Origin of the sequence: Chryseobacterium gregarium DSM 19109, from assembly GCF_000430845.1 — a bacterium.
Taxonomy (GTDB): Bacteria; Bacteroidota; Bacteroidia; order Flavobacteriales; family Weeksellaceae; genus Chryseobacterium; species Chryseobacterium gregarium.
Map to the genome: position 1 here is coordinate 1 of NZ_AUMU01000003.1, position 230,686 is coordinate 230,686.

Genomic DNA, 230,686 nt, shown 5'->3' on the forward strand with positions numbered 1-230,686 from the left:
TCCTGGAGAATCTGCTTATCCAGGCTTAGGTCGGCTACCAACTTCTTGAGTTGACTGTTTTCTTCCTCTAATTGACGTAAACGCCGGAGTTCTGTAATCCCCAAACCTCCGAATTTCTTCTTCCAATTGTAGAAAGTGGCCTCACTTATACCCATCTTACGACAAACTTCTTCGACTTTCACTCCTGTCTCAGACTGTTTCAATGCAAAAATAATCTGACTCTCTGTAAATCTGCTCTTTTTCATTAGACTTTTCTTTATTTAAATTTAATTATTTCTCGAAAAATCTCTACTTTTAATTGTTCCAGTTTTTTGGGAGAAGGTCAAATATTTTGTTGTTGTTTAACGTGGGAAAGTGGTCAGGAAACAGCGTTGGGTTTGCCTTGGCTTGCTGTCCATTTTTATATCTCCTCCAATCCTTATAATAATTCCTAAAAGTGCCTGGTAAATATTTGATATAGAAAAATACAGAATGTGATTTTGCAAGAATATAAAAATCAAAATTGTCATTCAACGTAAATCGGATGGTCGTTATTCTCCATTTAGCGATAATTGAATCAGGGTAGATATTTTCCGTTCTTATTTTAATGATCTGAGAAGGCTCGATTACTCAAGATATACCTTATGAAAAAGTTATCTTACTTGAACATTTATTTGGACTGGGTCATGGAGAGTTGGCAGTGAGTAAACCAAATTGAGAAGGAATACGGGATTTATATGCTAGGAATAGTCATTTTGATCATTAAAACAATGACCGATTTTGTATGTTTCTTCCAATCAATGGTTATTTTCGATTGAAAAATATATAAATACAAAATAAACAAAAGCCTTGAGTTATTACCAGCCGGGGAGCACCTTTGGGCTGTGGAAAATATTCCGGACATATTTGCCGTAAATTTCCACAGATACAGAGATTTGAAAATTGATGATCCCGGTGACATTCCATATGTGGAAGTGAGATTATTAGAATTACTTTTCGGGCTGGAAATGGGAACTTTAATGAATAAGAAAATTCATAGTAAGACGCTTCGGCAGATATTAAAATCATCAAAAAATACCAGCGACAGCTCCGATAAGAAATAATACGTAAAGCAACAAAATCCTAGTCAAGAACGCCGACCCAGAATTTCTAAAAATAATAATGAACAATGTCAAAAACCCTGGAGATACCAGCATCTGAAAGTCAATCATAGGAAGAAAATCTCCAATGTAACAAAATCATTCTGTAAGTTGTCATATTAATAACTCATCGAAATAATCAATATGAAAAAACTAAACCTGATCATCCTGCTTTTATCACTCAACACTTTCGCACAAAATGTAAATGATAAAATAAAAACTTTTGAAACCAATCTCCAGCATCGGTGAAATAACCAACCCGTAATTACTCTCAGCCAATTCAAATAAGTGTATTTCCCCGTTGCTCATTAATGTTCCATTCTTTTATACCCCCAAAGATAAAACAACATTTAACGTCTTTTGTCCAACAAAGCACGGCAATGGGTGGACAAAAAGCAGATTTATATGAGTATCAAATTAGTCAGCAAGAAACTGTCTGAGATTGCTGCCCAAGATCTGTTTCCAGCCATTTTCAAATCTATCCCGTGCAAAGTGCGGATCACGGGGAAAGCTTGACAAACCGGTATGAGTAAGTTTGAGTTTGGTTTTTCCATCCTGTTCAGATAACTCAAAAGAAACTTCTGAAGTCCCGGGATAGCCCTTATAATCCCAGGTGTGTGCCAGCAAGCTACCATTATTCATTTTAGTGACACGCCATTCTTTCTGATAAGGCGAGCCGTCATTTAAAAATTTGAATTCAAATCCTACAATCGGCTTAAATTCAATTAACTGCGGAAAGTACCAGACTCTCATCTTATTTTGATCTGTTAATGCGGCCCATATTTTTTCTATCGGGGCGTCATATATCTGTTCAAATTCAAACGGCTTTTCCATGACTTATAAGTTGTGATGTTGATGTTAAATTTAATGAATAAATTGCAAAGTGCAGATCAGAAACGATAGAATAAAGGGTTAGGTAATTCACAGCCTTAACTAATGTTCTTTGTTATCCCCGGACTGAACAGATACACTTTTTCCAGATTAATACCCTTTCCAAGCACAGGCTTAAAAATATCCCCGGTACTCTCTTTTCTTTCAAGCGCATTTAGATCGTAAAGTCAGACATCTTTAATCCTTTCTTTACTTCATCCCATTGCAGGGGCATGGATACTGTAGCACCCTGCTTAGGACGAACTGAATAGGCACAGGCAATAGTTGCGTGAGGCCTGTTTTGCAAAAAGTCAAGGTACACCTTTCCTTTCCGGTCAGAAATATGCCTTTCTATACTTGTGAATTTTGGAAGCTGCTGATTCACCAGCGTCACGATGATCCTCGCAAATTCTTTTCTTTGTTCATAGGTGTATTTGTTGTCCAAGGGAATATAAATATGCAGCCCGGTAAAACCGCTGGTTTTCGGAAATGACGGTACGCCCATATCATCAAGTATCGTTTTAGTCATCCGGGTAGCTTCAACCACCTGGTCGAAACTGTTTTTATCCGGATTAAGGTCAATACTACAGAACGTCGGATGATCAGGTTTATAATGGTACTACTCCACGGATTGAGTTCGATGCAGCCCATGTTGATTATATGAAGCAAAGTCGCCTCATCATTTGCGATCAGATACTCTTTGTGCTCCTTGTCCTCTTCGCTGTAATAATCAAAAGTACCCATCCATTCCGGCACCTTCCCTTTTACGTTTTCAAAATAAAAACTCTTACCCTCAATCCTGTTTGAAAAGCGGTTCATCAATGCTTTGCTCAACCAAAATCAGCGCAGACCTTACAGATCTATCTAACGATAACTTGTATTTCGACCAATCACATTTCATCAGACATTTTAAAAAATTGACCGATAATAAACCGAGTGATTTCTTCGAAAAAATTGAGACAGATAAAGAAAATATCTGGCTTTATCTTTAGACTTTCCATTTTTACAATTTTAAGTCTTTAAATATTCGTTTCTTTGTGTTAATACAAAAAGAAATGAATATTAAATTTGTAATATTAATCATCTTTTTAATTGCATTTAACAGTTCCCAAGCTCAAACAAGGAGACAAACTTCTCAATTGTCTGATTTTTGTAATGTTTGGGGCAACTTAAAATATTTTCATCCTGAGATTTCAGCGGGAAAACACAACTGGGATTCAATTGCTATTTCGTCAATCAGCAAATTATTAAGTTCCGACGACAAAAATGCTTTTCAACAGGAGATAGATAAATTATTTCAGATCGCTGGAAAAAATACGGCTGAAGAATTTATTGTTGATCAATCGTTGCATCCCTATACGTACAGAAACATCAATCATTCCTGGATTGAAGGTAGTAAGAATTTAAATGAAAGTCAAAAGGAATTCATAAAATACAACTATTCACATCCGTTTCAAGGACAGAATTTCTATGCCCAAAACAATGCTGATGATGACGGGAATATCATCACACCGAATGAGAAATCATATCCCGAAATGAAATTCCCAAACAGCGAATACAGGCTTTTGGGTCTTTTCCGTTTTTGGAATGTGATCAACTATTATTATCCATATAAATATGCAACCGATAAACTCTGGGAACAAGTGTTGACCAAATTAATTCCTGAGTTTGTAAAAGCAAATGACACCATTGCTTATCACAAAGCTGTTTTGAAAATGTCTGCATCGATTAATGATGGACACGGCGGTGTTTACCCTTTCATTGATCTGGAAGTAGCAGGCAAATATAATCCTCCCTTTTTTTTCAAACTAATTGACGACAAAGCAGTTGTTACAAAAATTCTTGACGAAAGTGAAACCCGAAAAGCGAATATTCAAAAAGGGAGTGTGATTGAGAAAATCAACGGAATTACATTAAAAAAACGTGCTAAAGAATTGTGGGATTACGTTCCTGCAGGAAATAAAGCTGGTAAATACAGAGATTTGCATAAGTTAATTCTAAACAGCACTGCAATGTCAGCAACTTATTCAGGATACAATCCTAATGGGAAAAAGTTTTCATCATCAGTAAAATTAAGGGCAAGTAATTTTCTAAAAGAGTTTTTAGACCTTTATGAAATGTCCAGTTCCATCACATCAAAAATGATGACTGATGATATTGCGTATCTATATGCCTCCAATATTACTTATAAAAATATGGACAGCATAATGAAACCCTTAATGAGTAAGAAAGCCATTATTCTGGATCTTAGAAATTATCCGAATAAAATGCCATCATACACGATAGCAAATTACTTTCTTGACGAACCGACCATTTACAGTAAACTGACAAGAAATGATTTCAGATATCCGGGACTGTTGGTTTATGAAAACACTAATAAAGGAACGACTGCAGAAACTGTGGGAAAGAAAAACCCTAATCCTTACAAAGGAAAATTAATTCTTCTGGTTGATTACCGGACCCAGAGTCTGGCGGAATTCAGTAGCCTGATTTTGAAGACTTATAAAAATACAGTGATAATCGGAAATCAAACCGCTGGAGCCGATGGCAATCAGACAAGGATGATTTTTCCGGGAAACTACAAAATCTCTTTTTCGGGATTTGGCATTTATCAAGCAAATGGAGATGAGGCACAACGTGTAGGCATTCCAATTGACATACCAGTTAAATACACCATCTCAGACTTTATTAATGACAACGACCCTATTCTGGAAAGTGCAATGGATCATGCCACAGCAGGAAGGTAAAAAATTAAGCTGTTAGCGTTGCAATGATCCTGAACTGATCTTTAAGAGTTGTAATACGTCTTGATTGTTCAACAGTACCTGTCTGTCGATCTCAATGAATCTGGATTGACTTGGTGAGACTTGTTCATTAAGGATGTCAAACCGTTCTATGATCCTTTCCATCCATGCGATAAATTCTGATCTTTCGGTATTCAAAATCGTGATGGTCTGCTGGCATAGCTCCATTTGTTAATAAAACATGACACCTTGGCAAGCTCTTATACACCACATGTTGCTTCAATAAATTTACATCATTCATCCATCATAGAATAATCCACTTCATCCATAAGCCAGCCAGTTTCATTACACCAATTTTTAAAGTCTTTAAAAAAAATCACTATCAAATTTTTCAAACTTATATTTATTTTAAAGCATCTCTAAGATTTCCATAACTAACATGACCTAATTCATGTCTCTGTTCTATCTTATAAAGATTTTGTATTTCTCCAAGCTAACTGTTATATCAATTGTTAAGTACTTATCTTTTTATCATACCGCTTAAATGTTTTTCTTCCAATTTCATCAGGCAAACACCTTCAAGCGATACCGATATTGCCTGGATCATTGACATTTTTGTATTTTTCATTTACTTTTTGACATACATAGTCTTCAACATCCTAAATCTGATAGCTTTAGTTCAAAGCTTCTCGTAATCTAATCTAATCTAATCTAATCTTTGCATTATCATTGTCATTTCATTTGTATCCGGATCATATGATATATGATGTAATCTATAATCATCAGACCAAACATCTCTATTTTTAGTTTTATCATATACCGCAACTTTATCATCAGTGTGACTACCTGTAGCTTGAATTACAATTATGCCTCCAAGGTTCTAGGGTAACTAACTGTTCCAGGATGTATACTTCCTTCAATGAATGACTTGTTTCCTCCTCTTTTATCTAAGCCAAATATGTCAACCCATGTATTTGGATCGTGAACGCACACGTATAAGTTTGGCTCGCCACTTTGCAACCTAATTTTATCCTGACTTATATACCACGTCGAGCACCGCTCGTATGTTCAGTTTTTTTAAGGCGTCATAGACCTGATAAAATACCTACAAGTAAATAAAATCATAAGCCCTAATAAATAGACAGATAGGTGATTTGTGTGTCTTGTGTAACTTTCGGATATTTGTGAGTTGTGCGATATGCTAAACCAACATTCGTCCATATATTAACCAACATAAAAATAAATGAAAAAAATCTTCTTAACACTAATCATAATTTTACCTTTATTGGCATCTTGCCAGTCAAGTTTAGAAGATGGAAATCTGGATTTTGAAAAACTGAATTTTGCTACGTTCAACTCAAAAAAATATTACTCAAAATCTTTGAAAGCAGAATGGGCAGATTATCATAAAATGAGGAAGAGCAGCCAAAAAGAAATTTATTTCTTTCAAGCTGATGCAGATACAATTGACGTTGATGGAAACGATTTTAGACTTGTTGAACCCTATGCAATTACTTATCGTCAAACAGGTGTAGGCAGAAGCAATTGGAATAAAGAGTACTGTGTCGGCTTTTTCAAAAATTTAAAATTCGACGAAGTAAATGCAATAACAGATTTAAAAAACAATCTGCTTATAATTTCAGGCACAACTGACAGTATAAAGACTGAAACTATAGAAAAATTCTCAACAGAATTAACCAAATTATATGGTAATCCAACTTTGACGAATGTCTCAGCAGGAATGTCATCTTACGACATAAAAAAATGGAATTTTGAAGATAAAATAATTGCTCTTGTATCAGATGGAAAATTGGATTATAAAAATGTCATCTTAAACGAAGATGAAAAAAAGTACATCAAGGAAATTGAAAGCAGAAATCATACTTCCGCTACGCTGTTCATTTGTAGAAATGAATATTACGATGTTTTTAGTAAAATGAGTAGGAGTACAGGGTTTATGACAAAATTCGAAAAAAAAGATTAGAAAAGCACAATCGCACAACATAGGAAGGGTTTTGCGATATTGGGGCGAAACTGCAAAGTTCAACGGCAGTCCTTCGGTTCAACGTTTGTGCAAAATTGAAGATTTGTGCTTTAAGTGTAAAATCAATCGCGTACTCATTTACCTCCATCGGTGGCAGTTTCAGGCAGTATGCCTAGGCATATTTCCATCCTCATTTTTTACAATAAAGTTTATATTCTGGGAGCCATCCTCGCATTTTTGTCCGCAGCAGATTATTCTAAAGAACTCCTATCCACCGAATTTCAATTGGCCTTTCCAGATTAATTTTTCAAACCAATTGCTGAAAGGATATCCTTCTGACTTATTAAAATGAGTTGTGAACCTTCTAAGGTAGTCTGAGTTTATTCATTTATTTTTGTGTTGGATAGTTGATTCTGTTATTGGAATCAGCTTAAATTATCTTCAATCAATCTCTCGAACAATGGTGCAATTTGCTCAATAGTATCATCATCATGGCTGTACATTAAAACTTCTCCATCAGAATTTATCATTATGGGATCACCGTTACCTTCAACAGAAATAACATAACTGTTTTGTATTTCCGGACATTTACTGTCACAGGCATAATTCCCGCGAAACTCTTTCGTTAAATCTACAACGGTTTGATCGGAAAGCATTTCGGAATTTTTAAAACCATAAATAGGAATGCCGACAAAACTGCCTCCGAATAATTTTAAAAATTCTATATAATCCTTATCAAAGCTTACATTGAGTTCTTTTTCCGCATTAGCAATCGTATCATCTTCAGTTGCCGCGCTCCTAAAAATACTATTTTCTTCATTCGACAGAAAATCTTCTATCTTTCTGATTAACGTGTTATCCATCTCTTCTAATAACGTTTTAAGAAAAATTAAAGCAATTAATTTGATTTACCACTTAAAATTTGATTCAACTGTTTTTCTGTATGACTGCAATGCTTTTTATTCGGATAAAATGTAATTTCTTTTAGTTCTGGCCATTCAAGAGCCAGGTCCGTTCTCCCATCTTTTAAATCTTGAAAACCAATTGTGCGGACAGAAATAATTGGCCCTATTTCTTCCAAGGATTGTAATTTGTCAATATACAAATACTGTATAGATTGATTCTCTTTGAGAGAATGTAAATCTTTAATTTTATTACAAGCTATTATCAATAAACTTCCAATTTCAATCCTTTTTAATTCCTGTATAGCAGTTAAATTTTTATTATGAGATATTTCCAGTTTAACTAATGACTTGATGTTTTCAATCCCATTAAGCGTTTTTATTTTGGTATTTGTAATCATCAATTCGTCAAGGTTATCAGGAAAATTAATTTCAGACAAATTATTTAAATCTCTCTTAAATACAAAAATCTAAGTGATTTCAAGCACTGTAGATTAATAAATTCAGAAGGAAAAGATAAGGTTAACTGTTCTATATTTTTATTAGCGCAAATATTAAATTCTTTAAAGCTTTTTGGCAACCATAATTGTTTGACGCTTTTCATTTCCCCAATAGATTCGGCATTATAATCTTTTGCAAATCCTCCTTCAAAAGATAGATGCACACATAACGATTTCATTTTTTTTAATGATGTTAAATCTAAAAAGCCGGGGACAGAGGCTAGAACAGGCTTTCTGATAAATATACCATCACAATTTTCTTTTACCGCTTCATTAATCCCTTCTTCAAATTCATTTGAAAATATGGTTATAATTTTTTTAGCATATGGCTTTTTTTCTTCTATTCTGAACCTATTTATCACTATTTACATTTAATTTTACCTGTGCTTATTGCTAATTCATTTTCCAAAATATCAGCTTTTTTACAATTTCAGCATATGCTTTGTGAGTCTATCAATCCTGTTTATGTATCCTCATACTGACCCTGATACCTAAAGGGTACAAACTCCATATCACCGCTAAGTTTAAGGATTTTTCCATAAATATCAAGTTCGCAATCCCATATTTTTTACCGGCATCATCGTAAGCCTGTATGGGTGTAACCAAATAAACGCTGATAACAGAATAATGCTGGCATTTAATGTATTTGGCATCTGGGGGGGGGTTATTATGATGGTCGTCCTTGGATCAGAGATCAAAAGTATTGATAAGGATATCTCGAATAGAAATCACTGCTGATCTTTTTTAAACTATTAACAAATAATTGTTGAATCTCTATTGGCAGATGATCATCATGTCCATCCAGTTGTTCTTCAAGCTCCCGAAACAAAAAAGCAGCCTGAAGAAATATTAAAATCAATAAATTCGTCAATAGACCCATATTCTCCATTATTGTGATTGTAAAACAAAATAGTTGATTTTTCTATATTAATAAACCATCCATCTCCCTGGCCACTTCGTCCAATGATCCAGATCTTACCGTATAGTTCCGGATCATTTTTCTCAATATATTTATTTTCATTGAGCGCGTCTTCGCAGCTAAATATTTCTATGTCGGGTGTGATTTCCAGCCCTTTGTATTCTGATAAAAATTTTAAATATAACGGGTCTGATACAGGCACCTTATTCAGATCTTTAATTTTATTTATTCTACCATCAAATTCTTCAAAAACTAAGGCTGAATTCTTTTTTTCAAACATAATCTTAATTTATATCATACTGACCTATTTGAATTAGTAACGTTTATTTTAACATACTATGTTTATTTTAAAATCGATTACTACAAAAAACATGAGTTTACACCTCAGATAACAGGTTAAATGCATTTATATTTTATTCTTCCCTAAAACCGCCAACGTAATATAGTCCGGTTTTATCATCTATATCAAGATTAAAGCCTTCATAGCTTACAAGCTCCAACATCAGATTCGTCGTTGAGTTGACACCTAACTCCTCTGCCTTCAATATCATTTGTTCCGCAATATGGTAATCTTCTACATGGGTTATTATGATTTCATCAACCTTTCCTTTATTTTCAGTATAGTAGTAATTAACCTCTTCAATAATATTTTTGTCAACCCCTAAGATTTCCGCAATTTTATCTTTCAATAATTCTTTGCCACCGGCTAAAGAATTAAGGATTCCGGATGGTATTTCCTTTTTTCCCAGCCATAGATAATGCGTTCTTAAACTTACTTTATCACCGGTATCTGACAAGCCTTCTATTTCGCCAAGGTATATCATTTCTTTGGTCTGAGAAGCATTTTTTTGAGGTAAATCGTGATTTTCATAAGCAACCAGGACATTACTATTTTCGATCTTACGTTCCTCGTACCATTTTAAAAACGCAGCGGTATCACCTAAAATATCGTTCAATATCATATTGATCTCCTGAAGCTGATGATCATATTTCAATAGAATGAAATCTTCATTGTAATTGTCTATCCCTATGTCTTTACAGAATTGGCATCTGAGTTCAGGATCCGGCTCCTGATCACCACCTTCTTTTCCCGTCGCTGGCTCATGATCATAAATAGACCAAGCCTTCAAATAGGATTCCTGACTAAAATATTCCTCAAAAGCCGCTTCTGATTCAAAATTCCCTACCCATATATGTATTTTTCCCATCCTATTGTTCTTAATTTTACTATAACAAAGAATTCTTTATTGACCAATGGGATCTTAAACAAGTCTATTTTACAAGGAAGATCCGGATAATTCACTATTCCCATCATGATATATTTCAAGATAACATATGCTTAATGAACTGCCAGATCTTCAATATCAAAACTTTGACCTACCTGGCAATAAATTAACCCATCCGGATATTCTTCTTTTGCCTCAAAGATCATCGAAATCACATGATCAGGATAAAAGTTAATCGTTTTCAACTTCAATTGTGACTTTAAATCTGTATCATCTTTTGCTTTTGTATGATGTACAGTTTCTGAATAGGCAGCATCTGTCAACTCAACAGCAATGTTTGTTTTTAAATGATCAATTATGTTTTCAGTCAATGCATTGAGTAAGCTCACTGCCTTATCTAACAAGTCGGAAAAATCCTCAATTTTAGCATGGCTTTTTTCAATATCAAAGATTACCGGTATATGTTCATCGACTGAAATTGAATAGTCCCCTATTAACTTACCATCTGAAATTTTAAATCCACTTATGTTTTTGTTCATAATTAATTATACATATCCTGCTTTCCGGATCGTAAGGCCTAACCCTATATAATACAATCCTGTTTCTATATCTCCGTATTGCCTCTGATTCCTAAAAAGCATAAAGTTTAACCCACCGCTAAATTTATTTATTTTCTCATAATTTGATAACAAAACGATTTATCTGGTCCGTTTAAAAAGCAATCAAACCTTAATCACTAATTCAACGGATTCCAAATCCATTTTTCTTTATGGTATTAAAGACCTACATGTCATCGTTTTTCCTTAGGTTTTCCATTACATAGTTTGCCGTTACACCATGCATGAATATTGATAAAAGAATGGTCAGGGAAACAATAGCCCAGAGTTCATTTTTGTGGTCGAAATCAAATTTGCTTAACCCAAATGCAAGATAGAATACTGACCCCATCCCCCGGATACCAAAGAAACCTATCGCGAGACGGTCTTTATTTCCCATTTTTGCAGTACTTAATGCCAGCCAGCCAAACAGCGGTCTCACCACCAATAAAAAAACTACTGAAAATACAACCATTTTCCAGGTAAGAGGGTTCAGTATTCCCATAGCCACAGTTCCTCCGAACAAAATTAGCAGCAAGCATAAAAGCAGCCTTTCCACCTGATCCGTGAAGGCATGAAGCTTATCATGATACTGGTGTTTTTTTTCAAAATGTCTGAGTGTAATCGCACAGATAAATACCGCAATAAAACCATAGCCATGTATGAGTTCTGTAATACCATAAACCAACAGAGTCGCTGCCACCGCAACAAGACCGTCCCTGGTTTTCAAAGTCTCATATTTCTTAGCCATCCTAAACAACACCATACCTATCCCTTTTCCAAAGATGAATCCGAGTACGACACCGGCAACTAAACGATAGATCACATCAAAGGCAAACCAGTCTAATAAACTGACTCCTTTTCCGGAAAGCATGACACCTAAAGTAATTGCAAGCCAGGTAAACGGAAATGCCACCCCGTCATTTAATCCGGCCTCTGAAGTAAGAGCAAACCTGGCCTCTGATTTCATCTGATCGTTAGGGGGCCCCACCTGTACATCTGCCGCAAATACGGGATCGGTAGGGGCAAGAACCGCACCCAACAATGTTGCCGAAGCCAGACCCAGACCCAGGAAATAATATCCCAGCAGCGTTGCCGCCCCTATACACAACAGCATGGTGATCCCGATGAGCTTTAATGGAGACGACCAGCCTTTAACAGAAAATTCACGGTCGATCTTTATGCCCGTACCCATCAGGGATATAATGACAATCAGTTCTGTGAGATGAATCGTCAGACCCTTGTTTGCTTGTGGAAGCGGATTTGGCAGATAGTCAGGAATAAAAAGATAAAGTAAGAATCCTGCTGCTACATAAAAAACAGAATATGAAATTCCTGTTTTCTCCGAAATTTTAGGCATCCATGCCATACTGAGGGTAGCGACTCCAATTAAGGTTAAAATGATTAGATATTGATCCATAAATAAAGAAATTTCTTATTACCATCGTTTTTCAGTAATAATTAAAGGTGAGATACAATAAGATGCATTCAGGCCTGTAAGCGGAAAATGTTCATGTAGCTTGAATTAAATTGATCAAATATCCCGCCAGATCCCCATTTTTCATAAATCTGAATCCGCCGCTTTTCAAAAAATACGACTGGTAAATTTATGATTTTATGAGAATGATTGGTGCTATACAAAATACAGATGTATCCACCTGACACATTGAACCGGCGCAGACAAAGAGGATCTTAAGAAAGCGGATTATATTTTAGCGGTATTATGAAATTCTTCAAAACCTTTTCACTGAGTAAAAGAAATACTCTGTTGAACACAGAATAACAGATTGAGAACAGGTATTTTTTAAAATAGCATTCCTGCACCCGGATATAATTCTATACCGGTATCAAAGGAAGTGTTAAATTGTACAATTAATCAATGGCCCTGATGTTGAAAAATCGATAAAGAGCATCATCCATGAACATAAAACCATCGACATAAATGCACTTTTAGATTTGATTCCAAAAGAGAAAACAGAAGAATATTTAAAGTTGTTTTTATTAATGTCGACCTCAGATTTTAGCCTCAAATAAAGTATTGGATGTTGATATTATGACTTTATGCGCAGTTTATTTTTTGTATGTTGTATTGACGAATTTTACAATATCGTCCCAACTTTTATTGTTTTTTGCATTTAGTTTGGTTATCGTTTCATGGTCTGTGACGATCATTATTTCGGTGTCATTTCCGTCATAAGGCAGCTGAGAATTTCCGTTTCTCAGATTTTCGAATTGATTCAAATCAATTTTATCAATCAGGTTTTTCCAATCTTGATTTTCATTAAGATAAGACTGATGAACATTCTGAGTAGAGTCGATCGCCAAAAGGGAATACTTGACGCTGTCTTTCGTAATCTGGTAAGTTGTTGACTGGATTGTACTCCTCCCTCCATAAGTAGAGATAGAAACTTCCCTGATTTCGTTTTTAGCAACCTTTGCCCTTGTCTTTTGCTGTGTTTTGTTGCAGGATTGTATAGATAAAGCATAAAAACAGATTGTAAATAAGATTAAAATTTTAATGTATTTCATATTTCCAAATTATTACCGTGACTTGTAAAATCGATAATCTGATTGTTAAAATTATTCAAAATACCAATATCCAAAATACGTTTCGCTGTTCTTACAAATATCATCATAATTGGTTTCCTCAACTTTTTCATATTTAAATTCCAACAGGATCTTTTTGATTTCCAATTTGTATTTTTCATCTTTGGAACCTGAATATTTTGCGCACAGGCATTTTGCCAGATCCATCTTCGCATTGTGGTAATTAAAGCCTTCATATTCATTTCCGAATATCGATTTCTGATCAGTCGCTTTACAGTCCAAAGCAACAACTTCCTTAGAAATATCTGGGTTTACCAATCGGAAAACCACAAATGCCAGAATGATAGAAATCGATATAATGATGAATGTTTTTTTCTTCATGATTAATTTTACTATTTCGAAATCTCTTTCAATCAACCTTCATAGTTCAAAGAGGTTCTGCTCTCTACAGAGTGGCTTTTGTACCTTCGTTGACCAGTTGTCGGTTCAGATATTGTGTGATCAATTGATTTTTTTTTATCCTAATTCATTAAATCTTTGTCTGTATTGTAGCAGTCAATAATATTTCTGTTTAGGGTAATTTGAATATTTTTTCACCAATCCAATGTCCAGAATATGGATTTTTTTAAGGCATATATTCGACTCATAAAATCTAAGTCAGAATCTTTGAAAAAAGAAAAATTGTGATTGATTTGTATAAATTACGGGTCCATCATTGGGCGATCCAAGTAGTCTGTAAAAATTGCCGATAACCTTTCGGGCAGGAAATCGAAGTACGATAGCCGAATTAAAAAACTAACTTGAATTTTTGTAAGTCAGCTATGCTTTTGTATAACTCATCTTGCCGCTGGTATTATCATGTTATTCCATTTCTAATTGTATTAAACTGCTCATAGCCGTTCTTTTCAGGATCTTCCAAATTTATCAGCTCTGCTAATGTGGTGTCAAATATGCACCATCCATTCCTTTTACACAATTCTGCAACAGGGTAAATACTATCTTTACCATATAAATGAAAGCTTAGGAAATTGTAGGTATCTGTCGCTTTTATAATGGAGAATTCAATTGAAAAATTTTCCCGTTCAATTGTCCCCATATTTTCAACAACTTTTCCATAATGAGAAAGCTCAAAATCAGGAAAATGAGAATGGAACTTTTCTATTACAGATGCCACTGAACCGATATCATCAATTGTTGTTTCGTCAATTTCTGATCCGCTCTTTATTTCACGGTTTAGTTTGAATACAAGTACGTCCCAGCTCATTTTGATTATTTATAAATTATTTAGTCTCTCAATAGTATTCCTGAATTTGTTTAAAACAGTAATATTACTTTGATCAAAAGTAAAGCAAAAAAAGTCTTTCTAGGCGATCAACTCACTTTCGGGCTTCCTTCACTGCCTGCCTCCGACCGATTCCTGTAAACCTGAAGCACATGGCTGAGCCGGGTTCTTCCGATATCAAGCCCGCTCAGTGTCATATCCACTAATCCCCTTGGACAGCGATAGATCAAATGAAGGCGTGAAGATTTCCCGCCAACTACACTGATGATCTTTTCGTCATAGATTTCTGCCCAGGGATAATATACCCCGCCAGGCCTTTTGATCCCATAGTTTCCGATCACCATTTGCGCATCACGGTTCAAAAAATCATGTATTGTGACCCGAAAACTCACAGCGCCAAAACGGATGATAACGGCACCCATCACATAACTCAGGATCGAACCTAAAGAAAGCAGATTATCCCTTGGGAAGAACACCCAGACGCCACCCGCCACGATGATGAGTAAGGTGAGAAAAATACTAACACCCTGTTTCCACCGGGAAAATCTGATCACGGTTTCGTCCGGAACCTCCGGATCTAAATCATATGTCTTTAGCTTATCCATATTGTTCTTTGCACTATGCTTTCAACCTGGTATAATTGTAATCCGCCCGGCTGATTTCCATTTTCATAAAAGATCGTTACTGCTTCAGTCTTTCCAGCTGCCTCCCTTCACACATAAGTTAGGCTAAAAAGCATCAAGAAAATCCTTTTCGGATAATCTATCATTTAATTCTAAATTAAATGAATAACTTTCATCATAAAATATAATGTAAGCGGCAGATGGCATAAATTTCCTGCAATAAAGCGAGCATTTATAAAGCAATGAATAGTCTTCAGATTCAAGCACAAATGTATTGCCGTCTTTGTCCAGTTTGCCTTCTAATACATCCGTATTATTTTTAGTTATAAACCAGGTTAAGAAATATTTTACCCTTTCATCTTCAATTTTAATTATAATAACTTCCTGCCAATTGGTTTTCAAAGCCTCAATAAATACATCTTTATCAACAGCCCAATCTGGTTTTGCGACTGGTGAAATGAATATTTTCATATTTTATGGTTTAGCAGTCGCTTTTGCTTCAATATCATGTTTTTTTCAAGATTTAGTTTGAATACAAGTACGTTCAAGCTCATTTTGATTATTTATAAATTATTTATTCTTTCAAACAGTCTTCCGGAATTTGTTTAAAATAGTAATAAAACCTTACAGAGTTAAATGCATTGCTCATCAAGCTGAAATTTATAACTTATTTTGACTAATATCCATAATCATTTTCAACTTGATCTAATAAATTACGGTTTTTCGCGCCAATGTGATTGATATTACTGCTAATGGCTTCATATATTTCATCAAAAGTAATAGAAAATCTCTGATTTGTCTGTTATATAAAATAGCAAGTTATTTCATTGTAATAATATTATTAACCAATATGGCATAAATCTTTTTCACTCTTCGATGACTTCTAAATCACAATTCGCGAGTTGAAAATCCTTTAAAACATCATAAGCTTTTTCAGATACATATAGCATCATACTTTCTTTAGAAAACCAAAAATCATCTTGTTTAGATTCTCCATTAATCCTCAGCCATTTAAATACCGGCAATATACGATCCGGATACATTTCTTCAAATTGTTCTGATTTTGATGTTGTTGCTTTACCCAAATTAAAACCGCTTAACATACTTTGCATTAATGCTTCGGCTAGTTTTTCGGCAACAATAAAATGCCCTGCTTCGGTAACTAAATCGTCACCCAGCCAGCCATCAAACTCATAATTCATTTTTGAAATTTTAACAGGCCGGGCTACAGCATCATCAATACAATCTTCAGTAAGGGTTCCCGCAACTTCAGGATATAATTGGTAATATTTCATTTAATTAAAATAATGGCACTTCCTATTTTTTTAAAAGTAGCAGACCACGAAGCACAATTGTTTAGTTTTGCGCACATGTCTAATGGAAAAACTTCCGTTGAATTTAGTACTAAAACCGGCATTCTGCCAAATTGTAGTCAACCGCAATGTCAATTAATCATTACCATAATCTGGCTCAAAATAATCAGCAGGGTCAAAGTCATAATATTGCATTACATCAAACCTTTCTTCCTTACTAATATAACCTCCTCTATTCTTTGCAGTTCTGAATTTAGTACAATATCGAATTTCATAACTTATGAGCGTATAAGATTCGTGTCCTGACAAAAGCAGCAGCTCCAGTATCTCCATTAGGTACTTGTTTGTCTCCACAAGTTAAAAATGACACTTTTGCACTTTGAGGAAAGAATTCCATTCTTTCTTTATCCAAAACCTTTGCACTTTCAGTGCATAGTGGCTTTAGTACAGCTTAAACTAAAACAATATCTATATACAGGAACGTCAGTTTGATGGAACAATGGACCCGTTGTCATTACTTATAAAATCCATAGTCTTTTGCTCCTTGTAATAATGTACATTCAGGTCCTGCTGTAAAAATGTTGCTAGTTTGCTCGCACGACTGTTTAAATTTTGAGTTTTATGAACCTTGAAGGTCTTATAGTTTTTCGGCGCAGTATGAGTTCCCATATCCCCCAGGTCAAAGATCTGGTATGTCCCACTGAGTTTTGTACCATCCTGTAAGGTAATAAGGAATTTACTGGCATCCACAAAATTAAGTACATCGGGTTGAGTTGTATTGCTGTTCAGATCGAGTTTGTTTTCTCTGATTTCATCGGTATCAAAATACCATTTAGTCTGCTTTATTTTTTGGTTTAGCAGTCCGCCTTCCGGAATCGCCTGCTTAATTGGTATATGCTGCTGGCCGAAAGCACAACTGGAAAGCAGAATAAGAAATATAATAATCGTTTTCATATAGTTTATTTGAATAGTCTGCAACAATCTGATGGTTACTGTCCATCAATATTTACGCCGTTTTGATATTAGCTTTAAATAGTCAAAAACGGAAAGTGGCAAAGATAAAGTTTAGACTAACAAGTTGCTCCATTGCCTCCTCAAGAAATCAATCTCAATGTCAGTCCTCATTAAAGGATTATTTATAAGCTGATTCTAATATTTTCTTTTGCCATAGATCTGCTTTTTATGTCTGCCTTGGATATTAATTACCAATTATCAAAATCACTAATCTCTGGTAATAGCACCACTTGAGGGAAGTCAATCTGAATTTCAGATTTAGTTTTATTGGTAATAACTACCCCGTTTTGATCTTTCTCAAAAAAGAATAGTCCCTTGTCTATATTAAACAGAATACCAGATTCTTCATCGTCCTTAGACTCAACGAATCCCATTAGATAAGTTTTATTTAGATCCAAATTCTTTGAATTCGCAATTTCTTGAATATCTTTCCATTCCGTTCTTAAAAGTATGGTTAGCTCTTTCACTTCTTGTTTATACAATTTTATCAGGGCAGTGTCTGTCATAATTTTTTATTTATTTAGTGTATGGAAACTTTATCTATTACACCCCCTTATTTGTATACATGTTGGCATTTGTGACACATTCCCCTGTCACACCTACATCTTTTATTGCAGCTTCAGAACTTTTAGCTTCCCCGGTTCCACGCTCCAATTGCTTATAATCATCCTTTTTATCGTGTTTTCTCCCGCCCTTGTAATTCGCATAATACCTGGCTGAAGTGTAAGCTGTATGCAACAACTTCCTGCCATGTCAGCGCCTATGGGATCCCTATTTGTCTAAGTATTCGTGAAAAGTTTACAAATAACCTCGCTGCTTTGGGCAGCGATCTCTTCATATATTCAATTACTGGTACGTGTAAGAAAAATCAGCAGACCATCTTAAATGCTTTCTCAACTGTTACTGTTGTATAAGACAACCTGAGTAGTTAAGAGTTGATCAGTAATTTTTTATAAATTCATATATATCATCAAAAACAAGTTCGTTGCTATCTTTTTGGTCTCTTTTAATGATTTCTTCAACAGAATCATTTCCTCCTTCATATCTGTAATTATAACTGTTACCCTCGGATAGTAAATATAGTGCATCTCCCTTGCTTATTGTATAGAAAAATTGATCCTCACGTGGTTCGAAACATATTTCTCCAAATTTATTCCTGGGTCCTTTCCTTACCAAATCAGCTTCGGTAGCAAGGGTATTATATGCAGCGCCTAAAGATTTTCTGTCTTTAAATTTTATCTCTTCGATTATACATACACACAAGCCTTTTTTGTATAAGAAATAGGCAGCAGGTTTACCTTTGATATTTTTAATTAATCCCTTGAAGCAGTGGTCAATTTTTGAGTTAAAATAGTGTTGCTGTTTTTCCTCCACCTTGTCAACCTGCCACAAAGATTTATTTTTTGTTAAAAGTTCTTTTATATCTATAGTATTAGATAGAGACTCCTTTTTATGACAACAAAGAAAACTAAGTGCAGAAAATATAATAATTAGGATTTTCATTATTTGGGGTTTTTATTTAATCTGTAAATAGTAGTATCTAAATCAAATGCTAATCCAGTAGGTAGCCTTTTACTTCCAACTTGCCACTATAGTACTGGAACAAGCTATTTAAAAACGCTGCAACTTCAGAAGCCACCATAAATAACAGTTTGCCGTTAGGCAGATCCCAATATTTTTTTTATTTTGGTTTTGCCAACTTTTTCAATTTCACTTAAGCGTTGGATATCATTTTCAAGTGATTATTTGCTGTTTTAATAATAACATCCTTATGATCTATATGGATCCTATTGACTGATACTTCAATCTCTTTAGGCGATTAATTAGCGCAACTCTCTCCGGTAATCTTTCTCCTCTCCTATCTCTTTCCGCCAGAAACACCCCGGATACCATTGCCGTTCTTAAAGGTGATATTCCTTATCACCTGGCACAGACCATTCTTTAATATCACCCAGGTAACTCTTTATCACTTTATTGATTTTATATTATTTTATTTTTTTCATCGGAAAAGCCTGTTTTGACAGTTTCCCGTTGATATTACCGGAAATTTCAGCATACAGGGAATCTTCCCCTACTTTTCTATAAGTGATCATCTGAGGAAAATCGTGCTGCCGGTTTTCAAATACAAGGAAAGCGGGATCCCTGATTGCCTTAGAAACAAAATCTACAGGAGAATCCCTGTTACTGCTTTTTACAGAAACCATGTAATGTAATTTTTTTTCCTTTTCCACCAGCCGGACCGACTCAAATTCGATAGTATCCCGCTTATTCAGATAATAACTTTTCGCCTGAAATTCAGTTTCGTTTTTCCTGGTCCAGGTCTCGTAAAGGCTCCCTTTGGAAGTTTTGGTTTCCCAGGTTCCCAAAAGCCATTTTAAATTATCGATTTTATTTTGTTGCTGTGCCCAGCTGCCTGATATATACAGGCTGATTATGGTCAGGATCAATTTTGTTTTCATTATCAAACTATTTTATTTTGGCAAAGTTGGGCAGAATACAGGATTTAAAATTGTAAAAATGCGACATCAGGAACTGCTCCCGTAAAACAGAAGCGACATTTGAAGGTTGTCCCCGAAAAAATCCTTTGGAGTATATCCGGTAAATTCTTTAAAGTCCTTAATAAAATGGGCCTGATCGTAATATTCTGATTCATAAGCGAGCGCAGTAAGATTGGGATAATCCTTATGCAGAAGATGTCTGAGCGTGTTTTGAAGTCTGATTATTTTTGAAAGCTGTTTGGGGCTCAATCCTACTGCTGAAGAAAATTTACGTTCAAGCTGTCTTCTGTTGATGTTTGTCTGCCTGGAAAGCTCTTTTATTGAAATACTTCCTTTACCATTCAAAAGCAGGTCTACGGTAGACCGCACAATTCTGTCTGTTATTTCTGTATCAAGCCTCTTTCGTAAAAAACCTTCTACAGTATTGATTTTTTCTGTAACCGTTGGCGAATGCAATACTTTTTCTTCCAGCTCCAGGCCCTCAGCACCGAAGAGTGTTTCCAGGGAAATAGCGCGGTCATCCATATCTTTGATAGGAATGGTTGCAAAAGGAATAAACCCGTCGTGATGAAATCTTACCGAGAAGATACCGGTAATGCCGGTAGGTTCTATTTTCAACGGATGTGTCAGCTGACCGAAGACGCAGCTTCTGGGCTGAACAGAAGCTTTTCCGTCAATATACTGATTGTAGAGGTCACCATAATGAAAGATCATTTCCATACATCCGTCAGGAACAATGATTTGTGCATGTGGAATGTCTGCTTTTGGGCTGTCTAATGTCCAATAGCATTTTACAAGAAGTTCCAGATCTGCATCTGGTTGGAATGTCTGGTAATCCATCTGTTTTTCAAAATTGAAATATATGGAATTTCTTCAAAAGTAAGATGATGAATCTATTTTGCCCTTTAATCCTGATCCTGAAGTAGGTCTCTGAATGATAACGGATATTCAAAATTATACATTGGGCTATGATACAATTATTAAATACATTAAACTTATCACTGATAGCGCCATCGAGACAGTAATATAATGGTCATTTCCAAAGCTCTAAGACCTGAATCTTAAAATTAAAAGTGATAAATACAATTCATCAAAATATATGGAATCTCGTCTGCTTCAATAATGAAGGGAAACAAACAGTATAATACCGAGTAAAAACTTTAGATTTTTTAACTTCCCGGATTCATATAATATGTTGGAATACTCATTTTATTGCTGTGTATGGTTTGTTAATAATACTTTAAGAATCGCCGTTTAATACTCCGTGAATTCATTATTAAATTATCACAGCTGTCTTATTTTTCCTTGAAAATCCCGAACCATATTTGATAATATTACGTTATATTTGAATCACTAACTATTCAGATACTTCCCAGGAAATATTGTTCCACGGACTGCCTTTTTTTGCTTTCAAATAGCCGATGTATTTTTTAAGTACAGATTTTCCTGCGATGTTATTAAGCCCTACATTGGATTCTCCGGCGAAAAATTCTTCGCTGAAAATCTCCCAGTTGGTATAGTGTTTTTTTGCATAACTATTAACATTCCCTAAAATATCCAGCGCTTCTTCTTTTCCAAGATAACCGACATCGGTAGAAGCAGAAATGATATGGGAAAGTACGGCGCAGATTAAAGCTTTTACACCCTCTTTTTCCGGATTCCACATGTGCAGATCTATCTTGTCTGAACTTGCTCCGTTAAGAACCGTTTCACTTTTATCTATACCCGCCAGGTCAAAATATGAAGCTAAAACTTCAATACAGGAAGTCCGATCTGATATATCAAAATCGCGATGCAGTAACTTGATAAATTCACCTTTATGCTCTTCTAACTTAAGATATTCTCCAAATTTATACAGGTGGACAGGATACATTTCGTCATCATCAGTAAAATTAAAGAGAGTAAACCAATCTCCGAAAATGACAATCCGGAACGGTGCACCCAAAGCCGTACCGAATTTTTCGTGATGTGAAATTCCATCAATTATGTTCTTATCAGCATTAATCCCGGTTTCTTTTTGAGCTTTTTCTTCAGCCAGTTCAGCCTTTCCTTCGGCAACCCCTTCTTTAAATGAGTTGATGAGCTCTTTGAAAAAATTAATCATACTACCCGTTTTTATATTATACGACTTACTGCGGCAAACGACGTGCCCTTTAGATGTCTGTTAAATAAATACTTCTTCTAATTTTAACTATGGTCTCTGATTCATGATTATAATTTAGGTTAGCTTATTATAAAAGACCATGGTATCCTTACGCTGTACACTTTCATCGATAAAATAATTGATATTGCCGATTTCAATTTCTGTATTTTTTCAGCTTCCTTGCTGTAAAAAATATAATGGGATATTAGGATAATTGGTATTTTCTCCCCCCCAAAGATCTAACCCTTCGAAAAAATGATGATCTTCTTCTTTTAAGTTTGTACAAACCTCATTATGAATTTTAAATAACAATTCTGCAGTAGTAAAAAATTCTTTATTATCTGCATTTAAAAGGAAGTCAGGTTCAACGCTATCTTCTATCTCATAGTCCCAGTATTCATATTGAATAGCAACTTTTGGGATATTGAGAATCGTTTTTAGCAAATCCTTCTCAAAGGTCTCGCCTGTAATTTTTTCATTATAAATTTTTAAGGCAGTCTTGAAATTTTCTATTGACAGAAATTTTTCTTCCTGAAAATTCCATAGTATATCTTTTAATAACTCCTTTTGATTTTCCATCTAAATATTATTTATAAAATCTTTTCAGGTCGAAGCCATGCTTTAAAGCCAATTCATAATAAGATAAGTCAGGATTTTCATTAATAGTCAGATAGATTTCTTTCCGTACCATCGGCAAACTTCTTATATCAGAAAATTTGAAATAATTATCCATTATATCATCTTTTTCTAATATTAAATCTCTTCTATTAGAAATGTCTAAAGTTGCTACTTCTACATAATACGTTTTTCCTAAAGTTGGAAAAATTTTAATATTATCATAAGCATATTCTGTGGATAAACTGGATTTGATCGCTAATTCTCCTACTGTAAAAAAGCAAGTGTTCTCAAAGTTTTTTAAGGTCTCTGGAAAAGAAACTTTTTCAGGATCAACCAAAACATTATCAATAATTTCTATGTCTTGTTTTAACAAATCTCTTTTTGAAATAAAAGTAGATTGAATTGCCGTTTCATAGTTATTAATAATTAATTCATTAGAAATATGTTTGTATGTTTCAATCAATACACTTTCTTTGTGCCAGTCTAAATAATTATGTGTCTGTCCACTACCATCATACTGCCTTTTTACATCAAATAATACTTTTCCAAAATAATACTTGGTTGAATTTTCAATTTTGATGGCGAAAATATCGCCTACTTTAATGTCTTTTTTCATTGTTTAGCAAGGATTATGTAAATTTTTATATTTATCGAATTTAGCTTTTGTAATCTCATTGCGCCCATTTTCTAAGTTAGGCTTACCTCCATTTTTTTCCATATAATGCTGTTCCCAAACAGATGCTTCATAGGCGTCCCAATTTCCAGAATGGACTTCTCGAATATCATAATGTTTATTCCATTCTGCTCTGTCAATTTTCTTTGTATTTTCAGATTTTAAATGTTCATCAAATCTATCTCTAACATCAGGTTTGTCAGTTTGTCCCACATATTTGACTTCCCCTGTTCTTGTATCATAAACCTCATATATTTTTACAGGTTTTTTTGTTATATTTTCAAATTTTGACGGCTTATTGTCATTGTGGACTAAAACTCCCTGATTTCCTACAAAATAATTATGGCTATCTTCAACCTCAATATTATATGTGAATAAAGCCACATCCTTTTGATATTCAATTTTCTTAATTATGATATTATTTAAAGATAATGATTTTAAAATCATATCTGTCTTTAGCTCTTTTGCCGTAATCCATTTTTTTTCATTTTCAATCCAAAAAAGATGTTTAAATGTGGTGTTGATTATTTCTTTATCTGTTGTAATCTTAATGAATTTATCCGTCCAATTATTATAAATATTAACAACTTTATTTTTTATTGTCCTATTACTAATTCTATCATAACAAAGTACAGTGTCATCTATTTTTACATTTTCAATTGGAACTAACCCATCAATTGTATGAACAAATGTCCCTGCCAAGAAACAAGGTGCTGTTTTACCTAAATCATCATATCCTAATTTTGCCCATCGTTCGGCCGCCTCTTTTGCCGCTTCTTCTGCTATCTCATCAGCACTCTTAGTAACTACCTTTGCAAGATCTCCTCCTTCCTTCTTAGCCAGCTGTTCCAGCACTTCAGCAGTTCCTCTTTTTGCGCCTGCCTCCAAAGCTTCTTTACCAGCTTTCTCTACCCCAGCTTCAATACCTTCTTTAACAGTTTTTTCAACCACCACCTCGGCACCTTCTTTTAGTGCCGTTTTTCCTGCAGTAGCTGCCAAGGAGCCCCCACCCGTATAAACAGCCGCAACAGCATCAGGAATAAATTGGCCTGCAGTAGTTCCTATTTCTCTCGGATTTTTAGCGATCCATTCACCGGTATCCTGAGCCCCTTTAGCGATATCATCGCCCAGCTTTTCCCAGTTTTCCCCTTTGGATGCCCAGTCCCAGCTCGAATTAGCTGCATTTTCCAAATTGCCCGGCGTGGTTGTCCATTTATAGGCATCAGAAACACCTTTGGTTGTAGCTTCGTATCCATCTTTAACCATTCCACCTAAAGCTTCTGCCGTACCTACAGGGTCCTGTCCTACCTGATAGATCACTTCCCCCAGTCCAACAACGCCGTTCACGGCTCCCTCTACAAGCCCGGTCTCCAGATCATCAAACCAGTCTTTAGCTCCGGAAATCGGTTTCATCCAGTCCGGAATCATCGAGTCTCGTTGAGCCCTGCTCTCTTTTGTTTTTTTCTCAAGCCAGTCAAATCCCTCTTTGATATAATCGCTGGGCATTTTACCTTCCCCCACGCCATAAGCCACCGCAGAAGGCCTGTCAAAAAAGATACTGATCTTACCGCCAAATATACATTGACAGGTAGAGTCCTCCAAAAGCATCCGGTTGCCGTTTATTTTTACTCCATCTTTAGGATTATCCCATTGTAAAGTCGTAGGAAGGCAGCCTATGCCCGAAGCCCATTTTGCAGGACAGGTACATAACCCCATAGGTTTCAGATGAAAGAACGGAAATTTATCCGCCTCTGTAGCCATCGGGACTGAATAGATCGTGGTGTTTTTATTATAACTAACCCTTAATGTAGATGGACTTGTCCCTTTGTCACACGCAAGGAAAGCCCCTTCCGGCACATATTTTTTTGCCATGATCCACTTATTTGTTGTTAACGTTCTTATCGCAGGTGCAGATTTCCATCCGTATTGTTTTTCTGAAAATCCGCTCCAGTTCACTCAGGTTTTCCTTAGATTCCAGAACTGTAAAATCGGGAATCCTTACTATTTCCGATACATGACAGCCTGTTAAGCGTCTCATCTTGATGTTGTCAGCATAGATATCAAGACAGGTAACTGTTTCCAGATGCTCTGCCTCCCTGTCTCTTAACAGCATAAAATACCGGTCATTTTGGAAAACAAGATCCTCAATTTTAAAAATCATATGGCCTTTAAAATATTTCGTTCTTCACGGTACAGCGTACCCGGTATTTCGGCAATACTCATGCACATACTTTGTTCACTCCACGGCCATTCATCCAGACGATATCTCTCGATATACCCTAGCTGGAGCTGGGTCGGTACTCGCGGACGGTTTTTCAGAATCCTGATCATAGCGGTAACTTTATCCTGTTCGAATGTGTCTTCATCAACAGAGCCTGAAACATCTATATTATACGACCCATCAGCAAGTTCTGTTAAAGTTTCTTTTGTAACAATGGGTACCTTTTTCGCCGCCAAAAAATTGGGAAGCTCACGGTACCCTATAAAAGTTTCGTCTTTTTTCCGCGCTTTATTATGGATTCCAGGGAATAAAAGAAGATATGGCTGTGCAAATCTAAGCGCAGCAGCAAACTGCTCGGGGGCTTCTAAAAGTTCTGAAATCCCTTCAACAAAAATGCCTTTATGCGCTTCTTTTTTATGTTGCTTTAGCAGTTCGGGCTTCCTCTTCTCCCATTTTCTTCGTATATCTTCTATATTTAAGACGGTGCCTAATCTTCCGTTTTCGTCAAGGGTACAAATAATTTCATTTCTGATCTCATGAAAATCACCGACCCATCGATACATACCTTCAGCATTGCTTTGCTTATACCTGAGCAGGCTGATCTTAAAGGTAGGAATGCCTTCACGCACAGACAGCAGGTCCACATTCAGCCCCATTTCCAGGTGGTTTTCATTCCGCAAACCTTGAAATTGATAACGTTCCTCTCTTAAAAAAGCATAGGTTCTTGTCTTACCGATATCCTCAATACTGAACTCCATAATTATCCTTTATTAATTTCAACATCCGCCCCGGTAATATTCGTCGCTCCGCTTGAATTGATTTTCGATGTCGTACTGTCAACAGCCAGGTCCGTATCGGTTTTGATATCCATTTTACCCTTACTGTGAATGGTAAAGGTTCCTGCCGTCGCATCAAAACTGATGTTCCCACTGGCCACTGTTCCAGTAATTCCTTTCTTGTCGATGACAATTTTATTTCCGCCCACCTGAAAGGTTATGCTGGTTTTACCGTCAAGGGTAATATTGCCTGCCGCATCCATATGAAGAAGTGACTGTGGTGGGACATCCTTTTTCCCTCCAACTCCTGTTGTGTGAGAACTACCAGCATTTATATTGTGAGTAGATTTGGCATTGGTTGTTGCATTGCCCGATCCGTCGAAGTGCATATTTGCCCCACCCTGATCCTGGAGGTTCATGGATCCGGCGCCATTATCATATTTTAATTCGGCACCGCTTCTTCCGCTAAAACTCATAATGTTATTCCCTGCTCCGCCGCCAGCACCAATTCCGCCATGATACAGTCCTCCCATGACGAAAGGCCGGTCAGGATGCAGGTGTACAAAGTTTACAATTACCTGGTCGCCAACTTCAGGGACCGACATGAATCCGCGGTTTTTACTTACCTTATCACTGCTCCCTGCATCCGGCGACATCACCCGTATAAATTCGGTGGAATCCTTGCCTTTCTGCCAGTCCAGCTGAACCCGTACCCGTCCCTGGTTAAGCGGGTCGGTATTTGAAATGACCTTTCCAAACTGAGGCTCTGCAACAGGAATGATAAATTCAGGTCTTGGGATAAATCCCGTATCGGATGCAATAGCCTGGAACGAACCTGTATAATAGCCACGCGCATCAACTTCATGAATAACTTCAACCATCATCACTTTTGTAAAGTATGAAGTTTCATTACTGTCTGCTTTTCGCATTTCTATATCGGCAATACAGCCGGGGTAGAGAAATGGAACGGTGGTATTTCCTGAGGTAATAAATACTTCTGACGCCTTACTTCCTGCCGTACCTTTCTGCGAAGCGTCTATATCCATGAATGAAGACGCTTTTATCGGTGCTACCCGTAATGAAGGGGTCTGGAAAGTTCTTTCAGATATTTCGTAGGCGCGTCTGGCAATATCGGATGTATGATTAATCTTTGAGCTGCCGCCGGTAAATTTCTCATTTTTACTGCTGTTATACCCGTAAAAAGAAGGATTGACATGTTGGGCTTTCATTTTAATTCCGACATTAGTCAGATTGCTCCCATAGGTAAGCGTTACCGGCTTTTCCTGCGGAGGCAGCTGTCCGAAATGAAGTACTTCACCGTCATAAAAGAACTGCTCACCATAGGCTTCCGCAATTCTGGCCAAATAGTTATAATGGGTTTCTTCATACTGGCAGCTATATGATACGTTTCCGTAGCGCGCATCCACCCTGAAATCAAACTTTCCCTGTCCGAATCCTTCTTTTATTACTTCAGTGGCGATGCTGTTCAAACTCATAGGCTGTTCTCCTGCGAAGCTCTGGATATGGGGAGCTGAATCCAGCAATATTGTCGGGCTGAATCCCGACAATACAAGATTTCCAAGGCTGCTTCTTTCCTGGCTGAAACCAACCTCAGTAATGACACCCACAAAATTACGTTCCGGCCCTTCTTCCAGATCTTTATACTTGAAGACAACACTGATTCGTTTTCCTAAAAAGTTCTGAGCTTCTTCGAGGTTGTGGTTTTCCGCAGTACCCAAAGTATCGTGTGCCAGGGTAATTTCGAACTGATGATGTTTCGTGGCGCTTTGTGAAAGCTTAAAATGCTTAAAGTATTTTATCGGGCTTCCTTCAATATGGATATCCAGGCGAACCACCCGGTTAATCCCGGCAATCGCATTCTCAATGATGCCTTCGGGATTAAAAATTTTAGAAGTAGGCTGGTTTGACCACACTTTTTCTTCAGTGATGGCCTGGTCATTAGGTAATAGCGGTTGGTTGAGAAACTGTTTTCCCTTATCCGTTACGTTTTGTATTTGCGTAATAACTTTCTCTTGCGGGCCGGCAATGTTTGTCAAATCCTTCAACGGATCGGAAACATCTTTATTGGATGAATCTACTCCCGGTTTGGGAAGACCCTTCTGTTCTTGAAACATGACATAATTTTTTGTAGTTGTGTTATTTTTAGGGAATCTCCTTAATACGGAAAGGCCGGTCGTTTCAGAACAATCAGGTAATTCGCTTTGGCCTCTATTGGCAAACTACTTATTGACTATCCGAGTTGAGTTCAGAACTATTTAGCCTGGGATGCTAATTATTACCGATGCTTTTAGCGGCATCAAAAGTTATTATTCTGTCTTCTTTTTTTTGTTGATATTTTGTGATTTGGTTATGGCTAATATAAAACGATAAATATTTACGGCAAAGCGAAATAGAGGCTTTTTTTGAAATTGTCGTAGTACTACGATACCTCAATTTTATATCTGAAACTACTTATCATAAATAAGGCGCTTTTCTTGAAGCCGAAATCAGATTTATATGAATGTATTCAGGACGGTTTGATAAAGTAATATGATATTAATCATCCCTTCCTAGCATTCCGATCTCATGTACACGCTAAGGTTTCCATGAAGTTATGCTGATATCTTTCCTTGAGCTTTTCATGTACCTTATATCTCACCTTCATCATGATAATATCTCGGATCAGTTATAAAAAGTATTTTGATCATGTTAATAAAAGTTAGGATGTAAAATGAAAATCAACTCTAACAAACTCCAACAGCAGATATAACTGTATAAAAATGTTAAATAAATACAATGACTTCTATAACGTAAGTGATTTTTAAGTAAATTCGTCAAGAGCCTGTTTAAATTTTGTCCGACAGTCATTTTATGGCTGATCATTCAACTATATTCCAGATGACTCTATCAGGAGTTCGTAAACTGATAGAGAAATAGATGGTTAATAAAATACAATGATAAAACATCAATTAATTATATTCATGTATCGTCTTGTCACAGAAAGACAAATAGAAGACATCACTTACGGCGCAATACATGTTATCCTGTTCAGGAGAGATTATGATCTGGATCAAAGGGCAAAACAGTTTGAAGCTCTTGAATGGGCAATGTCTCACCCAAATTATGACTTTAAAGGGATTTCTCCCATATTTTCCAAAGTCAGGTTTTCTGATGAAGAGATTTTTACCTATCTGAAAAAATTGCGCGATTTTATGAAAGACAATAACTTGGATAAAGAGTAATGATTAAAATGATTCCATGCCAGACTTTGTTAAAAAAATGTGTAAATATTTAATATGAAAAAGGTAATATTGATTTTGAATTTAAACCTATTTGAAAAATATAAAAATGAATAATAGCGAGAAGATTATAACATTTCAGAGAATATATAAAAGATTATTTCTTCAGAAGCAGAGATATTTGCATTTAACTCAGATGGTAAATCCCATCTGATTTACAAATTCTATCACCGCCTACCTAGTTCGTTTCCCGGAAAGTTCCAAAAAGAAGCCATAGTCACTGATAAATTCATAGTTTAGTTCCCGGAAGTCAAGATGTCATCCTTTTTGTATTTAAAAGGATAAATCCTGCACATATGAGCACGCAGTCACCCACCTCTGATACGTGCCTTCTGCATATTCTGCCGGCACTAAAGCAAGCATCTCTTTGTTATGTCTTCAAATTCTTCAAGCACTTTTACCTTGGAATCATTATTTTCATTTACAAAGTCAATGATCTTACCTGAGTCTAAAACCTCCCCCTGACCGGAAAGCCCCCTTTATAAGAGATTAATATTTGCACTAATTGTATCCAGAAAATAATTTAGCGTACGCGTGTCTTCTTTGTGCCAACCCGCGCTGCAGGCATCCTGATTCCACCTTCTGACACCCCACTTCTTTTTTGTCGAAGTTTCTTTAGGCACTCCATCCACAGTGACTCTCAGATAATATATCTGAGTTGTACCGCTTTGTTTTTGGGGGTTTTCAAATAGAAATCAAGCCCATAATAGCTTGATTCCAACATCATTATACATTTTAAAGGTTTATAATGTCTAACTAAATCGTTAAGAAATTAAGTCGTAAAGCAGCTTTACATGTTGGTTTATAGCATCTTATATCGGTTTTTGTGGCACTTTTTTCGCTTAAAAAAAGTGCCACGATTTTGCCACAGAAATTATGAACAATTTTGAAAATTTAAGCAGCTCCGATTAGAAATAGAAAATCCTGCAATTATCAAAATTGCAGGATTTATCATGTATTATCACACTTTTGAAGAGAACCCCTTGCGTGTATCTGCGGAGAGAGAGGGATTCGAACCCCCGGACCTGTTACAGTCAATAGTTTTCAAGACTATCGCAATCGACCACTCTGCCATCTCTCCCTAAACTCCAATGCTAATGGTATCGTTGTTTTCAGTGGTGCAAATATAAAGTGTTTTCCATGACTGCCAAAATATTTTCGATATAAATTATCCTGAAATATAATAATCGGTTAAAAATCAGAAGGATTAATTTTTCAATAGGCTTTAAGGCGTATCATCAGGAAAGGATAAAATAAAAACGCATCCCGGAGAATGCGTTTTCTGATTTTTTTTATGGTCTCGAAGACTAATCTTCCAGCTCTGCCAGGTATTTTTCCGCATCCATAGCGGCCATACAGCCGCTTCCTGCTGCCGTAATCGCCTGTCTGTAGATATGATCCTGAACATCGCCTGCCGCAAAAACACCCGGAAGGTTGGTTTTCGCAGTGCCCTTCTCAGTGGCAATATATCCGTTTTCGTCCAGAGTAACCTGGCCTGCGAACACATCGGTATTCGGCTTATGCCCGATGGCGATGAAAATTCCGTCTACCTCAACGGCAGAAGTTTCGTTCGTATGGTTGTTGATTACGACCGCTCTTTCCACCAGATTGTTTTCGCCTTCGATCCCGATCAGTTCGTGGTGGAATTTCACTTCTATATTCGGGGTATGGTGCACCCTGTGGATCATGGCTTTGGAAGCCCTGAACACATCTTTTCTAACGAGCATGGTTACCTTTCTGCATAACTTGGCAAGATAAGTGGCTTCTTCAGCCGCCGTATCCCCGGCACCTACTACGACCACATCTTTTCCTTTGTAGAAAAATCCGTCACAGGTTGCACATGCCGATACGCCTCCGCCTGCATATTTTTTCTCATCAGGAAGGCCTAAATATTTCGCAGTAGCTCCCGTAGAGATAATCACTGTCCGGGCAAAAATCTCTTTGGTCCCGGCATACAGTTTGTGTATCCCTCCCCTTTCTTTGGAAAACTCAACCTTGGTGATCATTTCATAATGCACCTGGGTATCAAATCTTTCCGCCTGCTTCTGCAGATCCATCATCATTTCAGGACCTGTGATCCCTGACGGGTATCCCGGAAAGTTGTCTACTTCGGTAGTAGTGGTCAGTTGCCCGCCCGGTTCCAATCCTGTATACAATTGTGGTTTCAGGTCTGCTCTTGCCGCATAAATGGCCGCTGTAAACCCGGAAGGCCCGGATCCGACGATCACACAATCAAAAATATTTTGCTCCATAATCTGCTTTTGAAAGATTTAAATTTACGTCTGCTAAGTTCGTAATTTTTACTATTTAATTAAAGTTATTTTAATGATAGTTGTCAATATCTAAGATGTCGGTTTTCGATGATGTGATGAGTTATGAGCTATGAGCTATGAGCTATGAGCTATGAGCTAAAATTAAGTAGAATATTAAATCCAGATAAAAATTTCACTCTCTCACACTTTCATTTTAAATTTATCCACATGGATAATTTTATAAACCAGCTCTTTAATCAGTTCTGCTTCATTCATATTAACCGCGCCGAGCCCTTTCCCTTTCATATCGAATTCCCTTAAAATGGAGATCACTCTTGTGGCATGTTTCAGCGGGTACAGCCTCGCCGATTCTGCGTAGTCTTTTATAAAATAAGGGTTTACCCCCATCTGGGAAGCTATTGACTGCGGCGGCTGCCCTGCCATGGTATTGTAGATGATAACATTGGAAAAGTAATTATATAAGCTCGACAGCAGCATTACAAAAGGATTGTTTTTAGGATTTTTACCCATATAATGAGCAATCTTAAACGCGGCATTGGCATTTTTCGTTCCTAAGGCTTTCTGCAGTTCAAAAACATTATATTCCTTACTGATGCCGATATGGTTCTCAATCAGGGTTCCGTCTAAAACTTCTCCGGGTCTAAGGATCATTTTAAGTTTATTCAGCTCATTGGCAATCCTTGAAAGGTCGTTTCCCAGATATTCTGCCAGCAGATGAGACATATTCGGGGCCGTTTTTATACCGGATTTAGTACATTCATCCGCAATCCATTTCGGAAGGTTGTTTTCCCTGACCGATTCACTTAGAAATAAGGCGCCCACTTTCTCCAGGGATTTGGTCACCTTTTTCCGGCTGTCTAATTTTTTATGCTTGTGCGCAAAAACCAGAACGGTTGAAGGCACCGGATTTTCAATATAGGTTTCCAGGGCCCTGCTTTCACTTTCATTCAGTTTCAGATCCTGGGCTTCCTTTACAATGATCACCTGCTTGTCGCCCATCATCGGGAATTGCCTGGCCAGGGAAAGGATTTCAGGGTAGCCGGTATCTTTTCCGTACACTACCGTTTGGTTGAAGGCTTTTTCATCTTCACCCAGAAAATCATGTTCCAGGGCTTTTACGGCAAGATCAATAAAGTAGGGCTCTTCTCCGTGAAAAAAATAAATCGGTAAAACTTCTTTATTTTTAATATTTTTGAGGATTGTATCTAATTCTTTCATCTTAATAATGGAGCTTCCAACACTGAATTTTCAGGACACTTTTGATTTTAAATTCAAGCGGGACAAAGATAAGTTTTTTATTTATGATCCTGTCCGTAAAGCCTACCTTTTGCTTACGCCTGAAGAATGGGTACGCCAGCACTGGATCCATTATTACCTCACCGTTAAGTCCTATGCTGTTTCGGCCCTGATCACGGAGAAAAAGATTGTCCTCAACGGCCTTACGAAAAGAATTGACCTCTTGATTACCGAAAAAACACAGCCGGTCATTTTAATTGAATGCAAAGCGCCAAGCATTAAGCTCACGGAGAAAACGTTTGAACAGACGGCCCGGTACAACTCGATAATCGGGGCAAAAGAAATCATTTTAACGAACGGCTTACAGCATATCCATGCGTATTATAAAAATGAACAATACCAGTTCTACAGACCGTAGTGTTATATAACATTCTATTAACGGCAATTGTAAGTTATTTTTATTAATTTAGAGTAAGTTTTGTCATCGGGGAGTGGAGCAATCTCACCTGGATTACAGGTTAAGAATAGTAAGGGATTACTTCATACTCTATTCTTCAGAACTGTAAATTTATACTGATGACAAATACCCTAGCCCCGATTGAAGTGTAAATCCTTTTTTGAAAAAAAAAGATGGCAGCGGAAAGCGGGAAACAGCTCCGAATAAAAATTAAATTACAAAATATGATACGTTCAGTTTTATTGCCTGCACTTCTGCTGACTTCAGCTACCCTGTTCAGCCAGAATCTCAAACCGGTTTCCTATCAGGACGGTTCACAAAAACTAAATGGCCTGGTGACGTCCAATGCCGGAAAAAAACTTCCGGGAGTCCTGATCCTTCCTGCCTGGAAAGGAATTGACGATGAAGCGAAAACGGCAGCAGCCGAGCTTGAAAAACAAGGGTATATTGCTTTTATTGCTGATATTTATGGCGAAGGGAATATCCCGGCGGACAATGATGCCGCAGCGAAAGCCTCCGGTTCCTACAAGAAAAATTATGAAGCGTACCAGAAAAGGATTTCCCTGGCTCTGGAGCAGCTTAAAAAAAACGGGGCAGTTCCCGGTAAAATTGCCGTTATCGGTTATTGCTTCGGCGGTGCAGGGGCACTGGAGACGGCACGGGGAAGCCTTCCTGTGGCAGGGGTGGTTTCGATTCACGGAAGCCTTGGAAAAGACCAGACGCGTAAAAACGGTCCGATTTCCGCTAAAATTCTGGTAGAGAATCCTGCCGATGACAAAAGCGTAACCCCGGAAGATTATAATAACCTGGTTAAAGAAATGAATGAGGGAAATGCAGACTGGCAGATGATTACCTATGCCCATTCCAAGCACACGTTCACGGATCCGAAGTCACCGGACTATAACGCGGTGATGGCCAAAAGAGCGTGGGACCATACGATGATGTTCCTGAAGGAAATCCTGAAATAAGGCAGCAATATAATGTAACAGTGTAGCAATGTAACAGTGTAACAATATTGAAAATCAATCTATTGTTACACTGTTATATAGCTATATCAGTAAATTATTTAGCTTCCAGTTCCACTTTGTATTCCTTCGGGGAATATTTGGTCAGTGAACCTGTGGCAGCATCGATCCCGACACCGATCGCGCCTCCGAGAAGAATATTGAGTAACGTTACCGGATTGAAGGTTTTGGTAAGCTTCACCTCTTTGTTATTGAAGCCTTCTTTTTCAAAAGTAACCATTTGTTTGCTTAATGACCTCGGAATTTCAGCAGTACACGGAGTCGTACATTTTTCAACGCCTTTATGCATTACCTTCGCTCCTTCAGGAGTTGAATTGAATGTTATTTTGTCTTTCGTTCCTGTAAAGATGGTCGCACATGATGTTGCAGAAAGCGTAATGCTTAATAAAAGGAATACTGACAGCTTGTTTTTCATAGTTAAGTTTTTTATCTCTTAGTAATTTTGCGCGAACTTACGAAATAATCGGGCAAACGTCAAAAAAACTTTACCCCTATGGGTTATGCAGCAGTAAATCAATGTAATATTACAACCCTTTCTGTCAGCCATTGATAAATTGTTACCTCATTGGATGGTTACAATTTAATCCACGCCTTCCTCTTCCCTGTTTACCAGTTCCATGGAAAACGCAGGGAGACAGATCGAAACATATTCACATTCTTCGGGAAAGGGATTGCTGTAGCGCACCCTTGCGCCTTTTTCGATCATGATACTCTGTCCTTTTTCAAGGATGATAACTTCGCCATCGATTTCAAACTGCTTCTTTCCGGAAATAATAAGGGTGTATTCATCAAATTCAGGAGTCTGATGCGGCTCGCTCCAATCTGCCGGTGCCACCATGTGCGCGATGGAAATGTCTGAATTCTGTGTTGAGTTTCCCCAGTGCTCCTCAATAAGCTTTCCGTCTGTCGTGGGAACGACAAGGGGTGACTGCTGGATTTTAAATTTTTTCATACCCATTTTCTTTTTTGATTTCGTATACGATGTTTGTTCTTGAAGGTTCACCGAAATAAGCAACTTCCTGTTCGGCAATAACCTCTGCTCCAATCCTTTCCATAGCTTTCTGTGAACGGATGTTATCTTTCCCTACATGAAAATGTACCCGGCCTACAAATCGGAATATATAATCGAGCATAAGCTTTTTGATTTTCGGATTGATGCCTTTTCCCCATGATTCCGTCCCGTAAAAGGTATAGCCTATGAAGATAAAATTGTTTTTTTCATCATAATCATAGAAACGCGTGCTGCCGAGTGTATTGCCTGATGCTTTTTCTATGATTTTAAAAGCACCTCCGCTCTCCATGGCCCCTTTGAAAAAATTCCGGAAAGCCTCTTTCCGGTAACGGTCTTTGTTCGGGTGCTGCTTCCAGACTTCCGGGTCGGAAGCCACTTCATATAAAGACTCAAAATCCCCTTGCTGTAAGGGGATTAACTGATATTCCTGATCTTCCAGGATGTCCTGAACAGAAAAATCCATGCTTAGCTTTTTGTTTTGGCAGCGTCGGCTTCGATTTTCTTGATTTCCTTCAGCTTGTCTGCAATTTTAATCACCGCGTCAGGCTTTGCAGGCTTGATGGCCACTTCCGCCTGGGCCATATCCCATTTGATGGCCAGATTCCCGGAATTTTCATCCATAGGGTTTAAAGTGATTTCAAACCATTCCTGCTTGTCGGCAAGTTTGTTTACCGGAACGGTAACATCCACCACATCCTGTTTCGCATCATACGTATAAGCGCCCCACTGCTGGAAATCCTTATTTAAAATAACTTTCCATTCTTTTTCTGTCGGAACAATGAATAATCCGTAAGTCCCGGCCGGAACTATTTTTCCGCCGAAGTTCACCGGTTGCCCGAAGGTAATTTTAGTAGACGAATTGGCTCCCGCTCTCCATACCTGTCCGTAAGGTACCAGTTCACCGAAGATCTTACGCCCTTTCACCCCTGGCCTTCCGTAATCGATGGTGATCTTAGACATGGAAAACTGCTGCTCTACCTTCTGGCGCGGGCTTGCTGCCGGTACCGAATAATCCTGGGCAAAACCGAAAGCTGAAGCTGATATACAAACTGCAAATAATAACTTTTTCACTTTTAAAAATTTTAGCTAAAAATACGAAATCGGGTTGATAGATCACTTTCCGGGTCTGATAAATTTTGTTAAATTAATTTTTGAAAGGATTGGTATTTCCCATATGCTGATTCCATTAAGTTAATGCAATGCTTAAGAAGATAGTTGAATGACTCACCACATTAAGTCCAAAGTTTTTATCAAGCAGAGCCTTAAAATTTTTCAATATTTAATTGCAGATCCGTATTCAAAATTTTTTTCGCCTGTTCAATATGCCGCAGGTTATGATACACAACAAAGCGCAATGTATCGCCGAGTTTTAATTTAACCAGCCTTGAAATACTGATGCCGGTTTTCACTGTATTTAAATTTACATTTTCAGTTTCGTTTAAATACTGAATCATTTGTTTCTGCTGAGAAATAAATTCAGTTAAGACCCTTTTATCAAGCTGGCTGTGAATCGGATTCATTGAGAAAAGGGTTTTCATCTTATTTATATTTTCCTTTGGAAGCATACTTTTAACAAAATAATTCCCTAAGATTCCGGGATTGAAAAATTCTGCTGCTTTTGTGTCTTGGTTCTTTAATCTTTTACCGATTTCAGGAAGGTAAAATCTTCCGTAAAGATTCAGGTGTTCAAAACATTCCAAAATGCTCCAGCTCTCTTCTGAAAGCCTGAGGTTAAGTCTTACCTCAGGCTGAACCGAAAGGCTTTCAACAAATTGCAGATTTTGTTCTGTGATCTTTTTTAAATCATGGATCAGCTGCCGTGCAGGAATTTTCATATCAAATTTTATTGCAAATCTCCTGCTTTGGAAAATAATAAATATTGACCGGAATCAAGATTTTTTAAGTCTTGACAAAGTCTCGGGGCTCATCCTGAGATAATTGGCAATATGTTTATCAGGAATTTCCTGGAAAAGCTGAGGGCTCCTCTTTAAAACCCTTTCATAACGTTCTTTAGGAGAATGGGTCAATAAATCTTTTTCTCTTTCCATTTGCTGCAAAACCAGATCTTCCAGGATAACGGACCATAATTCCAGGTTTTCATCGGAAGACTTTATATATTCGTAAAAATCTTTTTTTGATACTGCTCATATCTCGGTTCTTTTTATGGCCTGAATATAAAAACCGGTAGGTTTTCCGGATAAAAAAGAATCAAGGCAGACGATAATATTTTCTTTATACCCAAAGCGGATGATCCTTTCCTGATCTTCATCTCTGATAAACAGGCGTAAGCTCCCCTTTTCGATATAATAAATATTGCGGTCTGTATCGCCTTCGCGTGTAAGAAAACAATGCCTGCTGATTACTTTTTTATTCTGAAACAGACCTGCATTGAGCAATGTTTGAATAATATTCACATTTTTAAATTTTAATAAAAGAAAACCTCATACAACATGAGGTTTAAAGATATCGTAAAAATTTATTCCGGCATCGCTTTCCATTTTTTCAGAACAGCCGTATAGAAATACATAAACACAAATCCGGTCATCAGAATAATATAACTTAGTGAGAACCCCAGGGCTTCGATAACCGTTTGGCAGTTATTGTAACGCACGGCGTCTGCCAGATCCTCGCAGGCTCTTTTCTGGTGAAGGCTTACGATAAAGAATAACAATAATACAAACAGGGCAAAACCGTTCATTGAAACCGTAATGAATATCGATGAAACGAGCTTTCCGAATTTCCTCATCATCAGCAAAGGAACTGACAAAATAAAAATCCCGACACCCAACACCAGGTATGAAATAAAGAACTCCTCGCTTCCTCTTCCTCCTGAAACAGAATATAAAACCGTAATAAGAACGATCACCAGAGACAAAATACCCGCACTGATCACACTGAACAGCAATGACTTTAAATCCGTTACCCTGAAACTGAAAATAACAACAGAAAGAAAGAATGCGATCCAAAGATAAATGTGGATATTCTCTGAAAAGAAGTCGTTGGATTTTACAACATCTACATTGCCTAAAAAGTACCGGAGATTATCGGTATCGTAATAGTAACCACTAAGATTTTTCATGAAATAATCCTCCGGTGACAGCTGATTGCTGATATCCGGATTAATATCCCTGATCTGAACGGAGTTGTTAACAATCCGCCCATCGACAACACTCGCTGCGGAATCTATCGTTTCCGTAGCAGTAGTATATCCGTAATCATCATACTGACCGTTTCTGTTAGGATCATAAGCTTCGCCCGGATTGGTTCTGTACTTCTTAATAAAAGACCGGACCTTAAAATCTTCGGGATGATATACCATTTTTACCCAGTTTCTGGCGTCCAGGTTATTGCTGATCCCGAATTCTTTCGAAATTTTCAGGAAATCATTCATCAGCCGCTCGATCTCCGCAGGATTTCTTTTGTCTAAAAGCTGTGCGGTCAGCCTGTTGATCTCAAACCGTTCCTTTTTATAAGAATTTTTATCATCATCAGTAAACTGATTATAATAATCTCCCCGCTGTAAGAACATTTTTTCTTTAAGGTTGTTCCGGTAAAATATATTTGAAAAGTTATAGAACGTAAGATCCGTTGTTTTGATGTAAGATGAAAGATCCACCACCTCTTTTTTAAAATAAAAGGTCTCGGAATGTTCATTCTTTTCAGAATAGGCAAATCTGTTTTCAGGTTCCGTTCCCGGGAATTGATAGTCACTGTTATTATCTTTTACAGCTACAGTCTTTGAATATAAAGTGTAATACTGGTATACCCGGTCGTAATAGACAAAGTATTTTTTATTACGGTCTATCTTTTCAATATGGGTCTCACAGAAAATCCCGGGGTATTGGGGAAACACTTTATTGTCAAGGGTATAATTCTCAATATCCTGTGAAAAGAAAGGATAGGTTCTGTTGATCACCTCTACATTTTCAGACATTTTACCGTCGGGGTAAGTATTGGTAATGAACAGTTTAAAACCGGCCATGTAAGAAAAGAAAAACGTGGTACAGGAAAAAATGATGATAAAATACTGCAGGAACTGGGAAAACAATTTCCATTTCGAGGCTGGATAGAAACTTTTGAAGGCATTGTTTTTAAACATCAGAATCAGCCATCCTACGATCATCAGGATAGAAATAATTAAATGAATAAAGATCATCCCGTCCGTAAAGTAATCATCACTTACATCAAACTTCTGAAGCGATTCAGGATCCGAATGGGAAATATAGCCGATGAAAAAAAATACAATATGAATAATGATGCTCGCCAGAAGCATCCATACGATTTTTGTATTCCAGAGGGTAGGATACTTTTCCAGCAAAGACTGGTTGAACTGCTTTATTTTTTTCTGCATTTTTTTAGATTAAAACAAATTAATTGACGAAAAACCGTCTTGTGGAAGATGAGATGTTCCGGAGATAGACAATATCTGTCTTAGCATTCCCGAGGGCTGTCATTATATCATAAAACTCTGTTTGGGCAGAGAAATAAGCTACGTACACGCCCCCGTTGAAGTTGAGTTTTTCCAGGCTGAAATCTTTAAAGACCTCGAGCAGATCTTCCCTGGAACTGGCGGTATCGATTTCTATAATCAGCTGATTTCTGGCATCCTCGTTCAATTCGGAATTGTCTTTATACTGGCCGTTTTTAAGGAAGATGACCTTATCAGAGACTTTTTCAACTTCATACAGCTGCTGTGAGCTTAAAATCAGGGCAATCGGATGGTTAACGGAATTGGCTATCGATTTCAGGTCTTCCAGAATTACCTGCTGGGCCACCACATCAAGATTTGCCAGCGGTTCATCCAGAAGAAGGATTTCAGGTTTCCTGAGAAGCGTCCGGGCTAATTCGAAACGCATTTTATATCCTGAAGAGAGTTCGCTCCATTTCAGATGCCTGTAATTCCAGAGTCCAAGGCGTGCGATCATCATCAAGGTACGGGTTTCATTTTCCTCCGGCGTCACGCCATAATTCGAAAGGACAAATTTTAGATTATCTTTTAAATTCCCATACCATTTTGCAGTCCTTTGCGGGATGTACACCAGTTTTGTCCTGAGATCATATTCATCTTGGGGATCTTCATTAAAGGTATAATGCAGTTCGCCTTCACTGTGTGAAATCTCTTTGGCTAAGATCCTGAGCAGGGTTGTTTTACCGTTGCCGTTCTCTCCTACCAGCCCGTACACCTGTCCTTTGCGGATCTCCATAGAAACAGGCCCTAAAGAAAACCGGTTGCTGCCGTAAGATTTTTTGACATTCCCTGCCCGGAGTACCGGTTTTTCAAGTGAATATTCCTTTACCGGGATTTCTCTGATTTTCTGAAGAAGGTTTTTTGATTTTTCAATAAGCTCTTCAATGGCCTCCGGAAATTGTTCTTTCCAGCCGGTCAGCTCAACGGCTTGCCGGTAAATTTCCATATCCTGGGTATCCATGGCAGAATCCAGCAACTTTCTGAATCCTAAAACTATATCTTTATTATCGAAAAAATGATAGACTTCGGTTACGCGCTGCTGATGTTTGGTCATTTGATTTTCAAAATTATTAATTCGCTTTTAAAGATATACATTTTGAGCGGTTTCAAATCTTTTTTAACTAAAATAAAAGCAAAATTCACTTACATTCAGGTTTGATGATCATCCCTCATATAATGTTCAGTAAAACCTTTTTTACTACTTTTCTTTTGCTCTCAGTTTCTGTTGTTAAAGCACAGCAAATCATCCCTTTCTGGATAACAACACACAACAATATTATTGTAAAAGCTTTAGTGAACTATAAAGATTCTCCGGATCTGATGTTCCAGATTGCGATGGAAGATGCTTCGATTTCTCCGGAAAGACAACGCAAGGCAGACCCTATTATTTTCAGTCAGAAAATAAGTAAAAAAAATACCGTCCGGATTGGACCATTAACTATAGATAACGTCCGTTTTTGGACAATGAACTTACAGGGCAGGAAGCTAGGTACGGGAATATTTGCGGGCAAGACGTTTAAAATTGATTATGACCACAACAGGTTTTAAATCTATGACCGTGAACCGGATCTGAAAGGCTTCCAGCCTATTATGATCCTGAATGACAACGGTGCTTTTTATATTGCTGCTGACATATTTTAAACCACTTTCAGCCTTAAACCTGGATATTTCGAAACCAAAAAATCTAAAGTCTGGGAGGTTTCCCTGACGAAGTAGCTGGACAGCGGGGTAAAACCTCTCTGGAGGCCTTTTTTGTATTTCCGCCAATCGGCATGATATGACACAAAAATCCCTGCTATATATTTAATATAAAAAAATAGAGAATGCGGCTTTCCAAGAATGGAGAAATCTGTATGGTCGTCCAATGTAAATCGAATTGCAGTGATTTTCCATTTAGAAATTATAGAATCAGGATAAATATTCTCAATATTGATTCTGGTAATCCGGGATGGGTCTATTTCCAGACTGTTAAACATGATTTTATCTGTTAAATACAGTGTATTCAGATGGAACCCGAACTTTTGTACAATGATCATGGTATCAATCAGCCAGATCAATAGAAGCGCTACGGCTGCAGACTCAAAGAAAGCCGGCAATATATGGGCAGAAAATATTCCGAAAATAAGACCACAAAATATGGCCATAGGAAAAACATTATACCTTAATCGGTCGAAAAAATTACCGCTGATTCTCATAACAATTGTTACCGGCATTCCGGAACTTTGGCAGCGGATGAACTTCCGAAGCCTTAATGCCCTGCTAATATAAAAAATTAAAGCGAAGAACAACACTTGAGTCCTGTAATCAATGCATATGATACAAAAATCCTGTTCGTTGCCGGAGCCTTTTCATAGGCAGAAGTACTTCAAATTGAGGTCAGATTCTTAGATAATCGGTATTTCAGATATGAAATAAAAGCGCAGTCTTTACTGTGGGTTACTGGACTATCATAAATATTTTATTTTAAAAACTATTCCCGTGGGGCCTCATTAATACTAAGAGATGTAAGCCCAAATGCAGATCCTGTCATAAAATTTCTCAGAAAAACTCTCTTGCAAAAGGATATTAAAACAACTTCAGAATCAGAATTAAAATTTACGATAAATTTTTATGCTTGGGCAAAGTAAACCAAAAAGTGCTGCCTTTGCCCAGTTCACTGTCCACCCCTATCTCCCCCCGATGCTTCCTGATGATCTCAGCACTGATGTAAAGCCCGAGCCCGAGCCCTGAATACTGCACGCCGGAATAATCTGCCCGGTAATAGCGGTCAAAAAGATGCGGTATTTTATCCGCGGGGATACCGGGTCCTGAATCTTTGACGGAAATCCTTGCCCGGTCTCCCAAATCTTCAACGATCAGATAAATCTCACGCTGATCGGGTGCATATTTAACGGCATTATTTACAAAATTCACCACCACCTGATCAATCCGGGCCTCATCCGCTTCAATCATCAGTTCTTTATCGCCTTGTAAAATCAGTTCGTGCTTTTCCCGGATCCGGATGTGGGTGCAGCATGCATCCAGCATTCCATATATATTAAACTGCCGGTAATGAAGATGGAGCTGCCCTTCATTCGTACGGGTAGTATTAAGCAGGTCGTCGATTAACCCTGTAATCTTCAGCACACTAGCATTAGACTGGTCTACCAATCGCGGAACCATCGGATGCAGCATATTATCCCGGTAACGGCTCAACAGCTGGAGAGAAGCCTTCAAAGCCGTGACCGGTGTTTTCAGCTCATGGCTGGCAATGCTTAAGAAATCATCCTTGCGCTGTTCTTCCAGTTTTCTCTGGGTAATATCCTGTACGGTACCTGAAAAATTAGCCTTGCTGAAGGCATCTTCGCTGTAGAGCTTTCCGGTTGACCGTACCCATCGGATATTGCCGTCCCTGTATCCCTTAACTGAATATTCCATATCAAAACTGCTACCCGTCGTAATGGCAGCATCCAGTCCGGCGATAACGCTATCCCTGTATTCCGGCATAATCTGATCAAATGCTGCCTGTAATGACATCTCTTCATCAGAATAAAATCCGAATATTTCCTTCAGACGGGCAGATGCAGTGAGTGTCCTGCTTTGCGCATCAATAAACCAGGTACCCAGTTCGGAAGAATCGATGGCCAGCCTGAGCTTCGCCTCCGCTTCTTCAATAATATTCCTTGACCGGACTTTTTCTGTAACGTCCAGTACGGTTGCCAGCACAGCGGTTATCTGCCCGTTAAGGTCGGTGAGCGGCTGATAGAAGTAATCTACATATAAGATCCTGTCTTCATCAGTATATTTATTTTTGAAAACGACTTTCTGTTCACGTTTCTGAATGGATGATCCTGTTTCCAGCACATGTTTCCAAAGATCGGGGAATATCTGGGTCTTAAGTTCAGGAAATACCTCCAGCATCGGCCTTCCCAATACTTCATCTCTGGTGCGTTGCCAGAAGGCAAGCAATGCCTGGTTTGTGGTGGAAATAATCTGATCCGGCCCGGTGAGAACCACCACCGGTGCAGGAAGATCACTGAGTATTTTATTCAGTTTGTTCTCACTGGTTTTTAAATCAAGGTTGGAAGTTAACAACAGCTCCTGCGATCTGCTTAATTCTTCATTGATAGCTAACAATTCTTCATTCAGGGATTGTATTTTATTCCTTGATATCACCTGTTCTGAAACGACACTTGCGGTAAGCATAATACTGTCAATCGCTCCCGACTCATCCTTCAAAGGCTGATACACAAAATTGCAATAGACTTCTTCCATATTTCCATTTTGTTCCAGCATAGCTTTCATTTCATAGCCGTAAAATGCCTTTCCGCTGGTATAAACTTCATCAAGAATCTGCAGGAAACTCTGGCCAACCAGTTCCGGAACGGCTATATGTAGCGGCAATCCTATTATATTTTCTGATTTCCCCCATACTTCAAGTGCTTTTTTGTTTGCTGATTCTATAATTAATTCCCTGCCGCGAAAAACTGCTATAGCAATCGGTGCATCGGATAAAAGAAACCGAAGCCTGTTTTCTGAACGGGAAAGCGCTGCCGTACGCTGGATAACCCGGGCTTCAAGCTCCTGATTTAAAAGGCTGAGGCTTGTTTTGATAACCTGAAGCTCTTCATTGGCTGCCGCAAGTTCTTCGTTCATACGCTGCTCCCTTTCAAGAAGTTCCTGACTTTCTCTTGCTTCTTCCAGCTCCTGCTGATCAAGCACCTTCCGGGTTACATCCTTTGCAGTATGGTAAATGGCATATACATCACCCTTTTCATCCTTCACCGCGAGGTAAGAATAATCAAAGTAATACTGCTGCAGCCTCCCGTCTACAAAAAGTTCGGCCGGGATTGCCTTGCCTATATTATCCACACCCGTATTCCATACTTCTTTTAACATGGCCACAAAAGGCTGATGGGAGAGTTCAGGCAATGCTTCAGAAAGGGTAAGTCCGATTACGGAACCGGTTCTTCCCCATGCAGCCATCATGGCAGGATTGGCAAGCTCTATCAATATCTCTTCCCCGGTATATACCGCAACGGGATGCTCGGCACGGAGACAGAGAATAGTTAAAAGATCCGTTTTTTCCAGTCTGGTTGGGCTGTGCATGTAATTGATTAGGTTATGATATATTTATTTAATTCTGGATATGGATACCAATTCTGCTGATAAGATCATCGATATCAAAAGGCTTAGAGATAAAATCATCGGCAAGACAGTTCTCTTTTATTTTTTGCAAACCGGCATTTGCGGTCATAATAATCACAGGAATCTCTCTAGACAAACCGTTATTTTTAATACTGTTACATACTTCCAGGCCGCTGCCGTCCGGCAACATGACATCGAGCAGACAGAGATCAGGCTTCATTTCTGCATACCCGGACATAAATTTGGACACTGTTGTAAAACCGTATACATTATAATTCTGTTCTAAAATCATATGGATGAGCTCCAGGATTTCTTCGCTGTCCTCAAGGACACATATATTTTTATTCATTCATTGAGTGTCTGTAGCATTTGCCTATTATTTCAAAATTCCATTAAGGTCCTGACTTAGATAAAACTGTTAATTCGGATTTAGGTTTGTCTGAATTTCACCTATCTTAAATGTCTGGCTTCTTTTTTATTGCTTTAAAAACTTCTATTCAAACATCCTGATCCTGTAATTTCAGATATACCTTAAATACCGATCCTTTATCTTCTTCACTTTTCACTTCAATCCGGCCGCCGCATGTTTCTATGATTTCCTTCACCAAATATAATCCTATCCCATTTCCTTCTTTCTGGTCAGAAATGCGGTTATATTTTTCAAAAATTTTATATTCTGATCCGGAAGGAATTCCTATTCCGTTATCTTCAACACGAATTGCCATAAAACCGTCTTCTTCTGCCGATGCAATTTTTATATCAGGCTTCCTTTCATCCGACCTGTATTTAATAGCATTGTTCAACAGGTTGTAAATAATGCTCCTCAGCTTACGCCTGACAAATAATATTTCAGAAGCCTGAATATCATAGGTGATTTTTGCCTCTGCTTCCCTGATCTGCGGAGCCAGGGTAAGCCGCGCATCTTCAATAATATTCTGTAAATCTATCAGTTCTTTAGTAGGCTGATATTTTTGTCCCTGCCAGCGGGAATCAATCAGTTCGTTAACAACTGACTTCATTTTAAGCAAACTTTGTTCCAGATTATCCACAAGCTGCGGAAATCTCCCCATTCCTTTCTCAGGGAGCCTCTTTAGTAACTCAACATTTAATCCAAGGCTGGTAAGCGGTGTTTTGATATCATGGGCAATCGTATCAAGTAACAGCTCATGTTCTGCAACTAATTTTTCCTGTGCCCAAAGATCTTCTATCCTGGAAGTAATATCTATAAAAGTGATGATTACCCCGTTGTTAAGCTTATCTGCACGCGTTATATAAGGCAAGATATTCATCTGATACCACCGCAGGTCAGTCGTCTGGATTTCTTTTTCTAAAATTTCACCGGTCGCCATGACATGTTTTATATTATCTATAAACGTAGGAAACCTGAAATTTTCCGCCACATCGGCCAGCGGTCTTCCCAGATCGCCTTCGCTCAGCCTGAACTGCTTCATGGCCGGCGGGGTAAACTTTCGGAGTATAAGGGAGCCATCGACAAAAAGCTGCGGAATGATCGTATTGCGAAAATAATTTTCCAATTCCTCATTCAGGTCTGTCAAAGTATTGATTTGTTCGTTCTTGCTGTGCATACCGGAATGTAATTGGTTAATTAAAATTAAAACTTACGAAAATGGTTTAAGACCATGCCGGTTATAAGATCTTTGTTAGGAGTAATTACTTTAATCCGGTCGCGGAAATTAAATACCAAATAATATGCCGGTGTCATAGAGATTATCCGTGCCATATTCTCTTATCAAGCTTTCCATAAAGAAATCATTATCATTTAGTTAATTTTCATATATTATTGAACCCATCTATAAATTTTGGAGAATCAAACCAAAGGGGTTGACCTTTTTAAAATTATTTGTTACTTTGCTGTCCATTAATTCATTCCATTCTGAATCCTCTATCCTGCAGAATACTTTTTTCAGAAAGTTTATTTGATTATGATAACAGCCGGATGCAGATGTATTGAGATTGAGTGGGTATTGGATGGGCATCATCAATCAACAATAAAAGGTGCCTGCAAAAAGCCTGAATTATGAAAATCCTCCATACCGCAGACTGGCACATCGGCCAGCTGTTTCACGAATACGACCGCAGTAGCGAACACCGGCAGTTTCTGGACTGGCTGGTACTCACTATAGAGGCAGAACAGATTGATGTCCTGCTGGTCAGCGGGGATGTTTTTGACATTTCCAATCCGGCAGCCATGTCGATTAAAATGTTCTATACCTTTCTTAATCAGGCGGCCAAGGTGAAACCCGGTTTGCAGATTGTAATTACGGCCGGCAACCACGATTCAGCATCCCGCCTGGAAGCACCGAAACCTTTATTGGAATCATCGGATATCCATATTATCGGGACAATAGAAAAAGATACAGAAGGAAAAATCAATTACGGGAAACTGGTCATTCCTTTATATGATTCTTCCGGAAATATTAAAACCTGGTGCCTGGCCATTCCTTTTTTACGGATGGGCGACTACCCGGTTGTTGCTGATTGTGAAAACCCTTATACCGCAGGCGTTGCAGCCCTGTACCGTGAAGCCTTTGATTATGCGGAGCAAAAAAAACAGGACGGACAGACCATTATTGCCATGGGGCACCTGCACACCCATCATGCCGAAGTAACCGATATGGATAAGAACGAGCGGCTGATTATGGGCGGCATAGAATGCATTCCTGCCACCGCTTTCCATCCGGATATTAAATACATAGCACTGGGCCATATCCATAAGGCGCAGAGAATCGGAAGCAAAGAACATATCCGGTATTCAGGAAGCCCGCTGCCGATGTCATTTTCAGAGCTCAATTATAAGCATCAGGTCATTGTTTTTGAACTGGCTCAGGAAATAACCTATTTAAAATCCATAGAAATCCCGCTTTTTGTTCCGCTTCAGCGGGTTCCGGCCACTCCCCTTCCTTTGCCTGAAGTGATGGCTTTGCTGGAACAGCTGCCTGCAGCTCAAAACAACTCAGAAGTTGCACCTTATCTGGAAGTCAGGGTTCTGGTTGAAGGTCCTGAACCGGCTTTACGGCATAAGATCGATATGGCAGTGGCAGGAAAGCATGTAAAACTAGCCAAAATTGATAAAATATATCCTGCTTCAGCTAAAGAAACATCCGAACTGATCACTCAGGAACAGCTCAATGAACTGGAGCCTGTTGATATTTTTGAAAAAGCCTATCAATCAAGATATAACAATACCGTTCCTGATGACCTCACGCAGCTTTTCAGACAGGTAACACAGGAAATCAGCAACAACACTGAAGAATAGAATACCATGAAGATACTTGCCATACGGATAAAAAACCTGGCCTCCCTGGAAGGCCGGACCGAAATAGACTTTACCGCTGAGCCGCTGTGTACCGCCGGGATTTTTGCCATTACCGGAGCCACCGGAGCCGGGAAATCCACGATACTGGATGCTTTGTGCCTGGCTTTGTATGGGAAAACACCACGCTACCTTCAGGCCCGGGAAACAGGAATCGAAATACGGGATGTTCAGGGAAGTACCCTCAGCCAGGGCGATGTCCGGAGTATTTTACGGGACGGGACCGCTGACGGATATGCTGAAGTGGATTTCAGAGGCATTGACGGACAGCGTTACCGCGCAAGCTGGAGTGTGAGGCGTGCCCGGAATAAAGCAGAAGGCAGCATGCAGTCTGACACCATTACATTGACCAATATTACTTCAGATACCGCCATTCCAGGCAAAAAGCAGGAAACGCTGAATGAAATCGCACGGCTGGTCGGGTTGAGTTTTGATCAGTTTACGCGTTCCGTTTTGCTGGCACAGGGCGATTTTACGGCTTTTATGAAGGCCAGCAAGGATGAAAAATCTTCCTTACTGGAAAAGCTGACAGGAACTTCCGTGTATTCTGAGATTTCAAAAAAGACTTATGAAAAATTTAAATCAGAAGAACAGAAACTCCGTGATCTCCATCTCCGGAAAGAAGGAATCATTACCCTTACCGAAGAGGAACTGGCAGTCTTGCTGGATGAGCAGAACGTTTTGGAAACCAACCTTAAAAGCTTAGAACAGGACCTGGAGAACCTGACAGCAGAAATAAACTGGTATGATCAGCTGACCCGGATGCAGGCTAAACAGGATGAAGCCCTGACTGCATTTCAGGATGCATCGGATGCAAAAACAAATGCCCTTAAGCGGAAACAAAAGCTGTGGGTAACTGAACAGGCACAGCAGACCCGGAGCTGGGCTGATGCCCTGAAAAATGCAACGCAACAGCATTCAGAAAAAACAGAAACCCTTCAGGCTCTAAAGGAAGCTTCTGCTGCCCTTCAGGCCCAAAAACAAATGCTGGATAGCCGGCTGTTGGATTCCGAGAACACCTTTAAGGCAAAAAACCAGGCACTTCTGGATGCTTTACCGATGCTGGAACAGGCCATGAAACTGGATACGCTGTTGTCTGAGAAAAAGGAACAGCTTGACAAAACAGGTATTGAGGCAGAACAGGCTTCGGAAAAAAGCATAAATCACCAGGCATTGCTCAATGAAAAACAGGCTGTATTCATTCAGCTATCAGAAGGAATCAAAACCTTAACCAACTGGAAGACAGAAAATTCAGACCGAAGTATGATAGCCGAAAACAGGGAAATTATCCTTTCTAAGCTACAGGATGCCCAGAAATTACTGGAAACCCTTCAGTTATCTACTGATGAACTGGCGGTGCTCAAAAGTAAAATTACGGCGGCAGAAACAAAAAAAACAGATCTTGAGACGCTTGTTCATTCCAAGAGGCAGGAATGGGAAGAACTGAAAAAAAGCTATGGTGACAGGGCTGCAGCATTGCTGATGACCCCTGTTGAAACCCTGGAAAAAGATAAAAAGGAAACGGATCGCAATATTGAAAATACCATCCAGGGAAAGGCTGACTGGGAATTACTGCATTCTTCACAGGCAGAATATGAAACCTTAAGCCGGAAACAGCTGAAAGACCAGTCAGAGTACCGGACGAAACAGAAAACTCTGGAACAGCTCGTCCTTCAGCTCGCCACAGAAAAGGTTCAAAAAGAAACGTCTGCCCGGATGCTGGAACAGGCGCGCCTGGCATCCGCTGAAAATATTGAATCTTTACGGTCTTCACTCACTGATGAGGAGCCATGCCCGGTCTGCGGAAGTACGCACCACCCATATGTGGTGCAGAATCCGCAGCTGGAAAATGTATTGTCAGCACTGGAAAGCATCAATACCGAGAATGAACGTATTTACATGTCCACATTCCGCCTGCATAATGCTTTGGAACAGGAATGTGAAACACTCGCCAAAACCATTCAGGATCAGGGTAAAGCCATCGTCACTCTTCAGGCTGTACTGGAAAACAGGAAGCAGGTCTGGCATCAGTCCGATATAGCAAAAGAAAGCCGATTTGTAACGGATCCTGAAAAGACAGCCTGGATCGAAAGCCGGCTGAAGGATCTGAAGGCTAAACAGGCTGCCCTGCAGGCAAAGATTCAGGATTACAAAGACCGTAGACAAGAGTTGGAAAAGGATAAAAACCTTATTGATCAGCTTAAGGAAACTTCTGACAGCCTCAAGGAACAGCTGAAAGATGCAGAAACGGCTATTATCCTGTTTCAGGAACAGCAGAGCAGCAAAATAAGGGAAAAGGATAAAGCGTCTTCCGGGCTTCTGGAGGCTGAACAGTCACTTTCTTCTTATTTTAATGCACCGGGCTGGGCAGAAAGCTGGAAAGCGGCACCTGCTGCATTTATAGAACGTATTGAAAACTTTGCTGAAAAATGGAAGAAAAATACAGATAAGCTGGAGCAGTGCGAGAAGAATAAAAGCATTCTGGGAGCGACCATCAAAGAAATGGAAAGCCTGGCGCATACACTTGCAACAGCGGTCACAGAAAAGACGGAAGTTTTCAGGGAACAACAGCAAAATTATCTTCATATTAAACAGCAGAGAGACAGGATTTTTGAAGGGCAGGCTGCGGAAGAGGCAGAAAGAGAGCTGAAAACAGCCGTATCGGATGCACAGGAACAGTTTGATATGCTTAAAACAAAGCAGCAGCTGCTGATTCTAGATATAACCAAAGCAAGTGCACAGCAGGAGGAACTGACCGGTACTTTGACCGGATTGAAAGCTGATATGGAAACAGCTTTCGGAAAACTACAAAACTGGCTGGACGAATATAATATAAAAAACAACGCATCCCTGAACATTGAAGAACTGAATGAATTATTGTCTCTTCCCCATGACTGGCTGGATAGCGAGCGTTCGGCAATACAGACCATTGAGGAAGAGGTAACCAAGGCCGGTTCCGTGCTGGCGGAAAGAAAACAGCTTTTACAGGATCATCAGCAGAAAGGAATTTCCGTACGACCGCTTGATGAGCTTAATATATTAATGTCAACGGCCAAAACGGAAGCAGAACAGAAAAAGCAGAAGAAAGGGGAAATCAGTTTCCGGCTTCAACAGGATGAAATGCATAAAAGCAGGATTGGTGACCTCCTGCAAAGCATTACGGAACAGGCAGCCGTTACGGAAAACTGGAGCAAACTGAATGAAATAATAGGCTCTGCGGACGGCAAAAAATTCCGCCAGATTGCCCAGGAATATACACTGGATGTTTTGCTCGGCTATGCAAATGTCCACCTGAAAGAGCTCACCGGCAGATACAGGATTGAACGTATTCCGGCCAGCCTTGGCCTGCAGGTGGTGGATCAGGATATGGGTGATGAGGTCCGCACGGTGTACTCGCTTTCCGGCGGGGAATCTTTCCTGGTTTCCCTTGCCTTGGCTCTAGGCCTCGCTTCTTTATCATCCAGCCGGATGAAAGTGGAATCCCTGTTTATCGACGAAGGTTTCGGATCCCTGGATCCCACTACGCTCAATATTGCGATGGATGCTTTGGAAAGGCTTTACAACCAAGGCCGGAAAGTCGGCGTCATTTCGCATGTCCAGGAAATGACGGAACGGATTCCCGTACAGATTAAAGTAAGCAAGCAGCAAAGCGGAAAAAGCGTGGTAGAAGTAACCGGATATTAAAGACACAGCAATCCGTAATCAGATAAAAATAAACACAAAAGTACCATTCTAATGAATATTTACGCGTTTTCCTTTTTAAAAGAGCTGTTTTTTATTAACTTACACTATCTGTTAAATGCAAAGCATCATCAAATCATTAATCAATGCACTATAATGTAATCAGTTTAACGGTCGTTAATGAAAGTATCACTTTATACAGTTAAAAGATGAGAACTGAAATCAAAACAATATTGGTAACGGTAGATTTTACTGAGAAATCTGACAATGCGGTTACCATGGCGGTCCACATGGCCGGGAGGCATCATGCACGCATCATCCTGTTTCATAATTTTATCAATTATTATGTTATCGACAGGAGCGGTAAGCAGGCGGTAGGCACTGAAAATGTTAAAGAAGCCTCTGATCTGGCAGAGCGGGGGCTCCATGAAATAAAGCTTTCCATACAGAATCAAAACAGTTCGCTGCATGTGGACACCATGATCGGAAGCAACAGTCTGGTCAGCAGCATCAATGAATGTATCGCTTCCGAAAAAGTAGACCTGGTGATTACCGGGACTTCGGGCAGGCAGAGAATAAAAGAACTTTTCCTGGGATCTGCATCGTATGAAATCCTGACCGGGGGCAACAGCTCGGTTCTTTTGGTTCCGGAAAAATGCCACACTTATAACTTTGAAAAAATCCTGGTTCCTGTACGGGTGATCGAGGACCTCCAGGAAAAACTGATCATATCCCGGAACATCGCCAAAAAAAATAACGCAGAGATCAGCCTTTTGGGAATCTGCAGCGAAGAAGATGTGAATGAAATAAAAGAAGCCTATAATTCAGTCTGGAATACGTTGTCAAAAGACACGGTAAAATATTCCACTTCATTTATACTGACTCATGAAAAAGCCGTTAAGATTTCGCAGTTCTCAAAAATAGACCATGCCGACATTATTATTCTTAATTACCATGATGAAAACAACTGGAAATCGGTATTTTCAGAGAACTTCTTTAAGCAGATCATTAATCACACCGATATTCCACTGTTCTTTCTAAAAAAAACAACAGGCCATCTGAAAACAATTCCGGATGAAAACACAGGATTTGATATCACCCTTCCTTCTCCGGGATAAATAACACCTGAAGGACACATGACATTTTAGCACAAAAACAAAATACCGAAAAATCTGATCAGTATTTCATTTTTGGCATGCTGGCAAAAATTCACTTATCAATTCAAGTTAAATACAAATTCTTAAAGTCAACTCTCTACAAAGATATTTTTTTGATATAAAATGCCTTTAAAATATAGTTTGGTCACACCGTTAATTCATAAATCATTACAGATGTTAAAATAATAAGCTCTATATAATCAATATTATTGATATTCTTTATGACCTTGTGCATAAAATAACTGTTTTTTATATAATATTTTTACAAAACAGTTCAGATTACACTACCCGATTCACGGCATTCTTTCACTATCCTGGTGCAAAGCAAGCCGGGAATTTTTAACCTTTCTGAGCTGCAACATATCCAAATTATATGCAGAATATTTTATGTTTCAGCCATTTACACTGGAATTTCGTGTATCAGCGACCGCAGCATCTGCTCAGTCGTTTCGCCAGACAGTACCATGTCTATTACTTTGAAGAACCGCGTCATGGATCAGATGCTTATGAAATCGCGCAACAGGACGGCATTTCAATTGTCTCCCTGTTTGTAGATGACCGGGATGCCGACCGCAACGGAAGATTAGAAAAACTGATTGACCGGTTTATTGCAGAACGGAACATAAAGGAATTCATCTGCTGGTACTATACCCCGATGGCCCTGGAATACACGGCTCATCTGGTACCACAGGTAATCGTTTATGATTCTATGGACGAGCTTTCAGCGTTCCGGTTCGCACCGCCCCAGCTTCTGCCGCTGGAAAATGAACTCTTTAAAAAAGCTAATGTGGTTTTTACAGGCGGACATACGCTGTATCAAGCAAAAAAAGACCGCCACCATAACATTCATCCTTTTCCCAGCAGTATCGATAAGGAACATTTTCAGGCAGCCCGGCACAACGAAGCAGAGCCTGCGGATCAGAAAAATATTCCCCATCCGAGGTTCGGGTTCTACGGCGTTGTCGATGAACGGTTTGATATCGAACTCCTGAGGGAAGTTTCGGAAAGGAAACCCGAATGGCATTTCGTAATCATCGGCCCTGTGGTAAAAATTAATCCGGATGACCTTCCGAGAGCAGAAAACATCCATTACCTGGGTCCGAAGAAATATGAAGAGCTCCCGTATTACATCAGCCACTGGGATATTGCGCTTGTCTTGTTTGCCCTGAATGAATCCACTGAGTTCATCAGCCCAACCAAAACCCCTGAATATCTTGCGGCAGGGCTTCCTGTTATTTCTACACCGATAAAAGATGTAGTCAAACCTTATGGGGAAGAAAACCTGGTATACATTGCCAGTGATGCAGATACCTTTATCCTGTACGGTGAGGAAGAGCTTGCCAAAAAATCAAAAACGGAATGGCTGATGAAAGTCGATGAATTTCTGGCTGATGATTCCTGGGACAACACTTTTGACAAAATGAATGTATTGATTAACAACGTAAAAAAAAGCAACGGTATCTATGTATGATTTCCTGATTGTCGGCTGCGGCTTTGCCGGATCAGTCCTGGCAGAACGACTGGCGAATGCCGGAAAAAAAGTATTAATCGTAGACAAGCGTGACCATATTGCCGGCAATGCTTACGATCATTATAACAAAGACGGAATACTGATCCATAAATACGGCCCGCATATTTTCCACACCAATTCCGAAGAGGTATTTTCATACCTTAATAATTTTACGGAATGGCGCCCTTACGAACACCGTGTACTAGGCAGTGTAGACGGACAGCTGGTGCCGATTCCTATTAACCTGACCACCATCAATACATTATACGGAAAAAACCTGACCTCTGATGAAGTGGTGGATTTTCTGGCATCAAAAGCCGAACAGCGGAAACCCGTGCTTACTTCTGAAGACGTGGTGCTGAATGCTGTGGGGAAAGAGCTGTATGAAAAGTTTTTCCGAGGCTATACCAAAAAACAGTGGGACCTGGATCCGTCTGAACTGGATGCCTCGGTTACCGCAAGGGTTCCTACCAGGACCAATAAAGACGACCGGTATTTTACAGATACTTTTCAGGCAATGCCGAAAAACGGCTATACCGAAATGTTCAAAAAGATGCTTTCCCATGAAAACATCCACATTATGCTGAATACCGATTACAAAGATATTGTTGATATCATTCCGCATAAAAAGCTGATCTACACAGGCCCGATTGACACGTATTTTGATTACCGGTACGGGAAGCTGCCTTACCGCTCCATCGACTTCCGTTTTGAAACGCTGGATACGGAAAATTACCAGCAGACCGGGACCGTTAATTATCCCACCTCTAATCTGTATACGAGAATTACCGAATTTAAACATCTTACAGGACAGGTTCATCACAAGACTGCCATAGTGTACGAATATCCGAAAGCAGAGGGTGACCCTTACTACCCGATTCCTAGGAAAGAAAACCAGGAAGTGTATAACCAATATAAAAAGCTGGCGGAAGAAACCCCTGATGTTTATTTTACCGGCCGTCTCGGGACCTACAAATATTATAATATGGACCAGGTAGTTGCCCAGTCGCTGGTTTTATTCAAAAAGATGACAAAGGAAGATGACGGAACCCAATACTAAGTACAGAAATCCTGAAAAAAATTTCCGGTCATTCATCATGGCCGGATTTGAATGTGCCGATCACCAGAATGCATTCGGGGAACGGGTTGATCTTATTGAGCTGACAGGGCACGACCGCTTTATTGATGAAGATTACAAAAGGCTTCGCAATATCGGCATCAATACGGTACGGGAAGGTATCCGCTGGAGCCAGGTAGAAAAAATACCTTTTCAGTATGACTGGAGCCAGGTGGAGGATATGATTACCTGTGCAAAGGAAAATGACATCGAGGTCATCTGGGACATCTGCCATTTCGGGTTTCCGGATGATCTTACGCCTTTACACCCTATGTTTGCCCGAAGGTTTTCGCATCTGTGCAGGGCTTTCGTACTGAAATACAGAAACCTCTGTCCTGAAGGCGACTTGGTAGTCACGCCCATTAATGAAGTCAGCTTTTTATCCTGGCTGGGCGGTGACGTCAGGGGAACAAGTCCCTACTGCATACACCAGGGATGGGAAGTGAAATACATGCTGATGAAAGCCTATATTGAAGGGATTGAAAGGATGAAAGAGATTGATCCCGGAGTACAGATTATGAGCACCGAACCGCTGATTCATATTATGTCTCCTGATCCTTCAGATACGGCATTGGTGCTGCATGCCAATGAAAAACATCAGGAGCAGTTTCAGGTGCTGGACATTCTCAGCGGGAAAATGTGTCCGGAACTCAGAGGAAAACCGGAATATCTCGATATCATAGGCGTAAACTTTTATTATGACAACCAGTGGACGGTTACCGACCATCAGTACATCCCCTGGAATGAAACGCCGGCAAGCCCGTTCTGGAAAAGCCTTCATTCGCTTGTGGATGAAGTATTCATCAGATACGGGAGACCCATTGTCATTTCGGAGACCAGCATGGCGGGAGATCAAAGGTATTCATGGCTGAAGATGATCAGCGAAGAATGCGCCTCTATGTTAAAAAGCGGCATTCCGCTGCTGGGATGCTGTATTTACCCGATTATCGACCGGCCCGACTGGGATTTCCCCCTTAACTGGCATCACAGCGGGGTTTGGGACATTAATAATCCTGAGACTTTGGAAAGGGAAATTCATCATGAAAGTCTTATGGCTATACAGGAATTCCAGGAAAAGCTGGCAAGATCGGAAGCTTATATTCTGGAAGAGATGTAATTTAGTATCATTTGAATTTTGGCCCTTACTTATCATATTCCCCTGATCAGGTATTCAGGGGGAATGTTTTATTTAATGGCCTGAAGAAGTTTGTTCATTAAGTTTAACCCCAACTCTTAAACGATTCAAAATTTAAGATTGGGCCGAGCAAAAAAAAGAAAAATCGGTTTATTTGTGCTCCTGCAAATGATGATGATCACGCAGAATCTTATGTGCATTAAATCTGCTAAACTTAAAAAATCAGCGGGAAATTATTTTTTGAAATCAATTTAAGCAGGCCCCTGAACTGCTTATTTAAAATAGGTAATCTATTTTTTAAGACATCTATAAATTAACCGACACGGCTATAACTAACAATACATATTGATTATCAGTAAATTAAACAATTTAAGATCCCATAAATAAAGGCATATCTTTAATTTTAACAGCCCGAATACAAAAAAATTGTTACTTTTGCCTAGAGGAATACAAAATTGTTTTTTATATTTTTACTTCGTTAATGACATCATCAGATAAAAAAACATCAGGAATCGCCTTATGAGAAAAATAATTCTACTCTTTACATGCTTATTCGGTATTTCGGCTTTCTCACAAATTAAAGTGTTGAAAAACGTTACACTGGTAGAAATCGGTAAAGACAACTCCGTAGGTTTATATAAAAAAGAAGATAAGTTTACCATCAATTATCAGGATCTGAATACGGCCAACCTGAATACGTTCCGGTCTTTTTCTTTCCAGAATATCAATAAAGACGTATCAGGCCTATACGAACTGATCACCAACGGGTTTATTGATACCCCGGAAGGCAACATCGTCCTGGAGCTCCCTAATGATATTGTTGAGCTTCATTTTGAAAAAAACTTAGGCCAGCCTACGGTTCAATTTATTCAGTACATTAATAAAAACAGAAAGTACGTAGGAAAATCCCAGGTGCTTAACAAAAAACAGGTCGATAAGATTTTCGGAAAGCTGAACGGCAAGGCATCACTCTATGACAAGACGGCTCCGACCACTCCAGTGAATCCTGTAAACCCTTCGTCCGCGTCAGGCACAGCAGGTGTCAACAGCAATAACAGCGGCAAAAACAGAAATCCCGGAAAATAATTACTATTTTTAAAATATTAACCTGACTCATTCTCCTGAATGAGTTTTTTTATTTTTATTTTTGCAAAAAGCTCATTATCTGTTATGTCTCTTCAAATACATCAATTAACCAAAAGATTTGGTGAACAAACCGCCCTTAACAACATTAATATTTCTATTGAGAAAAATGAAATCATCGGTCTTCTGGGACCTAACGGCGCGGGAAAATCTACCCTGATGAAGTCTATTGTCGGTGCCCTGAAAATTGATGAAGGCGAAATAGTTTTCAACGGTAAAAACATCACGGAACATGAAATCGAAACAAAGAAAAAGATCGGTTTCCTTCCTGAAAATAATCCGCTGTATCTGGAAATGTATGTTAAGGAATACCTCCAGTTTGTGGCCAATATCCATAAAATTTCCCCGGCCAGAGTGGATGAAGTGATCGGACTGGTAGGCATTACGCCGGAGAAATCAAAAAAAATCGGACAGCTGTCCAAAGGATACAAACAAAGGGTCGGGCTTGCCCAGGCCATTATCCACCAGCCAGACCTGCTGATCCTGGATGAACCTACCAACGGGCTGGATCCTAACCAGATCATTGAAATACGCAATGTAGTGAAAGAGATCGGGCAGCAGAAAACAGTACTTTTGTCTACCCACATTATGCAGGAAGTGGAAGCGCTTTGCTCACGGGTCATCCTGATCCATAAAGGAAATATTCTTCAGGACTGCGCGGTTGATGAGTTTAAAGGTAAATTCGGAAGCCTGGAAGAAGCTTTTGCCCACTACACCCAAACTGAAATTACGGAACCCGGTTATTAGTGGCTTTAAATTTGATGAGAATCAATCATCAACAACAAGCAATTAACAACATGATTAAAAAGATTTTATTCGGAGCGTTTTGTATCGTCCAATTTTCTGTGGCCTATGCCCATGACAACCCTTCATCTTATCTTACGCCGGAGACCGGAACCGGACTTTACCAGCAGGTTCCTAAATCTGTCATTATCAAAACGAAAAAGTTTAGGATAAAAATCGACCAGCAGCCTAACGGAAAGTATCTTTACCAATCCTGGGCAGCTAACGGAAAAATCACTTCAAAACCGAGCATGATCATCAGTGACGGAGAAATGATTCCGGACGGTACCGGAGGAAATTATTATTTTGAATTTAACAACAATGGCTATACCTACCAGATCCAGAGGAATTATCTCACGGATTCTGCAAATAAAGCACCGTATACACTTTACGTAAATGATCAAAATGGGAAAACCATTGTCAATCAGGATGGAAATGTGGTAAAATATTAATCCGAACTCTCACTTTTAAGTGGGAGTTTTTTAAAGCTATTTAAATATAGATAAAAGTTATTAAATAAATTCAGACCGTCTTTTGTGATGCAGATTTCTGTGTTACCTGAAAACAGCTTTCATTAAAGCTTTCCTTGGCAGCCTGGTATCCGATATTATAGATTTTTTCCAAACGGTCTTTCCTTCTTTCGAAAGTTCCGTAGCTTGATAAATCCTGGGATGAAATAAACCAGTCGCAATAGCTAAACTTAATTTTCTCGACCCGGTATGAAAGCAGGTCGTAGGAACGCGATACAATGGCTTTAATGGACTTCAGGTCATCAATTTTAATATTATGGGGTGGAGATACGAATACACCAATCATCTTATCACAATCTTCTCTGATGATGTCGGCAGGAAAGTTATTGAGCACCCCTCCGTCGCAATACATCTCACCGTTGATGATGTAAGGCGTGGTAATTCCGGGAATAGAGCATGAGGCAATAATGGCATCTACGACTTTGAAATCCCGGTCAAATACTTTTTCGGTTCCGTTCACCAGCTCCGTAGCAACAATCCTTACTTCTTTATCCAGGTCTCCCAATTTCATATCTCCGAAAACAGGATTAAGGTAATTTCTGAAAATAAGGGATGAAACCAACCCCGGCTGATTGAACGCAAAATGTTTCCAGTTGAAAAAATAAATAGAATTGAAGAATTCCAGGATTTCTTCAGGGGTTTTCCCGGCAGCATGGAGACAGCCAACGATTGAACCTGCACTGCAGCAGGAAAGGATATCCACTTCGATATTCTTTTCCCTTAGAAATTTTAAAACGCCTGCATGCGCAATGCCCTTGGTACCGCCTCCGGATAAAACAAGCCCGGTTTTTTCTGAATTCATGAAATAAAATTAAGAAAACAGAAAGAAAAAAGCAGGATTATTTTTCCAAATGTATTGATTTTAAAATTATTTTAATAAATACAGGACCTGATTCCCTTAAACCGGGACTTTATATTTACTGATCAAGTAAGCCACAAAAAGGTTAGGAATCCAGCAAAGCCAGGCTACTATAAGATAAGACCCTTCGGGATTTCCTGTTATGGATTTCAGCAACGGAAACCATAATCTGAGCGTGACCGCTGCAAATGTACAGGCATAACTGTAGATCATAAGGCATTGATGTTTTTGGATATTCCCTTTTCTGATATATAAAATACCACTGACCGTGCTATACAGCCACACACCACCCAAACAGATGAATCCCAGTGATGAAATTAATCCTCCATTGGCATAAATCCCCAAATACATACCGGCTATTGAGCTGATGATTACGGAGAACACATATATCTTCCCTATTACTCTGTGTGTGGCAGGATTTTTTTCTCTAAACCTGCTTCCAAACTGTCTCCATCCTATAAATAATGCCACTCCTCCCAGAATAATATGAGAAAGAAATGCACCTCTCCAGATGGTATTATGGGCAACTTCCGGAATCTTGGTACTCAGAAAGGTATGCTTATGGTCCAAGAAAACATAAATCAGCGGATATGTACCGATCAGTAAGGCAAAAATACAAATAATGACAAATAAAAATTTTCTCATGGTAATCACTTATTAAGTTTCAGCAAATATGGGAAATACAATGGACACGAATGTTCCAAAATGAAAGATGGAACCCATTTTATCGGTACTTCCTATCCGGTACCTGGCACTTTAACATGTATATATAATTATACCTGATTATTTCGGATCTGAATTCCGGCTCTTCAAAAATTCCCTGGGAGAGATATCCATATACTTTTTGAAATTTCGGTTAAAAGAAGTTTTAGAATTGAATCCGCTTTCATAGGCCAGAGAAAGAATCGTGAATTTTTCATTTTCAGGCAGGACAGCAATTCTCTTGAATTCCTCAATCCTTGCCTGTTGATATAATCATAAAAAATTTTTATTTTTAATGGTATTAATCGTCTGAGACAGAATATTAGGATGGACTTCCAGCAGTTCCGCCGTATAATCAAGAGTCAGTTCCGGATCTTTAAACTATGCTTTTTCTGCTTTGTCGAAATTATCAAGTAAAAGCCGGATAGAAATTTCTTTTTTCTTAGCCTTTGAATGTAATGAAATTCTAAAAACAAAGATATAACTAGGGCTTATAAATTACTTCCTATCGAGTCTGGAATCATATAACCTTAAAATTTCAATATATTCCTGATCTGTTTTTACCCATTTCATCTTTTCTTTTAAATCAGGATAGGTACTGATTATTTTTCCCAATTTTCCTTTCATGTCATTAAAAAAGCCTGAGTATAAAATATTTTTTTCTTTATCAACAAGATATCCTTTAATTTCAAGTTGCATACGAAGCGTTGGATTATAATAATCTTTATACCAGCTTATATTTTTCCCTTCATACATAATTTCGATTAATCCTTTCTCTTGCGGCAGTCGTTTTGAAGAAGAAAAATATTCATGTTTTATATTATTCTCATCTGTTATTTTAATGTATTCAACATCAGCCGGTTCTACCCAGGTTTCATTTCCACTTTCATCTTACATTTTCATTTTGAATAAAACTGTTGCAAAGTAATATTTTTTGTTCGTAAATCTGCCTACATTTCTCACTTAGGCTTTTATTGTATCATTTGAATTCTTCAACACATATTCAGCCGGAAAAAATCCCTTTATTTCCTGAGAAAACATGAAATTAAAACAAAAGAAAAATAGTAAAAAAATTAGTTTTTTCATGAGTAACAATTTAAAAAAGCCCAGATAAATCTGAGCTTTAAATATAATATTTAATTAGAAGCTAAATTCCTAGTTATTAATATACTTTTCAAAGACTTTAGAAAAATCCTTTTGAGTATATCTGTCGAAGCTGTTGGTATTCCATGCGAAAATATATTCGTTGATGGCCTTCAGTTCCTGGCTTTTAGAAACATTTTCCTGCTTACCGGATGCTACCGTAGCCACTGCTTTTACCAAACTGTCATTGGAGAAAGTCAGCAAAGACTGATTATGGTGCACCACCTGCTGAATCGCTAAAAGTGCTTTATACAGATCTTTCAGCTGATCGATCTGGCCTTTTGCCACGCTGATCATCAAAGGGACATTTCCGATATTGAATGAAATTTCAACATCAAGGTCAATAGTTCCTGCAGTCTGTAAAGCAACATTTGAAAAAGGAAACTGGTAATATTCATACCGTTTCAAAACCCTTTTCCTGTCTAAAGCACTTGCGCCGTCGATATGGATCAAAGCCCTGTTGGTAAAACAGTATTCATCCCTTTTGGATTTAATCAAAAAGAATATTTTCTCATTGTCTTCCGATAAAATATAATCATCCGAGTCTACTTTATCATAATCCTGGGACGGGATAATCTTACCGATATCCCCTAAACCTAATGCTTCCGCTGCTAATTTCTTAAACATAGCTATATTGAATTATCAGTTAGTCAGGGTATTATTAAATATGAATCACTTCACCGTAAGCCGCTGCAGCCGCTTCCATAATAGCTTCAGAAACCGTTGGGTGAGGGTGGATCGATTTAATGATCTCATGGCCTGTAGTTTCCAGTTTTCTGGCAACTACCGCTTCTGCCACCATATCCGTAACACCTTCTCCGATCATATGGCAGCCTAACCATTCCCCGTATTTGGCATCAAAAATAACTTTGATAAAACCGTCTGTATTTCCATTAGCTGTTGCTTTTCCGCTGGCAGATAGAGGGAACTTCCCTACTTTGATTTCATATCCTTTTTCTTTAGCCTGCTTTTCAGTAAGCCCTACAGAAGCTACTTCAGGGTGACAGTACGTACATCCCGGGATATTGCCATAATCAATTTTCTCAACGTGCATTCCTTTGATTTTCTCCACGCAGGTAATCCCTTCAGCAGAAGCAACGTGTGCCAGCGCCTGAGTCGGGATCAAATCGCCGATCGCATAGTAACCTGGTACTGAAGTTTCATACCATTCGTTTACCAGTACTCTTCCTTTATCCGTCTGGATGCCTACTTCTTCAAGACCGATGTTTTCGATGTTGGCCGCGATTCCTACTGCAGACAACAAAATATCCGCTTCAAGCGTGATGTTTCCTTTGGCTGTTTTTACGGTGGCTTTCACGCCTTCCCCGCTGGTATCAACACTTTCAACAGAAGCATTGGTCATGATTTCGATGCCCGTCTTCTTCAGGGATTTCTCCAGGTGCTTGGAAATTTCTTCGTCTTCTACAGGAACGATGTTCGGCATAAATTCAACTACCGTTACTTTGGTTCCCATGGTATTATAGAAATCGGCAAACTCTACCCCGATCGCTCCTGACCCTACTACGATCATAGATTTCGGCTGCTCGGGTAAAGACAGTGCCTGTCTGTATCCGATTACTTTTTTACCGTCCTGTGGCAGGTTCGGCAATTCTCTTGAACGCGCTCCTGTAGCGATAATGATATTCGTACCTGAATACTCGGTTACTTTGCCTTCTTTATCCGTTACAGAAACTTTTTTCCCTTTCTGAATTTTGGCCGTTCCCATGATCACATCAATTTTGTTCTTCTTCATCAGGAATTCAATTCCTTTGCTCATTTTATTGGCAACCCCACGGCTTCTCTGGATCACGTTCGGAAACTCGAATCCGGCTTCCACTTTATTCAGCCCGTAATCTTCAGCATGGTTGATGTAATGAAATACCTGAGCAGACTTCAACAAAGCCTTGGTCGGAATACATCCCCAGTTCAGGCAGATTCCTCCTAAGTTTTCTTTCTCGATAATGGCAGTTTTGAAACCTAACTGTGCTGCTCTGATCGCTGTAACATATCCGCCAGGACCACTCCCGATGACAATAATATCGTAGTTCATTAGTATAAAATTTTATGCGAATTTAAGGAAAAAATATGGGATGAGAAATGAAAAAGCAGCCTGTAAAAGCTGCTCTTTTGATTTTTAATTATTTTTTACGGTAAGAAACCCTCCAGACCACTCCGCTGACATCATCGGCAACAAGTATTGATCCGTCTGCGATCTGCAGGACACCGACCGGGCGGCCATAGACGTCTCCTTTTTCTTTGTCTGCGATAAAGCCTGTAAGGAACGGTTCAAAACTGCCGGAAGCTTTACCGTTTTTAAAAGGTACAAACGCTACCTGATACCCCACCAGCGAAGAGCGGTTCCATGAACCGTGCTGCCCGATAAACGCTCCGTTTTTATACTTTTCAGGAAACTGATTTCCCGTGTAAAATGACAAACCTAGAGATGCAGTATGACTTCCCAACGGAACATCCGGGACAATTGTTTTGGCGACCAGATCCGGTCTCTCCCCTTTTCTCCTCGGGTCTTCGTTCTTTCCGAAATACGCATACGGCCAGCCGTAAAATGCATTTTGTCTAACACTCGTAAGATAATCGGGAACCAATTCGTCTCCGAGTTCATCCCTTTCATTGACTACCGTCCAGAGTTCGCCTGTAGATGGGTTCCAGCTCATGCCGACCGGGTTTCTGAGTCCTGCCGCGTAGATTTTTTCTCCGCTTCCGTCGGGGTTGACTTCAAGAATATTGGCTCTTCTAACTTCGTATTCCATTCCGTTTTCACCGACATTGCTTCCGGAGCCTACGGAAATATAGATTTTCGACTGGTCTTTATTGGCAATCAGGTTTCTCGTCCAATGGTTGTTATAACCTCCGGCGGGAAGACTGACTATTTTTTTTCCGGGTTTTGTAATTTTCGTTTCGCCTTCCTGATATGGGTAAGCCCAGAGCCCGTCTGTATTGGCCACATAAAATTTATCTTTGATGATCAGCATTCCGTACGGCTGGTTCAGATTGTCCAGGAAAACAGAAGAGGATTCCGCTATCCCGTCTTTGTTGGCATCCCTGTAAAGAATAATCCGGTTGGCCGATTTCCCGCCGACTTCAGCATCACTTTTTCCGCTGATGTCGTTTTTGATTTTTTCCGCTTTTGTACGCTCGGAATTTGAAAGCACAACAAAAATATCACCGTTTGATGCCTGGATCATGTTTCGCGGACTTTTAATATTTTCCGCAAAGCGGGTCACAGTAAAACCTTCAAGAGCGGTTGGTGTTTTTCCGGCAGGCCATCCAATCACATTGCTGAACTTATTTTTAGCATTTTTCTCATCAGGAGCAGGTAATTTCAGGGTGTCTGTTCTGGTAACGACTTCATCTGTTCCCGGGACCGTTTGATTTTTATTTTCTTTACAGCTGAAGAAAAGCAGTGTGGCTGCCGATAGGATATATTTTTTCATAGATTGAATGATGTGGTTATGTTATCAACATTTTGCTTCAAAAATTGCAAAAACCGTTCCCTAAAAAGGAAACGGTTAGCATTATCTGGTTGCCTGAATTTTATCCAGAGCCTTATTTAACTTCAATATTCTGCTTCAACAGCAGATTTTTAGATGAATTCCCCACCATTATCCGATAGGTTCCTTTTTCTGTCACCCAGTTCATTTCTGAATCAAGAAACTGCAGTTCCTTCACCGGAACCTTAATGGTCACCTGTTTTGATTCCCCGGGTTTTAAATATACTTTATGAAAACCTTTCAACTCGATCACCGGTCTCGACACGGAAGCCAGAAGGTCTCTGACATAGAGCTGCACCACTTCGCTTCCCGCTTTTGAGCCTGTATTTTTTACATTGATTTTTGCAATGACCGTTTCATTTTCAGCATAATCCGTTTTATCCAGCTGTAAATCTGAAATTTCAAACGTCGTATAGCTTAATCCGAAACCGAACGGATACAGCGGTTCACCGCTCAGGTCATAATAATCATTTCCTCTTCCCGTCGGATGATGATTGTAGGTCAATGGCAGCTGCCCTTCCTCAAGCGGAAATGTAACCGGCAGTTTCCCGGATGGGTTTTCTTCTCCGAACAGCACTTTGGCCACAGCATTCCCACCTTCTTCGCCTGGATACCACACGTCTAAAATGGCTCCGACTTTATCTTTCCAATTGGTAGTTTTTATGGCAGAGCCGCCAACCAGAACAATTGTCACCGGTTTATTTAATTTGGAAACTTCATTAATAAATTCCTCCTGATTTCCCGGAAGGCTCAGCGAAGAGCGGTCCTGGAATTCCCCTTCATGGATTCCGGCGGCCACGATGATATAATCTGCCTTTTCGGCCCGGTCTAAAGCCTGGGTAAAATCTTTCCGGTAATCATACAGTCCGTAATTCCAGATCAGTTCTATATTGGCTTCGCCCCTGTTTTCACGGAACTCAATGGTAAGATCGTATTTCCGGCCTTTCACAAAATCCATATCAGCCGTTTTGGTTGAATAGCTCAGCTTTTCCCAGTTGTCAATCATCAGGTTTCCATCAACATACAGCCTGAAACCGTCGTTTCCGCGCAATCCAAGCTGGTATTTCCCTGAATCCGGGGCTTCCAGTTGTCCTGTCCATCGGATACTGTAATGGTCCGGCTTCAGTTTTTCAGGATCCGGAGAATATAGAGTCCATTTGAAATTAATCTGTCCGTCCTGCTTTTCAAATGCCGGATTTCCTTTTAAATCAGAATTGGAAAAATAATGTCCTTTTAATCCTTTCTGATTTTTCGATGACAGAAATTCTGAGGGAACAGTAGCAAACTTTTTCAAATCCCAGTCGGTTCCTTTTGAATAGGTGACTTCAGTGTTTTTATCCTTTACAAAATTTTTAATCCCGTCCAGGATGCTCACTTTTTTATTTCCTGGCCCGGAATAACCACCCAGTCTCGCATCGGCAGCGTCTGTTCCGATCACCAGGATCTTTTTCATTTTATCAGAAACCGGTAGGGTCCGGTTGTTATTTTGAAGCAGAACAAAGGATTCAACAGCCGCTTTTTCAGCAAGCGGCTTGTGGTTGATTTTCTTCAATGCTGCAATAGCTGCTTCGGAAACGTAAGGATTTTCAAATAATCCCAATTCAAATTTCGCCCTTAAAACCCTTGAAACGGCATCATCAATCCGTTCTTTTGAAATCCTGCCGTCCAGAAACGGAGGCATAAACAATTGGTAATGCTGATATTCGGTCTGGAAAATCACGTCCAGTCCCGCATTGATCGCCTGGGCAGAAGCATCATCATAATCCTTCGCCGTAAAATGCAGTACATTGGCACCGCCTACTGCACTCGCATCACTGATCACAAATCCTTTGAAATCCCATTCTTTCTTCAGCTTTTCGGTCAGCAGCCAGTGATTGGCCGTTGAAGGCCTCCCGTCCAGCAGATTGTATGAGGTCATCACCGATCTGCTCTTTCCTTCTTTAAACGCTTTTTTAAAAGGGATTAAATGGGTTTCCTCCAGATACCTTTGGCTCCAGTGAATGGGATAAGAATCCCTTCCGCCTTCCCCGACGTTGGCCAAAAAGTGCTTTGGGGTGGTAATGATGCCCTGGTTTTCAAAAGAGCTGACAAAATTTACTGCCATGACCGAAGTCAGAAAAGGATCTTCGCCATACGTCTCCTCCGTTCTTCCCCAACGGACATCGCTTACAAGATTGACAACCGGCGTCAGAATCTGCCGTATGCCTCTCAGTCTGGATTCCTTGGCAATCGCACCCGAAATTTCTTTCATCAATTCAGGATTGAAGGTTGCCGATAAACCCATCGCCTGCGGAAAGGCGGTGGCGCCTTCCCGCATCAGCCCGTGCAGTGCTTCATCAAAAGGGATAATCGGGATGCCCAGCCTGGATTCTTCCACGAAATATTTCTGGATCGCATTGATTTTCTTGGCCAGCCTTTCCGCATCTTCATTGGCATTATAGGTTAGAATCTGCCCCGCTGCCCCGCCGCCCTGATTTCCGGCACTCACCTGCAATCCGAAAATCCCGTGGGCATATTGGCCTTTCGGTACGTTATCCAGATCCCCGGGGATCATAAAACACTGCCAGAACTTCTCTTCCGGTGTCATTCGTTGAAGTAAATCCTGAACCCTAACTTCTACAGGCTGTTTCGGATCTTTATACAAAGGTCTCTGGGCGGAAGTCAGAACAGAACCCAACAATGAAATTCCGATGAATATGGAGTTTAATTTCATGATTGTGTCAGCTGGATTACGGTTGAATATTTTAACTGGGATCTTTCTTCAGGGATCTTTATTTCAACTGAGTTTCCGGATTTCTTCCATTGAATCTTACCCGGAATTCCTAAAACTTTTACAGCCCGGGGTTTAAAATTCTCAGGAATAGTAAATCTTAACGTTGCGGGAGTCTGGTAATCTGCTTTATCATCCAGATGAAAAACATTCACTGTTTTTCTGTCTTTGCTTTGGGTATAATAAAAATCCCCTTCCTGATACGGTGATACGCTTCTTGTGGCAAAAACCGCCGACCGGTTCGTCTCCATCCAGCCGGATATTTCTTTTAACCGCTCATACACCACCGGGTCATAATCACCGTTCGGTCCGGGTGCAATATTCATCAGGTAATTCCCGCCTTTTGAAATGATTTTGATTAAGGTTTCTATGATTTTCTGAGACGTTTTGTAATTATCATTTGGAACATACGAAAAGGAATCACCCATCGTGATACAGCTTTCCCACGGGATGGAAAGGGTCTGTTCCGGAACAGCCTGTTCGGGCGTGACGTAATTTTCCCATTTTCCGGGAACGGTACGGTCTACCACGATGATTCCGGGCTGGTTTTTGCGGGCCATTGCCCCGATTTTATCCATGTCAATATCCTGCTCCACCTTGATTGTTCTCTGCCATTCCACTTTCGGGTCGATGGTATAAAACGGCCGGACCCAGCCTCCGTCCAACCACAGGATATCGATTTTGCCATAGTTGGAGGTGATTTCGTTAAGCTGGTTAAAGGTAAACTTTTTGAAATTCTCCCATCGTTCAGGATACTTTTTCGGATCGTAATTGACGTTCCGGTCTTTCGGCGGGAAGTACGGCCACCAGTAATCATCGGAATGCCAGTCGGGTTTTGAAAAATAGGCACCTATCTTAAATCCTTCTTTTCTGAAGGCACTGAAGATTTCTTTGGTTACATCCGCCTTGGGATTTTTGGAAAAAGGTGTTTTTGGAGACGTGATTTTGTAATCAGATTGCCGGGTATCAAACATCGCGAAACCGTCGTGATGCTTGGTCGTGAACACCACATACTTAATCCCTGCTTTTCTGGCTGCATCTGCCCATTTTTGAGGATTGAACTGTACCGGATTGAAAGTAGTCTGAAGATTTTCGTAATTCTTCACATATTCATCATATGATGCTCCGTGCTCAGCTTTTCTTTGGGTCCACGATTCATCTTCCGGGCATAAGCTCCAGCTTTCCACAACCCCCCACTGGCTGTAGGTTCCCCAATGCATGAACAGCCCGAATTTCAGATCCTGCCATTCTTCAAGATTCTGTACCACCAGCGGATCATCCGGTTTTTGGTAACCTTCGGAAACCTTGTGCGCCTGTGAAAATAAAGCAGAGGACAGGAATAAGGATGAGAGGAATGCGGTTTTAGTTTTTTGCTGGATTGACATCAATGTTTAGTTTGCGCTAATTTAATCATCATTTGATGAAACGGCAAAACTTTAATCTGGGATGTGTGAAAGCTTCTTTTTTAATTTTATATAATTAAGTTTTTGAGTGTGCCTATGTCTATTTAAACCAAATCCCGAAATGCACATTCAGCATTCGGAAACCTAAATTCAAAACCGTTCCGAATTAACTTTTCAGGATATACATTTCTGCTTTTTAACAGCAGTTCGGTTTCTGTTCTTAAGAATACGGATGCGATTTCCAATTGCCAGACGGGAGCATCTAACCCGAAAGGGATTTTCATTTCTTTTCTTAATACAGTCATGAAATGTTCATTGGATAAAGGTTCAGGTGCCGTTACATTGATTTCGCCTGAAATAGTTTTGTTATCGATAATGAATTCAACCGCTCTGCAGAAATCATCGATATGAATCCAGCTTACCTTTTGGGTTCCCCGCCCCTGCTTGCCTCCCAGTCCCAGCTTCGTGATCATTTTCAGTTTTGGAAAAGCGCCGCCGTTATTCCCTAAAACAATGGAGGTACGCAAAGCTGCTTTTCTTATATTTCCACTGTTGACCCTGAAAAATTCTTTCTCCCAGCTTTTGCAGATATTCATGGAAAAATCATCACCGATAATTCCGTTTTCTTCTGTATTCAAACGGGTTTCGGAATTGATATAGGTGGTTGCAGAACTTGCATTCAGCCATATTGCGGGTGTATTGACACACTGATGCACAGCCTGCTGAAGTACTTTTGTACTGTCTATTCTTGAAGAATATATTTCCTTTTTGTTCTTCTCGGTGTACCGGCAGTCTACTGACTTTCCAGTGAAATTGATTAAAACATCAGCATTTTCAAGTGATCCTTTCCATTCTCCCAACGTTTTGGCATCCCAATATATTTCATTTTTACGTTTAGGATTCCGGGTTAAGATATAGACTTCATCTCCTTTTCCCGTAAAATATTTTTCTAAGTTTTTGCCGAGAAATCCGGTGCCGGCAGCAATGATGATTTTCATTTATTTAAGTTTTTATGAAGTGTGTTTTTATTTGCATGAAAAGGTTTAATAATCTCATTATCAGTTTATTAAATAATCATTATGATATGTATTTTTTGTTTTTAACCCTAATTTCAGAACCTTCGGCGAGCATCACCGAAACAGGTTCCTGCTCATTCAGCATTCCAAAATCTTTTCCGTAGAGCTTTTTAAAATTAATGTCCAGCTGGTGGTTTTTAACTGAATACCAGTCCCATTGCGGGTGACAGACTTCATATTCTGAAGTTTTATTTTCTTTCTTGGTAAAACCGTAATAGTGTTCCGTGATAAATTCAAATTCAGAATCGGGCTCCATAGGTAAAGGCTGATTATCCGCTGTGATGTTAATAGAATGCCAGCTTTTGTCTTTCCATGAATATTGTATCAGCAGTTCTTTATCTTTTTCAAGGATTGTATTCTTCATCGGCATTGTTTTGTAATGTTCTTTGTATACTGAATTGGCAATGAAACTCAAAGCCGGTTTCGGAACGATTTCCTTAATGAAAACCACTCCCCTTTTCCATTGGCTGCCTTCTTGTTTTTTTACGTAAAACCTTAAATTGATTTCTTCAAAATTCCGGTGAAAAGGAATTGGCAGGCCTAACAATCTGGTGTTTAAAAACATGAATCCCACCAGGCTTACATAGCACCTCCCGTTGTAAAAATCAGGTTCCGTGCCTTCAGGAAGGTATTTCAACAGGATTTCAGGATTAATTTCGTAGTTAATAATGGCCAGTTTGCGCCATTCTGCTTTCAGGAAGTTCATATTGTCTTTGTTTTATTTATTTTTTGAATCAGGATAGAATGACTTTCATTTTATTCTTTTACGGATGATGTTTATTGTTGATTTATGCTCTGCTGATTCCTTAATAATTTTATTACGTTCTAATAAGAGATTTTTCATATAATTTTTTAAAAAAAGCAGATTAAAGAGTTTTCCGATCATTCCGCCCGGGGATTCAAATTCAAAAATATCGGTCATCATTGTTTTGTTCCTGTCTATTCTAAAAATATGCTGATGCTCCATGGATTTAAAAGCTCCTTCAAGCATGATATCTGTAAAATGATATGGTTTATCCATGCTTGTTATTTTCGTTTTCAGGTTTTGGTAAATGCCCAGATGCCTGGCTCTCCAGGTTACGGTATCATTAAGTTCAATCAGTCCTGAGGTTCTTCCGGCAATCGCTTTTTCATGAGTTTTTGCCATAGATTCCTGATGCAGATCAATATCTCTTGCGCAGTTGAAAACCGTTTCGATATTGGCTTTGATGAGCGTTTCTAAATAAATCCTCGGCATATTAGAAATTGTTTAAAATAATAATCTGATTGTTAAAGAGTATGATCAGAATAGGTTTTAATACCCGGGTCTGCCATTTCCCTATTTTTTGCGTCAAAGTAACTGATCAGAAGGGACTGAATCATCAGGACAGGTGAAACAACAAGCCAGGAGATAACCATTATCCCCAGAATATTTTCCAGACCGGGTATATTCAGGGCAGATGAACCTATTCCGGATAAAAAAGTGACTACGACATAGGTTGAGATAAACATATATGCCTTTCTCGAATCTGTTTTGATGTAGTCTCTACTGAAAAATTTCATCACATTGACTGTATACTGTACTGCAGCCAACAGAAAAAACATAATGGCAAACAGTATAAAGAATACATCCTTTCCTGATATGATGCTTATAAAGAATGCGGCGGCCAAAAGTAAAATAAGCGTCTGCTGAACCTGTGAATCATATTTAAAAACAGTTTTCATGGCTATCTGTTTAAAGGTTTAAAAAATCCCCGCGGGTTCTTTTGTTCTGCATTTTAAAAGTAAAATACATCCAGATTTTAAAGAGCAGTGTTTTCATTTCTGATGTGTTTGTCTTTGTTTACAGCGTGTTTGCGTCCTTTTAAGAAAAGCAACAGGTTAAGAAGCATCATCACGCCCAGATAGATTGAAAATTTCCCGATTTTTTCACTTAAGCTGACGACCAGGCTTTCCATTGTCGTAATCCTGTACAGTTCGATAATACAGAGGGCAAAACCAATATTCAAAAGGTAAAAACCGATCTTAAACAATGAATTTGTAGCCATGGCAATGTCTTCTTTCTGATGAAAAATATCCCTCATAAATGTTTTTGAATTTTTAAACAGAAATTGAGAAACCAGGATGGTAAGGCAGATCACAACGGGTAAGTAAATCATGTACGCAGAAAAATTGTACGTTGCTGTGGTTAAAATAGTTGCTGTCATAATAAGTTTATTTTACGGTTAAATTTTTTCTTAAAAAGTAAAGGGCAAAAATATTCAGGTAATGTAAAGCGGAAAGAATCAGAATGATATTCCCTATCCGGACTGCCGTTACAGTTATCATTTCCTGTATGCTGCTTACCCGGTCCCAGGAGGTCAGACTCACCGCAATATATCCGAGGTTAACCAAATAATAGCATCCCAGCAGAATTTTATTGATGGTACGGCATACGTCAGAATCATGAATAAGATATTCCAGATAAGGTTTTCCTGCATTGTAGCACCTTCTTCCGACATCGGCTGTGATGTAGAAACAGACCGCCAGAAATATAATATATGAAATAATATTTAACATCTTGTAATTATTATATTTTCAATAATTTTTGAAAGATTGTCTGAAATAAAAAAGGACCTGAATCCTTTTACTTTAACAGGTTGGTAATTTTACCGACCAGCCAGTGATCATCACTCTTAATGGCGAGATCCATAATATTATTGATTTTACTGGTGACATTGCTGAAGTCATTCATCAGTTTTATAAACTCCTTTGCTTCTTCAGAATCATGATCTTCAATATTTTTCAGCTCCTCCAAAAATGCGACTACCGGTTCTATTTCTCTTTTCCTGCGCTCCTTCGTGATCTGCTTAAACAGAAACCAGACATCTTTTTCCGCGGTAAAATATTCTTTGCGGTCCCCTTTTACGAATTCTTTCTTTACAATTCCCCAGTCCATCAGGGCCCTGAGGTTCATATTGGCATTTCCGCGGGAAATTTCCAGTAAGTCCATGACCTCATCGGTAGATAAGGGTTTTCCGGTTGCCAGAAGCAAAGCATGTACCTGCGCCATCGTACGGTTGATGCCCCAGCTGGTAGCAAAGGTTCCCCAGGTCTGAATGTATTTTTCTTTGGCTTCTGAAAGTTTCATTTTGTTTTGACTTTAATTTCTTATACAAATATAATTATAATTTTTGAACTTTCAATAATATTTGAAAACTAATTTAATTTATATGCTCTTTTTTTTAAAAATAAAAACAGGCACTGTTTCCAGTACCTGTCATCAGACTACTTCTGAATTGATTTATAGCTTTCAACAAGCCTTATAAACTCAGAACGGTAGCCTTCTTCATCTGTGTTTTTACCCTCTTTTGCGAGACCTTCGATTTTCTGAAGATCTTTTTCTTTAATTAATTTCGACTGCCTCAAAACCAATCCGAACCAAGCCACTGAAGCTGCAAATTTATAATCCGGACTGGCCTCTGCCAGCTGTTCCGCCGTATTTTTTACCACTTTTACCATCTCCGAACTGGTATTGCCGTCAGGCTTTTTATACCTGAATTTTATGGTGGCCAGCTCATCCCCGAAATTCCGTGAGCCTGATGCCGAAGTATATTTTAACGGGGTTTCTTTTGGAGCGAATGCCGAATTTACACCTGTTGAAATAACTTCATACAGGGCCGTTACGGTATGCCCGCTTCCCAATTCTCCGGCATCAATCTTATCATTTGTGAAATCTTCATTCCTCAGTTTCCTGTTTTCATATCCGATTAAGCGGTAAGACTTCACCAGTTTCGGATTAAATTCAATCTGGATTTTTACGTCTTTTGCAATAGCGTACATGCTTCCCGCAAATTCCCTCCCCAGAAACTTATTGGCTTCCTGCAGGTTATCGATATAAGCATAATTGCCGTTTCCTTTATCTGCAAGGGTTTCCAGGCGGTTATCTTTATAATTGCCCATTCCGTAACCGAGACAGGTAAGGAAAATCCCGGTTTTTCTTTTTTCTTCAATTAATGTCTCCAGATCTTTTTCAGAAGAAACCCCGACATTAAAATCCCCGTCTGTAGCCAGAACCACGCGGTTATTGCCGCCTTTGATGAAATGCTCCTGAGCCAGTTTGTAAGCCAGTTCAATTCCGGCCCCGCCTGCGGTACTTCCGCCTGCCTGCAGATGGTCCAGGGCATTGGTAATGGTTTCTTTTTCTGCCGCGGAAGTCGGGGCCAGCACCATTCCGGCATTTCCGGCATACACCACAATTCCCACTTTGTCCTGCGGCCTCAACTGGTTCAGCAGTACCTTCAGGGAAGCCTTCAGCAGCGGAAGTTTATTGCTTGCATCCATAGACCCCGAGACATCAATCAGGAAAATGATATTGGACTGGGGCAGGTTATCCATGGCGATATTTTTCCCCTGAAGCCCGATTTTCAAAAGCCGGTGCCCGGGATTCCAGGGTGCATCGCTGTATTCTGTATTGATGGAAAAAGGCTGCCTTTTTTCCGGCTGCGGGTAATCGTATGTGAAGTAATTCATCATTTCCTCTACCCGCACGGCATCTTTATCCACGACATTCCCGTAACTGATCATTCTTCTGATATTGGAATAGGAAGCATTGTCCACATCGATGGAAAAGGTAGACAGCGGCTGGTTTTTTGCCGATTCAAAAGGGTTTTCTACCAGGGCATTGTATTCTTCGTCGGTACTGCTGAGTGGCCTGACTCCTTTTTTACCTTTTACCGTTGTTATTTTTTTGCTGTAAGCTTTGTTATCAGTAGCTGCTTTAGCCTGCTTTACGGGTTTTGATGATAAGCGCTGCTGTTTTCTTTGTGAACCGGTTACAACCACACTTTCCAGTGAAGACTGAACTTCCAATGCCGTTACAGTTTTCGGTTTCGGGCAGCCGTTGTATTCCGGAAGTCCGGGAACGGTTGGGCATGCATCGTCCTTATCCAGGATACCGTCGCCATCCGTATCCGGCCACGGGCAGCCGTTATTTTCGGCAGGACCGGCTACTGTTGGGCAGGCATCCTCTTTATCAATAATGCCGTCTTTGTCTGTATCGGGCCACGGACATCCGCTGTTTTCAACGGGCCCGGCCACTTCTTTGCATAAATCGTCCTTGTCTGGAGTTCCGTCGCTGTCCATATCCGGCCACGGACAGCCTTTATTTTCAGCAGGACCGGCAGTTTCCGGACATTTATCGCAGCTGTTCTTCACCCCGTCCCGGTCCCGGTCTTTTTCAATACTAAATGTTTTTGATTCTTTGGATGAATCTGAAACTGTTTTGATTTTACAGCCTGCCAGTGAAGCCAAAGCCAGTAGTGTTATCCCTATTTTTTTCATCTATATTATTTTAATGACCTTATACAATCAATTGCTGCAGTTGCAACTGCTTATAGTAAGGATGCAGAAATTATAAAAGGTTTCAGTACTTTTTGATTTTTCATGAACATTTATATTTCAGGGTTCAATTTCAGCTTTAATTCCCTCGTTCCAGTATTTTGCTTCGGGCATGTAATAGAGATAGATATCGCTAAGGTCAAAAGAAAAGCAGTCTCCGCAGAAACTGCTTTTCCGGGAAGGTATGGTGAATGGGTATTAGGTTTATAAGGCGGCAGTTAATTTTTAAGCATATGATCGTCAAGAAGCTCTTTTAGCTTTCTTTTTTCTTTTCTTGAAATATCTTTGGTTTCCACCACTATAATTCCGTTGGCGGCACGGGCTCCGAAAACCGGGACAGCCTTTTCGCCGTTAAAACTCCGGACTGACTGAATTTTTTTCGGATCCAGCTTTTTGAGCACTTCGATATCGGAAGGCACTCCGTTAATGATAACCATAGGATAAATCCCGGAATTCGCATTTCCCCGTATGGAAATACTCATATTTCCTGAGCCCTGCGCCCCGGAAACCGGATTGACCCTAAGACCGGGAGCGGCACCTGCGATGGTATTAAGATCCATTTTACCGCCTATTTTGTTTCCCAAACCGGAACCTTGCGCCACGGCTTTGTTCCTGTTCATATATCCTTTATTATATGCTAAAATTTCCGGTTCCTTGTCTTTGTCATTCAGATTAAATGTAGAATTCGGGTATATTACTTCTGCAGTATCTGCAACAGCCTTAAAATCAGATACCTTTTTTTTAGCGGATGAAGCCACGGCGTTTACCATAGAAGCTTTTTCTTTTTTAATTCCCATGGCAATCACTTCTTCAAGGTTTTGCCTTGCTGCGGTATCCATCGGTTTTTCTTCAGCAACCGGTGCAGCTTCTGTATGAGAAGCAGGAGTAGTTAATTCATATACGGGAGAAGATAAATGAGGGGCATAAAGTTTCGGGACATTTTCATAAGCGATTTTCCCCGAAGGCTCCATTAAAGTTTTCCTGTGTATGTTGCTTTTTACCATACTGTCCAGTTTTTGGATATGTTCAGGGACAGAGGCAATGGTGTTCTTTTGGGAATCTATTATATTCCCGGCGATCACCGGCTGTATAGTGTCTATGTCTTCATTTTTATCAGTAAAGTAAAAAATGCCAGACCCTATGATTAACGAAGCCGCAATACCGTAGGGAATCCACCCCGGAAATATTTTTTTCCTATCCTGCTTTTTATCCAGTTTTTCTTCAATCGTATCCCAGACTTTGTCAAACCCAGGAAAAGTCGCCGGCTCTTCTGAATTTTTAGAAGCCTCGCTGAACGTTTTATCGATATCGTGATTATTTTCCATTGTCTTAAAAGTTAGATGTTATGGTGAACCAAAAGTTCCTGAAGTTTTTTTCTTGCCACATTCAGCTGGGATTTTGAGGTCCCTTCACTGATGGACAGCATCGTGGCAATTTCCTTATGCGGATAGCCTTCGATGGCAAAAAGATTGAAGATGGCCCGGCAGCCTTCCGGAAGAAACCTGAGCAGGCTTAAAATATCTTTTTCAAAAGAAACGGTATCGGCAGCCGAATCAGAAGAAATGACCTCATTTTCTTCCAGGGAGATATGCAGCTGTTTTGTGGCTCTTAATTTCTGCAGGCATTCATTCACCGCAATTTTTCTGGCCCACGCTTCAAAAATATCGGGATTCTGAAGCTGGCTGATCTTTGTAAAAATTTTATAAAAAGTATCTGCCAGGGCTTCCTCGATATCCTCATCGTTTTTCAGGTACCTTTTACAGACCGAATACAGTTTTCCCCCCATCTTTTCGTAAACTTTCCGCTGCGCGTTGCGGTTGTTCCGCTGGCATTCCAATAAGAGCTCTCGTTCCATAATCAGGCTTTATATTTGTATAGATGCATAAAATTTCAAATAGGTTGGAATCTGTTTGATTTTTTTCAATACTTAACAATTAAAGATGCCGCAAAGAAACAAATCTTCCGTTATTCTAAAAGCTATTCTGTTGGTTTTAATAACATCATTCTGGCCTATCTGTTATTTACGCCTGTCCGCTTTCAGAAAAACAGGAGCTTCAGATTTAACTTTCTTCCCTGTAACAAATCTTTATGGTGAACGACTATTCGTATAAATAATTTTTTTACAGTAATGAAGAATACCAAATTTGTATCATTGCTTTTTGTTTTGTCTGCAGGAAGTATGATGTTTGCCCAGGATGACCTCATCAACAAATTAAAAAACAACCAGTCCCAACACGCCAATTTCCAGTTTACCACTCTGAAAGATGTAGGCGCCACTTCAGTAAAGAACCAGGGGTCTTCGGGAACATGCTGGAGCTATTCGGGAAACTCTTTTCTTGAATCTGAAATGCAGAGAATGGGTAAGAAGCCTGTTGATTTAGCCGAGATCTTCACGGCAAGAAACTCTTATCACGACAAAGCCAAATTATACGTCCTGAACAACGGTGCCATCAGCTGGGGCGATGGTGGCGAGCTTCATGATGTAATCAATATGTACAAAAAATACGGAGCGGTTCCACAGGAGGTGTACACCGGTTTACAGCAGGGACAGACGATGAATAATTTTTCTGAAATGCAGGGCAAATTAAAACCTGTATTAGACAGCCTAGTGCAGGCCGCCGCCAAAGGGAAGCTTTCTGACAACTGGATGTCTTCCGTGGATGTCATCCTCGACCAATATTTAGGAAAAGTTCCCGCCAACTTTACGTATGAAGGAAAATCGTATACCCCGCAGACTTTTGCAAAGCAGGTAGTCGGGATTAATCCTGAAGATTATGTAGAACTGTCTTCTTATAAAGATTATCCGTATTACCAGAAATTTGTAGTTCCGATTCCTGATAACTGGAGTCACGATTCTGACTGGAACGTTCCGATGAAGGATTTAACGGCGATTATCGATAATGCTGTGGGTAAAGGATATTCCATAGGATGGGCGACTGATGTTTCGGAGCCTTATTTTTCTTATAAAAACGGGGTAGCCTATGTTCCGGATATGGATCTGAATCAGATCAATGCAGAAAACAAAGGAACCTTATTCACGGAACCGAAAAAAGATAAAACGATCACTGAAGACATGCGTCAGCAGGCATTAAATAACCTTTCCACCACCGATGATCATGGGATGCATATTGTAGGCCTTGCAAAAGACCAGTCGGGAAAGGAATACTATATGGTGAAAAATTCATGGGGCGTGACCAATGATTTTGAAGGGTATATCTACGTCACAAAACCGTATGTTGAATATAAGTCGACAGCAATCCTGGTTCACAAAGACGCATTGCCCAAAAACATTAAAAAACAGTTAAAGCCAACGAAGAATATCGGCCTTTAAAATACATCACTGCTGTCATCAGCATATTTAATCCTTTCAAACCGTTTTCATTTTTTGAAGACGGTTTTGTTTTCACGTGTCCGGCCGTTAATTCCTGAATATCTTTAACTGAAATTACTGAATTGATCAGCTGTTTTTGAAGAGGAAAAACCACCCAGGAAAAATCCTGAGCGGTTTCGTTTAAAAATTTAAATAGGTAAATCAAGATATAGTAAACTGTCAATCATCAAAAGTGAATAAGGCCCCGAAGTGAATAGTAAATAATGGATACCGGTACAGAAAATTGTAAAACCAAACCGGTACAGAGCCACATCCACGATTGACGATTCACATTAATAGAGTACACCCATGCTTTCTGCGGAAAAATCAAGAAGCTCTTCCGTTTTTCCTTCTTTTATTTTTTTCACCCATTCCGGGTCCTGTAACAGGGCACGTCCGACTGCTACCAGGTCAAAATCGCCTCTTTCCAGCCTTCGGGTCAATTCTGATAAATCAGTTTTCTCCGTTCCCTGTCCGGCAAATGCAGACATGAAATCTCCTTCAAGTCCTACCGATCCTACGGTAATGGTCGGCTGTCCGGTAATTTTTTTCGCCCAGCCTGCAAAATTCAGGTCGGAACCTTCAAATTCCGGTTCCCAGAAGCGTCTTTGCGAACAGTGAAAAATATCCACTCCGGCTTCTTTCAGCGGCAACAGCCATTCTTCCATTTCCTCGGGCGTGTGGGCCAGTTTGGCAGAATAATCCTGCTGCTTCCACTGGGAAAGCCTGATGATGATGGTGAAACCCTCTCCTACCGCCTCTCTCATGGCTTTTATGATATCCACGGCAAACCGGCTTCGTTCCTTTAACGTTTTCCCTCCGTATTCATCGGTCCTTGTATTAGTTACCTCCCAGAAAAACTGGTCAATCAGATACCCGTGAGCACCGTGGATTTCCAAAACATCAAACCCTGAATCCTTAGCTGATTTTGCCGAAGCAGCAAACTGGGCGATCGTATCCTGAATATCCTCCAGGGTCATTGTGGAAGCCTTTTCCATATCAACCAACGGATAATCGGCAGAACTTCTCGTATCACCTACATGCCAGATCTGAGGACCCATTTTTCCGCCGTTTTCATGAACGGCATCAATTACGTTTTTCCATCCGTTCAAAGCTTCTGTACCGTAGAAATCCGGGATGTTCTGCATGTTTTTGGAAGCCGGCCTGTTGATCACGGTTCCTTCGGAAATAATCAATCCTACTTCTGCCGCTGCCCTCCGTGCATAATAATCTGCAATCTGCTGCGTCGGAACACCATTATCAGACTGTGCCCTGGTCATCGGAGCCATTACGATTCTATTGTTAAGCTGTAGATTTTTGTATTGAAAAGGTTTAAATAATGATTCTGTGCTCATCTTTATACTAACTGTTTATAATTGTTACACAAAGTAACTAATAATAGTTCACTTTTGTATCTTACCATTGGAAAAAAGTGGTAACTTCGCAGTAACTTACATTAGTAACATAAAAGTAACACATGGTAAAAAATGAACTGATGAAATACAGCTGCCCGCTGGGTAAAGCAATGTCTGCGCTGGGAAGCAAATGGAAACCGATCATTGTACTGGTGATCAAAGACCGGAAACTGCGTTTCGGGGAACTTGCCGTGCGCATCAATGTCATTTCCAGGAAAGTCCTTACGGATCAGCTGCGCGAAATGCAGTCGGACGGGCTGGTAATCCGGGAAGAGTTCAAAGAACTCCCTCCGAGGGTTGAATATTCGCTGACGGAAAAAGGACTGGCATTGCTGCCGATTTTATACCAACTGGAAGAATGGGAAACAAGGTATCATGTTTATGATCCGATTAAGGAGAAGGATTGTAAAACTCTTTTGGAAAGTAAGAAAGTAAAAAAGGCTGTCGTTTGACAGTTTTTTATTTAATTTATTCTCGTAATATTTTTTTAATCATTGGAAGTTTATCTTCACTGACAAGTCCCATTATTTCTCTAATGTTTCCTTCTTTGTCTAAAATAAATGACATTGGAAATCTTTGAACCATTAAATAAGATTGCAATTGTTTTCCTGCATCTGTTATTTGAAAGAATGTATAACTTCTTTTTAGTAAAAAATTATTTACCTTATCTGCAGGGTCATGTGTGATAGCAATGAAATTAGCATTGGGAACAGATTCTTTCAATTCATTTAAAACGGGAATTTCTTTAATACATGGTGCACAATTAGTAAACCATAGATTAATTAGAGTATTTTTACCTTTTAAATAATTAGAATCAAAATTTTTTCCATCCTTATCTTTATAATTTTCGATTGGAAAATGAGTTCCCAATTTTTTTTCCATATCGGGAAATGTTCTGAACTGTGAAGTTTGTGCAATTAGTATAGAATTACAAACCAGCAAAAATAAAATCACAAATTTTTTCATACAATATTAATTTTTTTAACGAATATATTATTTTTTATATATTTTAGCAAAACAATTCACAATGTAATGAAACTAATTATTATTCTATCTTTTTTCTGTTGGGGTTTTATAAGTAGTCAAAATAAACGATTTATTTATGAATATACTTTCTCTAATGATTCTACAAATCTTGAAAGTAAAAAAAATGAACTTTTAGTTTTAGATACATCATCAGAGGGCTCGTTATTTTACAGCAATAAGATTAATGAAATCGATTCTCTGTACAACCTTAGAGATCCTAAAGGAAATCCACCACAATTTTATCCTTATAGCAATGTTTTATTCCGTGAGATCATTATCAATAAAAAGAATGATACACCTAAGTTATACTATATGGGCGGTCCTACAAGGAATTATTTCGAAGTAATGCTTGATAATAAGATTCATTGGACAATACTTCCTGAGACTAAAATTTTTGAAAACTATAAGATCCAAAAAGCTACTGCAAAAATAAACTATAGAGAATGGGATGTTTGGTTTACCAAAGAAATACCCTTAAATATTGGACCCTACACTTTTCAAGGCTTACCAGGCTTAATAATAATTGCGGAAGATCGGACAAAATCTCAAAGTTTTAAACTTGTAGGAATTTCAAATATAGGCGATGTAGATCTAAATTTTATTCCGATGTTTCAGAGTAAGCAGCGCGAATCTTTAAATACTAAAGTTACTTTAACACATAAAGAATTTAAAAAATTACTAATCAATAATGATGATCAGTTTGTGAATAACGTTGTACAATCAACTAATAATGAAAACGAAGTTGTGTCTTCAAAATTTTATGATTCATCAGGAAATGAAATTTCAAAATCTGACTATATTAAAAATCAACGCGAAGCAAGAAAAGCAATTCTAAAAAGGAATAACAATAAACTAATTAATGACTTTAAAAAATAGGAGTAACCGAAAATCCTTTAAAGAGTAGGAAAACTAAACATAAATTTTTTAAATGAAAACAATTAAAGATTTTCAAGAAGAAAACAGTTTAAATCTTGAAAAAGAAACAATGGGAAACATCATGGGAGGAAAATTACCTGATGGTGGTACAACGAGAAGAGAAGATCTTTGTACTGGTGCAAATGGCGGTGACAGTGAAGTATCTTATTGGTCTGATGGCGGTACACTAATTACCCTTGATGGGACAACGGAAGATGGAGGAACTTACCATTATCCATAATAGTTAAATGGTTCTCATTTTATCCAACAAAAATGATTTTACAACCAATCTTGTACAGGATTGGTTGTATCATTATGGAAAGGAAGTAACACGAATAAATAGTTATATAACAGATTTAAGTTTCAGGACGAATAATATTTTTATTAAGTCAGAAACAGATGAACACATAGATTTAAACGATGTTAAATCATTTTGGTATAGAAAAGGAAGTATAATAAAGCCTATGATTACGAATCACCAAACAATTAAAAGTGAATTTGAAATAACCGAAGGATATATTTCTTACTTATTAAGAGAAAAAAAAGGAATTGGCCATTATCAGCAAGCCATGAACTTAAATAAGTTAATTGTTTTACAGACTGCAAAGAAAAATGGATTAAATATTCCGGAGACATATGTATTGGACAATAAGGAAGACTTATCAAATTTAATTTCTGAAAATAAGAATAGGGAGTTTATTACCAAAATGAAGACCGAGTCCTCAATGTTTCAGTTTCAGGATACAGCTTCAATTATTTATACTAATGTTTTAAATGAAAAATTTATAAAAAGTTTCCCCGAAAGATTTGCGCCTTCATTAATACAGGAGAAAATTGAAAAATTAATGGAAATTAGAACCTTTTTCTTGAACGGTAAAACATGGTCAATGGCTATCTTTTCACAAAATGATGATCAAACAAAAGATGATTACAGACGTTATAACAATAAAAAGCCAAATCGACATACTTTATTCAAACTTCCAAAGAATTTAGAGGATAAACTGTGTTTAGTTATGAATGACCTTAATTTAGATACTGGCTCAATAGATTGGATTTTAACTAGAGGTAATCAATATTATTTTTTAGAGGTAAATCCAACAGGACAATTTTCAAATATGTCAATGACATGTAATTATCCACTAGAAAAATTAATAGCAGAAAAATTATGAAGTTTATAGAATTTAAAAAAAATATAAATGAAAATCCACAAATATTTTCATTACCAATGTTTTACTTAGAGGAACAGCCAATAAGTATAAGTAAGAGAAAAGTTTTATTTAGTAATTTTTATAATGGAAATTATATTTTAGATCCGTTTTATAAAAATATACATCGTTTAATATGATATATTTTAAGATATTTCCAAATTGTAAAATTGTATCAGGAAAAAAGAATGCTATAATACACGATTTGGAAAGAAATACTTCGGAATTAATACCTTTGGAATTTGCACAAATTCTTAATGAATTAGATAAAAAAATTCCTCTTGATATTCTTAACTCTAGATATACGGATGATGAACAAAAAATAATTGAAGTTAACTTACAACATATTGTAGATAAAGAATACGGAATATTCTGTTCTGAGGAGCTTTTCTCATGCTTCCCTGAAATGTCATTAGAGTTTCAAGAAGCTAGTGAAATCACAAATTCTATTATTGAACTGAAATACAGTACTATATTTAACCTGAATAACTACCTTATTCAATTAGAGGAACTAGGCTGTTTTGATGTATCAATAGTATTTTATGAGCCGTTAACTGAGAAAAATTTCATCGACTTATTTAATCAAATTCCGCAGAACAGAATTAAGTCCGTTGAAATATTGTCAAAGTGGCATGAAGATTTAAATGATTCTTTATTTTCAAGAATTAATGAATTTTGTCCTCAAATTGTAAGACTTTCTTTCTTTGCTGCTCCTTTTGAGAAACTTGAAACTTGGGATAGGGATAAAAATATTCTTTTTGAAAGACAGTTTGTCACTGCAAATATTATAAATTTTACTCATTGCGGAAAGGTGGAACCTAAATATTTTAATACTAATATTTACAAAGTTTTAGAATCTATCAATCATAATTCATGTCTTCATAAAAAAATTACAATTGATACTCACGGCAATATCAAAAACTGTCCCGCAATACATCAAAATTTCGGAAATATTAAGACGAATTCACTTAGAGAAGTATTAAATACATCTGACTTTAAAAAATATTGGAATCTTACAAAAGATAATATTGAAGTTTGTAAAGATTGTGAATTTCGATATATTTGTACAGATTGCAGAGCCTATACAGAAAGAACACATTTTAGTGAAGAAGGACTCGATATATCAAAGCCATTAAAATGTGGTTATAATCCATATATTGGAGAATGGGAAGATTGGAGTACTAATCCTTTGAAGCAAAAAGTAATGCAATATTATAAGATAAAATAAAATCGCTTTTTTACAAAGGCAGTTTCAAAATTTATATAAAATCATTAATTAAAATATCGTAGGTTATGTATAAAAGATTTATTTAAAAAATATCAGCTTATTTTCCTATAACCAGCATATTCGCAAAAGGCGTAATTTTCTTGTTCTTAACAATTTTCAGGCCTGCTTCGGAAACTGCTTTTTTCCATTGCTTCTGGCTTAAAAAATGAAAGGCTCCGATATTAAAGAAAATGAAATTGGTGAGATCCCTGAACTGTTCCGAAACAATGATGATTCCTTCATCTTTCAAAATCCTTTTGACTTCTGTAAAAAACAAAACCCTTTGATGATGGTCCAGAATTTCATGGAGAGCCGTTACCGCAAGAATGACATCCTGAGACTGGTTTTCAAAAGGAAGCCTGTCCGGTGAAATCCTGATTTCTTCAGGATTGGGCGGAAATACTTTTTTGGAAATTTTTATCCCCTTATCTTTTTCGTGTCTGTTTTCGAAAATGTCACAAACCGTTAAATGCAGAGCGGGGTATTTTTCCTCCAGGGTTCTTGACAAAGGATCAAAGCTTGCGTGAATGAGAACGGCACTTTCGGTTTTCTTTAAGTCAATGATTTCTTTTAAATTTTTCAAGGCATATAAATCCGAACGGTCATACAGAATATAAGCTGCGACGAGTGAAGCGATGATGTTTAAAACAATAAGTCCGCTGACGACTCTTAAGACCAAGATCAGTAATTCCGATTTTATCAGGAATGACAGCCCTAACAAAAGGATTGAAACTATAACTCCCAGGAGTATTTTCGGTTTGTTGAAGAGGATGACGAGTCTGGTGATTTTCATAGTAAGGCTTTATCAGTTCCGGATTTTGCAATCGTTACCAGCTGGTGCCGGGCAGGTTTCTGGGTGTTTACGAAACACTAAAATACATAAAGTCCCGGGATTACCGATACCTTAAATCTGATTATTAAATTAAATAAAAAAATATTTAAGCCAAGTTAAGAAAAGACAACGCCCATCATTATTAAATTAAAGTTATTAAGATTGATTTCGACAGCGCACAACGGTCATGGAGCCTCTTAAATCTGATGTCCCAGTTATCGTTTATTTGTATTATTTGCAGATAATGCTCTTCATTTACTAAATATTTTCTTTCTTTTGCAGTGCGTAACACCTTTTACCGAAGGCAATAACCGGATGTTTAATCCGATTATACAAAATAGGGATAAAGGTTTATCAGCTTAATCGTGTTACATGATAAAAATATCAAATACTATAAAATTTTATGCTTACCTGGGATTTCTTATTATGGTTTTAGCCTATGTGATCACCCAGTTATATATGAAGTCCCATCTGCCACAACTTGGCTGGACGGTCTCAGACTGGCTGATCAATTATAAAGACGGCGGATTCAAGAGAAGAGGATTATCCGGGAGTCTGGTATTCTTTATTCAGGATCATTTAAAGGTGCCGTTAAGCATGCAAATTTTTATTATTCAATCTCTGTTCTTTTTGGCTATATTTTATTTCCTGATCCGTTTAATCTTATCAAAAAAACTGAATTGGGATATTCTAATTCTACTGTGTTCGCCACTATGCATTATGTTTATCCCTGTCAATATTTTTAATTCAGGAAGAAAAGAGATTGTTTTACTGGCGTTAATTTTATTCTTTGTCTTTGGAAAGCCCACTGTATTTAAAGAGTCCGTGCTTTTCATAGGTTTTATCTCCGGTTTATTCATACACGAGTTATTGTATTTTTATCTTCCTTTTGTAATGGCTGCGTATGTTTTAAAGACTGGTCAAATCAATTTAAAATACTTGGGAAGCCTGTTTTTATTATCTACACTGATCATGATGATATTATTCTTTTTGGGCGGTGAAATTAACCAAGGGCAGACCTTAATCTTTTTGAAACAGAGAGGGGTGGAACTTGATCAATGGAATATATTTACTTACGATGCTGTGAAGGAACGTCGAGATATGATGGCTGCCTACAAATCATATATTATGTTTGCTTTGGAACTGCTGTTTATGATCCTCTTGTCTTTTCTCTTTATCAGAAAATACTTACCGCAGCAAATCCGTATTTTCAGGATATTTACCTTAATTTCCCTGTTGTGGGTAAGCCCATTATACATTTTAGGGGCAGACTGGTTCAGATGGAATCATATCTATTCATTCCTATTTATCATACTAATAATTACTGCACTACCGGATAACCAAGAAAAAAAAATTCATATAGAAGGGCGATTGAATATTTTATTATTAATTATAATGATTTTGTTTTTTGTTGTTTTTTTCCTTCATATACAATATGACAGTTCAGGAAACTCCGAAGAATATTTATTACAATATATAGAAAATAAATTATCTCTTATAGGTTATGATAAGTCATAAAAAAACCGCTTCCCAAAAGAAAGCGGTCCAATATTATTTAAAATTCCTATTAAAATATCGCAGGATATTTCTGAGGATTGGTTTCGTTAAATAAGGCATAAATTCGCTCTACCATATCATCTGCAGAGGGTTTGCTGAAATAATCGCCGTCGCTTGCATAGGCAGGCCGGTGATCGTTCGCAGCGATGGTCATCGGGTCAGAATCCAAATATCTGAATGCTTTCTGTTTTTCTAAAATATGCTGAAGGATAAACGCTGACGTTCCGCCCTGCACATCTTCATCGATGACCACCAAACGGTTGGTTCTCTTTACGCTTTCAGCAATTTCATGGGATAAATCAAAAGGAATCAAGGACTGGACATCAATAACTTCTGCAGAAATCCCTAATTTTTCCAGTTCTTCCGCAGCTTCCATCACAATTCTCCAGGTGGATCCGTAGGTTACCAGCGTAACGTCTTTTCCTTCTCTGGTTACTTCGATTTTTCCGACAGGCACTGTGAATTCCCCTAAGTTATCAGGCTGTTTTTCTTTTAGCCGGTACCCGTTTAAGCATTCCACAATTACGGCAGGATCGTCGCTCTGAAGCATGGTATTGTAGAATCCGGCAGCTTTGGTTAAGTTTCTCGGCACCAATACCAGAATTCCTTTGGAAAGGTTTAAAATCCCCGCCATCGGAGAACCCGAATGCCATACGCCTTCCAGCCTGTGGCCTCTTGTTCTGATGATGACCGGAGCTTTCTGGCCGCCTTTTGTCCTGTACTGAACCGTTGCCAGATCATCGCTCATTCCCTGTAAACAATACAGGATATAATCCAGGTACTGGATTTCAGCGATCGGTCTCAGGCCTCTCATTGCCATACCGATTCCCTGTCCTAAAATTGTCGCTTCACGGATGCCGGTGTCTGCCACTCGGATTTCACCATATTTTTCCTGCATGCCTTCAAGGCCCTGGTTCACGTCGCCGATATTTCCGGCATCTTCACCAAAGACCAGGGTTTCAGGATACTTCTCAAATATTTTATCGAAGTTATTCCGTACCACTACCCTTCCGTCCACATCTTCTGAACGGTCGGAGTAAGCCGGCTTGATTTCTTTTATGTTTTCAGCTTTCCACTGAGACTGTGAATATAAGTGGGAAGAATAGTTGTCTTTTTCCACCTCGAAAATCTCGTTGTATTTCTGCATCAATTGATTTCTCTCTGCAGAATCTGTTCCTCGTGTGGCCAGCAAAGACTTTCTTACCAGATGGAAAACATCTTTTTTAGCTTTTGAAACCAGTTTGTTGAACTGACTGATGTAGTCTTCAATTTCAGCATTCTGTCCCTTAAGGTTTTCAACTAAAGGTAAAACAGAATGAATCAGATCCGTAATGGTTTTCTGGTAATTCTCCCAGGCATTTTTCTGCCCGGTTTTTACTGTTTTTTTTGCCTCTTCGTCAATGGCATCAAGCTCTTCCAGGCTGGCAATGATCTGCTCTTTGCCGTCAATTTCAATGGAATAGTCCAGAATCCATTCCCTGAATTTTATCAGGCCGTCAAACTGGGATTCCCAGGCCAGACGTTCTTCATTTTTATATCTTTCGTGAGATCCCGAAGTTGAGTGGCCCTGAGGCTGTGTCACCTCAATTACGTGAACGACCACCGGAACACTTTCAACCCTTGCAAACTGCTCTGCTCTTGCATAAGCATCCAGTAAAGCCGGATAATCCCAAGCTTTTACCTGGATGATTTCACATCCCTGGAATTCGCCTTCCTTTCTCTGGAAACCGCTCAGCATTTCAGCGATATCCGCTTTTGCCCGCTGCTTCATCGTAGGAACCGAAATTCCGTAACCGTCATCCCAGATGGAAACCACCATCGGAACCTGAAGCGCGCACGCGGCATTCAGTGTTTCCCAGAAATGGCCTTCCGCTGTGGAAGCATCCCCGATGGTTCCGAATGCGATCTCATTACCGCCTTTCGAAAACTTTTCAGAACCTTCAAACTGTACGGTTTTATATATTTTTGAAGCCTGTGCCAATCCTAACAATCTCGGCATCTGCCCTGCAGTAGGGGAAATATCCGAAGAAATATTCTTCTGGGCCGTCAGGTCTTTCCAGCTTCCGTCCTTATGTAAACTTCTGGTGGCAAAATGCCCGTTCATCTGTCTTCCTGCAGAAGCAGGCTCTCTTTCCACGCTGGTATCGGCATACAACTGGGCAAAGAAACTTTCAACCGTTAATGCATCAATGGCCAGTGAAAAAGTCTGGTCTCTGTAATATCCGGAACGGAAATCACCGTCTCTGAAAACCTTCGCCATTGCCAGCTGGGGAAGTTCTTTACCGTCCCCGAAAATCCCGAATTTAGCTTTTCCTGTCAACACTTCCCTTCTTCCCAGATAAGACATTTCGCGGGAGATCCTCCCCAGCTTATAATCTTCAAGTATCTGATTTTTAAAATCTTGAAAAGAAATCTGTTGTGTTTCAATATAAGTTGTCTGCATAAACCAATAAAAAAAGTTTTTGTTCCTGAAGTATTTTGCTAATATACACTTTTTAAATTAATTTTAATTTTCAATAATATTTTTTAAAAATTTGATAATAAAAAAAATTGTATTTATCTTGGATTAAATTTGCAGACGATGGGAAAAAAATCCACTCATATTCTTAATGCATCAAGCAATCTCCTGGGCTTCTCGCTGGTGATCATTACCTCGCTAAAGATCTCTAAGATGAGCCCCAGCACGCACTTGGACGAATTTGCAGGAGTGGCATGCCTTTTTTTCGCGTTCAGCTGCTTTTTTTCGTTCCTGGCGATCAGAACCGGTCACGAAAAGCGTGGAAACAAATTTGAAACTATTGCGGATTATTTATTTTTAACGGCTTTATTTTGTATTGTACTGGCCGTTATTATTGTAACGATGAAAATTATTTAATCTAAAACTTCCGCTCAATAACATAATCAAGCATGATCTGCAAAGATCTTTTAGGTTCGGAATCAGGAAATTCGTTCAGGATATCTTTTGCTTTCTGCTGGAAGTTTTTCATCACTGTCACTGCATAATCCAGGCCGCCTGAACTTTTAACGAAACTGATCAGTTCTTTCACTCTTTTCTGATCATTGTTGTACCTTTTGATCGTATTAAAATAGTACTTCCTGTCTTTTTCTCCGGCTATTTTCAAAGTATGGATCAGAGGAAGGGTCATTTTCTGTTCCTTGATATCGATTCCTACCGGTTTACCGATCACATTGGAGGTCAGGTAATCGAAAAGGTCATCTTTGATCTGGAACGCCATTCCGGTATAGGTTCCGAAATCCATCATCTTTTTCGCCAGGCTTTCATCCGCATTGTTTGATAAAACCCCGATTTCACAGCAGGCTGCAATTAATGTCGCGGTTTTCTGACGGATGATTTCATAATACACATCTTCGGTAATATCCAGCTTCCTGGCTTTTTCCAGCTGTAGCAGCTCGCCTTCCGACATTTCACGGATCGTCCTTGAAATCACGGCAAGCAGGTCGTAATCTTTATGGTCGGTAGAAAGCAATACCGCTTTTGACAGAAGGAAATCACCCACCAGAACGGCAATCTTATTCTTCCACAAAGCATTGATTGAAAAGAAATTACGGCGTTTAAAACTCTCATCCACAACATCATCATGAACCAGCGTAGCAGTGTGAATCAGCTCAATCATGGAAGCTCCGCGGTAGGTCTTTTCATTGACCTCGCCCACCAGTTTTGCACAGAGAAACACAAACATCGGGCGCATCTGCTTTCCTTTGGTAGTCACGATAAAACGGGTGACTTTATCTAATAAAGGTACTTTGCTCTGCATGGATTCATAAAACTTCTGTTCGAAAAGTTTCATTTCCTCATTGATCGGTCGTTTGATTTCTTCTACGGTGTTGGCCACAATCTTCGAATGATGGATAAATTATTAATTACCACAAAGATAATTTTTTTCATTTAATTGTAACGTAAATTAATCTTTGAGTTTTTCCGCGGGAATAAAATACAGTACCGGCTTTGTACTTCCCAAAGGAGAATGGAACTTTTCCCCTGAAATATAAAGGCCGGTTTCATCCGCCGCAATCCCTTCAATCTGACCGACAGATAAAGCACTCCCAAAATAATATCTTTCAGGATTTTTTTTGAAAAATACGCCCGGTTCCGTTTCACTGAAAATGTTTAAAAAGACTTCTGTCTTTCTCGTATAGCCCACCAGATACAGCTTATTATTGAAATAAGAAGCATCCGTAACCACAAAACCCGTTTTAAAAGACTCGGTTTTTTGAGCTTTCTGCTTTTCCTGTATTTCAGGATCTATGATATAATGGGTCGTTGATTTGGCACCCCATTCTTTTGTGAAAAGATGGATTTTTCCGTTCAGCCAGATCATCGCTTCCGCATCGAAGTTGGTTTTCAGATAATCTGGAGAAAATTCCGCCTGTTCAGGATATTCGAAACGGATGAGCGTGGCTGAGTCATTTTTCAATACGTTATTTGCAAAAGGTATTTTATAGATCTCCAGGTCTTTTCGTGTTCCGCCGTTATTCCCGAAGTCCCCGATATAGAAGTTTTTTCCGTCATGGGTCAGTGCTTCCCAGTCTTTGTTTTCAGCATTTACGGACAGCATACTTACTATTTTCCCGGATGCTTTGTCAAGCTCAAAAATTTCAGGGGCATTGCCGCTGTCATTGAAAGTATAAAGTGTTCCGTTAAAAAGGCTTAATCCTGATGTTTCCCGGATTTTTTTATCCAAATGACCTAGTCTGTACTGCCTGATTTTCAGAATCTGTGACTGCTGGGAAAATGCAAATGCAGAAAAGATGAGGGTGAAAATAAGAAAGAATTTTTTCATCGGGTAAAATTAAAACTATTTTTATCAACCTGTTTGAGATTCGTTTTTATGAATATTACGGATATTATTTTTTATCATCCGCTATGCCTGTCATTCCTTGGATACCGTCACCCTGGCTTCTTATGAACCTTTTTTCCTGTTTATGTTTTTCTTTTCCCAATATTCTTTCTGATACTGTCTTACCGTTTTTCCGGTTCCGTCATGTCTCCAGCCCGGGGAGTTGAAAATATAATTGATCCGGTCTGAAATATTCAGTCCCGGCTGCCTGATGTCTTTCCAGATTTTCCGCCATTCGTATAAAAGAACCGTGTCGGGTTTATTGTCAGGCATTTTAGGATAAATCCCGTATTTGATAGGAACGGCAGGGTCTTCCCGTTCAAAGGTTCCGAATATTTTGTCCCAGATGATCAGGCACATGCCCATATTCCGGTCCAGGTACTTGACGTTGCAGGCATGATGCACGCGGTGATGTGAAGGGGTGACTAAAATATATTCCATGATTCCCAAACTTTTTACGGCCTGGGTATGGACCCATGTTCCGTATACCTGGCCTAGCGCATATACCACCATGATATGCCACGGATTAAATCCGAGGAAAGCAAGCGGAGAAAAATACAAATACCTGTACAATGGCTGAAGCACGGGACTCCGGAAACCTGTGGTCAGGTTGAAATATTCAGAGCTGTGATGGGTAATGTGCACGGCCCAGAAAGCTCTGGAATGGTGATCGATATAGTGCAGGACGTAATAAGCAAAATCAGTAACTACGAAGCAGGTGAGCAGGTACCAGACCGTAAAATCCCATGAAAAGAACCTGTGATTGTAAAAAAAGAACATCACGCCCATGGCAAACGCCTTCATGATAAAGTCCAGCCCGAAGTTCAGCATGGCCAGATAGATATTGGTGGCCACATCTTTTCCATTGTACAGCCTGCCTTCTGAAACATGGCTGTAGACCATTTCGGCAATGATGACGACGGCAAGTATCGGAACCGACCATGAATAGATGTATTCAAGTCCGTTTTCACCCCAAAAATAATCCTCCATCTTTATATCAGTTTTGATGCAAAGTTAGGATTTTAAGAAAATGTTAAGAGACTTTTAAAATTTTTTAATGAAAATTTAATCGGTATTTTTATTGGCCAGCTGTCCGCATGCGGCATCAATATCTCCCCCGCGGCTTTTTCTTACCATCACCGTAACGCCTGAGTTTTCAAGCTGACGGATATAATTTTCTTCCGCCTGTTTGTTGCACCGGTCGTATTTCCCGTCGCCGATCGGATTATACTGGATCAGGTTGACTTTGGATGGGACCTGTTTACAGTATTTAATCAGGGCTTTAATATCTTCATCGTTATCGTTGATGTCTTTCCAGACACAATACTCGAAAGTAATCACAGAACCGGTTTTCTGGTACCAGTACTGAAGGGCTTCCATGATTTCCGTCAGCGGGAACTTATCCGAAAACGGCATGATTTCATTCCGTTTGGTTTCAATGGCGGAATGCAGGGAAAGGGCCAGCTTTACCCTGAGGTCATCATCGGCCAGCATTTTAATCATCTTCGGAATCCCGGAAGTGGATACGGTAATTCTTCTCGGTGACATGCCCAGGCCTTCCGGCTGGGTAATTTTGCGGATGGCTTCCACTACATTTTTGTAGTTCATCATCGGCTCCCCCATTCCCATAAAAACGATATTGGAAAGCGGCCTGTTGAAATACATTTTGCTCTGGCTGTCGATAAGGGCTACCTGGTCCACAATTTCGGCTACTTCAAGGTTTCTCATCCTTTTCAGCCTTGCGGTGGCACAGAATTCACAGTTCAGCGAGCATCCGACCTGGGAAGATACACAGGCTGTCGTCCGGGTTTCGGTGGGGATCAGAACAGATTCCACCAATAAGCCGTCATGAAGCTTTACCCCGTTTTTAATGGTTCCGTCGGTACTCTTCTGGAGCTGGTCAACGGAAACGGGATTGATGGTATATTCCTCAGCAATTCTTTCCCGGAGGGATTTTGAAAGATTTGTCATCTCCTCAATCGAATGGAGGTTTTTGCTCCACAGCCAGTCGTAGACCTGCTTCGCACGGAACGGCTTTTCGCCTAAAGTCGCAAAATAGTCTTTAAGTTGGTCGAGTGATAAAGTACGGATGTCTTTCATAATATTAAGAGCCAAGTTAAAAGTAAAAATTAAAAAGTTTTTAAGGCCTGGTGTTATTAACTATTGCACCGAGAATATGCTTCAATTCGGCACTTTCTTTTAATAAGATTTTAAATTCTTCAGAATCATAATGGTCCAGCTTTTCCAGAACCCGAAGCCAGAAATTGCTTTCCCTGGCTTCTCTTAAAGCAATCTTCACTTTATTTCTAAAGTCTGCTTTAGAAGATCCAGCCTGTGATTCTTCATAATTAGCACCTATTGAAGTTGCTGATTTCCCAAGTTGAAATCTTATTAATTTGCTTTCAGGATCATTAGGAAGTGTTCTTAAAAAGATAAGACAATTCACTCCAAACGTAAAAGTTCTTGTCAGTAAATCATTTTCTTTCATCCCGGCTCGCTGGCTATACTTTACACTTTTAACCTGGCTCTTTTTACTTATTTATTTATAAAATTAACATAGCATCTCCGTAAGAATAGAATTTATACTTTTCTTTTACGGCTTCTTCATAGGCCTGCATGATGAATTCTTTTCCTGCAAAGGCGGCAATCATCATGATCAATGTTGATTTTGGCGTGTGGAAATTGGTAATCATGGCATTGGCCACTCCGAAATCGTGAGGCGGGTAGATGAATTTGTTGGTCCAGCCATGGAATGATGAAATCTTCTTGTTGGAGGATACCGAAGTTTCCAGCGCTCTCATGGTGGTTGTTCCTACGGCGCACACTCTTCTGTGGTTGTCAACCGCTTTGTTGATAACGTCAGCATTTCTCTCATCAATAAATACTTCTTCAGATTCCATTTTATGTTTGGAAAGATCTTCCACTTCAATCGGGTTGAAAGTTCCCAAGCCGACGTGAAGCGTAATTTCCGCGAAATTGATTCCTTTGATCTCCAGTTTCTTCATCAGATGCCTGGAGAAGTGAAGTCCGGCAGTCGGGGCCGCAACGGCACCTTCCACTTTTGCATAGATCGTCTGGTATCTTTCAGCATCTTCGGGCTCAACCGCTCTTTTGATATATTTCGGAAGCGGGGTTTCCCCTAATTCCTTTAATTTAGTTCTGAATTCTTCATAAGAACCGTCAAATAAAAACCTCAGCGTTCTTCCTCTTGAAGTCGTGTTATCGATCACTTCCGCTACCAGGGATTCATCTTCGGTAAAAAACAGTTTGTTCCCGATTCTGATTTTTCTTGCCGGATCTACCAGTACGTCCCATACACGGGTTTCTTTATCAAGCTCTCTTAAAAGGAAAACTTCAATTTTCGCCCCTGTTTTCTCTTTGTTCCCGTATAGACGGGCAGGAAAAACTTTGGTATTGTTAAAGATAAATAAATCCTCCTCGCTGAAATAATCCACCACATCTTTGAACAGCTTATGCTCGATAGTCTGGGTTTTTCGGTCTAAAACCATTAATCTGGCTTCGTCTCTGTGTTCCGATGGGTGCTCTGCCAATAATTCCTCAGGAAGATCAAAATTAAAATCTGATGTTTTCATTTTTTAAATTACGGTTTAAAAATTATTAAAATTACAGGGTGTAATTTCAGGACTGCAAATATACGACATCAGATACCCCTTTGTCAAGTATATATCGATTTAATTTCATCAAAGCTGAAAAACTGTGATTTACGGCGATTTTTAATCCTGAAATAAACTATTTTTGAATGCATTAAAATTGTACACTTATGAGCAAATATTCGATTGAAGCTTTTGTCAATGAAACAAAAGAGAACCCGCAGGAAAGAGATTATTTCGAACTGGAAAAACCGCAGCTTTTAGAAATCAACCTTAATAACCAGTCGGTCTGGACCAAGACAGGAAGTATGGTCGGCTACGTTGGGAACGTCAGTTTTGAAAGGCAGGGAATGCTTTCCGGAGGATTAGGGAATTTATTGAAGAAGGCCATCAGCGGCGAGGGTGCCCGACTGATGAAAGCAGAAGGAACCGGAAAGCTTTATGTGGCTGATGAAGGTAAAAAAGTCCGCATCCTGTATCTGAATAACGAATCGGTTTGCGTCAACGGAAATGATGTTCTGGCGCATGAGGAAAGTATTAAAAGTGATATCACCATGCTGAAAAGCATTGCGGGAGTAATGGCAGGCGGACTTTTCCAGGTGAAATTATCCGGAACCGGCCACATTGCCATCACCACGCACGGAGATCCACTTACGCTGATGGTTACCCCGGACAGTCCTGTGTTTACAGACCCGAATGCTACGGTAGCGTGGTCAGGAAACCTGAGCCCGGACCTGAAAACCAATGTCTCCTTCAAAAGCCTGATCGGAAGAGGCAGCGGAGAAGAGTTTCAGATGAAGTTTTCCGGAACCGGCTGGGTGCTGATTCAGCCATATGAGGAAGTGTATAGAATTGAGAAATAATATTTCCGGCTCTTTATTTATAAATTATCAACTTAAATTACATCTATACAAGCAAGGAATTTTTCTTTGCTTTTTATATTATTAATAATCAAAATGATATTCCTGAGACAAGGCATTATTAAAAGTAAAGATCAGGGAAAGCGGTATCCTTCTTCATAAATGGATTTTAATCACCTTCCATTCTTCCAGTTTCTTTTCAAAGGAAACGGTGTGAAGCGGACTGGTTGAAGGCAATAAAAATACAGGAATTTTAAAATGTTTTCCTAAAATTTTCTGTGCGTTTTTATACGATTTTCCGCCATTACAGAATATGGCCTGAATATTCGGGTATTTTTCTAACAGTTCAGGGATCTGATTGGCCTCTTCATTCCTGATTTCAGCATCCAGGCTTCCTTTCCGTTCACAGGAATCGATGACGTCCCAAAGGGCGATGCAATGTTTTTTCAGCATTTGTATTTTATCCCCGTAGTCTTCGGTGAATGCTTCATCAAGCAGTTCAAAAATAATCTTCCAGAATTTATTTTGAGGATGGGCGTAATACTGCTGTTTTTGCAAAGATTTTACCCCTGGAATTGAACCTAAGATTAATATTTTAGAATTGCTGTCAACAATCGGCGGGAAAGAAAAGATTCTGTTTTGCATCATTGGTGTATTAGATTATGACTGAAACTGTTCATATACCTAAAAACAAAAAGCGGGCTAAAGCCCGCTTCTGTTGATATTTTAATGACAATGGACCTAAAGCCACCCCGTCAAAAATTATGTAGAAGTAATTGCTACCTTTCTGTAGGAAGAGAATTTATAAGGTTTCCTTCAGCCAGTCGAAGAATTCACGTTGCCATACCAAGCCGTTCTGCGGATGCAATACCCAGTGGTTTTCGTTCGGAAAGTAAACCAGCTTTGATTTTAGCCCTCTCAGTTTTGCAGCCTGGAAGGCTTCCTGACCCTGCTCGTAAGGAACCCTGAAATCGATGCCGCCCTGAACAATCATGATCGGCTTGTTCCATTTATCCACAAAATTACTCGGATTAAATTCGGTATAGGCTTTGGGTTGCGGTTTTTCCCACGGAGAACCCAGGTCCCAGTTGGCAAACCACAGTTCTTCAGTAGTCAGGTACCAGGATTTCATATCGAATAATCCGTCGTGAGCGATAAAAGTCTTGAACCTGTTTTCATGGATACCCGCCAGCATAAATACACTGTATCCTCCATAGCTGGCTCCTACTGCCGCTACCCTTTCTCCGTCAACATAAGGTAATGTTTTCGCAAAATCCGTTGCAGCCAGGTAATCTTTTATCGGCTGTCCGCCCCAGTCTCTCGAGATTTCTTCATTCCATTTGGTTCCCCAGCCCGGCATTCCGCGGCGGTTAGGGGCGACTACGATATATCCGTTGGCAGCCATCAGGGCAAAGTTCCATCTTGTGCTGAAGAATTGCGTTAAAGCCGACTGCGGTCCGCCCTGGCAATATACCAGCGTCGGGTACTTTTTATTTGGATCGAAGTTCGGCGGATAGTGGAACCATACGCCCATTTCTTTTCCGTCTGAGGTTTTGACCATCTTCAGCTCAGATTTTCCCCTGGCCAATTTTGAATACATCTCTTTATTCGCATCCGTAACCTGTTTCATGTCTCCGTTCTTCACATTTACTGAAAAAAGGTCTGTCGCATGGTTAATATCTGTGCGGCCTACCAGAAGCGTATTTTTCTGATCCGCAAATATTTCATTTACATCAAAATCACCTGTGGTTAGCTGCTGCACTTTAGCCTTTTTGGAATCTACAGAAAACAGTTGCTTTGTCCCTCTGAATGCGGCCGTAAAATAAATGGTTTTGGAATTGCCGGCCCAGAACACATCGCCTGAAACACTGTCGTCCCAATCAGCCGTCAAATTGCTTATTTTACCGGATTTCCAATCCAGGATTTTAATGTCATTTTTATCCGCTTCATAGCCGTTTCTGGCCATACTCTGCCAGATCATTGATTTTCCGTCCGGACTGAATTTCGGATTAAGATCATAGCCTTTATTGGATTCTGTGAGGTTTTTTGTGGATCCTGAAGCCAGGTCATACGCGAAGATATCCGTGTTGGTGCTGGTGGCATATTCTTTACCACTTTTGGGTTTTGTCACGTACAGAAGCTGGGAAGAATCAGGACTCCAGATGAAGTCTTCGGCACCGCCGAACGGCCTTTGGGGAGAATCCCAGGTTTTGCCTTCCAGCAAATCTTTTGCAGCATCCGCTTTATCAGATATGTTGACAACAAACACATGGTTGTATTTCCCTTCATTAAAATAATCCCAATGCCTGTGGTTCAGGTCGGTATATACCTGTGCAGTGGATTTCGGAGTATCGGAATATTTATCCTTACCCATCAGTTTTTCCACCAAAACCTGTTTGCTGAAGGCTATTTTTTTACCGTCAGGAGAAACCACAATATTGTCAGCCTCGCCTACTGTATAAAATTCGGTCCAGGTTTTCCCGCTGTCTTTGGAAAGGAAAATCTTATCGCCTTCCTGCGCGTAGATCCCGTTTTTATCCCACTGGATCAGTGATTTTTTGCCCAGATCTATTTTTACAGACTGGTTATTAATGACGTTCAGAAAATAACTTTCGCTTTTTGTCTTTTCGGTTTTCAGATCGGTCTGCCCTACTTTATAGATCAGTGAAGAATGATCGGGTGAAACGGCCTGTACTCCTACTTTTTTCAAAGTCCAGAGGATTTCGGGCGTCATCAGTTGTTGTGCATTCATTAAGAGCGGAGCTGCCAAAGCCAGCAGGCTGTACTTAAGTTTCATATGTTGATATTCATTTTTAGGAGCATAAACCTAATCGTATGTTCCCATTCATTTAAAGATGGCCAAAGTTACTTATTTTTAAATTATTAGATACCCTATTTTTGCTGAGGATGCTGAATTTTAAATCATAGAAATTCAACAAACAAAACGTAAAGAGTGAACACACGCTCACTCTTTATGGATATCATTCGTTAAAATTTATTCAGTTTAATCCTTGTCTGAAAACATCGAATTGGCGAGGGAAGTAATGACCGAAAGCAGAATACTGAAAATCAGTGCCCACCAGAACCCGTCAACCACCATGCTGTCGATAAAGTAATCGGCAATAAGGATAATAATGGCATTTATAACTAAGGTGAAAAGCCCTAATGTAATGATTGTCAAAGGCAAGCCTAAAAGTTTCAGTACCGGTTTTACGATCAGGTTGAGAATTCCCAGGACAATGGAAAAAATAATCGCCCCTCCGAATCCCGAAAAATGCACGCCCGGTAAAATCATGGTCAGAAGATAGGCGACAATCGCTGTGACAAGCAGCCGGATAATTAAGTTCATAATTTGATTTTTTAATGTTTATAAGGTGTTGCTGTGCAAAACGTATTCCCATTTATCAGAAGGGGTTTAAGCAACAATAAAGCTACTTTATTTTCATCATCGTCACCAGTGAAGTGGCCACATGGCTTTCCGAAGCCCCGTTTTCATCAACGGTATAAATTTCCGTCCTGATCACGCTGATCTTGGCGCCGCCTTTTACCACATAGGATTTTGAAACTAAGGCATCGCCCATAGCCGGCCTTAAATAATTGACTTTCAGTTCCACCGTAACCACATAACAGTCTTCTTCGTAATGGCTTACGGCTGCATAGCCCGATGATACATCTACCAGGGAAGCGATCATGGCCCCGTTGAACATTCCTGCTTTCCGGGTCATTATGTCCATTTTCGGAATTTTGATAGAGATGAAATCAGTTTTCACTTCCAGTAATTCTGCCTTGTAGAACTGCAGGGTTTCGGAGCGGCTGAAACTGCCGGTGATGAGTTGCTTTTTTTCGGGTGTCATTGTTTTGGTTTACGGCAAAGATAAATACAAATTTTCACAAATATTTTTATAGATCTTCATATGGATCGTAAACAAAATAGCTAAAGGATAAAAGTGAGGTTAAAATACCGTCTTTATTGACGTACCATCAACTTATTGAACGAATTCAGCTTAACATTAAAAATGTCAAACATTCAAATTAAGCCAGAGTAATAGTAAAATCTTCATTCAAAAACAAAATACCTTCCGTCAGGCTTTCAGGATGTGCGCTGAAGCCTTTTAATTTTGAGGTCTTCCCTTTCATTACCAGGTCCATCAGCTGTTTATCCGAAATCTTTTTACCGAAAATTTCAAACATGGCCTTAAAGCCGCAGTTTTTAAAATCAGAACACCCGACAGCCGTCTTTCCTTTGATCAGGTGGTGTGCTTTGCATTTCGGGCACTGCGTTTCTTCCCACGACTGCAATTCTTTCCTGACTGCCGGCTCCCGTTTTTTCTTTTCGGGTTCCGTCTTTTCTTCCTGTAACGTGATTACTTTCCCTTTTCCGTACACCACTTTATCAGTAAGTTCCGTCACCATCCGGATCAGTTCTTCCTTAAACTGGTTGGCTTCATAGTCGCCGCTTTCAATCCTGCGGAGCTTGGATTCCCATTCACCCGTCAGTTCCGGGCTTTTCAGCAACTCATCCTCAATGGTGTCAATCAGCTGGATGCCGGTTTGCGTGGCAATCAGGTTTTTCCTTTTCTTTTCGATGTATTTCCGTTTGAAGAGGGTTTCAATGATATTGGCACGGGTGGACGGCCTTCCGATCCCGTTATTTTTCAGCATTTCACGGAGTTCTTCATCTTCCACCTGTTTCCCGGCGGTTTCCATGGCCCTCAGCAATGTCGCTTCCGTATATGGTTTCGGCGGTGACGTTTTCCCCTGGTGGATCATTGGATAGTGCGGCCCGGATTCCCCTACCGTAAATTCGGGGATACTCTGTTCTTCTTCCTTATCTTTTTCCTTATCGGCAGGCTCTTCTTTGGGTTCTTTGGCATACACCGCTCTCCAGCCCGGTTCCAGGATCTGCTTGCCGCTTGTCTTAAACGGAATCGTTCCCACTTTCCCTTCCACCAAAGTGTTTGAAATTTTACACTCGGGATAAAATACGGCGATAAAACGCTTGGCGACTAGGTCATAAATCAGCTTTTCTTCCCTACCGAGGTTTTGGGACGGGGTAACTTCAGTCGGGATGATGGCGTGGTGATCGGTTACTTTCGCATCATCAAATACGGCTTTGGATTTTGGGATCGGAGCCTGCAACAATGGGTTGATGAGTTCCTGATAAAAAGTCATTTTTCTCAGGATCCCTTCGGTTTTCGGATACAGGCTTTCTGATAAGTAGGTGGTATCCACACGCGGATAAGTGACATGCTTTTTCTCGTACAGGCTCTGGATGTAATTTAAGGTATTCTCAGCAGAATAGCCGTATTTCTTGTTGGCTTCCACCTGAAGTCCTGTCAGGTCAAAAAGCCTCGGATTTTTTTCCTTTCCTTCCTTGATTTCAAAAGAAACAATTTCGAAAATATTTTCTTTCAGGTATTCCAGTCCTTTTTCGGCACGTTCCCGGGTTTTTAAGCGGTCAATAGCTGCGGTGAACAGGACGTCACGGTACCGGGTTTTCAGTTCCCAGTATTCTTCAACGGTAAAAACATCGATTTCTTTCTGCCGTTGAACGAGCATGGCCAAGGTCGGGGTCTGTACCCTGCCGACGGAAAGAACGGCTTTATTGCCTCCGAATTTTTTTGTAAACAAACGGGTGGCGTTGATGCCCAACAGCCAGTCGCCTATGGCCCTGGCATTGCCTGCGAGATACAGGTTTTTATAGTCTTCCGCCGGTTTTAGGTTTTCAAACCCTTCTTTAATTGCTTCTTCCGTCAGGGACGAAATCCACAGGCGTTTCACCGGTTTGGTGCATTTTGCTTTCTGCAGCACCCAACGCTGGATCAGCTCTCCTTCCTGCCCGGCATCCCCGCAGTTGATCACCTCATCACATTCTTCCACCAGCCGTTCAATTACTTTAAACTGGTTTTCCACCCCTTTATTCGGAATTAATTTGATTCCGAAATTCCCGGGAATGATCGGCAACAGGAAAAGGTTCCAGGATTTGAACTGCGGACCGTAATCATGGGGCTCCTTCAAAGTACAGAGATGCCCGAATGTCCAGGTCACGCAATAGCCATTGCCTTCCATATAGCCCTGCTTGGGCATAGTGGCGCCCAATACTTTGGCAATATCTCTGGCAACACTGGGTTTTTCGGCAATACAAAGTTTCATGAAGGTCTCGGGATTTTGAAGAGGGCAAAATTCGGGAATTTTTTTTAATAAAACTATTTGTACCGGCTGTAAAATGATCTTACATTAAAAGACTCGCGCTAATAAAACCGGCACCGTTTATCATATATTTATTTACGGCATCTACAAATGCTTATTTGCTGTAATCTTCAGCTCATTCAGGTCCAGCTGGGATTCGGCTTTGCGGATTTCATCGTCGCTGAACTCCTTTTTACGTTTCATGGTAAATAATTCCTTTCGCTGCAGGGCAAAGATGTCAAGCATGATCTGATGGTACTCTTTCAGGTCATGCTGCCTGTTGGAACACTGCTCCATCGAACTGAGATGGTTCTGATGAAGCATAATATCATTTTCCAGCGTATTTTTCAAATTCTCCACCAGGCTGTTGGTCTGTAAGTTAGCTGCATATTTTTTATTGATCCGATTGACTGCCAGTTGATCCAGCCTGATCTGAATCCCGGCCTGCTGTTCATGCGAAGGCAGGATAGGATCGATCTCCCCGATATTAACCCATGTAATAATCAAAGGCAGCGTAAGCCCCTGGAAAACCAGGGTTACAAAAATGACGATAAATGTGATAAAAATAATCAGGTTCCGCAAGGGAAATTCCGACTGTTCGTTCATCATAACCGGGATCGACAATGCAGTGGCCAGCGAAACCACGCCCCGCATGCCTGCCCAGCCTATAATCAGCGGATTTTTCCATCCCGGAGTAGGATCCTGTCTCACTTTTCTGCTCAGCCATCTCGGGATGTGGGCTACCGGATAAATCCATAACAGGCGGACTACAATAACAATAACGCTGATAATCAGGCCATATTTAATCCCTTCTATCAGAGAGGTTTCGCCGAGCCCGCTGATGATTTCAGGAAGCTCAAGGCCGATCAATATGAAAACCAGGGCATTCATAACGAAAATCAGGGTGTTCCAGACGCCGAGCATATTCACCCTTGTGGTTCCGGTCTTGAAAATTTCCTGGGAGCGGAAAGACATAAACAGCCCGCCGCTCACCACGGCCATCACGCCTGAAAAATGAAAATGCTCCGCAGAAAGGAATAAGACATAGGGTGTTATCACCGTCAGTGCTGCATCGATTGCCGGTGTGGTTGGCAGAAACCGGTGGATGGCATAAAAGACATGGGCACCTGCAATACCTACGACAATCCCCATGCCTGCCACCAGGAAAAACTGTCCGGTAGCTTCCTGCATGGAGAACATTCCGGTCATCACGGCAGCCAGTGCAAACCTGAAGACAATCAGGGAGGAAGCGTCATTGATCAGGCTCTCCCCTTCCAGCATGGCCAAGGTACGCTTCGGAACTTTTAAGCCTTTTAAAACCGTGGTAGCCGCCACAGCATCAGGAGGTGAAACAATTCCTCCCAGCAAGAATCCCAGCGCCAGCGTAAATCCCGGAATCAATGCCTGCGAAGCATACGCCACCACCAAGGATGTCAGAAAGACCAGCCCGAAAGCCAGTAACGCGATCGTGCGTTTCCATTTCCAGAAATCATTCCATGAAGTATACCAGGCCGCTTCATATAAAAGCGGCGGCAGGAAAATTAAAAATATAATTTCGGGGTCCATCTTCAGGACAGGGACACCAGGAATCAGGCTGATGCCCAATCCTGCCAGTACCAAAAATATAGGATACGCAATTTTGATGCGCTGAGCCAGCATGACCAGCATCATGACAATCAGCAAAAGCCCGAGGATTAAAAGGATCTGTTCGTGCATGGTTTGTTTTTATTTTATCCGGTTCTACATCATAAATGACCTGAGGTTACGAAACTGATATTTAATATACAGATGAGTTAAGGCAAAGTCAGATCTCATAAAATATTATTCCAATCTTTCAGAACCGGTCTCTGAAAGGGTAATATGATCCGATGACGGCCTCTACAAAGGTACCTGTTTTCTTTAAACCGTTTCCCTGAACCACACATCATTGTACTCTTCAGGATGACGCTTGAACTGGCCGTGAACATACGGACATAACGGGACAATTTTCAGGTTGTTTTCACGGGCATAGGAAACCAGCTGCCCGAGCAATAATTTGGCAAATCCTTTTCCTTCATATTCAGGATTGACTTCCGTGTGATAGACAGTTAATTTTTCGCCGATAACGGAAATATCCATTTTTCCTGCCTTGTGTTCGTCTGAGAAAAGCTGAACTTCTCCTTTTACATTTTCTAAAACTACTGCTGTTCTTTCCATTGTTTTGATTTTTAATTAACAGGGTAAAATTAACACCTTTATTAAAACCATTTCATGATATATGATATTTTTTGCTTGACATCATAAATGTAAACCGGATGCATAAATTGAACAGCAAATGATAAATTCAGCCTAACCTGAACAAAAAAGGGGATATTTCATATTTAATAAAATTTATTTCGCTGAAAATCATTTATTTAAATATCAAAAATATTGATGATGACTAAAAAGTCTACTTTTTTAGTGGACTAATTCAATTTATGTCTTATCTTTGCCGTCATAATTAAGTACGGAAATGAAATTGAAATCAGAATTCAGATCTCCATCAATGAAGAACAGGAACATCAATCATATGATGATGTATTGCTGTATGCCTTGGTATGTGAATTTTAGTGGCTGACCTTACTTTTATTATGACATATTTTTAAAGGCTTTACCACGTTGTAAAGCCTTTTTTATTTAACAGAATTTTCAGAACATGATCGAAATAAAGAATATTTCAAAAACCTTTTACCAGAAGAAACAGCCTTTCAAAGCGCTGGATGAGGTAAGCCTTACGGTTGAACAGGGCGATATTGTCGGGATTATCGGGTTTTCCGGGGCAGGGAAAAGCACCCTGATCCGTACAGTAAACCTCCTGGAGAGGCCGGATGCCGGTAAAATTATCATCAACGGAACGGATTTCACCTCATTAAAGGCCGGGCCGCTCGCCCGCGAAAGAAAAAAGATCGGAATGATCTTCCAGCACTTCAACCTTCTAGCGTCAAGAACGGTTTTTGAAAATATTGCACTTCCGCTGGAACTGGATTATGTCCCTAAAACTGAAATCCGTAAAAAAGTAAATGAACTGCTGAACATCGTAGGGCTCGAAGATAAGTCGGGTGATTATCCCAGAAGCCTTTCGGGAGGACAGAAACAGAGGGTGGCCATTGCGAGGGCCTTGGCAAACGATCCTTACCTGCTGCTCTGTGATGAGGCGACCAGCGCACTTGATCCCGCCACTACTCAGTCCATCCTACAATTACTGAGGGATATTAACCGGAGATCAGGAATTACCATCCTGCTGATTACGCATGAAATGGAAGTCATTAAAGCGATCTGCAACCATGTCGCCGTAATCGACAAAGGAAAACTTATAGCCAAAGGGACGCTTAACGAAATTATCTCGAACAAAGAGCATCCTGTCATCAATCAACTCTTAAATACCGGTGTTATGACCATACCCCAGGAACTGAATAAAAAAATGCAAAAAGAACCCCAGGCCGGATTATTTCCACTGGTGGAAGTTGAGCTTAATGAACATATCTCTGTTGAAGAACTGCTCTCGGTAGTGCATGACCAGTATAAAATCCCTTACAAGCTTCTGAAAGCGGATGTTGAGTATCTCGGTGATTCCAATTTCGGAAAACTGTTGCTGCAGCTTAAGGGCGATGAAGATGAAAACCAGAAGGCGATTTATTATTTCAACCAGAACAGAATTCAAAATACGGTAAGGGGTTATGCTTAGTGATACAGTGGTTTCCCTTTTGTCAAAGGGAATTTGGGAGACGGTTTTTATGACCCTGGCATCGGGATTCTTCGGCTTTGTTTTAGGGCTGCCGATCGGGGTTTCATTGTTTTTAACCAGAAAAGGGCAGCTGCTCGAACATGGGATTTATAACAGGATTTTATCGGTTTTAGTTAATATTTTCCGTTCAATTCCTTTTATTATCCTGATTGTCTGGATGATTCCTTTTACCAGGAGCCTGATCGGAACGTCCATCGGTGTCAATGCCGCTCTGGTTCCTCTTAGCGTCGGAGCTGCGCCTTTTATTGCCCGCCTGGTGGAAAACAGTCTGTTGGAAGTTCCCGCAGGCCTTATTGAAACCGCAAGGGCACTGGGAGCCTCTCCTTTTCAGATCATCCGGAAGGTTTTACTGCCGGAAGCCCTGCCTTCGCTGATCAATAATGCGACGATTACGCTGATTACACTGGTAGGATATTCCGCAATGGGTGGTGCTGTAGGTGCCGGCGGACTGGGACAGGTTGGTTACCAGTATGGTTATATCGGCTACGATGCAGTGATTATGAACCTTGTTTTAGGATTGCTGGTTGCGATTGTTTTTATCATCCAGTTTTCGGGTGACCGTTTAGCAAAACATTTTGATCACCGGTAATCAATCTGGTTTCAGTCTGAAGGAACTGTTAAAAGCAGATGTTGAAAATATAAAATATAGTGTGAATGTGATTTAGTGTGGGTGGACTGAATATTTCAGCCATCAGCGGTGAAAGATTAAGCAGAAAGGACAAGCTATGATGATGTATGGAATTCCTGATTTTCCTTTCTGTTTTTTCGCCGCTTTTCAGAAAATAAAATAATGTATTATGAAAATAAAAATTTCAGGGCTGCTGACCGTGGTTTTCTTATTGTGTACCGCCTGTCAGTCATCAAAAAAAGAGGATCCGAATTATATTAAAGTCGGGATTACGTCCGGACCGGAGCAGGAAATTGCCGAAATAGCCAAAAAGGTTGCCAAAGAAAAATATAACCTTGAGGTGGAACTTGTTTCCTTCAATGATTATGTTATTCCCAATGAAGCGCTGAACAACGGGGATATTGATGCCAATGCGTTTCAGCATGTGCCGTATCTGAATGAACAGTCCAAACAGAGGGGTTACCAGCTTGCTGTGGTGGGGAATACTTTTGTATACCCGATTGTCGCTTATTCAAAAAAGATTAAAAACATCAGCGAGCTTCAGAATGGGAGCACCATCGTGATTCCGAATGACCCTACCAACGGCGGACGTTCATTATTACTGCTGCAGAAAAACGGATTGCTGAAACTGAAAGACGGCATCGGCCTGCTTCCCAAAGTAACCGATATTGCCGGCAACCCGAGACAGCTGAAGATCCTGGAAATCGAAGCACCGCAGCTGCCGAGGGTGCTGGATGATAAAGAAGTGGTAATCGCCATCATTAATAATAATTTTGCGGCACAGGCCGGGCTGGATGCGAAACAACGAGGGATCCTCAAAGAAGACAAGGATTTACCATATGTGAATGTGATTGTATCCAGAAAAGACAACCAGAATGATGAAAAAGTAAAAAACTTTGTCAAAGCCTATCAGTCTGATGAAGTCCTGAAAAAAGCCAAAGAGATTTTTAAGGGCGGAGCGGTGAAAGGATGGAATTAAAAATAAGGATTCAGTTAACATCATTCTACAAAGTCAATATTTTACCTAAAGATTATGTGATCATATTTAAAGCATCGTTTCAACATAATATAGTTGACGATGCTTTTTACTTTCAAAGCATTATTTGTTCATAAACAACTGGTTAGAAATAACCATTTTTCTGAATTTTTCATTTTCTCAATTTGAGATAATAAAAATTTTCCTATTTTTGTCTGAATCAATAAAAAGGCTTTTATGTTAAAGAAAACCGCTGTTGTAAGTTTATTTATGCTTATTTCTGCCTGCTATACGGCTCAGAATACAAATACTTTACCTGTTTATTTAGATGAATCCAAACCTGTGGAACAAAGGGTGAAGGACGCACTTTCCAGAATGACACTGGAAGAAAAGGTGGCCATGCTCCATGCACAGTCGAAATTCAGTTCACCGGGTGTCCCGAGGCTGGGAATCCCTGAATTCTGGACTACCGACGGCCCTCACGGTGTCCGCCCGGAGGTGATGTGGGACGAATGGGACCAGGCCGGATGGACCAATGACTCTATTATTGCCTACCCTGCCCTGACCGCTTTGTCTGCGACCTGGAACAAAAAAATGTCCTGGAACTACGGTAAAGCCCTGGGAGAAGAAGCCCGGTACAGGAAAAAAGACATCCTTCTGGGGCCAGGTGTGAACATCTACAGGACTCCGTTAAACGGAAGAAACTTTGAATATATGGGCGAGGATCCTTACCTGACTTCAAAAATGGTGGTTCCTTATATCAAAGGGGTTCAGTCTAACGGCGTGGCTACTTCCGTGAAGCACTATGCTTTAAACAACCAGGAAATGTTCCGCCATACCAGCAATGTAGAAGTAGACGACAGAACACTGTATGAAATTTACCTTCCGCCTTTTAAAGCCGCAGTGACTGAAGGGGATTCCTGGACGATCATGGGCGCCTATGACATGTACAAAGGCCAGTATGCCAGCCAGAACCAGTATCTTTTAAACGACATCCTGAAAAAGGAATGGAACTATAAAGGAGTCGTAGTTTCGGACTGGGGTGCAGTAAATAATACGGAACAGGCCATTCATAACGGTCTCGACCTTGAATTTGGGAGCTGGACCAATGGGCTTTCGGCAGGAACCAAAAATGCCTACGACAACTATTACCTGGCCAAGCCTTACCTGGACCTGATTAAATCCGGAAAAACAGGGATGCAGGAACTTGATGATAAAGTGACAAGATTACTTAACCTGGCCTATAAAACCACCATGAACAAGAACAAGCCTTTCGGGAATGTAGCTTCAGAAGAGCATAAGGCGGTTGCCAAAGAAATCGGGGAAGAAGGAATCGTTCTTTTGAAAAACCAGGGAAATGTGCTTCCTATCGATGCCAATAAAGCCAAGAAAATCGCGGTGATCGGTGAAAATGCCATCAAGATCATGACCGTCGGCGGAGGTTCTTCTTCATTAAAGGTAAAATATGAAACACTGCCTTTGGACGGAATCAAAGCCAGATTCGGGAAACAGTCTGATGTACAGTATGCCAGAGGCTATGTGGGAGATATCGGCGGAGAATACAACGGCGTAAAGTCCGGACAGGACCTGAAAGATTCCCGTTCGCCGGAAGAACTGCTGAATGAAGCCGTGGAACTGGCGGAGAAATCCGACTACGTGATTTTCGTCGGAGGATTGAATAAATCCGATTTCCAGGACAGTGAAGGCAACGACAGAAAAAGCTACGGGCTGCCTTACAATCAGGATAACGTGATTACTGCGCTGGCCAAAGCGAATAAGAACCTTACAGTAGTCCTGGTATCCGGAAATGCCGTAGCTATGCCGTGGATCAAAGAGGTTCCTTCGGTTCTTCAGAGCTGGTATTTAGGTTCCGAAGCCGGAAATTCCATTGCCTCGGTTTTAGCCGGAGACGCGAACCCATCAGGAAAACTTCCGTTTACCTTCCCTGTGAAACTGGAAGACAATTCAGCACATCAGCTGGGTGAATATCCTGGAAATAAGGAAGAGTTTGCTGCCGGAAAAGGAAAAGACCAGAAAAACCCGATCAATATCAAATACAATGAAGGGATTCTAGTAGGGTACCGCTGGCATGACACGAAAAAGATCAAACCTCTATTCAGTTTCGGACATGGGCTGAGCTATACGACTTTTGAATTCGGAAAAGCCAAAGCCGATAAAACAACCATTTCCCAGGACGATACAATCACGTTCACCGTTACTATTAAAAATACCGGGAAAAGAGCCGGTGCGGAAGTGGCACAGCTTTATATTTCCGACCTGAAATCTTCCGTTCAGCGTCCTGCCAAGGAACTGAAAGGCTTTGAAAAACTATTTTTAAATCCCGGAGAACAAAAAGAAGTAAGCTTTACGGTTGATAAATCCGCTTTAAGTTTCTTCGATGCCCAAAAACACGACTGGGTAGCAGAACCCGGAGATTTTGAAGCCCAGATCGGGAACTCTTCGGATGCCATCAAAACAAAGGTGAAATTTACAATGAAGTAATTTACGTATTTATATTTTCTAAAACGAATGCCTGAATCGACATGATTCAGGCATTTTTTTACCTTAATTTCTGGACTAATCCAAAAACGTCAGTGAAAAACCATATTGTTTCTGGCTTCTACTTGTCTAATTCGCAAAATACTGGATCATGCCAATCTCAGAGAGATTTTGCTGGACATAATCTACATTTATTAGGTGGTTTCTGCTGCTTTCCAAAAAAGAATTGCTGTATAAAATATAGGAAGGATGCTCTGCAAAACCGTTTTTCAGCATTTGATGGGCTTCTACAATTGTTTTTCCGTAGAGTTTTTTGAAACTGCCAATTGTATATTGTGAAAACCTTCCGTAATGAACGATAAATTTTAAAGATAAGTCGATCGGAATACTTAATTCTTCAACCAGCTCCTGAACTTTTCTGCTAAATGCATTCTTCATACTCCGGAGCATCTTTGAGATTTTTCCATAAGACGGCTTCGGGTCATACCGGTAAAATAGAATAGCATCACCTTCAATTTCTGAGATTTTAAAGTAATGATTGTTCTCGTCAATCAAAATGGAAAGCAGCTGTCTTACAATATATTCGCCTGTATAAAGTTTTGTATTGAAAACGAATTCTGTAAATCCGCTGAAATCCGGAATCAGTATAATACCATCATGTAAATTAGGGTTTTTCATAATTGTTTTTTAAATAAAAAATCTGCTCACTGTAATAGACGATGCAGGTTTTATTTTACTTTATGAAATTTTTCAAAATTAACCTTGTGGATTACATTTCAATCATCAGCTCTTTTTCATATCCGTTATACGGATCAACGATATAGCCGTGAGGATTGCAGATAATTTCAGTCTCTCCTACCCTGTAGCGGCACGGCGTGTGGATATGTCCGTGGATCCAGTACAGCGGCCGGTGCTCCGATATAAAATCCTGAAGATCGGAAACATAGGCAGACGTCAGCGGATCTTCCCTGAACTGCGGCGGGCTGGACTGTATACTAGGCGCATGATGCGTGACCACAATATTCTGCAAGCCTTTTGACTTTTCCAGGCTTTCCTGCAGCCAGGCCCTTGACACCTGATGGATTTTAAAAATGTCAATCGATCTCATTTTGGAATAGGAAGGGTCCCGCCTGATCTTTTTGTAATCATTCATCCCATTCTGGCAGACAGATCCGTAATACCTCGGATCGCCAAAAATTGAAAAATCCGTCCATAAAGTAGCTCCGTGAAAACGGATGCCGTCAATATCTGCAAAGTCATCCTCCAGCACAAAAATACCGGAACCTTTTGCCGCTTCTTTGATTTTATGTAACGTTTTAGGATAAGATCCTTTATAATATTCATGGTTCCCGAGAACATAGATCACCGGCTTATCCGGAATTTTTGTTTTAATCCACTCAACTCCCTTCGTTCCGATGTTCACATCTCCGGCCAGTACGACAACATCTGCCTGTTCAAAAGACAGTTCAGAAGATCCGAATTCCTGGTGCAGATCGCTGATGATTTGTATTTTCATGATGATTTTAAAACCACAAATTAACTGCTTTTTACAATTCCATCATACAGGAGGCAAAAGATTTCAGTTCTTAAATCAATCTGGTGTAATTATGTTATGAAACAGCTCTCTTTCCGTGTCTGATTTTTACAGCCTTACTGATAAAATACAGCAGCATTGATAAAGCAATAATCGCATAGCTGATCAGTATTATCAGGCTCAGGCTTCCGACGGCTGCTTCCGAGGGAAAAACCTGACTCATTAAGGTCATAAAAGACAACCCGATGCCGGCCCCTAAAAAATAGCTTGTAGAGCCTAAGCTTGAAACAACCCCATAATCCGGAGCTTCCACATCCTGAACGGTCATTACGGATAGGGCCGTAAAACAGAACGTCATGCCGATCCCTGAAATGCAGGCAGCCCCCAGCAAAACCAACGGCAAAAGATGACCGCAATACAGGGAAATCAACAAAGACAATGCACCGCCTGTCATGAAGGCCCAGCCAAGAATACCCATCTGTGAAGAATCCATTCTTCCGGAAACATGGGGCAGTATAAATTTAGCGACCAGTGCAGACATGACGCTAAACGGAACCAGCATCAGTCCTGCTGAAGCAGCACTGTAATGCATATCTTTCTGCAGCATCAAGGAGATCAGGAATAAAAATCCGATGAAAAATGCTCCAAGCATCACAAAATTCAGGTTGGAAACCACCAGTGAAGTATGCCGGAATAAGCGCAGATCAATCAAAGGCTTTGAGGCGGTTTTCAAACGGTAAACCACGGAAACCAGCAGAACCACCGCCAGAACCAACGATCCCAATACCATACCGGGATGCTCCTTAATATGAATGAGCTCATGGGTTCCGTAGGTCAGGCTTAACAACCCCAGGACCAATACAATCCCTGATACCAGATCGGTTTTCTCAGATGCCCCTTTTTCATCTTTCGGAAGATATTGATAAGCAAAAATTAACGTAACCAGCAAAACGGGAACATTAATCAGGAAAACCCAGTGCCAGCTCAGATAGGTACTGATGATCCCGCCCAGCGAAAGCCCGCTCCCCGAACCAATGGCTGCGAATGAGCTGAAAATTCCGATGGCCCGGTTTCTTTCCTGATCCCCTTTAAAGGTATTGACCACAATAGACATCGCCGAAGGCATAATAAATGCGGCTCCCAATCCCTGTAAAGCTCTGAAAAAAGCAAGTGTGATAAAGTCCGTTGAAAGGCCGGCACCTAAAGAGGTCAGCAGGAAAATCAATGATCCCCAAAGGAAAATGGTTTTGCGCCCGATCTGATCTGAAAGTTTTCCGCCGATAATCAGGAATCCCCCGAAAAACAGGACATATAAGGTCTGCAGCCACTGCACGGTTTCCGCACCGATACCGAACTGTTCCTGTATGGAAGGGATCGTCAGGTTAATGATGGCTATATCCAACGCTTCTACAAATGTTCCTGCCGATGCCAATATTAAAATCAGGTTTTTCCTTTCCATAGGGTTCTTATATCATTCAATTATACTGCAAAATTAAAATAAACAGGACACTTATTAAAATTATATAGTAAATTTGGAACATATTCATATTTAATAAAGGATAAAAAGAACATATATCCTTTGAATTATAATTTAATTTATTAAAAAAAGAACAAATGGCAACAGAACATTATGTGCCGGATGAAAAAGACCTTTCGATTCTGAGAATCCTGCAGAAAGATGCGAAACTGAGCATCCGGGATATTGCGAACAGGATCAACCTGAGCCCAACCCCGACCCATGAGCGCATCAGGCGTATGGAAAAACTCGGGATCATTAAAGAATATACGGCTATAGTAGACCGCCGGAAAGTTGATAAAGGGATGATGGTGATCTGTATGATTGCCCTGAATGCCCACAACAAGAAAACGGCAGGGCGGTTCATCGAAGAGGTAAGCAGACTTAAGGAAGTGGTTGAACTGTACAACATCAGCGGAGATTTCGATTTTATGCTTAAGATCTTAGCGCCCAACATGGACGCCTTCCATGAATTTTTCGTGAATACGTTATCTGAGATTGAAGGGATCGGGCAGACAAAAAGTATTTTCGTGATGAACAGTATTAAGGAAAGCGCACAGATCCTTTAAAGCATTTTAAGATTCAATTCCATCATATGATAATTAATGCAATTTAAAAATATGGATGCACATGAAAACCAGGAAGTAAAAAGTTTTATTGATTTTGTAACTTCCCTCAGTCCATTGGAACAGGAAGCTGAAGAGGCACTGGCTTCGGTACTCCGGCAAAAATCTTTTGCCAAAGGTGACTATCTGCTGGAATCGGGAAATGTCTGCAGCCGGATTTATTTTATTGACAGCGGCCTGGCCAAGACCTTTTTTTATACCGGTACCCGGGAATTTATCATGCGCTTTTTTGCTGAAGGCGATATGTTTACGGTTCTTGATACTTTTGTAACACGACAGCCCTCCGCTTACTCCATCGAAGCCCTTGAACCGACTGAAGTCACCTACCTGAATCACGCCGATCTGGAAAGCCTCTGCTCAAAATACCATTCTCTGGAAACATTTTTCAGAAAACTCCTGTCTGCCGCTGCCGTGAATATGATGGACCGGATTGGCGGTACCCTGGAGGAAAAAGCGCAGGTCGCTTACCATAAATTCCTGCAGGAGCACGGAAAACTGTTACAGCGGATCAGCCTGGCAGACCTGGCTTCTTATCTGGGAATTACCCAGGTCTCACTGAGCAGGATCCGGGGCATGAAGTAGCCTTTTTTTATCATTTGATAAATGCGGGGCTGAATAAGCGGTGTACCTTTCGGGGAAATTCAACCGTTATGAAAAACACACTTTCTATCCATCAGAGAATAAGCCTTCTGGCTGCCTGCCTTTTTACTGTTGTTGCTCCGGTGATAGGCTATTTATCCATCGGTCTTGCGCCTGTTATTATCGTCGGGGGCTCCGCACTTACCGGGCTGATCTGCTGGTATTTTACTTACCTGCGGAAACCGGTTGAACCCGGAATCATCCTGCCGCTGTTTATTCTCACGGTTGCCGGTTTACAGATCCACATTGTTGAAGAATACCTGATGGGTTTTGCCCCGGCCATGAGCCGCCTGTTCGGCATCCCTTGGAGTGAAAAAAGTTTCCTGATGGTATTTGCACTCATCGGTCCTGTGATCTACACGCTTACCTCGCTCGGCCTTTATTATAAAATTCCCTTGGCAGGATTTGTGGCCTGGTTTATTTTCATCGGTCCCGGTGTCGCCGAATTCACCCATTTCATTTTCCCTCTGATTTCGCCCGACCTGCTCCCACATGACCCTCACCCGCTCTCCGCTGACATCAGCGGCACCGCCATACCGGACATGCCTAATTTTTATTTCCGAACCACAGGACGTTATTATTTTCCAGGGATGTGGACGGCCATCCTGCCGATGATCCCGGGCTGCATCGCCATCTATCGACTGATGATTAAGAAATTATTCCGGATTGAAAAAGCCGCAGGTCTGTAATGATGAATCCCGTAATGTTTACATACTTTTAAACATCCTGTATCGCATGGGCTTATCTTTTACTGTTTATCCTGCTGTTTTTACGAAAAAGCATGTGATAAGGTACGTTTCTTCGGGTCTTCTTCGGGAACGCTTCGGAAGCTCTTCGGAAAAAACATCTTTTTTCCGAACAAGACCCGAAGAAGACCCGAACAAAACCCAAAGAAAATCTTATTTCAGACTATCCTAAAAAACAGATTTCAGACAGAATGAAAACTTTTATTTTTTGATGAAGGATTATTAAAATATTACATTTGGACATTTTGTTATTGAATCACAATGTTATGCCATTAATAAATACCTCTACAAAATCCTCAACTTTCTGAATAATCCGTTTCCCGATACTGTTTCGTTCGGTGATTTTCGGCTTTATTTCTGAAGTTGCAATGTATCATCGGTTAGTTTCAGTGTTTTCCAGGTAAAAGATATTAGCTGATGCTTTCCTGAAATTTTTCCTGATGCAGATATTCTTCTTCAATACTCTTATTGAAAGATTACTCGTGATTAAACGTTGCTATAAATTATGAATCAATCGCTACAATCAATCCTGTTCCTTCTGTTATCTGACATTATAAGCCTGTAAATTTTTATGATTACCCGCATAAAAGGAATGTATTTTGAATAGCAGAAGCTACATATTCTTATCACATGGAGAACAACTATGAAAGCATTGCCCTTATAGGCGGAGGTCCCGCTGCACTTTTTGCCTTTAAGCATATGGTGAGTCAGGACATCCGGCCTGAAACCATCCATATATTTGAAAAAAGCGACAGGATCGGTGCCGGAATGCCGTACAGCAGATCCGGTGCAGGCCATGAACATGTGGCCAATGTTTCGGCGAATGAGCTGCCTGAGCTGTATGAAGATTTTTCAACTTATATCAGCAAGCACAACAGTGGCGATTTCCCTGAATTTGTGAAAAACGGAACCGTCAATGAATATGAAGTAATCCCGAGGCTGTTGCTGGGAAATTACCTGGAAGCCCAGTTTAAAAATTACATTCAGCTCGCCCGGAAATCCGGGACTGACGTGCAGGTTCATACCGAAACCCCTGTGCTGGATATTATCAAGAAAGAAAATGAACAAGCCTTTACGGTGGTCACGGAACATCACTCTTACGCAGTTTCTGTTACCGTTATCTGCACCGGGCATATCTGGCCGGTAACGCATGAACAGAAACAGCCCGGCTGGTATGATTCGCCCTACCCTCCTTCGAAATTCAGTGAGGTCACCAATTATCCGGTAGCGATCCGGGGAACTTCGCTGACGGCTATTGATGCTGTAAAGACCCTGGCCCGCAGTAACGGAACTTTTATCCCTGAAGGGAAAGGCCTGAAATATTTACTGAATGATGACAGCCCGGAGTTTTCCATCAGCCTGTTCTCGTTACGGGGCTTTTTACCGGCGCTCAGGTTCCATTCCGAGGATGATGCCTACTCGGAAGAATGGATCATGTCACTGGAAGATATTTACGAATATAAAAAATCCCACGGCGGATTTGTTGACCTGGATTATGTGTATGACCTGCATTTCAAGCAGCCGCTTAAAAAGAAAAATCCTGAGTTTTATGAGGAAATCAAGGATTTAAGCATTGAGGATTTTGTGGATAAGATGCTCAAGATCCGGGATGAGCTGGATAGCTTTGAACTTTTCAAGGCGGAATATGCAGAGGCGGAACAATCCATCCGAAAGCATCAGTCGGTGGCCTGGAAAGAAACATTATCGGCATTCAGTTATGCGGTTAACTATCCTGCAAAACATTTCTCTGCAGAAGATATGCTGAGGTTACGGAAGAGCCTTCTCCCATTGATCTCCGTGATCATTGCTTCCCTGCCGCAATCCTCTTACCGGGAAGTCATTGCGCTGTATGATGCCGGACTGATCCGTCTGGTAAGCGTGGACGAGGACAGCCGTACAGAGCCCCATCAGGAGCGGGGTGCCATCTATCACTATACCGGCAGTGACGGCCTGAAAAAATCTGAACATTATCCATTGTACATCGATGCGATAGGTCAGCAGCCGGTTGAGTTTAATGATGTGCCTTTTGAAGGGCTTAAGCACAGCGGACAGATCAGCTCGGGATATCTGAAGTTCAAAGATCTCAGCAATGCGGAAGCGGCCTATGAAGCAGACCGGAAAAATATTATGAAAACGGATACCGACCAATATTACCTGAGGGTAAAGGGGCTGAACATCAACGACCATTTCCAGGCACTCGACTATTATGGAAAAACCATTCCGGACCTGTTCATTATGGCGGTGCCGTATATTGCAGGCCTTAACCCTGATTATTCCGGTCTTGATTTCTGCGATACCGCAGCCAAACGGATTGCCGAAACACTTGCCGATGCCAGACAGGTGAAAGATGTGGGATAATCTGAAAAACGGATTGCCTGCTGATAAAAAAGCATTAGATTAATTCAAAACAAAATGGTTTAAATAAGTTTCAGATAAGAAACATACCTTCAGAAAACTGTAAAAAAGTACCCTGTGAGCTCAGGGTACTTTTTTTAATGGTAACCGCCGTCCGGCATACCTTCTTCATCCTGCCTCAGATCAAACCTGCAGCCATCGGTATACAAGTGCACCGCCAGGTTTTCTGCAAATACGGGATCGCCTTTTTTCACGGTTTCGATATTGGTCCGGCTGATATTTTTCGGATCGATAATAACCACCATTCCTGAACCTTTACAGGTAGCCCGGTATCCGTCTTCTATGAGAAGGGCAGTATCTTCCCCAAGGCCGATCCCCAGGCAGTCCTGCCGGATAATGACCGCATGCGACAGTCTTCCGAACCTTCCCCGGTGTATGAAATGGGTATCTACCATACAGCCGGGCAACAGGTTAAGCCCGGGTCCGAGCTGTATATCGCCTTTCAGCATCGCTTCACCTTTCTCTCCTTCATCAATTATAATTTCGGGCATGCACATGGCTCCTGCACTGGTCCCTGCAATGAGAAAATCCTCTTCATGATGATACTTTTCAATCAGTAACGTATTGGCTGGTGTATTATTCAGTTCCTGGCAGATTCTGTTCTGGTCGCCGCCGGTAAAGAAAACTGCTCCGGCATTTCGCAGCCTGTCGAGATCTTTATCAGACTGCTTTGCGGAAAGATGCATAAACCCGAAATTGGTATATCCGATCTCAGCAAAAGTCTTTTGGTAGGTATCGCGCATGCTTTCCGGTTCAGAGCTTGCTGTTGTAATGATTTCGATACGCCGGTTTTTATCGGAAGCCAGAAGCTTAAGAATCTCAAGAGACGAGAATTCTCTGTTCTTGCCATCCATTTCCAGCTTGCTGTCATCTTTATCTTCTTTCCCTCCTATGATTAATAATTTACCTTTTGGATTCATCTGTTATTTATTTAGTAATGCTTAATTCGGTTCAGCAGGTGCTTATCCACTTTCTGTTAATCAAAAATAACAAAGAAACTTAAGAATAAAGTTGAGGCAAATCAATCTTTATCGTTTGTGGTATCAAAAAACGATTTCATATATTAGGCTTCAGTTATCGAAGCAGATTATCATTTGATATAATTATAAAACCGCTCTCTCTTATGACGCAGATCATAAGAGATTGTAGTTAATAATCATACTTTTAAATATATCTATAACAAGGGTGCCTAACCTTATAAACAATATCATTATGCTGATTTCAGAAGAACTTTTGCAGTCATACGGTGCAGAGACCGAACAGTTACAGCCTTCAGATGTCATTTTCAATGAAGGCGACACACCACGGCATTATTATCAGATTAAGGAAGGCAGGATAAAACTGAATCACTACGATGCTGACGGCAAGGAACTGATCCTGGCGGTGCTTCATGCCGGGTTAAGCGTCTGTGAACTCATGCTTTTTATAGATAAGACCTATCCGGTGAATGCCGTCGTAATGTCACCTACGGAAATCATAAAGCTTCCTGCCCGCAATTTCACCCGGTTGCTGGACGAACATCCCGGTATTTCCAGGGACATCAACAGATTTTTGTCGAAAAGGCTCTATTTCAAATTCATTATGCTGAGGAACAACACTTCCCGGCGCCCGGAAGTCAGGATCAAAGGTGCCCTGGAATACCATAAAAGTTTTGCACAGAATCCGGCACGGTTTTCTTTTGAAGTGCCTTTTACCCGGCAGCAGCTGGCTTCGATCACAGGCCTCAGGGTAGAAACCGTGGTCAGGACCGTGAAAAAGCTGGAACAGGAAAATTACCTTAAAATTATCGACCGGAAAATATACGTCTGACAAGAACCGCTGTTAACCTGTTATATACTTTATGAGCAGTTCTCATAATATCAAAACAATGAAAAAACTGGAAGCGTCTTATTATCAGAACCCGGATGTGGAATTCCTTGCCCGGGATTTTCTGGGAAAAATACTTTTTACGCAAAAGGACGGTGAGATAACGGCAGGTATCATTGTGGAAACCGAAGCTTATTTCGGTATTGCAGACCAGGCTTCCCATGCTTTCGGGGGCCGCCGTACGCTACGTACGGAACCCATGTACGGACAGGGCGGGATTGCCTATGTCTACCTCTGCTATGGCATCCACTATCTTTTTAATATCGTTACTTCCGGTAAAGATGAGCCTTCCTGTGTACTGGTCAGGGCAGTTAAGCCGTTCGCCGGTCATGAAATTATTGAATCCAGAAGGCATATGCCTGTCAGTAAAATAACAATCACTTCAGGCCCTGCTTCCTTGGCAAAAGCATTGGGAATTGATCTGTCGTTCAACAGGAAAGACCTGACAGGCGATGAAATCTGGATAGAGGATGCAGGAATAAGCTACAGTCCGGAAGACATTGCTGCGGTCCCGCGGATCGGGGTTGCTTATGCCGGGGGACATGCCCTTTTACCTTTACGGTTTTATCTGAAAAACAACAGGTACGTCAGTAAACCTCAACGAGACTGACAGCACCTGCCATAAAAATTACAATATATGTTTAACCGTTACCGTTAATGATCAGTCCACCGTTAGGATGGAGGACCTGTCCGGTTACTTGGATAGAAACTTATGTAGAGAGGAACAGAAAAACAGTCGCGATTTCTTCGGCAGAAGCATTGCGCTCAAAAGGTGGCTTATCAGGATTATCTTCTTTATCTCCGAAGGTTTTGAATGTAATATTAAGCTTCCACCTTTTCTTCATACTGCCTGTCCAGTTCCAGTTTCAGGCATCCCAGAATAAATTCGCTGTAATACAGCTGGGCATTCGGTGCTTTGGTTCTGGTGTGCAGATCCAGTTTTTCAGAAAGCATGATCCGGCCTTTGTAAACAATCGCAAAATAAGCATACAGCTTCCCGTTAGACTCTTCTACCGGAGTGGCATATCCTGTTACTCCTATGGACCAGTCCGACTTAAACAGTCCGGCAACATTAAGGGCCATCACTTCTGCGATATTGGCGGATACGCAGTTGCACGCTGTGGCTTCTTCATCATCCACACGAAGCAGGTCTGCTTTCCCTTCCTGGGTATAGGCCGTCATGCCGCCTTTATAAAACTGCGAAGCATCTTTCATCTGGGAAAAGGAAAACTGCAGGAATCCGGAGGTCACACTTTCGGCCACCGAAACGGTTTCGCCGGAAGACAGCAGGCACCCGCCGATATAGTCGAACAGGTTTTCCAGTTCCAGTATAAAATTAATGAGGGATCGTACGGAAGTAGGATCAGTACTTATCCCGATATCTGAATGTTTTAAAATCATGAGTCTTGCTATTTTAACTTTATAATCCGCTGAAACAGTAAATACCGTTTCAATATGACCCAATTTAATGAAATTAAAAATGGAGTTTTATGATTTGGGTCAACCGGATTATAGAAGGACGATTAAATGGCTGGTCAGGACCAATGCAAAAATTTATCCAGCAAATACTTGAATGACAGCACAAAGATCTACCATATTCTACAGAAAACAATCAACTATCGGAAAAAAGACTAAAATTTCGGCATATATTCAACAATGTCTTAGAAACCTGATTAACAGGATCGATATTTCAGGATCGATAAGTATAGGGATAACAAAGCCCTATTCTTAATCTGTAGCCTGTTTATTCTGAAACAAATGGATGGTATAATCCAATAATTCCCTGTTTCCATAATCCCCGTGCCCCGGGATGACAACTTTTACATCAGGGTACTGCTTTTTGATTTTTTCCACCGTACCTGCCCAGGCAGCAACATTGGAATCACCCAAATACCCTTTGCCGGCACCTTTTTCTTTGATCAGGCAGCCTCCGAACATCATATTTTCAGCCGGGAAATAGCCTACTACATTATCTTTGGTATGCCCTTCCCCAAAAAATTTTGCCGTTACTTTTTCTTTCCCCACGTTCAGGGTAAGGGAATCTCTGAAGCTGTTTTCGGGCACAACGAATTTGTTCTCTTTAGCAAGTTCAACCGTTCTAAAATAAGCATAAGAAGGAATATGATGGTCATGGAATGCTTTCAGGCCACCAAGGCAGTCATTGTGAAAATGGGTCGGAATAATGGCAGTGACGGTGCAGTGAAGGGTTTCGGTGATCCATCTGATCAAGGCCTCCGAACTTTGATAAATACTGAGGATATTATATTATTTATTGATTTTTGGATGCAGAACCTGTACCATTCCTAATCTTCAGTCCGAACCTGTATAATTCCTCATAAAGATTGAAAAAAACATCCTCTTCACTTTCACTGAGCGACGTATTGGCAAAAAGGATGACGGCAATTTCCTTATTCAGATCCGAAAGCATGAATGTCCTTACTCCGGGATCGGAACCGTTGTGGCCTATGCGTTTTCCGCCCATTTTTGTTGCCCAGAACAGGCCTGAGTTCAGCTTGGCAGGATTTACATTTTCAGGGGTATGATCCGGCGTAAACTGGAACCTCAGCATAGCGTCAATGCTGTTCTTGCTGAGCACCTGCTTTCCGCTGTGTATGCCGTCACCGAGCAGGAACATAAAGAATTTCGAAAGATCATCCACAGAAGTGCGTACACCTCCGTCAGGATAGGTAACGCAGCCATAAAGAGGAATCTGCCTGATGGCCTTCCCTTCTTTTGAATACAGCTTTGTATGATTTTTCAGATCGATTTCCGAAAGGAACCAACCGGTACTGTTCATTTTCAGAGGTTTGAAAATATACTTGCGGCTAAAGCGATTCAGTTTCATCCCGGTCTGCTGTTCTACAATATATCCGGCCAGTCCGGCCCCGATGTTGGAATAATCGCGGTAAGTCCCGGGTTTATGGTTCAGGAAATTTTCTTTCGAATAATGCCTTCCCCCTGGGACAAAGTAATTTTTCAGGAAATCCCCTAACGGTTCCTTCGCATCTCTTCCATAGGTATATAAGCTGTCGGTGTAAAAAGGATACCGGTCGGCAAGGCCTGACGTGTGGGTGGCAAGGTTCCGTAACGTAATCTTTTCATCAGGAAAATAAGGATTGACGATTCTAAACGGCAGATAGGTATTAATATCCGCATCCAGCGAAAGTTTACCGAGCTCCACAGCTTTCATGATACAGACTCCGGTAATGGTTTTGGAGACCGAAGCGATATTCATAACCGTTGAAGTGGTAAACGAAACTTTATGGTCCCGGTCAGCAAAGCCATAACCATGTTGCCATACCGGTTTTTTATCAATGATAACAGCAGCTCCTATTCCTACAATTCCGCTTTGTTTCATTTTGCCCAGAATAATGCTGTCAATGGGATATGCATTGATATCCGGGGTACCGGCCTGTGCATATGCCCGGCCTGATAACAGTAGGATAAAGATACCGGCTATCTGATAAAGCCATATTTTCATGGAGTATAAAAGTTTAATGACAAAGATAAAAATATTTTGAGTATCCTGTATGATGGATGCTTAATTCAAGCATATAACCATCAGATTTTCGGATCTGCAGGCGGCTAAACCATATTTTAGCCCATTCTCATACTGCCATGGCGCTTTAATCTAAGAATTTTCGTTACTGATTTCAATGATATACCGGATAACCACTCATGGTTACTTATATTTTCTCTCACAGACCGGGCGGATTTGGTAGCAAAAAAATAAAAATCTATATAGTAGAATGCCGGCCTCCAGGAGTAATATAATGAATAATATTGTGTTTTTTTAAATAAACATGATGGTTATCCTGTATTTCAAATACCTCTGCTTATGCCGAAACATAAGCTTTACTTTAGTGAAGTCTCACTTTCACGACTTCTCCGTTTTCTTTGACTTCCACAAATTCTTCGATGCGGTCTTCATGGTCTACCGAATACTGCTTTTGCTGGTAATAATTGGTCTGTCCGCCATAACTGTTGTATCCGCTTCCGGTATACTCATTGTAATAGCCATACTTGGTATAGCCCAGGAAACCCTGCAGAAAGTATTTTCCCGGCTTCATTTCAGGAAAGGTAAATTCGCCGTTGCTGTTGGTAATCGCTTCCAGCCTGTAGCGGTAAGCAGCATTCGAAAGGTAGACATACCGCCTTTTTCTCAGATTTTCCTTTTCTTTCCTCAGTTCAAACCACTCATTAAAATAAGGAGTCACAGGCAGCAATACCACCTTGATCTGGTTGGCATAAATACGCTGGCCGGCTTTTAATCCCATATTGTTCTTGGCTTTCGTAAAAGCCACCCCTTTTATGGTAGCTGTTCCTTTGGCCAGCATTTTTTTTGCCATAAGGGAATCAAAGGTAATCTTCGGATAATAAACTTCTTTCTTATCCTTCCTTTCCGGCTCTTTATACTGTGCTGCCATGGACGTACAGGCAGCAACAATCAGGCATACTGCAGGAAATAATTTTTTCATAAGCATAATATTGATGTTGATGTCTCAGATTGCTGTATACAAAGCTATAGCAAGTCTTTCCTGCACGAAATACCGGTTTTTGTGTCTTTTTTTCTACTGGTTTTTCAGTAGTTTCCAGGGAGATCACAGACAAAATGATGGGTCATGAAGATTTTTACGGATATTTACGGAGAATTTGATCCTGCCGTTCTGTGCTGTTCAGATGGTGGAATCAACAGTTATCACCCATGAAACATTTTTTATTATTGATCATATTATGGTGCCCGCTGTGCTTTTTCTCCCAGCAGCAGATACCGCTTGATGAAAAGCCTTATGTTGACAGTCTTCAGCATGTTCTTGCATCAAAAGCGGCAGACAGCTCGAAAGCCGGTGCCAGCTTCTTACTGACGGATTACTGGAAGTTCAGAGATACTGTACGAAGCGGATCATACCTTGCCGCCGGAAAAAAACTTGGTGACCAATACCCTTATTACAAAGCGCTGTCTTATTTTTATGAAGGGCAGTACCATTACAACGGGAACCGGAAAAAAGCTTCCGCAGCTTTCAAAAAAGCAATAGGGGCACTGGCCCGCTTCAAAGACCGGAAAAGTTACGAGAAAATTTCTGCCGCCTGGTTTAATTATGCCCTGATGAATAAAGACCAGGAAGGCTATGATTTCATTACGAAGATTACACTGGAAAAAGCGATTCCCTATGCTGAAAAAGCGCACAACGCAGTACTGAAAGCCCATTATTATACGCAGCTTTCTACCATCCTGATGAATAACGCGAGGTTCGACAAAGCCACAGCCTATGACCTGAAAGCCATTGATCTTCTGGAAAAAGCCGGCCCTACCTCCAGTACCATGCTGTTTGCCTACTTGAGCGGGGTCAGCATTTACTGCTACCGCAATGAGCCTGAAAAAGCACTGGTTCTCCTGCAGAAAGCAAAGAATCTTTTAAAACCTTTTCCTGAATCGCTAAACAATACCCTGTATTACTACAATGAAACATTGTATTACACTACCAGCGGGCAGCTGGGTAAGGCATTGGCAAGCGCGGAGAAAGGTATTGTACTTTCCGGAAAGTTTAACCAGAAGCAGCTTTACCAGCAGTTCCTGTTCCGTCAGTATGAGATCTACGGCCGTCAGAAAGCATATGATAAAGCGCGTCAGCTGTTGCTCAGCATCATCCGCGATAAAACCCTGACCACTGACAGCAATGACAAGGCCGTTATTTACGGTGAACTGGCCAAAACCAGCGAACAGCTGAAGGATTATAAAGAAGCCTATGAATGGCTGAGCCGGTACCGTTCGGTAAGCGACAGTATCAACAGCAACCAGACGCAGCTGAAAATCAGTGAGCTCGAAACCAAATACAGAACCGCACAGAATCAGCAGAAAATTGCAGCTTTACAGTCACAGAATAAGCAGACTGCCTTGAATGCAAGAAATGACCGCCTGTACAGCTGGTTTATGAGCCTTGGGTGCATTTTTCTCCTGGTTGTACTCTGCTTCGCATTTCTTAATGCACGGAGCAACCGGAAACTGGCCCGGCAAAAGGAAATCAACTACAGGCAGCAGCTGGCCGAAATGGAACAGAAGCAACAGCTGAAGGTTGCGAAAGCCATGCTGGATGGCGAGGAGCTTGAACGGGAACGGGTAGCGCGTGACCTGCACGACGGACTGGGCGGAATGCTGGCAGGCGTAAAGATCAACCTCTCCGGCTGGGCAGATACCCATCCTGACGTCCTGCATGATCAGGATTTCCGGAGGGCCGTTGGCCAGTTGGATGCTTCGGCCACTGAACTCAGGCGTATTGCAAGGAATATGGTTCCTGATACGCTGATGAAATTCGGATTGGAAACGGCTTTAAAGGATCTCTGTGAATTCCATATGCGGGAAGGGCTTCAGATTTCCTGTGAATCATTTAACCTCCAAAAAGACATTCCGATGAATGTGCAGCTGAATATCTACCGTATCATCCAGGAACTCATTTCCAATTCGATCCGGCATTCACAGGCTAAAAGCATCCTGATGCAGTGCAGCCAGAATGCCTCTACCATTTTCATTACTTTTGAAGATGACGGGTGCGGCTTTGACCCTGCCCTGCCTGGTGAAAAGAAAGGAATGGGGCTGGATAACCTCAGAAACCGAATCGCCTATCTGCAGGGGCAGTTTGAACTGCTGTCCGCACCCGGTGAAGGGACAAGCGTTAATATTGAACTTAATACCATGACCGATGAATAAATTACGCACCGTTATTGTGGATGATCATCCCATTGTGACCGAAGGGCTTAAAAACCTTCTTTCCCATGAAGACCATATACAGATTGCAGACACATTTTATAATGGCCGTGATCTGTTATCCTATATAAAAAACCATCCTGTGGACCTGATTCTGCTGGACATTACCCTGCCGGATATCAATGGCATGGAACTCTGTAAAATGATCAAAGAGCAGTCTGTGGACACCGTCATCCTGATCCTGAGCAACCATACGGAAAGAAGCATTATTCTGCAGACCATCCAGAACGGAGCCAGCGGCTATCTTCTGAAAAACAGTGCGCTCAGTGAACTGAGACACTGTATTGCCGAATCTTTAAAAGGGAATATCTGCTACAGCCGCGAGGTGGTAGAAATCATAAGCCGGCCTTGTAAAAACGGTTCAGACAGCATTCCGAAGCTTACCCGGAGGGAACGCCAGATCCTCTCGCTGCTTGCTGAAGGAAAAACCAGCCAGGTGATCGGGCAGGAACTTTTCCTGAGTCCTCTTACGGTAGACACGCACCGCAAAAACCTCCTTCAGAAATTTGAAGTGAAAAATGTGGCAGAACTGATGATGGCCGCCAGCCAGTATAAAATTTTATAACAACAGCCGGAATTGCAAGTAACACAAATTACATTCCCTATGACTAACCAGCTACCTGGTCTATCACCGGCATTGCTTACTCAATTTACCGGATCAATAGTAATAAAAAACGAGGCATGTATTTAAAACAGCGCCATGATTGCATCATGGCGCTGTTGGATACTTCAGAGTATAAAAAGTCGGTTTAATTTATTTCAAAAAATATATTATCACAGATTATGGTAACCTTGCAGATTTTTATCTTGGTCTAAATCTGACGAATGTAAAAATAAGCTTTAAAAGTTTTTATAAAATTTCAATACTGAAGTTTAACCCGGCTTTAAGGAAATGCATTTTGGCTGATTTCAGCTAAAGGTATTTATATTAATTGCCTGCTCCTGATGCAGATGGTGACATCGCTTCTTTAATTTTTAAAAACAGGCCGTCCTGAAATATGTTTCCGTTTTCTATACTGTATTCCACTGTTTCAAGAATATATTTTTTAATATCTTCCGTCACCCGTGAAAAGCCCAGAAGCCGGGCCACAAGCGGAACGGCATGGTCGGCCTGTATAGCCACCGAATCGGCAACCACTTTGGTAACGGCAAGACTGATTTCTTCCGGCGCTATCAATGCTATTTTCCTTGAACCTGAAGAAAGCATGCTCCTATCCCTGATGGTCAGCAGTTCTTTTTGCGGATGCCATAAAAAGTCGCCTTTTCTGGTTATAAGACCGTTCGCCACCGCATAATCCGTAGCATGGGTCACCGCCGTACGGATCCTGCTGCCTATTTTAGAAATCCCGTTGGCATCGGCAATCCTTCTGGCCATTTCTTCAAAATGCACAGGGCTTTCCGTCATTACCACCTGATGAATCCAGGCACACAGCCTTCCTACAGGATACAGGTGCAGCTCCTGCGCGGCCACTTCCGGAGGCAGCACCGCCATTTCATACAAAGGATATACAACAGATATTTCTTCCGGAGGCTCTTCGCGGATGATGTTCTTAAGTTCTTCCATGGCCTCCTCTTCCACGGTGTCGTTATGCTCTGCCTGCGCCTTGGCGTTTTCCACAGCCTCCGTAATCAGTTTCAATTCCCCCGCCGGATCACGGAACCAGTCTAGGCTCCAGACATGCATCAGGTTCCACCCCATCCCTTCCAGGACGGTATTTCTCAGCCTGTCCCTGTCCCGGGCCGACTGGGCAGCCTGGTAAGATGTACAGTCACAGCTGATTCCCAGAAGATATCTTCCCGGATTGTCAGGGTCTGCAATAGCCAGATCAATATAAAACCCGGCAGATCCTACTTTTTCACGCACGGTATAGCCGGCATTTCTGAGGGCATCCGCGATAATGCCTTCAAACGGCTTCGGCTGATAAGGCAGTTCGTCCCTGTCACTTTCAAACTTCCCGTGCTGGGCAAAATACAGAAAGCTTTTCAATGCCCTGATCCCGAATCTGGCATTCGGCCCTACCGACATATCGGCTGCCGTAATGTTAGTAAACACTTCACAACGGCTTTTCGCCCTTGTGATCAGTACATTCAGCCTTCGCTCTCCCCCTTCGTTGTTAAGCGGTCCGAAGCTCATCGGTACCTTTCCGTCTTCAGTCCTGCCATACCCTATGCTGATCAATATTACATCTCTTTCATCCCCCTGCACATTTTCAAGGTTTTTAACAAAAAAAGGTTCATCGGCATGGGCCCTGAAATAATTTTCAACGTCCGGGTTTTTCCTCCGTCTTAATTCTATCGCATTCTGTATCGCCTGCATCTGCGCTGTACTGAACGCCACGACCCCAAGGCTTAACTTAGGATTTTTAACAGCATGTTCTATAACGGCATCCGCCACTTTTTCAGCCTCTCCGGGATTGGTTCTCGACTTCCCCTTATCGTAAAAAGTATCCGGCAGGTGGTTAAATGCCAGTCCCATCCGGTGTTTAGATCCGGGACTCGGGAATATAACCAGCCTGTTTTCATAAAATTCCTGGTTGGAAAGGCTGATCAGGGACTCATGCCTGCTGCGGTAATGCCAGCGCAGCATCCATTGCGGGGCTCCCTGTGCATCACACATTCCCAGGATGCTCTGCATATCGGCAGTCACGTTTTCCTCGTCTTCGGTATCGGTATTCAGCTTATCGAAAAAACTTGTCGGAGGCATCTGCTTGGTATCGCCTACCACGACCACCTGTTTTCCTCTTAATATGGCACCCAGGGCATCGACGGGCCTTACCTGGCTTGCCTCATCAAAAATCACCAGATCGAAATCTATACTTTCCGGCGGCAAAAATCCGGCAATGGACATCGGGCTCATCATCATCACCGGTTTTATAGCCTGAATAGCCGTCCCGGCTTCCTGTATAAGTTTCCGAATCGGCATATGCCTGGCTTTCCTGTTAAATTCGCTTTTCAGGATATTAATCTGGCCTCCGCCGTCCTGTTTCGGGACGCCTTCCCAATGTTTCAATGCTACTTTCGCCCTGTTGTAATATTGTTTCAGCACATCGGTTTTCCTGAATCTCGCAATGGTCTCCTCATGGGTAGAACGTTCAAACTTCCTCAGTTCGGGGCTGTTAAGCATGGCCTGCTCAAGAAGATAATCATACCAGGTTTTCTGCAGGGCCGTCTTTAGATGTATGGCGGCATCCGGCCAGTTCTCAACAGTTTTTATAAGAAACCCCGCTCCCTGTTTTATGACATCTTCTTTTAAAACATTCCATAAAACGGTTTTATGGATTTCCGGCAGCTGCTGAACCCATTGATTCAGGACAGAAACCTGTGCGGACAGCTTAAAGTTCTCAATGCCATTTCCATCGAAGTCCAGATGTTTGAATAAGGCATCAAAGGCTTTTTTCTGTTCATTAATCAAGTTTCCTAAACGGCCTTTATAAGAAGTTAAAGCATTTGCATCACTATTCTTTTCAATAAACTGCAAAACCTCCTGCTTTACATGTCCCTGTTGGATATGTGTATGCAGGCTATTTAAATAATCCGTTGCTTTCCGGAGGGCATCCCAGTCGGATTTTTGTTTCTGCCACCGTACCCCGAACAGCCTGCTCGCCAGGGCATCGCCGGACTCCAAGGCGGAAGCCAGCCTTTTTCCCTCCATCAAAGTATTTACCAGATCCAGTTTCCCCTGCGTATCATCAGGTACGGCTGTATTGAGCAATGCAGCCAGCTTTTTAACACTTCGCTTATAATCGCCGATGATGAATTTATACCATTTGCTGCCATGAGCCATGATAGGCTGCCTGACCTCCAGTACGTCCTGGTCCCAGGCTTCAGGGATAAAAGCCGAATCATATTTACGGTGAAGCTCATTCAGCCGGTTGCCGGTTTCCAGGATATCGGTAATGTCTTTCTGATGGTTCAGCCATGCAGCATCAGTAACGGCCATGGCAGCTGTACCCGGGTTTTTTGCCACCCACTCTGCCGTGGCCAGCAGCTTTTTAGCTTCTGCGAGATCTGCGGGTGCCTGGAATCCCATCAGTTCGGCAAGGGCTTTTGATGCATCACTGAAGCTTTCAGTCAGACTGACGGAGTTCAGCAGAAGTTCTTTAGCGAGTTCTTCATCCTTAGGCAGGAAGAGGGTTAAGCTGCTTCCGTAAAAGGCCAGTTTTTCAGGCTGTCCGATTTTATTAAGCCTTGCCTCGATCTGCCCGGCCATCAGTTCAAAATCCTGAACCTGCCTCGAATCCAGGGATGGCAAATCATCAATATTGATTTTGGGGAATTTATACCCTTCGTTTTCCTTGCTGATCTTTAGCAGGATGCCCATCACTTCGTGGGCCGAGAGTCCGCTTTTTCCAACCGGCCGGTTAACTTCAGTAACATAAGCATTCAGCTCCTGAATAAGCGGCTCCAGCAAGCGCACTTCTTCTTCAAGATGAGCAACCGTAGGTTTGCCGAGTTCCAGGATACGCTTAAGTTCCGAATGCAGTTCACGTTTATTGGCCTTGTGGCTGTGAAGTTCAAGGCAGGCTTCTCCAAGATTAATACTGTCCAGCCTTCTTTTTACCACTTCAAGTGCCGCCATCTTTTCTGCGACGAACAGCACTTTTTTACCATTTCCTACGGCATTGGCGATCAGGTTGGTAATGGTCTGGGATTTCCCGGTCCCCGGCGGCCCCTGGATCACCATGTTCCGGCCTTCATGAACGGCCAGCATGGCAATCACCTGCGAGCTGTCGGCATCCACTACCTGTAACAGCTGATCCGCATCGGTTTCTTCATCAAGTTTGTGCTCTTCTCCGAAAGTGGGCTGTGGCTCATTGAAACCGCTGCCGAATAAAGACTGCAGGATCGGATGATCGAAAGGCTTTTTGCTGTCCGGCCATCCGGTGCTGTCAAGATCATGGTAGATCATAAATTTACCGAAGGAAAAGAATCCCAATTCAATGGCATCAGGGTCTACTTTCCAGTTCTCGAGATGGCTTATATGCTGCTGGATTTCATTGAAATAAGCGGTCAGGTCCAGATCCTCTTCTTCAGGAAGATCGGGAACGGTCAGATTAAAATCTGCCATCATCTTGGCCTGAAGCGATAAGTTTGCTCCTATTTCTCCGCCGGTATAGCGCAGCCTGAACCTTTCGCTGGCACTGGAACGCTCCAAAGCGACAGGAACCAGTACCAAAGGAGCCTGTCTTACTTCTTCGGTATTGCCTTTTTCAAACCAGTTGAGCATGCCCAGCGACAGGAATAATGTATTTACCCCTTGTTCTTCAATGCTTGTTCTTGCGGCATAATAGGTATTAAGGATTTTTGTCTGAAGCTTCTTCTCGGATTCATTCGTCTGCAGCCGGGTATCGTTATAGGCATCCTGCAGTTCGGCATCTGAAAGCGGCGGAAGCTCGAAAAGCTCTTCTTCGTCATCTTTTCCGGCCCTTCCCAGAAAGGTCATGGCCTTATTCTGCTTTACCAGGATCTGGTAAATGGAACGTGACTGTTCCTGTACGATATGCAGCCCGCGGGCTTTCGGAATTTTGTAATTTAATAAGGTATTGCGCATCCCAAGATCCAGCAGCTCTTTTCTTGCAGCTTCCAGCTTGGGAAGTATAAGGTCTTTCATAATTGTGATTATCGGACTCCTAATGTAGAAAAAAAATGGTAAATATTGAAACGGAATGGTATAAGAAAGTATGCAGTAAAACTATTTTTTGTTTTACATGTCGCATCTTTTTCTCCTAAGAAACTGTTTAGATTCATTTTATAAATAATTTCACGCAGATTATGGTGATCACGCAGATTTTAATGTCATTTATTTAGATCTGCTGAATCTGAAAAACAGTAAAAATAAGCTTTAAAGGTCTTTATAAAGTTTCGATCCTAGAATTTGAACAGACTCTATTTTTCGTCGCTCTAATTTGGATAACTATCATCCATACATCTATTTGATACTGCAAATATCCATCACGAGAGTGCCAGAAGTCATCGTATAAAAAAGTTTGTAAAATATATTAATCGGCTATACCATTAGAAGAGGGATTTCAGGAATCTTTTTGTATTTTAGGGAGATATTTACTATACAACTCCCATTACGCAATGAATTCTGCTGAAAAGATTTACCTTGACAATAATGCCACTACCCGTCTGGATGACCGGGTGCTGCAGGCGATGCTCCCTTTTTTTACGGAATACTATGAAAATGCCGGAAGCAGCCATCTGGCAGGGCTTATCGTTAATGAATATGTAGACAATGCAATCTGGCAGGTCTCAGATCTGATCGGGTGCAGGCCTGAAGAACTGATTTTTACTTCCGGGGCCACTGAAGCCATCAACCTGGCCATCCGGGGAGTCTCAAATGCGACAAGGAATCATTTTGTAACGGTAAGTACGGAGCATAAAGCCGTACTGGATACGGTAGAACATTATACAGAAAACGGAAATTATACCCATACGTTTCTTCAGGTCGGAAAAGACGGGCGGGTTGATCTGGATGCCCTGGATGCTGCCTTATCTGAAAATACCTTAATGGTCAATGTAATGCTGGTCAACAATGAAACCGGCACGGTTCAGGACATAAAAAAAATCAGTGAAATAATTCATGCGAAAGGAGCCTTCCTTCTCTGTGATGCTACGCAGGCCGTAGGAAAAATACCGGTTGACGTCCATGATCTGGGGATTGACCTGATGCCTTTTTCGGCCCATAAACTTTACGGTCCTAAAGGCATAGGTACCCTGTATGTTTCCAAAAAGTTAAAATCTTATCTTCAGCCACAGATTACAGGCGGCGGGCAGCAGAACAACCGGAGAAGCGGCACCCTGAATGTTCCGGGCATCATCGGGTTCGGAAAAGCCTGTGAGATTGCCGCACGTCATATGCAGCAGGATTACCTTCAGATAAAAAATCTTCGCGATCATCTGGAACATGAACTGTTAAAAATCGAAGGAACTTTTGTTAACGGTTCATCAGAGCACAGAATCCATACGACTGCCAACCTCTGTTTTCCGGGGGTGCTTTCAGAACAGCTGATCATCTCCCTGCAGCATATTTCGGTTTCCAATGGGTCTGCCTGTTCTTCGGTTACCGCAAAACCCTCTCACGTATTAAAAGCAATGGGATTATCTGACGAAGAAGCCTTAAGCTCCATCCGTTTCAGCCTGGGCAAGTTCAACACCAGAGAACAGATTGATTATACGGTGAGCAGGATGCATAAATTAATACAGCAGCTCCGATAAATTCCCGGAACTGCTGTATAATGGTATTGTTATGTACAGCTTTCTGATATTTCTTAAAGAAGCTTATCAAAATGGATGGGAAGATCATAAATCCTTTTTCCCGTAGCATGGTAAACTGCATTGGTAATGGCCGGCGGCATTCCCACTCCACCGATTTCCCCTACGCCTTTTACACCCAGGTCATTGACGAACTTATCATTTTCCTCAACGAAAAGTACCTGCAGGTCATGGATATCGGCATGCACCGGGATATGGTATTCTGCCAGGTCATCATTCATGTATTTACCCAGACGGTGATCCAGGATGGTTTCTTCATGAAGTGCCTTGCTGATTCCCCAGATCATTCCGCCCAACAGCTGGCTCTCGGCAGTTTTGGGATTGATGATCTTTCCGGCGGCTACCGCAGTCAGTGCTCTTTTAACTTCGATTACCCCAAGCTGCTCATCCACCTCAACTTCCACAAATACCGCACTGTGAACCGCACGGGCTTTTTTACCGTAGGTCAGTGGATTGGGCATGGCTGAGTTGGTAGTTTTGATTGCTTTCCCATCATTGGCTTCCATGATTTCCTTGTAACTGATCTTTATTTCCGGATTTTCTTTATGGATGATGTATCCTCCTTTAAAAATTACTTCTTTCAGTTTGGTATCTGCTAATACAGAATCTTTCAGGGATTTTGCTTTTTTATATAATTTCTTATTTAAAGCCTGACACGCTGCCTGAACTGCCGGTCCTACAGTTGCCGTAGTGAAAGATCCTCCCTGAATCGGGGCAAACGGTAGGGCACTGTCAGCATAGGAAAAAGTAACATCTTCCAAAGGCAGTCCGAGTTCATCAGCTGCAATCTGGATCATAATGGTAAAGGTGCCTGTCCCGATATCAGTAACGGCGCTTTTAATCTCCACTTTGCCGTCTGTATTCATAATGGCTTCGGCACGTCCTAACAGCCTGTTGGCATCCCACATTCCGGTGGCCATTCCGTAGCCTACCAGCTTGTTTCCACGCTTCATGCTTCTGGGAACAGGATTTCTCTGATCCCAACCGAACTGACTTGCTCCGCGCAGGTAACATTCCCTGAGTTCCTTGCTGGAATATTCTTTTTCGCTGCTGTAATCAATTTCAGAATAATTGATCATCCTGAGCTCAACAGGATCAATATTCAACTGATAGGCAATCTCGTCCATGGTCACCTCAATCGCATGCATTCCGGTACTTCCTCCGGGTGCCCTCATATCCAGCGGACTATAGACATCCAACGGTACAATCTTATGCTCTAATAAGGTATGTTCTGCCGGATACAGCATATTGGCCCAGTTGACAACAATTTCCACATAATCTTCAAACCGGGAAGTTTCCCCTGTTGCCTCGTGGAAGATGGCATTCACTTTTCCGTTTTCATCAGCCCCGAATTTCGTATGCTGCAAAGTAGGAGGACGGTGCCCGATCATATACATCTGAGCCCTGTCCAGTGTTACCCTTACATTTCTTTTCAGCTGCAGGGAAGCCATCACCGCCATAAAAAGCTGATGCTGAGGCCGCAGTCCGGATCCGAATCCTCCCCCCACGAACGGAGAGATGATCTGTACATTTTTCATTTTCAGTCCGAACACATTCGCCACATACATCTGGGAGTTAATGGTACCCTGTGTTTTGTCATAAATCTTCAATTTCTCTTTGCCTTCATAAATAACCGTGGAAGCAAACAGTTCCATCGGGTTATGATGCTCTGTCCCGTGGCTGAAGGTACTGTCTGTTTTGATGAATGAATTTTTATAGGCTTTTTCAAAGTCGCCTTTCGGAGGCGGAGGCGGCGGTTTCAATAATGAAGCCAGTCCTTTTTTAGGGTCACGGGATTTCTTAAGGTTGGCCGTAAGGTCAGTTTCAAATTCTTCTTCCTCGTATTCAATATGAAGCTTCTTTGCTGCCAGGCGTGCCATTTCAAATGTATCGGCCACCACCAGTGCAATCGGCTGTCCGTTATACCGGATCTCATTATCTTTCAACGGTTTAAAAACCAATCCCGGCGGTGCGTCCATATCAGCGTACTGAAGGTCAAACCAGGCTGTTGAAGGCCTGTTGTCATGGGTAAAAACCTCAACAACGCCTTCAAGCTTTTTAGCTTCTTCCGTATTAATCGATTTAATCTTACCTTTGGTTACGGTACTGTTGACCACATAGCCGTATAAAAGATCATCTGCATGATAATCACCGGCATACTTGGCACTTCCGGTCACTTTCAGAGGGCCTTCCAGGCGGCTTTGCGGAGTTCCTATAGAGGGTATATTGTTCATATTTTCTGTTTTGATTGGTATTGTTTCGGATTATAAGGACGGTTTTGCGCCCGGTCTCTGCGATTCCGGGTTCAATGCCATAATGCTGTTCCGGACAATAGCTCTTTTGGCCAAAGTGATTTTAAAATGGTTGTTTTCAAAGCCTTGGGCTCCGTTCAGCATGATCTCTGCTGCTTCAGCGAAGTGTTCTTCTGACGGTGCTTTGCCTTTAAGGTAATCTTCCGCCTCCGCACTGCGCCATGGCTTATGGGCAACGCCGCCCAAAGCGATCCTGGCTTCTTTGATCAGTCCGTCTTCGATATCAAATCCGGCTGCTACTGAAACCAGCGCAAAGGCATAGGAATTTCTGTCCCTGAGTTTTAAATAAGAATAATATTCAGAAAAGCCCTGTTCCGGGAGTTCGAGCCCTGTAATGATTTCTCCGGCCTGCAGGTTATTATCCAGATGCGGGGTATCTCCTGGGAGCCTGTGAAAATCGGCAAACGGCAGTACGCGTTCCCCCTGTGGTCCTGAAATATGAACTTTTGCATCCAGAGCCGCTAAACCTACACACATATCGGAAGGGAAAACAGCAATACAGTTTTCATTATGCCCGAGAATGGCGTGAATACGGTTATATCCTTTAGTGGCTGAGCATCCGGTTCCCGGTTCCCTCTTATTGCAGGGAACGGCAGGATCGTAGAAATAATAGCATCGGGTCCGCTGCATCAGGTTTCCGCCGTTGGTCGCCATATTCCGGATCTGCGCCGAAGCACCTGCCAGGATTGCTTTTGAAAGCAATGGGTACCGGTTTTCTATTACAGGATGATAGGCAGTCTCTGCATTGGTCATCAGGGCACCGAGCATAACGCCTCCATCTTCGGTATCGGTAATGTCATTGAGGCCGGAGATCCTGTTAATGTCTACCAGGGTATCGGCTTCGGTAACAAAGTATTTCATCAGGTCAATGATATTGGTACCGCCGGCCAAGGCTTTATAATCATTATTTTCGCTCAGCAATGAAACGGCATGATCGAGGTTTGTCGCTTTGATGTAAGAAAAATTGTTCATTGCATATCCTGTTTTACCGCCATAATGGCATTAATAATTCCTCTGTTGGCACCGCAGCGGCAAAGGTTCCCGCTCATCAGATCCTGCACTTCCTCACGGCTGTTTGCTTTCCCTTCGCTGAGAAGCCCTACCGCACTGCAGATCTGGCCCGGTGTACAGTAGCCGCACTGGAAAGCATCATGTTCAATAAAAGCCTTCTGTACAGGATGCAAGTTATCTTCAGTCCCTATTCCTTCTATGGTGGTAATTTCTGCGCCGTCTTTCATAACGGCGAGCGTGAGACAGCTTAAGACCCTTTTTCCGTCTACCAGAACGGTACATGCCCCACATTGCCCGTGGTCACAGCCTTTTTTGGTTCCGGTAAGATGCATGGTGTGCCGAAGCGCATCCAGTAAAGATACCCAGGGTCTGAGCTCAAGCTCATGGTCTTGTCCGTTTACCCTAAGCTTGATGGATTGGTTATTCTGATCAGGCATATTGTATTTAATTTGGTGTTGTAAAAATCTATGCAAAAAAAGAACCGTAATCCAATGATGCGGCAAACTGTGGTACATTATAAACAGGTGATTATTATCGTGAATAAGGCCAGTTTATTATTTGATATAAGAAATCCGTTTAAATTCGAATAACCTCAATCAGGGAATAGTATTAATTAAACACAATGATAACAGGGATTTATCCAACTTAATTTAACTTTGAAATACAGCAGTTCACTTATCTTAAACAGCCTGAATTCTTAATAAGCTTAATCAAATTCTTAAATAATTAAATTTAACTCCAAATCAAAGATTTGACAGAACGAAAAGAAGAGAACCGATTTTATTCTATTCCCGAAAATTATGGTGTTTATGAAGATTTTTCTATTGGAAAGCTTATTAACAGAAAAACCCTGTCAAAGTTTTAAACTCTGACAGGATTCATCAAATAGAATTTTATTTTAGGAAGATTTAATAAAATCAATGCCTGTATTTATCTTTAAGCTCAAATACGTGAAGTACCTGTGGAAATAAGGCCTGCATGTATTCTTCTGCCCCTTTTACCGAACCGGGGAAAGTAAGTACTAAGGTTTGTCCGCTGAAACCGGCTACACTTCTCGACAGCATGGAAGTTTTGATGCGCTCCTGTCCATAGTTCCGGGCGGTTTCCATAATTCCGGGCATAGGACGGTCGATCATCGGTGATACGGCATCCGGGGTAACGTCTCTTGCTGAAGCTCCGGTACCGCCGGTAAAGATCACCAGGTCCATGTTTTGATCTTTGTATTCCGCAAGCGTATTCTGAATGATGTCAAACTCATCAGGCACTACCGTATATTCAATATCTCTGCATCCTGATTCCTCTAATTTTGCAAGGATGACCTTTCCTGAGCGGTCTTCATTTTTTCCCTGATGAATACTGTCTGAACAGACCACAACAGCAGCTTTAATACCTTCCGCAGGATATTTACGGTCTGATTTCCCTCCTGTTTTTTTCAGAAGCTTGATGTTTTGTATTTCCACCTGCTTGTCAATCGGTTTCAGCATATCATACATGACCAGAGCCGCTACGGAAGCACCGTGCATGGCTTCCACTTCCACGCCGGTTTTATAAACGGTGTGCACCTCCACTGAAATAACCACAGATAAGCCTTGAATTGCATAGGTAACGGAAGTATATTCCACCGGAAGCGGATGGCAGTCCGGGATTACATCACTGGTTTTTTTAACGGCAAACAATGCAGCGACCCTTGAAAATTCAAAAATATCTCCTTTCGGGACTTTCCGCTGCTGTATAGTCTCGATGGTGGCTATCGATGAAGTCTTTACTGTAGCCGTAGCCACCGCTTTGCGTAAAGTGGATGATTTATGTGTGATATCTACCATGTTATTTCAATTATTGATTTTCCATTGATGGGAATCGTCTTCAAATACTTCTCTTCCCCAGACCGGAAGGTCTTTCTTTATCCTTTCCACTACTTCATCACAGCTTTCCATAGCGGCTTTCCTGTGCTTTGATGAAGTAAAAACAAACAGGCAGATCTCCCCTGTTTTTATGGTACCCAGGCTGTGATGGATGTGCATGCAGGTAAGGTCATATTTCGCAAAGACCTCTTCTCTTATTTCATGCATCTTTTCAAGGGCCATTTCCTCATAGGCTGTGTATTCAATGGCCTGAACTGTTTTGCCTTTCACGACATCTTCCCGGATCTGGCCCAGGAAAATACTGTGCGCTCCGATGTTTTTCTTGGCAGAGTGTTTAGCAATACTTTCCGAGATAAATACAGGATATATGGCCCCCTGAACAAATATATTTTTAAAATCTTTTTTCATGTTCTTTGTTTTGTAATGCTGTTATTCCGCCTTTCAGATGGCTGATCTTTATAGCGGTTCCATAGGCTGCGATCAATAATTCTGCTGCCTTCAGGCTCCGCTTTCCGCTTTGACAGAACAAGATGATTTTCTGCGCTTTAAGATCAATGTCCGGCACTTCAATCTTTATTTGAGATAAAGGAACCCGGAGGTGAGGAAAACCGGCTTCAGGAAGTTCATCCCTTTCCCGGACATCCAAGGCAATAATATCAGGCTGTAATACGGCCTCCAGAAAATCATCAGCCTCAATTTCTTCAATATCAGAAGAAGGCAATCCGCAAAGCCAGCGGTAATCAGTTTTTTCAAAATGGTGCCTGTCTTCAGGAATAAGATTTAAAGTACTGCTTCTCTTGGTAAGATCTATAGTCAGATTTTCATAGGTCAGCATATTAAAAGTGAGAAGGCGGCCTGTCAGCACTTCGCCGATGCCTGTAATCAGCTTGATGACTTCATTAGCCTGCAAGGTCCCGATCATTCCGGGCAGTACCCCCAGCACACCGGCCTCGTTGCAATCCAGGACTTCATCAGAAGCCGGCGGTTCTGGAAAGAGATCACGGTAACTGATCCTATCTTCTTCATTGACTTCACTATTAAATACCGCTACCTGGCCTTCATACTGAAATACCGCTCCGAAAACCAGGGGCTTCTGCAGGAGGAAACAGGCATCACTGATCAGGTATCTTGAGGCAAAATTATCCGTACAGTCAGCTATAATATCGTATCCTTCTATTAATTCCCAGGCATTTTTTGCAGTAACCTCATCGGTATACGCTTCAATGGTAATTTCCGGATTCAGCTTTCTGAGACTTTCAGCTGCCTGTATGGCTTTCAAACTGCCCACATCTTCAGTGGTGAACAAAGTCTGCCGCTGAAGATTGCTTAAAGCAACCCGGTCATGGTCTGCAATACCAATGGTTCCTACGCCCGCCGCGGCAAGATACTGCAGGACCGGACATCCCAGTCCGCCGGCACCGATGACCAGCACTCTGGCGTTCAGGAGTTTTTCCTGCCCTTCTATTCCGAAACCGGCCAGTGCGTAATGCCGGGCATATCTTTCATTGTTTTGTTTCATATTATCCGCCGGAATAGGGAGGCATGAGGGCCACTGTATCATGAGTATTCAGTTCCGTATTTCCTTCCGTCATTTTTTTGTTGACTGCTACGGCATATTTCATACCGGAAAGCTGGGGAAACTGCCCGGCCAGCTGTTGTTTTAAAGTGTCCGTATCAGATGCGGTAAGCGTCAGTTCCTTACCGGTAATTTCAGCGATCCGCCCGAATGTAATAATCCTTATTTCCATATTAATCTGCCTTATGAATTATGATCTCAGAAATATTTTTAACATATCTCCGCCCTGTTGCCTGATCACTGGGAGTAACGAGACTGATCCCGTCTTCTTTTTTCAAAGCGGAAACGCCGTCAGATTCCGTTACAACCATGGCATTTTTCCCTGCTGTTGAATTAAACAGTTCATTCCAGGAATACACCACTTTATATCCGTCATCCGCTACGCAGACCAAATAAAATGTGCTGAGCTCTTTCGGAGATGAAACATTGAATTTTACCTGACTTAAAAGATCTTTAAGCCATACCCCTTTGAGGTTTTTCAGTGTCTTTTTAAATTCCATTTTATGATTCAGGATATCCAGGCTTTTGATTTCATGGACGGTATATTTATTTAAATCTGTAAAAGAAACGGTGACAGGCTGCGCAATATCTCCTTTGATCTGCAGGGATGAAGCATGCTGTGCTTTTATAGTTGCCGTCAGGAACAGCAGAATTGTTACAATGTATTTCATGAATTACGCTTTTGTCAGTAAAAGTTTGTAGGAAGCCATGAGCAATACTGTTGCCAGTACGTATTTTAAAACATTCTGATTGAATTTTTTCGATCCGAAATAAGCACCCAATAATCCGCCCGTAAAGGCTACTATTACATACATCATCATATTATCGGTAAAATGAATCCCCTGGGTAAGCATCCCTCCCAGCCCGGAAAGAGAATTTACAAATATAAATGCCGCACTTATGGCAGCGGTCTGTTTCTGGTTGGTCCATTTAAGCAGAAGCAGGATGGGGGAAAGAATGATGCCGCCTCCGATACCAATCATTCCGGATAATAAGCCGACAATCCCGCCGGTGATTACGGCCACCGCCATATTCTGTTCTTTAAGTTCATGGTCTTCCGCATTCCTGAAAAAGAAAAACCGGATAATCGGGAACAGCAGCAGTATACCCAGGATCCTTTTGTAAATATTTTCTTCCACGGTAATCATCCCACCTATAAATGCCAGCGGAACGGATGCCGCTGCAATAGGAATAAAAAGTTTCCTGATAAAATATCCGCCGCGGTAGTATTGGATAAAGGAAGTGAGCGACACAAAAAGGTTCAGCACCAAAGCCGTCGGTTTCATTTCCTCGGGGGCCACCCCATAAAGGGCCATTAACGCAAGATATCCGCTCGCCCCTCCATGGCCTACCGCAGCATAAAAAAACGCAACGGCGAACAGAATGCCATAAAATAATTCTATACTCATTAATTTCTTTATTTTTTAATGCAATCAAAATAACAATTATATCGGTAATAAATGGACTTCTACCCGATCTCCTTTCAAACATCCTGTAGAGTCTTCCGGCAGCACGATGAAACAGTTTGCCTGGGCAAATGAATGAAGCCGGTATGATTCCTGTGCATACAGCGGACTTACTTCTTCCTGCTCTTCATCATAATACGCTTTCAGGAAATGCGTCAGCCCGGCAGATTTTTTATAATCATTAGAAACGATTGCTTCTTTTTTCTTTACTGAATTTTTTAGCCCCGTTAACTGTTCAAGGGCCGGTAAAACGTATTCGTAGAAACACGTCAATGATGAAGACGGATTCCCGGGAAGACCGAATATCAGTTTGTCATCTTTCGTCCCGAAAAACAAGGGTTTGCCGGGTTTCTGTTTTATTTTATGAAATTGCTGAATGACTCCGCACTGTTCCGCAGCTGCCGTCACAAAATCATAGTCGCCCACACTTACTCCGCCGTTTAGAAGGACCACATCGCTTACGGTTAATGCCTGTTTCAGAACCTGCATCAGTTCTTCAGGATGGTCCCCGGCAGTAAAAATCTGGATATCCGTAATCCCCGTTTTCCGCAAAGCAGCTTTAAGCTGAAATGAATTGGCTTCAAACACCTGTCCGAATACCAAGTCATGGCCCGGATCCTGCAATTCGTTTCCTGTAATAATAATGGCTACAGCAGGCGGTACATATACCTCAACACGGTCATGCCCGATTCCTGCCAGAAAACCAATCGCTGCAGGCGAAAGATAAGTGCCTGCAGCCATAGCAGCTTCCCCTTTCCTCACTTCCGAGCCTTTAGGACGCACATTCAGGCCTGAGCTCAGGGCATCATCCGAAATCATCAGACGACCATTTTCAATTTTTATTTTTTCCTGCATCACTACCGTATCGGCCCCTTCAGGCAAAGGTGCACCAGTGAAGATTCTTGTGGCTTCGCCGGTTTCAATGGTCAGCAACTGTGAAGTTCCGGCGGCCATTTCGCCTTTTATCATCAGCGGATTGTTCCGGTCTTCAAATTTCAGTGCATAGCCGTCCATTGATGATTGGGGGAACGCAGGAATATCAGTACGTGCCGTAATATCTGAAGAGACAACCAGCCCTGCAGCTTTTGAAAGCGGGACTAAAGCCGTTTTTTTCGTCGGTATATTCTGTAAAATAATCTGTTGTGCTTCTTGTACTGAAATCATTGGTTGTTAATAAGTTTTTGATAATCTTCCGGAGTATCGATATCCACGGATCCTTTTTCAAACATCACCTGTCCGACATCATCCCGGTATTTTATAAGAAGTTTTTTGGCCCCTTCATGGCCATTCAGCTGAAATAAGTCACTGAAATAAGAACGGCTGAACAATACGGGGGTTCCCAATGTGCCGGAATAGTGTGAAGCAATAATCCCTTTTGCTGATGACTGCCTTTTTTCGATCAGTTCTGAAAATACTGAGGCATTGATATTCGGCTGGTCGCAGACGGTGATCAGGATATTTTGTGTTTCAGGATATGCTAACAGCATTTCATTCAAGCCTTTGTGAATGGATGAAGCCATGCCTTCCTGCCACTTTTCATTCTGTATGGTTCCGGCAGATCCGGTTTCTTTCTCGATTCCAGAATTTTCGTTTCCTGTAACGACTATAACTTTGGAACTCACGGCCAAAGCCTGTTCCACGGTATGGCCCAGCAGCGTTTTGCCCTGATAATCCAGAAGCTGTTTTGGCTGCCCTAATCTTGATGAATTTCCTGCGGCCAGGATAATGATTCCGGTATTCTCCTGTGTCATCCTCCAATGGTTATCATGCTTCGGTTATCCAGTGTGCTGGTATCAATATCCTGAAAAACCCCTGAAAACTGTCCTCCCAATGCCTTGTGTTTTGCTTTGATGGTACCTTCTATCAACGGCATGATTTCTTCCCCCCTCCGTAAAGCACTTAAAAGATCCATTTCTCCTTTTGAAAACAGGCAGTTTTTGAGTTTACCGTCTGCGGTAAGCCGGATCCTGTTGCAGGAAGAGCAGAAAGGAGCGGTCATGGTGCTGATTACGGCAAAATTTCCGGCAAAACCGGGTATTTTGAATTTCTTGGCTGTATCATGGGCTTCCGGTTCGATAGCGAAAATATCATACCGGCTCTGTACTTCTGCCAGTATTTCTTCGAGTGTAAATACCTGATTGCTTGTCCAGCGGTTACCGCTGAACGGCATAAATTCAATGAAACGGACTTCTATCTGAGAATCCCGCGTCATTTCTATAAAATCAAGGATTTCGTCATCATTCAATCCTTTCATCAATACAACGTTAATCTTAACGCGGAAATTATTCTGGATCAGCAGATTGATATTGTCCCTGACTTTCTGAAAAAGGTCTCTTCGGGTGATTTTTTTAAATTTTTCGGCGTCAAGGGTATCCAGGCTTATGTTAATAGTTCTCACCTGAGCTGACACCAAGTTGTCCATCATTTCATTAATCCGTACGCCGTTGGTCGTGATCGCTAATTCAATGCCCAGTTGCCCTAATTTATCAATGATTACCGGGGCATCTTTTCTTACCAGAGGCTCACCGCCTGTCAGTCTTATTTTTTTTACGCCGTGCGATACGAAAAGTTTTGCTATGGTTTCTATTTCATCCGGCTGCATGAGTTTTGCAGCGGGTGCAAAAGCATATTTCTCATCCGGCATACAGTAGAAACACCGCAGGTTGCAGTTGTCTGTAAGTGAGATCCGAAGATAGTCGTGTACGCGTCCGAAAGTATCCGTTATCATTATATTTTATTTGTCACAATCACCATGAACGGCATTATGAATTTTATCTGTCTTATATCTCAAGGAGCTTCCTTTTCTATCCTCCAGTACTGCTTTGATTTCCGAAATTATCGAAAGGGCGATCTCTTCTGAGGTTTCCGCCCCTATATCGAGGCCTACGGGGCCATACATCCTTTCCAGGTGTTGCGGCGTGACAGCAAATCCTTCATTTTCAAGGTCATCAATCATCCGGTTCAGCTTTGTTTTTGGTCCCAGGATCCCGATATAACGGCTGTTGCTATGGGTAAGTAAATCTCTCAGCACTGTCAGGTCATACCGGTAATTGTGGGTCATCAGGACAAAGAATGTATGATCATCTATAACCCTATCATTCAGGAAATCTTCTGCTGCGGTTACCTTTACTGTTTTTGCACACGGAAACCTTTTTGTCGTAGCGTGTGCAGGCCTTCCTTCTCCGACGGTTACTTCCCAGCCCAGTACCGATGCAATTTTCGTTAACGGTTTTACATCATTTCCGGCACCTGCAATAATGAGTGATACGGCCGGTGCCATATATTCAATCAATGCCTCGCAATCTTCTCCTTCATAGGTTATGCTTTTACTAAGGGTAACCTTATTTTCAAATGTTTTACGAATGTCGCCTAATAAAAAATCAAGTCCATCCCGTGATGCAGTCTGCCCGTCTTTTCTGTACATCAGTACCGTTCCCGGCTGTGCACTTCCTCTTACAAGTGAAAAAAGGCAGACCAATACGGCATCTTCCCGTCTGTCCACAATTTTTTCCAGCATCTTAACCGGATTCTGTGTATCACGTGCAAATATCGGTTCAAAAAGGATATGGACAATTCCGTTGCATCCCAGCTGTATACCGAAATCTGCATCTTCATCATTACTGGTATCATACGTAACGAGCTTATTCTGCTGCTGCTGAATGGCCAGCAAAGCTTTTTTCAGGGCATCGCCTTCCAGGCATCCTCCGCTTATGGCTCCGGTTAACTGTCCGTCTTCCGTAACCAGCATGCGGGCTCCGGGCTGCCTGTAGGAAGATCCCGTAACCTTGACCACAGTCGCGAGGGCCGTTTTCGTGCCTTCTGCTTCTGCTTTACGGTAAGCCCTGATGATATCATTAATCTCTTTCATAAAACCTTTTGGGATAACGGCCTGATCACTTCTTTGAATGTAACTGATCGGTTACCGGTATTGATTGTCTCCTATACTTATCAAAAATTAAGCAAATGTTCAGCCTTACCTTATAAAAAACTTTAATTATCTAAAGTTCATCAATAAATCCTACGTGTTTCCAGCTTATAAACATTGGTATCTTATCTGCTGACGTCTGCATTATATCTTTAGCAGATCGAACGGCAGGGTTCTTATCCTTTTTCCGGTCAGGTCAAAAACAGCATTCGCCAGTGCGGGAGCAAATGGAGGCAATCCCGGTTCTCCAACCCCTCCGGCATCTTCTTTATTTTCCATGATATGTACTTCAATGGGTGGAATATCATAAATCCGCGGAAGCTGGTAGGAATGGAAATTGGCTTTATCTGCCATACCGTCTGTAAAAGTCTGTGCATCCATGGTTGCTGCGCCCAGCGCCATTACAATAGAACCTTCCACTTGGGCTTCGATAATGTCAGGGTTGACATACCATCCGCAATCGATTACGGCCCATACTTTATCGATCTTCACGCCTCCTCCTTTCTGTTTTGAAACCTTGACCACCTGGCCTACGGTACTGTCAAAACATTCGGTAATGGCAATCCCGTATCCTTTATGCTGAGCGTTATTTTTCCAACGGCTGACTTCTTTCAGCCTGTCGATCAGCTTCCGGGTCCGTTCGTTATCCATGTGTATTCTCCTGAATTCCAACGGATCCATATTCATCTGATGGGCAATTTCATCCATAAAGCTTTCATAGGCAAAACCGTTGGTTGATGCATATACGGATCTCCACCACAATACCGGTACCGGGGTTTCAAAAGGAATATCAGAGAATTTAATATTTTTTATCGACTTAAAATAAGGTTCCATGAAACCTTCTGTTGTATTTTCGTTGGCTATACCGCGCTTCTTGTCTGACCAGTGCTTGATATTCTGCCCGACCATACGGAATTTCAGGTCTGTAAGCTTACCGTTTTCAATAATGCTTTCCCCCCTGTAGGAAACACCCGGCCTGAACGGCCCTTGGACTGCATCATCTTCCCTTGACCAGATGACCTGCACCGGTGCATTGATCTTTTTGGAAATGGCCACGGCTTCATTGGGGTAATCGGTAAAAGCTTTACGCCCGAATCCGCCTCCCAAAAACGTCATATTTACAACAACATTTTTAGGGTCCATGCCGAATTCCTTTGCAATATCTTTCTGGATCCAGTCCGGTGCCTGGATCGGTCCCCAGATCTCAATTTTGTCTTTCCGGTAATGGGCGATACAATTTATGGGTTCCATTGCCAGATGTGACTGGTACGGAGTATGGTATACAGAATCTATCTTTTTCCTGTTGGCCCCAGCCTGTATATTCACAACTCCCTGTTCTTTGGCAGGAAGGCCTTCTTCCTTCATCAAAAGCTCATAATGCTTTTCATATATTTTTTTTGTGCTGGTATGTTCGAAGCCCGAATCATCCCAGACTACCCTAAGGACTTTACGACCCTGGAGTGCCGCCCAGCTGTTGTCTGCGATAACAGCAACTCCTTCACGCTGCGTATCGTAGACTTTCATACTGATTTTGATAACGTCCCTGACCCCTTTTATTTTTCTGGCAGCCGTATCATCAAAACTGGCAACTTCCCCCCGCAGTCTCGGGTTTCTTTCCACTGATGCGAACATCATGCCCGGAAGTCTTTTGTCCAGACCAAATACGGCAGCACCATTGGTTTTCAAAGGGGTGTCGATTCTTTTCAGCGGCTTGCCGATAATCTTATATTCTGAGCGCTGTTTTAATGTTACTTTTTCCGGTGCAGGAAGCTGTGATGCCGCAAGCACCAGTTCGCCGTAATGCATCTTACGCCCGGATTTTTCATGAACGATATTTCCGCTTTTGGCCATACATTCATTTACCGGGACTTTCCAGGTATTGGCTGCTGCCTGCCGGAGCATTTCTCTTGCCGTGGCACTTAATTTCAACAGGTTTTTATAGGAAGTCCTGATGGTGGAACTTCCGCCGGTAATCTGGCTTCCGTATTTCGTGCTTCCCTGTGCAAATATCACTTCTATCTGGCTGAGGTCTACCTCGAGCTCTTCTGCAATAATCTGGGGAACGGAGTGGTAAGACCCCTGCCCCATTTCCGCACGGTGATCTACCAAAGTAATCTTACCGGAAGTATTAATGATGATCCATGAATTCATTTCCACACTTTCTGCCAATGCCGTTTCGGGCAGGATGACTTTTGCTGCCGAAACGGAAGGAAATATTCCGAGGCACAGTGCAGCACCTCCCAGACCGGCCAGCTGCAAAAATTTTCTTCTTGAAAGTTCTGATTCTTTAGACATAATTTTTCAGCATTATTTTGCCGGGGCATAGGCGCCGGTTGTTAACCAGGTAATCCAGGCTTTTTTAAATTCTTTATGGGTCAAAGGCGGTTTCTTAAGGCCGTCTGCAGGATTAAATCCGGCAAGTACCAACTCATCATCTGCATGTTTGATAAGGTCTTCCATACTTTTATTCCCGTTCTCCTTTTTGTTCATGAGCTGCTTAGCCAGCTGATACGGGCTTTTCCCTTCAAAGACCATTTTCATATCCGCAGGTGGCAGATGCCATTTGGGACTGCCCGGCGGCATGTGGAGCCCGGGCGTATTTTCATCCTGATGGCAGTTGGCACATTTCATCGCATAAAGCCCTTTGCCATCCGGACCGCGTCTCGGGAACATCCTGTGAACGTGGCTGTCATCTCCCTGCAAAGGAATATCGCCTGCCGGATGGCAGTTCAGACAGCGCGGACTCATCAATACTTTATAGACGTCTCCAAAAGCTTTCACGGAAGCCACGCTGTCTTTCTTAACAACCGGAACAGTAGAATACATTACTTTGTTGTTCTGTGCAACCATTCCGAATGCGCTTACCGATGCCAGAATAACGAGAGCCCCTTCAAAAAAGGTTCTCAGCTTTATCTTTTTTTTACTGAAAAATGTTTTCATATCCATTTTCTTTATCTGTTCCCGTTAAACGTTTCCTTTTTTCTGAATATCCGCAGCAATTTTAATGGCTTTCCTGATCCGCGGATAGGTTCCGCAACGGCATAGGTTTCCCGCCATGGCGATATCAATATCCTCGTCGGTCGGGGAAGGATTTTCCTTTAACAGAACCACAGCTGCCATGATCTGCCCGGAATGGCAGTAGCCGCACTGCGGAACATCAATATCCTGCCATGCCTTCTGTACCGGATGGTCATTATGCTGTGACAGCCCTTCAATGGTAACGATCTTTTTGCCTACCGCCCTTTTTGCCTTGGTAACACAAGACCTTACCGCATCACCATCCAGGTGAAGCATGCATGCCCCGCACTGGGCAACACCGCATCCGAACTTAGTCCCCGTAAGGCCGAGAATATCCCTGACTACCCATAAGATGGGCATATCTTCGCTGATATCAAGCTCGTGATTATTTCCGTTAATATTTAATGAAATCATATCCAATTGTTTAACGTTTTAAAATTTTGTTATTAGCAAATATATTATACTTATCCGGTATTTCCTTATCATTTTTCAAACAGGTTATTAAGAATTTCAAACCTTTTTTCCTGATCTGACGGAAACCAACCGGTGAAAATACATTTTATCTATATACAGATAGACTGATTTTTTATTTTAAATATAGTGATTTGTTATGAATGTGATACCATAATTTATGATTTAATAACAACTTGTAATAAAGCCCGAAAAAGGTTCACCATCAGCCGTATTACATTGGCGAAGGTTTTGTATACGATAACTGACTTTTACTATCCTATTATGAATCTGAATCTTGAAGAAATATTTATCGGAGACCTTAATTTTACATTCGCCTTTGAAATCATTATCAGAACGCTCATCATGTTCAGCATGGTCCTGTTTATCTTACGGATGGCGGGAAAAAAAGGGGTGCGCCAGCTCTCCCTGTTTGAAGTGGCCATTATTATTGCACTGGGTTCAGCCGCAGGAGATCCGATGTTTAATAAAGATTCTTCCATTTTAACCTCAGTGATTGTTTTTGCGGCCATTATCATTCTCTACCGGCTGATTACCCTGTGGGCCAGCAAAAGCGAGAAATTTGAAAGGATTATTGAAGGAGACCCGCTGTATGTGATTGAAGAAGGAGAATTCGTATTATTGGATAACATGAGCCATACGTTTGCAAAAGATGAATTTTTTGCGGAGATGAGACAGATGAGTATTGAGCATCTTGGGCAGATCAAAACAGCTATCTTAGAAACCAACGGAAACATCAGTTTTTATTACTTTCCTGATAATGAAGTGAAATACGGGCTTCCGATACAACCTAAGATCTATGATAAAAATCTGAACAGATAAAAGAAAAAGGAATTCATGCCTGCACCTACTGCGGCAATACGGAGGAACTGGAACCCGGAACAACGGAATGCCCTCAGTGCAAAAGGAAAGAATGGGTAAAAGCACTGAATACGACCCGGCTGACTTAAACCTAATGCATTCCAATCTTCTTATTTGATCTACAATTTTAACGGCAAATCGAAAACTTGGTTTAAAGCAAAAGATAAGACTTATCTGGCAAATATCAATTCAGAAAAAATAACAATCGAATATTTGAATCGTATATTCTTGTGCGCCGTTATTTGTGATGCAAAATATCACCTTTGAAATCTTTGCTCTTTTTGACGTGCAAGCTGCTATACTACTGTTATTTCAATTTTACTTAGGCGAAAAAATCAGAGATGCTCAAAAAAAATGAAGCGGTAATAATTTTTTCGATTAATTTTCAAATATACTCGTATATATGTTTATTATAAAACAATATGGTGATTAAATCTCCTGAATTTTATAGGTTAAAGCGTTTTATCGGAAAAACTAACTTATACAGAAAGCAAATCGATTAAAAAGAGATGATACACAGCTGTAAATGATAAAAGTTATTCCGGAAGCCTAAGCTTTTAACAGCAAAGTGTTCCAGAATAACTTTTGGTGGGTACAGTAAGCATTAAAGCATCAACTGTACTATTTTAAAATGTCTAATTATTTTATTGCAGCTTTCGCTTTTTCAGATTCCATCAAATGATGCTCCAGTGTAGGAAGTGTCGTGCTGGCAAAAGATTTTAAAGAAGCTTCGGAACCTCCTGAGGCTTGCTTTTTGAATTCCGCAATATCCTTGTTATGGTCAGTTACCATTAGGTCAGTATACATACGGTCGAATTCCGCTCCTTTTTTTGCTTTCAGGTCATCATACTGTTTCTGCTGGTCCGCATCCAAAGCAGTTGGCAAAGTATACCCTGAAGCAGTGGCCCATTTTTTAAGCTCGTCATTGGCTTTACCGTGGTCTTTTGCCATCATCTGCCCTAATGATTTTACTGTGGCGTTGGTTGCATTCGTTGCCGCCAGCTGTCCCATCATCACTTCCATCATCCCTCCTTTTGCTGCCGCATCTGCAAATTTTTTGTCCTGGTCACTCAGATTAGCTTTTGTCCCGGTATTCCCGGCCACAGCAGTTGAGTCATTAGCAGTGGTCATCCCTGAATCAGTTGCAGGCGCAGCCATTGCTGAGCTGTCTGAAGGCGTGTCAGTTGATGTCGTTTCATTTTTTTTACATGCTACCATAGAAGCAACGGCTAAAATGGCTAAAATTGAATTTTTCATACTATAATTTAAAATGGTTAAAAAATAAATGGCAATAGATTTATTGCACATCCTACCTGTAACAATTTATTTGCCAAAATGTTAATAAATCGGTTAAAGCTTCTCGATTATAATAAAAAGTGTAGAATGATCCATCTAATACAAGAATATTTAGTACAAAAAGAAATAGAAATAAGTGATTTAATTGTTTCAGAAATATATTAGTTGTAATCACTTCATATCTTTGATAACGGTTAATGATCAGAGATTATATAGAGACATAGGTTTCATTGCATCATATACTGACAACAATGTTGAGAATAGATTCCTCTCTCTCCTGAATACACCAGAAATGAAATCAACCAATTGTTTTCAGGACTGTTTTTATATCCTGTCAATTTATACGATTTTCTGATCGGCCTTTATTTTATCGAGCTCCAGTTTAAGGCAACCCAGTATAAATTCGCTGTAATATAGCTGGGCCTTAACAGGCAGGGTCCGGGAATGCAGATCGAGCTTTTCTGAAAGAATGATCCTTCCATGGTGCGATATGGAGAAGAAAGCATACAACTTATGACGCGATTCCTTTACCGGTGATGCATAGCCTGTAACCGCCAGCGACCAGTCGCTTTTAAATTTCCTCCCGACGGCCAGTGCCATTTCTTCTGCAGCAGCAGGAGATACCGCATCACAGAAAAGTGTTTTCTCATGATTTATACCGAAAAGGCTGTCATTATCACCAGGCATATAAACGGTTACCCCTCCTTTAAAGAATCCGGAAGCATTACTGATCTGGGAAAACGAAAACTGAAGAAATCCGGAAGTTACATTTTCAGCAATGGAAACCGTTTCATCAATTTCCACTAGCTGCTCTCCTATATATTTCAGCAGATTCTGTAGCTCAGCCAGAAAGTATATGAACGACTTGGCATTCAGCTGTTCAATGGTCAGATCAATTTTTGAAGATTTTAAAATCATAAAGCGTGGGTTTTGCTTGTCATTTCAAATTTACACACAGGCGATCAATGGTCTGTTCTGTCAGGCTGTAAGATGCTGAACAGCCCGTTAAGAACAATTGTTTTCATTCCTGTTGTACGCATCATCTAAAATCACGCCAATACATTACAATGGGCTAGATTTCAGTTTCATGCATAGATGTTATCTTATAACCTGCATAACAAATACAGATCAACCGGCTGTTGAACAATAGTTTTAGTGAGTAGACCTCATCAAAGTCTGGATCAGTAAATAATAGCCTTAGAACTATTTAGAATTTATTCCACACAATAATTTCACATAGATGATAGGATCGCGCAGATTTTTTTGTGCACTTAAATCTGTTAAATCTAAAAATAAACTTTAAAAACTTTTTATTAAGTTTCAATGCTCACTTAAACAGGATCATAAATCATGTTGTTTCATTTATTATCATATTTTAATGATAACAATATAACCATCACTCCAGTGTTCAGAAACTTAATTAAAAGTGGTTAAAATAGGACAAATGATAAGATAAGTCTACTTTATTATATCCAAAAAATAACGAAAATATGCAAGTACAGTTTTTATTTACAAACCATTTAGCACTGATAATCATAACGTTAAAATATTATAAAATGGTAATTCCTCACTTCAAGCAAAGTTTATGCAAAAACCAATTACGGCAATAGATAAAGTATATCAAAAAAGTGGAGTTATTTATGTATATTTGCAACTGATTCTCATGTTTAATTTGAGTTTTCATGGTTATTAGTTTTTATCCTCGGGACATCCCGGGGATTTTTTGTTTTTTATAAAATGTTGATATCTTGAAATTTTATATATAGAGGTTAACAATATTATTAATTTATCAGACTCTGTTAATGGCTAATTCTTTATTTAATAAATCAATTAATTTATTTTCTGTATCTCTCTCATATATTTAAGTTGTACTATTATGAATTTTACCCAATAACTTTTGAATAAGATTTAACCAAAGACAGAAAATTTCATCCAAACAACAGAAATGGCTGTTCAGGATAATAAATAAAAAACATATATTATTAATATTTTGTGGTTCGTGTGAAGTAAAAAGGCTCTCAATAATGAGAGCCTTTTACTATTTCATGTATAATTAAGCAATTACTTTGCAATGCTTCTTGAAATAACGATCTTCTGGATTTCAGAAGTTCCCTCGTAGATCTGGGTGATTTTTGCATCTCTCATCATTCTTTCCACATGGTATTCTTTCACATATCCGTATCCGCCGTGGATCTGTACCGCTTCAATGGTGGTATCCATAGCTACCTGGGAAGAATATAACTTAGCCATGGCACCGATTTCAGAAATATCTTTTCCTGCATCTTTTTCAACAGCAGCTTTATAGCAAAGCATTCTTGCCGCTGTGATCTGGGTTGCCATATCCGCCAGTTTGAAAGCAATCGCCTGGTGGTTAATAATCTCGGTTTTGAACGCTTTTCTTGTTTTGGCATATTTCAAAGCCAGTTCATATGCTCCGGAAGCAATACCCAATGCCTGGGAAGCAATACCGATTCTCCCTCCGTTTAATACTGCCATTGCAAAATTAAATCCGAAACCGTCTTCCCCGATCCTGTTTTCCTTCGGTATTTTTACATTGTTGAAGATCAAAGAATGCGTATCGCTTCCTCTGATTCCAAGCTTATCTTCTTTCAACCCGATTTCAAAACCTTCCCAGCCTCTTTCCACGATGAAAGCATTGATTCCCTTATGTTTTTTTTCAGGGTCAGTTTGTGCAATAACGATATAATAAGTTGCCGTTCCACCGTTGGTGATCCAGTTTTTGATTCCGTTCAGAAGGTAATAATCTCCTTTGTCTTCAGCAGTAGTTTTCTGAGAAGTTGCATCAGAACCCGCTTCAGGCTCGGACAATGCAAATGCGCCGATTACCTGACCGCTGGCAAGAGGCGTAAGATATTTTACTTTTTGCTCTTCAGAAGCAAATTTCTCAAGGCCTGCACACACCAATGAATTATTTACGGACATTACAACAGCTGCGGAAGCATCTATTTTTGCAATTTCTTCCATCGCAAGAACGTAAGACACGCTGTCCATTCCTGCCCCTCCGTATTGAGGGTCTACCATCATTCCCAGCAGCCCCATTTCCCCCATTTTCTTTACCTGCTCCGTAGGAAATTTCTGATCGCGGTCCCTTTCTATTACGCCCGGTAATAGTTCGTTTTGTGCAAAATCCCTTGCCGCCTGCTGAATCATCAGCTGTTCTTCTGATAAATTAAAGTCCATAAAAAATAATAATTAGATGGTCGCTAATTTACACTTTTTGATGAAACCTGAAAACAGAATTAAAGGTTCCTGTTAAAATCTGAAAATCAGGCATTAAACAGAATTCAACAGATCGTTAAATAAATTAAAAAATTATTAAAATACAGTTCATCCTATTAATAAGCATCTGCATTGTTAGGTATATAAACCACTAAATGCTAATTTTCAGTTTTCATTCAGACAATTAAAAAAAATGCTTATATTTAAAATCCTTAACTACTATTTTAAAAAATCATGACTATTAAAAGATTATTCGATATACCACACTATGCTTTGGAGCAATATCCCAAATCGGATATGTTCGTTACCAAGTATCAGGGCGAATGGAAAAAAACCTCCACCCAGGAATTTATCAATGAAGCGAATAAAATATCAAGAGGTCTTTTGAAACTTGGGATCAAACCCGGTGATAAGATCGCTTTAATTACCACTAACTCGCGTACAGAGTGGGCGATTATGGATCTGGGGCTTTCACAGATCGGCGTGGTTTCTGTGCCGGTATACCCCAGCATTTCACCGGAAGACTATGAATTTATTTTTACCAACGCTGAAATTAAATACTGTTTTGTTTCCGATAAGGATCTTCTGCAGAAGGTGATGAAGGTAAAGCACAATATTGCATCGCTGCAGGGCATCTTCACGTTTGACCAAATCAGCGGTGCCGCCAACTGGAAGGAGATTCTGGATCTCGGCGAGGATGATTCAACCCAGACTGAGGTGGAAGATCTGTCCAATGCCATTAATTCTGAGGACCTGGCCACCGTAATTTATACGTCGGGCACCACGGGAAAGCCCAAAGGGGTCATGCTGACGCATCACAATATTGTTTCGAATGTCCTGGGTTCCATCCCAAGGATTCCGAGAAAGAAAAGCCTTGACTATAAAGATACCAGGGTATTAAGCTTTCTTCCGATCTGTCATATTTTTGAAAGGATGCTCTTTTACCTTTTCCAGTACAGCGGTTTTTCAATCTATTTCGCAGAAAGCATTGATAAAATGGGGGAAAATGTCAAGGAAGTGAAGCCGCATTACATGAGCGTTGTGCCGAGGCTGGTGGAGAAAGTGTATGATAAAATTTATGCCACAGGGTCATCTGCGGGAGGCTTAAAACAAAAAATATTCTTCTGGGCACTGGATTTAATTTCCAAGAAGAAAACGGTTTCAAAGCCATCCGGTCTACAGGAAATTATTGCTGATAAGCTGGTATTTAAAAAATGGAGAGAAGGACTGGGAGGTGAAATCATTACGCTGGTTTCAGGTTCTGCTGCCCTGTCGACAAGACTGAACCTGATGTTTCAGAACGCAGGGATTCCTATACTGGAAGGATATGGACTCACGGAAACTTCCCCGGTGATTTCTGTTAATGCTTTCGGTAAAATGAAAGTCGGGACTGTGGGTCTGCCACTGGATAACCTGAAGGTAAAAATCCAGGAAGACGGTGAAATTACCGTAAAGGGCCCTTCTATTTTTAAAGGCTATTTCAAAAATGAACAGATGACCCGGGAAGTGTTCACCGAAGACGGCTTTTTCAGGACCGGAGATATCGGGCATGTTGACAATGATGGCTTTTTACAGATCACCGACCGGAAAAAAGAAATGTTCAAGACTTCCGGCGGAAAATATATTGCGCCGCAGACTATAGAAAATTTAGCCAAAGCATCCAAGTTCATCGAGCAGATCATGGTTGTGGGCGACGGTGAAAAAATGCCGTGTGCTTTTGTACAGCCCGATTTTGAATTTGCCAAAAGCTGGGCCATGAGGAATAATCTGAATATCGGGTCTACTCCGCAGGAAATTGCCAGGAGCCCTGAATTAAAAGAAAGGATAAAAAAAGAAATTGACCGCATGAATGAGCACTTAGGCAACTGGGAACAGATCAAAAAGATCGAACTGACCCCGGAAGTCTGGAGCATTGACACCGGACTCCTTACACCCACTTTGAAGCTGAAAAGAAAAGCGATTAAAGAGAAGTTTATCGATCTGTACAATAAAATGTATGAGCATCATGGATAATTTTACCGTCAAAAAAAGATTATTCAACAATATAAACCGATCCATTATTATTGGATCGGTATTTTTTATAATTTCCTGTGAAAAGAAAGTTGACAAGTTTAATGAAAATCCAAAAGTAAACGCTGAAACATCATCTTTTGAAAAGCCAACAGAAAAAAATTTAAAAGAAAATACATTACTATTCTACTTAAAAAAAGCAAAGACAGTAAAGCCTGATTCAAAGAACGGGATTCCTTTTAGCAAACTTGATTTTGATAAATTATAGCCTATGATTTTGATGGTGACGAAAAAACATATTCCGCTATTATTGGCAAAGATGGAAAATTTATCCCTATCATAAAAAAACAGCAGTTTTTAACGCAAAAACAGGCCGATAATATTTTATCAGCTTTAACAAAGGACACAAGTTACGGAGAAGCTTCCGCTGCATGTTTCAACCCACATTTTGGACTGGTATTTTTTAAAAATGACAAGAAGGTTAACCAGATTAACATTTGCCTTGGCTGCAACAATTTAATTTCTGAAATTTATATCCCTGCACAAACACATAAAGTTTTCAATAAAGGAACCGAGCATGAATATGCTTTTACAGGTTTTACTGCAAAAGGTAAAGCCGCAGTCATTACTCTGTGTAAAGAACTACAATTTTACTATACATCTGAAAAAACAGAAACAAAAAAATAAGACAGAAAAAATTCTGTCTTATTTATATTTAAAACTGTGCTTAGAATTAAAATTTAATCACAGATCCCATTCTTTCGTTTTCTTCCATTACCAACTCATCGTCAACAAGGATTTTCCCTGAGTGCTCATCGATAATGATTTTCTTTCTCTGGGCAATTTCCATCTGCTTCTGAGGCGGAATGGTGAAGAATGATCCTTTCGGAGCTCCTCTTTCCAACCCTACGACAGCAAGTCCGGTCGGAGAATTGTTTCTGATTCTGTTGTAAGAAGCCAGTAATCTTTCATCGATCTTAGATGCATATTCCGCAGACTGCCCGATAAGATAGTCTTCTTCTTTCTGAGTTTCGGAAATCAGGCCTTCCAGTTCTTCTTTTTTGAATTTCAGGTGATTCTTAAGATCATCGATCTTTCCCTTCAGCTCATCCAGGGTTTCGTTCTTATGCCCTATCTTAGCTCCGAATTCTTTGATTCTTTTTTCTGCAAGCTGAATTTCAAGTTCCTGATATTCAATTTCTTTACTTAATGCTTCAAACTCTTTATTGTTTCTTACATTATCCTGCTGGGACTTGTACTTTTCAATTAAAGTTTTTGCATGACTGATCACTTCATGCTTTGTTTTGATCTGGTCATCCTGCTCTTTGATCTCTGCATGGAATTTTTCAGCTCTTTTTTCAAGACCTTCGATTTCAATCTCAAGATCCTCTACTTCGATGGGCAACTCTCCTCTTGTATTTCGGATTTCGTCCAATCTAGAATCAATGATCTGCAAATCGTATAAAGCTCTTAACTTTTCTTCAACTGAAATATCGTTGGTTTTTGCCATATCTTAAATGAAATAATTTACCGGGTTTGTTTTCTCAATAGATTTTGAGATTGCAAAGGTAGTGAATTTTTGCGAAAAAATTTCAAATAATTGTTGAGTTACAAATTGTTCCGACTCGAAATGTCCGATATCACAAATCAGCATTTTTGATTCTGCGAGGAAAAAATCATGGTATTTGACATCTCCCGTAAGATAGGCATCGCATTTCCTGGAAACAGCAGACTGGATTCCGCTTGCTCCGGAGCCTCCCAGAACCCCTACTCTTTTAATTTTTTTATTATTGAAATCAGAATGCCTGATCATTTCCAGATTAAACTTTTCCTTGACCATTTTCAGGAAATCCTTTTCATCCATAGGCTCTTCAAAATCACCATACATCCCCAGCCCCGAATACTGATTGGTGTTATCCAGACTGTAGATCTGATGAGCGACTTCCTCATACGGATGGGCATTTTTCATTGCCGAAACGATCTGCCCCTGCTTATAATCCTCAAAAATTACCGAGATCATGTCTTCATCAGCATTTTCCCTGATGTTCTGCTGACCTGAAAAAGGAGTTGATCCTTCCACCGGCCTGAACGTTCCGTCCCCGTTAATCGTAAAGCTGCATTCGTCATAGAAGCCTATATTTCCTGCACCGGAAGCAAAAAGTGATTCTCTTACTCTTTCGGCATGCTCTTTCGGTACGAAAACCGTCAGCTGCTTCAGATTATTCTTTTTAGGCTGAAGGATTTTCAGGTTTTTCAGTCCCAGCTGACTGCACATTCCGTAATTAACCCCGAAAAAGTCATTGTCAAAGGCTGTGTGGATGGCATAGATGGCAATTTTATTTTCAATGGCTTTTAAAACTGCCCTTTCCACATAATTTTTTCCGGTTAAAGATTTTAATCCTGAAAAAATAATCGGGTGGAAACATACAATCAGATTACAGTTTTTATGAATCGCCTCATCCACTACATTTTCCAGTGCATCATGGCAAATGAGTATTCCGCTGACATTCCGGTCCCAGGATCCGCACAATAATCCCACATTATCAAAATCTTCTGCCTGCTGTAACGGAATATGTTTTTCGATCTTTGAAATAACTTCTCTAACTTTCATATTATTCTGTATGTTTGCTTACGAAAGTAGGGATAATTTATTAATTTTAAAAAAAGATTTACAATGGAAAAAGAGCATAATCTTATTCCCGGAGATGCACTCTGGAAAAGACATCTCTACCGAATCATTTACCGCTCGGACACGAAGTTAGGGCAAATGTTCGATATTATTTTATTATCCCTTATTCTTATCAGCACTTTTATTATTATGATGGAAAGTGTTCCTAAACTGGACAAAAGATTCCACTATACGTTCATTATTTTAGAATGGGTTATCTCCGTGTTCTTCACCGCTGAGTATTGGTCAAGGATTGCGGTGATCAAAAATAAAAAGAATTACATCTTCAGTTTTTTCGGAATTATTGATTTTCTGGCACTGGTCCCTTTTTATCTGAGTTTTTTTATTCCCGTTACCAAATATTTTCTGATTTTCAGAATGTTGAGAATGCTGAGGGTTTTCAGGGTTTTTAACCTTCTTGATTTTATGAATGACGGGACGGTCATTGTAAGAGCTTTAAAAAACAGTTCAAGAAAAATTTATATTTTCCTTTTATTTTTAATTATTTTCTCTGTAATTGTCGGCTCTCTCATGTTCATGGTAGAAGGCGGGCGACCCGGTTTCGAGACCATTCCCCAGGCAATTTACTGGGCTGTGGTTACGGTAACCACTGTTGGTTACGGAGATGTATCGCCGATAACGCCGATGGGGAAATTCTTTGCTGTGATCCTGATGCTGGCAGGTTACTCCATTATTGCCGTACCTACCGGAATTGTCACTGCTGAAATGCGCAATAAAAGGCAAAACCTGGAAAAGATATGTGACCGTTGCGGAAATGAAGATATTGATGATGATGCGAGGTACTGTAAACAGTGTGGCAAGAAATTAGCTTAGTAAAATTAACAATAATAATCTATTAACAAATACTGCAAATCATGGAACCAACAAAAAAAAATAAACCGCACATCTCTATTGTCATCCTGTTCTCTTTAATTGTGCTGATGGTGGTTGTGTATCTTATTCTTGTAACCTTCTTCCCTGCCGTCTTTTCCGGCCTGAACACTTCTGAAATCCAGCCGGTAAATGACAGATAGGATTTCATTGTAATAACATCCTGTTATTATTGATCATTTTCAAGTAAATCCTTTACATATAAAAGGCGGCCGTTGATTCGGCCGCCTCTTTTATTGATTTACAGGATTTAATCCTGTATTGTATATGATATTGAAAATATATCGTAATGACCTATTTTTTAATCGTCTTAACGGTTTGTTTAGAACCATCTTTCATATGTAATGTTACCAGATACATTCCCTGTTTCAATTCTTCCAGATGAAGTGCAGAACCCGGATTATCAATTGATTTTACCAATCTTCCTGAAACATCTGAAACAGAAACCGATTTTACATTGGCCGCATCTGAGATATTCAACACATCAGTAAAAGGATTCGGGTATAGTCTGATTTTGCTTTTGTCAGCCTTTACTTCAGAAGTTGCCAGTACACCTTTGGTTATGTTAATGGTAAATGCCCCTTCCATCTCATCTGACCAGCTGTTGTAATGACCAACATTCACATAATAGGTATTTCCGGAAAGCGTCGGGATAGAAACTGTTTCCTCCATACCTGTACCCGCGTTGTCTACGGTAGCTTCACAGGATAAAGCTGAGCAGCTGCCGCTATACACTCCGATCTGAGGATCAAAATCGCTGCCTGCAGGCATTGTCACTGTTACATTAAATGTATCACCGTCTCCTACAAAAGTGAACCATGTTCCGTCATTCATTTCATCACTGCAAGAAGTAATCATTCCGGCATTATTGGTAGATCCTGCTCCGTCATTCTGTATGTAAGTATAAGGTATAACAGTCGCAGCCAGTGCCCCAAAACAGTCATCATTCGCAGGCGTTGGAGGCAAGGTTCCCACGCAGATATCAAAACTCTGATGGCTTCCTGTATCACCATAACTGTACACTCTTACCAGATAGGTTTCTCCAACTGTAAGACCGGATACCAAACCAGAATTACTCTCTTCACATAAAATACTTAATAATGCTCCACATCCTCCGCTGAAAACCTGGAAATTAGCTCCTGTATCCCATGTATTCGTACCTACCGCCTGAACATTCAGCAGGGAAATTTTTTGAGTTGACGCAGCGGCAACAAATTTAAACCAGACATCATCATCAGGATTTCCGTAACAAGGATCCGGAATCGTTCCTGAATCGGTAGCACCGATTGTATATCCTGAAGTTACCGTTCCGCAATTCAAATCAGGGTTTACCGTCAATGTAGCTGCTGTTACGCATTCGTCATTTGTCGGTGGCGGTGGTGCCGTTGTAAATATGACTTCGGTACATCCTGCAGATTCACCTCCAGCGCCAACTGCTGTCACTTTAAGATAATGATTTACTCCCGGGGCAAATGGTGTTGAAGGCGTAAAACTGTTAGTGGTTACAGATACCTGATTGGCAACATCTGTTCCGCCGGGGCTTGTTCCGATAGACACTTTATAACTGGTTGCTCCTGAAGTATTATTCCAGGTAATCGTAGAAGCCAAAGGTACAAACGTAGCGTTATTGCCGGGATATGTAATTAGAGGACAAGCCGGAATAGGATTCGGAGCCAAACCTTCAATAGTAATGACAGATTTGTAATCCGCTAAATTACCGTCTGTTGGCGGTGAAGCCGGGTCGGGATCGGTACTGTCATTTTTATAATAAATAGTAGAATTCGCACCTCCGGAATACACATACATGGCTTCTTCAAAATCATTATTATCATACCCTGCAGAATTTTCTTCTGCAGCTATAACTAAATTAGAAGTATTGTCATAGGCAAAAGGAGTTGCAAAAACAACCTCGATGACTCCGCTGGCATTGGTTACGTTTCCTGAAAAAACCTGGGTAAGCTGGGTAAGCGGTATCCAATCTGCATCTGATGCAAATGAAGTTTTTGCAGTATGCCCGATATACACAACCCATTGTGAGGAATTGGAGATAGAGAAAGCGGGATCGATGTAAAATTTCAGTCCGGTGATGTTTCCTGCAGCATTGGCATTGATTTCCTGTTTTGTAAAAATCTGCTGGGTATAGGAATAGCCGTAATAAGTACTGATAGGAGCAACACCTACTTCTGTACTTCCCGTACCTAAATTAATCTGGGCATTGAGAGCCATACTTATGAATAATAAGCATGAGAGTAGAAATTTTGTCATAATTATCTTTTTATTGATTTATATGCTAAATTAATAATTAAATCAATAAATCCATGTTAATAATGATTTTTTTAATAAAAAAAGCAGCTAAAAAAAATAATTAAAATTATTATTGATAATCATTATTAAAATATACTTTTCAATTGTTTTTATCATTTGCCTGAAATAGTCTTCAATAGTAGAGTTATTCATTAAATTCTCTTTATTTTTCAGCTGAAAAATACAATCCTATGTCTTGTTAAAAACAAAGATAGCGGCTGAAATCAGCCGCTATCTTTTAATTAATTTTAAAATTTTACTTTTTGATAACTTTAAAGGTCTGTCTTGAACCGTCTTTCATTTCTAAAGTAACAAAATACATTCCTTGTTTCAGTTCTCCTAACTGAAGCGCTGAGCCTGAATTGGCCAGAGTTTTTATCAGTCTTCCTGAAACGTCTGTTATTAAAATGTTCTTTACATTAGCGGTATCAGAAATATTCAGTACATCAGAGAATGGATTTGGATATACTTTAACGGAGTTCTTCGCTGCTCCGGTTTCACTTGTTGATAAAACATTCTGCTCCACCACCAAGTTATCTATAAAGAACTCTACATCACTAGCGTCTGCAACAGCTCCGTTGGTAGCATAAAATGCAAACTTGGTATTGGCACTGTTATATCCTGTAAGATCGAATACATATTGGGTTGAATTGTTTGACGGCGAAGTATTTGTATCCCAGGTCTGAAGGACAGTCCACGTTGTACCTCCGTCCTGAGAAACGACAAACTGAACGATATCATCTGAACCCAGGTTGCCTGGTGTGGTATCTCCATATTCAGTAAGACCGTAGTCAAATTTCACACGGTAACCTCCTCCGGAAAGATTAAAGGCAGGCGTAATCAACCATGCATCGAAAGTAGTAGGGAAAAAAGAGCTTGTGTAAAGATTCACTTTCATTGCTCCTTCATATCCATCATTTAAGAATCCGTCCTCATACCAGTTGGAACTTGTTCCTGAAGGTTCTGTAGCAGGAGTTCCGCTGTCAGCATTACTCCAGCACGGATTGATCCCGTCAACAAAATCAAAAGTATAATTAGGTATTATAACTGAACATAATGTTGTAAAGCTGGCTGAAAGAGACCATGCACTTCTTTCTGTGGTTGTACATACCGATCTTACCCATACATAATAAGTCGTTATAGGTGCTAAATTGTTCAGTGACGCGCTTACAGCAGGACTGGATACTGACCCTGTAGCAGTAGCAGCATCTGACGGTGCCGTATTGCTGGTAGCAACATAATATTCATATCCTACACCTACAGTACTTGAGGTAGCCGTCCATGACAGAGTGGCTGTAGTGTCGGCTACTGCCGTAACAGAAAGGTTGGATGGTGCAACACAATTCGGAACAGCACCAATGTTAACGGTATAATCATGGGCTTCTCCCCATCCTTCCGTATCACATGGCACCGGCGGAGTACTATACCTGTCACCCACACGCATCCTGTGTGTACCCAACGGCGCATTTGCAGGAATTGCAATAAAGTCATTTGTCGTATTTGATACACTGCTGCCGGTTGCCACCAATTCCGTAGTTTCATCAAAAGTTCCGTCATCATTGAAATCGATCCACATTCTTATTTTCTGGCCTGAGAAACCATGCGTTACGGTAAAAGCATAGTTAACCCCCGCATTGAAATTGATCGTTTGTGAAGTGTAATCACCATAAGATCCGGAAGAACAACCGGTGTCAAGGTGGCTGAAACCTGCCCCCGGAATCATAAAGCTGTCAATCTGATCCCCATACGTACATCCGCTGGCAAACGCAGGAACACAGTAGGTCTGTGCAGACATTGAAAGCGCTAAAGAAAAAAGGCTAATTGATAGAAGTTTTTTCATTTTTAATGATTTTTATATTAATTAAATTTAGGTTAAAATCAAGCTCATCAATAAGTACTGAATAAGTGTTAAACATATAAAAAATCCATTTCTGCTCCTACAACCAATAAGTGGAGTTAATCTTTCAAAAACAAGATGGATACAAAGGAAAATTGCATTATATATTTTATATAGTTTCAAGGCATAAAGGTATTAATAAATTTCATTTTAAATAACCAAATCTAATAAAATGGTTTTTTTATACAGTTAATAAATCAATTTTTTATCATTAAAACAAACAATCATTTAATTATTTATAAATAATATAATATTATTGTTATCTATAAAATATTTGCAGTCAATGATTTATATTTTAGTCCTTATTCAGGGAAATAATGTGGTATCACATTTAACATAATAAATTTGTGTAAAAAAATTGATCCGATTACAGCAGAATAAAAAAATAGCGGCTGATTTCAGCCGCTATTTATCTATCAATTTTAAAAATTTCTACTTTTTAATAACTTTAAAAGATTGTTTTGATCCATCTTTCATTTCTAAAGTCACCAGATACATTCCTTGTTTCAGTTCTCCTAACTGAAGGGCTGAAGAAGGATTTGCAATAGTTTTAATCAACCTTCCAGAAATATCCGTTACCATAGCATTTTTAACGTTACTAACGTCAGAAATGTTCAGAATATCAGAGAAAGGATTCGGATATACTTTAATCATATTTTTAGCTCCTGAAACTTCTGAAGCTGCTAAAAGCGATGCGTCGTAAGCAGAAATCCTGAACTGTCCTGTCGTACTTCCGCCACCGGCACTTCCTGTGTATCTCCATGCACTTACATATAACGTAGAACCTGGAGTCTGACCTGTTACTGTCACTAAAGAGAGATTGCCTTGCCCACTATCATCATCACAAGCTATACTTGTTAATGACCCACAGGTACCGGAATGAACAGAAAGCACACTATCCACAAATCCTGATCCTGCTACAGCCTGAATTTCTAAAGTAACCTTGCCACTTGCCGGTACAACTACTGTATACCAAACATTATCCCCTCTGCTTGTCTGGCAAGACGTAGTGCCGTCTGTAGTTGCTGACACATTTGAACCAACGATAGCATTAGCATTGAAATCGCCCCCAACTGCTAAAGCGACAGCACCTGAACAAACATCATTAGCCGGCGGCGGCGGTGGTGTATTTACACAAATACTAAAGCTGTTGTTAGCCCCGGCCCCATTGCTGTTATACACTCTTACATAATAAGTCTGACCAACAGTTAAACCTGATATACTTGTCGAATTGGCAGTTCCACACTGAACACTCGTCAGAGATCCGCAAGTACCACTGAACACTTGTATATATAAGCTCGTAGATGAAGAAGTTCCCGTAGAAACCACGTTGGAAAGTGTAACTGTCTGTACAGCAGACCCTGCTACAAAAGAATACCAGACATCATCATCCGGTGTTCCGGTACAGGTACCAACGGGTACGTTTGAATTGGTAGCCCCTAAAGTATTCCCTGCAGTTGTTGCAGTACAGGTAGTATCAGGGTTTACTGTTAAAGCAACAGCCGTTGCACAGTCGTCATTCGCAGGTGCCAGAGCAAAGGAAACAGGTCCAACCCAAGTACTTTGATCATTAGCAGAACAACGGGATCTTACCCAAACATAATAAGTACTCGCTGCAACAGCATCATTAATTACATAACTTGTCGCTGCAATAGCTGTCATATTTGGTGTAGATGCAGCTGTAGGAGCTGTATTGACAGTACTGTAGTAAATATCATATCCGCTTGCCGGTGCAGTAGCCGGTGCAGTCCAGCCGATCGTTGCGGTTGTAGTTGTGGTTGCCGTAACAACAGGAGTGATAGGAGATAAACACGTAGGAGCTTCTTTCACTTCTACATCATCCAGCAACAGGTTATCATAGAAGTATCCGTTACCTGCAACATCTTTATCAACAACGAATCTTACCTGTACGGTAGTTCCGTTATAGGCAGCAGGTAATGCAATACCTTCCGTTCTCCATAAAGTACTGTTGGCTGATGAAGTAAAGACAGTTTCCCAGGTTGAACCTGTTACATCTTTAACTTGCACGGTAAGCTGGTTATTATCATAAGCAGGTTGAGTTCCTCCTGCAACAGTTGCATGATTTTTAAACCATTTGAACTGAACATAAGGGACTGTAAGTCCGGCCAAGCTGATTTGAGGAGAAGTTAAAGTAACATCATGAACTCCGGTATAAGGAGAAGATGCATCTACAAAAGCAACTGTTCCTGAAGCCCCAATACCTGTAGTACCATAATCCTGAGTACCGGTAAATTGCCACAAGGAATAACTTGTATTGTTTGTACTGGAATTAGACCAACAGTTTGGTAAAGTCCCTGAATTGAACGACTCTAAGAAAGGAGCTGGTAAAGTACCGCAAACAGTTGTGAAATTTCTTTCAGAACATGAAGCCGATGCTGTAGTTCCATCGTATGAATTAATACTGTAATAGTATTTGGTACTGTTTAATAAAGGAGTACTGAATGTATAAGAAGTGACGTTTCCTAAGTCTGCATTATTCAGCACATCTGTTCCTCCGGCAGTAGTTCCCACTCTCAGTTTATACCCTGTAGCTGCTGTTACAGCACCCCAGGTGATGGTTGGCGTAAGAGATACCCCTGTAGCAGCTGAAGCCGGTGCTGAAACTGTAGGACACGGAATATTTAATGTAGTAAAAGATCTTTCTGCACATCCTGCAGATGGAATTGCCCCGTTATATGCATTTACAGTATAAAAGTATTGTTTATTATAACCCAGTGGCGTTGCAGGGGTATAGGTAAGAACATTTCCTAAGTCTGCATTATTAAGCACATCTGTTCCTCCGGCAGTAGTTCCGATAGACAATCTGTACCCTGTAGCATTGCTTATAGCACCCCAGGTAATAGCCGGAGTTACAGAAACGCCTGTTGCAGCAGCAGCAGGTGCAGACACAGAAGGACATGTTGGAACATCACTAGGCGTAAGACCAAGTAAAGTAACTACAGATTGTGTTGCAGATCTTGTCCCGGTCTGGGTAATGGATGCTGGATTAGGATTGGTACTATCATTTCGATAATACAATGTTTTATTAGCACCGTTTGAGTACGTGTAAAAACGTTCTCCACCATCATCATTAGCTTTGTTTTCATCTACGGCAATGACTAAGTTATTAACATTGTCATAAGGAAAAGGCGTTGGAAAAGTAATCTCTACAACCCCTGCGTTATTGGTTACGGTTCCGCTGAAAACCTGAGTAAGTGAAGTCGCCGGAATCCAATCTGTTCCCGATGTAAAGGAATCCTTATTGGTGAGTCCCAGATACACGACAACATCATTGGAATTTGTAATGACCGATGAAGCACCCAGATAAAATTTCAACCCTGTAATGTTTCCTGCTGTTGTTGCATTGACATTAGCTTTTGTTAAAATTTGCTGTGCATAGCTATAACCATAATACGTACTCCAGGGAACAGTAGCTACGGAGGTAGATACTCCACCGCTGGTAGTCCCTGAACCCAAAGTGATTTGAGCCGAAATTAATGTACCGATTGATAAAAGGCACGTGAGTAAAAGTTTTCTCATATTTAGTAAAAATAAAATTAGGCGATAAAAGTAACAAATATTTAACTTAAAATCAAAAATTAACATAAAATATTAAAAATAAATTAAAAATATTTATTAATATACCACATAATAATAAAATAATTTTACTATTAACAATAATTCAATAATCAAAATTTAATTAACATCTATTTGATTTACAGTATATTATAATACATCATAAAATCACATAATGTGGATTAATCTTTATTTAAGATAAAATATATTTTTAATTTATCACCAAATAAAGACTTAATGATCAATAAAAAAAGCAGCAAAATGCTGCTTTGTAGATTCAGTTTTTATTTTTATTAATTCAGATAAAACTCATATTTATTAAGGAGCTGGATTTCTTTAATCAGGTCACCATTCAGATCGACTGAATGTTTCATCGACTGGACTTCCAGGTGCTCAACCTGCGAATCGTCTTCCATATGCTTGATATAGAATTTTATTTTCTGGTTTCCCTGGTTTTTTTCAAGAACCTTCCGGAAAAAGTTCAGGTCTTCGGACCTGAAGTCCATCACATCCATCACCAGAGAAATGCTTTTGGCAAATCGTTCAAATGCTTCCTGCAATTCAATCACTTCATTCACATTCACAAATACCCGCCCGTCTTTTACCTGGGCAAACTTGATTTTTAAAATCACAAACCGCTGAACTTCAAGTTTCTCCTTCAGCTTCATATAATCCCGGTCTCCCAACCTGAAAGAATAGGATCCTGAATAATCTTCCAGGGTTACAAAAGCTACTTTTTCACCGCTTCTGAAACCGTCTTTCACTACATATTCCGTAATTAAGCCGGCAACCGTATATTCTTTTCCGCCGCCGCCGTTTTCCCTCTCTTTCTGTATGGTTTTCCAGTCTTTTTTCTTTTCCTCAAACAGCTCTTCCTGCTTATTGGCGAAAGCCTGTTCTTTATAGGCATCTACCTCATCAAGGTTCAGGAACTGGAAAACCCCCTTCGGTTCTGCTTTTTTCGTTACCTCTTCAATGATTTCCTCTCCTGTCAGCAATTCGTCGGATACAATTTCCACAAGATCAGCAACATCTTCAGGCGTATCTTGTTCTAGGATCGGGGCCTCATCTGTCACCAGTTTTACCTCGTCTTCTTTTTCCAGTACTGATTTCTTGGAAAGTTGCCCCTGCATAAACTGAAAATGATACCTGAATTCGTCCAGCGGATGCGCAGAAAGGTAAAATCCTATAATTTCCTTTTCTTTATTAAGCTTGTGCATATTCGGCCATTCAGGGCAAGGGGGCAATTTCGGCTGTTCGATCTGGACTTCATCCGCAAAGTCTGCAAACAGAGAATTTTCCATTTCATGTTTGCTTTCCTGAAAGCTTTGCCCATACCTGATCAGCCTTTCCAGATTGGTTCTTCCCGCCATATCGATATCAAAATACTGTCCTCTATGGAATTTATCAAGTTCATCAAAAGCTCCTGCCAATACCAGACTTTCCGCCACCCTTTTGTTCATTTGCGAAGGCTGTATCCTCTCAAAGAAATCATAGATATTTTTGAATCTTCCGTTCGCTCTCTCCCGGGTGATGGCCTCGCTTGGCCCCTCCCCGATTCCTTTTATAGCCCCAAGTCCAAAACGGATCTGCCCTTTTTCGTTTACTGAAAATTTGTACTGGGATTCATTCACATCAGGTCCCAGAACATCAACCCCGATACTTTTACAGTCTTCCATGAACATGGTGATTGATTCGGTATTGTTGATGTTGTTGCTCATTACACTGGCCATATATTCTGCTGGATAATTGGCTTTCAGATAGGCAGTCTGATAGGCAATCAAGGCATAACAGGTAGAGTGAGATTTATTGAATGCATATTCTGCAAAGGCCTTCCAGTCATTCCATATTTTTTCTAAACGTTCTTCATTTAAGTTATTTTTCCTTCCGCCTTCAATAAATTTCGGGTACATCTTATTCAGAACGTCGATCTGTTTTTTACCCATTGCTTTTCTCAGCGTATCAGCTTCACCTTTTGTGAAGTTGGCCAGCTTCTGAGACAAAAGCATTACCTGCTCCTGATAAACAGTAATTCCGTAAGTTTCTTTTAAGTATTCTTCGGTTTCCGGCAGGTCGTAGACAATTTCCTCGATCCCGTGCTTTCTGTTGATAAAGTTTGGGATATACTTGATCGGTCCCGGACGGTACAGAGCATTCATGGCAATAAGGTCGGCAAAAACCGTCGGTTTAAGCTCTCTCATATACTTTTGCATCCCCGGACTTTCATACTGGAAAATCCCGATGGTTCTTCCTTCTTTAAACAGCTGGTAGGTTTTCGTGTCTTCAAGCCCAATTTCATCAGGGTCAAGATCAACTCCGTGCCGCTGCTTAACCAATTTAAGGGCATCTTTAATAATCGTAAGGGTCCTCAAACCCAGAAAGTCCATCTTAAGAAGTCCAGCACTTTCCGCCACCGAGTTATCAAACTGGGACACGAGAATATCAGCATCTTTTGCTGCAATGGTCACGGGAACCAAATTGCTTACATCTTCCGGGGTAATAATGACCCCGCAGGCATGGATTCCGGTGTTCCGGATACACCCTTCCATCTTTTTCGCACTTGCCAGAACATCGTGGCGCGGATCTGAAGGGCTGTCCAGGACAAATCTCATCTCATCGACAAGCATCTGGTCTTCCGGTCTTAATTTGTCATATTTAGAAAGCGCTTTCGCAATATTCATTCCCGGTGTGGAAGGAATCAGCTTCGCGATATTGTTCGTATCGGGAATAGGCAGGTCCAATACCCGTCCGGCATCTTTAATCGCAGATTTCCCACCTAAAACCGAGTAGGTAATAATCTGGGCCACCTGATTCTGCCCGTATTTGTCAATGACCCATTTGATGACCCGGTCACGGCCTTCATCGTCAAAATCGATATCAATATCCGGCATCGAAACCCTTTCCGGATTCAGGAACCTCTCAAAAAGGAGGTCATATTTAATCGGGTCCACATTGGTAATTCCGATACAGTAGGCAACGGCGGAACCTGCCGCAGAACCTCTTCCCGGGCCTACCCAGACTCCCATTTTCCGCGCTTCGTTACAGAAATCCTGAACAATGAGGAAATATCCTGGATATCCGGTATTGGCAATAACTTCCAGCTCGAAATCAAGACGTTCTTTAATTTCATCGGTAATTCCGGTTGTTATATATCTTTTTTTCGCGCCTTCATATGTTAAATAAGTCAGGTAAGCCATTTCGCCGCGTTTTCCTCCATCCGCTTCATCTTCAGCATGAATAAATTCTGACGGGATATCAAATTTCGGCAGTAAAACATCCCTTTTTAACGTATAAGGTTTAAATTTTGCAGTAAATTCTTCATAAGCATCAAAAGCATCAGGATATGCCAAAAATGCTTCTTTGATTTCATCCGAATTTTTGATATAATATTCTCCTGTTGCCAGGCCTCTTCTCTTTCCGAAACCTTTCCCGACCGGTGTGGTTAGTTTTTCACCGTCTTTGATGCAGCTTACGATATCCTGTATGTTTGAATCGTCTTTATTGGAATAAAAGGTCTCGTTCTGTGCTAAAATCTTAACGTTATATTTATCTGCAAAGTGCAGTAAAACATCATTCAAATGCTCTTCTTCAGGCAGCTTGTGATTCTGAATCTGAACATAAAAATCATCTTCAAAAGTATCTTTCCACCATTTGAAAAGCTCCTCCCCTTTCTGTTCACCGGTATTCAAAATGGCGTCCGGAATATCTCCGTTTATTCCCGAAGTCAGCGCAATAATTCCTTCTTTATACTGAGCTATCAAATTACGGCTTACCCTCGGAACACCGAAGTAAAATCCTTTCAGGAACCCGATGCTTGAAAGCTTCGCCAGGTTTTTATACCCGTTAAAATCTTTTGCCAGCAAAACCACCTGTGTCCTTCTGTCTGGATCATCTTTGGTAAACTGTTTCTGCTCGTAACGGTCTGAAATATAAAATTCACAGCCCACAACAGGAATCAGAGGTTGTGAAACCGGCTCTTCTTCACTGAACGACTCCCTTTTTTCTTCAGCTTCCTGTTTTTTGGTGAGGTATTCCTTATGTTTTTTTGCCCGGTCACTGTTGGCACCCTCAACTGCTGAAACGAATTTAAAGGCTCCCATCATATTTCCGAGGTCTACCATTCCGACAGCCGGGAAATGATCATCTGAAGCTTTTTTAATCAGGTCATTGATGCTTGACGTAGCGGATAAGGTTGAAAAGACGCTGTGGTTATCGAAGTTGAAATATTTTCCGAGATCAATATCATCAATACTTCCGGCATCGGCTTGTTTTTTCTTATTGTTAAAATCCGCAACCTGCCTTCTGATAACAATATTGAACGGCTTGATCGGATCCGGATATAACGTTTTGAAATACGCAAGCTGATCTTCCGAAGTTTTTAACACCTCGGCAGGAATAATCCCGATCCTCATCATTTCAAAGAACACCTGGGCAGTCGCATTAACGTCGGCTGCCGCATTATGCGCCTCATCAAACTTGTGGCCGTACAATTTTTCGTACAGTTCTTCCAGTTTCGGAGGCTTGAATCTTCCTCCCCGGCCTCCGCCGAGCTGACAGAAATCCGTACCGAGAATCATGGTATCGGCTTTCGGTTTTTCCTGAAGATGATCTTTTATATTTTTACGGTAAAATTCAGCACCGACAATGTTGTAATCAAACTCAACATTATGCCCTGAAACAACCCGTACTTTTTCCAATACTTTGGAAAATTCATTTAAAATTTCTTCAAGGTCACGGCCTTCTTCATTGGCAATCTTCGTGGTAATTCCGTGAATTCTTGCCGCGTTGAAAGGAATATCATACCCTTCCGGCTTTATAATATAATCCTGGTTTTCAAGTAATGTCCCGTCATCATTATGCAACTGCCATGCAATCTGTACCATTCTTGGCCAGTTGTCTGAATCTGAAAGCGGAGCGTTGAAATTCTTTGGTAATCCTGTGGTTTCTGTGTCAAAAACTAAATACATATAATTTCTTCCAGCTTTTAAAGTAAAAAGAGAATGTAAAGTTACTTCAAATTTTTTTTATGAAATGGTTAAAACGATTTGTTTTACCTTATTAAATCATGCATCGGCTCTCTTAAAGGATCTTATATTCAAAAAATTAAATCATAATATCCTAAATTCTGCAAGATAATCCTCTTAAATCAGAGTTGACAGATTCCTTTAACCTTTACCGTTAAAATAATATGGAAATAACAAAAATTCATTCAAATAAAGTTCAAGTAACATATAAAATTAAAAATACCGTTGAAACTTTTCAGGATAATCCTGTACCTGTACGGACAATACCATACACTATCCCCGGAAGCTTGATGTCAATAACCCTTTAACTCCTGCTGTAAAAGCTGATAATACCATTGACAATGTAGAACAGATTGTTATTATCAGCCCTGTATCCGGCAGAAGTTACCGGCACCATCAGCAATACTGAGACAAGCATAGCTCTGACGTCATATACAAAAGGAATATACTTTATTCGGTTAAAACAGATCATAATATCATTTCCAAAAAGGTAATGAAAGAATAAGAATATCAGCACCATAGCGTTACAATACAGCAAAAACACTAACAATTGTTAGTGTTTTGTTTTTTTGTTTATCTTTGCTTCCTATGGAAAATACGCTTCACGAAAAAGTTTCTCAGGATATTCTGCTTAAGGCTTATAACCACATGATGCTTGCCAAGGCAATGGCAGACATCTACGAAGAAAACAGAAATGTTACCAAATATGTTCATAGTACTTCAAGAGGCCATGAGGCCATTCAGCTGGCCACAGCATATCAGCTGAAAAAAGAAGACTGGGTTTCCCCGTATTACAGGGATGAAAGCATTCTTCTGGGAATCGGTTTTGAGCCTTACCAGCTGATGCTACAGTTATTGGCAAAAGCTGATGACCCTTTTTCAGGAGGACGATCCTATTACTCCCATCCGTCCAGCAGGGATGAAGACAAGCCTAAAATCATTCATCAGAGTTCCGCAACGGGAATGCAGACCATTCCGACAACCGGTGTTGCCCAGGGAATCAAATATATTCAGGATTTTGAATTACAGCAGTTTGAAAATAACCCTGTCGTCATATGCAGTCTAGGAGACAATTCCGTAACCGAAGGTGAAGTGAGTGAAGCGCTTCAGTTCGCCGCCCTGCATCAGCTTCCGATTATTTTCCTGGTTCAGGATAACGAATGGGGAATTTCCGTAACGAAAGAAGAAGCCAGAACCTGTGATGCCTATGACTTCGTGGCAGGATTCACCGGGCTGAGCAGAATGAGAGTGGACGGTACCGATTTCGTGGAAAGTTTCGAAGTAATGAAAAAAGCCGTTGATTTTGTACGAAGTGAAAGAAAACCGGTGGTGGTCTGCGCCAAAACAGTACTGATCGGCCATCACACTTCCGGAGTACGAAGGGAATTCTATAGGGATGAAGAAGATTTAACCAAGCACAGAGCAAAGGATCCGGGAGAAATACTGAGAAACTATCTGCTCGATGCCGGTACTGATGAAGAACTCTTAAAACAGATAACCAAAAAAGCCCGCCTGGAAGCAGAAGAAGCTTTTGAAAGAGCTCAGAAAGCAGAAGATCCAAAGCCAGAAACGGTAATGCAGCATATCTTTGCACCGACTCCGATTACGGAAGAAACCGGAACCCGGGAACCGGAAGGCGGAGAAAAAATTGTAATGGTTGATGCAGCCATTCATGCCATCCAGGAAATTATGTGGAAACATCCGGAAGCACTGCTGTACGGACAGGACGTAGGGGAAAGAATCGGTGGTGTTTTCCGTGAAACGGTGACGTTAGGGAAGAAATTCGGAAGCAAAAGGGTATTCAATACCGCGATCCAGGAAGCCTATATTATCGGCTCCACAACAGGGATGAGTGCCGTTGGCCTGAAGCCGATTGTTGAAGTACAGTTTGCGGATTATATTTACCCGGGCATCAACCAGCTGATCACGGAAATTTCAAAATCAAGTTATTTAAGCCAGGGAAAATTCCCGGTAAGCAATATCATCCGTGTCCCTATCGGAGCCTACGGCGGCGGCGGGCCTTACCATAGTGGAAGTGTTGAAAGTATTTTAGCCAATATCAAAGGGATTAAAATCGCTTATCCAAGCAACGCAGCAGATTTCAAAGGTTTGTTAAAAGCAGCTTATTATGATCCGAATCCGGTAGTTATGCTAGAACATAAAGGCCTGTACTGGAGCAAAGTGCCGGGAACCGAAGATGCGAAAACCATTGAACCGGCAGAAGATTACATTTTACCTTTCGGGAAAGGGAAAGTAATTATCGAAGCGGATAAGGAAGAAACCGAAAAAGGCAGAACTTTGCTGGTAGTAACCTACGGAATGGGGGTTTACTGGGCAAAAGAAGCCGCGAAGCACTTTAACGGGAGAGTGGAAGTCATTGATTTAAGAACCATCATCCCACTGGATGAAGAACTGGTTTTTGAAAGAGTACAAGCCCACGGCAAATGTATTGTCTTAACGGAAGAGCAGCTGAACAATTCTTTTGCAGAAGCTTTCGCCCACAGAATTTCGAAGAACTGCTTCCGATATCTTGATGCTCCGGTTGAAACCATGGGATCGCTTGATACTCCGGCCGTCCCGATCAATCTGATATTGGAAAAAGAGATGCTGCCGAATGCTGAAAAGCTGACAAAGAAAATCGAAGAAATACTTACACAGTAATCAATATACAACCTCCGGATATCCCGGAGGTTTTTTTAGGCCATTTTTATTGAAGTATAATTGTTTATTTTGATACCACATCCTGTCTTGGTATTTGTTTTGCTTACCCATTCGTTGACCTTAAACGTCTATACAGTTCATTCATGATCACAACAAGATATATCAATGCCAAGCAGATCCTGAATCTATCAGGTAAACACCTCATCATTATAACGGTATGGTGTACTCTTATTGCCCTTGTTTTTTATTTCCTGGACTGGCAGTGGATGATTATTCCCTGGGTTCCGGTGGCACTTATCGGTACAGCAGAAGCATTTCTGGTCGGTTTTAAAAACAATCAGGCCTACGATAGATTATGGGAGGCCCGGAAAATATGGGGCGGAATCGTGAATTCCAGCCGGTCTTTTGCCGCTATGATCTACGCTTTCGATACAGATCAGGACGAGATAGGGATGTTGGATCTGGAAAAACGGAGAAGAAAGATCATATGCCGGCATATCGCATGGCTCTATGCCTTCAGGGAACAGCTTCTGGTTCCTACCGAATGGGAACATATCAAAGCTGAAGAGACCGACCAGTTCAAAAATATTGACCATAAAAGGAACAGGCTCATCAAAGCAGGATTCCCGGATTACTCCAGGACTCCGATTTTTCTTAATAAATACCTCTCTGAAGAAGAGGCAGAACTTCAGTCCACTTACAAAAATTTTGCGACCTATCTTATTTCCCAGCAGGCAAAAGACATCAACGAACTTAAAAATAACAAAATAATTTCGGAATTCAACCAGCTTCAGTTACAGACCTGCTTAAATGAATTCTACGGTTACCAGGGACAGGCAGAAAGAATTAAAAAATTCCCTTCCCCAAGACAGTTTGCCAGTACGGCGTTTATATTCAATATCTTATTTATTATGCTTCTTCCATTGGGATTGGTAAGTGAATTTGCCAAGCTTGGAGACTGGGGGATCTGGATAAGCATCCCTTTTTGTATCATTGTCGGCTGGATCTATATCATTATGGAGCTTGTAGGGGATTATTCGGAAAATCCTTTTGCGGGACTGATGTTTGACGTCCCTATGCTATCGATTTGCCGGACCATTGAAATCGACCTTCTGCAAATGGCAGGCGAAACCGACCTTCCGGAACCGATTGCCTCTAAAAACGGAGTCCTGGTCTAATAATTACAGAACAATGGCCGTTGTATTTTTAACTTCAGAAATCATAAATGAACTGTGGGTACTTGCAATATGCTGTAATGTGGTGAGTTTGGTCAGCATAAAATTCCGGTAATCCGGCATATCTTTAACCCCTATTTTTAAAATATAGTCGTAATCTCCGCTTACATGAAAACATTCCGTGACTTCATCAAGCGTCATGATTTCTTTTTCAAACTGGAGTACATGCTGCTTTTTGTGCTGGGCCAGTTTTACATGACACAAAACAATAAAATCCCTGTGGATTTTCTGCCGGTCTAAAAGCGCCACATACTTTGAAATCACTCCCGTATTTTCCATTTTCCTGATGCGTTCATAAACAGCAGTTACAGACAAACCGAGTTTGTAAGACAGTTCTTTTGTGGTTTGCTTTGAATTTTCCTGTAAAAAAAGAAGCAGTTTTTTATCAATCTCATCAAAGTTCATAGATAAATTTTTGTTAAAAGTTTATGATTTTCAAATATATAAAACTTTTTCTCTAGTAAATTGATATATAATAGATTTATATTCCTAAAATCAGAATTTGTATTGTAAAAAAGAAGTAATTAAGTGAGATTTACCGGTGAAAGATCTAAGACTTATGAACGACTTTAATGCAGCCAATGAAATTCAGGATTTACAGTACTTCGGTGAATTCGGCGGGGTGAACCCTTCCATTTCAGACAGTTCCACATACACTTTCCTTTCTGCAAAAACCATGTTTGATACTTTTGAAGGCAATGCAGAAGGATGTTATCTGTATTCGAGACATTCTTCACCGATGAACCTGTATCTCTCCGAAGCCCTGGCAAAAATGGAAAATACAGAAGCTGCAAATGTTACCGCATCGGGAATGGGTGCCATTACTTCTGTTCTAATGCAGGTCTGTAAAAGCGGTGACCATATTATTTCCAGCAGAACCATTTACGGCGGGACCTATGCTTTTCTGAAAAATTTCCTTCCGTCACTTCATATCAATACGACTTTTTTGGATATCAATAATTTTGAATCGGTAGAAAAAGCAATACAGCCCAACACCAGAGTAATTTACTGCGAAAGTGTAAGCAACCCGCTTCTGGAAGTGGCCGATTTGAGAAGACTTTCTGCAATATGTAAGAAACATCAGATCAAACTGATTGTAGACAACACCTTTTCACCATTATCCATTTCACCGGCATTATTGGGAGCAGATATTGTGATCCATTCCTTAACCAAATTCATTAATGGGAGCAGCGATACCGTCGGCGGCGTATACTGCGCAAACCAGGAATTCATTAATGACACAAAAAATGTGAATACCGGAGCCTGTATGCTGTTAGGCCCGACGATGGACAGTCTGCGTTCTTCAAGCATTCTTAAAAATCTGAGAACGCTTCATATCAGGATGAAACAGCACAGCCATAATGCCATGTATCTGGCGCAGAGATTTGAAAATGATGGCTTAAAAGTTTCTTATCCCGGATTACCGTCCCATAAAAACCATGAACTGATGAAGAGCATGATGCATAAGGAATACGGATTTGGCGGGCTGCTGACCTTAGATGCCGGAACTACGGATAAAGCCAACAAACTGATGGAAATGATGCAGCAGGAAAATCTGGGCTACCTTGCAGTAAGCCTAGGCTTTTATAAAACCCTGTTCTCATGTTCAGGAAGTTCTACATCTTCTGAAATCCCTGAAGAAGAACGCGCCGCGATGGGAATTTCCGACGGGCTCATCAGATTCTCTATCGGTCTGGACCACGATATCCAGCGAACTTACGAAAAGATGAAGGAATGCATGCTCAAAACAGGCATTCTCAACCATGAAACCATCTCTATATCTTGATTTTAAGAAAGCTGTTGTTTATTCAACAGCTTTTATTTTTTATGGAAATGGGTAGGAAAAGCTTCTTCCGGCTTCATTCTGAAAACATTTAATAATAGCCATGATTTTAAAAATCCGTATCCGTAAGAAAACATCTGGATATAAGTGGAAATGACCGCCATTCCTGCAATGCTGATATTTTTAGTAACCCATAAGGCATGAAACAGGACCATAAAAGTGTATAATCCGTAAAAAGCAAGGATAAGCCCTCTGCCTATAATAAAATACTCCAGAAAGCCCATCAGGTAACCCAGCAAAAACAGCGTGGGAAAAGCAAAGGAAATTTTCACATAATCAGGATGCCTTTGGTTAAGGATTGGCCTTGCACAGCCAAACTGGTAGATCTGCTTTGAAAACTTCCCGAAATCCACCCTGCGTTTGTGATATACAGCGATATTATCAAAGAAAGCGGTGGTATACCCGTTTTCCCAAAGGGTCATCGAAAGGTCCGGATCTTCGCCGATTCTCATTTCCGAAAAACCGCCTACGGTATTAAATACGTCTTTCTTCACACCCATATTGAAACTTCGGGGCTGGAATTTTGAAACGGTTTTTTTATTTCCGCGGACTCCACCGGTAGTAAAAACCGAAGTCATGGAATAGGAAATCGCCTTTTGCATCAGGTTAAATCCTTTATGGGCCTTATCCGCTCCGCCAAAAGCATCACAGGGAATCTGAAGGATATCTTTCTTGATATTTTCAATATAATCCGTTTCCACAATCACATCACTGTCCACGAAAACCAGCCATTCGTTCTTTGCCCTCCTGGCTCCGTAATTCCTCGTCAGTCCCGGCCCGGAATTATCCTTCCTGAAATACTGGATTTCCAGTAATTCTTCAAAATTCCGGATCGTGGGTTTTAAATCAATCAGCGAACCGTCATCTACTATAATGATTTCAAACGATTTGTCCGCCTGGGCGGTAAGCGAATTCAGGAGCTCAAAAAGTTCGTCTCTGCGGTTAAATATAGCAACGATGATGGAAATGGTAGGATTCAAATCTGAAAATTTTTCAAAATTAATTATTCGCGAAGGATTGCGCAAACATGTTTTGTACTAATTGAACGCAAAGCGCAATAAAATAATACATTCATTTAATCAGAGGAGTTACTTATTTACCCTCACACGTTCTTGAAGTTATTTTATAGTTGGTAATCAGACAAATATTCCTGATTTAAAATAAACATACAAAACAATGGAAATAAAAAGTAAAAGCACAGAATAGCTGAACAACAGCCATTGAAAAACACTTTTGAAATAATATTTTTCCAGGGTATATAAAATAAAAAACAGTATGAGTGAAATAGCCAGTCCGATTAAAGAAGCAACGATAAGCGTCTGAACATAATTTTCGGAAGGCAATGGGTTTTTAAAAACAAAAAACAGCAATACGGCAGAAACCAGAAGCAATCCTGAACTCAATTTTTCAGTAAAATATTTTGTTTCTTTTTTAATTTTACCTTTTTTATCGTCACTTACATCTGAAGAGACATTACCGATCAGGCCTAAAAAATCTGTAATGATATCAAAAATCTCAAAAAAATTCCAGGACATAAGTTTTAGTTAACAGTAAAAATAAAAAACCTTCCGGTAAAAGGAAGGTTATTATTGATTTATTGGTTCTCCAGTTTATGCACTTTCTTCGTTCCCTCATACATTTCATATTGCAGAAATCTCGTCTCCAGCTTCCCGTTGAAAAGCTTGATTTTCCTTGAAGGGCGGAGACCTATTTTTTTCACTGCTTCCAGATCGGAAGAAATCAGCCAGGCTAAGGTATTCGGATAATGGGTTTTAAACGTATCTCCTATTTTTTTATAAAAATCATCATCGTTAATCGAAATCCTTTCGTCATAAGGCGGATTAAACACCATCAGTAAAGGAAAAAGCTCTTTTTTGGAATCGAAGAAATCCTGCTTTTTAAGATCAATCACGTCTTCCATCTCGGCTGCTTCGATATTAGTTCTGGCAGCATTCAGCATTCTGGCATCAATGTCGTAGCCTACAATCTTACCCGTAAATTCTTTAATCCTTCCAATTCTTACTTCCTTGATTTTCGTAAATAATTCAGCATCGTAATTTTTCCAGTTCTGGAAAGCAAATCTTTTTCTGAAAATCTGCGCCGGAAGGTCCAATGCGATCATAGCCGCTTCGATCAGAAGTGTCCCTGAACCACACATCGGGTCAAGGAAATTCCCTTTTCCGTCCCAGCCTGCCAGGTGAAGCATTCCGCTTGCCAGGACTTCATTGATCGGCGCTTCGCCCTGCTCTTTTCGGTAGCCTCTTTTAAACAAGGCATCACCGGACGAATCCAGAGAGATTGTCACTAGTTCCCTGTCAATATGCAGATGGAATTTAATATCCGGGCTTTTAGGCTCTACATTAGGGCGCCTTTTAAATTTCTCCTGGAAATAATCAACAATGGCATCCTTCATTTTCAGTGTAACGAACTGGGAATGTTTGAAGGTCTCGGAATTCACTGTTGAATCAATCGCAAAAGACTGTTCAACATCCATAAACTGCTCCCACTCTACTTTAAACAGCTTGTCGTAAAACTGGTGCTGGTTGAACGCTTTAAATTCCATAACCGGAATTAAAATTTTTAAAGCAAGTCTGGAGGAATAATTGATTTTATATAAAAAGCCGAGATCGCCTTCGCAATTGACCGCCCGGTTCTTCATTTCCACATTGCGCCCGCCTAATTTTTTTATTTCTTCTGCCAGAATATGTTCAAGGCCGAAAAATGTTTTTATCTGAATCTGTAAGTTTTCTGTATTCATAAGTACGTATTAAAGCTGTAAATATTTAAAAATTAAAAGATTAGGTATTCTATTTTTCATTTAATTGAATATTTCAATCTTCCAATGTTAAATACTTTTTCCTTTTCCCGCACAAATTTAGTTATTTTTGCATTATGGAATGGTTTGAATCTTGGTTTGATACCCCTTATTATCATTTGCTTTACAGCAACAGAGACTATACGGAAGCAGAAAGCTTCATCACAAAACTCACTGCAGACCTGCAACTTCCGCCAGATTCCAGAATTATCGATCTGGCCTGCGGAAAAGGAAGGCACTCTGTTTTTCTTAATCAATTAGGTTATCATGTATTAGGGTTGGACCTTTCGAGACAAAGTATAGAATTTGACAAACAGTTTGAAAACCAGACGCTGACCTTTGGTGTTCACGACATGAGAAGCCCAATTGACGCAGATCCTGTGGATGCGGTATTCAATCTTTTTACCAGCTTCGGGTATTTTGATGATTCAGAGGACGATAAAAAAGTGTTTCAGTCGGTGCATAATATTTTAAAGCCGGGAGGGTTCTTTGTCCTGGACTATCTTAATGAAGAATATGTAAGAAAAAATATCGTTCCGGAATCTGTTGTTGAGAAAGCAGGCATCAAATTTAAAATTTTCAAAAAAATAGAAGGCAGGTATATTGTGAAGGATATCCGCTTCGAAGCTGACGGGAAATCCCATCATTTCTTTGAAAAAGTAAAACTTCATACCTTGGAAACCATCAATTCGTATGCATCAGACTGCGGATTTGAAAGAATAAAAATCTGGGGAGATTACCAGTTGAATGAATTTAAAAAAGAAACTTCGTTACGTTGTATAAATTTATTTAAGAAAAAATGATAACCGTACTTCTACTGATTGCAAGTGTTATTGCCGGAGTATTTCTCGGAAAGTATTTCGGGAAAAAAGAAAAACTCGCAAAAAATTTACTGATTCTCAGCGCAGGGTTTCTGATTACGATCTGTTTAAACGAAGTATTTCCGCAGGTGTATACCGCTGAAGCGGGCAGCAGCCTGGGCATCTTTGTGATTGCAGGGGTGTTGCTGCAAATGATCTTGGAAGCTCTGACAAAGGGTTTTGAGCACGGACACGTTCACCATCACAGCGAACATAATATTCTTCCTGTCGCCTTAATGGTCGGGCTTTTTGTGCATGCTTTTATTGAGGGGATTCCTTTAGCGAATGAAGAACACGAATTTTCGCCTTATCTATTGGGAATTGTGTTTCACAACCTGCCGATCTCATTTATTTTAGGTGCTTTTCTTTTTAACAGAAAAGGGGAATCTAAGTCCAGTACATCTTATCCTTCTATTTTGATTGTAGTTTTATTTGCTCTGGCTTCACCGATGGGAATGCTCCTGGGAAATTATTTCAATCCGGATCTGCAGCCTTATTTCCTGGCTATTGTAGGCGGGATTTTCCTTCATATTTCTTCTGTCATTATTTTTGAGAGCAATAAAAACCATAATATTGACTGGGTAAAAATCGGATTGGTTATTTTGGGCGTTTCTCTAGCTTTGCTTATGCATTTGTTTCATGATCATTCAGCAGTAGGACACCATCATTAACATCATCAACTTAAAAATAAAAAGCTCCGGATTATTCCGGAGCTTTCTGTTTGTAACCTATTACTCTTTGTCTGAAATTAAAATTTCCAGCCGAATGTAAGGAAGAAATTATTTCTGATATTTTTTACATCTGAAACGGCATAGCCTTCACTGGCAATCAGACGGTTGGGAGAATAATATCCATCTTCAAAATCACCATTAACCACACCTCTTAAAAAAGGATTGCTGTATTTTGAAGTCATATTCTGATACGCTGCATCGATATAGAATGATTTGAAATCATATCCGATACCGAACGACAGCATATTTCTGTCATTAAGAATAAGATTGCTGTAAGACGTCGAATTGTCTGACAAGCTTCCGTTATTGTCATAGGAATTTACAGAAAGTGCATTGAAAGGACTTGACGCATAAGAATACCCGCCTCTCAATCTGAATTGTTTTATTCTGTATTCTGCACCCAGTTTCAGTTCCGAAAGATTTTTAGCATCTTCTTTAAAGAAATCATTTAAAACGTTCTCTGACGGTCCGTAAACTTTATACTTTGGTTTTGTTAAACCGAGGGTATAGTCGATATTTAAAGAAAAGCTTTTGTTTGCAATAAATGCAGCACTTACGGTTGCCTTTAACGGTGAAGTCAGCTTTCTGTTTTCAATCCCATAATCATCCCCGTAAATTGCATCATTATAAAAATTATAGCTTCTGTCGATATTCCAGAAAGTAGGCGTTTCCAGGGCGGCACCAATTCTGAAATTCCGGTTTAATTTCCCGATTACCCCTAATGAAGCAGAGAAACCGTTTCCTTTTTCATAGAAAGGCGTGTTCTGTTTGCTGAAATATTCTGAATTGCCGGAAGATAAATCGTTGAAGATCGCAGTATCCGACTGGTCCATAGATGAATTCAGAAAGTTTAATCCTGCGCCGATGTATAAATTATTGTTATAATTGGCTCCTACACCAAAGCTTGTTTTTGATAAATATCCGTATCTGTCATACGCATGCCTGCCGAATGAAGAACTTCCGCCGTCAGGGAAATCATAAACAAGGTTATTATTACCCGGCGTTTCGATATAATTTTCAATAGACTGGTTGGAATAATTTACTCCGATATTGATAAATTTCCAGGCACTTTCGGTCATTAACTGGAATGTCATGACGGCACCGATATTTCCAATATCTCCTTTATTGGTATTATATGAATAAGAGGATCCAGCATACGAGGAGGTATTTTTATTACCCGTAAGAGACAGTGTTCCTGAAATTTCGCCGGAAATCGCAACACCAAGCCCTGCCGGGTTGGTTAACAGCGCATTGGCATCACCTCCCAGGGCTCCGTTAGATCCTGCCATCGCATTAAACTTTGCAGAACCTATATTTGGAGAAGCTGAATATACATCTACTGTATTCCTTATTACAGAAACATCCTGAGCCTGCGCAAAAAATGCGGCAGAAATACTCATCATTGCTAAAGATTTTTTTAACATTATTTTTTGAATAGTTATTGATTTCTAATTATCTGCCACCTCTGAAGCCGCCGCCTCCACCGCCGCCGGATCTGAAGCCACCGCCGCCGCTTCCGCCGCCGAAGCCACCACCACCGGATCTGAATCCGCCGCCGCTGTTTGAGTTGTTGAAACTGCCACTGTTGTTTCTATAGCCGCCGTTGTCATTTCTGAAGCCCCCGTCGCTTCTTCTCGGCTGAGACTGCTGGGTATTGTAATTCGGTCTTGTCTGAGTCTGAGGGTTACGGAATCCTCCCTGATTTCTGAACCCTCCGTTTGTGCTTCCTTGTCTGAAACCTCCGTTAGATCCCCTGAAACCTCCATTAACCGTATTCCCGTTTCTGAAGCCTCCGTTTACGGTATTTCCATTCCTGAAACCGCCTGTATTGGAATTACTTCTTCTGAATCCGTTTGAAGAATTGACTCCGTATTTATTGGCAAAGCTTCCGTTGTACGAGTTGAATCCTCTTCCGCCTGAAGCACTTCTTCTGTAGACAGAATTGTAGTTTCCACCCCAATATCCGCCACCGTAGCCCCAGCCGCCGTAAGGATACCCATAGCCGTAATAGCCGCCCCAGTATGGATTATAGCCACCCCAATAAGGTGAGTATCCCCAACCCATATTCCAGCCGCCGCCCCAGCCCCAGGATAATCCCATACCCCAGCCACCGCCGTAGCCCCAGTATGGGCTGTAACCGCCATACCATCCCCACGGAGATCCCCATGAGTTGTCATAATAGTTGGTCTGGCTTCCTGCGAAATTCCCCCAGTCGGAGTCTGTGGCATTGGTATTCCAGTTATAATTATTCCAGTCTTCATATCTTCCTTCCCGGGAATTCATTTCTGCGTTCTGAACAACATTTGTATCATCCTGATAATAGTTGTAATCATCTCCTACCCTGTTTCCTTTGTCATTAATAATCACTCCTTCCGGAAGTGTATCTTTATTCGGGTCGTAGTAAACGCCATCTGTCTCACTGTAGCCGCCCATCTGAGCGCCGCAAGACACAAGTAATAATCCGCTTGATATAGCCAGAATCCCTTTGGATTTCAGCATGCCCAGCAAATTTTTATGTATATTTCTTTTCATGATAACGTAAAAATTTTTAAATTAAATTATATTTGCAGTCTGTACCAAAAATGTACCATTCAAGGGTACGAAAAATCTATCAAAAATAGATCTTTATTTTTAGATAACAATAATAGTAAAAAGTTAAAAAAATTTTAAAAGATAATGGCAAAATTAACCTCAAGAAGCGAAGATTACAGCAAATGGTATAATGAGTTGGTGGTAAAGGCCGACTTGGCTGAAAATTCAGGAGTACGGGGATGCATGGTAATCAAACCTTACGGCTATGCAATCTGGGAGAAAATGCGTGACGAAATGGATAAAAAATTCAAGGAGACCGGTCACGTAAATGCTTATTTCCCGCTGTTTGTGCCCAAAAGCTTATTTGAGGCTGAAGAAAAAAATGCAGAAGGTTTTGCCAAAGAATGTGCCGTTGTCACCCATTACAGACTGAAAACCGATCCTGACAATCCTTCAAAACTGATCGTTGATCCGGATGCCAAGCTGGAAGAGGAGCTGATTGTCCGCCCTACATCGGAGGCAATTATCTGGAACACCTATAAAAACTGGATCCAGTCTTACAGAGACTTACCGATACTGATCAACCAATGGGCCAACGTTGTCCGTTGGGAAATGAGGACGCGCTTATTCTTAAGAACCGCAGAATTCCTGTGGCAGGAAGGCCATACGGCACACGCAACAAAAGAAGAAGCTGTTGAGGAAGCTGAAAAAATGAATAACGTTTATGCTGATTTTGCAGAAAACTTCATGTCAATGCCTGTCATCCAGGGAATCAAAACCCCTTCCGAAAGATTTGCGGGAGCTGACGAAACGTATTGTATTGAAGCCTTAATGCAGGACGGAAAAGCTCTTCAGGCCGGGACTTCACACTTTTTGGGACAGAACTTTGCCAAAGCATTTGACGTAAAATTCACCAATAAAGAAGGAAAAATAGAACATGCCTGGGCGACTTCCTGGGGAACTTCAACCCGTCTGATGGGCGCTTTGATCATGACGCATTCTGATGACTTCGGTTTGGTACTGCCTCCTACCTTGGCCCCGATCCAGGTGGTGATTGTTCCGATCTTCAAAGGTGAGGAACAGCTGGCACAGATCAGTGAAGTAGCTCTGGATATCCAGGCTAAGCTGAGAGCCAAGGGCATTTCCGTTAAGTTCGATGATGATACCCATAACAAACCGGGCTGGAAATTTGCAGAATATGAACTGAAAGGGGTTCCTTTAAGAATCGCTATGGGACCGAGGGATCTCGAAAACAGGTCGGTGGAAATTGCAAGAAGGGATAACCTGACAAAAGAAGTCCGTTCTATTGAAGGTCTGGATTCTTATATTGACGACCTGTTGAAAACCATTCAGAAAGATCTTTATACTAAAGCTGTTGAATTCAGAAAAGACAATATAACAAAAGTTGACAGCTACGAAGAATTTAAAAAAGTTTTAGAAGAAAAAGGCGGATTCATCTATGCCCATTGGGACGGAACTGCCAAAGAGGAGGAGCAGATCAAGGAAGAGACCAAAGCAACGATACGATGCATTCCTTTGGATGATGATATCGAAGCAGGCGTTTCGCTGATTACAGGAAAGCCATCACAAAGAAGGGTTCTATTTGCCAAAGCATATTAAATCCATTATAAACCGAATTGAAAATCTTTAAAAATCCATGTGATTTTTAAAGATTTTTTATTTAAAAGACATATTGGACAAATTTTTGATTAGTATAAACAACATTAATCTCAAAATAATTTATTATGTCTTTAAACATCATTGATTTAATTAAAGGACAGTTAGGCCCCGCCCTGGTATCCCAGGCTGCCTCACAGTTCGGGGAAAGCGAATCGGGCATTTCGAAAGCGATCAGCGGTTTATTGCCGGCTGTTGTAGGCGGACTGGCTAACGATGCTGACAACCCGCATGTATTGGATGCGATCAGCCATTCTTCGTCAACCGGAGTTTTAGGAAACCTACTAGGAGGAACTTCCAACAGCTCTGATATTGCCGGCGTCCTGTCTTCTATTTTCGGAGACAAATTAAACGGGCTGATCAGTGCCGTAGCTACCTACGCAGGCATCAGCAATAATTCTTCAAGTGTTTTACTGAACGTAGTCGCAGCAGCGGCTGTGGGAACTTTGGGAAAATATGCTTCAGATAACAATCTGGACAAACCAGGAATTTCAAACCTGCTGAAAGAACAGCAGGGAAGTGTTGCCGGACTGTTACCTGCCGGACTTTCTTTTGCTTCTTTAAGTATGGGCGATTGGGATGCAAGGTATAAATTTGACAATGACCGTGATAAAATAAATATTCCTGCTCATGAAGAGCCTAAGGTAGAAGTAACAAGAAGCACCACGCCTGAAGGAACTTTCCCTGACAGAAAAATAAAGGATGAAGGCTCGATCTGGAAATGGCTCCTTCCTCTTTTACTCTTAATTGCAGCCGGCTACTTTATCTGGCAGCAGTGTGAAAAGAAAGAAACTACCATTACCACCACTCCTACTGATTCGGGAACTGTTAAATCTGATACCGCCACAGCAGTTTCCCCGGCAAATACCACGGGACAAACGGCAACTTCTTCAAAAACGGATGAAGATATCGATTTAAACGGGACTGCTCTGAAAGGATACCGCGGCGGTATGGAAGATCAGATGATTGCGTTTCTTAAATCTGACGGCTATAAAAACGCTAAGGATGATGACGCATTAAAAACAAACTGGTATAATTTTGACCATGTGAATTTTAAAATGGGGAGTGCCAATCAACTGGAATCCGGATCGGAAAGCCAGCTGCAGAATTTAGTGGCTATTCTGAAAGCTTATCCTAATGCAAAAATTAAAATCGGAGGCTATACGGATAAGACCGGAGACGAAGCCCAGAACATGAAATTATCTGCAGACAGGGCTAATTTCATTAAATCATGGTTAGACAAGCAGGGTGTCGGATCACAGGTAACAGGAGCCGACGGATACGGAAGCGAATTCGCTACAGTGGATGCTTCAGCTTCTGACTCAGAAAGAGCCACCGACAGAAGAATGGCGGTAAGATTTGCAAAATAACCTTTCAGCATATATCAGGAATCCCGGGGAATTAATTTTCCGGGATTTCCTTTTTGTGATTTTCATTTATTTAACTACATTTGTTAGTCATTCCTAACATTATGAATCTGAATTTAAAAAGTGCCTGGCGAAAAGATAAAACCTCAAATTCTCTTGCAGAAGTCTATTCTTCGGTAAAGATTCCTAAAAACGCCGGATTCTGGAGAAAATACCTTGCTTTTGCAGGTCCCGGACTTATGGTTGCGGTAGGATATATGGATCCCGGAAACTGGGCCACTGATATAGCCGGAGGTGCCCAGTTTGGTTATACCCTGCTTTCGGTAATTCTGATTTCCAATATTTTCGCGATGGTTTTACAGCATTTGTCTGTAAAACTGGGTGTTGTTGCAGAAAGGGATCTGGCCCAGGCCTGCAGGGACCATTTCGGGCCCAAGACCAATTTTATGCTTTGGGTATTCTGCGAGATTGCCATTGCCGCCTGTGATCTGGCGGAAGTCATCGGTTCTGCCATTGCTTTGAATTTATTATTTCATATTCCCCTAACCTGGGGAATTGTGATTACCACGGTTGATGTACTGATTATTCTTCTGCTCCAGTCCAAAGGTTTCCGTTGGATCGAAAGTATTGTCGGCGGACTGATTTTCATTATCCTTGCCTGTTTTATTTATGAGCTGGTTATTTCAAAACCGGCAATTAATGAACTGCTTGGAGGGCTGGTTCCTAAAGCGGAGATCATCCGGAATCCTGCGATGCTCTATATAGCGATAGGAATTCTGGGGGCTACGGTCATGCCCCATAATCTGTACCTGCACAGCAGCATTGTTCAGACCAGGGATTATACGCGTGACCGGGAAGGTAAAAAGGAAGCCATAAAATTTGCGACATTAGACAGTACGGTTTCCCTGATGCTGGCATTTTTCATTAATGGTGCCATTCTGATTCTGGCAGCTGCTACCTTTCATGTTTCGGGCAATAAGGATGTTGCCGATATTCATGATGCGTATAAGATGCTGACGCCTATTCTGGGAGCTTCTATGGCAAGTATAGTTTTTGCGGTTGCTTTACTGGCTTCGGGACAGAACTCTACACTTACCGGAACCCTTGCCGGACAGATTGTGATGGAGGGATTTCTAAACATCAGGCTGAAACCCTGGTTAAGACGTTTAATTACCCGATTGATTGCTGTGATTCCGGCTTTGATCGTTGCGATTCTTTACGGTGAGAAGGGAACAACGGAACTGCTGGTTTTAAGCCAGGTTATCCTTTCGATGCAGCTGAGTTTTGCAGTGGTCCCACTGGTGATGTTTACCAGTGACAAAGCAAAAATGGGAGAATTCGTGAACAAGCCTTTTATGAAGATCTGTGTCTGGGTAATTTCATTTGTCATTATTATTTTAAATCTTTATCTTTTGTATCAGACGTTCTTCGGGGAATGATTTTAAATCAGAGAATGGAAGGTTCAGTAAAAAGTTTGCTGTAAAGCCCTGAAGATCTGTCAAACCGGCTATCCTAGCCGCGATAGTAACGGTTACCCCACAGCATGCGGTGGATAAAGCGGCTGTGCGAGGAGTATGAGTGGATAGCGCGATACAGCTCCCGGTTTTATCAATCAATAATGTAGCGTAACAATCATCAATTTTTCCATCTTATGTAAGTATGATCAGCTTACAACCACCTTTTATGCCTAAATGTCCTGATTTTTTATTTGGCAGAATGTTTGTGAATACTAAGGAAAATAAATATTGAATTATGGAAAACCAGGATATCAACGAAGAAAGCATCAATAATCAGGAAGAAACGAATATTCAGAACGACGCTATATCAGAAGACAAAGTGACAGAAAAGCCTTCAGCCGAGGAACTTTTGGCAGAAGAGAAAGACCGCTACATCAGGTTATACGCTGAATTTGAAAACTATAAGAAAAGGACATCAAAAGAGAAGATGGAGTTCTTCCAGTATGCCAACCAGGACATGATGGTTTCTATGCTTGGCGTTTTGGACGACTTTGAAAGAGCCCTGAAAGAAATTGCTAAAAACGGAAACCCTGCCGACCTTCAAGGTGTTGAGCTGATCTACAATAAATTTAAAAGTAAACTGACAGAGAAAGGTTTGAAAATTATGGAAGTGAGAGCTGGAGACAGCTTTAATGTGGATTTCCATGAAGCGATTACCCAGATCCCTGCTCCTTCAGAGGATTTGAAAGGTAAGATCGTGGACGTTATTGAAACAGGATATACCTTAGGCGATAAAGTAATCCGTTTTGCTAAAGTGGTAACAGGAAATTAAAAACATAAGCAATGGGTAATCAGCAATAAGCAATTTTTGAATATTCCTGATTACCCATTATCAATTACTCATATAACAACATGTCAAAAAGAGATTATTACGAGGTTCTTGAAATCAGCAAATCTGCATCAGCCGACGAAATAAAGAAAGCATACCGTAAAATGGCCATCAAATTCCACCCTGATAAAAATCCGGGTGATAAAGAGGCGGAAGATAAATTCAAGGAAGCGGCAGAAGCCTATGAAGTGCTGAGCGACGAGCAGAAACGTGCCCGATACGATCAGTTCGGTCATGCAGGAGTTGGCGGAAGCGGCGGCTTCGGCGGCGGAGGTTTTGGTGGCGGAATGAATATGGAAGACATCTTCAGCCAGTTCGGTGATATTTTCGGAGGAGGCGGCGGTTTCGGAGGATTTGGCGGAAGCGGAGGCCGTCAGCAGGTGAAGGGTTCTAACTTGAGAATCCGCATCAAGCTGAACCTTGAAGAAATGGTAAACGGGACCCAGAAAACCATTAAGGTTAAAAAAATGAAGATGGCAGAAGGGGCCACCTCAAAAACCTGTCCTACCTGCGGAGGTTCCGGAGTCCAGCTGAAAGTGATGAACACGATGTTCGGGCAGATGCAAACGCAGACCACCTGCGGAACGTGCCAGGGAATCGGTAAAGTGGCAGATAAAATTCCGGCAGGGGCCAATGCACAGGGTCTTATCAAAGATGAAGAGGAAATCTCAATCAACATTCCGGCCGGTGCAAGAGACGGAATCCAGCTTAATGTAAGAGGAAAAGGAAATGATGCGCCTTTCGGAGGCATTCCGGGAGACCTGCTGGTAATTATTGAAGAGGAATCGGACAAAACGATCAAAAGAGAAGGTGATAATCTTCACCAGGAATTATACATATCATTCGCCGAAGCCGCATTGGGAACCAAAAAAGAAGTATCGACGGTAGGAGGAAAAGTAAAAATCACCATTGACCCGGGAACACAGTCCGGAAAGATTTTAAGACTGGCGGGAAAAGGCCTTCCAAGCATCGACAGCTACGGAAAAGGCGATATGTTCATCCACATTAACGTATGGACGCCGCAGCAGCTGACGAAAGAGCAGAAAGATTTCTTCGAAAAGCAGATGAGCAGCGGAGAAATGGTGGCAGAACCTTCCGGAAAAGAAAAAACTTTCTTCGATAAGGTGAAAGATTTGTTCAACTAAATATAAAGGATTCTTGCGGGAATCCTTTTTTATGGATCATTGTTAAGTCTAAACTTGGCTGAAATAATTAAGCCATGAAGAAAACAACATCTGCCTGTTTACTGTTATCATTTAATTCCTGTCGGAATGAAAAGACAAAATGCAGCCTGAATTTACAAAATTACTTGATGCTTTTGATGCCGCCCATGCCAGATTTTCAAAACAAATCAACCTTACAGAAAAACAGCTGAATTATCCGGCTATATTTATACATTGATATACCGGTGAGAAATTTCTGCGGAGAATAACAGCCTTGACAGCTTTTAAAAGCCCTTTCTTATCCATGAATTTTAATTTATATTTGCCCAGTCCCCAAAACACTGATGAAATTAATGGATACAAAAACAGTATTTTTAAATGCCTGTAATGCGGTAGCGGATCAGCTTGACGGTTTTGAAAGATATCAAAAAGGCCAAAGGCTTAAAAAAAGTGCCTCTGACAAAGACATTTTCTTTGAGATCAGTTTTCAGAGTGATTTCAGAAACTTTTCTTCCCATATCATGGTTATTCCCGATATTCTCATTTATTCTAAAATCTTAAAAAAATGGCAGATTGAACATAGAAAAAATGAGTTTAGCCACGGGATCATTTACGGAAACCACCTCGGCTATCTTACGCCTTACCATACATGGAAAAAATGGAATGTTGCCGGATTGAGTTTTGACAAATCAGTGAATGAAATCGCAGACAATATTAAAAAATATGTACTCCCCATATTTGAAGTGTTCAGTTCCAGGGAGAACGCCATTGAATTTCTTAAAAACAACGGGACAAAATTCAGTACACATTGCGAAGATTCCTTAGGTCCGATTGATTTTCTGCTGTGCTGTTCAAATAAAGAAACAGCTGAACTGTTTTTTAATAACTATATTAAGAACGGGAATCACAAAAAAAGAATTTCAAGTTTTTATGAGAAATTAAAAACAGAAAGAGAAATTGATCTCAACCATTCCGAGTTTGCGGATGCCGGCCAAATAAAACTGGCCTACCTCAATGACCTTTCAATAGATAACTCAATAAGGTGATTGAATTTCAAGATTATGAAAATTAATCAGGAAAGCGAATAGTCTGATCGTGATCATTACAGCAGATATTTTACCATTTTATTTATCAAAACCAGGATCAAGCTCGCGAGAATCAAAATAACTGTAAAAATTATATTCTGAAATGATGTAATATACGTTGATTTGTAAACGAAATGCATTAATAAGGGATGCAATAAATATATTGCGGTTGAAATGCTCGCCAGAATTTTAGAATCCGTTTTTACGGTAATATTTTTACAGTACAGAAACAGTAAAGGACAGGCAATTAATAAAGAAAACAATACATCGATACTTTCTTTCTGACTTAATTTTAAAACTGTATAATTGAGGAAAGCTTCAAAAACGACAAGACCCGCTGAAGCTAAAACAAGTGCAAGAGAAGGTTTATGCCTGACATCAATCCCTAATTTTTTAATTAAGAAGCCCATTCCCAAAAACGGAAAACATACGAATAAAAAGTTTCTGTAGCTTGGGAATACATTTAGGGCAGCATCAATTTCGCCATTGAAATAATGTGAATTTCCTAAAAACTGAATGGCATATCCGCAGCAGAAAAACAATAAGATAATTAAAATCAACAACTTAGGCGGTACATTTCTTAATACAAATAACAGCAAGCCTGAGAAAAAAGTCCCGATCAGGTACCATAAATGATGATATCCGAACAGAATGTTTAAAAGGTAATGGTCATCTTCTTTCCAGAGCGGAAAGTAAACAACCGACCAGATGATATACAGTAAAAGTATCCGGACCGACCATTTTTTCAATCTTGAAACATCATCAACAAAGTAAAAAAAATATCCGGAGATAATCAGGAACACCGGAACGCCCATCCTGAAAAGTCCGTTGACCAACACATAGCTCAGCGAAGGATAAGAATCCCGCAAAACGTGCCTGTGCAGGCAAACGACGAAAAATGCCAGCAGAATTTTTAACAGGTCAATGGATAAGCTTCTCATAACGGATAAAGCTTATGAAAACAATATGACTCAAATGTACTGCCTTCATAAGCTTTTTACAACTTTAAATCTAAGAAAAACTGATTATCGGCGGACTGTAGTATACATTTTCTTCCCGATTGTGAAAAGAGCAACTGCGATCAATCCTCCGGCCAGTCCTAATATCACTTCTTTCAGGATGGTCAGGATTTTACTGGAAGACCAAGATGGTAAAATATGGTGGAAATAGTCTATCCTGTGTGCAAAAATTCCGCCTGCCACCATAATTAAAGCAATGGTACCGATTACGCCCAAAGCTTTAATGACAATCGGTAAAGCCTTTACGAGTAAATGGCCCAGTTTTCCGAAGAACCCTTTGTCATTGCTTTTTTTGATCAGCTTAAACCCGGCATCATCCATTCTTACAATCAAAGCCACAATTCCATATACGCCTACCGTGGCTATAAATGCAACCAGACTCGTTACTAAAATCTGTGTAATGAAAGGATGCTTTTCTTCCAGAACCGTTCCCAAAGCAATAATGACAATCTCAATAGACAGAATGAAATCCGTGGTAATGGCGGATTTCACTTTTGTTTTTTCTATTTCTTCAGGCGTTTGATCTTCTTCTTTAGCTTCTTCCACTACCTCATGGCCTTTTTTTTCACGGTGAAACAGGAATTCTATAATTTTTTCAACCCCTTCGAAAGCAAGGTATAATCCTCCCAGAATCAACACATAATTAATCGCCGGTTCATACAGCCAGTTCAGTAAAAACACAACAGGCAGAATGATTAATTTGTTAATGAAAGAACCTTTTGTAATAGCCCACAGTACCGGTAGCTCCCTTGACGCGAGGAAACCGGTTGCTTTTTCCGCATTTACCGCAAGATCATCGCCCAGGATTCCTGCCGTTTTCTGTGTTGCTATTTTACTGGTAACCGCCACATCATCCATCAAAGCAGCAATATCGTCCAAAATTGCAAAAAAACCAGATGCCATAAGTTTTAATATTTTTTTAATAATTGTTAAAGGCAAAAATAATTATTTAATTCGATTTATGGGTTACCAGAACATTGTTTTAAATAATTATATTCATCGTTTATAATAGAATCTAGATTAATAGAATTCCCCTATTTGCTTGAAAATAATTTATCAGTTAATCAAAAACAATACAAAAAGTTCTGTTCATTCTGATTATGATCAAATATCATATTTGTAAAATTTAATTTTATGCATATTTTCTGTACATTTATTCTATGAAAAAGCTGATTCTTAACTACCATTTCTTTGTTTTAGGCTTAATCGGCTTTGTTCTCAATTCATGCAATACCAGATTTCGGGTTTGGGTAGGAACCGATAACGAACAGAAAATCTACAATTTAAAATACGGTGCCCATAAAAAGCAAAAGATGGATGTCTTTCTTCCGTCCGGTTACCCTGAAAATTCCCCGGTTGTTTTAATTGTTCATGGCGGTGCCTGGACGCTGGGTAAAAAAGAACATATGATCCAAGTTCAGAAAATGCTTTTTAAGAATAACATCCCGAGCATTAATATGAATTACCGGCTGGTTTCAAAATCAAAAAAAATCACCTACAGACAGCAGCTGGAAGATATTCAGTCTGTGATTATGAAATTCAATGAATTAGCAGGGAAAGCCGGGCTTCAGCCTGATAATTATATTATTTTAGGGGAAAGTTCCGGCGGCCATCTGTCTTTGTTATACGGATACCAGCATCCGGATCAGATTAAAAAAATCATTTCCTTGAGCGGCCCAACCGATTTTTATTCTCCGGAATACCTGAATTCCTTTTATTCCAAATATTCTTCACCTACGATTCAGAAAGTGGTCGGTGAAAAATTTCAGCGTAAAAGTCTTTCTGAAGAATTCAAAAAAGCAAGTCCGATCTATAATGTTTCCCCTGTTCCGACTTTATTTTTCCAGGGCACAAACGATTTTCTGGTGAATCAGAAACAGGGATTGGCTTTGGATTCGGTATTAACCGCGCAAAACATTCCCCACAAATTCATTTATATGAAGAAAACCGGACATGTACCGAGGTTTTTCAGCAAAAAGAAAAGAGACAACATTATTTATCCCAATATTTTGGAATGGATTAAGTATTGAGATATTAGAGATCAATTTTTCAGGTCTATATCATTCTGACGAAGGAATAATCTATCTATTAATTTGAAATGCTATTCAGGGCCTGTTTTAATTCAGTAGTAAAACTTTTAAAGCTGATTTTTAGATCCATCAGATTTAAAGGCACATAAAATCTGCATGAAATTATATTCTGCAATGAAGTTTTAATATGATTTACAGTATCAAAAAAAATAACCTGCTCAGGAAAGCAGGTTATTAACAGATATATAAAAGTAATCCTTATTTATTTTCCTCATCAAAATTATGATTTTCATATTTCGAAAAGTCTTCTTTTTTTCCGAATAAGAACTTGATGATTATCGGTACCGTGGTTATGAGAACAATAACGATGATGATTAATTCAAGTTTTGTTTTAAGGTCAATTCCGAACTGGTCCATGAACAGTTTATCCAGGTAATGTCCCGCAAAGATCAGTAAAAACGACCAGAGTACCGCTCCGATGATATTGTCTCTGAGAAATTCCTTTTTATTCATCCTTACAATGCCTGCAACAATCGGTGTGAACGTCCTGACCACCGGTAAAAACCTTGCCATGATAATCGCCAGCGCTCCATTTTTCTCAAAGAAGTCATGGGCTTGGTACAGGTATTTTTTCTTAAACAGCATAGTATCCTTCTTTTTGTACAGGGCAGGACCGGTTTTCAGCCCGAAATAATACCCTACTTCATTACCGATAATTGCCGCAATGGCAACGCATGAAGCCAGAATGGTAGTATCTAAAAAATCGCTGCCTGTAGACCCGAAGGTTTCAGAAATAATCTTAACGGCATAAATTCCCGATACGAAAAGCAAAGAATCTCCCGGAAGAAAAAAACCGATAAACAAACCCGTTTCGGCAAAAATAATGAATAGAATTAACCAAAAACCACCGTTATCTATATAAAATTCCGGGTTTAATAAATCTTTCCAGTTATTGAAATCTTCCATACGTTTTGATAAGGAACAAAAATAAGCTTAATAAAGATCAAAAGGAAATTTATTATAAGATTTTAACTAAATTTAAAAATGACTTTTATAGGTACATATCGTCATCAGAAACGGCGGTTCCGTCGGCCATCAGAAATGCTTTGAGGAATGGCGTCAGATTTCCGTTCATTACAGAATCCACATCCGAAGTCTCAAATCCGGAACGCACATCTTTTACCAGTTTATAAGGGTGCATGACGTAATTTCTGATCTGGCTTCCCCACTCGATTTTCATTTTGCCGGCTTCGATTTCATTACGGGCTTTCAGGCGCTCTTCCAGTTCCATTTCATATAATCTGGAACGGAGCAGCTGCATGGCCTTTTCCTTATTCTGGAGCTGGGAACGCGATTCCGAGTTTTCGATGATAATCCCTGTTGGAGCGTGGCGAAGACGCACCGCAGTTTCCACCTTGTTCACATTCTGGCCTCCTGCTCCGGAAGACCTCATCGTTTCAAAACTGATGTCAGCCGGATTAATGTTGATTTCGATTGTATCATCCACCAGCGGATACACATATACCGAAACGAAACTCGTATGGCGCTTTGCATTGGAATCAAACGGTGAAATCCTTACCAGCCGGTGTACGCCGTTTTCCCCTCTCAGATATCCGAAGGCAAACTCACCTTCAATTTCCAGGGTTACGGTTTTTACTCCAGCCACTTCACCTTCCTGAAAGTTCAGTTCACGGATTCTGTATCCCTGTTTTTCAGACCACATAGTATACATCCTCATCAGCATTGAGGCCCAGTCGCAGCTTTCCGTTCCTCCGGCCCCAGCGGTAATCTGCAGCACGGCAGAAAGCTCATCGCCTTCATTGGAAAGCATATTTTTAAATTCAAGGTCTTCAATTTTCTCAAGCAGCTTAGGGAAATTTTCGTCCAGTTCTTTTTCGGAGTCCTGGTCTTCTTTGGCAAATTCTACCAAGACCTGTATATCTTCAAACTGGGTATTGATCTCGTCATAGGCTTCCACCCATTTCTTCTTGGAACGGAGCTGCTTTAAAAATACTTCCGCTGTTTTAGGATTGTCCCAAAATTCCGGTGCAGCGGTTTTTTCATCATCATTGGCAATCTCGATCTTCTTTTTTTCGATCTGAAGATATTTATGCAGGTCACCGATTCTCGATTGGGTTTCTTTTATATGGTCGTTGTTAATCACGAATGTTTATTTTTTACAAAAATAAGAAATTTTTATTCCAATATTCTTTATTGCGCACTCGGTTATGGATCAATCCTATCTCTTGATTCAAAAATTTTACTGAGATCTTTTTTTGATCTCCTGCTTTCCGCTTTAAAACCTGCCAATACCATCAGATAGGCAAAAAACACCATGAATAAAGGAATGAAAGTTTCAAAAGACCATTCTGCATCAGAAGAAATCAGGACGATAAAAAAAAGAAATGCCATGGAGCACCAGAATATTGTAAATAAACTCACAAAAAGATTAAGTCTCATCTTAACCTCAATCTGCGTCGCATGGTTACTCCGTTGAAATGTTCCTTCAATTTCGGGCTGAAAGGAATTTCTGTATCTTAAAATCCTGCTGATCTCAAATGTATTATCATTATTAACATGACCTTCATATTCCTTCATTGCATGCGTACGGATTATTCGAAACTTCTTTGTTTCAACGTGGTCGGAAAGCCTTCTAAATAATTCCTGCTCAGACAGATCTGTTCTATAGATCAGGCGTTCAAAAGGTAAAAATTTCATATATAGCTGTGTTGAAGGACTAACCCTTTTTTGCTCCTGCATTTTTGTCTTCTTCGTCATTATGATGGAAACCGATAATCCTCCTCGGCTCTTCAACCGCTTTATAAGAATCCAGTTCGGTTTTCAGACCGTGCATCCTGTATTGGAACTGGTCTGCATTATTAACGGCTACGTCTCTTAAAAACAGGGCGATCTGATCCAGGTATTCCCCGGTCAGTTTTCCGGCAGCATCTCTCAGAGCTGCATCCAAAAGCGGTTTGTCGATCTTCAGGCTTTCATTTCTGGTTTTGTAATACAGATGTCTGATGCGTTTTTTTAAACTTTGCGTAAAATCGATCAGCATGGTATTGCTGAACACTTTCATTCTTGAGGAAACGTCATGCCAGAAAGGAATCTGGTCCGCTTTGCTGTTTTTTAAAATTTTATACAAAAGAGAATCCTTTTCCAGATTTTTGGTCATGAAATACATGATGATTTCCGACCGTTCCGCAAGGTTCGGGGGAAATACCGGAATCATGACATCAAACCTTCCGGGAGCCAGGATTTCTTCATCAATATCTGAAACAGAAGTTGCAGAACCGACCATTAAAACATATTCCTGTTCGAATTTCGAAATATAATGGAGGATCACCTCCTGGGTTTCCAGGTTACAGGAAGCTATATTTTTTTCAGCTTTTCCGGCCATCATAATGTCATCAAAATCATCAAGAAACAGCAATACTTTGTCTTCTTTCATCATCGTCACCAGAAAATCATTAAAATTGGTCTGGTTTCCGTCTATGAAAGAGGTTCCCAGGTAATGTTTTTTCACCTCCTTAAATTGATAGCCGATAATTTCCGCAATCTTTTTGGCCCAGAAAATCTTCCCGCTGCCGGGAGGCCCGTACAGAATAATCCCTGCCGGCTTATTGATTCCCCAGTCTCTGATCTGCTGCGGATTGATGAAAGGTTCCAGAACGCCGGAGATATAGAAAAACAAATCCCTGTACCCAATAAAATCTCTTTTCTGCAGGCTTGTGGTATGCCCGAAATAATTATAGACAAACTGATAATTCCCGCCCAGTTTATTGTCGATCCCATAGCTTGAAACCGATGATTTAAAAAAGCCGTTATCGAAAATATTCGGGGTTATTTCTTTAATGGCCTGTTCTACTTTTTCCTTGGGCTGGTTGATTTTATCCGCAATTTGTCCGGATGTTTTTTCTTTGCCGAGATCTTTTTCATAACGCTTTAAAAAATCTATGTTTTCACGGGTAAATTTTTCAAAATCTTTTTTTACTTCAAAATTTGTACTGATGCATTCGCCCAGCTCCAGATCAAAATCCTGGATAAACTGTTTTATGGCTTCGGCGGAAACATGAAGTTCTTCAGCCAGTTCAATCAATTTCATAATAACCTATTAATATTATAAATATAATGATTTTTAAGAAATCTGAAGAGGGTTTTCTGCTGTCCGGCATACAATAAACTCATATAGAGAACTTCTAAATATGTTTTTAAAGGCTTAAAAGCACAGGCAACAGATTTGCTCAGATACTTTCAGATTCAGAAAGCAACAGCCGCCCAAAGTATTTATTAATCAATTTTGTAACAATTCACCACCCGCAGAGACTATTATAAGGTAAAACAAATTACATGGAAAAAATTTTATCTGTCAAGAATCTGACTAAAAAATTCAAGAGAACGGTAGTCAACAATATTTCCTTTGATGTAGAAAGAGGAAATGTTTACGGACTTCTGGGCCCGAACGGGAGCGGGAAATCCACTACTTTCGGAATGCTGCTTTCTACCATTAACCCTACGAGCGGCGAATGGTACTGGTTCGGGAAAAAAGGCACTGATCCTGATACGCTGAAAAAAATCGGCGCCATCATTGAACAGCCGAATTTCTATCCTTACCTGAGTGCGGAGACCAATCTGAAAATCGTAGCGGAAATTAAAGAGACGCCTCAGAAAAGGATTGATGAAGTTTTGCAGACCGTAGGCCTTCTGGAGCGGAAAAAAGATGCTTTTAAAACCTTTTCTTTAGGGATGAAACAGCGTCTTGCCATTGCCTCTGCCATGCTCAACAACCCTGAAGTGATGATTCTGGACGAACCTACCAACGGGCTCGATCCTGAAGGGATCATCCAGATCCGTGAGATCATCAGCAATATTGCAAAACAGGGCATTACCATTATCATTGCCAGCCACTTACTGGATGAAATTGAAAAGATATGCAGCCACGTGATTGTTTTAAAGGAAGGAAATTCCATTTATTCCGGAAGGGTGGATGAAATAACCGCCAACAACGGATATTTTGAATTAAAAGCAGACAACAATACCTTACTGATGAGTGCGCTGGAAGAACTCAAATGGTTCACTGCCGTTAAACAGGACGGTGATGTACTGAAAGCCCAGATCCGTGATGATGCTTCAATCTCAGCCTCCAACCTGAATCAGAAGCTTGCTGAAAAAGGGATTTTCCTGTCTCATTTAAACAAGAAAAAAATGTCTCTTGAATCTCAATTCCTTGAACTTGTAAAAAAAACTAACTGATCATGACCAAACTATTAAAACTGGAATATTATAAAAATCTGAACTACAGACCGTTCAAGATTTTTACAGCACTGTATTTTGCCATCCTTATTGCATTGCTTTTTATCGGGCTGGTTGATTTTGACCTTTTGGGAGGAACCATCAATCTGAAAGAACAAGGAATTTATAATTTTCCGGAAATATGGAATTTCACCACCTATATCGTCGCATTACTTAAAATCTTTCTGGGGCTGATCATTGTGTTTTCCATCTGCCAGGAATTCAGCAACCGGATGTTTAAGCAGAACACGATTGACGGACTGAGCAGAAAAGAATTCATCAGCTCCAAGCTGCTGATCATCGCTATTTTTACCATTGTTTCAACCTTAGTAGTGTTTGCCATTACGATGTTTTTAGGATATCAATATTCCAAAACAACTGACTCTGAAACGGTTTTCAGCGAAATTTTCTTCATCGGGAACTATTTTGTGAAACTGTTCACTTTTTTCTGCTTCCTGATGTTTCTTTCCATCTTACTGAGAAAATCGGTTTTTGTTTTTCTTGCCCTGTTTGTATTCTGGGTTGTTGAAGGGATTTTAACGGCGGTAGAGGTATATACCAAAGTGAAAGGAATGCAGGGCCCTCAAAGAAATGATATCCTTCAGAATGACTTTTTTGTCACCCATCTTTTACCGCTGGAAAGTATGTCAAGCCTTATTCCCAATCCGATGATGAGACTGAATATGGCCAAGATGATGGGCATGAAGTACGAATTCCACTATCCTACGGAAAGCATGATTGCCTGTCTGGTATGGTGTGGAATCTTTATCTTTGGATCATACTGGATTTTAAGAAAAAGAGACTGGTAAATTCCTGAGTAAAATATTAAAGATACCAACTTCATATGTGAAGATTGTTTTTTTAAACGTGATCCGGAAACCGGATCACGTTTTTTATACAGAAAAATGAACGGATTGAATTTTTCATTAATTTTATCAAAAACGAGATCCATGAAGAAAATATATTATGTTCCGGGACTGATCAGCGCTTTGCTGATTCCGGTTTTATTCTGGTATTATGGAAGTCAAAGGATTCATACTCCATATACCATAGTAGATCTAGGGATTCCTGCAAAAATCAGAAAAGGAATGGAAAACTCCGGTGCCAGCTTTAAACCTTTCAGAAACTGGAATTACAAAAAGATTAATGTAAAACCTAATACCGCTTTAAAAAATCAACAATTTTACGTTGCTGAACTGAAAAAGCTTCAGATAAGAAACAAAAAAGAAAGCGGAATTGAATTTGTAATTGGTGATAAAAATAATTATCAGGATTTTATCGCCCTAATTGATGCGATGAAACTGGCAAAACAGGAAACTTACGGAGTTGATATAGAAAAAACACATCACTTCTTTGCCGTTCATATCTATAAAAATCCAAATGAAAAAATGGATCCTATTTGTGGAGGCGTTGTAGGAGGAGGATATTACAAAGAAAAAACCTCTTTAAATTTAATTAAACCGGAAACTTTTATTAACCAAATTCCAAAGCAATCTTATTATATTATTTTCGGATTCCTTTTATTTTTAAATATTTTCATGCTCAGCATCAAATAAAGATTTCAGTTGAATTAAAAAGAGAAAGACCGCCTTTCGGCAGTCCTTCAATCACTCACACTTTCACTTAAACACTATAATTATTTTTTATCCAACAGAGCAATATATTCTCCGTATCCCTTTGCTTTCATTTCCGCTTTCGGAACAAACTTCAGCGAAGCACTGTTGATACAGTATCGAAGTCCGCCTTTATCCTCCGGTCCGTCATTGAATACATGTCCCAAATGCGCATCCCCGGTTTTGCTTCTTACTTCAACCCTTGTCATTCCCGCTGTTTTGTCTAATTTTTCCTCTACCAGTTTTTTGGTAATCGGCTTGGAAAAACTCGGCCATCCGCATCCTGACTCAAACTTATCAGTAGAAATAAACAAAGGCTCTCCGGTAGTGATATCCACATAGATCCCTTCACGGGTTTCATCCCAATACTCATTTTTAAAAGGCATTTCAGTACCGTTTTCTTGCGTTACCTTATACTGTTCCGAAGTCAGTTTTTCTTTCAGAGCTTTTTTATCCTGCTTCTGGTATTTTGTTTCTTTTTTAGGCATCGGGTTGGCGTTTCTGGCCATTTCAAATAATCCTGGCTCGATATGACAGTATCCGCCCGGATTTTTGTCCAGGTAATCCTGATGATAATCTTCCGCTTTATAGAAATTTTTTAGAGCAACCGTTTCCACAACCACAGGCTTACTGTAATTTTTGGCCAATTTTTCAACTTCTGTCTTTACAATGGACTGAGTTTCCTGATCTGAAGTATAAATTCCCGGTCTGTACTGGTTTCCCCTGTCATTTCCCTGCTTGTCGATGCTGGTAGGATCGATGGTCTTAAAATACAAATCAATCAGCAGTTTCAGATCTACCTGCTCCGGATCATATTTTACTTTCACCGTTTCGGCAAATCCCGTACTGTGGCTTACGACCTCTTCATAAGTTGGATTTTTGGTGTTTCCGTTGGCATATCCGACCTCTGTACCTACTACTCCTCTCACCTGTTGAAAAAAGTGTTCGGTTCCCCAGAAGCATCCTCCTGCAAAATAAATTTCCTTTACATTTTTATTGTCCATAATGGTCTCATTTTCTTTTGTATTTTCAGCTGCCTTTATTCTTTTTGAATCTCCGCAACCGGTAGCAAATACGGCTATTCCCAGAATGATTCCGAGAAATACTAATATGTTCTTCATTTTTATTTTTTTATTCATTTCATTTTAAATATTAAAGCAATACTATCAGTCTGGTGATCTTTCTAAAGTGCATTATAACTATGCAAATTTCACACTAAATTACAAGAACGGTACAATGATAATGTCTATCATGATGATAGTATATCAGTTGGTTTCCTGCTCAATAATATATACGAAAAATAAAGGCTGATGGTTTTGTATATTCGGTCTTTTTCAGACTCAATTTTATAATTGATACTATTACACAAAAATTGATTCTGCAATGAATTAATAAGTCATAGAATGTACCTAAGCCAAACGATAGCGAAATTTTTAATCTGGCTTAACATGATAATCAGCCTGATAATAAATATGGGGTAATAAAAAAACCTTACTGTAAGAGTAAGGTTATAATATATCGTTATCTGTCGGCTTAACGGATCAGATCATCGTTCTGCTCCTCATGGTCGTCTTCATTATCACTGAGGCCCCAATAACTGTTTTCCTCGTCTTCACCGATATCATCGGTTCCAGCCTCACGGTCCACGCCGGGGATGTCAAGGCCTTTATCCAAGGTATCGTCATCATCCGTATCTTCGTTAAAAACGGGTCTGCCGTCACCGTCAACAGGAATATGTTCTTCCTGATTAAAAATGTCTTCATTAGGCTGGTAATCTCTCTGCTCTAATCTTCTTTCCTGTTCTTGTTCGCTATTTTCAGGCATAATAATTATATTTAGTGTTGGTTTACTCTCAACAAAAACAATTCCAAATCACTGCCGGTGTTAAGAATATATTTCAGGATTGACACATGCCGGCATTTTTTCGCCTTTGAAAACTGCGATGAGGTTTTCGGCAGCCAGCTTGGCCATTCCGTTTCTGGATTCCATCGTAGCTGACCCAACGTGCGGAAGAACGCAGACATTTGAAAGTTCAAGAATAGGATCATCCTTGAAAATAGGTTCGGGATTCGTAACGTCCAGTCCGGCCCCCCAGATTTTCTTTTCGGTAAGGACATCATACAGATCTTTCTGGTGATGGAATCCGCCTCTTGCCGTATTGATAAAAATAGCATTCTCTTTCATTTTTTCAAAAACGGAACGGTTGAACAGCTCTTGCTGCTCAGGTTTGAAATTCGCATGAATACTCAGCACATCGGATTCTGCAACTAATTCTTCAAAAGAGACATACCGGGCATTAAGCTCTTTTTCCGCTTCTTCATTCTGATGACGGTTATGGTAAATAATATCCATATCAAAGGCAGCCTTTGATTTCTTTGCCATTTCAATCCCGATCCTTCCCAATCCGAAAATCCCGAGTGTTTTACCATAGAGTTCCTGGCCTAATGCATGAAGCGGATCAAAATCGCCCCAGTTTCCGGCTTTTACTTTTTCAAAATTATAGCTTGCGCGCCGTGCCACTGACTGCATCAGGAGAAATGCCACATCGGAAGTCGCTTTGCTTAATACATCGGGTGTATTCCCGACCGGAATATTTCTCTGATCCGCCTGTTTAATATCCACATGGTCAAAACCGACGGAATACAGGGCAATCGCTTTTATATTCGGGCATTCGGTGAAAAAATCCTTATCATATTTAAAATCGGATCCGACACTTAAAATCATATCATGGCTTTTACAGTAGGCCAGCCATTCTTCATGGGATAAGTTCTCATGTTCAGGAATGAAAACTTCCAGGCCTGCCTCTTCCAGCATTTTGATTCCCGTTTCAGGAATTCTTTTATTGATGAATACTTTCATATCTGATCTTATTCTTTTGTTAATACCACTATTCAGGGATCAAAAAGCAAACCATCTTAATTGTACCCATCATTTATTATTGCTATTTTGGGAAGGTTTTACTTAATAGGGTCATTCATTAAAACTTTTATTTCATTTATGAAGAATCTTATTTTCACCTGTGTTGATGCAAAGTATCAAATATTTGATATAAAACCATCTAAAAATATTAAATTTGCATCTTATCAAAAATTGATTTAAAGCAAAGCAATACCTATACTTATGACATCACAAGAGATCCGTCAGAAATTTTTAGATTATTTTAAAAGTAAAGACCACCTTATCGTTCCTTCTGCACCGATTGTGCTGAAAGACGACCCTACCCTTATGTTTTCCAATTCAGGGATGACGCAGTTTAAAGATTTTTTCTTAGGTTATAAAACGCCTACTGCCCCGAGGATTGCCGATACCCAGAAATGCCTGAGGGTTTCAGGGAAGCACAATGACCTGGATGATGTGGGCAGGGATACCTATCACCACACGATGTTTGAGATGTTGGGAAACTGGTCCTTTGGTGATTATTTTAAAAAGGATGCTATTGCTTTTGCCTGGGAATTGTTAACGGAAGTCTACGGAATCCCGAAAGAAAACCTGTATGTCACTATTTTTGAAGGGGATGCTTCCGAGAATCTGGAAAGAGACCAGGACGCTTATAATTTCTGGAAATCCCATATTTCCGAAGACCGCATTATCAACGGGAACAAAAAAGACAATTTCTGGGAAATGGGTGAAAGCGGGCCGTGCGGGCCGTGCTCTGAAATTCACGTGGACCTGAGGACTCCGGAAGAAAAAGCCAGGGTTTCAGGACTGGAACTAGTTAACAATGACCATCCCCAGGTAGTGGAAGTCTGGAACCTGGTATTCATGGAATTCAACAGGAAAGCAGACAGAACCTTAGAGAAACTTCCCGCACAGCATGTAGATACGGGAATGGGCTTCGAGCGTCTTTGTATGGCACTTCAGGGGAAATCCTCCAACTATGACACTGATGTTTTCACTCCGCTGATTTCTAAAGTGGAAGCACTTTCAGGTAAAAAATATACAGGGATTTTAGAAGACGAAAAAGATATTGCCATCCGCGTGGTGGTAGACCATATCCGGGCGGTTGCTTTTGCCATTGCAGACGGACAGCTTCCTGCAAGCGGAGGTGCCGGCTATGTGATCAGAAGAATTTTAAGAAGGGGGATTTCTTATGCTTACCGTTTCCTGGATATGAAAGAACCATTCCTTTACCGGCTGGTTGCAGTGCTGCAGGAACAGATGGGGCCTTTCTTCCCGGAACTGGAAAGACAGGGAACCCTTGTTACCGAAGTGATTAAGAGCGAAGAGGAATCATTCCTTAAAACCATTGAAACCGGACTGATCAGGGTGGAAAAACTGATCCAGCAGACCATTGCAGACGGACAGAAGGTACTACCAACCCTCGAAGTATTTGAATTATACGACACATATGGATTCCCGGATGATTTAACGAGGATTATTGCTGAAGAAAAAAGCCTTACCATTGATGAGGAAGGTTTTAAAGCTGAAAAAGAAAAGCAGAGGTTACGTTCCAAAGAAGATTCCGCCCAGAAAGTATATGACTGGGTAACGCTGGAAGAAAGAGACGAAAACTTCGTAGGCTACGATAAAACGGAATCTGAAGCCTATATTACAAGATACCGGAAAGTAGAGAATAAGGACGGTGAATTTTATCAGGTGGTCTTGAGTGAATCTCCTTTCTATCCGGAAGGCGGCGGGCAGGTCGGTGATAAGGGAACCCTTGAAAATGCTTCTGAAAGTTTTGAAGTACTGGAAACAAAGAAGGAAAACGGATTGATCGTTTCTCTCATCAGCGGGCTTCCGAAAGATGCCGGAGCGCTTTTCTATGCAAAAGTGAATGCCGATGACAGGAAAAATTCCCAGGCCAACCACTCCGTAACCCACTTACTGCACGAAGCTTTAAGAGAGGTCTTAGGAACCCATGTTGAGCAGAAAGGTTCGTTTGTAGGTCCGGATTACCTTCGTTTTGACTTCTCTCATTTCAGCAAGATGACAGAAGAAGAACTGGCTCTGGTAGAAGAAAAAGTAAACCATAAAATCAAAGAAAGCATTGCTTTGCAGGAATTCAGGAATATTCCGATTCAGGAAGCGATGGATAAAGGGGCGATGGCGCTATTCGGGGAAAAATACGGAGACAGTGTACGAATGATCCAGTTCGGAAGCTCAAAAGAACTCTGCGGAGGGACCCACGTAAAAAACACCATTGAAATCGGCCACTTCAAAATCGTTTCCGAAGGTTCCGCAGCGGCGGGAATCAGAAGGATTGAAGCGATTTCCGGCGAAAAATCTGAGGAATATTTCAAAAACCTGGAAAAACAGATCGCTGAACTTTCCCAGTTATTGAAATCCAGAGATGTGGTACGGTCTATCGAAAAATTAATCGAAGAAAATACGGCATTGAAATCCGAAGTTGAATCGCTGAAAAAAGAAAAGGCAAAAGGGGAAATCGGCGACTGGAAAGGAGCTTACGAGCAAAAAAACGATAAATTACTTTTGGTAAAAAGAACTTCTTTAGATGCAGGTTCTATAAAAGACATCGTCTTCCAGTTGAAGAAAGAAATCCCGACTTCTATAACGGTTATCCTCTCTGATGCAGATGGAAAACCGATGATTACCGTTGGTGTTTCCGATGATCTGGCAGGAATTTACCAGGCTGGAGCATTGATTAAAGATTTAGCAAAAGAAATCCAGGGCGGCGGCGGCGGAAACCCGGGCTTTGCTACAGCAGGAGGAAAAAATCTTGACGGGCTGGAAAACGCTTATCAGAAAGCGTTGAATCTATAAGCATAAAAATGACTTAACAAATCTTAAAATAATTATCCGTTTCTCATCATTAGGAGAATAGGAAACCCTTAAAAACAGCTGTATATAGATCTATACAGCTGTTTTTTATTTTTAACAAAAGATTATATTTTTCCATCTGGTTTTGTAACCTTCTTATCAATAGTTTTGTCTTATTTATAAATAAACTAATGACAAAATTTTTATCTCCGTTATTTTTATTAACCAGCATCGTAGTTTTCAGTCAGACCCAGTTGAAAGTCCTCAATAAAATCAATAAGCAGCCGGTTCAGAATGCCGCTGTCTACTGTGATGACAACCTGCTGGGAAAAACCGATCAGGAAGGCGGTCTGTCTTTTAAAACAAAATGCAAAAAAATTGAAATCCTTGCAAGCAATTTTGAAGATGCCACGGCAGATGTAAAAAAGACTGTAGAAGTATCACTGCTGCCTTTGTCTGAAAAGAGGGATAATATCGAAAGAATTGTGATCAGGGATAAAAGTGATCCTAGGGCTTTAAGGATGCTTGATGAACTGGATAAAAGAGCCAAGGAAAATTCACCGAAATCATTAGACACTTATAACTTTAAATCATACAGCAAGTTTTCCATTGATGTAGATAAAGATTCGGTCGGGATCTTTAAGGATTTTATCGCTTCCCGGAAAGATTCGCTTTCCAGAGATGAAAAGAGGACATTCAAACAGAAAGAAAGTGAAAAGAAAGATTCCCTGATCAACGAAGATTTCATCAATGCATCTGCCGGAAGCCAGATGTTCCTTTGGGAGAAAGCCACGGAATACAAGTATTCCAAAAAATTCGGTGAAAAAACCAATATCATCGACAATAGGATGTCCGGATTCAAAAATCCCATTTACGAAGCCATGGCGATCAACATTTCCAATCTGGACAGAACGCCGAGACAATTAAAGCCGGAAAACCGGAAGCTTTTCAATTTTTACATGTCGGACACCCTGCAGATTGACGGCAGAAAGACGTATGTCATCAAGTTCAAAGAAATTACCGATAAGAAAAAGCAGAACCCGAGAAAATTTAACGGGAAGATTTATGTAGATGCCGAAAACTTTGCTCTGAAAAAATTTGAAAGCATCAATAAAAAGCAAAGCGAAGGGAATATTGTCTCTGTCTGGAAACCGATTAATAAAAAATGGTTCCTGGATTATGAGGATATCAAAGTAAAAATGGGCGAGCAGACCTTTGACACTTCTAAAAAAGACAGTTTGAAAGAAGGGGAAAAAGCAAAATACAACAAAAAGGAATTCGGGAATTATCTGTACGTAAAAAACCGATTTTTCGATTTTAAGCTGAATGAAGAACAGAAAGCGTCTGATTTCAAAGGCTATTCGCTGGAAGTAAAAAGCTCTGACGGAAGTCTGCTTCAGCAGTACAGAACCGACAGCCTTACGGAAAGGGAAAGCGCTACCTATACCAAAATCGACAGCTTTGTAGTGAAGCATGATTTTGAAAAGAAACTGAGCTTTCTGACCCAACTGCTCAGAGGAAACCTGCGCTATAAGATGATTGATTTCGATCTTACCAAATTTTTAAGCTATGACCAGTATCAGGGAATCCGTCTGGGGGCAGGCCTAAAACTCAACGAAAAGTTCAGCAAGACCTTTTCTCCGGACGGCTATTTCGGCTACGGTTTCAAAGACCACCGCTGGAAGTATGGCTTAGGTCTGGACATGAGACTATCTGACAGAAGGACCTCTGTTTTCCGTATTGATTATGTGGATGATGTTTTTGCTGCCGGAAGGTTCAGCAATGCGATGTGGGACCTGCCGATGAAAATTTCGGATATCGGACTGGATCTGCACAATGGCACTTTTTATAGAAACCGGAAATGGGGTGTTTCCTACCTATATGACCTTTCGAATTCACTAAGCATGAAAATTACGGTCAACAAAGAGAAACAACAGGCTCTTTTTGATTATCAGTACCGTAATTTAGGGAATGCTTTTGATAATGTAAGCACGACCCTATCCCTGAAGTTTGCACCGAACGATAAGAATATCATGACACCCAGCGGAAAATTTACCTATGAAAAAGGATATCCCCAGGTTTTTATGAATTTTGAGAAAGGTGCGGGAATTTTAGGCGGAGACCTGAATTACCAACGTCTAGATGCGTTAGTCATTCACCAGTTCAGAACTAAAATAGGATATACCAACATCAAGCTTTTCGGAGGCCTGTCTTCCGGTACGGCTCCGATCTGGAAAAACTTTGAGATCGCCGGCCAGGCCGACAGAAATACCAATCACTGGTATTCCAATATCAGTACGCCATCCAATCTCGGGTTTACCACGATGCCTGCAGGAACTTTTTTTGCAGACAAATTCGCGGCTTTTAAGGTTTCTCAATACCTGCCGTTCAGGTTTAAAACATTCGGCAGCCGATATTCAAGTATCGAACTGGAATATCAGGGAGCCATCGGCAATATGAAAAACAGAACCGATCATCAATTTGAATTCCGGGTGCTGGACCATTATTACCAGGAAGTCGGATTTATCTGGAACCGTTTTCTGGGCAGGAATTTCGGCGTCGGCTTCTCTTACAGGCTCGGACATTACCAGACTTCCCAGTTTAAAGACAATTTCGGGGTAAAACTCAGATTTAATCTTTTAAACTAGCTTTAAAAGATTAGGTTTTATTTCAGGCAGGATGAAATAAAAATCACTTTTACTGAAATACTTTAATGCCGGGTTTCCCGGCTTTTTTATTTGAATAGTTTTAAGCATTTAGATTATCTTAACACCATTCACTGAATAAGATAGAATTATTTATGTAATAACAAACCATAGCTTCTTCGGATTTATTTCTTTAAGAATATTCCATGCGGTAAAACTTTTTCGGAACCGGAAATATCATTAATTTTGACAGGTCTTTATGAAAAGGGTTTTACTGTTTTTATGTTTCTGGATATATATTTTTGGTTATTCACAATCAAAAGAAACTTCCATTGAAACCGTCATCATTGAAGATAAAAGCGATCCGCGCGCTTTGGAGATCCTTAAAAAAGTGGAGCGGATGTTCAGGGAAAATTCCCCGAAAAGCCTGGAATCCTATTCCTACAAGTCGTATGAGAAAATTTCCATGGACATTGATGAAGACAGTCTCTCCCAGTTCAACGAATTCTTTCAGAACAGCAGTTTTGTCAGGAAAAAAAGGGAAAAGGACTCCTTAAACAATATTTCTGCTAGAAACATATTTTCCAAAAGTAAACTTTTTCTCTGGGAAAGGGCGCAGGAATTTTTATATTCAAAACCCTACGGCGAGAAAATCAACATCCTCGACAACAGGATTTCCGGGCTTAAACAGCCGGTCTACGAAATGATTGCCCTCCAGCAAAGCAACCGCGATAAGCTTCCCGAACAGCTGAAGCGGGAAAACAGAGGGTTATACCGTTTTTTTTTAACGGATACGTTAGAAATGGACGGCAGAAAAAACTTCGTCATCCGCTTTCGGGAGGTTAATTACAAAAAGCCCGACAAAAAGAAGAAATACAACGGTGCCGTCTACATTGACACGGAAACCTACGGCATCAAGAAAATAGAAAACTTCAGTAAAAATAAAAACGACGGAATTATTACCAGTACCTGGGTTTATTTTAATAATAAATGGTTCCTGGCCCATGAAACGGTAAAGCTGAAAATGAGCAATATGGCGATGGAAAAAGACGACAGGGAACATTCCGGGGAAAAGCATGAAAAGAAAGAACGGAAAAGTTTCGGGACCTACGCTTTCCTGAGTTCGAGGTATTTCGATTACCAGTCTCCCATTGAAAATAACAGAAACGATTTTAAAGGCTATACTTTTTCGGTAAAAAATACCAGCGGGACAACATTGGACCGGTACCGTACCGATCCGTTGACGGCAAGGGAGAAAAATACGTACACCACCATCGACAGCCTCGGAAAAATTTATAATATTGATACCAAAGCAAGGGTCCTTACAGGCTTGCTGAACGGGCAGATCCGGGTCGGAGCACTGGATTTTGCAGTGGATGAAATCGTAAACTACAACTTGTATGAAGGTTTCAGATTGGGGCTGAAAGCTAAGCTTAACGAAACTTTCAATCCTTATTTTTCGCCTGACTATTATTTTGCCTACGGTTTTAAAGATGACCGGTGGAAATACGGAATCGGACTTGATATCAAAACCACGCTTGATAAAAGTTCGTTTTTCAGGGTTGACTATACGGATGATGTAACGGCTTCCGGGGAGTTCTACAGAAGGCTCTGGAATTTCAAGATGAAAATGGCCAACTACGGGAACAATATCCAGAATGATAAGTATTACCGTTTCCGGAGTGTCTCTCTTTCTTACCTGAACGACGTTTCCAACGGCCTCACTCTTGTTTTTGCTGCGAAAAGGAATTACGAAGAAGCCTTATTTGATTATACCTTCAGAAACAAAGGGCCGGGATTTGATAATTTCAATACCTTGTTTACCCTGAAATTCTCTCCGAACTCTACCAATATCATGACACCACAGGGAAAATCAATGATCGATCAGAAATATCCGGAACTGTATTTTAATTATGAGCAGAGCTACAAAATCATGGGCGGTGATTTTAACTATACCCGTTTTGATGCGCTCTTCGTTCACAATTTTAAAACTATGCTCGGGACTACCGGTTTCCGTCTGTACGGCGGAATGGTTCTGGGGGATGCGCCGATCTGGAAGAACTTTACGATGAACGGACTGGCCTCGCCGCAAAGGGATTTCAACTTTAACCTGACTTCGTTCCTGGGCTTCGCCACACTGGAAGGCGGAAAATATTACAATGACAAATTCATCGCCTATTATTTTACACATAAACTGCCGTTCTATTTCAAAAGTATCGGCCAGAATATCTCAAGCTTCGACTTTGTATTGAGGGGAACCATCGGAAACATGGATCATCCGGAATACCATCAGTTCAGGTTTCGTCCGCTGAACCATCTGTATCAGGAAGTCGGTTTGGAATGGAGCAATTTCCTGTCATCTTATTTCAATTTAGGACTGTTTTACCGGGTCGGGTATTATACCACTCCGAATTTTATGCAGAACTTTGCCCTTCAGTTTAAATTGAAGATTTTGGAATTTTAAACAAGTAATCAATCATTAATACCTATCATATCATGCAGAGTATAAAAATAAAAGCGGAAGGTTTCTTCGAGCTGTTAAAATTAAAAGACACTTCAATGTGGGAAATTTTTGCCCAGATGATCGACGGGAATGAAAAAGAAATTATCTTTCTGGATCATGAAGATAAAATACTGTTCAATTACCGTTTACCGGCAGATCAGGAGCAGTTGGAACAGGACCGAAAGGCATTTTCCAAGGAGTTTGCCGATAAAATGGCGAACCTTAACTGAACGAATTATAGTGATAAGTGATGAGTATAATCTCATAATTTATAACTGTTAAACGCGTCAACAGTTTTTTTTGCCTCGGCAACATCATGCACCCTCAGTATTTTTGCGCCTTGCCGCAAAACGTTCATGTGCAGCTTCTGCGTTTCTTCATTGATATCCAGAGATGATTTTCCTAACGGCTTATAGATAAAGGATTTTCTGGAAATCCCGATTAATAAAGGAAATCTCCCAAAGCCCAGGTACTGTACCTCATCAATCATTTTCATCTGGTCTTCCACCTTTTTTCCGAATCCGAAACCGGGATCGAGAATAATGTCGTTGATCCCCATTTCCAAGAGTTCCGCAGTCTTTTCAGAAAAATACCGGTTCACGGAAACCGTAATATCATCAAATTTTATTTTATTATGCATGGTTTCATAGGAAGGATTGACATGCATTAAAATATAGGGAAGCTTCGTTTTGGCCACCGCCTCAAACATTCTGCTGTCATATTGGCCTCCGGAAATATCATTAACCAGATCAATGCCTTCATTATAGCCGAATGCTATTGTTTCCGCATAGAACGTATCGAGAGAAACCAGGGCTTCAGGAAATTCTTTTTTGATTAAATAAATAACATTCCCGATTCTCCCTATCTCTTCTTCAGCACTTAAAAATTCGGCATTCGGACGGGTGGACTGCGGGCCGATATCAATAATTTCAGCGCCTTCCTTCAGCAGTTTTTCGGCATGTCCCAATGCCGGTTTTTCACTGTTGAATTTTCCGCCGTCTGAAAAGGAATCCGGGGTAAGGTTCAGGATTCCCATGATCTTCGGGGCAGATAAATCAACAAGCTTTCCGTTACACTTCATTGAGTGATTTTGAAAAGCCTGAGAATTTGAAAGGAAAAGATTCTGAGATTTTTTGACAGACTTGGCCATTAACAAAGGGTTAAAGATTACTCTACAAAAATAAAACTATTTGTTTTAGAGATACCATTTATTAGAATCATTATTTTTTAAATCATTAAATTTCGGAAATCAGAAATTTGTAAAATGCTTAAATAATGTTTAAAGCGATAATTTCCCTGTCAATCGGATATTACGCACTTTCAAACCATCTGCTCCCAAACACAAAATTTCGTATATTTGAAAGATTAAGAGAATTTATGTCAGAAACATCAGTACAGTTCGGGAAAATCATTGCCGGATGCCGTGAGCTTTTCAGCAAAAAACTACAGGATTACGGGGCAGCATGGAGGGTCTTAAGGCCGAGTTCGATTACGGATCAGATTTACATTAAAGTCAACAGGATCCGTACAATACAGATGACCGGAAAAAAGATGGTGGATGAAAGCGAGGAAGGCGAATTCGTTGCGGTGGTCAACTACTCCATCATTGCGCTGATTCAGCTTGAAAAAGGCTTTTCCAATGACTTTAATGAAAACAGGGAAGAGATTTTAGCCCTTTACGACAAATATTCCACCGAAGCGAAAAATTTAATGGAGCGAAAAAACCACGATTACGGTGAAGCGTGGAGGGATATGAGGATTTCATCCATTACCGATTTAATCTATCAGAAGGTGCTAAGGACCAAACAGATTGAAGACAATTACGGGGTTACCATCGCTTCAGAAGGTTTGGATGCCAATTATTTTGACATGATGAATTATGCCGTTTTCTGCCTGATCAAATTCTCTGAAGCAGAAAGCAATGCTGAATCTAAAACTACATAATATGATCAAAGGTTTATTACGTTTCGTTATTGCCGTTATTTTCATCCTTTCAGGTTTTGTAAAGGCGGTGGACTTGGTCGGTTTCTCCTTTAAGATGGAAGAATACTTCTCCCCTGCGGTTTTCAACATGCCGTTTCTGGAAAAATTCGCGCTGCTGTTTTCAGTGATCGTAGTGGTTCTGGAGCTTCTTCTGGGATTTATGCTTCTATTAAAACTCAGGCTTAAATTCACCCTTTCGGCATTAATCGCGCTTTGTATTTTCTTTGGCTTCCTTACGTTTTATTCCGCCTACTTTAATGTGGTCACGGACTGCGGATGCTTTGGGGACGCAATTAAATTTACGCCATGGCAGAGCTTTATTAAAGATGTCTTGCTTTTAATCGGGCTTATTGCTGTATTCATCCTGTACAGAAAGGAGTTTAAGAAAAAAGATGCCTACAGTTTTAATGCTCACAAAAAATCCGGAAACCAGTTTAAATATATCCTTTTGGCTGTATTTTCCGTAATAATGATCGGGATTGGTGCTTATGGGATCATCAAAGAGCCTGTTATTGATTTCCGCGATTATAAAATCGGAACCGACTTAAAAGCCGAAAAGCAAAAAATCAATAAGAACTCTTCTGAATACAAGACTTTCTACACGCTTAAAAATCAGAAAACCGGGGAAGTTCTAAAAGTAAACCAGGACGATTATATTAAAGAGACCAAATACTGGGCAGAAGGTTCACCCTGGAAAATAGAGGAAGGCAAGAATGAATCCGTCTTAGTAAAGGAAGGCTACAAATCCGAGATAGGTAAGTTCAAGATAGAGGATCCGACAGGAATGGAGGTTACGGAAAAAGTCATTAATGCACCTAAAGCCATCCTTGTATTTTCCTACCACCCGAAAGAAGTTTCACCGGAACTTTTAAAGCAGGTTGAAGCTAAGGCTAAAAGCCAGGGAACGAACGTCGTGTACGGTGTTTCTACCGATCCGAATATGTTTAAAACCATTAAAAACATGATGATGGACGGTACGGCTATCAAAACCATCGCCAGAAGCAACCCCTTCGTGCTGGTTTTACAGAACGGTATAATTACCGACAAACAGCCTGCTAAAGACTATGTAAAATAGTAAATGATAAAATCTTAATATAACTTTAAACGCTAAACTATATACATTTAATAATGCAAAAATCAAATAAACCGATTGCCGGTTACCATTTATTAATGATCCTTTCCTCAGTGGACGGGGAATTTGCTCCGGAAGAAGGAATGATTGTCCAGCAGTATTTAGCCGATGAATTCCCTTTTAAAATCAACCTTGACAATGAGCTTGATGCGATTGCCACCCTGCAGCCGGAAGAATGGAAAGACCATTTTGAATTTCACGCCCGTTGTTTCTATGATGATTCTACCGAGGAAGAGCGTAAAAGCTTTATACAATTTGCGAAAACCCTAATCAAAGCGGATAATGTGGTTACCGATGAGGAGCATACTTTTTATACGCTTTTGAAAAACCTTTGGAAAATCAATTGAGAAATTAGATATTAGAAGTTAGATATTAGTTTAAAAAATTACCGTAATGCTAACTTCTGATTTCTAACCTCTAACTTCTAAAATAAATAAATCTATGAGAAGAAAAATAGTAGCAGGAAACTGGAAAATGAATAAGAGTGTAATTGATGCCCAACAGTTAATGGTTCAGTTACTAAGCTATAAAAACAACCATCCGGCCAACTGCGAAGTATGGATTGCTCCGCCGGCCTTATATTTGATGATGGCGAAAGACATCTTTGAAAAAGATGAAATCGGTGTATTCTCCCAGGATATGAGCGAACATGAAAGTGGTGCCTACACCGGTGAAATCTCTGCAGATATGCTGGAATCCATCGATGCCTCCGGGACCCTGATCGGGCATTCCGAAAGAAGGCAGTACCACGGGGAAACAGATTCCCACTGCAACAGAAAAGTAAAACTGGCGCTTGATAAAGGCTTAATTCCTATATACTGTAACGGTGAAACCCTGGAACAGAGAAAAGCCGAACAGCATTTTGAGGTGGTGAAAAACCAGACGGAGGTGGCGCTTTTCACGCTTTCTGCAGAAGAAATCAAAAAAGTAGTGATTGCTTACGAACCGGTTTGGGCCATCGGAACCGGTGAAACGGCAACGCCTGAACAGGCCCAGGAAATCCATGCCCATATCAGAAGTACCATTGCTGCAAAATACGGGCATGAAGTGGCGGATGAAATTTCTATCCTGTACGGCGGATCCGTAAAACCGGACAATGCAAAAGAAATTTTCTCCCAGCCGGATATTGACGGCGGACTGATCGGCGGAGCCGCATTGAAACTGGAGGATTTCTCCAGGATTATTGAAGGTTTCAATTAATCCAGGATAAACACCAACCGGCATATTCAGCAGGCTTCGTGAATATGAAAATAAAATAAAAGCGGCCGCATCTTCGATGCGGCCGCTTTTTTAAAATCTAATTATTGAATATCGATGACATACATCGTTCCTTTATCTACCTTTCCTGTTTTAGGAAGGATTTTCGCTTTGGGATTCCCGTTTCCGTCATCTACGATCCCGAAATCATCATCATTGAAAACCGCAATCTTATTATTTCCCAAATAAATCAGCCCTTCAAATTTATCATGCTCATACCCTGTTTTGGCAACCAGGTCAACCGCTAACGTTTTGGAAACCGCCTGAATTCCCGCTGCTGAAATTTCACTCCAGGTAGACTGCTCCAGAGCTTTTCCGTTGATTTTCATCCCGTCAACAGCAGCAAGGTCGCTTCCGTTGACATCAGAAGCTCCAGAAATGTTGATTTTATATACTTTTTTGATTCCTCCCTGTGAACCGAAATTGCCGTCCCTTTCAATTACTAAGAATTCCGTATTGCTGATCGCGGTAATATCACATACGGAATCCGAAGCGCCCCCGTCCTGCTGATACAGGAATTGTTTGGTTTGACCGCTAGTGATATCAAACGTGACAATTCTTGTTAGGGTTTTATTGGTCGCTGCATTTTTGTTAGGCACGTACATCATAGACTGAATGGTTCCTATCAGGGTTTTTCCGTCAGGCGTGATGCAAAGGCCTTCCATTCCTCTGTTCGCCCTTCTCTTCGCCAGAACTGCCGGTAATTTCCTTGTTCCGGTATTCACGCCGATCGGACTGATTCTTTCCATTTCAACACCTTCTGCACTGTAATGTACGATGTGAGGGCCATATTCATCAGACACCCAGAAAGTACCGTCGGCAGCAGCGACAATACTTTCACTGTCAAGCCCGTAATTATCGGTACCTAATATATTGCCGTTAGCATCATAAGCCACTTCTCCTGTGCTTCCCATTCCTGATGGATTCGGCAGGCCCGTAATCGGCTGGCCGGAAGGATTTTTAAGCTTGATGTATTTGATCACTTCAATATTTCCGTCAGCATTAATTTTAAAATGCATGATGGTTGGCGTAAAAGAAGGGGTAAGAAATTTTTTACCGTTTAGATAATCGGTATTCGGGCCACGGTCTGTAATCACATAAAATTCTCCCTTCCGGATAGGATGTGCTGCTGCTCCCGAACCGAAACCTCCGTTGATAACCGCAACACCATTAAGGGTTGCCATCGTGGAAAAAGGGAATTCCTGGGGGAGTTTGGAATAATCAATATTCTGATTTGATGAACTGTCGTCACTGTTATTGCATGCCGTAAAAGAAATAAGCGCAATTACAGGTAATAGGAATTTTTTCATGTTTACTTTTATTCGGTGCGAAAGTAGGTATTCATTGTAAACTAATCTTAAATGCAATGATAACTGTATTTTAATTTACACAAAAAAGACCCGGATTTGATCCGGGTCCGCTATTATTGATCTTATCTAAAAATCTATAAGGTCTGTTCCTCATGTTTGCCTTCCATGATTTCTTCAACCATTTTAGCATTGAAGGCAGGAAGGTCTTTCGGAGTACGGCTGGTTACCAGACCATTATCTACTACTACTTCGCTGTCTTGCCATTCAGCCCCTGCATTTTTAAGGTCTTTGCTGATTGAATTTACAGAAGTCATATTTCTTCCTTTCACCACTTCAGCATTGATTAAAATCTGAGGGCCATGGCAGATGGCTGCCACCGGCTTCTGCTGCTGGAAAAAATCTCTGACAAATGACAAAGCCGTTTCATTGGTCCTTAATTGATCCGGGTTGATTACTCCGCCCGGTAAAATCAAGGCATCATAATCTGAAGCATGGGCTTCATCCAGGGTTTTATCTACATTATATTCCTGTCCCCAGTTCTTTTCCGCCCAGGCTTTGATCGTGCCCGATTCCGGACTGATGATATGCGCAGTCCAGCCCTGCTGCTCCAAATGTTCTTTCGGTGATTTCAGTTCGCTTTCTTCAAATCCATCGGTTGCTAAAATTGCAATTTTCTTTGACATAATTTTTATGATTTAAGTGTTATGCCGTTCTTATTGGAAAAATAATGCCGTTCTCAATTTCCCAATTGATAAAAATTTGTTAAAACTTTATATCGATTATATGATTATTCTTTTAAGAGTAACAGTAATTTACTTCTTCACAGGCTTAAAAAAAGCGCATCAAAATCAATTGATGCGCTTCCTATTTCTGTTGTAAGAAAATTATTTTTTCTCTTTGGATCTTTGTAAAACCTCGTCTACCATTCCGAAATCTTTTGCCTCGGTAGAAGTCATCCAGTAATCTCTGTCGGATGCTTTTTCCACCCACTCATACGTTTGTCCGGAGTGTTCCGAGATGATATCATACAGCTCTTTTTTAAGCTTCAGCATCTCTCTCAGATTGATTTCCATATCAGAAGCCACGCCTTGTGCACCTCCTGAAGGCTGGTGAATCATCACTCTTGAATGTTTAAGCGCAGAGCGCTTACCTTTTTCTCCTGCTACCAGTAATACAGCCCCCATTGAAGCGGCAATACCGGTACAGATCGTGGCTACGTCAGGCTTAATGATCTGCATCGTATCATAAATTCCCAATCCTGCATAAACACTTCCTCCAGGAGAGTTGATGTAAATCTGGATATCTTTTGAAGGATCTGCACTTTCCAGGAATAAAAGCTGCGCCGTCACGATGTTCGCCACCTGGTCATCGATTCCCGTACCCAGGAAAATAATCCGGTCCATCATCAGACGGGAAAAAACGTCCATCTGCGCAACGTTCAGTCTTCTTTCTTCCATAATGTAGGGCGTAAGATTCGTCGGGCCGTACATTCCCATATATTGATCGGTAGCCAGACCGCTGTTTCCTAAATGTTTCGTAGAGAAATCTCTGAATTCTTTTTTAATGTCCATATTTCTGTTGTGTATATTAAAATTTACGGAATTTAAATTACAACTTTTATTCCTAAAATTTTACAGGACTTTTTGTCATAGAAAGTACAGCATTCCTTTGCAGGATGTCTTACATTATTATTTTCTGTTGGCATAAATGCCTTTGATAGGGGAATATTCAATCATGTCGCTTAACCGGATCGAAGCCTGTTTCAGTAGAGTGATCTGCTTGATAATTTCATAGTACCTGTTTTCATCGGCAGTACGATATTCCTCAAGCTGTTTTGCGGTTTCCTTTATCAGGTAATCAATGTACCGGTACTTGTGCAGCAGAACATCCCCTCTTACCTGTTCGGCAATTTTATCGCCGTAATTCGGCGGGAAAATATTCCGGGAAGCCCAGTTTTCAAGGTCATCCGGAGTCAGTAAGGCGTCCACCACTTTTTTGGTAATTTCTTCATCCATAAAATTGATGAAAAAACTCCCGCTTCTCAGTTCATCTTTCTGAATCCCTTCTTTTACATGATGAATAATCAGCTCATTGGGTTTGGCTAAAAAACTGTAATTTTCTTCTTCAAAATGATGCAGGATTTCTTCAATTACCGTAATCTGGTATTCTTCATTCTTATCATTGGTTCTTTTTAAGACAATGTCACCGAATATCAGCATATGGTCCACCAGCTTATTTTCCATGAACAGCACATCATAAAGAAAACGGTCTCCCAATTGTTCCTCCGGAGGAACAATCTCCATTTTCGGAGGGGCATTATTCTGTTTCTGCTGCTGGACGTGTTGGGTCTGGTTCTGGGTAATCTGCTTCTGAACATCCAGCTCATTAAAGAGGCTCTGCTCAGACAGCCCGAATTTATTGGAAACCTGCTTCAGGTAAACCTCCCGTTTTAAAGCATTCTGAACAAAGGAAACCGATTTTACAATATCACGGATCGCCTCTGCTTTCTTTATCGGATCATCTCCGACTTCCTTCAGAAGGATTTCAGCTTTAAAATCGATAAAATCCATTGCTTTCTCTTCAATGAATTTTTCTACATAATCCTGCGGATGTTTTCTAGCAAATGAATCCGGGTCGTCCCCGTCCGGGAATAGGAGGACACGGATATTCATGCCTTCCGTCAGCAGCATATCAATGCTCCGGAAACTGGCTTTGATCCCTGCATTGTCACCGTCGAAAAGAATCGTTACGTTTTCGGTAAGCCTTTTGATCAGTTTAATCTGCTCTGTTGTTAAAGAAGTCCCGGAACTCGCCACCACATTTTCAATTCCGGACATATGGAGAGCAATCACATCCATGTATCCTTCCACCAAAAGGCAGACATTTTTTCTGGAAATGGCCTGTTTGCTCTGGTTTAATCCGTAAAGGACATTTGATTTATGGTAGATCTCCGTCTCCGGCGAGTTGAGGTATTTTGCGGTCTTGACATTATTTTTAAGGATCCTCGCCCCGAAACCCAATACCCTTCCCGAAAAACTGTGGATCGGAAACATGACCCTTTCCCGGAAACGGTCAACACCCGACGGTATATTTTCCGGGAAAATAGACAGTCCCGATTTTTCCAGGATCTCTTTATTATAGCCTTTTTCAAGAGCATAGGCAGTAAAGGCATCCTTCTTTTCCGGAGAATATCCCAGCTGAAACTTTTTGATGATGTCATCTTTCAGTTCACGTTCTTTGAAGTAGGACAAGCCGATTGACTTCCCTTCTTCAGAATTCCATAAAAGCTCCTGAAAGTAATCATTGGCAATCTCATGAATTTTATACAGTATGTCCCGCTCGGTATTGGCCTGCCTGGCTTCCTCGGAAAAAACTTTCTGGTCTTCCTCGATTTCAATGCCGTATTTTTTAGCAACATGGCGGAGTGCTTCAGGATAGGTGAAGTTTTCAATCTCCATCAGAAAAGAAATGGCAGTTCCGCCTTTTCCCGTAGAGAAATCCTTCCAGATCTGCTTACTCGGTGAAACGACGAAACTCGGAGACTTTTCATCGTGGAACGGGCTTAATCCTTTAAAATTGGACCCGGCCCTCTTCAGCTGCACATATTCCCCAACAATCTCTTCTACACGAATTGTTGAAAATATTTTGTCAATGGTCAGCTTAGAAATCATAATGCAAAAAGTAATGTGGGAAGTAGAAAATTCTGTTACAAATATAACAGTTTATAGCTAATTTTGCATCAAAGAACTTTCATGCAATTTAATATAAAAAGCATCAACGACTGGCAACGTATCGCAGAAACCGTCATTTCAGAATTAGAGCATCCCATCCTTTTATTAAAAGGCAACTTAGGCGCAGGGAAAACCACGTTCACCCAGTTTCTGCTTAAAAATTTAGGAAGCCGGGATGAAGTGAACTCTCCTACCTACTCCATTATCAATGAATATGACACGCCGAAAGGAAAGGTTTATCATTTTGACCTGTACCGCCTGAAAAATATAGAGGAAGTGTATGACATCGGTATTGAAGAGTATCTCGACAATGCTTTTCTGTGCATTATCGAATGGCCTGAAGTGTATGAAGATGAGCTTTACGGCCTTAAGTACCATCAGATGAGCATCATCAATACCGGAGAAAACAGAGAGGTTTCATTCGGATAAATATTATGTATCTTTGCCGTTGAAATTGATGTAAAATTACGATCTGTAAGAACTTAATTAATTTATAAGGATGAGTACTACAAACATTTTTACTCCTTTTACCGAAGAGGAACTGATGCCGAAAGAAGAAAAGCTGGAGGTCATTAAGAAAGGAAAACAGTTCAGTATCGGGATCCCGAAAGAGACCTCCCTGAACGAAAGAAGAACATGTATAACACCCGATGCGGTACAGGTTTTGGTGGAAAGCGGCCATGAAATCATCATCGAAGCAGGAGCCGGGGAATGCTCATTTTTTACAGATTTACAATATTCAGAATCAGGAGCCAGAATTACCCAGGATCCTAAGGAAGCTTTCGCACAGGATCTGATTTTGAAAATCAACCCGCCTACCGAAGAAGAGATCGATTATATGCGTCCGAATACCTATCTGGTTTCGGCGCTTCAAATCAACCTGCGGGATAAAGATTATTTTATAAAACTAGCGGAGAGAAAAGTCAATGCCATAGCTTTTGAATTTATTGTTGACGAATATAAGCAACTGGCTTTGGTAAGGCTGATCGGCGAGATTGCAGGTACCGTTTCCGTCCTCTATGCTTCCGAATTGCTGGCTTTGTCCAACGGCCTGATGCTGGGAGGGATTACCGGGGTACGCCCTTCAGAAGTAGTGATTTTAGGGGCCGGAATCGTCGGCGAGTTCGCTACCAAAGCAGCCATCGGACTTGGTGCCAATGTCAGGGTTTTCGACAACTCCCTTTCAAAATTAAGAAGACTTCATACACTGGTAGACAGCAGGGTTCCCACTTCCATTATTGATCCCAAAGAACTGAAAAAAGCATTGCGGAGAGCCGATGTGGTCATCGGAGCGCTTCCCAGGCTGAACATGACGCCGATTGTAACTGAAGATATGGTCATGGCCATGAAAAAAGGCAGCGTAATCATCGATATCACTATTGACAACGGAAAAGTGATTGAAACGTCAGAACTGACCACGATGGAAGATCCTTATATTATTAAGCACGGCGTAATCCACTGCGGGCTTCCGAACCTAACCTCAAGAATGCCGAGAACTACTACCAAAGCCATCTCCAATTTCTTCCTGTCCTATATTTTAAATTACGATGAAGAAGGCGGTTTTGAAAACATGCTGGTCCGTAAAAATGAGATGAAACAGAGCCTTTACATGTACAAAGGCAGACATACGAAAAAAAGCATCTGCGACCGTTTCGGGCTTACTTATCATGATATCAACCTTTTAATTTTCTAATGAAAAAGCTGAAATTCTACTTAATCGGTCTTATTCCCGGACTGGTTCTCGTATTCTTTATATTGAACAAAAAAGGCTCAAGCTGCACCGGCTACCTTCCCAACAGCCGTGTTATTGCAGAAACATTATCTAAAGATTTTAAATATTCTGATACCTTTAAAGCGGAAATGAATGCATTGAAGATCAATGAAAAATTCCTGAAAGACAGCATCATGACCAACGGAAAGATCGATTTCGATAAAAGCCACGCTCAGAAAAAACCATGCCCGGACTATCTTTTAACTTATCCTGAAAAAAATCCGGCATATGAAATCACCTTTGAAAAATGCGAGGAAACCGTGACTTTAAATACCCTGAAGAAAATCAGATAATCATCTCTGATTACCTGTTTAAGAATTGATTTAAACCTACGGAACTGCATTAAAAAGCAAATTACACTATGGAAGGCAATTATTACATGATCCATGATTACCTGATATTCACTGCAGTATTTGCCATTTTCCTTTTTTTAACGGTTGCTGTTTTTTTATTCAGCCAGAACCAGGCAATCAGGAGAAAAAATGTAAGGCTTTCGGCAACCAATAAACTGATTGAACAGCGGCTGAATGAAGTGCAGCTGGAGCACATCGGCACCAAGCTTAACCCTCATCTGTTTAAAAATATCCTGAATTCGGTGCAGTCACATGCCTACCATACCTACATGTCACTGGATAAGCTGGCCAATGTACTGGATTATATCCTGTATGAAAGCAATAACAAATTCGTAAGCCCAAAGGAGGAACTTAATTTCGCGCTGAGCCTCATTGAGATCAACAAAATTAAGGTGAATCCATTATTTGATTTCAGGATTAAATCCAGAATTGATAAGTCTGACCCTATTTTTGAAGAAAAGGTTTTTGCTCCGCTGATCTCTGTAGATTTCATTGAAAATGCTTTTAAACATACGGATTTTCTCGCTCAGGATTCTTTTATTTCAATCCAGATAGAGCTTGAAGGTGGTATGTTCATCATGAAGGTTATCAATAAATCATCCATTAAAAATATGCTGGAAAAAGAAAAAAGCGGATTCGGAAGCCAGTCTCTGGATCAACGGCTAAAAATGATTTACAGCAATTTTTATTCATTGAAGAAAAATTCGAAAAATGGTATCTTCACGGCAGAATTAACAATCAACTTACAAGAATTCTATGATAAAATGCGTTATTCTTGATGATGAATTACTGGCCATCAGCTATTTGAAGCTACTGTGCGAACAGATTGAAAATGTGGAAGTGGTCAGGGCATTCAATGACCCTAAGATTTTTTTGGATGAAATTGACCGTATCGACTGCAATGTGTGCATTTTAGATATCGAAATGCCCGGAATCAACGGCCTTCAGGTTGCAGAGCTTATTTCCGGTTCAAAAAAAATCATTTTCACCACGGCTTATAAAGAATATGCCGCCGAAGCATTTGACCTGAACGTGGTTGATTATGTAAGAAAACCTATTAAAAAAGAAAGGCTGATGCAGGCATTCGAGAAAGCTCAGGAGCTCGTTCGGTATCCCGTGAAAAAAGACTTCATCGAATGGAATACCAATATCGGTAAAACGGTAATTTTTACAGCACAGATTGTTTACATCAAAACCTCTGAAATCGACAGCCGCGATAAAGACATCATCCTCAGTGACGGAACAAAAATTGTTTTAAAAAACCTGAATTTCAGAAATCTGCTGGACATGCTTCCTGCAAAAGATTTTGCGCAGGTCAATAAGAAAGAAATTATTGCCCTGTCCTCCATTAAAATATTTTCAACCAATGAAATCATTACCACAATCCCTTCTGACAACGACAGTTTCCTGAAACTTCAGATCGGCGAGACCTACAAAAATTCATTGATGGAGCTGTTCGGAAAATAGAGGGTTCAGATATTCACAGTTTCACCACATCATTTCGCAGTCTCATTACATCGTTCCTATTTAATCATATGCACCTCTTACTTTTGCAGCTGATTAAATGTATTATCATGAAAAAAATTCTTTTTGCGGCAGGAATCCTCATATCCGGCATTTGCCTTTCTCAGGAAACTGATTCTAAAATCAAAGCCTCTTTTTTTGATGGTGCCGTCGTGGCCGGATATGTGGACCATGGAGCTTTTATTAATTTTACAGGCCCGAATATCAGTTACAAAGACAAAGATTTTAAAATAATGTTCGGAATGCTCCCTTCACTCAGAATCAAGGAAGACCGCTCGGCGGAAACAAAAAACAGTGCGGTGATGCCTACGCTCGGCGCAGGCTTTACGGTACTCTATAAAAAGGCTGCGCTGCAGCTTCCTGTGTATTACAACAACAAAACTTCAATGCAGAACGGAGCCTGGAAAATAGGAATCGGATTGGGATATTCTTTCCGGTAGATTTTATTACATTATTTATGGCATTCACTACATTTTAGGAAATCAGGATGGTATCATCCATATATTCTTAGGAAATTTGCACTTTAAATAACGGATTATGAGTTTGGGAAAATATAAGAACATTATTTTTTACATCAGCACCATTACATTTTTTTCATGCCTGATGTATTGGTTTTTCGTGGAAGGGAGAACACTGGAAATCGGAGAAAACATTGCTATGCCTAAAACGAGGGGTTCTACCATGTGGGAAAACTTTACTGATTCATTTATGGTGAATCTCCATCATCCGTTGGCTTTGCTTCTGGTTCAGATCATTACCATTATTCTGGTGGCCAAGCTTTTCGGATGGATATGTGTAAAGCTGAAACAGCCTTCGGTAATCGGTGAAATGATCGCAGGTATTGTGCTCGGACCTTCCCTTTTCGGGCTTTATTTCCCGGAGCTTTCTGCCTTTATCTTTCCAAAGGAATCCTTGCCTAATCTACAGTTCTTAAGCCAGATCGGCTTGATCCTGTTCATGTATATCGTAGGGATGGAGCTTGATTTAAGCGTGCTCAGAAAAAGAGCCCATGATGCTGTGGTAATCAGCCACGCCAGTATTATCTTCCCTTTTGCATTAGGCGTAGGCCTTTCCTATTTTATTTATAAGGAATTTGCCCCGGACGGCATTCAGTTCAGTTCATTTGCCCTGTTCATCGCTATTGCAATGAGTATTACAGCATTTCCCGTTCTGGCACGTATTGTCCAGGAACGGAACCTGCATAAAACAAAAATAGGCACCGTGGTGATCACCTGTGCTGCTGCCGACGACATTACCGCCTGGTGTATCCTGGCTGCGGTCATTGCTATTGTAAAGGCAGGATCTTTCTCAGGGTCGGTATTCGTTATTTTAATGGCTGTTCTGTACGTATTCATCATGATCAAGGCAGTACGGCCGTTTCTCCACAGGATTGCTGAATCCCAGAAAGGAAAAGGCTTTATCAGCAAAGCGCTGGTGGCCGTATTTTTCCTGATTTTAATTATCTCCTCCTACGCGACGGAAGTGATCGGGATCCATGCCCTTTTCGGAGCTTTTATGGCAGGTGCGGTGATGCCTGAAAATGTAAAATTCAGGAATCTGTTTATAGAAAAAATAGAAGATGTGGCACTGGTTCTTCTCCTGCCGCTCTTCTTTGTCTTTACTGGATTAAGAACCCAGATCGGGCTATTGAATGATCCTCATCTCTGGAAAATCGGAGGCTTTATTATTCTGACAGCGGTTACCGGTAAGTTTGTAGGAAGTGCCCTCACTGCAAAATTCCTTAAGATCAGCTGGAAAGACAGTCTTACCATAGGGGCACTGATGAATACAAGAGGTCTTACAGAACTTATTGTTCTTAATATCGGGTATGATTTGGGTGTCCTCGGACCGGAACTATTTGCCATGCTGGTGATTATGGCTTTGTTTACGACGTTCATGACAGGCCCGTGCCTTGATCTTATCAATTATCTTTTTAAAGGAAAGACTTCAATGACGGAAGAGGATGAACAGGAAGATGACGATGCCAAATACAGAGTCCTTCTATCTTTTGAGACGGCAAAATCCGGCAGTACCCTCCTGAAATTAG

At 40.5% G+C, this 230,686-nt stretch carries 205 protein-coding genes, 1 tRNA gene and 4 pseudogenes (1 of these 210 cut by a window edge); 73 read left to right on the forward strand and 137 right to left on the reverse strand.

What is annotated here, in order from left to right; translation table 11 throughout:
• Nucleotides 1-245: transposase (locus H561_RS0104965; protein WP_027386008.1), on the reverse strand; the 245-nt coding region annotated here is incomplete at its 3' end.
• A 618-nt stretch (nucleotides 246-863) separates the two neighbouring features.
• On the opposite strand from H561_RS0104965, the gene H561_RS22040 reads away from it, so the two are divergent.
• A complete protein-coding gene (locus H561_RS22040) occupies nucleotides 864-1,082 on the forward strand; it encodes a hypothetical protein (protein WP_051349309.1) in 219 nt (72 codons plus the stop codon).
• A gap of 453 nt (nucleotides 1,083-1,535) precedes the next feature.
• Here the strand turns inward: H561_RS22040 and H561_RS0104975 are convergent, their stop codons facing one another.
• Both H561_RS0104975 and H561_RS24475 read right to left on the reverse strand, forming a co-directional pair.
• Nucleotides 1,536-1,952 (reverse strand): SRPBCC family protein, encoded by a 417-nt coding sequence (locus H561_RS0104975; RefSeq protein ID WP_027386009.1) that lies wholly within the window; start codon nucleotides 1,950-1,952, stop codon nucleotides 1,536-1,538.
• A gap of 211 nt (nucleotides 1,953-2,163) precedes the next feature.
• Nucleotides 2,164-2,807: pseudogene (locus H561_RS24475) on the reverse strand (DNA polymerase domain-containing protein).
• Nucleotides 2,808-3,043: 236 nt separating this feature from the next.
• Here H561_RS24475 and H561_RS0104995 point away from each other — a divergent pair.
• Nucleotides 3,044-4,735 carry a S41 family peptidase gene (locus H561_RS0104995; protein WP_027386012.1) on the forward strand — a complete coding sequence of 564 codons (1,692 nt, stop codon included), beginning with the start codon at nucleotides 3,044-3,046 and terminating at the stop codon, nucleotides 4,733-4,735.
• Nucleotides 4,736-4,747: 12 nt separating this feature from the next.
• Here H561_RS0104995 and H561_RS23585 read toward each other — a convergent pair whose 3' ends face one another.
• Complete coding sequence (locus tag H561_RS23585; RefSeq protein WP_228372223.1) at nucleotides 4,748-4,960, reverse strand: hypothetical protein; 213 nt, start codon at nucleotides 4,958-4,960, stop codon at nucleotides 4,748-4,750.
• A 1,015-nt stretch (nucleotides 4,961-5,975) separates the two neighbouring features.
• On the opposite strand from H561_RS23585, the gene H561_RS0105005 reads away from it, so the two are divergent.
• Nucleotides 5,976-6,716 (forward strand): hypothetical protein, encoded by a 741-nt coding sequence (locus tag H561_RS0105005; protein ID WP_027386013.1) that lies wholly within the window; start codon nucleotides 5,976-5,978, stop codon nucleotides 6,714-6,716.
• Nucleotides 6,717-7,141: 425 nt separating this feature from the next.
• Here the strand turns inward: H561_RS0105005 and H561_RS0105010 are convergent, their stop codons facing one another.
• The 27 genes from H561_RS0105010 to H561_RS22070 all read right to left on the reverse strand — a co-directional run bounded on the left by H561_RS0105010 (nucleotide 7,142) and on the right by H561_RS22070 (nucleotide 28,702).
• Nucleotides 7,142-7,579 carry an SMI1/KNR4 family protein gene (locus H561_RS0105010; RefSeq protein ID WP_027386014.1) on the reverse strand — a complete coding sequence of 146 codons (438 nt, stop codon included), beginning with the start codon at nucleotides 7,577-7,579 and terminating at the stop codon, nucleotides 7,142-7,144.
• A 35-nt stretch (nucleotides 7,580-7,614) separates the two neighbouring features.
• The gene (locus H561_RS0105015; protein WP_027386015.1) at nucleotides 7,615-8,058 is read right to left on the reverse strand and encodes a leucine-rich repeat domain-containing protein; all 444 of its coding nucleotides are present in this window, start codon (nucleotides 8,056-8,058) and stop codon (nucleotides 7,615-7,617) included.
• 5 nt (nucleotides 8,059-8,063) lie between these two features.
• Nucleotides 8,064-8,480 carry a hypothetical protein gene (locus H561_RS0105020; protein ID WP_027386016.1) on the reverse strand — a complete coding sequence of 139 codons (417 nt, stop codon included), beginning with the start codon at nucleotides 8,478-8,480 and terminating at the stop codon, nucleotides 8,064-8,066.
• A gap of 450 nt (nucleotides 8,481-8,930) precedes the next feature.
• Nucleotides 8,931-9,317: a hypothetical protein gene (locus H561_RS22050; protein ID WP_051349310.1), complete on the reverse strand. Its 387-nt coding sequence runs from the start codon at nucleotides 9,315-9,317 to the stop codon at nucleotides 8,931-8,933.
• Nucleotides 9,318-9,450: 133 nt separating this feature from the next.
• A complete protein-coding gene (locus tag H561_RS0105030) occupies nucleotides 9,451-10,245 on the reverse strand; it encodes an immunity 22 family protein (RefSeq protein WP_027386017.1) in 795 nt (264 codons plus the stop codon).
• Nucleotides 10,246-10,376: 131 nt separating this feature from the next.
• On the reverse strand, nucleotides 10,377-10,802 hold the full coding sequence (locus tag H561_RS0105035; RefSeq protein ID WP_027386018.1) for a hypothetical protein: 426 nt from the start codon (nucleotides 10,800-10,802) through the stop codon (nucleotides 10,377-10,379).
• A gap of 244 nt (nucleotides 10,803-11,046) precedes the next feature.
• A complete protein-coding gene (locus H561_RS22055; protein ID WP_034761437.1) occupies nucleotides 11,047-12,279 on the reverse strand; it encodes a cation:proton antiporter in 1,233 nt (410 codons plus the stop codon).
• 650 nt (nucleotides 12,280-12,929) lie between these two features.
• Entirely contained in the window at nucleotides 12,930-13,388 is a 459-nt protein-coding gene (locus H561_RS0105045) for a hypothetical protein (RefSeq protein WP_027386019.1), read from the reverse strand.
• A 51-nt stretch (nucleotides 13,389-13,439) separates the two neighbouring features.
• On the reverse strand, nucleotides 13,440-13,787 hold the full coding sequence (locus H561_RS0105050) for a hypothetical protein (protein WP_155845744.1): 348 nt from the start codon (nucleotides 13,785-13,787) through the stop codon (nucleotides 13,440-13,442).
• A 475-nt stretch (nucleotides 13,788-14,262) separates the two neighbouring features.
• Nucleotides 14,263-14,670 carry a hypothetical protein gene (locus tag H561_RS0105055; RefSeq protein WP_027386021.1) on the reverse strand — a complete coding sequence of 136 codons (408 nt, stop codon included), beginning with the start codon at nucleotides 14,668-14,670 and terminating at the stop codon, nucleotides 14,263-14,265.
• A 107-nt stretch (nucleotides 14,671-14,777) separates the two neighbouring features.
• Nucleotides 14,778-15,293 (reverse strand): hypothetical protein, encoded by a 516-nt coding sequence (locus tag H561_RS0105060; protein WP_027386022.1) that lies wholly within the window; start codon nucleotides 15,291-15,293, stop codon nucleotides 14,778-14,780.
• A 123-nt stretch (nucleotides 15,294-15,416) separates the two neighbouring features.
• A complete protein-coding gene (locus H561_RS0105065; RefSeq protein WP_027386023.1) occupies nucleotides 15,417-15,782 on the reverse strand; it encodes a hypothetical protein in 366 nt (121 codons plus the stop codon).
• 395 nt (nucleotides 15,783-16,177) lie between these two features.
• Entirely contained in the window at nucleotides 16,178-16,606 is a 429-nt protein-coding gene (locus H561_RS0105070) for a hypothetical protein (RefSeq protein WP_027386024.1), read from the reverse strand.
• 153 nt (nucleotides 16,607-16,759) lie between these two features.
• Nucleotides 16,760-16,957, reverse strand: coding sequence for a hypothetical protein (locus H561_RS0105075; RefSeq protein ID WP_027386025.1), 198 nt, complete (start codon nucleotides 16,955-16,957; stop codon nucleotides 16,760-16,762).
• Between the two features lie 150 nt (nucleotides 16,958-17,107).
• Nucleotides 17,108-17,578, reverse strand: a complete 471-nt coding sequence (locus H561_RS0105080; RefSeq protein ID WP_027386026.1) for a hypothetical protein — start codon at nucleotides 17,576-17,578, stop codon at nucleotides 17,108-17,110.
• Between the two features lie 248 nt (nucleotides 17,579-17,826).
• A complete protein-coding gene (locus H561_RS0105085) occupies nucleotides 17,827-18,144 on the reverse strand; it encodes a hypothetical protein (RefSeq protein ID WP_027386027.1) in 318 nt (105 codons plus the stop codon).
• 37 nt (nucleotides 18,145-18,181) lie between these two features.
• A complete protein-coding gene (locus tag H561_RS24480; protein ID WP_081411630.1) occupies nucleotides 18,182-18,379 on the reverse strand; it encodes a DUF4385 family protein in 198 nt (65 codons plus the stop codon).
• A 198-nt stretch (nucleotides 18,380-18,577) separates the two neighbouring features.
• Nucleotides 18,578-19,141, reverse strand: coding sequence for a hypothetical protein (locus tag H561_RS0105095; protein ID WP_027386029.1), 564 nt, complete (start codon nucleotides 19,139-19,141; stop codon nucleotides 18,578-18,580).
• Nucleotides 19,142-19,623: 482 nt separating this feature from the next.
• A complete protein-coding gene (locus H561_RS0105100; protein WP_027386030.1) occupies nucleotides 19,624-20,097 on the reverse strand; it encodes a DUF6265 family protein in 474 nt (157 codons plus the stop codon).
• A 66-nt stretch (nucleotides 20,098-20,163) separates the two neighbouring features.
• Nucleotides 20,164-20,976: a helix-turn-helix domain-containing protein gene (locus tag H561_RS0105105; RefSeq protein WP_027386031.1), complete on the reverse strand. Its 813-nt coding sequence runs from the start codon at nucleotides 20,974-20,976 to the stop codon at nucleotides 20,164-20,166.
• 517 nt (nucleotides 20,977-21,493) lie between these two features.
• Nucleotides 21,494-22,240 carry a DUF1266 domain-containing protein gene (locus H561_RS0105110; protein WP_027386032.1) on the reverse strand — a complete coding sequence of 249 codons (747 nt, stop codon included), beginning with the start codon at nucleotides 22,238-22,240 and terminating at the stop codon, nucleotides 21,494-21,496.
• A 210-nt stretch (nucleotides 22,241-22,450) separates the two neighbouring features.
• On the reverse strand, nucleotides 22,451-22,858 hold the full coding sequence (locus H561_RS0105115; RefSeq protein ID WP_027386033.1) for a hypothetical protein: 408 nt from the start codon (nucleotides 22,856-22,858) through the stop codon (nucleotides 22,451-22,453).
• Nucleotides 22,859-22,865: 7 nt separating this feature from the next.
• Nucleotides 22,866-23,513 (reverse strand): Imm26 family immunity protein, encoded by a 648-nt coding sequence (locus H561_RS0105120; RefSeq protein ID WP_027386034.1) that lies wholly within the window; start codon nucleotides 23,511-23,513, stop codon nucleotides 22,866-22,868.
• A gap of 3 nt (nucleotides 23,514-23,516) precedes the next feature.
• Nucleotides 23,517-25,442: a polymorphic toxin-type HINT domain-containing protein gene (locus H561_RS22065; protein WP_034761442.1), complete on the reverse strand. Its 1,926-nt coding sequence runs from the start codon at nucleotides 25,440-25,442 to the stop codon at nucleotides 23,517-23,519.
• A gap of 7 nt (nucleotides 25,443-25,449) precedes the next feature.
• Nucleotides 25,450-25,731: a hypothetical protein gene (locus tag H561_RS0105130; RefSeq protein WP_027386035.1), complete on the reverse strand. Its 282-nt coding sequence runs from the start codon at nucleotides 25,729-25,731 to the stop codon at nucleotides 25,450-25,452.
• Nucleotides 25,728-26,549, reverse strand: a complete 822-nt coding sequence (locus H561_RS0105135; RefSeq protein ID WP_027386036.1) for a hypothetical protein — start codon at nucleotides 26,547-26,549, stop codon at nucleotides 25,728-25,730. The genes H561_RS0105130 and H561_RS0105135 overlap by 4 nt, the downstream gene beginning before the upstream one ends.
• A 2-nt stretch (nucleotides 26,550-26,551) precedes the next feature.
• Nucleotides 26,552-28,702, reverse strand: coding sequence for a type VI secretion system Vgr family protein (locus tag H561_RS22070; RefSeq protein WP_081411631.1), 2,151 nt, complete (start codon nucleotides 28,700-28,702; stop codon nucleotides 26,552-26,554).
• A gap of 846 nt (nucleotides 28,703-29,548) precedes the next feature.
• On the opposite strand from H561_RS22070, the gene H561_RS0105145 reads away from it, so the two are divergent.
• Complete coding sequence (locus tag H561_RS0105145) at nucleotides 29,549-29,809, forward strand: hypothetical protein (RefSeq protein WP_155845745.1); 261 nt, start codon at nucleotides 29,549-29,551, stop codon at nucleotides 29,807-29,809.
• A 1,053-nt stretch (nucleotides 29,810-30,862) separates the two neighbouring features.
• Here H561_RS0105145 and H561_RS0105150 read toward each other — a convergent pair.
• The 3 genes from H561_RS0105150 to holA all read right to left on the reverse strand — a co-directional run bounded on the left by H561_RS0105150 (nucleotide 30,863) and on the right by holA (nucleotide 33,357).
• Nucleotides 30,863-30,947, reverse strand: a tRNA-Ser gene (locus H561_RS0105150).
• Between the two features lie 226 nt (nucleotides 30,948-31,173).
• Nucleotides 31,174-32,118 (reverse strand): thioredoxin-disulfide reductase, encoded by a 945-nt coding sequence (gene trxB / locus H561_RS0105155; protein WP_034761445.1) that lies wholly within the window; start codon nucleotides 32,116-32,118, stop codon nucleotides 31,174-31,176.
• A gap of 201 nt (nucleotides 32,119-32,319) precedes the next feature.
• Complete coding sequence (gene holA, locus H561_RS0105160) at nucleotides 32,320-33,357, reverse strand: DNA polymerase III subunit delta (RefSeq protein WP_027386039.1); 1,038 nt, start codon at nucleotides 33,355-33,357, stop codon at nucleotides 32,320-32,322.
• A gap of 7 nt (nucleotides 33,358-33,364) precedes the next feature.
• On the opposite strand from holA, the gene H561_RS0105165 reads away from it, so the two are divergent.
• Nucleotides 33,365-33,793, forward strand: a complete 429-nt coding sequence (locus H561_RS0105165) for a type I restriction enzyme HsdR N-terminal domain-containing protein (RefSeq protein WP_027386040.1) — start codon at nucleotides 33,365-33,367, stop codon at nucleotides 33,791-33,793.
• A gap of 263 nt (nucleotides 33,794-34,056) precedes the next feature.
• Nucleotides 34,057-34,800: a dienelactone hydrolase family protein gene (locus tag H561_RS0105170; protein WP_027386041.1), complete on the forward strand. Its 744-nt coding sequence runs from the start codon at nucleotides 34,057-34,059 to the stop codon at nucleotides 34,798-34,800.
• Nucleotides 34,801-34,894: 94 nt separating this feature from the next.
• Here the strand turns inward: H561_RS0105170 and H561_RS0105175 are convergent, their stop codons facing one another.
• The 8 genes and pseudogenes from H561_RS0105175 to H561_RS0105210 form a co-directional block, all read right to left on the reverse strand.
• Nucleotides 34,895-35,272 carry a PEGA domain-containing protein gene (locus H561_RS0105175; RefSeq protein ID WP_027386042.1) on the reverse strand — a complete coding sequence of 126 codons (378 nt, stop codon included), beginning with the start codon at nucleotides 35,270-35,272 and terminating at the stop codon, nucleotides 34,895-34,897.
• 165 nt (nucleotides 35,273-35,437) lie between these two features.
• Nucleotides 35,438-35,809: a cupin domain-containing protein gene (locus H561_RS0105180; RefSeq protein ID WP_027386043.1), complete on the reverse strand. Its 372-nt coding sequence runs from the start codon at nucleotides 35,807-35,809 to the stop codon at nucleotides 35,438-35,440.
• A complete protein-coding gene (locus tag H561_RS0105185; protein ID WP_027386044.1) occupies nucleotides 35,796-36,332 on the reverse strand; it encodes a GNAT family N-acetyltransferase in 537 nt (178 codons plus the stop codon). Before H561_RS0105185 ends, H561_RS0105180 begins: the two co-directional genes overlap by 14 nt.
• Nucleotides 36,333-36,334: 2 nt before the next feature.
• Entirely contained in the window at nucleotides 36,335-36,940 is a 606-nt protein-coding gene (locus H561_RS0105190) for a DUF2911 domain-containing protein (RefSeq protein WP_027386045.1), read from the reverse strand.
• Between the two features lie 191 nt (nucleotides 36,941-37,131).
• Nucleotides 37,132-37,704: a DinB family protein gene (locus H561_RS0105195; RefSeq protein ID WP_027386046.1), complete on the reverse strand. Its 573-nt coding sequence runs from the start codon at nucleotides 37,702-37,704 to the stop codon at nucleotides 37,132-37,134.
• 54 nt (nucleotides 37,705-37,758) lie between these two features.
• Nucleotides 37,759-38,283, reverse strand: a pseudogene (locus H561_RS24485) (Crp/Fnr family transcriptional regulator).
• A 62-nt stretch (nucleotides 38,284-38,345) separates the two neighbouring features.
• Nucleotides 38,346-40,220 (reverse strand): hypothetical protein, encoded by a 1,875-nt coding sequence (locus tag H561_RS23240; RefSeq protein ID WP_051349311.1) that lies wholly within the window; start codon nucleotides 40,218-40,220, stop codon nucleotides 38,346-38,348.
• Nucleotides 40,221-40,239: 19 nt separating this feature from the next.
• Nucleotides 40,240-41,391, reverse strand: a complete 1,152-nt coding sequence (locus H561_RS0105210; RefSeq protein WP_027386047.1) for an ABC transporter ATP-binding protein — start codon at nucleotides 41,389-41,391, stop codon at nucleotides 40,240-40,242.
• 122 nt (nucleotides 41,392-41,513) lie between these two features.
• On the opposite strand from H561_RS0105210, the gene H561_RS22085 reads away from it, so the two are divergent.
• Nucleotides 41,514-41,885 (forward strand): hypothetical protein, encoded by a 372-nt coding sequence (locus tag H561_RS22085; RefSeq protein ID WP_051349312.1) that lies wholly within the window; start codon nucleotides 41,514-41,516, stop codon nucleotides 41,883-41,885.
• 89 nt (nucleotides 41,886-41,974) lie between these two features.
• Here H561_RS22085 and H561_RS0105220 read toward each other — a convergent pair whose 3' ends face one another.
• The 4 genes from H561_RS0105220 to H561_RS0105240 all read right to left on the reverse strand — a co-directional run bounded on the left by H561_RS0105220 (nucleotide 41,975) and on the right by H561_RS0105240 (nucleotide 47,050).
• Nucleotides 41,975-42,481, reverse strand: a complete 507-nt coding sequence (locus tag H561_RS0105220; RefSeq protein WP_162143021.1) for a hypothetical protein — start codon at nucleotides 42,479-42,481, stop codon at nucleotides 41,975-41,977.
• A 451-nt stretch (nucleotides 42,482-42,932) separates the two neighbouring features.
• Nucleotides 42,933-45,425: a PAS domain-containing sensor histidine kinase gene (locus H561_RS0105230; protein WP_027386050.1), complete on the reverse strand. Its 2,493-nt coding sequence runs from the start codon at nucleotides 45,423-45,425 to the stop codon at nucleotides 42,933-42,935.
• A gap of 28 nt (nucleotides 45,426-45,453) precedes the next feature.
• Nucleotides 45,454-45,813: a response regulator gene (locus H561_RS0105235; RefSeq protein ID WP_027386051.1), complete on the reverse strand. Its 360-nt coding sequence runs from the start codon at nucleotides 45,811-45,813 to the stop codon at nucleotides 45,454-45,456.
• Nucleotides 45,814-45,961: 148 nt separating this feature from the next.
• On the reverse strand, nucleotides 45,962-47,050 hold the full coding sequence (locus H561_RS0105240) for a sensor histidine kinase (protein WP_034761448.1): 1,089 nt from the start codon (nucleotides 47,048-47,050) through the stop codon (nucleotides 45,962-45,964).
• Nucleotides 47,051-47,502: 452 nt separating this feature from the next.
• Between H561_RS0105240 and H561_RS0105250 the strand changes: the two genes are divergently transcribed.
• The 9 genes from H561_RS0105250 (at nucleotide 47,503) to H561_RS22095 (ending at nucleotide 59,776) form a co-directional block, all read left to right on the forward strand.
• Nucleotides 47,503-48,741 (forward strand): exonuclease SbcCD subunit D C-terminal domain-containing protein, encoded by a 1,239-nt coding sequence (locus H561_RS0105250; RefSeq protein WP_027386054.1) that lies wholly within the window; start codon nucleotides 47,503-47,505, stop codon nucleotides 48,739-48,741.
• A gap of 6 nt (nucleotides 48,742-48,747) precedes the next feature.
• On the forward strand, nucleotides 48,748-52,482 hold the full coding sequence (locus tag H561_RS0105255; protein WP_027386055.1) for an AAA family ATPase: 3,735 nt from the start codon (nucleotides 48,748-48,750) through the stop codon (nucleotides 52,480-52,482).
• A gap of 206 nt (nucleotides 52,483-52,688) precedes the next feature.
• Nucleotides 52,689-53,597 (forward strand): universal stress protein, encoded by a 909-nt coding sequence (locus H561_RS0105260; RefSeq protein ID WP_027386056.1) that lies wholly within the window; start codon nucleotides 52,689-52,691, stop codon nucleotides 53,595-53,597.
• A 412-nt stretch (nucleotides 53,598-54,009) separates the two neighbouring features.
• Entirely contained in the window at nucleotides 54,010-55,107 is a 1,098-nt protein-coding gene (locus tag H561_RS22090) for a glycosyltransferase family 1 protein (RefSeq protein ID WP_034761450.1), read from the forward strand.
• Nucleotides 55,100-56,206 (forward strand): UDP-galactopyranose mutase, encoded by a 1,107-nt coding sequence (gene glf / locus H561_RS0105270; RefSeq protein ID WP_027386057.1) that lies wholly within the window; start codon nucleotides 55,100-55,102, stop codon nucleotides 56,204-56,206. Before H561_RS22090 ends, glf begins: the two co-directional genes overlap by 8 nt.
• Complete coding sequence (locus H561_RS0105275) at nucleotides 56,187-57,380, forward strand: amine oxidase (RefSeq protein ID WP_027386058.1); 1,194 nt, start codon at nucleotides 56,187-56,189, stop codon at nucleotides 57,378-57,380. The genes glf and H561_RS0105275 overlap by 20 nt, the downstream gene beginning before the upstream one ends.
• A gap of 600 nt (nucleotides 57,381-57,980) precedes the next feature.
• Nucleotides 57,981-58,484, forward strand: a complete 504-nt coding sequence (locus H561_RS0105285; RefSeq protein WP_228372231.1) for a hypothetical protein — start codon at nucleotides 57,981-57,983, stop codon at nucleotides 58,482-58,484.
• Nucleotides 58,485-58,568: 84 nt separating this feature from the next.
• On the forward strand, nucleotides 58,569-59,288 hold the full coding sequence (locus H561_RS0105290) for an ABC transporter ATP-binding protein (RefSeq protein WP_027386060.1): 720 nt from the start codon (nucleotides 58,569-58,571) through the stop codon (nucleotides 59,286-59,288).
• A gap of 50 nt (nucleotides 59,289-59,338) precedes the next feature.
• Nucleotides 59,339-59,776 (forward strand): hypothetical protein, encoded by a 438-nt coding sequence (locus H561_RS22095; RefSeq protein ID WP_027386061.1) that lies wholly within the window; start codon nucleotides 59,339-59,341, stop codon nucleotides 59,774-59,776.
• Nucleotides 59,777-59,846: 70 nt separating this feature from the next.
• Here H561_RS22095 and H561_RS0105300 read toward each other — a convergent pair whose 3' ends face one another.
• From H561_RS0105300 to H561_RS0105390, 19 genes and pseudogenes are all read right to left on the reverse strand, one after another.
• Nucleotides 59,847-60,656 (reverse strand): patatin-like phospholipase family protein, encoded by an 810-nt coding sequence (locus tag H561_RS0105300; RefSeq protein WP_027386062.1) that lies wholly within the window; start codon nucleotides 60,654-60,656, stop codon nucleotides 59,847-59,849.
• Nucleotides 60,657-60,752: 96 nt separating this feature from the next.
• Nucleotides 60,753-61,358, reverse strand: coding sequence for a DUF2306 domain-containing protein (locus H561_RS0105305; protein WP_027386063.1), 606 nt, complete (start codon nucleotides 61,356-61,358; stop codon nucleotides 60,753-60,755).
• Between the two features lie 138 nt (nucleotides 61,359-61,496).
• Nucleotides 61,497-61,673, reverse strand: a pseudogene (locus H561_RS24265) (helix-turn-helix domain-containing protein); the annotation flags it as partial.
• A 240-nt stretch (nucleotides 61,674-61,913) separates the two neighbouring features.
• On the reverse strand, nucleotides 61,914-62,171 hold the full coding sequence (locus H561_RS0105310) for a hypothetical protein (RefSeq protein ID WP_027386064.1): 258 nt from the start codon (nucleotides 62,169-62,171) through the stop codon (nucleotides 61,914-61,916).
• 399 nt (nucleotides 62,172-62,570) lie between these two features.
• Entirely contained in the window at nucleotides 62,571-63,185 is a 615-nt protein-coding gene (locus H561_RS0105315) for a PH domain-containing protein (RefSeq protein WP_027386065.1), read from the reverse strand.
• A gap of 34 nt (nucleotides 63,186-63,219) precedes the next feature.
• Nucleotides 63,220-64,608 carry a dihydrolipoyl dehydrogenase gene (gene lpdA, locus H561_RS0105320; protein ID WP_034761452.1) on the reverse strand — a complete coding sequence of 463 codons (1,389 nt, stop codon included), beginning with the start codon at nucleotides 64,606-64,608 and terminating at the stop codon, nucleotides 63,220-63,222.
• Between the two features lie 88 nt (nucleotides 64,609-64,696).
• The gene (locus H561_RS0105325; RefSeq protein ID WP_027386067.1) at nucleotides 64,697-66,010 is read right to left on the reverse strand and encodes a PQQ-dependent sugar dehydrogenase; all 1,314 of its coding nucleotides are present in this window, start codon (nucleotides 66,008-66,010) and stop codon (nucleotides 64,697-64,699) included.
• Nucleotides 66,011-66,122: 112 nt separating this feature from the next.
• Entirely contained in the window at nucleotides 66,123-68,780 is a 2,658-nt protein-coding gene (locus tag H561_RS0105330) for a glycoside hydrolase family 3 N-terminal domain-containing protein (protein WP_027386068.1), read from the reverse strand.
• Nucleotides 68,777-70,222 carry an alpha-L-fucosidase gene (locus H561_RS0105335; protein ID WP_027386069.1) on the reverse strand — a complete coding sequence of 482 codons (1,446 nt, stop codon included), beginning with the start codon at nucleotides 70,220-70,222 and terminating at the stop codon, nucleotides 68,777-68,779. The genes H561_RS0105330 and H561_RS0105335 overlap by 4 nt, the downstream gene beginning before the upstream one ends.
• 122 nt (nucleotides 70,223-70,344) lie before the next feature.
• Entirely contained in the window at nucleotides 70,345-71,238 is an 894-nt protein-coding gene (locus tag H561_RS0105340; protein WP_027386070.1) for a TIGR01777 family oxidoreductase, read from the reverse strand.
• 79 nt (nucleotides 71,239-71,317) lie between these two features.
• On the reverse strand, nucleotides 71,318-72,022 hold the full coding sequence (locus H561_RS0105345) for a YqjF family protein (protein WP_027386071.1): 705 nt from the start codon (nucleotides 72,020-72,022) through the stop codon (nucleotides 71,318-71,320).
• Between the two features lie 45 nt (nucleotides 72,023-72,067).
• The gene (locus tag H561_RS22100; RefSeq protein ID WP_034761455.1) at nucleotides 72,068-72,553 is read right to left on the reverse strand and encodes an SRPBCC family protein; all 486 of its coding nucleotides are present in this window, start codon (nucleotides 72,551-72,553) and stop codon (nucleotides 72,068-72,070) included.
• A gap of 32 nt (nucleotides 72,554-72,585) precedes the next feature.
• Complete coding sequence (locus tag H561_RS0105355; protein ID WP_027386072.1) at nucleotides 72,586-73,020, reverse strand: hypothetical protein; 435 nt, start codon at nucleotides 73,018-73,020, stop codon at nucleotides 72,586-72,588.
• Nucleotides 73,021-73,097: 77 nt separating this feature from the next.
• Nucleotides 73,098-73,502 (reverse strand): hypothetical protein, encoded by a 405-nt coding sequence (locus H561_RS0105360; RefSeq protein WP_027386073.1) that lies wholly within the window; start codon nucleotides 73,500-73,502, stop codon nucleotides 73,098-73,100.
• Nucleotides 73,503-73,509: 7 nt separating this feature from the next.
• Entirely contained in the window at nucleotides 73,510-73,854 is a 345-nt protein-coding gene (locus tag H561_RS0105365) for a hypothetical protein (protein ID WP_027386074.1), read from the reverse strand.
• A 67-nt stretch (nucleotides 73,855-73,921) separates the two neighbouring features.
• The gene (locus tag H561_RS0105370) at nucleotides 73,922-74,425 is read right to left on the reverse strand and encodes a GbsR/MarR family transcriptional regulator (RefSeq protein ID WP_027386075.1); all 504 of its coding nucleotides are present in this window, start codon (nucleotides 74,423-74,425) and stop codon (nucleotides 73,922-73,924) included.
• Between the two features lie 137 nt (nucleotides 74,426-74,562).
• Nucleotides 74,563-76,617 (reverse strand): vWA domain-containing protein, encoded by a 2,055-nt coding sequence (locus H561_RS0105375; RefSeq protein ID WP_027386076.1) that lies wholly within the window; start codon nucleotides 76,615-76,617, stop codon nucleotides 74,563-74,565.
• A gap of 275 nt (nucleotides 76,618-76,892) precedes the next feature.
• Complete coding sequence (locus H561_RS0105385) at nucleotides 76,893-77,999, reverse strand: TonB-dependent receptor plug domain-containing protein (protein ID WP_027386077.1); 1,107 nt, start codon at nucleotides 77,997-77,999, stop codon at nucleotides 76,893-76,895.
• Between the two features lie 11 nt (nucleotides 78,000-78,010).
• On the reverse strand, nucleotides 78,011-78,529 hold the full coding sequence (locus tag H561_RS0105390) for an RNA polymerase sigma factor (protein WP_027386078.1): 519 nt from the start codon (nucleotides 78,527-78,529) through the stop codon (nucleotides 78,011-78,013).
• A gap of 273 nt (nucleotides 78,530-78,802) precedes the next feature.
• Here H561_RS0105390 and H561_RS0105395 point away from each other — a divergent pair, with 273 nt between their 5' ends.
• Nucleotides 78,803-80,005 carry a C1 family peptidase gene (locus H561_RS0105395; protein ID WP_027386079.1) on the forward strand — a complete coding sequence of 401 codons (1,203 nt, stop codon included), beginning with the start codon at nucleotides 78,803-78,805 and terminating at the stop codon, nucleotides 80,003-80,005.
• Between the two features lie 332 nt (nucleotides 80,006-80,337).
• On the opposite strand, the gene H561_RS0105405 is transcribed toward H561_RS0105395, so the two are convergent.
• Nucleotides 80,338-81,399, reverse strand: a complete 1,062-nt coding sequence (locus H561_RS0105405; protein ID WP_027386081.1) for an NADH:flavin oxidoreductase — start codon at nucleotides 81,397-81,399, stop codon at nucleotides 80,338-80,340.
• Between the two features lie 122 nt (nucleotides 81,400-81,521).
• Between H561_RS0105405 and H561_RS0105410 the strand changes: the two genes are divergently transcribed.
• The gene (locus H561_RS0105410; RefSeq protein ID WP_027386082.1) at nucleotides 81,522-81,911 is read left to right on the forward strand and encodes a winged helix-turn-helix transcriptional regulator; all 390 of its coding nucleotides are present in this window, start codon (nucleotides 81,522-81,524) and stop codon (nucleotides 81,909-81,911) included.
• A 16-nt stretch (nucleotides 81,912-81,927) separates the two neighbouring features.
• On the opposite strand, the gene H561_RS22105 is transcribed toward H561_RS0105410, so the two are convergent.
• Nucleotides 81,928-82,425, reverse strand: a complete 498-nt coding sequence (locus tag H561_RS22105) for a TlpA family protein disulfide reductase (protein ID WP_081411632.1) — start codon at nucleotides 82,423-82,425, stop codon at nucleotides 81,928-81,930.
• A gap of 66 nt (nucleotides 82,426-82,491) precedes the next feature.
• Between H561_RS22105 and H561_RS0105420 the strand changes: the two genes are divergently transcribed.
• From H561_RS0105420 to gwsS, 4 genes are all read left to right on the forward strand, one after another.
• Nucleotides 82,492-83,361, forward strand: coding sequence for a GLPGLI family protein (locus tag H561_RS0105420; RefSeq protein ID WP_027386083.1), 870 nt, complete (start codon nucleotides 82,492-82,494; stop codon nucleotides 83,359-83,361).
• Between the two features lie 52 nt (nucleotides 83,362-83,413).
• Complete coding sequence (locus tag H561_RS0105425) at nucleotides 83,414-83,641, forward strand: hypothetical protein (protein WP_027386084.1); 228 nt, start codon at nucleotides 83,414-83,416, stop codon at nucleotides 83,639-83,641.
• Nucleotides 83,642-83,648: 7 nt separating this feature from the next.
• Nucleotides 83,649-84,569 carry a grasp-with-spasm system ATP-grasp peptide maturase gene (gene gwsG / locus H561_RS0105430; protein ID WP_027386085.1) on the forward strand — a complete coding sequence of 307 codons (921 nt, stop codon included), beginning with the start codon at nucleotides 83,649-83,651 and terminating at the stop codon, nucleotides 84,567-84,569.
• A gap of 172 nt (nucleotides 84,570-84,741) precedes the next feature.
• The gene (gwsS, locus tag H561_RS0105440) at nucleotides 84,742-85,833 is read left to right on the forward strand and encodes a grasp-with-spasm system SPASM domain peptide maturase (RefSeq protein WP_027386087.1); all 1,092 of its coding nucleotides are present in this window, start codon (nucleotides 84,742-84,744) and stop codon (nucleotides 85,831-85,833) included.
• Nucleotides 85,834-85,930: 97 nt separating this feature from the next.
• Here the strand turns inward: gwsS and H561_RS0105445 are convergent, their stop codons facing one another.
• On the reverse strand, nucleotides 85,931-86,665 hold the full coding sequence (locus H561_RS0105445; RefSeq protein WP_027386088.1) for a class I SAM-dependent methyltransferase: 735 nt from the start codon (nucleotides 86,663-86,665) through the stop codon (nucleotides 85,931-85,933).
• 759 nt (nucleotides 86,666-87,424) lie between these two features.
• Here H561_RS0105445 and H561_RS0105450 point away from each other — a divergent pair.
• The gene (locus H561_RS0105450) at nucleotides 87,425-88,222 is read left to right on the forward strand and encodes a hypothetical protein (RefSeq protein WP_155845748.1); all 798 of its coding nucleotides are present in this window, start codon (nucleotides 87,425-87,427) and stop codon (nucleotides 88,220-88,222) included.
• Between the two features lie 49 nt (nucleotides 88,223-88,271).
• Here the strand turns inward: H561_RS0105450 and H561_RS0105455 are convergent, their stop codons facing one another.
• Entirely contained in the window at nucleotides 88,272-90,704 is a 2,433-nt protein-coding gene (locus H561_RS0105455) for an alpha-ketoacid dehydrogenase subunit alpha/beta (RefSeq protein ID WP_027386090.1), read from the reverse strand.
• A gap of 138 nt (nucleotides 90,705-90,842) precedes the next feature.
• Between H561_RS0105455 and H561_RS0105460 the strand changes: the two genes are divergently transcribed.
• Nucleotides 90,843-91,136, forward strand: coding sequence for a hypothetical protein (locus tag H561_RS0105460; RefSeq protein WP_027386091.1), 294 nt, complete (start codon nucleotides 90,843-90,845; stop codon nucleotides 91,134-91,136).
• 1 nt (nucleotide 91,137) lies between these two features.
• Here H561_RS0105460 and H561_RS0105465 read toward each other — a convergent pair whose 3' ends face one another.
• From H561_RS0105465 to queA, 6 genes are all read right to left on the reverse strand, one after another.
• A complete protein-coding gene (locus H561_RS0105465) occupies nucleotides 91,138-92,115 on the reverse strand; it encodes a polyprenyl synthetase family protein (RefSeq protein WP_027386092.1) in 978 nt (325 codons plus the stop codon).
• Nucleotides 92,116-92,184: 69 nt separating this feature from the next.
• Nucleotides 92,185-93,063: a hypothetical protein gene (locus H561_RS0105470; RefSeq protein WP_027386093.1), complete on the reverse strand. Its 879-nt coding sequence runs from the start codon at nucleotides 93,061-93,063 to the stop codon at nucleotides 92,185-92,187.
• 120 nt (nucleotides 93,064-93,183) lie between these two features.
• Nucleotides 93,184-94,110 (reverse strand): sterol desaturase family protein, encoded by a 927-nt coding sequence (locus tag H561_RS0105475; RefSeq protein WP_027386094.1) that lies wholly within the window; start codon nucleotides 94,108-94,110, stop codon nucleotides 93,184-93,186.
• 75 nt (nucleotides 94,111-94,185) lie between these two features.
• Nucleotides 94,186-95,220 (reverse strand): 23S rRNA (adenine(2503)-C(2))-methyltransferase RlmN, encoded by a 1,035-nt coding sequence (gene rlmN / locus H561_RS0105480; RefSeq protein WP_027386095.1) that lies wholly within the window; start codon nucleotides 95,218-95,220, stop codon nucleotides 94,186-94,188.
• A 40-nt stretch (nucleotides 95,221-95,260) separates the two neighbouring features.
• Nucleotides 95,261-95,608, reverse strand: a complete 348-nt coding sequence (locus H561_RS0105485; protein ID WP_027386096.1) for a four helix bundle protein — start codon at nucleotides 95,606-95,608, stop codon at nucleotides 95,261-95,263.
• Nucleotides 95,609-95,663: 55 nt separating this feature from the next.
• Entirely contained in the window at nucleotides 95,664-96,713 is a 1,050-nt protein-coding gene (queA, locus tag H561_RS0105490) for a tRNA preQ1(34) S-adenosylmethionine ribosyltransferase-isomerase QueA (RefSeq protein ID WP_027386097.1), read from the reverse strand.
• A 188-nt stretch (nucleotides 96,714-96,901) separates the two neighbouring features.
• Between queA and H561_RS0105495 the strand changes: the two genes are divergently transcribed.
• Nucleotides 96,902-97,594 (forward strand): AIM24 family protein, encoded by a 693-nt coding sequence (locus H561_RS0105495; protein ID WP_027386098.1) that lies wholly within the window; start codon nucleotides 96,902-96,904, stop codon nucleotides 97,592-97,594.
• A 153-nt stretch (nucleotides 97,595-97,747) separates the two neighbouring features.
• On the opposite strand, the gene H561_RS0105500 is transcribed toward H561_RS0105495, so the two are convergent.
• The 7 genes from H561_RS0105500 to H561_RS0105530 form a co-directional block, all read right to left on the reverse strand.
• Nucleotides 97,748-98,236, reverse strand: a complete 489-nt coding sequence (locus H561_RS0105500) for a DNA-deoxyinosine glycosylase (protein ID WP_027386099.1) — start codon at nucleotides 98,234-98,236, stop codon at nucleotides 97,748-97,750.
• A 157-nt stretch (nucleotides 98,237-98,393) separates the two neighbouring features.
• Nucleotides 98,394-100,388 (reverse strand): S9 family peptidase, encoded by a 1,995-nt coding sequence (locus H561_RS0105505; protein ID WP_027386100.1) that lies wholly within the window; start codon nucleotides 100,386-100,388, stop codon nucleotides 98,394-98,396.
• 207 nt (nucleotides 100,389-100,595) lie between these two features.
• Nucleotides 100,596-100,940 (reverse strand): phage holin family protein, encoded by a 345-nt coding sequence (locus H561_RS0105510; protein ID WP_027386101.1) that lies wholly within the window; start codon nucleotides 100,938-100,940, stop codon nucleotides 100,596-100,598.
• Nucleotides 100,941-101,022: 82 nt separating this feature from the next.
• Nucleotides 101,023-101,445 (reverse strand): PaaI family thioesterase, encoded by a 423-nt coding sequence (locus tag H561_RS0105515; protein ID WP_027386102.1) that lies wholly within the window; start codon nucleotides 101,443-101,445, stop codon nucleotides 101,023-101,025.
• 178 nt (nucleotides 101,446-101,623) lie between these two features.
• Complete coding sequence (locus H561_RS0105520) at nucleotides 101,624-103,744, reverse strand: type IA DNA topoisomerase (RefSeq protein ID WP_027386103.1); 2,121 nt, start codon at nucleotides 103,742-103,744, stop codon at nucleotides 101,624-101,626.
• Nucleotides 103,745-103,885: 141 nt separating this feature from the next.
• A complete protein-coding gene (locus H561_RS0105525) occupies nucleotides 103,886-105,496 on the reverse strand; it encodes a Na+/H+ antiporter (RefSeq protein WP_027386104.1) in 1,611 nt (536 codons plus the stop codon).
• 183 nt (nucleotides 105,497-105,679) lie between these two features.
• On the reverse strand, nucleotides 105,680-105,976 hold the full coding sequence (locus H561_RS0105530; protein ID WP_027386105.1) for a GNAT family N-acetyltransferase: 297 nt from the start codon (nucleotides 105,974-105,976) through the stop codon (nucleotides 105,680-105,682).
• Between the two features lie 478 nt (nucleotides 105,977-106,454).
• Here H561_RS0105530 and H561_RS0105535 point away from each other — a divergent pair, with 478 nt between their 5' ends.
• From H561_RS0105535 to H561_RS0105550, 4 genes are all read left to right on the forward strand, one after another.
• Nucleotides 106,455-107,483, forward strand: a complete 1,029-nt coding sequence (locus H561_RS0105535) for a methionine ABC transporter ATP-binding protein (protein WP_027386106.1) — start codon at nucleotides 106,455-106,457, stop codon at nucleotides 107,481-107,483.
• The gene (gene metI, locus H561_RS0105540) at nucleotides 107,476-108,132 is read left to right on the forward strand and encodes a methionine ABC transporter permease MetI (RefSeq protein ID WP_027386107.1); all 657 of its coding nucleotides are present in this window, start codon (nucleotides 107,476-107,478) and stop codon (nucleotides 108,130-108,132) included. The genes H561_RS0105535 and metI overlap by 8 nt, the downstream gene beginning before the upstream one ends.
• A 208-nt stretch (nucleotides 108,133-108,340) precedes the next feature.
• Nucleotides 108,341-109,150 carry a methionine ABC transporter substrate-binding lipoprotein MetQ gene (gene metQ, locus H561_RS0105545; RefSeq protein ID WP_027386108.1) on the forward strand — a complete coding sequence of 270 codons (810 nt, stop codon included), beginning with the start codon at nucleotides 108,341-108,343 and terminating at the stop codon, nucleotides 109,148-109,150.
• A 234-nt stretch (nucleotides 109,151-109,384) separates the two neighbouring features.
• Entirely contained in the window at nucleotides 109,385-111,649 is a 2,265-nt protein-coding gene (locus H561_RS0105550) for a glycoside hydrolase family 3 C-terminal domain-containing protein (protein WP_027386109.1), read from the forward strand.
• Nucleotides 111,650-111,775: 126 nt separating this feature from the next.
• Here H561_RS0105550 and H561_RS0105555 read toward each other — a convergent pair whose 3' ends face one another.
• The 3 genes from H561_RS0105555 to H561_RS0105570 form a co-directional block, all read right to left on the reverse strand.
• The gene (locus H561_RS0105555; protein WP_027386110.1) at nucleotides 111,776-112,324 is read right to left on the reverse strand and encodes a DUF2652 domain-containing protein; all 549 of its coding nucleotides are present in this window, start codon (nucleotides 112,322-112,324) and stop codon (nucleotides 111,776-111,778) included.
• 91 nt (nucleotides 112,325-112,415) lie between these two features.
• Nucleotides 112,416-113,162, reverse strand: coding sequence for a metallophosphoesterase (locus H561_RS0105560; RefSeq protein ID WP_027386111.1), 747 nt, complete (start codon nucleotides 113,160-113,162; stop codon nucleotides 112,416-112,418).
• A 94-nt stretch (nucleotides 113,163-113,256) separates the two neighbouring features.
• Entirely contained in the window at nucleotides 113,257-114,639 is a 1,383-nt protein-coding gene (locus H561_RS0105570) for an MFS transporter (protein WP_027386112.1), read from the reverse strand.
• A gap of 155 nt (nucleotides 114,640-114,794) precedes the next feature.
• On the opposite strand from H561_RS0105570, the gene H561_RS0105575 reads away from it, so the two are divergent.
• The 4 genes from H561_RS0105575 to H561_RS0105595 all read left to right on the forward strand — a co-directional run bounded on the left by H561_RS0105575 (nucleotide 114,795) and on the right by H561_RS0105595 (nucleotide 119,065).
• A complete protein-coding gene (locus H561_RS0105575) occupies nucleotides 114,795-115,265 on the forward strand; it encodes an Lrp/AsnC family transcriptional regulator (RefSeq protein WP_027386113.1) in 471 nt (156 codons plus the stop codon).
• Between the two features lie 51 nt (nucleotides 115,266-115,316).
• Nucleotides 115,317-115,904, forward strand: a complete 588-nt coding sequence (locus tag H561_RS0105580) for a Crp/Fnr family transcriptional regulator (protein WP_162143022.1) — start codon at nucleotides 115,317-115,319, stop codon at nucleotides 115,902-115,904.
• Nucleotides 115,905-115,972: 68 nt separating this feature from the next.
• Entirely contained in the window at nucleotides 115,973-116,650 is a 678-nt protein-coding gene (locus H561_RS0105585; protein WP_027386115.1) for a hypothetical protein, read from the forward strand.
• A 687-nt stretch (nucleotides 116,651-117,337) separates the two neighbouring features.
• Nucleotides 117,338-119,065, forward strand: coding sequence for an FAD/NAD(P)-binding protein (locus tag H561_RS0105595; RefSeq protein ID WP_027386117.1), 1,728 nt, complete (start codon nucleotides 117,338-117,340; stop codon nucleotides 119,063-119,065).
• A 134-nt stretch (nucleotides 119,066-119,199) separates the two neighbouring features.
• Here H561_RS0105595 and H561_RS0105600 read toward each other — a convergent pair whose 3' ends face one another.
• The gene (locus tag H561_RS0105600) at nucleotides 119,200-120,042 is read right to left on the reverse strand and encodes a cyanophycinase (protein ID WP_027386118.1); all 843 of its coding nucleotides are present in this window, start codon (nucleotides 120,040-120,042) and stop codon (nucleotides 119,200-119,202) included.
• A 292-nt stretch (nucleotides 120,043-120,334) separates the two neighbouring features.
• On the opposite strand from H561_RS0105600, the gene H561_RS0105605 reads away from it, so the two are divergent.
• Together H561_RS0105605 and H561_RS0105610 are read left to right on the forward strand one after the other, a co-directional pair.
• Nucleotides 120,335-120,931 carry a Crp/Fnr family transcriptional regulator gene (locus H561_RS0105605; RefSeq protein ID WP_051349314.1) on the forward strand — a complete coding sequence of 199 codons (597 nt, stop codon included), beginning with the start codon at nucleotides 120,335-120,337 and terminating at the stop codon, nucleotides 120,929-120,931.
• A 58-nt stretch (nucleotides 120,932-120,989) separates the two neighbouring features.
• Nucleotides 120,990-121,598: a DNA-3-methyladenine glycosylase gene (locus H561_RS0105610; RefSeq protein ID WP_034761527.1), complete on the forward strand. Its 609-nt coding sequence runs from the start codon at nucleotides 120,990-120,992 to the stop codon at nucleotides 121,596-121,598.
• Nucleotides 121,599-121,698: 100 nt separating this feature from the next.
• On the opposite strand, the gene H561_RS24370 is transcribed toward H561_RS0105610, so the two are convergent.
• From H561_RS24370 to H561_RS0105635, 5 genes and pseudogenes are all read right to left on the reverse strand, one after another.
• Nucleotides 121,699-121,833: a hypothetical protein gene (locus H561_RS24370; protein ID WP_262486234.1), complete on the reverse strand. Its 135-nt coding sequence runs from the start codon at nucleotides 121,831-121,833 to the stop codon at nucleotides 121,699-121,701.
• A complete protein-coding gene (locus H561_RS0105620) occupies nucleotides 121,811-122,389 on the reverse strand; it encodes a CinA family protein (protein ID WP_027386121.1) in 579 nt (192 codons plus the stop codon). Before H561_RS0105620 ends, H561_RS24370 begins: the two co-directional genes overlap by 23 nt.
• A 327-nt stretch (nucleotides 122,390-122,716) precedes the next feature.
• Nucleotides 122,717-123,232: pseudogene (bla, locus tag H561_RS22110) on the reverse strand (subclass B1 metallo-beta-lactamase); the annotation flags it as partial.
• A gap of 25 nt (nucleotides 123,233-123,257) precedes the next feature.
• The gene (locus H561_RS0105630) at nucleotides 123,258-124,469 is read right to left on the reverse strand and encodes a serine hydrolase domain-containing protein (RefSeq protein ID WP_081411634.1); all 1,212 of its coding nucleotides are present in this window, start codon (nucleotides 124,467-124,469) and stop codon (nucleotides 123,258-123,260) included.
• A 379-nt stretch (nucleotides 124,470-124,848) separates the two neighbouring features.
• The gene (locus tag H561_RS0105635; RefSeq protein ID WP_027386123.1) at nucleotides 124,849-125,466 is read right to left on the reverse strand and encodes a carboxypeptidase-like regulatory domain-containing protein; all 618 of its coding nucleotides are present in this window, start codon (nucleotides 125,464-125,466) and stop codon (nucleotides 124,849-124,851) included.
• 227 nt (nucleotides 125,467-125,693) lie between these two features.
• Here H561_RS0105635 and H561_RS0105640 point away from each other — a divergent pair, with 227 nt between their 5' ends.
• Together H561_RS0105640 and H561_RS0105645 are read left to right on the forward strand one after the other, a co-directional pair.
• Nucleotides 125,694-127,694, forward strand: coding sequence for a tetratricopeptide repeat-containing sensor histidine kinase (locus tag H561_RS0105640; protein ID WP_027386124.1), 2,001 nt, complete (start codon nucleotides 125,694-125,696; stop codon nucleotides 127,692-127,694).
• A complete protein-coding gene (locus tag H561_RS0105645) occupies nucleotides 127,687-128,316 on the forward strand; it encodes a response regulator (protein ID WP_027386125.1) in 630 nt (209 codons plus the stop codon). The genes H561_RS0105640 and H561_RS0105645 overlap by 8 nt, the downstream gene beginning before the upstream one ends.
• 363 nt (nucleotides 128,317-128,679) lie before the next feature.
• Here H561_RS0105645 and H561_RS0105650 read toward each other — a convergent pair whose 3' ends face one another.
• On the reverse strand, nucleotides 128,680-133,362 hold the full coding sequence (locus H561_RS0105650; RefSeq protein WP_027386126.1) for a DUF3320 domain-containing protein: 4,683 nt from the start codon (nucleotides 133,360-133,362) through the stop codon (nucleotides 128,680-128,682).
• A 473-nt stretch (nucleotides 133,363-133,835) separates the two neighbouring features.
• Between H561_RS0105650 and H561_RS0105655 the strand changes: the two genes are divergently transcribed.
• A complete protein-coding gene (locus H561_RS0105655) occupies nucleotides 133,836-134,972 on the forward strand; it encodes a cysteine desulfurase family protein (RefSeq protein WP_027386127.1) in 1,137 nt (378 codons plus the stop codon).
• A 53-nt stretch (nucleotides 134,973-135,025) separates the two neighbouring features.
• Here H561_RS0105655 and H561_RS0105660 read toward each other — a convergent pair whose 3' ends face one another.
• The 16 genes from H561_RS0105660 to H561_RS0105735 all read right to left on the reverse strand — a co-directional run bounded on the left by H561_RS0105660 (nucleotide 135,026) and on the right by H561_RS0105735 (nucleotide 150,613).
• Nucleotides 135,026-137,263, reverse strand: a complete 2,238-nt coding sequence (locus tag H561_RS0105660) for a xanthine dehydrogenase family protein molybdopterin-binding subunit (RefSeq protein WP_027386128.1) — start codon at nucleotides 137,261-137,263, stop codon at nucleotides 135,026-135,028.
• 30 nt (nucleotides 137,264-137,293) lie between these two features.
• Nucleotides 137,294-138,313 carry an FAD binding domain-containing protein gene (locus H561_RS0105665; RefSeq protein WP_027386129.1) on the reverse strand — a complete coding sequence of 340 codons (1,020 nt, stop codon included), beginning with the start codon at nucleotides 138,311-138,313 and terminating at the stop codon, nucleotides 137,294-137,296.
• Nucleotides 138,310-138,789 (reverse strand): (2Fe-2S)-binding protein, encoded by a 480-nt coding sequence (locus tag H561_RS0105670; RefSeq protein ID WP_034761469.1) that lies wholly within the window; start codon nucleotides 138,787-138,789, stop codon nucleotides 138,310-138,312. Before H561_RS0105670 ends, H561_RS0105665 begins: the two co-directional genes overlap by 4 nt.
• Nucleotides 138,790-139,269: 480 nt before the next feature.
• Nucleotides 139,270-140,175, reverse strand: coding sequence for a bifunctional molybdenum cofactor biosynthesis protein MoaC/MoaB (gene moaCB, locus H561_RS0105675; protein WP_027386131.1), 906 nt, complete (start codon nucleotides 140,173-140,175; stop codon nucleotides 139,270-139,272).
• 6 nt (nucleotides 140,176-140,181) lie between these two features.
• Nucleotides 140,182-140,622, reverse strand: a complete 441-nt coding sequence (locus H561_RS0105680) for a molybdenum cofactor biosynthesis protein MoaE (protein ID WP_027386132.1) — start codon at nucleotides 140,620-140,622, stop codon at nucleotides 140,182-140,184.
• Nucleotides 140,606-141,733 (reverse strand): molybdopterin-synthase adenylyltransferase MoeB, encoded by a 1,128-nt coding sequence (moeB, locus tag H561_RS0105685; RefSeq protein WP_027386133.1) that lies wholly within the window; start codon nucleotides 141,731-141,733, stop codon nucleotides 140,606-140,608. The genes H561_RS0105680 and moeB overlap by 17 nt, the downstream gene beginning before the upstream one ends.
• 1 nt (nucleotide 141,734) lies before the next feature.
• Complete coding sequence (locus tag H561_RS0105690) at nucleotides 141,735-141,962, reverse strand: MoaD/ThiS family protein (protein WP_027386134.1); 228 nt, start codon at nucleotides 141,960-141,962, stop codon at nucleotides 141,735-141,737.
• Nucleotide 141,963: 1 nt separating this feature from the next.
• Entirely contained in the window at nucleotides 141,964-142,461 is a 498-nt protein-coding gene (locus H561_RS0105695) for a molybdopterin-binding protein (RefSeq protein WP_027386135.1), read from the reverse strand.
• A 3-nt stretch (nucleotides 142,462-142,464) separates the two neighbouring features.
• Complete coding sequence (locus tag H561_RS0105700; RefSeq protein WP_027386136.1) at nucleotides 142,465-143,199, reverse strand: sulfite exporter TauE/SafE family protein; 735 nt, start codon at nucleotides 143,197-143,199, stop codon at nucleotides 142,465-142,467.
• A 36-nt stretch (nucleotides 143,200-143,235) separates the two neighbouring features.
• Complete coding sequence (locus H561_RS0105705) at nucleotides 143,236-144,420, reverse strand: molybdopterin molybdotransferase MoeA (protein ID WP_027386137.1); 1,185 nt, start codon at nucleotides 144,418-144,420, stop codon at nucleotides 143,236-143,238.
• Nucleotides 144,417-145,007 (reverse strand): nucleotidyltransferase family protein, encoded by a 591-nt coding sequence (locus H561_RS0105710; protein ID WP_027386138.1) that lies wholly within the window; start codon nucleotides 145,005-145,007, stop codon nucleotides 144,417-144,419. Before H561_RS0105710 ends, H561_RS0105705 begins: the two co-directional genes overlap by 4 nt.
• The gene (gene moaA, locus H561_RS0105715) at nucleotides 145,004-145,984 is read right to left on the reverse strand and encodes a GTP 3',8-cyclase MoaA (protein WP_027386139.1); all 981 of its coding nucleotides are present in this window, start codon (nucleotides 145,982-145,984) and stop codon (nucleotides 145,004-145,006) included. Before moaA ends, H561_RS0105710 begins: the two co-directional genes overlap by 4 nt.
• Nucleotides 145,985-145,990: 6 nt before the next feature.
• Nucleotides 145,991-147,124, reverse strand: a complete 1,134-nt coding sequence (locus H561_RS0105720; protein ID WP_027386140.1) for an XdhC family protein — start codon at nucleotides 147,122-147,124, stop codon at nucleotides 145,991-145,993.
• A 201-nt stretch (nucleotides 147,125-147,325) separates the two neighbouring features.
• On the reverse strand, nucleotides 147,326-149,476 hold the full coding sequence (locus H561_RS0105725) for a xanthine dehydrogenase family protein molybdopterin-binding subunit (protein WP_027386141.1): 2,151 nt from the start codon (nucleotides 149,474-149,476) through the stop codon (nucleotides 147,326-147,328).
• 12 nt (nucleotides 149,477-149,488) lie between these two features.
• Complete coding sequence (locus H561_RS0105730) at nucleotides 149,489-150,121, reverse strand: hypothetical protein (RefSeq protein ID WP_027386142.1); 633 nt, start codon at nucleotides 150,119-150,121, stop codon at nucleotides 149,489-149,491.
• Nucleotides 150,122-150,145: 24 nt separating this feature from the next.
• On the reverse strand, nucleotides 150,146-150,613 hold the full coding sequence (locus tag H561_RS0105735) for a (2Fe-2S)-binding protein (RefSeq protein WP_027386143.1): 468 nt from the start codon (nucleotides 150,611-150,613) through the stop codon (nucleotides 150,146-150,148).
• 321 nt (nucleotides 150,614-150,934) lie between these two features.
• Between H561_RS0105735 and H561_RS22115 the strand changes: the two genes are divergently transcribed.
• Complete coding sequence (locus tag H561_RS22115) at nucleotides 150,935-151,492, forward strand: DUF421 domain-containing protein (protein WP_228372224.1); 558 nt, start codon at nucleotides 150,935-150,937, stop codon at nucleotides 151,490-151,492.
• Nucleotides 151,493-152,170: 678 nt separating this feature from the next.
• Here H561_RS22115 and H561_RS0105750 read toward each other — a convergent pair.
• The 3 genes from H561_RS0105750 to H561_RS0105765 form a co-directional block, all read right to left on the reverse strand.
• Nucleotides 152,171-152,788, reverse strand: coding sequence for a DUF4142 domain-containing protein (locus tag H561_RS0105750; protein ID WP_027386144.1), 618 nt, complete (start codon nucleotides 152,786-152,788; stop codon nucleotides 152,171-152,173).
• A 378-nt stretch (nucleotides 152,789-153,166) separates the two neighbouring features.
• Complete coding sequence (locus H561_RS0105760) at nucleotides 153,167-153,745, reverse strand: CinA family protein (protein WP_027386145.1); 579 nt, start codon at nucleotides 153,743-153,745, stop codon at nucleotides 153,167-153,169.
• Nucleotides 153,746-154,888: 1,143 nt separating this feature from the next.
• Nucleotides 154,889-156,028: an acyl-CoA dehydrogenase gene (locus H561_RS0105765; protein ID WP_027386146.1), complete on the reverse strand. Its 1,140-nt coding sequence runs from the start codon at nucleotides 156,026-156,028 to the stop codon at nucleotides 154,889-154,891.
• Nucleotides 156,029-156,301: 273 nt separating this feature from the next.
• Here H561_RS0105765 and H561_RS0105770 point away from each other — a divergent pair, with 273 nt between their 5' ends.
• A complete protein-coding gene (locus H561_RS0105770; protein ID WP_027386147.1) occupies nucleotides 156,302-158,080 on the forward strand; it encodes an AMP-dependent synthetase/ligase in 1,779 nt (592 codons plus the stop codon).
• On the forward strand, nucleotides 158,073-158,345 hold the full coding sequence (locus H561_RS0105775; protein ID WP_027386148.1) for a hypothetical protein: 273 nt from the start codon (nucleotides 158,073-158,075) through the stop codon (nucleotides 158,343-158,345). Before H561_RS0105770 ends, H561_RS0105775 begins: the two co-directional genes overlap by 8 nt.
• 465 nt (nucleotides 158,346-158,810) lie before the next feature.
• Here the strand turns inward: H561_RS0105775 and H561_RS0105780 are convergent, their stop codons facing one another.
• Nucleotides 158,811-159,587 carry a zinc ribbon domain-containing protein gene (locus tag H561_RS0105780; RefSeq protein ID WP_027386149.1) on the reverse strand — a complete coding sequence of 259 codons (777 nt, stop codon included), beginning with the start codon at nucleotides 159,585-159,587 and terminating at the stop codon, nucleotides 158,811-158,813.
• A 3-nt stretch (nucleotides 159,588-159,590) separates the two neighbouring features.
• Complete coding sequence (locus H561_RS0105785; protein WP_027386150.1) at nucleotides 159,591-160,688, reverse strand: Nif3-like dinuclear metal center hexameric protein; 1,098 nt, start codon at nucleotides 160,686-160,688, stop codon at nucleotides 159,591-159,593.
• 63 nt (nucleotides 160,689-160,751) lie between these two features.
• Here H561_RS0105785 and H561_RS0105790 point away from each other — a divergent pair, with 63 nt between their 5' ends.
• Together H561_RS0105790 and H561_RS23880 are read left to right on the forward strand one after the other, a co-directional pair.
• Nucleotides 160,752-161,579: an ion transporter gene (locus tag H561_RS0105790; protein WP_027386151.1), complete on the forward strand. Its 828-nt coding sequence runs from the start codon at nucleotides 160,752-160,754 to the stop codon at nucleotides 161,577-161,579.
• A gap of 41 nt (nucleotides 161,580-161,620) precedes the next feature.
• The gene (locus tag H561_RS23880; protein WP_155845749.1) at nucleotides 161,621-161,779 is read left to right on the forward strand and encodes a hypothetical protein; all 159 of its coding nucleotides are present in this window, start codon (nucleotides 161,621-161,623) and stop codon (nucleotides 161,777-161,779) included.
• Nucleotides 161,780-161,930: 151 nt separating this feature from the next.
• On the opposite strand, the gene H561_RS23245 is transcribed toward H561_RS23880, so the two are convergent.
• From H561_RS23245 to dnaE, 4 genes are all read right to left on the reverse strand, one after another.
• Complete coding sequence (locus H561_RS23245) at nucleotides 161,931-163,901, reverse strand: T9SS type A sorting domain-containing protein (protein WP_081411635.1); 1,971 nt, start codon at nucleotides 163,899-163,901, stop codon at nucleotides 161,931-161,933.
• A gap of 295 nt (nucleotides 163,902-164,196) precedes the next feature.
• On the reverse strand, nucleotides 164,197-165,780 hold the full coding sequence (locus H561_RS0105805; RefSeq protein WP_081411636.1) for a GEVED domain-containing protein: 1,584 nt from the start codon (nucleotides 165,778-165,780) through the stop codon (nucleotides 164,197-164,199).
• Between the two features lie 489 nt (nucleotides 165,781-166,269).
• Nucleotides 166,270-169,377, reverse strand: a complete 3,108-nt coding sequence (locus tag H561_RS0105815; RefSeq protein ID WP_027386154.1) for a T9SS type A sorting domain-containing protein — start codon at nucleotides 169,375-169,377, stop codon at nucleotides 166,270-166,272.
• A gap of 329 nt (nucleotides 169,378-169,706) precedes the next feature.
• Nucleotides 169,707-174,380: a DNA polymerase III subunit alpha gene (gene dnaE, locus H561_RS0105820; protein ID WP_027386155.1), complete on the reverse strand. Its 4,674-nt coding sequence runs from the start codon at nucleotides 174,378-174,380 to the stop codon at nucleotides 169,707-169,709.
• Nucleotides 174,381-175,025: 645 nt separating this feature from the next.
• Here dnaE and H561_RS0105835 point away from each other — a divergent pair.
• Both H561_RS0105835 and H561_RS0105845 read left to right on the forward strand, forming a co-directional pair.
• Entirely contained in the window at nucleotides 175,026-177,098 is a 2,073-nt protein-coding gene (locus H561_RS0105835; RefSeq protein ID WP_027386157.1) for an alpha-ketoacid dehydrogenase subunit alpha/beta, read from the forward strand.
• Between the two features lie 143 nt (nucleotides 177,099-177,241).
• Nucleotides 177,242-178,276, forward strand: coding sequence for a bestrophin family protein (locus tag H561_RS0105845; protein ID WP_027386158.1), 1,035 nt, complete (start codon nucleotides 177,242-177,244; stop codon nucleotides 178,274-178,276).
• Nucleotides 178,277-178,279: 3 nt separating this feature from the next.
• Here the strand turns inward: H561_RS0105845 and H561_RS0105850 are convergent, their stop codons facing one another.
• Complete coding sequence (locus tag H561_RS0105850) at nucleotides 178,280-178,738, reverse strand: Lrp/AsnC family transcriptional regulator (protein WP_027386159.1); 459 nt, start codon at nucleotides 178,736-178,738, stop codon at nucleotides 178,280-178,282.
• Between the two features lie 154 nt (nucleotides 178,739-178,892).
• On the opposite strand from H561_RS0105850, the gene H561_RS0105855 reads away from it, so the two are divergent.
• Nucleotides 178,893-180,119, forward strand: a complete 1,227-nt coding sequence (locus H561_RS0105855; RefSeq protein ID WP_027386160.1) for an aminotransferase class I/II-fold pyridoxal phosphate-dependent enzyme — start codon at nucleotides 178,893-178,895, stop codon at nucleotides 180,117-180,119.
• A 32-nt stretch (nucleotides 180,120-180,151) separates the two neighbouring features.
• Here H561_RS0105855 and H561_RS0105860 read toward each other — a convergent pair whose 3' ends face one another.
• The 3 genes from H561_RS0105860 to H561_RS0105870 form a co-directional block, all read right to left on the reverse strand.
• Nucleotides 180,152-181,156: a glycosyltransferase gene (locus tag H561_RS0105860; RefSeq protein ID WP_027386161.1), complete on the reverse strand. Its 1,005-nt coding sequence runs from the start codon at nucleotides 181,154-181,156 to the stop codon at nucleotides 180,152-180,154.
• Between the two features lie 156 nt (nucleotides 181,157-181,312).
• Nucleotides 181,313-181,711, reverse strand: coding sequence for a hypothetical protein (locus H561_RS0105865; protein WP_027386162.1), 399 nt, complete (start codon nucleotides 181,709-181,711; stop codon nucleotides 181,313-181,315).
• Between the two features lie 59 nt (nucleotides 181,712-181,770).
• Complete coding sequence (locus H561_RS0105870; RefSeq protein ID WP_027386163.1) at nucleotides 181,771-182,934, reverse strand: THUMP domain-containing class I SAM-dependent RNA methyltransferase; 1,164 nt, start codon at nucleotides 182,932-182,934, stop codon at nucleotides 181,771-181,773.
• Nucleotides 182,935-183,068: 134 nt separating this feature from the next.
• Between H561_RS0105870 and H561_RS0105875 the strand changes: the two genes are divergently transcribed.
• Nucleotides 183,069-183,794: a class I SAM-dependent DNA methyltransferase gene (locus tag H561_RS0105875; RefSeq protein ID WP_027386164.1), complete on the forward strand. Its 726-nt coding sequence runs from the start codon at nucleotides 183,069-183,071 to the stop codon at nucleotides 183,792-183,794.
• Nucleotides 183,794-184,522: a ZIP family metal transporter gene (locus H561_RS0105880; protein WP_027386165.1), complete on the forward strand. Its 729-nt coding sequence runs from the start codon at nucleotides 183,794-183,796 to the stop codon at nucleotides 184,520-184,522. Before H561_RS0105875 ends, H561_RS0105880 begins: the two co-directional genes overlap by 1 nt.
• A gap of 77 nt (nucleotides 184,523-184,599) precedes the next feature.
• On the opposite strand, the gene H561_RS0105885 is transcribed toward H561_RS0105880, so the two are convergent.
• Both H561_RS0105885 and H561_RS23885 read right to left on the reverse strand, forming a co-directional pair.
• On the reverse strand, nucleotides 184,600-186,006 hold the full coding sequence (locus H561_RS0105885; RefSeq protein ID WP_027386166.1) for an OmpP1/FadL family transporter: 1,407 nt from the start codon (nucleotides 186,004-186,006) through the stop codon (nucleotides 184,600-184,602).
• Nucleotides 186,007-186,034: 28 nt separating this feature from the next.
• Nucleotides 186,035-187,114 carry a hypothetical protein gene (locus H561_RS23885; RefSeq protein WP_027386167.1) on the reverse strand — a complete coding sequence of 360 codons (1,080 nt, stop codon included), beginning with the start codon at nucleotides 187,112-187,114 and terminating at the stop codon, nucleotides 186,035-186,037.
• A 144-nt stretch (nucleotides 187,115-187,258) separates the two neighbouring features.
• Between H561_RS23885 and proS the strand changes: the two genes are divergently transcribed.
• From proS to H561_RS0105930, 6 genes are all read left to right on the forward strand, one after another.
• Complete coding sequence (gene proS / locus H561_RS0105900) at nucleotides 187,259-188,734, forward strand: proline--tRNA ligase (RefSeq protein WP_027386168.1); 1,476 nt, start codon at nucleotides 187,259-187,261, stop codon at nucleotides 188,732-188,734.
• A 125-nt stretch (nucleotides 188,735-188,859) separates the two neighbouring features.
• Nucleotides 188,860-190,161 carry an OmpA family protein gene (locus H561_RS0105905; RefSeq protein ID WP_027386169.1) on the forward strand — a complete coding sequence of 434 codons (1,302 nt, stop codon included), beginning with the start codon at nucleotides 188,860-188,862 and terminating at the stop codon, nucleotides 190,159-190,161.
• 101 nt (nucleotides 190,162-190,262) lie between these two features.
• Nucleotides 190,263-191,597, forward strand: a complete 1,335-nt coding sequence (locus tag H561_RS0105910) for an Nramp family divalent metal transporter (protein ID WP_027386170.1) — start codon at nucleotides 190,263-190,265, stop codon at nucleotides 191,595-191,597.
• Between the two features lie 313 nt (nucleotides 191,598-191,910).
• Nucleotides 191,911-192,447 carry a nucleotide exchange factor GrpE gene (locus tag H561_RS0105915; protein WP_034761478.1) on the forward strand — a complete coding sequence of 179 codons (537 nt, stop codon included), beginning with the start codon at nucleotides 191,911-191,913 and terminating at the stop codon, nucleotides 192,445-192,447.
• An 80-nt stretch (nucleotides 192,448-192,527) separates the two neighbouring features.
• Nucleotides 192,528-193,649 carry a molecular chaperone DnaJ gene (gene dnaJ, locus H561_RS0105920; RefSeq protein WP_027386172.1) on the forward strand — a complete coding sequence of 374 codons (1,122 nt, stop codon included), beginning with the start codon at nucleotides 192,528-192,530 and terminating at the stop codon, nucleotides 193,647-193,649.
• A gap of 371 nt (nucleotides 193,650-194,020) precedes the next feature.
• The gene (locus tag H561_RS0105930; RefSeq protein ID WP_155845750.1) at nucleotides 194,021-194,713 is read left to right on the forward strand and encodes a hypothetical protein; all 693 of its coding nucleotides are present in this window, start codon (nucleotides 194,021-194,023) and stop codon (nucleotides 194,711-194,713) included.
• Between the two features lie 56 nt (nucleotides 194,714-194,769).
• Here H561_RS0105930 and H561_RS0105935 read toward each other — a convergent pair whose 3' ends face one another.
• The gene (locus H561_RS0105935) at nucleotides 194,770-195,693 is read right to left on the reverse strand and encodes an acyltransferase family protein (RefSeq protein WP_027386174.1); all 924 of its coding nucleotides are present in this window, start codon (nucleotides 195,691-195,693) and stop codon (nucleotides 194,770-194,772) included.
• 84 nt (nucleotides 195,694-195,777) lie between these two features.
• Nucleotides 195,778-196,674, reverse strand: a complete 897-nt coding sequence (locus tag H561_RS0105940) for a DUF808 domain-containing protein (RefSeq protein ID WP_027386175.1) — start codon at nucleotides 196,672-196,674, stop codon at nucleotides 195,778-195,780.
• A 257-nt stretch (nucleotides 196,675-196,931) separates the two neighbouring features.
• On the opposite strand from H561_RS0105940, the gene H561_RS0105945 reads away from it, so the two are divergent.
• Nucleotides 196,932-197,801, forward strand: coding sequence for an alpha/beta hydrolase (locus tag H561_RS0105945; RefSeq protein ID WP_027386176.1), 870 nt, complete (start codon nucleotides 196,932-196,934; stop codon nucleotides 197,799-197,801).
• 258 nt (nucleotides 197,802-198,059) lie between these two features.
• Here H561_RS0105945 and H561_RS0105950 read toward each other — a convergent pair whose 3' ends face one another.
• The 4 genes from H561_RS0105950 to H561_RS0105965 all read right to left on the reverse strand — a co-directional run bounded on the left by H561_RS0105950 (nucleotide 198,060) and on the right by H561_RS0105965 (nucleotide 201,909).
• Nucleotides 198,060-198,767: a DedA family protein gene (locus H561_RS0105950; RefSeq protein ID WP_027386177.1), complete on the reverse strand. Its 708-nt coding sequence runs from the start codon at nucleotides 198,765-198,767 to the stop codon at nucleotides 198,060-198,062.
• Between the two features lie 85 nt (nucleotides 198,768-198,852).
• Nucleotides 198,853-199,965, reverse strand: coding sequence for a peptide chain release factor 2 (gene prfB, locus H561_RS0105955; RefSeq protein ID WP_027386178.1), 1,113 nt, complete (start codon nucleotides 199,963-199,965; stop codon nucleotides 198,853-198,855).
• Between the two features lie 62 nt (nucleotides 199,966-200,027).
• Nucleotides 200,028-200,519: a hypothetical protein gene (locus H561_RS0105960; RefSeq protein ID WP_027386179.1), complete on the reverse strand. Its 492-nt coding sequence runs from the start codon at nucleotides 200,517-200,519 to the stop codon at nucleotides 200,028-200,030.
• A 19-nt stretch (nucleotides 200,520-200,538) separates the two neighbouring features.
• Entirely contained in the window at nucleotides 200,539-201,909 is a 1,371-nt protein-coding gene (locus tag H561_RS0105965) for an AAA family ATPase (RefSeq protein WP_027386180.1), read from the reverse strand.
• Between the two features lie 245 nt (nucleotides 201,910-202,154).
• On the opposite strand from H561_RS0105965, the gene H561_RS0105970 reads away from it, so the two are divergent.
• From H561_RS0105970 to H561_RS0105980, 3 genes are all read left to right on the forward strand, one after another.
• Nucleotides 202,155-203,057: an ABC transporter ATP-binding protein gene (locus tag H561_RS0105970; protein WP_027386181.1), complete on the forward strand. Its 903-nt coding sequence runs from the start codon at nucleotides 202,155-202,157 to the stop codon at nucleotides 203,055-203,057.
• A gap of 2 nt (nucleotides 203,058-203,059) precedes the next feature.
• Complete coding sequence (locus H561_RS0105975) at nucleotides 203,060-203,905, forward strand: ABC transporter permease (RefSeq protein WP_027386182.1); 846 nt, start codon at nucleotides 203,060-203,062, stop codon at nucleotides 203,903-203,905.
• A 141-nt stretch (nucleotides 203,906-204,046) separates the two neighbouring features.
• The gene (locus tag H561_RS0105980; RefSeq protein ID WP_034761540.1) at nucleotides 204,047-204,652 is read left to right on the forward strand and encodes a hypothetical protein; all 606 of its coding nucleotides are present in this window, start codon (nucleotides 204,047-204,049) and stop codon (nucleotides 204,650-204,652) included.
• An 80-nt stretch (nucleotides 204,653-204,732) separates the two neighbouring features.
• On the opposite strand, the gene msrB is transcribed toward H561_RS0105980, so the two are convergent.
• From msrB to H561_RS0105995, 3 genes are all read right to left on the reverse strand, one after another.
• Entirely contained in the window at nucleotides 204,733-205,830 is a 1,098-nt protein-coding gene (gene msrB, locus H561_RS0105985; protein WP_027386184.1) for a peptide-methionine (R)-S-oxide reductase MsrB, read from the reverse strand.
• Between the two features lie 412 nt (nucleotides 205,831-206,242).
• A complete protein-coding gene (locus H561_RS0105990) occupies nucleotides 206,243-206,533 on the reverse strand; it encodes a hypothetical protein (protein WP_228372225.1) in 291 nt (96 codons plus the stop codon).
• Nucleotides 206,534-206,593: 60 nt separating this feature from the next.
• Nucleotides 206,594-207,568, reverse strand: coding sequence for a 2-hydroxyacid dehydrogenase (locus H561_RS0105995; RefSeq protein ID WP_027386186.1), 975 nt, complete (start codon nucleotides 207,566-207,568; stop codon nucleotides 206,594-206,596).
• Between the two features lie 261 nt (nucleotides 207,569-207,829).
• Between H561_RS0105995 and alaS the strand changes: the two genes are divergently transcribed.
• The 4 genes from alaS to H561_RS0106020 all read left to right on the forward strand — a co-directional run bounded on the left by alaS (nucleotide 207,830) and on the right by H561_RS0106020 (nucleotide 215,808).
• Entirely contained in the window at nucleotides 207,830-210,433 is a 2,604-nt protein-coding gene (gene alaS / locus H561_RS0106000) for an alanine--tRNA ligase (RefSeq protein WP_027386187.1), read from the forward strand.
• A gap of 188 nt (nucleotides 210,434-210,621) precedes the next feature.
• Nucleotides 210,622-213,078: a hypothetical protein gene (locus H561_RS0106005; protein WP_027386188.1), complete on the forward strand. Its 2,457-nt coding sequence runs from the start codon at nucleotides 210,622-210,624 to the stop codon at nucleotides 213,076-213,078.
• Between the two features lie 256 nt (nucleotides 213,079-213,334).
• Nucleotides 213,335-215,539 (forward strand): hypothetical protein, encoded by a 2,205-nt coding sequence (locus tag H561_RS0106015; RefSeq protein ID WP_027386189.1) that lies wholly within the window; start codon nucleotides 213,335-213,337, stop codon nucleotides 215,537-215,539.
• Nucleotides 215,540-215,571: 32 nt separating this feature from the next.
• On the forward strand, nucleotides 215,572-215,808 hold the full coding sequence (locus H561_RS0106020; protein ID WP_027386190.1) for a hypothetical protein: 237 nt from the start codon (nucleotides 215,572-215,574) through the stop codon (nucleotides 215,806-215,808).
• 32 nt (nucleotides 215,809-215,840) lie between these two features.
• Here the strand turns inward: H561_RS0106020 and folP are convergent, their stop codons facing one another.
• Complete coding sequence (gene folP / locus H561_RS0106025) at nucleotides 215,841-216,659, reverse strand: dihydropteroate synthase (protein ID WP_027386191.1); 819 nt, start codon at nucleotides 216,657-216,659, stop codon at nucleotides 215,841-215,843.
• A 296-nt stretch (nucleotides 216,660-216,955) separates the two neighbouring features.
• On the opposite strand from folP, the gene H561_RS0106030 reads away from it, so the two are divergent.
• The 4 genes from H561_RS0106030 to tpiA all read left to right on the forward strand — a co-directional run bounded on the left by H561_RS0106030 (nucleotide 216,956) and on the right by tpiA (nucleotide 219,893).
• Nucleotides 216,956-217,522 (forward strand): DUF1599 domain-containing protein, encoded by a 567-nt coding sequence (locus H561_RS0106030; RefSeq protein ID WP_027386192.1) that lies wholly within the window; start codon nucleotides 216,956-216,958, stop codon nucleotides 217,520-217,522.
• Nucleotide 217,523: 1 nt separating this feature from the next.
• Nucleotides 217,524-218,636 carry a BT_3928 family protein gene (locus tag H561_RS0106035; RefSeq protein ID WP_027386193.1) on the forward strand — a complete coding sequence of 371 codons (1,113 nt, stop codon included), beginning with the start codon at nucleotides 217,524-217,526 and terminating at the stop codon, nucleotides 218,634-218,636.
• A gap of 53 nt (nucleotides 218,637-218,689) precedes the next feature.
• Nucleotides 218,690-219,040 (forward strand): tellurite resistance TerB family protein, encoded by a 351-nt coding sequence (locus tag H561_RS0106040; protein ID WP_027386194.1) that lies wholly within the window; start codon nucleotides 218,690-218,692, stop codon nucleotides 219,038-219,040.
• Between the two features lie 94 nt (nucleotides 219,041-219,134).
• Nucleotides 219,135-219,893, forward strand: a complete 759-nt coding sequence (tpiA, locus tag H561_RS0106045; RefSeq protein ID WP_027386195.1) for a triose-phosphate isomerase — start codon at nucleotides 219,135-219,137, stop codon at nucleotides 219,891-219,893.
• Nucleotides 219,894-219,994: 101 nt separating this feature from the next.
• Here tpiA and H561_RS0106050 read toward each other — a convergent pair whose 3' ends face one another.
• From H561_RS0106050 to dnaG, 4 genes are all read right to left on the reverse strand, one after another.
• Nucleotides 219,995-221,260 (reverse strand): esterase-like activity of phytase family protein, encoded by a 1,266-nt coding sequence (locus H561_RS0106050; protein WP_027386196.1) that lies wholly within the window; start codon nucleotides 221,258-221,260, stop codon nucleotides 219,995-219,997.
• 134 nt (nucleotides 221,261-221,394) lie between these two features.
• A complete protein-coding gene (locus H561_RS0106055; RefSeq protein ID WP_027386197.1) occupies nucleotides 221,395-221,943 on the reverse strand; it encodes a type 1 glutamine amidotransferase domain-containing protein in 549 nt (182 codons plus the stop codon).
• Nucleotides 221,944-222,144: 201 nt separating this feature from the next.
• Complete coding sequence (gene clpP, locus H561_RS0106060; RefSeq protein WP_027386198.1) at nucleotides 222,145-222,831, reverse strand: ATP-dependent Clp endopeptidase proteolytic subunit ClpP; 687 nt, start codon at nucleotides 222,829-222,831, stop codon at nucleotides 222,145-222,147.
• A 117-nt stretch (nucleotides 222,832-222,948) separates the two neighbouring features.
• Nucleotides 222,949-224,931 (reverse strand): DNA primase, encoded by a 1,983-nt coding sequence (gene dnaG, locus H561_RS0106065; protein WP_027386199.1) that lies wholly within the window; start codon nucleotides 224,929-224,931, stop codon nucleotides 222,949-222,951.
• An 81-nt stretch (nucleotides 224,932-225,012) separates the two neighbouring features.
• Between dnaG and tsaE the strand changes: the two genes are divergently transcribed.
• From tsaE to H561_RS0106105, 7 genes are all read left to right on the forward strand, one after another.
• Nucleotides 225,013-225,420: a tRNA (adenosine(37)-N6)-threonylcarbamoyltransferase complex ATPase subunit type 1 TsaE gene (tsaE, locus tag H561_RS0106070; RefSeq protein ID WP_027386200.1), complete on the forward strand. Its 408-nt coding sequence runs from the start codon at nucleotides 225,013-225,015 to the stop codon at nucleotides 225,418-225,420.
• A 70-nt stretch (nucleotides 225,421-225,490) separates the two neighbouring features.
• Nucleotides 225,491-226,684, forward strand: a complete 1,194-nt coding sequence (locus H561_RS0106075; protein WP_027386201.1) for an alanine dehydrogenase — start codon at nucleotides 225,491-225,493, stop codon at nucleotides 226,682-226,684.
• Complete coding sequence (locus tag H561_RS0106080) at nucleotides 226,684-227,055, forward strand: hypothetical protein (protein WP_027386202.1); 372 nt, start codon at nucleotides 226,684-226,686, stop codon at nucleotides 227,053-227,055. Before H561_RS0106075 ends, H561_RS0106080 begins: the two co-directional genes overlap by 1 nt.
• Nucleotides 227,056-227,123: 68 nt before the next feature.
• The gene (locus tag H561_RS0106085; RefSeq protein ID WP_081411639.1) at nucleotides 227,124-227,894 is read left to right on the forward strand and encodes a histidine kinase; all 771 of its coding nucleotides are present in this window, start codon (nucleotides 227,124-227,126) and stop codon (nucleotides 227,892-227,894) included.
• Complete coding sequence (locus H561_RS0106090) at nucleotides 227,872-228,582, forward strand: LytR/AlgR family response regulator transcription factor (protein ID WP_027386204.1); 711 nt, start codon at nucleotides 227,872-227,874, stop codon at nucleotides 228,580-228,582. The genes H561_RS0106085 and H561_RS0106090 overlap by 23 nt, the downstream gene beginning before the upstream one ends.
• A 107-nt stretch (nucleotides 228,583-228,689) precedes the next feature.
• On the forward strand, nucleotides 228,690-229,079 hold the full coding sequence (locus H561_RS0106095) for a hypothetical protein (RefSeq protein ID WP_027386205.1): 390 nt from the start codon (nucleotides 228,690-228,692) through the stop codon (nucleotides 229,077-229,079).
• 97 nt (nucleotides 229,080-229,176) lie between these two features.
• On the forward strand, nucleotides 229,177-230,686 hold the 5' portion of the coding sequence (locus tag H561_RS0106105) for a cation:proton antiporter (protein ID WP_394330843.1). 782 nt of this gene lie beyond the right edge of the window; 1,510 of the gene's 2,292 nt are visible here — the first part of the coding sequence; the start codon lies at nucleotides 229,177-229,179; its stop codon lies beyond the right edge, outside the window.

Bases quoted from the DNA above. Each gene is read 5' to 3' on its own strand.
- H561_RS0104975 (WP_027386009.1), bottom strand. From the start codon at position 1,952: ATGGAAAAGCCGTTTGAATTTGAACAGATATATGACGCCCCGATAGAA.
- H561_RS0104995 (WP_027386012.1), top strand. From the start codon at position 3,044: ATGAATATTAAATTTGTAATATTAATCATCTTTTTAATTGCATTTAAC.
- H561_RS23585 (WP_228372223.1), bottom strand. From the start codon at position 4,960: ATGGAGCTATGCCAGCAGACCATCACGATTTTGAATACCGAAAGATCA.
- H561_RS0105005 (WP_027386013.1), top strand. From the start codon at position 5,976: ATGAAAAAAATCTTCTTAACACTAATCATAATTTTACCTTTATTGGCA.
- H561_RS0105010 (WP_027386014.1), bottom strand. From the start codon at position 7,579: ATGGATAACACGTTAATCAGAAAGATAGAAGATTTTCTGTCGAATGAA.
- H561_RS22050 (WP_051349310.1), bottom strand. From the start codon at position 9,317: ATGTTTGAAAAAAAGAATTCAGCCTTAGTTTTTGAAGAATTTGATGGT.
- H561_RS0105030 (WP_027386017.1), bottom strand. From the start codon at position 10,245: ATGGGAAAAATACATATATGGGTAGGGAATTTTGAATCAGAAGCGGCT.
- H561_RS0105035 (WP_027386018.1), bottom strand. From the start codon at position 10,802: ATGAACAAAAACATAAGTGGATTTAAAATTTCAGATGGTAAGTTAATA.
- H561_RS22055 (WP_034761437.1), bottom strand. From the start codon at position 12,279: ATGGATCAATATCTAATCATTTTAACCTTAATTGGAGTCGCTACCCTC.
- H561_RS0105045 (WP_027386019.1), bottom strand. From the start codon at position 13,388: ATGAAATACATTAAAATTTTAATCTTATTTACAATCTGTTTTTATGCT.
- H561_RS0105050 (WP_155845744.1), bottom strand. From the start codon at position 13,787: ATGAAGAAAAAAACATTCATCATTATATCGATTTCTATCATTCTGGCA.
- H561_RS0105055 (WP_027386021.1), bottom strand. From the start codon at position 14,670: ATGAGCTGGGACGTACTTGTATTCAAACTAAACCGTGAAATAAAGAGC.
- H561_RS0105060 (WP_027386022.1), bottom strand. From the start codon at position 15,293: ATGGATAAGCTAAAGACATATGATTTAGATCCGGAGGTTCCGGACGAA.
- H561_RS0105065 (WP_027386023.1), bottom strand. From the start codon at position 15,782: ATGAAAATATTCATTTCACCAGTCGCAAAACCAGATTGGGCTGTTGAT.
- H561_RS0105070 (WP_027386024.1), bottom strand. From the start codon at position 16,606: ATGAAATATTACCAATTATATCCTGAAGTTGCGGGAACCCTTACTGAA.
- H561_RS0105075 (WP_027386025.1), bottom strand. From the start codon at position 16,957: ATGGAGATACTGGAGCTGCTGCTTTTGTCAGGACACGAATCTTATACG.
- H561_RS0105080 (WP_027386026.1), bottom strand. From the start codon at position 17,578: ATGAAAACGATTATTATATTTCTTATTCTGCTTTCCAGTTGTGCTTTC.
- H561_RS0105085 (WP_027386027.1), bottom strand. From the start codon at position 18,144: ATGACAGACACTGCCCTGATAAAATTGTATAAACAAGAAGTGAAAGAG.
- H561_RS0105095 (WP_027386029.1), bottom strand. From the start codon at position 19,141: ATGAAAATCCTAATTATTATATTTTCTGCACTTAGTTTTCTTTGTTGT.
- H561_RS0105100 (WP_027386030.1), bottom strand. From the start codon at position 20,097: ATGAAAACAAAATTGATCCTGACCATAATCAGCCTGTATATATCAGGC.
- H561_RS0105105 (WP_027386031.1), bottom strand. From the start codon at position 20,976: ATGGATTACCAGACATTCCAACCAGATGCAGATCTGGAACTTCTTGTA.
- H561_RS0105110 (WP_027386032.1), bottom strand. From the start codon at position 22,240: ATGATTAATTTTTTCAAAGAGCTCATCAACTCATTTAAAGAAGGGGTT.
- H561_RS0105115 (WP_027386033.1), bottom strand. From the start codon at position 22,858: ATGGAAAATCAAAAGGAGTTATTAAAAGATATACTATGGAATTTTCAG.
- H561_RS0105120 (WP_027386034.1), bottom strand. From the start codon at position 23,513: ATGAAAAAAGACATTAAAGTAGGCGATATTTTCGCCATCAAAATTGAA.
- H561_RS22065 (WP_034761442.1), bottom strand. From the start codon at position 25,442: ATGGCAAAAAAATATGTGCCGGAAGGGGCTTTCCTTGCGTGTGACAAA.
- H561_RS0105130 (WP_027386035.1), bottom strand. From the start codon at position 25,731: ATGATTTTTAAAATTGAGGATCTTGTTTTCCAAAATGACCGGTATTTT.
- H561_RS0105135 (WP_027386036.1), bottom strand. From the start codon at position 26,549: ATGGAGTTCAGTATTGAGGATATCGGTAAGACAAGAACCTATGCTTTT.
- H561_RS22070 (WP_081411631.1), bottom strand. From the start codon at position 28,702: ATGTTTCAAGAACAGAAGGGTCTTCCCAAACCGGGAGTAGATTCATCC.
- H561_RS0105145 (WP_155845745.1), top strand. From the start codon at position 29,549: ATGTATCGTCTTGTCACAGAAAGACAAATAGAAGACATCACTTACGGC.
- trxB (WP_034761445.1), bottom strand. From the start codon at position 32,118: ATGGAGCAAAATATTTTTGATTGTGTGATCGTCGGATCCGGGCCTTCC.
- holA (WP_027386039.1), bottom strand. From the start codon at position 33,357: ATGAAAGAATTAGATACAATCCTCAAAAATATTAAAAATAAAGAAGTT.
- H561_RS0105165 (WP_027386040.1), top strand. From the start codon at position 33,365: ATGGAGCTTCCAACACTGAATTTTCAGGACACTTTTGATTTTAAATTC.
- H561_RS0105170 (WP_027386041.1), top strand. From the start codon at position 34,057: ATGATACGTTCAGTTTTATTGCCTGCACTTCTGCTGACTTCAGCTACC.
- H561_RS0105175 (WP_027386042.1), bottom strand. From the start codon at position 35,272: ATGAAAAACAAGCTGTCAGTATTCCTTTTATTAAGCATTACGCTTTCT.
- H561_RS0105180 (WP_027386043.1), bottom strand. From the start codon at position 35,809: ATGAAAAAATTTAAAATCCAGCAGTCACCCCTTGTCGTTCCCACGACA.
- H561_RS0105185 (WP_027386044.1), bottom strand. From the start codon at position 36,332: ATGGATTTTTCTGTTCAGGACATCCTGGAAGATCAGGAATATCAGTTA.
- H561_RS0105195 (WP_027386046.1), bottom strand. From the start codon at position 37,704: ATGAAAATTCCTGCACGGCAGCTGATCCATGATTTAAAAAAGATCACA.
- H561_RS23240 (WP_051349311.1), bottom strand. From the start codon at position 40,220: ATGCAGAAAAAAATAAAGCAGTTCAACCAGTCTTTGCTGGAAAAGTAT.
- H561_RS0105210 (WP_027386047.1), bottom strand. From the start codon at position 41,391: ATGACCAAACATCAGCAGCGCGTAACCGAAGTCTATCATTTTTTCGAT.
- H561_RS22085 (WP_051349312.1), top strand. From the start codon at position 41,514: ATGTTCAGTAAAACCTTTTTTACTACTTTTCTTTTGCTCTCAGTTTCT.
- H561_RS0105220 (WP_162143021.1), bottom strand. From the start codon at position 42,481: ATGGCCATATTTTGTGGTCTTATTTTCGGAATATTTTCTGCCCATATA.
- H561_RS0105230 (WP_027386050.1), bottom strand. From the start codon at position 45,425: ATGCACAGCCCAACCAGACTGGAAAAAACGGATCTTTTAACTATTCTC.
- H561_RS0105235 (WP_027386051.1), bottom strand. From the start codon at position 45,813: ATGAATAAAAATATATGTGTCCTTGAGGACAGCGAAGAAATCCTGGAG.
- H561_RS0105240 (WP_034761448.1), bottom strand. From the start codon at position 47,050: ATGCACAGCAAGAACGAACAAATCAATACTTTGACAGACCTGAATGAG.
- H561_RS0105250 (WP_027386054.1), top strand. From the start codon at position 47,503: ATGAAAATCCTCCATACCGCAGACTGGCACATCGGCCAGCTGTTTCAC.
- H561_RS0105255 (WP_027386055.1), top strand. From the start codon at position 48,748: ATGAAGATACTTGCCATACGGATAAAAAACCTGGCCTCCCTGGAAGGC.
- H561_RS0105260 (WP_027386056.1), top strand. From the start codon at position 52,689: ATGAGAACTGAAATCAAAACAATATTGGTAACGGTAGATTTTACTGAG.
- H561_RS22090 (WP_034761450.1), top strand. From the start codon at position 54,010: ATGCAGAATATTTTATGTTTCAGCCATTTACACTGGAATTTCGTGTAT.
- glf (WP_027386057.1), top strand. From the start codon at position 55,100: ATGTATGATTTCCTGATTGTCGGCTGCGGCTTTGCCGGATCAGTCCTG.
- H561_RS0105275 (WP_027386058.1), top strand. From the start codon at position 56,187: ATGACGGAACCCAATACTAAGTACAGAAATCCTGAAAAAAATTTCCGG.
- H561_RS0105290 (WP_027386060.1), top strand. From the start codon at position 58,569: ATGTCTCTTCAAATACATCAATTAACCAAAAGATTTGGTGAACAAACC.
- H561_RS22095 (WP_027386061.1), top strand. From the start codon at position 59,339: ATGATTAAAAAGATTTTATTCGGAGCGTTTTGTATCGTCCAATTTTCT.
- H561_RS0105300 (WP_027386062.1), bottom strand. From the start codon at position 60,656: ATGAATTCAGAAAAAACCGGGCTTGTTTTATCCGGAGGCGGTACCAAG.
- H561_RS0105305 (WP_027386063.1), bottom strand. From the start codon at position 61,358: ATGAGAAAATTTTTATTTGTCATTATTTGTATTTTTGCCTTACTGATC.
- H561_RS0105310 (WP_027386064.1), bottom strand. From the start codon at position 62,171: ATGTATGAAGGGAAAAATATAAGCTGGTATAAAGATTATTATAATCCA.
- H561_RS0105315 (WP_027386065.1), bottom strand. From the start codon at position 63,185: ATGTTTAAGAAATTAGCAGCGGAAGCATTAGGTTTAGGGGATATCGGT.
- lpdA (WP_034761452.1), bottom strand. From the start codon at position 64,608: ATGAACTACGATATTATTGTCATCGGGAGTGGTCCTGGCGGATATGTT.
- H561_RS0105325 (WP_027386067.1), bottom strand. From the start codon at position 66,010: ATGAAAAAATATATCCTATCGGCAGCCACACTGCTTTTCTTCAGCTGT.
- H561_RS0105330 (WP_027386068.1), bottom strand. From the start codon at position 68,780: ATGAAATTAAACTCCATATTCATCGGAATTTCATTGTTGGGTTCTGTT.
- H561_RS0105335 (WP_027386069.1), bottom strand. From the start codon at position 70,222: ATGTCAATCCAGCAAAAAACTAAAACCGCATTCCTCTCATCCTTATTC.
- H561_RS0105340 (WP_027386070.1), bottom strand. From the start codon at position 71,238: ATGAAAATCATCATTGCTGCCGGCACCGGATTTCTCGGCAAAAACTTA.
- H561_RS0105345 (WP_027386071.1), bottom strand. From the start codon at position 72,022: ATGAACTTCCTGAAAGCAGAATGGCGCAAACTGGCCATTATTAACTAC.
- H561_RS22100 (WP_034761455.1), bottom strand. From the start codon at position 72,553: ATGCCGAGGATTTATTTAGAAACGCTCATCAAAGCCAATATCGAAACG.
- H561_RS0105355 (WP_027386072.1), bottom strand. From the start codon at position 73,020: ATGAAAACTGTTTTTAAATATGATTCACAGGTTCAGCAGACGCTTATT.
- H561_RS0105360 (WP_027386073.1), bottom strand. From the start codon at position 73,502: ATGACAGCAACTATTTTAACCACAGCAACGTACAATTTTTCTGCGTAC.
- H561_RS0105365 (WP_027386074.1), bottom strand. From the start codon at position 73,854: ATGTTAAATATTATTTCATATATTATATTTCTGGCGGTCTGTTTCTAC.
- H561_RS0105370 (WP_027386075.1), bottom strand. From the start codon at position 74,425: ATGAAACTTTCAGAAGCCAAAGAAAAATACATTCAGACCTGGGGAACC.
- H561_RS0105375 (WP_027386076.1), bottom strand. From the start codon at position 76,617: ATGAAAAAAATAGGGATAACACTACTGGCTTTGGCTTCACTGGCAGGC.
- H561_RS0105385 (WP_027386077.1), bottom strand. From the start codon at position 77,999: ATGGAAAATAATCACGATATCGATAAAACGTTCAGCGAGGCTTCTAAA.
- H561_RS0105390 (WP_027386078.1), bottom strand. From the start codon at position 78,529: ATGGAACGAGAGCTCTTATTGGAATGCCAGCGGAACAACCGCAACGCG.
- H561_RS0105395 (WP_027386079.1), top strand. From the start codon at position 78,803: ATGAAGAATACCAAATTTGTATCATTGCTTTTTGTTTTGTCTGCAGGA.
- H561_RS0105405 (WP_027386081.1), bottom strand. From the start codon at position 81,399: ATGAGCACAGAATCATTATTTAAACCTTTTCAATACAAAAATCTACAG.
- H561_RS0105410 (WP_027386082.1), top strand. From the start codon at position 81,522: ATGGTAAAAAATGAACTGATGAAATACAGCTGCCCGCTGGGTAAAGCA.
- H561_RS22105 (WP_081411632.1), bottom strand. From the start codon at position 82,425: ATGAAAAAATTTGTGATTTTATTTTTGCTGGTTTGTAATTCTATACTA.
- H561_RS0105420 (WP_027386083.1), top strand. From the start codon at position 82,492: ATGAAACTAATTATTATTCTATCTTTTTTCTGTTGGGGTTTTATAAGT.
- H561_RS0105425 (WP_027386084.1), top strand. From the start codon at position 83,414: ATGAAAACAATTAAAGATTTTCAAGAAGAAAACAGTTTAAATCTTGAA.
- gwsG (WP_027386085.1), top strand. From the start codon at position 83,649: ATGGTTCTCATTTTATCCAACAAAAATGATTTTACAACCAATCTTGTA.
- gwsS (WP_027386087.1), top strand. From the start codon at position 84,742: ATGATATATTTTAAGATATTTCCAAATTGTAAAATTGTATCAGGAAAA.
- H561_RS0105445 (WP_027386088.1), bottom strand. From the start codon at position 86,665: ATGAAAATCACCAGACTCGTCATCCTCTTCAACAAACCGAAAATACTC.
- H561_RS0105450 (WP_155845748.1), top strand. From the start codon at position 87,425: ATGTTTATCCCTGTCAATATTTTTAATTCAGGAAGAAAAGAGATTGTT.
- H561_RS0105455 (WP_027386090.1), bottom strand. From the start codon at position 90,704: ATGCAGACAACTTATATTGAAACACAACAGATTTCTTTTCAAGATTTT.
- H561_RS0105460 (WP_027386091.1), top strand. From the start codon at position 90,843: ATGGGAAAAAAATCCACTCATATTCTTAATGCATCAAGCAATCTCCTG.
- H561_RS0105470 (WP_027386093.1), bottom strand. From the start codon at position 93,063: ATGAAAAAATTCTTTCTTATTTTCACCCTCATCTTTTCTGCATTTGCA.
- H561_RS0105475 (WP_027386094.1), bottom strand. From the start codon at position 94,110: ATGGAGGATTATTTTTGGGGTGAAAACGGACTTGAATACATCTATTCA.
- rlmN (WP_027386095.1), bottom strand. From the start codon at position 95,220: ATGAAAGACATCCGTACTTTATCACTCGACCAACTTAAAGACTATTTT.
- H561_RS0105485 (WP_027386096.1), bottom strand. From the start codon at position 95,608: ATGAAAGAAAATGATTTACTGACAAGAACTTTTACGTTTGGAGTGAAT.
- queA (WP_027386097.1), bottom strand. From the start codon at position 96,713: ATGAAAACATCAGATTTTAATTTTGATCTTCCTGAGGAATTATTGGCA.
- H561_RS0105495 (WP_027386098.1), top strand. From the start codon at position 96,902: ATGAGCAAATATTCGATTGAAGCTTTTGTCAATGAAACAAAAGAGAAC.
- H561_RS0105500 (WP_027386099.1), bottom strand. From the start codon at position 98,236: ATGCAAAACAGAATCTTTTCTTTCCCGCCGATTGTTGACAGCAATTCT.
- H561_RS0105505 (WP_027386100.1), bottom strand. From the start codon at position 100,388: ATGAAACTTAAGTACAGCCTGCTGGCTTTGGCAGCTCCGCTCTTAATG.
- H561_RS0105510 (WP_027386101.1), bottom strand. From the start codon at position 100,940: ATGAACTTAATTATCCGGCTGCTTGTCACAGCGATTGTCGCCTATCTT.
- H561_RS0105515 (WP_027386102.1), bottom strand. From the start codon at position 101,445: ATGACACCCGAAAAAAAGCAACTCATCACCGGCAGTTTCAGCCGCTCC.
- H561_RS0105520 (WP_027386103.1), bottom strand. From the start codon at position 103,744: ATGAAACTTTGTATTGCCGAAAAACCCAGTGTTGCCAGAGATATTGCC.
- H561_RS0105525 (WP_027386104.1), bottom strand. From the start codon at position 105,496: ATGCACGAACAGATCCTTTTAATCCTCGGGCTTTTGCTGATTGTCATG.
- H561_RS0105530 (WP_027386105.1), bottom strand. From the start codon at position 105,976: ATGGAAAGAACAGCAGTAGTTTTAGAAAATGTAAAAGGAGAAGTTCAG.
- H561_RS0105535 (WP_027386106.1), top strand. From the start codon at position 106,455: ATGATCGAAATAAAGAATATTTCAAAAACCTTTTACCAGAAGAAACAG.
- metI (WP_027386107.1), top strand. From the start codon at position 107,476: ATGCTTAGTGATACAGTGGTTTCCCTTTTGTCAAAGGGAATTTGGGAG.
- metQ (WP_027386108.1), top strand. From the start codon at position 108,341: ATGAAAATAAAAATTTCAGGGCTGCTGACCGTGGTTTTCTTATTGTGT.
- H561_RS0105550 (WP_027386109.1), top strand. From the start codon at position 109,385: ATGTTAAAGAAAACCGCTGTTGTAAGTTTATTTATGCTTATTTCTGCC.
- H561_RS0105555 (WP_027386110.1), bottom strand. From the start codon at position 112,324: ATGAAAAACCCTAATTTACATGATGGTATTATACTGATTCCGGATTTC.
- H561_RS0105560 (WP_027386111.1), bottom strand. From the start codon at position 113,162: ATGAAAATACAAATCATCAGCGATCTGCACCAGGAATTCGGATCTTCT.
- H561_RS0105570 (WP_027386112.1), bottom strand. From the start codon at position 114,639: ATGGAAAGGAAAAACCTGATTTTAATATTGGCATCGGCAGGAACATTT.
- H561_RS0105575 (WP_027386113.1), top strand. From the start codon at position 114,795: ATGGCAACAGAACATTATGTGCCGGATGAAAAAGACCTTTCGATTCTG.
- H561_RS0105580 (WP_162143022.1), top strand. From the start codon at position 115,317: ATGGATGCACATGAAAACCAGGAAGTAAAAAGTTTTATTGATTTTGTA.
- H561_RS0105585 (WP_027386115.1), top strand. From the start codon at position 115,973: ATGAAAAACACACTTTCTATCCATCAGAGAATAAGCCTTCTGGCTGCC.
- H561_RS0105595 (WP_027386117.1), top strand. From the start codon at position 117,338: ATGGAGAACAACTATGAAAGCATTGCCCTTATAGGCGGAGGTCCCGCT.
- H561_RS0105600 (WP_027386118.1), bottom strand. From the start codon at position 120,042: ATGAATCCAAAAGGTAAATTATTAATCATAGGAGGGAAAGAAGATAAA.
- H561_RS0105605 (WP_051349314.1), top strand. From the start codon at position 120,335: ATGCTGATTTCAGAAGAACTTTTGCAGTCATACGGTGCAGAGACCGAA.
- H561_RS0105610 (WP_034761527.1), top strand. From the start codon at position 120,990: ATGAAAAAACTGGAAGCGTCTTATTATCAGAACCCGGATGTGGAATTC.
- H561_RS24370 (WP_262486234.1), bottom strand. From the start codon at position 121,833: ATGAAGAAAAGGTGGAAGCTTAATATTACATTCAAAACCTTCGGAGAT.
- H561_RS0105620 (WP_027386121.1), bottom strand. From the start codon at position 122,389: ATGATTTTAAAACATTCAGATATCGGGATAAGTACTGATCCTACTTCC.
- H561_RS0105630 (WP_081411634.1), bottom strand. From the start codon at position 124,469: ATGAAAATATGGCTTTATCAGATAGCCGGTATCTTTATCCTACTGTTA.
- H561_RS0105635 (WP_027386123.1), bottom strand. From the start codon at position 125,466: ATGAAAAAATTATTTCCTGCAGTATGCCTGATTGTTGCTGCCTGTACG.
- H561_RS0105640 (WP_027386124.1), top strand. From the start codon at position 125,694: ATGAAACATTTTTTATTATTGATCATATTATGGTGCCCGCTGTGCTTT.
- H561_RS0105645 (WP_027386125.1), top strand. From the start codon at position 127,687: ATGAATAAATTACGCACCGTTATTGTGGATGATCATCCCATTGTGACC.
- H561_RS0105650 (WP_027386126.1), bottom strand. From the start codon at position 133,362: ATGAAAGACCTTATACTTCCCAAGCTGGAAGCTGCAAGAAAAGAGCTG.
- H561_RS0105655 (WP_027386127.1), top strand. From the start codon at position 133,836: ATGAATTCTGCTGAAAAGATTTACCTTGACAATAATGCCACTACCCGT.
- H561_RS0105660 (WP_027386128.1), bottom strand. From the start codon at position 137,263: ATGAACAATATACCCTCTATAGGAACTCCGCAAAGCCGCCTGGAAGGC.
- H561_RS0105665 (WP_027386129.1), bottom strand. From the start codon at position 138,313: ATGAACAATTTTTCTTACATCAAAGCGACAAACCTCGATCATGCCGTT.
- H561_RS0105670 (WP_034761469.1), bottom strand. From the start codon at position 138,789: ATGCCTGATCAGAATAACCAATCCATCAAGCTTAGGGTAAACGGACAA.
- moaCB (WP_027386131.1), bottom strand. From the start codon at position 140,175: ATGGTAGATATCACACATAAATCATCCACTTTACGCAAAGCGGTGGCT.
- H561_RS0105680 (WP_027386132.1), bottom strand. From the start codon at position 140,622: ATGAAAAAAGATTTTAAAAATATATTTGTTCAGGGGGCCATATATCCT.
- moeB (WP_027386133.1), bottom strand. From the start codon at position 141,733: ATGAAACAAAACAATGAAAGATATGCCCGGCATTACGCACTGGCCGGT.
- H561_RS0105690 (WP_027386134.1), bottom strand. From the start codon at position 141,962: ATGGAAATAAGGATTATTACATTCGGGCGGATCGCTGAAATTACCGGT.
- H561_RS0105695 (WP_027386135.1), bottom strand. From the start codon at position 142,461: ATGAAATACATTGTAACAATTCTGCTGTTCCTGACGGCAACTATAAAA.
- H561_RS0105700 (WP_027386136.1), bottom strand. From the start codon at position 143,199: ATGAGTATAGAATTATTTTATGGCATTCTGTTCGCCGTTGCGTTTTTT.
- H561_RS0105705 (WP_027386137.1), bottom strand. From the start codon at position 144,420: ATGATTTCAGTACAAGAAGCACAACAGATTATTTTACAGAATATACCG.
- H561_RS0105710 (WP_027386138.1), bottom strand. From the start codon at position 145,007: ATGACACAGGAGAATACCGGAATCATTATCCTGGCCGCAGGAAATTCA.
- moaA (WP_027386139.1), bottom strand. From the start codon at position 145,984: ATGATAACGGATACTTTCGGACGCGTACACGACTATCTTCGGATCTCA.
- H561_RS0105720 (WP_027386140.1), bottom strand. From the start codon at position 147,124: ATGAAAGAGATTAATGATATCATCAGGGCTTACCGTAAAGCAGAAGCA.
- H561_RS0105725 (WP_027386141.1), bottom strand. From the start codon at position 149,476: ATGTCTAAAGAATCAGAACTTTCAAGAAGAAAATTTTTGCAGCTGGCC.
- H561_RS0105730 (WP_027386142.1), bottom strand. From the start codon at position 150,121: ATGAAAACATTTTTCAGTAAAAAAAAGATAAAGCTGAGAACCTTTTTT.
- H561_RS0105735 (WP_027386143.1), bottom strand. From the start codon at position 150,613: ATGATTTCATTAAATATTAACGGAAATAATCACGAGCTTGATATCAGC.
- H561_RS22115 (WP_228372224.1), top strand. From the start codon at position 150,935: ATGAATCTGAATCTTGAAGAAATATTTATCGGAGACCTTAATTTTACA.
- H561_RS0105750 (WP_027386144.1), bottom strand. From the start codon at position 152,788: ATGAAAAATTCAATTTTAGCCATTTTAGCCGTTGCTTCTATGGTAGCA.
- H561_RS0105760 (WP_027386145.1), bottom strand. From the start codon at position 153,745: ATGATTTTAAAATCTTCAAAAATTGATCTGACCATTGAACAGCTGAAT.
- H561_RS0105765 (WP_027386146.1), bottom strand. From the start codon at position 156,028: ATGGACTTTAATTTATCAGAAGAACAGCTGATGATTCAGCAGGCGGCA.
- H561_RS0105770 (WP_027386147.1), top strand. From the start codon at position 156,302: ATGACTATTAAAAGATTATTCGATATACCACACTATGCTTTGGAGCAA.
- H561_RS0105775 (WP_027386148.1), top strand. From the start codon at position 158,073: ATGGATAATTTTACCGTCAAAAAAAGATTATTCAACAATATAAACCGA.
- H561_RS0105780 (WP_027386149.1), bottom strand. From the start codon at position 159,587: ATGGCAAAAACCAACGATATTTCAGTTGAAGAAAAGTTAAGAGCTTTA.
- H561_RS0105785 (WP_027386150.1), bottom strand. From the start codon at position 160,688: ATGAAAGTTAGAGAAGTTATTTCAAAGATCGAAAAACATATTCCGTTA.
- H561_RS0105790 (WP_027386151.1), top strand. From the start codon at position 160,752: ATGGAAAAAGAGCATAATCTTATTCCCGGAGATGCACTCTGGAAAAGA.
- H561_RS23880 (WP_155845749.1), top strand. From the start codon at position 161,621: ATGGAACCAACAAAAAAAAATAAACCGCACATCTCTATTGTCATCCTG.
- H561_RS23245 (WP_081411635.1), bottom strand. From the start codon at position 163,901: ATGACAAAATTTCTACTCTCATGCTTATTATTCATAAGTATGGCTCTC.
- H561_RS0105805 (WP_081411636.1), bottom strand. From the start codon at position 165,780: ATGAAAAAACTTCTATCAATTAGCCTTTTTTCTTTAGCGCTTTCAATG.
- H561_RS0105815 (WP_027386154.1), bottom strand. From the start codon at position 169,377: ATGAGAAAACTTTTACTCACGTGCCTTTTATCAATCGGTACATTAATT.
- dnaE (WP_027386155.1), bottom strand. From the start codon at position 174,380: ATGTATTTAGTTTTTGACACAGAAACCACAGGATTACCAAAGAATTTC.
- H561_RS0105835 (WP_027386157.1), top strand. From the start codon at position 175,026: ATGGAAAATACGCTTCACGAAAAAGTTTCTCAGGATATTCTGCTTAAG.
- H561_RS0105845 (WP_027386158.1), top strand. From the start codon at position 177,242: ATGATCACAACAAGATATATCAATGCCAAGCAGATCCTGAATCTATCA.
- H561_RS0105850 (WP_027386159.1), bottom strand. From the start codon at position 178,738: ATGAACTTTGATGAGATTGATAAAAAACTGCTTCTTTTTTTACAGGAA.
- H561_RS0105855 (WP_027386160.1), top strand. From the start codon at position 178,893: ATGAACGACTTTAATGCAGCCAATGAAATTCAGGATTTACAGTACTTC.
- H561_RS0105865 (WP_027386162.1), bottom strand. From the start codon at position 181,711: ATGTCCTGGAATTTTTTTGAGATTTTTGATATCATTACAGATTTTTTA.
- H561_RS0105870 (WP_027386163.1), bottom strand. From the start codon at position 182,934: ATGAATACAGAAAACTTACAGATTCAGATAAAAACATTTTTCGGCCTT.
- H561_RS0105875 (WP_027386164.1), top strand. From the start codon at position 183,069: ATGGAATGGTTTGAATCTTGGTTTGATACCCCTTATTATCATTTGCTT.
- H561_RS0105885 (WP_027386166.1), bottom strand. From the start codon at position 186,006: ATGTTAAAAAAATCTTTAGCAATGATGAGTATTTCTGCCGCATTTTTT.
- H561_RS23885 (WP_027386167.1), bottom strand. From the start codon at position 187,114: ATGAAAAGAAATATACATAAAAATTTGCTGGGCATGCTGAAATCCAAA.
- proS (WP_027386168.1), top strand. From the start codon at position 187,259: ATGGCAAAATTAACCTCAAGAAGCGAAGATTACAGCAAATGGTATAAT.
- H561_RS0105905 (WP_027386169.1), top strand. From the start codon at position 188,860: ATGTCTTTAAACATCATTGATTTAATTAAAGGACAGTTAGGCCCCGCC.
- H561_RS0105910 (WP_027386170.1), top strand. From the start codon at position 190,263: ATGAATCTGAATTTAAAAAGTGCCTGGCGAAAAGATAAAACCTCAAAT.
- H561_RS0105915 (WP_034761478.1), top strand. From the start codon at position 191,911: ATGGAAAACCAGGATATCAACGAAGAAAGCATCAATAATCAGGAAGAA.
- dnaJ (WP_027386172.1), top strand. From the start codon at position 192,528: ATGTCAAAAAGAGATTATTACGAGGTTCTTGAAATCAGCAAATCTGCA.
- H561_RS0105930 (WP_155845750.1), top strand. From the start codon at position 194,021: ATGGATACAAAAACAGTATTTTTAAATGCCTGTAATGCGGTAGCGGAT.
- H561_RS0105935 (WP_027386174.1), bottom strand. From the start codon at position 195,693: ATGAGAAGCTTATCCATTGACCTGTTAAAAATTCTGCTGGCATTTTTC.
- H561_RS0105940 (WP_027386175.1), bottom strand. From the start codon at position 196,674: ATGGCATCTGGTTTTTTTGCAATTTTGGACGATATTGCTGCTTTGATG.
- H561_RS0105945 (WP_027386176.1), top strand. From the start codon at position 196,932: ATGAAAAAGCTGATTCTTAACTACCATTTCTTTGTTTTAGGCTTAATC.
- H561_RS0105950 (WP_027386177.1), bottom strand. From the start codon at position 198,767: ATGGAAGATTTCAATAACTGGAAAGATTTATTAAACCCGGAATTTTAT.
- H561_RS0105960 (WP_027386179.1), bottom strand. From the start codon at position 200,519: ATGAAATTTTTACCTTTTGAACGCCTGATCTATAGAACAGATCTGTCT.
- H561_RS0105965 (WP_027386180.1), bottom strand. From the start codon at position 201,909: ATGAAATTGATTGAACTGGCTGAAGAACTTCATGTTTCCGCCGAAGCC.
- H561_RS0105970 (WP_027386181.1), top strand. From the start codon at position 202,155: ATGGAAAAAATTTTATCTGTCAAGAATCTGACTAAAAAATTCAAGAGA.
- H561_RS0105975 (WP_027386182.1), top strand. From the start codon at position 203,060: ATGACCAAACTATTAAAACTGGAATATTATAAAAATCTGAACTACAGA.
- H561_RS0105980 (WP_034761540.1), top strand. From the start codon at position 204,047: ATGAAGAAAATATATTATGTTCCGGGACTGATCAGCGCTTTGCTGATT.
- msrB (WP_027386184.1), bottom strand. From the start codon at position 205,830: ATGAAGAACATATTAGTATTTCTCGGAATCATTCTGGGAATAGCCGTA.
- H561_RS0105990 (WP_228372225.1), bottom strand. From the start codon at position 206,533: ATGCCTGAAAATAGCGAACAAGAACAGGAAAGAAGATTAGAGCAGAGA.
- H561_RS0105995 (WP_027386186.1), bottom strand. From the start codon at position 207,568: ATGAAAGTATTCATCAATAAAAGAATTCCTGAAACGGGAATCAAAATG.
- alaS (WP_027386187.1), top strand. From the start codon at position 207,830: ATGACATCACAAGAGATCCGTCAGAAATTTTTAGATTATTTTAAAAGT.
- H561_RS0106005 (WP_027386188.1), top strand. From the start codon at position 210,622: ATGACAAAATTTTTATCTCCGTTATTTTTATTAACCAGCATCGTAGTT.
- H561_RS0106015 (WP_027386189.1), top strand. From the start codon at position 213,335: ATGAAAAGGGTTTTACTGTTTTTATGTTTCTGGATATATATTTTTGGT.
- H561_RS0106020 (WP_027386190.1), top strand. From the start codon at position 215,572: ATGCAGAGTATAAAAATAAAAGCGGAAGGTTTCTTCGAGCTGTTAAAA.
- folP (WP_027386191.1), bottom strand. From the start codon at position 216,659: ATGAAGTGTAACGGAAAGCTTGTTGATTTATCTGCCCCGAAGATCATG.
- H561_RS0106030 (WP_027386192.1), top strand. From the start codon at position 216,956: ATGTCAGAAACATCAGTACAGTTCGGGAAAATCATTGCCGGATGCCGT.
- H561_RS0106035 (WP_027386193.1), top strand. From the start codon at position 217,524: ATGATCAAAGGTTTATTACGTTTCGTTATTGCCGTTATTTTCATCCTT.
- H561_RS0106040 (WP_027386194.1), top strand. From the start codon at position 218,690: ATGCAAAAATCAAATAAACCGATTGCCGGTTACCATTTATTAATGATC.
- tpiA (WP_027386195.1), top strand. From the start codon at position 219,135: ATGAGAAGAAAAATAGTAGCAGGAAACTGGAAAATGAATAAGAGTGTA.
- H561_RS0106050 (WP_027386196.1), bottom strand. From the start codon at position 221,260: ATGAAAAAATTCCTATTACCTGTAATTGCGCTTATTTCTTTTACGGCA.
- H561_RS0106055 (WP_027386197.1), bottom strand. From the start codon at position 221,943: ATGTCAAAGAAAATTGCAATTTTAGCAACCGATGGATTTGAAGAAAGC.
- clpP (WP_027386198.1), bottom strand. From the start codon at position 222,831: ATGGACATTAAAAAAGAATTCAGAGATTTCTCTACGAAACATTTAGGA.
- dnaG (WP_027386199.1), bottom strand. From the start codon at position 224,931: ATGATTTCTAAGCTGACCATTGACAAAATATTTTCAACAATTCGTGTA.
- tsaE (WP_027386200.1), top strand. From the start codon at position 225,013: ATGCAATTTAATATAAAAAGCATCAACGACTGGCAACGTATCGCAGAA.
- H561_RS0106075 (WP_027386201.1), top strand. From the start codon at position 225,491: ATGAGTACTACAAACATTTTTACTCCTTTTACCGAAGAGGAACTGATG.
- H561_RS0106080 (WP_027386202.1), top strand. From the start codon at position 226,684: ATGAAAAAGCTGAAATTCTACTTAATCGGTCTTATTCCCGGACTGGTT.
- H561_RS0106085 (WP_081411639.1), top strand. From the start codon at position 227,124: ATGGAAGGCAATTATTACATGATCCATGATTACCTGATATTCACTGCA.
- H561_RS0106090 (WP_027386204.1), top strand. From the start codon at position 227,872: ATGATAAAATGCGTTATTCTTGATGATGAATTACTGGCCATCAGCTAT.
- H561_RS0106095 (WP_027386205.1), top strand. From the start codon at position 228,690: ATGAAAAAAATTCTTTTTGCGGCAGGAATCCTCATATCCGGCATTTGC.